198 protein-coding genes, 1 rRNA gene, 1 pseudogene and 1 other annotated feature (1 of these 201 cut by a window edge) are annotated in these 230,686 nt (G+C 60.6%); of the genes and pseudogenes, 75 read left to right on the top strand and 125 right to left on the bottom strand.

Features of this window, described 5'->3' with window-relative positions; translation table 11 throughout:
- On the bottom strand, positions 1 to 765 hold the 5' portion of the coding sequence (locus tag ACTQZK_RS07845; RefSeq protein WP_114567169.1) for a coiled-coil domain-containing protein. It extends 399 nt beyond the left edge of the window; 765 of the gene's 1,164 nt are visible here — the first part of the coding sequence; it begins with the start codon at positions 763 to 765; the stop codon falls past the left edge of the window.
- Between the two features lie 305 nt (positions 766 to 1,070).
- Entirely contained in the window at positions 1,071 to 2,639 is a 1,569-nt protein-coding gene (putP, locus tag ACTQZK_RS07840) for a sodium/proline symporter PutP (RefSeq protein ID WP_114567168.1), read from the bottom strand.
- A gap of 338 nt (positions 2,640 to 2,977) precedes the next feature.
- On the opposite strand from putP, the gene ACTQZK_RS07835 reads away from it, so the two are divergent.
- Positions 2,978 to 4,264 carry an aminotransferase class I/II-fold pyridoxal phosphate-dependent enzyme gene (locus tag ACTQZK_RS07835; RefSeq protein WP_428421143.1) on the top strand — a complete coding sequence of 429 codons (1,287 nt, stop codon included), beginning with the start codon at positions 2,978 to 2,980 and terminating at the stop codon, positions 4,262 to 4,264.
- Positions 4,265 to 4,332: 68 nt separating this feature from the next.
- On the opposite strand, the gene ACTQZK_RS07830 is transcribed toward ACTQZK_RS07835, so the two are convergent.
- Positions 4,333 to 5,157 (bottom strand): esterase/lipase family protein, encoded by an 825-nt coding sequence (locus ACTQZK_RS07830; protein ID WP_418832021.1) that lies wholly within the window; start codon positions 5,155 to 5,157, stop codon positions 4,333 to 4,335.
- A gap of 268 nt (positions 5,158 to 5,425) precedes the next feature.
- Positions 5,426 to 7,048: an FAD-dependent oxidoreductase gene (locus ACTQZK_RS07825; RefSeq protein WP_114567238.1), complete on the bottom strand. Its 1,623-nt coding sequence runs from the start codon at positions 7,046 to 7,048 to the stop codon at positions 5,426 to 5,428.
- 258 nt (positions 7,049 to 7,306) lie between these two features.
- Here ACTQZK_RS07825 and ACTQZK_RS07820 point away from each other — a divergent pair, with 258 nt between their 5' ends.
- The gene (locus ACTQZK_RS07820; RefSeq protein ID WP_114567165.1) at positions 7,307 to 8,713 is read left to right on the top strand and encodes a helix-turn-helix transcriptional regulator; all 1,407 of its coding nucleotides are present in this window, start codon (positions 7,307 to 7,309) and stop codon (positions 8,711 to 8,713) included.
- A gap of 521 nt (positions 8,714 to 9,234) precedes the next feature.
- On the opposite strand, the gene nifJ is transcribed toward ACTQZK_RS07820, so the two are convergent.
- The 5 genes from nifJ to ACTQZK_RS07795 all read right to left on the bottom strand — a co-directional run bounded on the left by nifJ (position 9,235) and on the right by ACTQZK_RS07795 (position 17,725).
- The gene (gene nifJ / locus ACTQZK_RS07815) at positions 9,235 to 12,771 is read right to left on the bottom strand and encodes a pyruvate:ferredoxin (flavodoxin) oxidoreductase (RefSeq protein ID WP_418832026.1); all 3,537 of its coding nucleotides are present in this window, start codon (positions 12,769 to 12,771) and stop codon (positions 9,235 to 9,237) included.
- Between the two features lie 339 nt (positions 12,772 to 13,110).
- Positions 13,111 to 13,962, bottom strand: a complete 852-nt coding sequence (locus tag ACTQZK_RS07810) for an ABC transporter ATP-binding protein (protein ID WP_114567163.1) — start codon at positions 13,960 to 13,962, stop codon at positions 13,111 to 13,113.
- Positions 13,959 to 15,986 carry a dipeptide/oligopeptide/nickel ABC transporter permease/ATP-binding protein gene (locus tag ACTQZK_RS07805; RefSeq protein WP_114567162.1) on the bottom strand — a complete coding sequence of 676 codons (2,028 nt, stop codon included), beginning with the start codon at positions 15,984 to 15,986 and terminating at the stop codon, positions 13,959 to 13,961. The genes ACTQZK_RS07810 and ACTQZK_RS07805 overlap by 4 nt, the downstream gene beginning before the upstream one ends.
- A 1-nt stretch (position 15,987) precedes the next feature.
- Positions 15,988 to 16,944, bottom strand: a complete 957-nt coding sequence (locus ACTQZK_RS07800) for an ABC transporter permease (protein ID WP_114567161.1) — start codon at positions 16,942 to 16,944, stop codon at positions 15,988 to 15,990.
- A gap of 193 nt (positions 16,945 to 17,137) precedes the next feature.
- The gene (locus ACTQZK_RS07795) at positions 17,138 to 17,725 is read right to left on the bottom strand and encodes a very short patch repair endonuclease (protein WP_225749424.1); all 588 of its coding nucleotides are present in this window, start codon (positions 17,723 to 17,725) and stop codon (positions 17,138 to 17,140) included.
- Positions 17,726 to 17,895: 170 nt separating this feature from the next.
- On the opposite strand from ACTQZK_RS07795, the gene ACTQZK_RS07790 reads away from it, so the two are divergent.
- The 4 genes from ACTQZK_RS07790 to ACTQZK_RS07775 all read left to right on the top strand — a co-directional run bounded on the left by ACTQZK_RS07790 (position 17,896) and on the right by ACTQZK_RS07775 (position 22,256).
- Complete coding sequence (locus ACTQZK_RS07790; protein WP_114567160.1) at positions 17,896 to 19,503, top strand: ABC transporter substrate-binding protein; 1,608 nt, start codon at positions 17,896 to 17,898, stop codon at positions 19,501 to 19,503.
- 178 nt (positions 19,504 to 19,681) lie between these two features.
- Positions 19,682 to 20,626 carry a dihydrodipicolinate synthase family protein gene (locus ACTQZK_RS07785; RefSeq protein WP_114567159.1) on the top strand — a complete coding sequence of 315 codons (945 nt, stop codon included), beginning with the start codon at positions 19,682 to 19,684 and terminating at the stop codon, positions 20,624 to 20,626.
- Positions 20,627 to 20,634: 8 nt separating this feature from the next.
- A complete protein-coding gene (locus tag ACTQZK_RS07780; protein ID WP_114567158.1) occupies positions 20,635 to 21,585 on the top strand; it encodes an ROK family protein in 951 nt (316 codons plus the stop codon).
- Positions 21,582 to 22,256, top strand: coding sequence for an N-acetylmannosamine-6-phosphate 2-epimerase (locus ACTQZK_RS07775; protein WP_225749425.1), 675 nt, complete (start codon positions 21,582 to 21,584; stop codon positions 22,254 to 22,256). The genes ACTQZK_RS07780 and ACTQZK_RS07775 overlap by 4 nt, the downstream gene beginning before the upstream one ends.
- An 86-nt stretch (positions 22,257 to 22,342) precedes the next feature.
- Here the strand turns inward: ACTQZK_RS07775 and ACTQZK_RS07770 are convergent, their stop codons facing one another.
- From ACTQZK_RS07770 to ACTQZK_RS07755, 4 genes are all read right to left on the bottom strand, one after another.
- Positions 22,343 to 22,957, bottom strand: coding sequence for an ATP-binding cassette domain-containing protein (locus ACTQZK_RS07770; protein WP_114567157.1), 615 nt, complete (start codon positions 22,955 to 22,957; stop codon positions 22,343 to 22,345).
- Positions 22,954 to 23,706, bottom strand: coding sequence for an ABC transporter permease (locus ACTQZK_RS07765; RefSeq protein ID WP_225749426.1), 753 nt, complete (start codon positions 23,704 to 23,706; stop codon positions 22,954 to 22,956). Before ACTQZK_RS07765 ends, ACTQZK_RS07770 begins: the two co-directional genes overlap by 4 nt.
- A 9-nt stretch (positions 23,707 to 23,715) precedes the next feature.
- On the bottom strand, positions 23,716 to 24,756 hold the full coding sequence (locus tag ACTQZK_RS07760) for an ABC transporter substrate-binding protein (RefSeq protein WP_114567234.1): 1,041 nt from the start codon (positions 24,754 to 24,756) through the stop codon (positions 23,716 to 23,718).
- Positions 24,757 to 24,849: 93 nt separating this feature from the next.
- Positions 24,850 to 25,470, bottom strand: a complete 621-nt coding sequence (locus ACTQZK_RS07755) for a Crp/Fnr family transcriptional regulator (RefSeq protein ID WP_216529458.1) — start codon at positions 25,468 to 25,470, stop codon at positions 24,850 to 24,852.
- A 196-nt stretch (positions 25,471 to 25,666) separates the two neighbouring features.
- On the opposite strand from ACTQZK_RS07755, the gene ACTQZK_RS07750 reads away from it, so the two are divergent.
- Genes ACTQZK_RS07750 through ACTQZK_RS07740 form a run of 3 tightly spaced genes read left to right on the top strand, consistent with a single transcriptional unit; the run spans position 25,667 to position 28,127 of the window.
- The gene (locus ACTQZK_RS07750; RefSeq protein ID WP_216529459.1) at positions 25,667 to 26,443 is read left to right on the top strand and encodes a GTP-binding protein; all 777 of its coding nucleotides are present in this window, start codon (positions 25,667 to 25,669) and stop codon (positions 26,441 to 26,443) included.
- Positions 26,431 to 27,174, top strand: a complete 744-nt coding sequence (locus tag ACTQZK_RS07745) for an ATP-binding cassette domain-containing protein (RefSeq protein WP_114567154.1) — start codon at positions 26,431 to 26,433, stop codon at positions 27,172 to 27,174. Before ACTQZK_RS07750 ends, ACTQZK_RS07745 begins: the two co-directional genes overlap by 13 nt.
- Positions 27,171 to 28,127: a hypothetical protein gene (locus ACTQZK_RS07740; protein ID WP_225749427.1), complete on the top strand. Its 957-nt coding sequence runs from the start codon at positions 27,171 to 27,173 to the stop codon at positions 28,125 to 28,127. Before ACTQZK_RS07745 ends, ACTQZK_RS07740 begins: the two co-directional genes overlap by 4 nt.
- Before the next feature lie 159 nt (positions 28,128 to 28,286).
- Here ACTQZK_RS07740 and nagA read toward each other — a convergent pair whose 3' ends face one another.
- The 22 genes from nagA to rplB all read right to left on the bottom strand — a co-directional run bounded on the left by nagA (position 28,287) and on the right by rplB (position 42,873).
- Positions 28,287 to 29,405 (bottom strand): N-acetylglucosamine-6-phosphate deacetylase, encoded by a 1,119-nt coding sequence (gene nagA / locus ACTQZK_RS07735; protein ID WP_114567152.1) that lies wholly within the window; start codon positions 29,403 to 29,405, stop codon positions 28,287 to 28,289.
- Between the two features lie 154 nt (positions 29,406 to 29,559).
- Entirely contained in the window at positions 29,560 to 30,288 is a 729-nt protein-coding gene (gene nagB / locus ACTQZK_RS07730) for a glucosamine-6-phosphate deaminase (protein ID WP_216529461.1), read from the bottom strand.
- A gap of 68 nt (positions 30,289 to 30,356) precedes the next feature.
- The gene (locus ACTQZK_RS07725; protein ID WP_225749428.1) at positions 30,357 to 32,489 is read right to left on the bottom strand and encodes a cytochrome C oxidase Cbb3; all 2,133 of its coding nucleotides are present in this window, start codon (positions 32,487 to 32,489) and stop codon (positions 30,357 to 30,359) included.
- Positions 32,490 to 32,622: 133 nt separating this feature from the next.
- The gene (locus ACTQZK_RS07720; protein WP_114567149.1) at positions 32,623 to 33,249 is read right to left on the bottom strand and encodes an adenylate kinase; all 627 of its coding nucleotides are present in this window, start codon (positions 33,247 to 33,249) and stop codon (positions 32,623 to 32,625) included.
- A 663-nt stretch (positions 33,250 to 33,912) separates the two neighbouring features.
- Entirely contained in the window at positions 33,913 to 35,193 is a 1,281-nt protein-coding gene (gene secY, locus ACTQZK_RS07715) for a preprotein translocase subunit SecY (RefSeq protein ID WP_114567148.1), read from the bottom strand.
- Complete coding sequence (gene rplO / locus ACTQZK_RS07710) at positions 35,187 to 35,636, bottom strand: 50S ribosomal protein L15 (RefSeq protein WP_114567147.1); 450 nt, start codon at positions 35,634 to 35,636, stop codon at positions 35,187 to 35,189. The genes secY and rplO overlap by 7 nt, the downstream gene beginning before the upstream one ends.
- 204 nt (positions 35,637 to 35,840) lie before the next feature.
- Positions 35,841 to 36,032 (bottom strand): 50S ribosomal protein L30, encoded by a 192-nt coding sequence (gene rpmD, locus ACTQZK_RS07705; protein WP_114567146.1) that lies wholly within the window; start codon positions 36,030 to 36,032, stop codon positions 35,841 to 35,843.
- Positions 36,032 to 36,559: a 30S ribosomal protein S5 gene (gene rpsE, locus ACTQZK_RS07700; protein ID WP_114567145.1), complete on the bottom strand. Its 528-nt coding sequence runs from the start codon at positions 36,557 to 36,559 to the stop codon at positions 36,032 to 36,034. Before rpsE ends, rpmD begins: the two co-directional genes overlap by 1 nt.
- Before the next feature lie 16 nt (positions 36,560 to 36,575).
- A complete protein-coding gene (gene rplR / locus ACTQZK_RS07695; RefSeq protein ID WP_114567144.1) occupies positions 36,576 to 36,944 on the bottom strand; it encodes a 50S ribosomal protein L18 in 369 nt (122 codons plus the stop codon).
- A 32-nt stretch (positions 36,945 to 36,976) separates the two neighbouring features.
- Positions 36,977 to 37,516 carry a 50S ribosomal protein L6 gene (gene rplF / locus ACTQZK_RS07690; protein WP_114567143.1) on the bottom strand — a complete coding sequence of 180 codons (540 nt, stop codon included), beginning with the start codon at positions 37,514 to 37,516 and terminating at the stop codon, positions 36,977 to 36,979.
- A gap of 16 nt (positions 37,517 to 37,532) precedes the next feature.
- Positions 37,533 to 37,931 (bottom strand): 30S ribosomal protein S8, encoded by a 399-nt coding sequence (gene rpsH, locus ACTQZK_RS07685; RefSeq protein WP_114567142.1) that lies wholly within the window; start codon positions 37,929 to 37,931, stop codon positions 37,533 to 37,535.
- 107 nt (positions 37,932 to 38,038) lie between these two features.
- Positions 38,039 to 38,224 (bottom strand): type Z 30S ribosomal protein S14, encoded by a 186-nt coding sequence (locus ACTQZK_RS07680; protein WP_009306343.1) that lies wholly within the window; start codon positions 38,222 to 38,224, stop codon positions 38,039 to 38,041.
- A gap of 109 nt (positions 38,225 to 38,333) precedes the next feature.
- The gene (gene rplE, locus ACTQZK_RS07675; protein ID WP_114567141.1) at positions 38,334 to 38,885 is read right to left on the bottom strand and encodes a 50S ribosomal protein L5; all 552 of its coding nucleotides are present in this window, start codon (positions 38,883 to 38,885) and stop codon (positions 38,334 to 38,336) included.
- A 123-nt stretch (positions 38,886 to 39,008) separates the two neighbouring features.
- Positions 39,009 to 39,329, bottom strand: a complete 321-nt coding sequence (gene rplX / locus ACTQZK_RS07670) for a 50S ribosomal protein L24 (protein ID WP_114567140.1) — start codon at positions 39,327 to 39,329, stop codon at positions 39,009 to 39,011.
- A gap of 14 nt (positions 39,330 to 39,343) precedes the next feature.
- On the bottom strand, positions 39,344 to 39,712 hold the full coding sequence (rplN, locus tag ACTQZK_RS07665; RefSeq protein ID WP_114567139.1) for a 50S ribosomal protein L14: 369 nt from the start codon (positions 39,710 to 39,712) through the stop codon (positions 39,344 to 39,346).
- A 52-nt stretch (positions 39,713 to 39,764) separates the two neighbouring features.
- Positions 39,765 to 40,025, bottom strand: a complete 261-nt coding sequence (gene rpsQ, locus ACTQZK_RS07660; RefSeq protein WP_114567138.1) for a 30S ribosomal protein S17 — start codon at positions 40,023 to 40,025, stop codon at positions 39,765 to 39,767.
- 28 nt (positions 40,026 to 40,053) lie between these two features.
- Positions 40,054 to 40,248 carry a 50S ribosomal protein L29 gene (rpmC, locus tag ACTQZK_RS07655; protein ID WP_080803034.1) on the bottom strand — a complete coding sequence of 65 codons (195 nt, stop codon included), beginning with the start codon at positions 40,246 to 40,248 and terminating at the stop codon, positions 40,054 to 40,056.
- A complete protein-coding gene (gene rplP / locus ACTQZK_RS07650) occupies positions 40,249 to 40,671 on the bottom strand; it encodes a 50S ribosomal protein L16 (protein ID WP_114567137.1) in 423 nt (140 codons plus the stop codon). It lies immediately after the preceding gene.
- Positions 40,672 to 41,385 (bottom strand): 30S ribosomal protein S3, encoded by a 714-nt coding sequence (rpsC, locus tag ACTQZK_RS07645; RefSeq protein WP_114567136.1) that lies wholly within the window; start codon positions 41,383 to 41,385, stop codon positions 40,672 to 40,674.
- Between the two features lie 5 nt (positions 41,386 to 41,390).
- Positions 41,391 to 41,732, bottom strand: a complete 342-nt coding sequence (rplV, locus tag ACTQZK_RS07640; RefSeq protein ID WP_114567135.1) for a 50S ribosomal protein L22 — start codon at positions 41,730 to 41,732, stop codon at positions 41,391 to 41,393.
- A gap of 12 nt (positions 41,733 to 41,744) precedes the next feature.
- Positions 41,745 to 42,020: a 30S ribosomal protein S19 gene (rpsS, locus tag ACTQZK_RS07635; RefSeq protein ID WP_114567134.1), complete on the bottom strand. Its 276-nt coding sequence runs from the start codon at positions 42,018 to 42,020 to the stop codon at positions 41,745 to 41,747.
- Positions 42,021 to 42,042: 22 nt separating this feature from the next.
- Positions 42,043 to 42,873, bottom strand: coding sequence for a 50S ribosomal protein L2 (rplB, locus tag ACTQZK_RS07630; RefSeq protein ID WP_216529463.1), 831 nt, complete (start codon positions 42,871 to 42,873; stop codon positions 42,043 to 42,045).
- 887 nt (positions 42,874 to 43,760) lie between these two features.
- On the opposite strand from rplB, the gene ACTQZK_RS07625 reads away from it, so the two are divergent.
- Entirely contained in the window at positions 43,761 to 45,713 is a 1,953-nt protein-coding gene (locus tag ACTQZK_RS07625; protein ID WP_225749429.1) for a putative bifunctional diguanylate cyclase/phosphodiesterase, read from the top strand.
- 145 nt (positions 45,714 to 45,858) lie between these two features.
- Here ACTQZK_RS07625 and ACTQZK_RS07620 read toward each other — a convergent pair whose 3' ends face one another.
- The 11 genes from ACTQZK_RS07620 to ACTQZK_RS07570 form a co-directional block, all read right to left on the bottom strand.
- On the bottom strand, positions 45,859 to 47,178 hold the full coding sequence (locus ACTQZK_RS07620) for a trigger factor (RefSeq protein ID WP_441899201.1): 1,320 nt from the start codon (positions 47,176 to 47,178) through the stop codon (positions 45,859 to 45,861).
- A gap of 46 nt (positions 47,179 to 47,224) precedes the next feature.
- On the bottom strand, positions 47,225 to 50,704 hold the full coding sequence (locus ACTQZK_RS07615; RefSeq protein ID WP_441899199.1) for an FtsX-like permease family protein: 3,480 nt from the start codon (positions 50,702 to 50,704) through the stop codon (positions 47,225 to 47,227).
- Between the two features lie 10 nt (positions 50,705 to 50,714).
- Positions 50,715 to 51,416 (bottom strand): ABC transporter ATP-binding protein, encoded by a 702-nt coding sequence (locus ACTQZK_RS07610; RefSeq protein ID WP_216529467.1) that lies wholly within the window; start codon positions 51,414 to 51,416, stop codon positions 50,715 to 50,717.
- A gap of 903 nt (positions 51,417 to 52,319) precedes the next feature.
- Positions 52,320 to 52,604, bottom strand: a complete 285-nt coding sequence (gene rplW, locus ACTQZK_RS07605; RefSeq protein ID WP_114567128.1) for a 50S ribosomal protein L23 — start codon at positions 52,602 to 52,604, stop codon at positions 52,320 to 52,322.
- Positions 52,604 to 53,227, bottom strand: a complete 624-nt coding sequence (gene rplD, locus ACTQZK_RS07600; protein ID WP_114567127.1) for a 50S ribosomal protein L4 — start codon at positions 53,225 to 53,227, stop codon at positions 52,604 to 52,606. Before rplD ends, rplW begins: the two co-directional genes overlap by 1 nt.
- Before the next feature lie 31 nt (positions 53,228 to 53,258).
- Complete coding sequence (gene rplC / locus ACTQZK_RS07595) at positions 53,259 to 53,879, bottom strand: 50S ribosomal protein L3 (RefSeq protein WP_114567126.1); 621 nt, start codon at positions 53,877 to 53,879, stop codon at positions 53,259 to 53,261.
- A gap of 15 nt (positions 53,880 to 53,894) precedes the next feature.
- A complete protein-coding gene (gene rpsJ, locus ACTQZK_RS07590) occupies positions 53,895 to 54,203 on the bottom strand; it encodes a 30S ribosomal protein S10 (protein ID WP_009304899.1) in 309 nt (102 codons plus the stop codon).
- Positions 54,204 to 54,236: 33 nt separating this feature from the next.
- Positions 54,237 to 56,342, bottom strand: a complete 2,106-nt coding sequence (gene fusA, locus ACTQZK_RS07585) for an elongation factor G (RefSeq protein ID WP_114567125.1) — start codon at positions 56,340 to 56,342, stop codon at positions 54,237 to 54,239.
- A gap of 14 nt (positions 56,343 to 56,356) precedes the next feature.
- Positions 56,357 to 56,827 carry a 30S ribosomal protein S7 gene (rpsG, locus tag ACTQZK_RS07580; RefSeq protein WP_114567124.1) on the bottom strand — a complete coding sequence of 157 codons (471 nt, stop codon included), beginning with the start codon at positions 56,825 to 56,827 and terminating at the stop codon, positions 56,357 to 56,359.
- A gap of 117 nt (positions 56,828 to 56,944) precedes the next feature.
- Entirely contained in the window at positions 56,945 to 57,316 is a 372-nt protein-coding gene (rpsL, locus tag ACTQZK_RS07575; RefSeq protein ID WP_114567123.1) for a 30S ribosomal protein S12, read from the bottom strand.
- A 1,023-nt stretch (positions 57,317 to 58,339) separates the two neighbouring features.
- Entirely contained in the window at positions 58,340 to 59,455 is a 1,116-nt protein-coding gene (locus ACTQZK_RS07570; RefSeq protein WP_216529468.1) for a M20/M25/M40 family metallo-hydrolase, read from the bottom strand.
- 164 nt (positions 59,456 to 59,619) lie between these two features.
- Here ACTQZK_RS07570 and ACTQZK_RS07565 point away from each other — a divergent pair, with 164 nt between their 5' ends.
- On the top strand, positions 59,620 to 60,198 hold the full coding sequence (locus ACTQZK_RS07565; protein ID WP_181792634.1) for a nitroreductase family protein: 579 nt from the start codon (positions 59,620 to 59,622) through the stop codon (positions 60,196 to 60,198).
- Positions 60,199 to 60,369: 171 nt separating this feature from the next.
- On the opposite strand, the gene ACTQZK_RS07560 is transcribed toward ACTQZK_RS07565, so the two are convergent.
- On the bottom strand, positions 60,370 to 60,660 hold the full coding sequence (locus tag ACTQZK_RS07560; protein WP_114568007.1) for a hypothetical protein: 291 nt from the start codon (positions 60,658 to 60,660) through the stop codon (positions 60,370 to 60,372).
- A 148-nt stretch (positions 60,661 to 60,808) separates the two neighbouring features.
- Here ACTQZK_RS07560 and ACTQZK_RS07555 point away from each other — a divergent pair, with 148 nt between their 5' ends.
- Positions 60,809 to 61,699: a LysR family transcriptional regulator gene (locus ACTQZK_RS07555; RefSeq protein ID WP_225749435.1), complete on the top strand. Its 891-nt coding sequence runs from the start codon at positions 60,809 to 60,811 to the stop codon at positions 61,697 to 61,699.
- Here ACTQZK_RS07555 and ACTQZK_RS07550 read toward each other — a convergent pair.
- Entirely contained in the window at positions 61,696 to 63,063 is a 1,368-nt protein-coding gene (locus tag ACTQZK_RS07550) for a putative manganese-dependent inorganic diphosphatase (RefSeq protein WP_428421067.1), read from the bottom strand. The genes ACTQZK_RS07555 and ACTQZK_RS07550 overlap by 4 nt on opposite strands.
- 229 nt (positions 63,064 to 63,292) lie before the next feature.
- Between ACTQZK_RS07550 and sdaAA the strand changes: the two genes are divergently transcribed.
- On the top strand, positions 63,293 to 64,948 hold the full coding sequence (gene sdaAA, locus ACTQZK_RS07545) for an L-serine ammonia-lyase, iron-sulfur-dependent, subunit alpha (RefSeq protein WP_428421065.1): 1,656 nt from the start codon (positions 63,293 to 63,295) through the stop codon (positions 64,946 to 64,948).
- A 94-nt stretch (positions 64,949 to 65,042) separates the two neighbouring features.
- Here the strand turns inward: sdaAA and ACTQZK_RS07540 are convergent, their stop codons facing one another.
- The 9 genes and pseudogenes from ACTQZK_RS07540 to ACTQZK_RS07500 all read right to left on the bottom strand — a co-directional run.
- Entirely contained in the window at positions 65,043 to 65,897 is an 855-nt protein-coding gene (locus tag ACTQZK_RS07540; RefSeq protein ID WP_114568002.1) for a DegV family protein, read from the bottom strand.
- Positions 65,898 to 66,132: 235 nt separating this feature from the next.
- Entirely contained in the window at positions 66,133 to 68,484 is a 2,352-nt protein-coding gene (locus ACTQZK_RS07535; RefSeq protein WP_428421063.1) for an ATP-dependent helicase, read from the bottom strand.
- A 206-nt stretch (positions 68,485 to 68,690) separates the two neighbouring features.
- Positions 68,691 to 70,421 (bottom strand): Na/Pi cotransporter family protein, encoded by a 1,731-nt coding sequence (locus tag ACTQZK_RS07530; RefSeq protein WP_441899192.1) that lies wholly within the window; start codon positions 70,419 to 70,421, stop codon positions 68,691 to 68,693.
- Between the two features lie 585 nt (positions 70,422 to 71,006).
- Positions 71,007 to 71,807, bottom strand: coding sequence for a 3-deoxy-7-phosphoheptulonate synthase (aroF, locus tag ACTQZK_RS07525; protein WP_123191870.1), 801 nt, complete (start codon positions 71,805 to 71,807; stop codon positions 71,007 to 71,009).
- Positions 71,804 to 72,085 (bottom strand): chorismate mutase, encoded by a 282-nt coding sequence (locus ACTQZK_RS07520; protein ID WP_114568017.1) that lies wholly within the window; start codon positions 72,083 to 72,085, stop codon positions 71,804 to 71,806. Before ACTQZK_RS07520 ends, aroF begins: the two co-directional genes overlap by 4 nt.
- 177 nt (positions 72,086 to 72,262) lie before the next feature.
- A complete protein-coding gene (locus tag ACTQZK_RS07515; protein ID WP_216529476.1) occupies positions 72,263 to 73,198 on the bottom strand; it encodes an undecaprenyl-diphosphate phosphatase in 936 nt (311 codons plus the stop codon).
- Positions 73,199 to 73,264: 66 nt separating this feature from the next.
- On the bottom strand, positions 73,265 to 73,633 hold the full coding sequence (locus ACTQZK_RS07510) for a propionyl-CoA carboxylase subunit beta (RefSeq protein ID WP_441899189.1): 369 nt from the start codon (positions 73,631 to 73,633) through the stop codon (positions 73,265 to 73,267).
- A gap of 123 nt (positions 73,634 to 73,756) precedes the next feature.
- Positions 73,757 to 74,443 (bottom strand): restriction endonuclease, encoded by a 687-nt coding sequence (locus ACTQZK_RS07505; protein WP_225749562.1) that lies wholly within the window; start codon positions 74,441 to 74,443, stop codon positions 73,757 to 73,759.
- Between the two features lie 12 nt (positions 74,444 to 74,455).
- Positions 74,456 to 74,710: pseudogene (locus ACTQZK_RS07500) on the bottom strand (winged helix-turn-helix domain-containing protein); the annotation flags it as partial.
- A 266-nt stretch (positions 74,711 to 74,976) separates the two neighbouring features.
- Here ACTQZK_RS07500 and guaA point away from each other — a divergent pair.
- Complete coding sequence (gene guaA / locus ACTQZK_RS07495) at positions 74,977 to 76,572, top strand: glutamine-hydrolyzing GMP synthase (protein WP_441899187.1); 1,596 nt, start codon at positions 74,977 to 74,979, stop codon at positions 76,570 to 76,572.
- 424 nt (positions 76,573 to 76,996) lie between these two features.
- Here guaA and ACTQZK_RS07490 read toward each other — a convergent pair whose 3' ends face one another.
- On the bottom strand, positions 76,997 to 77,428 hold the full coding sequence (locus ACTQZK_RS07490; protein ID WP_441899185.1) for a helix-turn-helix domain-containing protein: 432 nt from the start codon (positions 77,426 to 77,428) through the stop codon (positions 76,997 to 76,999).
- A 133-nt stretch (positions 77,429 to 77,561) separates the two neighbouring features.
- On the opposite strand from ACTQZK_RS07490, the gene ACTQZK_RS07485 reads away from it, so the two are divergent.
- From ACTQZK_RS07485 to ACTQZK_RS07465, 5 genes are all read left to right on the top strand, one after another.
- On the top strand, positions 77,562 to 77,786 hold the full coding sequence (locus ACTQZK_RS07485; protein ID WP_123219274.1) for a DNA-binding protein: 225 nt from the start codon (positions 77,562 to 77,564) through the stop codon (positions 77,784 to 77,786).
- Positions 77,776 to 78,870: a site-specific integrase gene (locus tag ACTQZK_RS07480; protein WP_123219275.1), complete on the top strand. Its 1,095-nt coding sequence runs from the start codon at positions 77,776 to 77,778 to the stop codon at positions 78,868 to 78,870. Before ACTQZK_RS07485 ends, ACTQZK_RS07480 begins: the two co-directional genes overlap by 11 nt.
- Positions 78,860 to 79,378: a plasmid mobilization protein gene (locus ACTQZK_RS07475; RefSeq protein ID WP_157004805.1), complete on the top strand. Its 519-nt coding sequence runs from the start codon at positions 78,860 to 78,862 to the stop codon at positions 79,376 to 79,378. Before ACTQZK_RS07480 ends, ACTQZK_RS07475 begins: the two co-directional genes overlap by 11 nt.
- Positions 79,375 to 80,529 (top strand): hypothetical protein, encoded by a 1,155-nt coding sequence (locus tag ACTQZK_RS07470; RefSeq protein WP_441899183.1) that lies wholly within the window; start codon positions 79,375 to 79,377, stop codon positions 80,527 to 80,529. The genes ACTQZK_RS07475 and ACTQZK_RS07470 overlap by 4 nt, the downstream gene beginning before the upstream one ends.
- Before the next feature lie 204 nt (positions 80,530 to 80,733).
- Positions 80,734 to 81,816, top strand: coding sequence for an IS1595 family transposase (locus ACTQZK_RS07465; protein ID WP_158553197.1), 1,083 nt, complete (start codon positions 80,734 to 80,736; stop codon positions 81,814 to 81,816).
- A gap of 71 nt (positions 81,817 to 81,887) precedes the next feature.
- On the opposite strand, the gene ACTQZK_RS07460 is transcribed toward ACTQZK_RS07465, so the two are convergent.
- Complete coding sequence (locus tag ACTQZK_RS07460; RefSeq protein WP_117635919.1) at positions 81,888 to 82,382, bottom strand: nucleotidyltransferase domain-containing protein; 495 nt, start codon at positions 82,380 to 82,382, stop codon at positions 81,888 to 81,890.
- A gap of 334 nt (positions 82,383 to 82,716) precedes the next feature.
- Between ACTQZK_RS07460 and ACTQZK_RS07455 the strand changes: the two genes are divergently transcribed.
- From ACTQZK_RS07455 to ACTQZK_RS07395, 13 genes are all read left to right on the top strand, one after another.
- Positions 82,717 to 82,986 carry a helix-turn-helix domain-containing protein gene (locus ACTQZK_RS07455; protein ID WP_229087884.1) on the top strand — a complete coding sequence of 90 codons (270 nt, stop codon included), beginning with the start codon at positions 82,717 to 82,719 and terminating at the stop codon, positions 82,984 to 82,986.
- Between the two features lie 40 nt (positions 82,987 to 83,026).
- Positions 83,027 to 83,617 carry a hypothetical protein gene (locus tag ACTQZK_RS07450; protein ID WP_321109849.1) on the top strand — a complete coding sequence of 197 codons (591 nt, stop codon included), beginning with the start codon at positions 83,027 to 83,029 and terminating at the stop codon, positions 83,615 to 83,617.
- A gap of 164 nt (positions 83,618 to 83,781) precedes the next feature.
- A complete protein-coding gene (locus tag ACTQZK_RS07445; protein WP_441899180.1) occupies positions 83,782 to 85,458 on the top strand; it encodes a VirD4-like conjugal transfer protein, CD1115 family in 1,677 nt (558 codons plus the stop codon).
- 186 nt (positions 85,459 to 85,644) lie between these two features.
- Positions 85,645 to 85,863 (top strand): hypothetical protein, encoded by a 219-nt coding sequence (locus tag ACTQZK_RS07440; RefSeq protein WP_123219280.1) that lies wholly within the window; start codon positions 85,645 to 85,647, stop codon positions 85,861 to 85,863.
- A 10-nt stretch (positions 85,864 to 85,873) separates the two neighbouring features.
- On the top strand, positions 85,874 to 86,302 hold the full coding sequence (locus ACTQZK_RS07435; protein ID WP_123219281.1) for a PrgI family protein: 429 nt from the start codon (positions 85,874 to 85,876) through the stop codon (positions 86,300 to 86,302).
- Entirely contained in the window at positions 86,280 to 88,676 is a 2,397-nt protein-coding gene (locus tag ACTQZK_RS07430) for a VirB4-like conjugal transfer ATPase, CD1110 family (RefSeq protein WP_278806050.1), read from the top strand. Before ACTQZK_RS07435 ends, ACTQZK_RS07430 begins: the two co-directional genes overlap by 23 nt.
- A 23-nt stretch (positions 88,677 to 88,699) precedes the next feature.
- Positions 88,700 to 90,262 carry a glucosaminidase domain-containing protein gene (locus tag ACTQZK_RS07425; protein WP_441899177.1) on the top strand — a complete coding sequence of 521 codons (1,563 nt, stop codon included), beginning with the start codon at positions 88,700 to 88,702 and terminating at the stop codon, positions 90,260 to 90,262.
- A gap of 13 nt (positions 90,263 to 90,275) precedes the next feature.
- Entirely contained in the window at positions 90,276 to 90,995 is a 720-nt protein-coding gene (locus ACTQZK_RS07420) for a hypothetical protein (RefSeq protein WP_441899175.1), read from the top strand.
- Entirely contained in the window at positions 90,995 to 92,005 is a 1,011-nt protein-coding gene (locus ACTQZK_RS07415) for a conjugal transfer protein TrbL (RefSeq protein ID WP_418142346.1), read from the top strand. The genes ACTQZK_RS07420 and ACTQZK_RS07415 overlap by 1 nt, the downstream gene beginning before the upstream one ends.
- A 17-nt stretch (positions 92,006 to 92,022) precedes the next feature.
- Positions 92,023 to 92,418 (top strand): hypothetical protein, encoded by a 396-nt coding sequence (locus tag ACTQZK_RS07410; protein WP_157004813.1) that lies wholly within the window; start codon positions 92,023 to 92,025, stop codon positions 92,416 to 92,418.
- A 66-nt stretch (positions 92,419 to 92,484) separates the two neighbouring features.
- Positions 92,485 to 92,976 (top strand): DNA gyrase, encoded by a 492-nt coding sequence (locus ACTQZK_RS07405; protein WP_195631340.1) that lies wholly within the window; start codon positions 92,485 to 92,487, stop codon positions 92,974 to 92,976.
- A gap of 9 nt (positions 92,977 to 92,985) precedes the next feature.
- Positions 92,986 to 96,090, top strand: coding sequence for a VaFE repeat-containing surface-anchored protein (locus ACTQZK_RS07400; protein ID WP_441899172.1), 3,105 nt, complete (start codon positions 92,986 to 92,988; stop codon positions 96,088 to 96,090).
- Between the two features lie 84 nt (positions 96,091 to 96,174).
- Positions 96,175 to 96,849 carry a class B sortase gene (locus ACTQZK_RS07395; protein ID WP_441899170.1) on the top strand — a complete coding sequence of 225 codons (675 nt, stop codon included), beginning with the start codon at positions 96,175 to 96,177 and terminating at the stop codon, positions 96,847 to 96,849.
- Positions 96,850 to 97,486: 637 nt separating this feature from the next.
- Here the strand turns inward: ACTQZK_RS07395 and tet(W) are convergent.
- Positions 97,487 to 99,406, bottom strand: a complete 1,920-nt coding sequence (gene tet(W) / locus ACTQZK_RS07390) for a tetracycline resistance ribosomal protection protein Tet(W) (protein ID WP_441899168.1) — start codon at positions 99,404 to 99,406, stop codon at positions 97,487 to 97,489.
- Positions 99,407 to 99,966: 560 nt separating this feature from the next.
- On the opposite strand from tet(W), the gene ACTQZK_RS07385 reads away from it, so the two are divergent.
- The gene (locus tag ACTQZK_RS07385; protein ID WP_002575858.1) at positions 99,967 to 100,767 is read left to right on the top strand and encodes a helix-turn-helix domain-containing protein; all 801 of its coding nucleotides are present in this window, start codon (positions 99,967 to 99,969) and stop codon (positions 100,765 to 100,767) included.
- Positions 100,768 to 100,847: 80 nt separating this feature from the next.
- Here ACTQZK_RS07385 and ACTQZK_RS07380 read toward each other — a convergent pair whose 3' ends face one another.
- Positions 100,848 to 102,068, bottom strand: a complete 1,221-nt coding sequence (locus ACTQZK_RS07380; protein WP_441899166.1) for an MFS transporter — start codon at positions 102,066 to 102,068, stop codon at positions 100,848 to 100,850.
- A gap of 1,230 nt (positions 102,069 to 103,298) precedes the next feature.
- Positions 103,299 to 103,556 (bottom strand): hypothetical protein, encoded by a 258-nt coding sequence (locus ACTQZK_RS07375; protein ID WP_441899164.1) that lies wholly within the window; start codon positions 103,554 to 103,556, stop codon positions 103,299 to 103,301.
- A 168-nt stretch (positions 103,557 to 103,724) separates the two neighbouring features.
- On the opposite strand from ACTQZK_RS07375, the gene ACTQZK_RS07370 reads away from it, so the two are divergent.
- Positions 103,725 to 104,315 (top strand): hypothetical protein, encoded by a 591-nt coding sequence (locus tag ACTQZK_RS07370; protein WP_441899162.1) that lies wholly within the window; start codon positions 103,725 to 103,727, stop codon positions 104,313 to 104,315.
- Between the two features lie 140 nt (positions 104,316 to 104,455).
- Here the strand turns inward: ACTQZK_RS07370 and ACTQZK_RS07365 are convergent, their stop codons facing one another.
- From ACTQZK_RS07365 to ACTQZK_RS07345, 5 genes are all read right to left on the bottom strand, one after another.
- Positions 104,456 to 105,031: a hypothetical protein gene (locus ACTQZK_RS07365; RefSeq protein ID WP_441899160.1), complete on the bottom strand. Its 576-nt coding sequence runs from the start codon at positions 105,029 to 105,031 to the stop codon at positions 104,456 to 104,458.
- On the bottom strand, positions 105,028 to 106,329 hold the full coding sequence (locus ACTQZK_RS07360) for a relaxase/mobilization nuclease domain-containing protein (protein WP_441899158.1): 1,302 nt from the start codon (positions 106,327 to 106,329) through the stop codon (positions 105,028 to 105,030). The genes ACTQZK_RS07365 and ACTQZK_RS07360 overlap by 4 nt, the downstream gene beginning before the upstream one ends.
- A gap of 2 nt (positions 106,330 to 106,331) precedes the next feature.
- The gene (locus ACTQZK_RS07355) at positions 106,332 to 106,757 is read right to left on the bottom strand and encodes a hypothetical protein (protein WP_123219291.1); all 426 of its coding nucleotides are present in this window, start codon (positions 106,755 to 106,757) and stop codon (positions 106,332 to 106,334) included.
- Positions 106,758 to 106,975: 218 nt separating this feature from the next.
- On the bottom strand, positions 106,976 to 107,905 hold the full coding sequence (locus tag ACTQZK_RS07350; RefSeq protein ID WP_441899156.1) for a ParB/RepB/Spo0J family partition protein: 930 nt from the start codon (positions 107,903 to 107,905) through the stop codon (positions 106,976 to 106,978).
- Positions 107,902 to 108,669, bottom strand: a complete 768-nt coding sequence (locus ACTQZK_RS07345; protein ID WP_441899154.1) for a ParA family protein — start codon at positions 108,667 to 108,669, stop codon at positions 107,902 to 107,904. Before ACTQZK_RS07345 ends, ACTQZK_RS07350 begins: the two co-directional genes overlap by 4 nt.
- Positions 108,670 to 109,046: 377 nt before the next feature.
- Here ACTQZK_RS07345 and ACTQZK_RS07340 point away from each other — a divergent pair, with 377 nt between their 5' ends.
- The gene (locus tag ACTQZK_RS07340; RefSeq protein WP_157004821.1) at positions 109,047 to 109,343 is read left to right on the top strand and encodes a hypothetical protein; all 297 of its coding nucleotides are present in this window, start codon (positions 109,047 to 109,049) and stop codon (positions 109,341 to 109,343) included.
- A gap of 71 nt (positions 109,344 to 109,414) precedes the next feature.
- On the opposite strand, the gene ACTQZK_RS07335 is transcribed toward ACTQZK_RS07340, so the two are convergent.
- On the bottom strand, positions 109,415 to 109,780 hold the full coding sequence (locus tag ACTQZK_RS07335; protein WP_195631350.1) for a YraN family protein: 366 nt from the start codon (positions 109,778 to 109,780) through the stop codon (positions 109,415 to 109,417).
- 784 nt (positions 109,781 to 110,564) lie between these two features.
- On the opposite strand from ACTQZK_RS07335, the gene ACTQZK_RS07330 reads away from it, so the two are divergent.
- Genes ACTQZK_RS07330 through ACTQZK_RS07305 form a run of 6 tightly spaced genes read left to right on the top strand, consistent with a single transcriptional unit; the run spans position 110,565 to position 118,776 of the window.
- Positions 110,565 to 110,771, top strand: a complete 207-nt coding sequence (locus ACTQZK_RS07330; RefSeq protein WP_441899153.1) for a YlcI/YnfO family protein — start codon at positions 110,565 to 110,567, stop codon at positions 110,769 to 110,771.
- 1 nt (position 110,772) lies between these two features.
- The gene (locus tag ACTQZK_RS07325) at positions 110,773 to 111,456 is read left to right on the top strand and encodes a hypothetical protein (RefSeq protein WP_441899151.1); all 684 of its coding nucleotides are present in this window, start codon (positions 110,773 to 110,775) and stop codon (positions 111,454 to 111,456) included.
- Positions 111,449 to 112,960 (top strand): Eco57I restriction-modification methylase domain-containing protein, encoded by a 1,512-nt coding sequence (locus ACTQZK_RS07320; RefSeq protein ID WP_441899149.1) that lies wholly within the window; start codon positions 111,449 to 111,451, stop codon positions 112,958 to 112,960. The genes ACTQZK_RS07325 and ACTQZK_RS07320 overlap by 8 nt, the downstream gene beginning before the upstream one ends.
- 44 nt (positions 112,961 to 113,004) lie before the next feature.
- On the top strand, positions 113,005 to 116,100 hold the full coding sequence (locus tag ACTQZK_RS07315; protein ID WP_441899147.1) for a GIY-YIG nuclease family protein: 3,096 nt from the start codon (positions 113,005 to 113,007) through the stop codon (positions 116,098 to 116,100).
- Between the two features lie 5 nt (positions 116,101 to 116,105).
- Positions 116,106 to 118,487 (top strand): hypothetical protein, encoded by a 2,382-nt coding sequence (locus ACTQZK_RS07310; protein ID WP_441899145.1) that lies wholly within the window; start codon positions 116,106 to 116,108, stop codon positions 118,485 to 118,487.
- Positions 118,471 to 118,776 carry a hypothetical protein gene (locus ACTQZK_RS07305; protein WP_441899144.1) on the top strand — a complete coding sequence of 102 codons (306 nt, stop codon included), beginning with the start codon at positions 118,471 to 118,473 and terminating at the stop codon, positions 118,774 to 118,776. Before ACTQZK_RS07310 ends, ACTQZK_RS07305 begins: the two co-directional genes overlap by 17 nt.
- A 645-nt stretch (positions 118,777 to 119,421) precedes the next feature.
- Here ACTQZK_RS07305 and ACTQZK_RS07300 read toward each other — a convergent pair.
- The 12 genes from ACTQZK_RS07300 to ACTQZK_RS07245 all read right to left on the bottom strand — a co-directional run bounded on the left by ACTQZK_RS07300 (position 119,422) and on the right by ACTQZK_RS07245 (position 135,738).
- On the bottom strand, positions 119,422 to 119,640 hold the full coding sequence (locus ACTQZK_RS07300; protein WP_441899142.1) for a hypothetical protein: 219 nt from the start codon (positions 119,638 to 119,640) through the stop codon (positions 119,422 to 119,424).
- A 54-nt stretch (positions 119,641 to 119,694) separates the two neighbouring features.
- Positions 119,695 to 119,997 carry a hypothetical protein gene (locus ACTQZK_RS07295; RefSeq protein WP_441899141.1) on the bottom strand — a complete coding sequence of 101 codons (303 nt, stop codon included), beginning with the start codon at positions 119,995 to 119,997 and terminating at the stop codon, positions 119,695 to 119,697.
- A gap of 134 nt (positions 119,998 to 120,131) precedes the next feature.
- Positions 120,132 to 121,592, bottom strand: coding sequence for a UvrD-helicase domain-containing protein (locus tag ACTQZK_RS07290; RefSeq protein ID WP_441899140.1), 1,461 nt, complete (start codon positions 121,590 to 121,592; stop codon positions 120,132 to 120,134).
- Positions 121,592 to 123,304 carry an ATP-dependent nuclease gene (locus ACTQZK_RS07285; protein WP_441899138.1) on the bottom strand — a complete coding sequence of 571 codons (1,713 nt, stop codon included), beginning with the start codon at positions 123,302 to 123,304 and terminating at the stop codon, positions 121,592 to 121,594. Before ACTQZK_RS07285 ends, ACTQZK_RS07290 begins: the two co-directional genes overlap by 1 nt.
- A 15-nt stretch (positions 123,305 to 123,319) precedes the next feature.
- Positions 123,320 to 124,225, bottom strand: a complete 906-nt coding sequence (locus tag ACTQZK_RS07280; RefSeq protein ID WP_441899136.1) for a DUF4238 domain-containing protein — start codon at positions 124,223 to 124,225, stop codon at positions 123,320 to 123,322.
- A 1-nt stretch (position 124,226) separates the two neighbouring features.
- Positions 124,227 to 127,289: a restriction endonuclease gene (locus ACTQZK_RS07275; protein WP_441899134.1), complete on the bottom strand. Its 3,063-nt coding sequence runs from the start codon at positions 127,287 to 127,289 to the stop codon at positions 124,227 to 124,229.
- Position 127,290: 1 nt separating this feature from the next.
- The gene (locus ACTQZK_RS07270) at positions 127,291 to 129,132 is read right to left on the bottom strand and encodes a site-specific DNA-methyltransferase (protein ID WP_441899132.1); all 1,842 of its coding nucleotides are present in this window, start codon (positions 129,130 to 129,132) and stop codon (positions 127,291 to 127,293) included.
- An 11-nt stretch (positions 129,133 to 129,143) separates the two neighbouring features.
- Positions 129,144 to 129,935 carry a hypothetical protein gene (locus ACTQZK_RS07265; RefSeq protein WP_441899130.1) on the bottom strand — a complete coding sequence of 264 codons (792 nt, stop codon included), beginning with the start codon at positions 129,933 to 129,935 and terminating at the stop codon, positions 129,144 to 129,146.
- Positions 129,919 to 130,713 carry a DUF4391 domain-containing protein gene (locus ACTQZK_RS07260; RefSeq protein ID WP_441899129.1) on the bottom strand — a complete coding sequence of 265 codons (795 nt, stop codon included), beginning with the start codon at positions 130,711 to 130,713 and terminating at the stop codon, positions 129,919 to 129,921. Before ACTQZK_RS07260 ends, ACTQZK_RS07265 begins: the two co-directional genes overlap by 17 nt.
- On the bottom strand, positions 130,710 to 133,955 hold the full coding sequence (locus ACTQZK_RS07255) for a helicase-related protein (RefSeq protein WP_441899127.1): 3,246 nt from the start codon (positions 133,953 to 133,955) through the stop codon (positions 130,710 to 130,712). The genes ACTQZK_RS07260 and ACTQZK_RS07255 overlap by 4 nt, the downstream gene beginning before the upstream one ends.
- Before the next feature lie 4 nt (positions 133,956 to 133,959).
- Positions 133,960 to 134,172 (bottom strand): YlcI/YnfO family protein, encoded by a 213-nt coding sequence (locus ACTQZK_RS07250; RefSeq protein ID WP_441899125.1) that lies wholly within the window; start codon positions 134,170 to 134,172, stop codon positions 133,960 to 133,962.
- Between the two features lie 381 nt (positions 134,173 to 134,553).
- Entirely contained in the window at positions 134,554 to 135,738 is a 1,185-nt protein-coding gene (locus tag ACTQZK_RS07245) for a Fic family protein (RefSeq protein ID WP_441899123.1), read from the bottom strand.
- 653 nt (positions 135,739 to 136,391) lie between these two features.
- Here ACTQZK_RS07245 and ACTQZK_RS07240 point away from each other — a divergent pair.
- Positions 136,392 to 136,586: a hypothetical protein gene (locus tag ACTQZK_RS07240; protein ID WP_441899121.1), complete on the top strand. Its 195-nt coding sequence runs from the start codon at positions 136,392 to 136,394 to the stop codon at positions 136,584 to 136,586.
- Here ACTQZK_RS07240 and ACTQZK_RS07235 read toward each other — a convergent pair.
- Positions 136,583 to 137,500: a DUF5655 domain-containing protein gene (locus ACTQZK_RS07235; RefSeq protein ID WP_441899119.1), complete on the bottom strand. Its 918-nt coding sequence runs from the start codon at positions 137,498 to 137,500 to the stop codon at positions 136,583 to 136,585. The two genes, ACTQZK_RS07240 and ACTQZK_RS07235, sit on opposite strands and share 4 nt — an antisense overlap.
- 236 nt (positions 137,501 to 137,736) lie before the next feature.
- Between ACTQZK_RS07235 and ACTQZK_RS07230 the strand changes: the two genes are divergently transcribed.
- The 6 genes from ACTQZK_RS07230 to ACTQZK_RS07205 all read left to right on the top strand — a co-directional run bounded on the left by ACTQZK_RS07230 (position 137,737) and on the right by ACTQZK_RS07205 (position 144,910).
- A complete protein-coding gene (locus ACTQZK_RS07230) occupies positions 137,737 to 138,897 on the top strand; it encodes a DNA cytosine methyltransferase (protein ID WP_441899117.1) in 1,161 nt (386 codons plus the stop codon).
- A complete protein-coding gene (locus tag ACTQZK_RS07225; protein ID WP_428421888.1) occupies positions 138,872 to 139,906 on the top strand; it encodes a DUF4928 family protein in 1,035 nt (344 codons plus the stop codon). Before ACTQZK_RS07230 ends, ACTQZK_RS07225 begins: the two co-directional genes overlap by 26 nt.
- Positions 139,907 to 140,212: 306 nt before the next feature.
- Entirely contained in the window at positions 140,213 to 141,739 is a 1,527-nt protein-coding gene (locus ACTQZK_RS07220) for an amidase family protein (RefSeq protein WP_441899115.1), read from the top strand.
- A gap of 302 nt (positions 141,740 to 142,041) precedes the next feature.
- On the top strand, positions 142,042 to 143,064 hold the full coding sequence (locus ACTQZK_RS07215; RefSeq protein ID WP_216529626.1) for a DUF5692 family protein: 1,023 nt from the start codon (positions 142,042 to 142,044) through the stop codon (positions 143,062 to 143,064).
- Positions 143,065 to 143,167: 103 nt separating this feature from the next.
- Complete coding sequence (locus ACTQZK_RS07210; protein ID WP_225749467.1) at positions 143,168 to 144,127, top strand: DUF5692 family protein; 960 nt, start codon at positions 143,168 to 143,170, stop codon at positions 144,125 to 144,127.
- Positions 144,128 to 144,217: 90 nt separating this feature from the next.
- Positions 144,218 to 144,910 (top strand): TetR/AcrR family transcriptional regulator, encoded by a 693-nt coding sequence (locus ACTQZK_RS07205; RefSeq protein ID WP_225749468.1) that lies wholly within the window; start codon positions 144,218 to 144,220, stop codon positions 144,908 to 144,910.
- A gap of 120 nt (positions 144,911 to 145,030) precedes the next feature.
- Here the strand turns inward: ACTQZK_RS07205 and ACTQZK_RS07200 are convergent, their stop codons facing one another.
- Positions 145,031 to 145,951 (bottom strand): LysR family transcriptional regulator, encoded by a 921-nt coding sequence (locus ACTQZK_RS07200; RefSeq protein ID WP_225749469.1) that lies wholly within the window; start codon positions 145,949 to 145,951, stop codon positions 145,031 to 145,033.
- Positions 145,952 to 146,197: 246 nt separating this feature from the next.
- Here ACTQZK_RS07200 and ACTQZK_RS07195 point away from each other — a divergent pair, with 246 nt between their 5' ends.
- Positions 146,198 to 147,742: a flavocytochrome c gene (locus ACTQZK_RS07195; protein ID WP_441899112.1), complete on the top strand. Its 1,545-nt coding sequence runs from the start codon at positions 146,198 to 146,200 to the stop codon at positions 147,740 to 147,742.
- Positions 147,743 to 148,502: 760 nt separating this feature from the next.
- Here ACTQZK_RS07195 and ACTQZK_RS07190 read toward each other — a convergent pair.
- The 5 genes from ACTQZK_RS07190 to ACTQZK_RS07170 all read right to left on the bottom strand — a co-directional run bounded on the left by ACTQZK_RS07190 (position 148,503) and on the right by ACTQZK_RS07170 (position 154,952).
- Complete coding sequence (locus ACTQZK_RS07190; RefSeq protein ID WP_441899225.1) at positions 148,503 to 148,721, bottom strand: TOTE conflict system archaeo-eukaryotic primase domain-containing protein; 219 nt, start codon at positions 148,719 to 148,721, stop codon at positions 148,503 to 148,505.
- Positions 148,722 to 149,094: 373 nt separating this feature from the next.
- The gene (locus ACTQZK_RS07185) at positions 149,095 to 150,618 is read right to left on the bottom strand and encodes a SpaA isopeptide-forming pilin-related protein (protein ID WP_441899110.1); all 1,524 of its coding nucleotides are present in this window, start codon (positions 150,616 to 150,618) and stop codon (positions 149,095 to 149,097) included.
- 228 nt (positions 150,619 to 150,846) lie between these two features.
- Positions 150,847 to 153,369 (bottom strand): homocysteine S-methyltransferase family protein, encoded by a 2,523-nt coding sequence (locus tag ACTQZK_RS07180; protein WP_428421906.1) that lies wholly within the window; start codon positions 153,367 to 153,369, stop codon positions 150,847 to 150,849.
- Positions 153,370 to 153,385: 16 nt separating this feature from the next.
- Complete coding sequence (locus ACTQZK_RS07175; RefSeq protein WP_428421908.1) at positions 153,386 to 154,078, bottom strand: vitamin B12 dependent methionine synthase; 693 nt, start codon at positions 154,076 to 154,078, stop codon at positions 153,386 to 153,388.
- A complete protein-coding gene (locus ACTQZK_RS07170; RefSeq protein ID WP_441899108.1) occupies positions 154,065 to 154,952 on the bottom strand; it encodes a methylenetetrahydrofolate reductase in 888 nt (295 codons plus the stop codon). Before ACTQZK_RS07170 ends, ACTQZK_RS07175 begins: the two co-directional genes overlap by 14 nt.
- Positions 154,953 to 155,250: 298 nt before the next feature.
- Here ACTQZK_RS07170 and ACTQZK_RS07165 point away from each other — a divergent pair, with 298 nt between their 5' ends.
- The 6 genes from ACTQZK_RS07165 (at position 155,251) to ACTQZK_RS07140 (ending at position 160,590) form a co-directional block, all read left to right on the top strand.
- On the top strand, positions 155,251 to 156,942 hold the full coding sequence (locus ACTQZK_RS07165; RefSeq protein ID WP_114567491.1) for a SulP family inorganic anion transporter: 1,692 nt from the start codon (positions 155,251 to 155,253) through the stop codon (positions 156,940 to 156,942).
- Positions 156,943 to 157,284: 342 nt separating this feature from the next.
- On the top strand, positions 157,285 to 158,208 hold the full coding sequence (locus tag ACTQZK_RS07160) for an Abi family protein (protein WP_441899105.1): 924 nt from the start codon (positions 157,285 to 157,287) through the stop codon (positions 158,206 to 158,208).
- Between the two features lie 151 nt (positions 158,209 to 158,359).
- Positions 158,360 to 158,806, top strand: a complete 447-nt coding sequence (locus ACTQZK_RS07155) for a zinc ribbon domain-containing protein (RefSeq protein ID WP_216529616.1) — start codon at positions 158,360 to 158,362, stop codon at positions 158,804 to 158,806.
- Between the two features lie 196 nt (positions 158,807 to 159,002).
- Positions 159,003 to 159,422 carry a peptide deformylase gene (locus ACTQZK_RS07150; RefSeq protein ID WP_216529615.1) on the top strand — a complete coding sequence of 140 codons (420 nt, stop codon included), beginning with the start codon at positions 159,003 to 159,005 and terminating at the stop codon, positions 159,420 to 159,422.
- Between the two features lie 228 nt (positions 159,423 to 159,650).
- Entirely contained in the window at positions 159,651 to 160,103 is a 453-nt protein-coding gene (locus ACTQZK_RS07145) for an arsenate-mycothiol transferase ArsC (RefSeq protein WP_441899103.1), read from the top strand.
- 76 nt (positions 160,104 to 160,179) lie between these two features.
- Positions 160,180 to 160,590, top strand: a complete 411-nt coding sequence (locus ACTQZK_RS07140; protein ID WP_441899101.1) for a peptide deformylase — start codon at positions 160,180 to 160,182, stop codon at positions 160,588 to 160,590.
- A gap of 73 nt (positions 160,591 to 160,663) precedes the next feature.
- On the opposite strand, the gene ACTQZK_RS07135 is transcribed toward ACTQZK_RS07140, so the two are convergent.
- Positions 160,664 to 161,665 (bottom strand): asparaginase, encoded by a 1,002-nt coding sequence (locus tag ACTQZK_RS07135; RefSeq protein ID WP_216529612.1) that lies wholly within the window; start codon positions 161,663 to 161,665, stop codon positions 160,664 to 160,666.
- A 315-nt stretch (positions 161,666 to 161,980) separates the two neighbouring features.
- Here ACTQZK_RS07135 and ACTQZK_RS07130 point away from each other — a divergent pair, with 315 nt between their 5' ends.
- The 3 genes from ACTQZK_RS07130 (at position 161,981) to ACTQZK_RS07120 (ending at position 164,521) form a co-directional block, all read left to right on the top strand.
- Positions 161,981 to 163,402, top strand: coding sequence for an amidophosphoribosyltransferase (locus ACTQZK_RS07130; protein ID WP_216529611.1), 1,422 nt, complete (start codon positions 161,981 to 161,983; stop codon positions 163,400 to 163,402).
- A 161-nt stretch (positions 163,403 to 163,563) separates the two neighbouring features.
- The gene (locus ACTQZK_RS07125) at positions 163,564 to 163,926 is read left to right on the top strand and encodes a hypothetical protein (RefSeq protein WP_441899098.1); all 363 of its coding nucleotides are present in this window, start codon (positions 163,564 to 163,566) and stop codon (positions 163,924 to 163,926) included.
- 16 nt (positions 163,927 to 163,942) lie between these two features.
- Positions 163,943 to 164,521, top strand: a complete 579-nt coding sequence (locus ACTQZK_RS07120; protein WP_441899096.1) for a hypothetical protein — start codon at positions 163,943 to 163,945, stop codon at positions 164,519 to 164,521.
- On the opposite strand, the gene ACTQZK_RS07115 is transcribed toward ACTQZK_RS07120, so the two are convergent.
- From ACTQZK_RS07115 to ACTQZK_RS07095, 5 genes are all read right to left on the bottom strand, one after another.
- Positions 164,488 to 165,471, bottom strand: a complete 984-nt coding sequence (locus ACTQZK_RS07115; protein ID WP_441899094.1) for a helix-turn-helix transcriptional regulator — start codon at positions 165,469 to 165,471, stop codon at positions 164,488 to 164,490. The genes ACTQZK_RS07120 and ACTQZK_RS07115 overlap by 34 nt on opposite strands.
- A gap of 123 nt (positions 165,472 to 165,594) precedes the next feature.
- Positions 165,595 to 166,584 carry a diaminopimelate dehydrogenase gene (locus ACTQZK_RS07110; RefSeq protein ID WP_441899092.1) on the bottom strand — a complete coding sequence of 330 codons (990 nt, stop codon included), beginning with the start codon at positions 166,582 to 166,584 and terminating at the stop codon, positions 165,595 to 165,597.
- 365 nt (positions 166,585 to 166,949) lie between these two features.
- Positions 166,950 to 169,661 (bottom strand): formate dehydrogenase subunit alpha, encoded by a 2,712-nt coding sequence (gene fdhF, locus ACTQZK_RS07105; RefSeq protein ID WP_441899091.1) that lies wholly within the window; start codon positions 169,659 to 169,661, stop codon positions 166,950 to 166,952.
- Positions 169,654 to 171,498, bottom strand: coding sequence for an NAD(P)-binding protein (locus ACTQZK_RS07100; protein ID WP_441899224.1), 1,845 nt, complete (start codon positions 171,496 to 171,498; stop codon positions 169,654 to 169,656). Before ACTQZK_RS07100 ends, fdhF begins: the two co-directional genes overlap by 8 nt.
- A gap of 184 nt (positions 171,499 to 171,682) precedes the next feature.
- Positions 171,683 to 172,663, bottom strand: a complete 981-nt coding sequence (locus ACTQZK_RS07095) for a C-terminal binding protein (RefSeq protein WP_216529605.1) — start codon at positions 172,661 to 172,663, stop codon at positions 171,683 to 171,685.
- A gap of 94 nt (positions 172,664 to 172,757) precedes the next feature.
- Here ACTQZK_RS07095 and ACTQZK_RS07090 point away from each other — a divergent pair, with 94 nt between their 5' ends.
- A complete protein-coding gene (locus ACTQZK_RS07090; protein WP_216529604.1) occupies positions 172,758 to 173,717 on the top strand; it encodes an L-lactate dehydrogenase in 960 nt (319 codons plus the stop codon).
- Positions 173,718 to 173,783: 66 nt separating this feature from the next.
- Here ACTQZK_RS07090 and ACTQZK_RS07085 read toward each other — a convergent pair whose 3' ends face one another.
- Positions 173,784 to 174,620, bottom strand: coding sequence for a TrmH family RNA methyltransferase (locus tag ACTQZK_RS07085; RefSeq protein WP_441899088.1), 837 nt, complete (start codon positions 174,618 to 174,620; stop codon positions 173,784 to 173,786).
- Between the two features lie 152 nt (positions 174,621 to 174,772).
- Between ACTQZK_RS07085 and ACTQZK_RS07080 the strand changes: the two genes are divergently transcribed.
- Positions 174,773 to 175,354: a hypothetical protein gene (locus ACTQZK_RS07080; protein ID WP_441899086.1), complete on the top strand. Its 582-nt coding sequence runs from the start codon at positions 174,773 to 174,775 to the stop codon at positions 175,352 to 175,354.
- Between the two features lie 82 nt (positions 175,355 to 175,436).
- On the opposite strand, the gene ACTQZK_RS07075 is transcribed toward ACTQZK_RS07080, so the two are convergent.
- The 3 genes from ACTQZK_RS07075 to ACTQZK_RS07065 are packed head-to-tail and all read right to left on the bottom strand — an operon-like array spanning position 175,437 to position 177,653.
- Complete coding sequence (locus tag ACTQZK_RS07075) at positions 175,437 to 176,087, bottom strand: LysE/ArgO family amino acid transporter (protein ID WP_216529601.1); 651 nt, start codon at positions 176,085 to 176,087, stop codon at positions 175,437 to 175,439.
- 4 nt (positions 176,088 to 176,091) lie between these two features.
- Complete coding sequence (gene qatD, locus ACTQZK_RS07070; RefSeq protein WP_441899084.1) at positions 176,092 to 176,922, bottom strand: Qat anti-phage system TatD family nuclease QatD; 831 nt, start codon at positions 176,920 to 176,922, stop codon at positions 176,092 to 176,094.
- On the bottom strand, positions 176,919 to 177,653 hold the full coding sequence (locus tag ACTQZK_RS07065; protein ID WP_225749482.1) for a tRNA threonylcarbamoyladenosine dehydratase: 735 nt from the start codon (positions 177,651 to 177,653) through the stop codon (positions 176,919 to 176,921). Before ACTQZK_RS07065 ends, qatD begins: the two co-directional genes overlap by 4 nt.
- 394 nt (positions 177,654 to 178,047) lie before the next feature.
- On the opposite strand from ACTQZK_RS07065, the gene ACTQZK_RS07060 reads away from it, so the two are divergent.
- Together ACTQZK_RS07060 and ACTQZK_RS07055 are read left to right on the top strand one after the other, a co-directional pair.
- Positions 178,048 to 179,523 (top strand): ATP-binding cassette domain-containing protein, encoded by a 1,476-nt coding sequence (locus tag ACTQZK_RS07060; RefSeq protein WP_441899082.1) that lies wholly within the window; start codon positions 178,048 to 178,050, stop codon positions 179,521 to 179,523.
- Between the two features lie 120 nt (positions 179,524 to 179,643).
- Positions 179,644 to 180,258 carry a helix-turn-helix domain-containing protein gene (locus tag ACTQZK_RS07055; protein ID WP_114567505.1) on the top strand — a complete coding sequence of 205 codons (615 nt, stop codon included), beginning with the start codon at positions 179,644 to 179,646 and terminating at the stop codon, positions 180,256 to 180,258.
- Here the strand turns inward: ACTQZK_RS07055 and ACTQZK_RS07050 are convergent.
- The gene (locus tag ACTQZK_RS07050; protein WP_441899080.1) at positions 180,242 to 181,318 is read right to left on the bottom strand and encodes a hypothetical protein; all 1,077 of its coding nucleotides are present in this window, start codon (positions 181,316 to 181,318) and stop codon (positions 180,242 to 180,244) included. The two genes, ACTQZK_RS07055 and ACTQZK_RS07050, sit on opposite strands and share 17 nt — an antisense overlap.
- 191 nt (positions 181,319 to 181,509) lie before the next feature.
- On the opposite strand from ACTQZK_RS07050, the gene ACTQZK_RS07045 reads away from it, so the two are divergent.
- On the top strand, positions 181,510 to 183,147 hold the full coding sequence (locus ACTQZK_RS07045; RefSeq protein WP_441899078.1) for an FAD-binding protein: 1,638 nt from the start codon (positions 181,510 to 181,512) through the stop codon (positions 183,145 to 183,147).
- Positions 183,148 to 183,154: 7 nt separating this feature from the next.
- Here ACTQZK_RS07045 and ACTQZK_RS07040 read toward each other — a convergent pair whose 3' ends face one another.
- The gene (locus tag ACTQZK_RS07040) at positions 183,155 to 183,577 is read right to left on the bottom strand and encodes an RrF2 family transcriptional regulator (RefSeq protein ID WP_114567507.1); all 423 of its coding nucleotides are present in this window, start codon (positions 183,575 to 183,577) and stop codon (positions 183,155 to 183,157) included.
- 237 nt (positions 183,578 to 183,814) lie between these two features.
- On the opposite strand from ACTQZK_RS07040, the gene sufC reads away from it, so the two are divergent.
- From sufC to sufU, 5 genes are read left to right on the top strand one after another with little or no spacing between them, the layout of a single operon-like run.
- Positions 183,815 to 184,642: a Fe-S cluster assembly ATPase SufC gene (sufC, locus tag ACTQZK_RS07035; protein WP_418831176.1), complete on the top strand. Its 828-nt coding sequence runs from the start codon at positions 183,815 to 183,817 to the stop codon at positions 184,640 to 184,642.
- A 10-nt stretch (positions 184,643 to 184,652) separates the two neighbouring features.
- Positions 184,653 to 186,065: a Fe-S cluster assembly protein SufB gene (gene sufB, locus ACTQZK_RS07030; protein WP_114567509.1), complete on the top strand. Its 1,413-nt coding sequence runs from the start codon at positions 184,653 to 184,655 to the stop codon at positions 186,063 to 186,065.
- On the top strand, positions 186,065 to 187,321 hold the full coding sequence (locus tag ACTQZK_RS07025; protein ID WP_441899076.1) for a SufB/SufD family protein: 1,257 nt from the start codon (positions 186,065 to 186,067) through the stop codon (positions 187,319 to 187,321). The genes sufB and ACTQZK_RS07025 overlap by 1 nt, the downstream gene beginning before the upstream one ends.
- The gene (locus ACTQZK_RS07020) at positions 187,318 to 188,544 is read left to right on the top strand and encodes an aminotransferase class V-fold PLP-dependent enzyme (protein ID WP_441899074.1); all 1,227 of its coding nucleotides are present in this window, start codon (positions 187,318 to 187,320) and stop codon (positions 188,542 to 188,544) included. The genes ACTQZK_RS07025 and ACTQZK_RS07020 overlap by 4 nt, the downstream gene beginning before the upstream one ends.
- Positions 188,537 to 188,983: a Fe-S cluster assembly sulfur transfer protein SufU gene (gene sufU / locus ACTQZK_RS07015; RefSeq protein WP_441899073.1), complete on the top strand. Its 447-nt coding sequence runs from the start codon at positions 188,537 to 188,539 to the stop codon at positions 188,981 to 188,983. Before ACTQZK_RS07020 ends, sufU begins: the two co-directional genes overlap by 8 nt.
- A 105-nt stretch (positions 188,984 to 189,088) precedes the next feature.
- Here the strand turns inward: sufU and ACTQZK_RS07010 are convergent, their stop codons facing one another.
- From ACTQZK_RS07010 to ACTQZK_RS06990, 5 genes are all read right to left on the bottom strand, one after another.
- Complete coding sequence (locus ACTQZK_RS07010) at positions 189,089 to 189,223, bottom strand: hypothetical protein (protein WP_255713267.1); 135 nt, start codon at positions 189,221 to 189,223, stop codon at positions 189,089 to 189,091.
- 6 nt (positions 189,224 to 189,229) lie between these two features.
- A complete protein-coding gene (locus tag ACTQZK_RS07005) occupies positions 189,230 to 191,536 on the bottom strand; it encodes a DUF3307 domain-containing protein (protein ID WP_441899070.1) in 2,307 nt (768 codons plus the stop codon).
- 282 nt (positions 191,537 to 191,818) lie between these two features.
- Positions 191,819 to 192,748, bottom strand: coding sequence for a cysteine synthase A (gene cysK / locus ACTQZK_RS07000; RefSeq protein ID WP_114567514.1), 930 nt, complete (start codon positions 192,746 to 192,748; stop codon positions 191,819 to 191,821).
- A gap of 105 nt (positions 192,749 to 192,853) precedes the next feature.
- Positions 192,854 to 194,218: an MFS transporter gene (locus ACTQZK_RS06995; RefSeq protein WP_441899068.1), complete on the bottom strand. Its 1,365-nt coding sequence runs from the start codon at positions 194,216 to 194,218 to the stop codon at positions 192,854 to 192,856.
- A 6-nt stretch (positions 194,219 to 194,224) separates the two neighbouring features.
- Positions 194,225 to 195,676, bottom strand: a complete 1,452-nt coding sequence (locus tag ACTQZK_RS06990; RefSeq protein ID WP_441899066.1) for a M20/M25/M40 family metallo-hydrolase — start codon at positions 195,674 to 195,676, stop codon at positions 194,225 to 194,227.
- A 79-nt stretch (positions 195,677 to 195,755) separates the two neighbouring features.
- Between ACTQZK_RS06990 and ACTQZK_RS06985 the strand changes: the two genes are divergently transcribed.
- Together ACTQZK_RS06985 and ACTQZK_RS06980 are read left to right on the top strand one after the other, a co-directional pair.
- Positions 195,756 to 197,258 (top strand): LuxR C-terminal-related transcriptional regulator, encoded by a 1,503-nt coding sequence (locus ACTQZK_RS06985; protein WP_441899065.1) that lies wholly within the window; start codon positions 195,756 to 195,758, stop codon positions 197,256 to 197,258.
- Positions 197,259 to 197,397: 139 nt separating this feature from the next.
- Positions 197,398 to 199,083: an FAD-dependent oxidoreductase gene (locus ACTQZK_RS06980; protein WP_441899063.1), complete on the top strand. Its 1,686-nt coding sequence runs from the start codon at positions 197,398 to 197,400 to the stop codon at positions 199,081 to 199,083.
- A 162-nt stretch (positions 199,084 to 199,245) separates the two neighbouring features.
- Here ACTQZK_RS06980 and ACTQZK_RS06975 read toward each other — a convergent pair whose 3' ends face one another.
- The 11 genes from ACTQZK_RS06975 to ACTQZK_RS06925 all read right to left on the bottom strand — a co-directional run bounded on the left by ACTQZK_RS06975 (position 199,246) and on the right by ACTQZK_RS06925 (position 214,131).
- Positions 199,246 to 199,788, bottom strand: a complete 543-nt coding sequence (locus ACTQZK_RS06975) for a methylated-DNA--[protein]-cysteine S-methyltransferase (RefSeq protein ID WP_441899061.1) — start codon at positions 199,786 to 199,788, stop codon at positions 199,246 to 199,248.
- 99 nt (positions 199,789 to 199,887) lie between these two features.
- Positions 199,888 to 201,033, bottom strand: coding sequence for a DUF3810 domain-containing protein (locus ACTQZK_RS06970; protein ID WP_441899059.1), 1,146 nt, complete (start codon positions 201,031 to 201,033; stop codon positions 199,888 to 199,890).
- 76 nt (positions 201,034 to 201,109) lie between these two features.
- The gene (locus ACTQZK_RS06965; RefSeq protein ID WP_441899057.1) at positions 201,110 to 202,153 is read right to left on the bottom strand and encodes a ribonucleotide-diphosphate reductase subunit beta; all 1,044 of its coding nucleotides are present in this window, start codon (positions 202,151 to 202,153) and stop codon (positions 201,110 to 201,112) included.
- A 160-nt stretch (positions 202,154 to 202,313) separates the two neighbouring features.
- Positions 202,314 to 204,845, bottom strand: coding sequence for a ribonucleoside-diphosphate reductase subunit alpha (locus ACTQZK_RS06960; protein WP_441899055.1), 2,532 nt, complete (start codon positions 204,843 to 204,845; stop codon positions 202,314 to 202,316).
- A 295-nt stretch (positions 204,846 to 205,140) separates the two neighbouring features.
- Positions 205,141 to 206,781, bottom strand: coding sequence for an FAD-dependent oxidoreductase (locus tag ACTQZK_RS06955; protein WP_441899053.1), 1,641 nt, complete (start codon positions 206,779 to 206,781; stop codon positions 205,141 to 205,143).
- An 11-nt stretch (positions 206,782 to 206,792) separates the two neighbouring features.
- A complete protein-coding gene (gene ahpC, locus ACTQZK_RS06950; RefSeq protein WP_114567524.1) occupies positions 206,793 to 207,356 on the bottom strand; it encodes an alkyl hydroperoxide reductase subunit C in 564 nt (187 codons plus the stop codon).
- 221 nt (positions 207,357 to 207,577) lie between these two features.
- The gene (locus ACTQZK_RS06945) at positions 207,578 to 209,056 is read right to left on the bottom strand and encodes an ABC transporter ATP-binding protein (protein WP_428421596.1); all 1,479 of its coding nucleotides are present in this window, start codon (positions 209,054 to 209,056) and stop codon (positions 207,578 to 207,580) included.
- 9 nt (positions 209,057 to 209,065) lie between these two features.
- Positions 209,066 to 209,821, bottom strand: a complete 756-nt coding sequence (locus tag ACTQZK_RS06940) for an energy-coupling factor transporter transmembrane component T (protein WP_441899051.1) — start codon at positions 209,819 to 209,821, stop codon at positions 209,066 to 209,068.
- 1 nt (position 209,822) lies between these two features.
- The gene (locus ACTQZK_RS06935; RefSeq protein ID WP_114567526.1) at positions 209,823 to 210,473 is read right to left on the bottom strand and encodes an MptD family putative ECF transporter S component; all 651 of its coding nucleotides are present in this window, start codon (positions 210,471 to 210,473) and stop codon (positions 209,823 to 209,825) included.
- A gap of 80 nt (positions 210,474 to 210,553) precedes the next feature.
- Positions 210,554 to 212,287: an ABC transporter ATP-binding protein gene (locus ACTQZK_RS06930; protein WP_441899049.1), complete on the bottom strand. Its 1,734-nt coding sequence runs from the start codon at positions 212,285 to 212,287 to the stop codon at positions 210,554 to 210,556.
- A complete protein-coding gene (locus ACTQZK_RS06925; RefSeq protein ID WP_441899047.1) occupies positions 212,284 to 214,131 on the bottom strand; it encodes an ABC transporter ATP-binding protein in 1,848 nt (615 codons plus the stop codon). The genes ACTQZK_RS06930 and ACTQZK_RS06925 overlap by 4 nt, the downstream gene beginning before the upstream one ends.
- Before the next feature lie 291 nt (positions 214,132 to 214,422).
- On the opposite strand from ACTQZK_RS06925, the gene ACTQZK_RS06920 reads away from it, so the two are divergent.
- The 5 genes from ACTQZK_RS06920 to ACTQZK_RS06900 all read left to right on the top strand — a co-directional run bounded on the left by ACTQZK_RS06920 (position 214,423) and on the right by ACTQZK_RS06900 (position 217,818).
- Entirely contained in the window at positions 214,423 to 214,860 is a 438-nt protein-coding gene (locus tag ACTQZK_RS06920; RefSeq protein WP_114567529.1) for a Fur family transcriptional regulator, read from the top strand.
- Positions 214,861 to 214,885: 25 nt separating this feature from the next.
- Positions 214,886 to 215,152, top strand: a complete 267-nt coding sequence (locus tag ACTQZK_RS06915; protein WP_114567530.1) for a hypothetical protein — start codon at positions 214,886 to 214,888, stop codon at positions 215,150 to 215,152.
- Positions 215,153 to 215,255: 103 nt separating this feature from the next.
- Complete coding sequence (locus ACTQZK_RS06910; protein WP_114567531.1) at positions 215,256 to 216,278, top strand: metal ABC transporter substrate-binding protein; 1,023 nt, start codon at positions 215,256 to 215,258, stop codon at positions 216,276 to 216,278.
- Positions 216,275 to 217,039, top strand: coding sequence for a metal ABC transporter ATP-binding protein (locus ACTQZK_RS06905; protein ID WP_216529574.1), 765 nt, complete (start codon positions 216,275 to 216,277; stop codon positions 217,037 to 217,039). Before ACTQZK_RS06910 ends, ACTQZK_RS06905 begins: the two co-directional genes overlap by 4 nt.
- Positions 216,994 to 217,818 (top strand): metal ABC transporter permease, encoded by an 825-nt coding sequence (locus tag ACTQZK_RS06900; protein ID WP_216529573.1) that lies wholly within the window; start codon positions 216,994 to 216,996, stop codon positions 217,816 to 217,818. Before ACTQZK_RS06905 ends, ACTQZK_RS06900 begins: the two co-directional genes overlap by 46 nt.
- Before the next feature lie 92 nt (positions 217,819 to 217,910).
- Here the strand turns inward: ACTQZK_RS06900 and ACTQZK_RS06895 are convergent, their stop codons facing one another.
- The 10 genes from ACTQZK_RS06895 to rrf all read right to left on the bottom strand — a co-directional run.
- Positions 217,911 to 219,290 carry a uracil-xanthine permease family protein gene (locus tag ACTQZK_RS06895; RefSeq protein WP_216529638.1) on the bottom strand — a complete coding sequence of 460 codons (1,380 nt, stop codon included), beginning with the start codon at positions 219,288 to 219,290 and terminating at the stop codon, positions 217,911 to 217,913.
- 128 nt (positions 219,291 to 219,418) lie between these two features.
- A complete protein-coding gene (locus tag ACTQZK_RS06890; RefSeq protein WP_216529572.1) occupies positions 219,419 to 221,320 on the bottom strand; it encodes a YgiQ family radical SAM protein in 1,902 nt (633 codons plus the stop codon).
- A gap of 104 nt (positions 221,321 to 221,424) precedes the next feature.
- Positions 221,425 to 222,321, bottom strand: coding sequence for a DUF4013 domain-containing protein (locus tag ACTQZK_RS06885; protein WP_114567535.1), 897 nt, complete (start codon positions 222,319 to 222,321; stop codon positions 221,425 to 221,427).
- A 153-nt stretch (positions 222,322 to 222,474) separates the two neighbouring features.
- Positions 222,475 to 222,852: a 50S ribosomal protein L7/L12 gene (gene rplL / locus ACTQZK_RS06880; RefSeq protein WP_114567536.1), complete on the bottom strand. Its 378-nt coding sequence runs from the start codon at positions 222,850 to 222,852 to the stop codon at positions 222,475 to 222,477.
- An 87-nt stretch (positions 222,853 to 222,939) separates the two neighbouring features.
- Entirely contained in the window at positions 222,940 to 223,461 is a 522-nt protein-coding gene (gene rplJ / locus ACTQZK_RS06875; protein WP_114567537.1) for a 50S ribosomal protein L10, read from the bottom strand.
- A gap of 59 nt (positions 223,462 to 223,520) precedes the next feature.
- Positions 223,521 to 223,663, bottom strand: a sequence feature (ribosomal protein L10 leader region).
- Positions 223,664 to 223,784: 121 nt separating this feature from the next.
- A complete protein-coding gene (locus tag ACTQZK_RS06870) occupies positions 223,785 to 225,755 on the bottom strand; it encodes a Tat pathway signal sequence (protein WP_441899042.1) in 1,971 nt (656 codons plus the stop codon).
- A 96-nt stretch (positions 225,756 to 225,851) separates the two neighbouring features.
- On the bottom strand, positions 225,852 to 228,530 hold the full coding sequence (gene acnA, locus ACTQZK_RS06865) for an aconitate hydratase AcnA (protein WP_418831244.1): 2,679 nt from the start codon (positions 228,528 to 228,530) through the stop codon (positions 225,852 to 225,854).
- Between the two features lie 15 nt (positions 228,531 to 228,545).
- Complete coding sequence (locus ACTQZK_RS06860) at positions 228,546 to 229,643, bottom strand: isocitrate/isopropylmalate dehydrogenase family protein (RefSeq protein WP_418831245.1); 1,098 nt, start codon at positions 229,641 to 229,643, stop codon at positions 228,546 to 228,548.
- A 110-nt stretch (positions 229,644 to 229,753) separates the two neighbouring features.
- Entirely contained in the window at positions 229,754 to 230,362 is a 609-nt protein-coding gene (locus ACTQZK_RS06855) for a HEAT repeat domain-containing protein (RefSeq protein WP_441899041.1), read from the bottom strand.
- A gap of 230 nt (positions 230,363 to 230,592) precedes the next feature.
- Positions 230,593 to 230,686 (bottom strand): 5S ribosomal RNA (gene rrf / locus ACTQZK_RS06850); the annotation flags it as partial.

The raw sequence follows: 230,686 nt of genomic DNA, 5'->3' as shown, positions 1-230,686 counted from the left end.
GCCAGCGTTTCCACCGCCGCCGCCACCGCCGGGATACACGATGGAACCGCCGCCGCCAGAGCCGCCGTTGTTCTGCTTGCGAGCCTCTTCCTCGGCAGCAGCCTGAGCAGCTGCTGCTGCGGCGGCCGCTGCAGCAGCCTGCTCTTGCAGCAGAAGCTCCTGCGCCTCGGCGTCGAGCGTGCTGACCAGTTTGGCCGCGTTATCGACTTTGGCCTGAACCTCAGCCTGAATCTGCTTGGCCTCTTCAGCCTTCTGCGACGCGATCTTTTCCTGGCGAGCATACTCGTCTTTGGCAGTCTGAAGTTCTTCGCGCAGGGTCTTGGTCTCGTTGACCATGTTCGAGTCGTTCTCGTTCATCTGGTTCAGAAGATCCCAGTTCTGCGTGAACTCGTCGAACGACGTAGCGCCCAGGACGAAATCGAGGAAGCTCGAAGAGCCGGAGCGGTACATGCTGCGCGCACGCGTTCCCAGCTTGTCCTGGAGATCGGCGATCTTGCCGTTGGCGTCGTCGATCTTCACCTGCTCGGCCTCCATGGCCTGCTTGGCAGCGTCGCGCTTGTCCAGCGCGGAATAATAGTTGATCTCGGCTGCCTCGAGGTCAGCCTGCAATCCAACCAACTGATTGCGGACGGCGTCAGCTTCGGCTTGCTTCTCAGCAGCCGTCTCTGCGAACGCGGCCTTCGGAGCCATAAAAGAAAGGGCGCCGAGCGCAGCAGCGCCGCTGATAAATGCTCGCCTGTCAAGTCCGATTAGATGCTCGCTCATGCGAAAGCCTCCTAGATTGAGCACGTAGTACGTATGGGCAAAAGCTGAACGAATAATACCATGTTTGCGCCGTGGAACAAAAAGCGTTGTGGAGGCATTTCATAACCCCTGCTCAGGTAGGAAAGACTGGGCAACCGCTTGAAAAGCCGTCCGCCGTATCGGGCTCCCAATGACTTAATGAGCCTGGGAACTGGGCAAATGCATTACCACAACCACTTGTGCCCCTACTTCTATATATAGTAGAACGGGCCCGACGCTTGCGCATCAAGCCCGTTTCCATTCGGTTCGGCAGGTGCAAAACCGCTTTACTTCGAGACGTCGGCCTCCATGTAGTGATCGAACTCGTGCTGCACGGCCTCTGACGGTGCAGCGGTAAGCTTCGACACGATAACGATAGCCAGAAGCGACACGATGAACGCCGGCAAAAGCTCGTAGATGCCGAACACGCCGCCCAAGGGCTTGATGAGGTTATGCCAGATGAGCACCGTTGCCGTACCGGCGATCATGCCGGCAAGCGCACCCTGCATGTTCGTGCGACGCCAGTACAGGCTGCACAGCGTAAGCGGGCCGAACGACGCTCCCAGGCCAGCCCAAGCGTAGCTGACCACGCCGAAAATGGACGAGTTCTCGTCGTACGCCACGAATATGCCGAACAGGAAGACCGCAATGAGCGTAAGACGCGCGACGATCATGACCTGGCGGTCGGTGGCGTCCTTCTTGATGACGCCGCGGAAGATGTTCTCGGCCACCGACGAACCGGCGATCAGCAGGTACGAGGACGACGAGCTCATGGATGCGGCGAAGATGCCGGACACCACAACGCCGCACATGAAAGGCGGCAGGATCATCTGCGAAAGCACGATGAACACGTTCTCGGCCGCCGCTTGCGTTGCGAACTCGGTGGGGATGATGGAACGTCCCACCAGGCCGATGCAGATGCCGCACGCCAGCGACACGACGCACCACACCACGGCGATAACGCGCGATTTCTTGATTTCCTCGGCGTCACGGATGCCCATGAAGCGCACGAGCACCTGCGGCATACCGAAGTAGCCAAGGCCCCACGCCAGCATGGAAGCGATGGTGATGAGCGGATAGTCAGCCGGAACGTCGAACAGCGGCGCGCCGTTTTCCACGATCTGCTTGCCGGCCTCGTCCACGATGGGCACCGCGATTTCCGTGCCGCTCAAGAAGCCGGGGATGCTCTGCAGGAAGGCCACCGTGTTGTCGATGCCGCCCGCCCAGGCCACCGAACCGACAAACACCACGGCCAGTGCGAAGAACATGAGCACGCCCTGCACGAAGTCGGTAGCAACAACGGACAAGTAGCCGCCCACCAGGGTGTACAGAAACACGACGATAGCGCCGAGCACCATCATGGTGGAGTAATCCAGGCCGAACAGCGTGGCGAACAGCTTGCCGCACGTTACGAAGCAGCTGCCCACGTACACGCAGAAGAAGACCATGATGATGATCGCAGCCACCGTCGATACGATGTTCTTCGTATCATGGAAGCGCTTGCTGTAGAATTCCGGCAGCGTGATGGAGTCGCCCGCCACCACGGAATACTTCCGCAAACGCTTCGCCACGAATTTCCAGTTCAAGTAGGTGCCGATCGCCAAGCCGATAGCCGTCCACATGGCATCGGAAGCGCCGGTGAAGTACGCGACGCCCGGCAGGCCCATCAGCAGCCATCCGGACATGTCGGACGCCTCGGCGGACAGTGCCGTCAGCCACGGGCCGACGCCGCGCCCCCCTAGAAAATACTCCGCCGTCGACGAGTTTGATCGCTTCGCGTACACGAAGCCGATGGTCAGTACGACGATAAAGTAGATGAGCATCGCCAGTACGGTCCAGAAGTCGCTGGTGACCACGTTCGTCCCCTCCCCTCATAGTGATCCGATTCAAATCGGAAGATGTGCGAAACGATGGGATTATAAGGCATAACGGTCCGCGAAAGGTCGACTATTCGCCAAGCCGCGAACAGGCTCGGCCGATCGCGCGGGAATACGGCCCTTCCGCGAACCCCGTTCGCCGGGGCGCAGGGAGCGCTGCGCATGGACGCTTTGCGCAATCCGGCAAGCCCGCAAAGCCCCTGGCAGCTGCCCGATCGGGCCGATCGGGGCAATCGGGGCTTCGCCCATGGTTGGCCGGCAACGGATACTTTATACTGTGGCGGTACGAGCAAGACGATCAGGCGGAAGGACGCACGATGACAGCGTACGCAGAGCGAGCAACCGAGGAGCTATCCGAGCTCAAGGCGAGTTTGGAACGGGAGCATGCCGCATTCAAAGCACAGGGCCTCGCGCTCAACATGGCGCGCGGCAAGCCCTCGAAGGCGCAGCTTGACCTGAGCATGCCTCTGCTGGAAACGCTGACCACACTCGAAGCCTGCACGGCCTTAGACGGCACCGACGCGCGCAACTACGGCGTGCTCGACGGCCTGCCCGAAGCGAAGGCCCTGATGGCAACCATGCTGGACGATCAGCCCGAAAACGTGATCGTGTTCGGCAACGCCAGCCTGAACGTCATGTACGACACCGTGGCGCGCTGCTGGATGTTCGGCACCTTGGGATCGGCTCCCTGGTGCTCGCTCGATCGCGTTGCCTGGATCTGCCCGACGCCGGGCTACGACCGGCACTTCGGCGTGACCGAGGCGTTCGGCATCGAGATGATCCCCGTTCCCATGACCGAAGACGGTCCCGACATGGACGAAGTGGAGCGCATCGCTGCGTCGGATGCGGCGGTCAAGGGAATTTGGTGCGTGCCGAAGTACTCGAATCCCGGCGGCGTCACGTACTCAGACGAAGTGGTGCTCCGCTTGGCGTCCATGACCTGCGCCGCCGCCGACTTCCGCATATTCTGGGACAACGCTTACGGGATGCACCACCTGTTCGAAGCGGCGGACGAGCAGGACCGACTGCTTGACATCGCACGGGCATGCGCCGAAGCGGGAAATCCCGACCGCTGCTTCAAGTTCGCCTCCACTTCCAAGGTCACGTTCCCGGGAGCCGGGATTTCCGCCATGGCGGCCAGCCCGGCGAACATCGCCGAGGTCAAGCGCTGCATGGGCGCGCAGACCATCGGGCACGACAAGCTCAACCAATTGCGCCACGTACGCTTCCTGCGCGATGCCGAAGGGCTGGCAGAACACATGCGCAAGCACGCCGCCATCCTGCGCCCGAAGTTCCAGCTGGTAGTTCGCAAACTGGAAGAAGGACTAGCCGACATGGGCGAATGCGCATGGAGCAACCCGCGCGGCGGGTACTTCGTGTCGTTCGATGCGCCGGAAGGAACGGCTGCACGTGCCGTGGAGCTGGCCAAGGAAGCCGGGGTTACCATGACCGGCGCAGGAGCCACGTACCCCTACGGCCGGGATCCGCGCGACTCGAACATTCGCATCGCGCCCAGTCTGCCTCCGCTTGAAGAGCTTGACCAGGCCATGGACGTGTTCGTTTGCTGCGTCAAGCTTGCCTACGTGGAAAAGCTGCTGCGCTAACGCAACGCAAGCAGAGAAGCGGAGCGGGGCGAAGGGAACGCCGTTAACCCTTCGCCCCGCTCCGCTTTTTATCGGATAGCCGCCAGATCTTCAGCCAGGCTCATGTGGAATTCGACGATCGAACTCCACGTCCTACCGTCGCCCGTAATGATAGGCGTATCGCGTTTGCGCTGATCGATGACGTCGTTGTGGTTAAGCCCAGGCTCCCCTTCCGGCACGCGCAGCTCCTGCCAAGGATCGCGCTTCGTGGACGAAGCGGGAACCAGCCCGTCGTTTTCGCCGTCGTAGCGTTTCACCATCCAGTGCATCCACGCGCCCTTAGGCGAGCGATGGCGCGGCTGCTCGACGGCTCCGAACGTGCGGTACTCGATGTCGGGCAAGTCGGGATACGCTTCGTTGAAGCGAGCGGCGCCCTCCGTCGACAGATCATGCAGCACGCCGATGCAGTCGGCGTACATGTCGCCGTTTTTCGTGGCCTTCCAGTTGATGGGAGACGCAATCCTCTCCAGGCACGACGAGCTCATCCCAAGAAAATGATCGGCGGTTCTCAATCCCCCGTGCGGCGTTGCGAACGTGGTAATGGAAGCGATGCGGCCTCGCATGCTCGGTCGATGGGCCAGGCAACGCGCGTCGAGGCCGCCTTTGGAATGGGCGATGATATGAACCTTGGGGGCTTCGGTTAGTTTGAGCGCCATATCCAGCGTACGCTCAAGCTGGTAGACGTTCGATTGAACCGACCCGAGGGAATCCTGGTTTCCGAACATCGCGATGCCGCCCCGCCGACGAATCTCCTGGGGAATGCGGCCCCACAGGTTCGACTCGATCGCGCTGCGATCATGGGCAAGAATTCCGTGTAGGTACACGAACGGATACGAAGTTGAAAGATCGGTCAAAACGGCTCCGAATCAACGATGATGCGCAACGGTGCTCCCAGCTGCTTTCTGCTATGTACAGGAAACGATTACAGCACGAATCAACGAGCGCGACAAGAAGCCGCTTCGGAATTGCCCAGATCGAACACGCAAACAGCGCAGACGGCAGGGGGCGAACAGTACGTGCCCGCAAGTCGCAAAAGCCTCCCCGGCAACCGAGGTCGTCGGGGAGGCTGCATTCGCAGGCGCCCGGGGAGGGAGGGGACGCTGCGAGGCCTATAGACGCAGGTTACGCGCCCAAGGTATCAAGAGGCTCGTCCAACTTGCCCAGTGCCGAGCGCACGGCAAGCACGCCGAACGTCCAAGCGCGGCCATGCGATCCGCCCGTAATGAACAGCGGGTAGTCGTCGCCATAGTACGAACCGGAAACGTTGCCGGAAGCGTACAGACCGCCCAGAGGCTCGCCATCGGGCTTCACCACTTCAAGCTTTTCATTGATCTTCAAACCGCTCACGGTGCTGAGAACGGCGGGCATGCGCTTGACCGCGTAGAACGGAGGCTGCTTGATTGCATTCCAGGACATAAATTGGCCGTTTACGCCGAAGTCTTCGTCAACGCCCTTTTCTGCAAGTTCGTTGTACCGGGCAACGGTCTTGAGGAATGCAGCCTTCTCGATCCCGCAAGCGTCCGCAAGCTCTTCAAGCGTGTCGGCCTTCACAATGGCGCCGCGCTCGATGGCGTCCTGCCAGTCGGCTTCCGGGTTCGTAGTGGCACGGCTGTGGCTGTTGGGATGCTTGTAATCGCCCTTCGCCGCATGCACGGCCCAATTGGCGTCAGTGATCTGGAAAGCGGTCTGCTCCGGCTGGAGACGGACGGACGTCACCACGCTCTGGTAGCCCAGGTCCTCGTTCGCAAAGCGCTCGCCCTTGAGGTTCACGCGCAACCACGGAATACCGGAGTACGGAGCGCCGCCTTCGGGCATCCACGTGGGATCGAAGTGCATCATGATGCAGTGCGGGCCCTCATCCATGGCCGCACCGGCCCAAAGGCCCATCTTGTGACCGTCGCCCGTGTTGCACGGTGCGCCGTGCATGGTCTGCACGCCTTGCAGCATAGGGGCGAAGCACTCGAGCATTTCGGGGTCGTCGGACAGATCGCCCGTGGCCATGAGAACGCCCTTGGAGGCGTTGATTTTCACGTACGACTTGTCTTTGCGCTGGCCCACGACTCCCGTCACGCGACCGCTCTCGTCCTGGACAAGACGAACCGCAGGAGTTTCGTACATGATGTTCGCCCCTGCAGCCACAGCTTTTTCAACCATGGTATTCAGGAGCAGACGGAACTGCTCGTAGCGCGTTGCCATGTCGTTGTTGATAAACCAGCCATACGTATGACCGCTCTCCAACATGACGGGCGTATGCTCAGGCGTTTGGCGAATGATATAGTCCATAACCTCGCCGCTGCGGCGCAGGAACAGATTGACCGCACGCGGATTGTCGCGGCCATTGGACAAGTTGGCAAAATCGGCGTAAATCTGAGGCAAATCGTACGTCTGGCCTGCTTCCAAGAACTTCTTGGAATTGTAGGCGGCCACGCACCACCCGTTCGTCTGAACCTTTTCCATCTTCTGAAGCACGGTCACTTTAGCCCCGCTCTGCGCGGCAGCAAGCGCAGCCGTCGTGCCCGAAGAACCCAATCCTATGATGCAGATTTCGGTATCGATGGTCTCTGCGATGTCTCCGTCCGCAATGGGCTCAGGTTTCGTTTCCCAGCTCCAGCGCGTCTGCACCGCCTCTTCCTTCTTCTGCTCCCCGGTGTCCTTCGGGGAGCACCCCGCCATACCTGCAACAGCCGCACCCGCAGCCGTTACCGCCGCTGCGGTCAGAAAACCCCTACGAGACAACTCCTTCATGAAACCGCCTCCCTTTCTCGTTCTTTGCTTTCGCACGGTCTCGCATCTGCTTGATGCTGGGCAAGACTTTACGTCGGAAGCGACGGAGGATCGTCACCCATCAGCTGCTTTAACCAGGGGAATTAACGCCTCCCCTTCTCCCCCTTCTTGCTGAAAACAGGGGGATTTCCAGCTCATGCGCGTATTGGAGGCTCTGCAGGCTCATGCAAGTCGGTATAATTGTCCGCACGTCTGGGGAGGCGTATAAAGGAGGGGCGCATGGAGGGCGAACAAAGAAAACTGTTGGGAATGCCGTTCTGTTTTGCGGGAATGGGAATTTTTCGCGCATGGACCGAAACCGTGTACGCCAACACTTCGATAGTGTTCCCCATTCAGGCAAACGCCTTCGCCGACTTCACCGCTTTCAACATGATTACCGCCATCACGCTCGTCGTCGTTGCGCTTGGCGCAAGCAGGATTGCACCTCTGTACGGCAAGTCATGGCCGGCTCCCGTTGCTGCCATCTGCCTCATCGCGTCAACATGCTGTAATTTTTATTCCATACTCGACCCCGGAACCAGTCAATACCTAGGAATCCCCGCCGTCATTGCGGGAGGAGTAGGCATAGCGTTTCTTATTTTGCTGTGGTCGGAGCTTTTCGGATGCCTGAACCCCTTGCGCGTAGCCCTCTACTACTCCGGAGGAATCGTTGTCGGATCGCTCATCCTTTGGCTTTTCAAGGGTTTGGCGCTGCCTTGGCTGTTCGTCTGCACCTGCCTTGTCCCAATGGTATCGCTCGCATGTCTCAAGCAGGCGTACTCCTACCTTCCTGACACCGAGCGGCCCCATGCCACCTGGGGATCGTTTTCGCTTCCCTGGAAGCCAATCGCCGTCGTTGCGCTTTATTCGTTCTCATACGGACTGTGCGAGCACGTATTCGAAGGGCCGCTCGGCATCCATTCAGGATTGGGCTGCGTGTTTGCAGGCGTGCTCGTATACGCCTGCATCAGCTTGCGCCGCACGGCTTTCCAATTCTCCGCGCTTTGCAAGATAGCCTTGTTGCTTATTGTATTCTCGCTTGTTCCTTTCGGAGATTTCCTCCCGCGAGGAAGTTTCATTTCAAGCTTTTGCGCTCTTGGCAGCTACACGCTTTGCTTGATTGTAATCATGATCATTCTCAGCAACCTCGTCTACCGCTACGGCGTCAACGCACTATGGCTATTCGGGATCGAGCGAGCAGTGCGCCTTGTTTCCGTGCAAGCGGGAATCGGAACAAGAGATCTCACGAGCCTTGTTGCATCGCCTTTCGCAGTGGATGTTGCATTGGGCGTCGTGGTCACCTTGTCGGTAGTTTTCGCAACAAAGCTACTGCTTTCGGAAAAACAGCTCTCTTCGCCTTGGGGTGCCGTGCTCAAAGAAACCCTCGAAGACGACCAAAACATGCCAACCGAAAGAAATCGCCTGGGAATAAAGTGCCAAGAACTCGCGGAACGAGCGGCGCTCACGCAACGCGAAGAGGAGATTCTTCTGCTGCTTGCGCAAAGGAAGAAGCCTGCCGACATCGAACGCGAACTGTTCGTAGCGAACAGCACCGTAAAGACCCATGTGAAGCACATCTACCAGAAACTCGACGTGCATTCTCGCAAAGAGCTGTTCAACCTGCTGGGCATCGAAAACGCAGGGTAACGGGCTAGCGGGCAAACGACGCACGCCGCATCAAGCGACGGCTCCGAGATGCGCAGAGGGATCCGCGCGCGGAAGCGTTCGGAAGGCGCGCCTTCGCATTTGCCCGCGGGATAGTGGCGCTTCACAGTGAAAAGCCTTCGCCCCGCACCTCCCGCACCTGAAGTGCTTGGCCAAGAAGCTGCTCCTTTTGCGCCGAACCGCGCTCTTGGCAGATCGACGCCAACATACACGTGATCCCTGACTGCCCGATTTTTACTCCAATGTTGCGTACGGACTCGCGTCCTCAAAAGCCGCATCTCCGTGAACTGGGCTAATATAATGCAGCCCTTAGAGGGACGACGACAAGGAGGGCCTACGGCCCAAAAAACGCAACATTGCGCGTAAAATCGAGCAGAAGCACCGGCCGCTACGTCAAACGGCTGTCGGCGTCCTACAAGCCGCTCGTAAAAAAGCCCTCGGCGCAATGCCGAGGGCTTTCAACTTTCAGGAACTCACCACCACGCTTGCGTCCGCGCGTTCGCTTACGCCTCCGCGTACACGTCCTTGAGCTTGAGCAGGTGCTCGTAGCGCTCCAGAGCAGCCTTCTCGTTGCGCTCGAACAGCTCGGTCGCGCGCTCGGGGAACTCGCGCGTCAGGCGGCTGTAGCGTGCCTCGTTCATAAGGAACTCCTGGTAGCCGCCCGCGGGCTCCTTGGAATCCAGCACGAACTTCTTGCCCGCAGGAGCAGCCGGGTTGAAGCGGAACAGGTTCCAGTACCCGCAGTCGACCGCCTTCGCCATTTCGTCCTGGCAGTTGGCCATGCCGCCCTTGATGGAGTGCATCTCGCACGGCGAGTAGCCGATGATGAGCGACGGTCCCGGATACGCCTCGGCCTCGGCGATGGCCTTGATGGTCTGGGCCGGCTTCGCGCCCATGGCCACCTGCGCCACGTACACGTAGCCGTATGCCATAGCGATCTCGGTCAGGCTCTTCTTCTTGACGTCCTTGCCGGCGGCCGCGAACTGCGCAACCTGGCCGATGTTGGTAGCCTTGGAAGCCTGGCCGCCCGTGTTGGAGTACACCTCGGTATCAAACACGAACACGTTCACGTCCTCGCCGGAAGCCAGCACATGATCAAGGCCGCCGTAACCGATGTCGTACGCCCAGCCGTCGCCGCCGAAGATCCACACGGACTTCTTGGTCAGGTATTCGCTGTTCTCCAGGATGTCGGCGGCAATGTTGTTACCCTCGGCGATTTCCTGGAGCTTGGCCACATACGCAGCAGCCGCCTCCTTGCTTGCCTCGGCCTCGTTGCGCGCCTCAACCCAAGCTTGCGCCGCATCCTTCACGGCCTGATCAGCATCGGAGGCAAGCAGCTTCTCCGTGTCGGCCAGCAGCTTGTCGCGCACGGCCTCGTGACCCAACAGCATGCCCAAGCCATGCTCGGCGTTGTCCTCGAACAGCGAGTTCGACCATGCAGGACCATGACCGTCCTTGTTCATGGTGTACGGCGAGGTAGCTGCAGGACCGCCCCAGATAGACGAGCAGCCCGTCGCGTTCGCCACGTACATGCGATCGCCGAACAGCTGCGTGACCAGCTTCGCGTACGCCGTCTCGGCGCAGCCCGCGCAAGCGCCCGAGAACTCGAGCAGCGGCTGCTTGAACTGGCTGCCCTTGACCGTCGCATCGCCCAAAGCGGGCTTGTCGGACACCTGGTCGACGCAGTAGTTGAACACGTCTTGCTGAGCCAGCTCGGCTTCCTGGTCCACCATCTTGAGCGAATCGCTCGGGCACACGTTCACGCACACGCTGCAGCCCATGCAGTCGAGCGGCGAAATGGCTAGCGTGTACTGCATGCCTGCGGCGGCCTTGCCCTTCGCCGGCACCAGCGTGATGGCGGACGGAGCAGCGGCGGCTTCCTCTTCGGTCAACGCGAACGGACGAATGGTGGCGTGCGGGCACACGAAGGCGCACTGGTTGCACTGGATGCAGCTTGCCGCGTCCCACGTGGGAACGCTCACGGCAACGCCGCGCTTCTCGTACGCAGCCGCACCCTGCTCGAACTGGCCGTCAGCATGTTCCACGAACGCGGACACGGGCAAACGGTCGCCGTCCATGCGGCCAACCGGCTCCATGATGTCGCGAACCATCTTGACCAGCCCAGGGCGGCCCTCAAGCTCGGCACCCTGGCCCTCGTCCTTCGCGTCAGCCCAGCTGGCCGGCACGTCCACGCGCACGAACGCCGTCGCGCCAGCATCGATAGCGCGATGGTTCATATCCACGACTTCCTGGCCCTTCTTCAGGTACGACTTCGTAGCCGCGTCCTTCATGTACTGAAGAGCCTCGTCCTGCGGGATGACGTTTGCCAGCGTGAAGAACGCCGACTGCAGGATGGTGTTCGTGCGCTTGCCCATGCCGATCTCGCGAGCAAGGTCGATGGCGTTGATGGTGTACAGCTTGATGTTGTTGTTGGCGATATAGCGCTTGGCCTCGGCGCTCAAGTGGTGCTCGAGCTCTTCCGGCGTCCACTGGCAGTTGATCATGAACGCACCACCGGGCTTCACGTCGTTGACCATGCGGAAGCCCTTGGTGACGTAAGACGGGTTGTGGCACGCCACGAAGTCCGCCTTGTTCACGTAGTACGTGCTCTTGATGGGAGAATCGCCGAAGCGCAGGTGGCTGATGGTCACGCCGCCCGTCTTCTTCGAGTCGTACTGGAAGTACGCCTGCACGTACTTGTCGGTGTGGTCGCCGATGATCTTGATGGAGTTCTTGTTCGCGCCCACCGTGCCGTCGCCGCCCAGACCCCAGAACTTGCACTCGATGGTGCCGGCCGCAGCGGTGTTGGGGCTGTTCGGATCCTCGGGCAAAGACAGGTTCGTCACGTCGTCGACGATGCCGACCGTGAACTCGCGCGCCGGCGCATCCTTCTCGAGCTCCGTGTAGATGGCGAACACCGAAGACGGCGGGGTATCCTTCGATGCCAGGCCATAGCGGCCGCCAACCACCGTAAGATCGGTGCGGCCCTCGTGCGCAAGCGCGTTCACCACGTCCATATACAACGGCTCGCCCAGGGAGCCCGGCTCCTTGGTACGGTCCATGACCGCGATCTTCTGCACGGTGGACGGCAGCGCCGCCATGAACTTCTCGGACACGAAGGGACGGTACAGGCGAACCTTCACCAGACCCACCTTCTGGCCGTTGGCGTTCAGGTAGTCGACAACCTCTTCCACCACGTCGCAGAACGAGCCCATGGCCACGATCACGCGGTCGGCGTCGGGAGCGCCGTAGTAGTTGAACAGCTGGTAATCGGTGCCCAGCTTGGCGTTGACCTGGTTCATGTAGTCCTCGACCACGGCAGGCAGCGCGTCGTACACGCCGTTGCACGCCTCGCGGTGCTGGAAGAAGATGTCGCCGTTCTCATGGCTGCCGCGCATGGCGGGACGCTCAGGGTTGAGCGCATGCTCGCGGAACGCGCGCACGGCGTCCATATCGCACATCTCGGCCAGATCGTCGAAATCCCACACGGCGATCTTCTGCACCTCGTGCGACGTGCGGAAACCGTCGAAGAAGTTGATGAAGGGGATGCGACCCTTGATGGCGGCCAGATGGGCGACGGCGGACAGGTCCATGACTTCCTGGACGTTGCTTTCGGCCAGCATGGCAAAACCGGTCTGGCGGCATGCCATGACGTCGGAGTGGTCGCCGAAGATGCTGAGCGCCTGGGTGGCCACGGTGCGCGCGCTTACGTGGAACACGGTCGGCAGCATCTCAGCGGCAATCTTATACATATTGGGGATCATGAGGAGCAGACCCTGAGAAGCCGTGTACGTGGTGGTCAGAGCACCCGCAGCAAGCGAGCCGTGAACCGCGCCTGCAGCGCCGCCCTCGGACTGCATCTCGCACACCTTGACAGTGGTGCCGAAGATGTTCTTCTTTCCTGCAGCGGACCACTGGTCCACCAGGTCGGCCATAGGGCTCGACGGGGTAATAGGATAGATGCCTGCGACCTCGGTAAACGCATAGGAGACGTACGCCGCGGCATTGTTGCCATCCATTGATTTGAATTCTCTCGTCATATTCCTCTCCTTTGAAGGGGATGTGGCCCGACCGGAAATTCGCACGGAGAACGCAAGCCCCCGTGTGACGCAATCGCACGCGCGGGCCCCGACCCTCTTCTCTCGCACAGAACTCTTCGCCTGATCCGACTATACAGCCCTCATAATACCAGTACGAATTCGCCTCGCAGCGCGGCGGACGCACCGGACGGCATGTCGCGGGCGCACTCGTCGGCAAACGGCCTGACTCGCGCGCAAGCAGCACCTGCAAAAAGAGAGCCCGCCTCCCTGAGGAGACGGGCTCGAACCAGCTTCATCGCGCATGCGTTCCGCAAGCAGCGCTTGCCAAGAACCGAGACGCTACTTGCCCAAATCGGGGTGCAGCAGCGAGGGCGCAGCCCCCAAGAGCAAGCGCGTGTAGTCGTCTTTCGGATGTTCGAACACCTCTTTGGCGGTGCCGTTTTCCACAGCCTCGCCCGCGTTCATCACGATGATGCGGTCGGAAATGTAGCGCACCGTCTGGATATCGTGGCTGATGAACACCATGGACAGGCCGAGCTCCTTCTTCAGGTCCATGAGCAGGTTCAGAATCTGTGCGCGCACGGACACGTCAAGGGCGCTCGTGGGCTCGTCGGCAATGATGGCGTCGGGCTTGAGCGACAGGGCGCGCGCAATAGCCACGCGCTGGCGCTGGCCGCCGGACAGCTGGCCCGGCAGCGCGTCGAGCACCGACCCCGGCAGGCCGACCATCTCGATCAGCTCGTTCACGCGAGCCTCGCGAGACGTCTTGTCGCCCACCTTGTGCACCACCAGCGGGTCAAGCAGCTGGTCGTGCACGCTCATGCGCGCGTTGAGCGCCGTGGCGGGGTCCTGGAAGACCACCGAGATCACGCGGCCGATCAAGCGGCGCTGGGCGGCGGAGCGCTTTGTAACGTCCTCGCCCTTGAAGAACACGCGGCCCTCCGTGGGCTGCTGCAAGCCGCACATCACGTTGGCCGTGGTGGACTTGCCGCAGCCGGACTCGCCCACGATGCCCAAGGTCTGACCCGGCATCAGCTTGAGGGTCAGGCCGCGGACGGCCTGCACCTTGTTCGGGTGCAGGATGGAGCCGGTGCGCGTCTTGAACGTCACGCGGATGTCGTCGAGGAAGATGATGGGCGTCTGCCCGTCGGCGGCGGAAGCGTTCGCCACGTTCGTTTCGAGTTCGCTCATAGCAGCACACCTCCGGGAACGTACGGTTTGATGCCAAGGCGCTTGAGTTCGCTGTCAGGCAGCTCGGCGTAGTAATGATCGGTGCTTTCGACGCGCTTGAGCACGGGACGCAGCTGCGACACCTTGTCGGGATGGCTCGAACGCGGCGTGAAGCGGTCGCCCTGAGGGAAGTCCTTCGGGCTGGGAACGCTGCCGGGAACCTGGTGCAGGCGGTCGCCGCCGGCTTCGATGGAAAGCACCGAGCCCAGCAGTCCGCGCGTGTACTCGTGCACGGGGTGGCACAGGATGTCCGACACCGGACCCTGCTCGACCACCTGACCGGCGTACATAACCGTGATGGAGTTCGCCACTTCGGCGACAAGCGCCAGGTCGTGGCTGACGAACACCATGGCGAAGCCCAGTTCCTTCTGCAGCTTGTTCAAAAGGTCGATGACCTGCTTCTGCACGGTCACATCAAGAGCCGTAGTGGGCTCGTCGGCGATGATGACCTTCGGGTCGCGCGTGAGCGCCATGGCGATGAGCACGCGTTGACGCTGGCCGCCCGACAGCTCGTGCGGATAGGAGTCGAGCGTGCGCTTCGGGTCAAGGCCCACCAGCTCCAGCAGCTCCTCGGCGCTACGGGTGCCGCCGCGCTTGGTCAGCTGCTTCATCTGAGCCCTGATCAGCATGGACGGGTTGAGCGAAGACAGCGCGTCCTGGTAGATCATGGCGATTTCGCGGCCGCGCAGAGCGTTCATCTGCTTCTGGTCCATGGCCAGCAGGTTCTGACCGTCGTACAGGATCTCGCCCGTGACGGTTGCCTTCGGATCGAGCAGGCCCATGATGGTCAGCGACGTAATGGACTTGCCGCAGCCGGACTCGCCCACCAAGCCCATGGTCTGGCGCGGGCGCACCACGAAACTCACGTGGTCCACCACGTTCACGTCGCCGTGACGCGGGAACTTGATGCACAGGTCCTTGACTTCCAAAATAGGCGGCACATCGGTGCGAGCCTCAAAGCGATCGGTGCGCGTCTTCTCGATGGTCTGCAGCTGCATCAGGCGCTTCTCCAGCATGTCGGCCTGAGCGGCGTACGCCAGCGTGGGGTCGGCAACCATCTTGTCGGCTTCGCGCTCGGCCAGCACGGCGGAGTCGTCAGCCTTGACCGGAGCCTTGGGAGCGGCGGCCATGGCGTCGGTGATGCCCTCGGACAGGATGTTCAGGCACAGAACCGTGATCATGATGGCAAGACCCGGGAACAGCGCCTGCCACCAACGACCGGACAGCACGCCGTTGCGGGCGTCAGCCAAAATGTTGCCCCAGGTGGGAGTAGGCTCGGGGATGCCGGCCGAGATAAAGGACAGCGACGCCTCGAACACGATCGCGTCGGCCACCAGCACGATGGTGAACACCATGACCGGGGCGATGCAGTTGCGCACAACGTGCTTGACCAGGATCCACGGGGCACGAGCGCCGCTTACGACGACGGCGCGGACGTAATCTTGGTTGTACTCCGAAACCACGTTCGCGCGCACGATGCGGGCGATCTGGGGAATGTACAGAAAGCCGATGGCGAAGATCAGCGTTGCCAGCGAGTTGCCGAACGCGATGACGAACGTGGCGGCCAAGGCGATGCCCGGAAACGACATGATGACGTCGAGCACGCGCATGATGACTTCGCTGACCCACTTGCGGGACACGGCGGCGATAGCGCCGATGATCGAGCCGCACACAAGCGCAAAGCCCGTAGCGCCGATGCCGATGATGAGCGAGTAACGCGCACCGTACATCATGCGCGACAAAACGTCGCGGCCCTTGTCGTCGGTACCGAACAGGAACTGCGCATCAGGAGCCTGGCGCGCCGTGAAGATAGCCAGCGGATCATGCGGGGCAACGATATTCGCAAACGCGGCGATCATAACGACCAGCACCAGCACCACAAGCGAGATGCGCGAGCCGATGCCCATGGCCTTCCAGCGACGGAAGCGAACCTTGCCCGGGTTGGCCTCCATTTTCTTCGTAAGGTTTCCTCGTAACTGAACCATGCTACACCGTCCTGATTCGCGGATCGATCAGGATATAAAGCATATCCACGATGATGTTGATAACGATGAAGGTGATGGCCACCACCAGCACGACGCCCTGAACCAGCAAAACGTAGCTGTTCTGGATGCCCGAAAGAATGGCCATGCCCATGCCGGGGAGATTGAAGATAACCTCGATGACCACGGCGCCGCCGATCAGGTAGCCGATGCGCAGGCCCAGAACCGTAACCGGCGTGATGAGCGCGTTGCGCAAGACGTTGCGCGCTACGACGACGCTCTTCGGAATGCCAGCGCCCAGCGCCGTGCGCACGTAGTCCTTGTCCAGCTCCTCGACCATCGACGTGCGGATAACGCGCGTCAGCTGGCCGGTAACGGGGACCGCCAACGCGATGGCCGGCATGGCCATGCGAGCGAGCCACCCTGCCGGATCCTGCGATATCGTAGGCAGCGGACCCGACGCCGGCAGCAGGTGCAGCATCGAAGAGAACAGCAGGATCATGAGCACTGCAAGCCAGAACGAAGGCGTTGCGATGCAGGCGATCGAGAAGACGCGGATGATCTGGTCGGGCCATCGATCGCGGTACAGCGCTGAAACAACGCCCAATATCACCGCGAAAAAGACCGCTATGATCAGACCGAGGAACGTCAGCTGCAACGTGACCGGCAGCGCTTCGGCGATACGGTCGGATACGGCTGCCTTGTTAGCACCGTACGTTCCCATGTCCCCCTGGAACAGGCCGGCCATATAGTTTCCATACTGTACGAGCACCGGATCGTTCAACCCGTGCTCCTCGCGGTACTGCTCGGCTTGCGCCTCGGTGGCGTTCTCGCCCAAGACCGAATAAGCTTGGTCAATAGGAGACAGCGCCATAATGAAGAACACGAGAATGGTCACGCCGAAGATCATGATCGGCAGCGCTATCAGGCGCCTTCCGATCAGTCGTAGCAGGTTGCTCACCGCGTCCTCCTTTCGTTTTACGGCTCTTACGCTTTGACAATTACTGGCTTTGTGCGCGGGCCGTTTTCAGCCGAATGCGGCCCGCGCACAAACATCCATTAGGCATTCTATATGAATCTTGGGTATAGCTGCACAAGAAATATGTGGTCAGATTGTCGGAAAACGGAGTGTTTTTTGTAATCTTTGGACGCGCTTAGGCGCCATCGGACTTGAGCGGCTTGCCCAGCTCTTCCGCCAGCACGGGCAGCAGCGCGGCAAACGTGGCGTCGATTTCCTTTTTCTTGAGCTGGCATTCCCAGATGACGTGCACGGTCCAGCCCATCTGCTCAAGCGCCGCGCGGCTTCGCTCGTCCCGCTCCACGTTGCGCTGGAACTTCACCACCCAGTACTCCACGTTGCTTTTGGGCATGGACGGCTTGCATCGCGGGCAGCGATGCCAAAAACACCCGTTAACAAATATAGCTATGCGCTTGCCCGGCCACGCGATGTCCGGATGCCCGGGAACCTTCCATTGCAGACGGTAGCCCGTCAACCCCGCAGCGCGCAAGCGCTGGCGAACGAGCAGCTCCGGCTTCGTGTTGCTTCGCCGGTTTCCCAACATGGACTTGCGCACGTTCTCGTTCGTAGCCGGAGGGGCTTTCAGGCGCGCGGGAGCGGGAAGCGCAGGGCGCGAAAGCATGCGCACCGCCATCGCAAAGCCTTCTGCGGGCATCTCGTCGTTTGTTGCATACGCGTTACTTTTATGGAGAGTGGAGTTCATGGAGCGCATGATACCACTCATATTCCCTGATCGTTCACTAGCAATAACAAACCTGTCCGCAACTTCAAAAGCACAAGTCCTTTATTTTCTGTAGGTTTTCCCCGATAATGGGCACTGCTGTTGTGCGCGTGCCCAATCACGCGCGTGCAATCGAGGCGCGGATGCCTCGAAACCGAAATGGAGGGAAACCAATGGAACAGCATAAGAATGCATCTTTGTCCCGCCGCACGTTCCTGGCGGGCAGCGCTGTCGCAGCAGCGGCAGCAGGCCTCAGCCTGTACGGCTGCGGCGGCGGCAACGCCGAAACGCCGGCCGAAGGCACTGGCACCGACGCCGGCGCTGCGGTCAAGGGCGGTCAGCTGACGGGTGCTTGCGCCTACAGCTCCACCAACGTCAACCCGATTGGCAACAGCTCCGCTCTCATGCTGGGCGCCACGTGGCACGTGTTCGAGGGCCTGTACGACCTCGACCTGCACACGTACAAGACCTACAACGCGCTGGCCGCCGCCAAGCCGACGAAGGTCTCCGACACCGAGTACGAGGTCGCCCTGCGTGACGGCGCCAAGTTCTCCGACGGCACCGACGTGACCGCCGCCGACGTGGTGAACGCGTTCGAGAAGAACATGGCCGACGCCACCTACGGCGCCTTCCTGTCGTTCATCTCCGCCGTTGCCGCGAAGGACGACAAGACCATCGCCTTCACGCTGAAGTACCCCTTCGAGAGCCTGCTCGAAGGCCGTCTGAGCGTGGTCAAGGTCTTCCCCGCCGCCCTGTCCGAGGACGACCTGAAGACCAAGCCGATCGGCTCCGGCCCGTGGGCGTACGCCAGCATCAACGGCGACGACGGTGGTGCGATCGAGTTCGTTCCCAACGAGCACTACAACGGCTCGCTGCCGGCCACGGCCGACTCCATGCACTGGGACGTCCTGCTTGACGATACCTCCCGCACCACCGCGCTGCAGGAGGCCACGGTTCAGGTTATGGAGAACGTTCCCGACGCCAACGCCGACCAGCTGGTGGGCGCTGGCGCGACGGTCGAGTACATCCAGGGCTTCAACCAGCCGTTCTTCATGTTCAACACGCTGAAGGAGCCGTTCAACGATCCTCGCGTGCGCCAGGCGTTCTTCTACGCTATCGACACGAACAAGCTCATCGCCAACGCGATGGACGGCCACGCATCCGCTGTCACCGGCTTTTTGCCCAAGGAGCATCCGAACTATCATCAGGCTTCCACGGTGTACACCTATGACCCGGAGAAGGCCAAGAGCCTGCTCGCCGAGGCTGGCGTGACCGACCTCAAGTTCGAGCTCATGACCAACAACAACTGGGTGAAGAACCTGGCTGCTCAGGTCAAGAACGACCTGGACGCCATCGGCCTGAACTGCACCATCAACGAGACGAAGATCGACTGGGCGTCCCTTGCCGAGTCCGACAGCATCCTCCCCTACGACGTCATGCTGACCCCGGGCGACCCGACCTGCTTCGGCAACGACCCCGACCTGCTGATGTCCTGGTGGTACGGCGACAACGTGTGGACCCAGGGCCGCACCTGCTGGAAGAAGGCTGGCGACGGCAAGTTCGAGGAGCTGCAGACCATGATGCAGCAGGCTCGCGAGGCCACCGGCAAGGACCAGCAGGAAATCTGGAACAAGTGCTTCGATCTGCTGTCCGAGCAGGTTCCGCTGTACCCGCTGTTCCATCGCGCACTGGCGACCGGCTACCAGTCCGCCACGATCACCGGCTTCCAGCCGATCGCGACGACCGGCCTGGTCTTCCTGGGCGCAAGCGCCAAGGCGTAAGCAAGCGCTTCGCACCATACCAAGCACCGCACAGGCCCGCTTCCACAAGGAGGCGGGCCTTCTTGTTGCAACAAGGCGATTTTCCTGTGGCAACCAACCCTTGTTCGTTGACGTGCCTACAAGAGCGGTCTATTCTTTTACCGTTTGCATACAGACACGGAAAAGAGGCTTTAAACCCATGACTGATTCACCGTTTCGCGGCGTAATCCCCCCGGTCGTCATCCCGCTGACCGAGAAGCGACAGCTCGACCTGGAAGCGCTTGAGCGCTCCATCAACCGCATGATCGAGGCAGGCGTCGACGGCCTGTTCTTCTTGGGATCCTCGGGCGAGGTCGCCTTCCTGACCGACGCGCAGCGCTACCACGTGCTGCAGGAAGCCGTGGCCATGGTGCACGGCCGCGTGCCGGTGCTGGCGGGCATCATCGACATGGAAACCCTGCGCGTGGTCGACCAGGCCAAGCGCGCCGCCGGCTACGGCGTCGATGCGCTGGTTGCCACCGCTCCCTTCTACGCGCTGGGCGGCCCGAAGGAAGTCGAGCGTCACTTCCGCGCCATCCGCGAGCAGACCGATCTGCCGCTGTTCGCCTACGACCTGCCCGTATGCGTGCACACCAAGCTCGATCCCACGATGCTTGTGCGCTTGGGCACCGACGGCGTGCTGCAGGGCGTCAAGGACTCCTCCGGCGACGACGTGTCGTTCCGCTGGCTGTGCCTCGAGAACGAGGACGCCGGCCATCCGCTGCAGCTGCTGACCGGCCACGAGGTCTGCGTCGACGGCGCGTACCTGGCCGGCGCCGACGGATCGGTGCCGGGCCTGGCGAACCTCGACCCGGTAAGCTACGTCGAGCAGTGGCGCGCCGCTCAGGCTGGCGACTGGAACCGCGTGAAGGAGCTGCAGGATCACCTGGCTCGCCTCATGTTCCTGACCCGTCAGGTGAAGGCCACCGTGGGCTTCGGTGCCGGCGTGGGCGCGTTCAAGACGGCTTTGTGGCAGATGGAAGTATTCAACACGAACCAGATGCGCGAGCCCGTCCAGCCCCTGGAAGGCGAAGACGTGGAGACCATCGTCAACGTGCTCAAGCGCGCCGGCCTTATGGACGGCGACGCGCCCGTGCGCAAATAGGCTGCTGCATGAACGTCGAGTATCCGTGCACCGTAGCCGTCGTCGACGTCGGCGGCACGAAAATGGCAGGGGCGCTTGCACATTACAGCTCCCCTGCCGCCGAACCCGTCATCGAAAGACGCCGCAGCGTGCCAACGAACGCGGCCCGCGGAGGCGTCGCGGTGCTCGACACGCTCTGCGACCTGGTCGGCGATGTGCTGGCCAGCGCCGCAGGGCCCGTTGCGGGCATTGGCGTGGGCACGGCCGGATGCGTGGATGCGCACACCGGATCCATCGCTTACGCCAACGAGCTTATGCCCGGCTGGACCGGACAGCCCGTCGCCGACCGCCTTGCGCACGCTCACGGTCTTCCCACGGCGGTCCTCAACGATGTGAAAGCGCACGCCTTGGGCGAAGCGCGTTGGGGGGCGGCCCGGGGAGCCCAAACCTGCTTGGTGGTTGCCGCAGGAACCGGCTTGGGCGGCGGCATCGTCGCTCATGGGCGCGTGCTGCTGGGCGCCCACGGATTCGCCGGCGAACTGGGACGCACCCCCTGCCCCGACGCTTCGGGCGAGCCACGTACCTGCGGAAACGCCAGCGATTTGGAATCGATTGCCGCTGGCAGCGGCATCGAGCGCCGCTATGCAGCTGCGGGAGGAGACCCCGTGACCGGCGGCGAGATCGCGCAGCGCGCCTTGCAGGGAGAAGAGCTTGCCCGCCGCATCATCGAAGAAGCGGGTTCGGCCTTGGGAGAAGCTATCGCCACCTGGACGGACCTGCTCGACCCCGAGCTGGTGGTGCTTTCGGGGTCGGTCTGCAACGCCGGGCCCGCGTGGCGCGCCGCCGTGCAAGCGGCGTTCGAGCGACAGGCCCCCGCCGTGATGCATGCCTTGCCCATCGTTGACGCAACGCTCAAAGACAACGCGCCCCTTATCGGGGCGGCCGAGTACCTGCTGGACACCTTGAAAGGACGTTTGTGATCAATCCGCTTATCGAATCGCTTCGCGGCAAGCTCATCGTAAGCTGCCAGGCATATATGGGCGAGCCTATGCGCCACCCCGAAACCATGGCCCAGATCGCCCGCGCCGCCGAACTGGGCGGTGCGGCCGCTATCCGCTGCCAGGGCCTGTCCGACATCGCGGCTATCAAGGGACGAGTCGAGATCCCCGTGATCGGCCTGTGGAAAGAGGGGCACGAAGGCGTCTACATCACGCCCACGTTGCGCCATGCGCGCGCCTGCATAAGCGCCGGATCCGACGTGGTTGCCCTTGACGCAACCGATCGACCGCGCCCCGACGGCCGCACGTTCAAGGAAACCGTCGAAGCCCTGCGCGGGGAAACGCTGGTCATGGCCGATTGCTCCTGCATGGCAGACGTCCATCGCGCGCTCGAAGCGGGCTGTGACATCGTATCCACCACGCTTGCCGGATACGTGCCGGGAGGCCTCGCGAAAACCGACGGCCCCGATCTGGACTTCCTGAAGGAAGCCGTTGCCGCGGCAGGCGACGTGCCGGTGTTCTGCGAAGGCCGCATCCACACCACCGACGACGCGAAGGCAGCCATGGACGCCGGAGCGTTCGCCATCGTCGTCGGGACCGCCATCACGCACCCGACAAGCATCACCACCTGGTTCGCGAACGCAATCGCGTAAACCGCTTAACGAAATGGGGAGCACGGCAACGGCCCTGCTCCCCATTTCGTTTCACTCCCCCTTCACCGCTTTCTTCCCGTTTCGTTTCACCCTCGCCTTCGCAAGGCTCCGGAAGACATGGTCCATACGTAAGGGGATTCGAAGTACGCCTGATCAGCCGGATCATGCGTCACCCAAAGCACGGTCTTTGCTTCGAGCAAGGGTTCGAGAACTTCCATAACGCGGCGCTTCGTTTCGCCGTCAAGGCCCTTAAGGGGCTCGTCGAACACGATAACGCTGCTTGGCGCCATGACGGCTCGCAGCAAAGCGACCCGTCTTTTCATGCCGCCCGAAAGCGCATGCACCGGACGTCCAGCCAATCCGGCCAAGCCCACCTTGTCCAGCAAACGTTCCATATCGAAACGCAGCACCTCCCGCGCCTGCGGATCAAGCCGTCCGTGCGGCAAGCGTATGTTCGCGGAAATGCTGAGGTTTTCACAGAGCCTGTCCTCTTGGAACACGGCAACGCATCGAGCATCGTCCGCCTTCTCGACAAGCCCTTGATCGGGTTGCTCAAGCCCAAGCACCAACCTGAGAAAGGTGGTTTTCCCGCACCCCGACGGCCCTAGAATACAGTGAACCGCACCGTCTTGAAGATCCGCCGAAAATCCTTGCATGACAACGGTGTTCCCATAGGACTTCGTCACGTCGACAAACCTCATCGCATCTCCTCCACCTTCGCCACGGCCTGTGCAAGCAGCTTCGCGAACGACCGCTCGAACACCAGGCTGATGAGGACGATGACAACCGTCCATGCGAACAGATCAGGGGTGTTCAGGTAGACTTTCGCATCGTAGAGACGCTCGCCGATGGAGAAACTGGGAAGCCCGATGACCTCTGCGGCAATACCCGCCTTCCAACACATGCCAAGAGCAAGCGAGCTTGCTGCCTGAAAGTACGGCAGCACTTGAGAGCAGTACAGGTAGCGCAACCGTGCAAGAGGGCTTAGGTCAAACACCTGGGCCATTTCCAAAAGCTGCGGATCAACCTGCCGGATACCCTCCAGAACATTAGCGTACACCAGGGGAAACACCATCAGAAACGAGATAACGATCGACAGGTTGGCAGATGACACCCAAATGAGCACCAGGATGACGAACGAAGCCACAGGCACGGCCTTGACGGCCTGCACAAGCGGCGCCAGCAAGCGACGCACCCACTGAAAGCGGGAGGACAGCGCCGCCAGCAAGGTGCCCAGCACCATAGCCAGCAAAAACCCTACGGCAATACGAGAAAGGGATACGGCTATCGAGCCCCAGAAATCCACGGTCTGCACCAGCTCCGCCAAACGCATGGCAACAGCCACAGGAGACACTAACAGCACCTCCTGGGCTATCGCCATGCTGGCAACTTGCCACACGATCAGCCAAAACGCCACCGGGAATACGATACCGAGCGCTTTGCCCGTCACGTAAGCCCCTTACGCCCCGTAGTAGAAGTCGTCAGCGGGAAGCGAGCCGCCAACCGACTGGGGGTTTTGCTGGGACAGCACGTTCAGGTAGCCGGACAGCTTGTCCTTCATGTCGGAGCCGCTCAAAAACACGATGTTGCACCCCGGCAAAGCCTTCTTCGCAACGCCCTCGGGGACGATGTCGTACGATCCCACCAAAGCGGCGGCCTGGTCGACGTTGGCGTTGACGAAATCAACCGACTCGCGGTAATGCTCCATGAACGCCTGCACCGCCTGGGGGTTCTCCTCGATGAACGACGCACGCGCAACCGCTACGCCGGTTACCAGCGCGCTCGGGGCGCTTGCATCTTTTTGCAGCGCGTCCCATTCCTTGGTCAGGTCAAGCGCAACGCGAATGTCGGCGTTCTTCGCCTGGGCCGCCGCCACAAAGGGCTGGGGAAGCATGGCGATAGCATCGGGGTTCTGAGCCATAGCTGCGATGCATTCGGCATGCTCGCTCTTCCATTCGATGGTCACATCTTGACCAGGCACAAGCCCATTGCTTTCCAGGATATAGGAAAGAGCGTACTCCGGCGTTGCGCCCTTGCCCGCGGCGTAAATGGTCTTGCCCTTCAGATCGGCTGCGGTCTGCACGGAGTTTCCGGTTTCGCAGATGTACAGGATGCCCAGCGTATTGATGGCCAGAACTCGCACCTCGCCGTTGGTGTTGTTGTACAGAACCGATGCCAGGTTCGCGGGCACGGCTGCGATGTCGACCTCGCCCTTGGCTATCTTGGGAACTACCTCGTCAACCGACGCAGCGATATCGAACGAATAGTTGTTGTCGGTCGCCTCGCTTTTGTCAACCTGGTCCATGAACTTCACCAAGCCCATAGCCGTGGGGCCCTTCAGCGCAACCGCGCGCACGTCAACCGGAGCAGCTGCTTCCGCAGAAGCGCCTTCTTCGGTTCCCGCCGAGGGCGCGGAGGCGCCGCCCGAAGCGCAGCTTGCCAGCATAAAGGCGCTCAGGGCCATAGCGGCCGCAAACGCCCAAACCTTCTTCAGTACCATGAAAACCTCTTTCTCTTGTTTTTCCGATTCGAAAGCGCCTATGGAATCACCTGAACGACCGCGCGCCAAGGGAAGTTCGCGCATGGCTGCACCTCACGTTCGCACGTACAGATCGTTTCCGCGGGAAACCACGCTTCCCTCGCGTTTCAGGTGAGCGATTTCGCGAAAGAGCGTCGCTCTGCTTATTCCCAGATAACGAGCCATTTCTTCGCGAGTTCCCTCAAACATGACCAGTCCGTCGCATGTCGCGCGATCGCGCAGATAACTCAGCAGCTTCATGCGCGACGTCTGCATGGTCAGCTCTTCGATGCGGCGCAAAAGGAACTGAATCTTGCTGTTGCAGAGCACCAGGTAGCGTGACATCAGCTCGCCGTCGTTGTTCATCAACTCGATCAAGTACTCTTTGGGAATGAACAGCACGTCCGAGCCTTTGCGGCTGCGCAGCACCGTCGTCAAGTCGTTAGGGGCAAACAGATTGCATATTCCGAACATCTCCCCTTCGTACAGGGAAGACAGTCTGATTTCGCACCCGTCGAACGCAACGCTGTACACGTCGATCACGCCTCGCAGGACCAATCCGACGCAGGAAACGTCGCCCGCTCGATCAACCACCATCTGGCCGGTGCGCAACCGTTTCGCACGCACGCGCTGCGGATCGATTCGAACATCGCGCAACAGCTCGGAGTGCTCCAGCGCTTTCGCAATGTCAGCCACCGTATGACTCACCTCCTTCCGACGTTCAGCAAACGGCACCTACCAAGGCTCATTACACCACAAAATAGTTAACTTTGGAAAACTTTTTTAGCGAAAGCGTCTCACTTGATACTGACGATCTTGGAGGAAACCGCCATCGTAGAGCGCAAGCGTTGCGCCTTAGACCGAAACCGAGCAATGAAAGACGGGAGGATGCATGGACAAGGTAGTTCTGTTCAGCGGATCATCGGCAGTCGGAAAAACCGCCGTTCTTCGATGGGCGGCGCCCACGTTGGCGCAACGGGGCTGTCCGCCCGCCCTGTGCAAGATCGATTGCATATCGGATGAAGACCGTCACGTGTTCGCAGGACTCGGCTTGCCTGCTGTATCGGGAATCAGCGGCGATATATGCCCCGACCATTTTCTGGTCTCCAACCTTGCCGACCTCTGGGAGTGGTCGCGCAACCAAAACGCTTCATGCCTGCTCATAGAAACCGCCGGCCTTTGCCACCGCTGCTCCCCTGCCACTCGAAACATGTTGGCAGGATGCGTGGTGGACGGGACGGCCAGCTGCAAGGCGCCCGAGCATCTAGGGCCCATGCTTACGCAGGCGGACTTCGTCGTGGTGTCGAAAACCGACATGGTGTCCCAGGCAGAGCGGGAGATCGTCTGCGCGAACATCGCACGTATCAATCCGCATGCCGCCGTGTTCGCCATCGACGGGCTTGCCGGCTACGGAGTCGACGAATTGTGCGACTGGATCATGGAGCAAGCACCTCCGCCCACGCTTGAGGGAGACACGCTGCGCCACACGATGCCGTCCGGAGTTTGCTCGTATTGCGTGGGAGAACGCCGGGTAGGATCGGCGTTTCAACAGGGCGTCGTGGGTAAAATGACCTTCGAAGACCAACCGGCGGCACCGGGCAAAAGCACGTCATGCCAAAGAGCGCCGCTGGCCGCTTACCAGGAAGGCGGCAGTCCATGCATGAGATAACCGTACTTCCCGGAACCGACAAGCACGAAAAGCCCGAACGGTTCGACCGCATCGAATTGCACACAGGCGGACTGTACGCCATCGTCGGCAACACCGGATCGGGCAAAACCCGCTTCATCAAGGACATCGAACAGCTTGTCCAAGGAGACTCCCCCACCAAGCGAAGCGTCCTCGTAGACGGCGACGCCCCTCGAAAAGAGCAACGTCGCTCCTACTCCGGATCGCTCATTGCGCATCTGAGCCAAAACATGCGCTTCGTCTTGGACGTTTCCGTTGACCAGTTCATCGAGCTGCATCGCGCCTGTCGCGCCTCAAGCGCAAGCGCGCCCGAAGTGCTCGAGCTGGCAAACCGCATTACGCCCGAGCGCATCGACGCCGCCTGCAACCTCAACCTGCTATCAGGCGGACAAACCAGAGCGCTCATGATTGCCGACATCGCGCTTGTTTGCAACAGCCCCGTCGTCCTGGTCGACGAGATAGAGAATGCAGGAATCGACAAGGAGGCGGCGTTCGAAGCCCTCCTTGATGCGCGCAAGCTCGTGCTGGTGGTCACGCATGACCCGCATACGGCGCTTCTGGCCGATACACGCATCGTCATGGCGGGTGGAGCCGTCTCTTGCGTCCGCACCCGCACAACTGCCGAAGAGCAGCTGGAGGCCCGCCTTCATCAAGCCTACCGTCAAACCAAGGCGCTCCAAAGCGCCCTGAGAACAGGAGAAGCACTCGCATGAACGAATCGAACGAACGCTCCAGCAAAGAGCCCGTAACCGTTACGCTGTACTGGAACCACATCTGCATTCTGCACAACTTCGAGAAAGCCTACCTTGCGAACCTGCAAGAACGCCTGCGAAGCGAAGGTATACATCTGGTCGTGCGTTTTTTCGGACTTGGATACGACGAGCACATGGCCGCCTACCTCGCACGCGACGGAGCGCAGATGCCCGACCTTATCGTGTCGGCCGATCTGGAGGTGTTCGAGTGCGCGAAGGTGTTCGATGCGCTGGGGCCTCTGCACGACTGCGCAACCTGGCTCCCGCTCAAAAGCACCGCCGTCGTGCAGGCTGTAAAGCGCACCGACCAGCTGCTTCCCGTAGTTGCCATTCCGCTTGTGCTGTACGGCGGATCGCCCATCCCGAACGATCCTCTGCCCACCCTGGTTCGCAACGCGCGCATAGCGTTCGGGGGAATCGACAACTCGGCTGGAAAGATCCTGGTGAAATCCGTATGGGAGCGCTACGGCAAGGCCGTTGCGGAAGAGCTGCTGCAACGCTGCACCGTTACTGCGATGCCCATCGGAGCGTTCAAGGCCGCCCGCACCAAAGAAGCGGATTTCGCCTTGGTCCCCTCGCTGTACGCCTTGCGGGCTGACGGGACCGACTCGTTCTTCGAAGCGTCGCACGAGGGACCCGTATTGCTGCCATCGTACTTTTGCGCGCGCACGTCAGTCGAAGAGAGCGTTGCGCGCCGCGTATGCCGCGAGCTGCTATCCGAGGAACTGCTCGACTTCTACGCGGCCAACGGCGACCTTGTAGCATGTCCGCAGCAACCGCTCGAGCACGCGTCGACTCAAGACGACGCGGATGCCTGCCTCACCGTCAGTCAATCGTTCATCGACGCGCTCGACTCCCGCACGTTCTACGAACTCTACCGCCAGCACATTCCCTCGGCCGAGGTGATCGGCTAGATTTCTCGAGACCCGGTCGAGCTTGGCCAGACAGGAGGCGGCGGCAGGCGGGGCGAGGCGAGACCTGGAAACGGGCCGCCGCCCTCGCCTCGCACGCTCCGCCCCACCGCAGCAGCCTCATCGGCTGCCGTACGCCTCGCCAGCCCCGCCTTGGCTGCTCTACGAAAGCAGGCGACCCCGCAGCACGACGTGACGAACATTGAGATCTTCGTCGAGCACAACGGCGTCGGCGATCTTTCCCGGCTGAATGCCGCCTCGCTCGTCATCGATGCCGATAGCACGCGCCGGATTGACCGAAGCCGCCTTCACCGCGCTTGCCAACGATACGCCCATGTCCTTCACCGCCACGCGAACGCAGCTCATAAGATCGGTGTTCGATCCCGCAATCGTTCCGTCGGCAAGCGTAGCGCGGTTGCCGCGCACGGTAACGTCCTGCCCCCCCAGGGTGTACGTGCCGTCCGGCATGCCCGCGGCCATCATGGAGTCGCTGATCAGGATCATGCGATCGTCCCCGAACGCAGCAAACAACAAGCGCACCATAGCGGGATGGATATGCACGCCGTCGGCAATCAGCTCGGGCGTCACGTCCGGGCAGTCGAACGCCGCAGCGATGGGACCCGGTTCGCGATGATGCAGCGAGGGCATGGCGTTGCATAGGTGCGTCATGTGACGCGCGCCCGCCTCGATAGCCGCGCGCGCAACTTCGTAATCCGCTTTCGTGTGAGCGATCGACACGCGCACCGACGGAGCCGTTGCCTCGATGAACTCCAAAGCCCCGGGAACCTCGGGGGCTACGTCCACCAGCTTGATCAGACCGCCCGAACGATCCTGCAAGCGCCCGAACATAGCGACATCGGGTCCATGCAGGTACGCCGGATTCTGCGCGCCGATATTGCCCGGAGAGATGTACGGGCCCTCCATGTTGATGCCCACAAGTGCCGCCCCATCGGGCTTCGCCTCGTACGCGGCGGCGCAGTCCATCACGGGAGCCAGCACCTCTTCCGGGTACGTCATCGTGGCAGGACAGATGGCCGTCACGCCGCGCGAGGCCTCGTAGCGCGCCAGCACGTCGAAAGCCTCCTCGGTCCCTTCGCAGAAGTCGTGGCCCTTGCATCCGTGGAAATGCACGTCCACCAAACCGGGGATCACGTAGCAGCCCGTCGCATCGACAACCGAAGCATCGCCAGCGGCAGCGTCTGCGAATCGCTCGCCGACCACGGCAACCTCGCGTTCGACGAACCCAGCCCCGTCGAATACCTTTCCTCCCGTTATGATCATAGCTTCATCCTTTCCGTTTTCGCCCATTCTCGCACCCGCGGGGTAAAAGAAAAGGATCTCCACCAAGCAAGCAGAGATCCCGTTTCATGCACTGAGCAAGCCGCCGCAAGCCCTTCGCGCAAAAGCGCGAGCGCCCCGCAGCCCGAAGTCCAACCTACCCGAGCAGCGCACCGGCTTCCTTGTCGACGATCACCGTCACGTCCGGATGCAGCTGCAGCACCGAGGCCGGAACCTGCGGCGTGACGGGGCCGAAGAAGGCATCGCGCACGATCTGCGCCTTGCCCTCGCCGTTCGCCACTACCAGCACCTTGGCGGCGCGCATGATGGTGCCGATGCCCATGGTGTACGCCTCGCGCGGAACCTCGTCGATGGAATCGAACAGGCGGCTGTTGGCCTGGATGGTGCTTTCCGTCAGTTCGACCACGTGCGTGTCAACCGGGAAGCAGTCGCACGGCTCGTTGAAGCCGATATGGCCGTTGTGGCCCAGGCCCAGAAGCTGCAAGTCGACGCCGCCCGCCTGGGCGATGGCCTCTTCGTACGCCGCGCACGCAGCATCGGCGTCCGGGTTGGAGCCATCGGGCACGTGCGTGCGCGCAACGTCCACGTTCACATGGTCGAACAAGTTCTGCTGCATGAAGTACCGGTAGCTTTGGTCATGCCGAGGATCCAGCCCGCGATACTCGTCCAAGTTGAACGTCGTCGCGTCAGCGAAGCTGATCTTGCCCGCTTCGCAATCGCGCACCAGCTCGGCGTACAGCCCGATCGGCGTGGAACCGGTTGCCAAGCCCAGCACGCAGGACGGGTCCTTCGCGAGGCAATCGGCAATGACGTCGGCTGCTTTGCGGCTCATTTCTTCGTACGTGTCGGCGATGATGATGTTCACTCTGCATTCCCTTCTCGGACAATAGGGTCGCGACGGCTCCACGTCGTCGCGCTTGCCGTCACTGGACGCTAGGTCCAGAACTGCGCGGTTTCGATGATGTTCCGGTACGCCCAATCGTACACGTCGGAGTACCAACCCGTCTCCGGCACGAAGCACAGCAGCGCGCTGTACAAAACCGAAACGGTCACCAACGTCAACAGCACCTTCATAAGCAGGTTCTGCGTGGTGGTGCCCGGGGTTAGGTTCTCGTTCACGATAAAGACCAGCAGCACCACGGCTGCCAAGAACATGAAGCTGAAGTCGGCGAAGTAACGCTGCAGGATGCCCGCCATCTGGGCATCGGCAACCGCTACGATGACGCCGCCGAAAAGCAGTACGATAATCACGCCCGCTATGGTGCGCGTCGAGCGCTGGCTGATGCGCAGCTGCAAGATGCGCTTCGCGAACGGAAGCACCCACAAGACGGGCAGGCACGCCAGGATGCCGCCGAACGTGGCTTCCTTGATGGTTTGCCCCATGTACGTGGTGTCGAACGGCGCAGCTTGCAGATACGGAAACACGCCCGTCACGCTAGGGGGTTGCAGGAAATACGCGAACAGCGCCGGCGCCAAACGACCGATGTTCCAACCGCGCTTGGTCATGTCGTTCACGGTAAGGTTGTAGTTGGCCCCGAAGTCGGTGAGCGATCCGAACCGCGCGTAGTTGTATCCCATCAGACCGGCAGCCACCACCAGGTAAGGCCCTATGAGGCAGGCGAACTCGCGCGCGCCCTGCGGCGAGAACAACCGGCGCTTCGTGATGTACGGACGCCAGAACAACGGAAACGCCAGCAAAGACAGCACCAGCAGCTGCGGTCGGCAGCCAGCCACCAGCGCCATGCAAAGCGACCCGAGCAGGTACCATTTCTCCGGACGAGCAGACGCGCGCCCCTTCATCCAGAAGTACAGGCCCCATACCGAGAACGCCAAGCCCAGCGCGATGGGCAGCGAATAGAACGTCGGGAATTTCAGCAGGTAGAGCACCCCGCAGCACATAACCAGGGGAATCTGCAGAAGCAGGTACAAGCCCAAGCTCACCCGCTTGAAATGGTAGCGCGCAAAGCGATCGAGCAGCGCCGAGCACCCAAGCACGAACGCGATCACCGCAATAAGCACGCCGATGGCCGTTGGGAAGTTGGCGCCGGTGAGCAAATAGAACGGCAGATAGAACAGCAGCACCGGAACCACGCCGAAATACACGTAGTAATGCCCGTCATGATAGGCAACGTCGAAGAGGTACTTCTCCCCTGTCTCCTTCTGCGCTTCGTCGCGCGCGCCCTTGTCGTACGGGTCGCTCATGTCCTGCAGCCACTGAGGCGGCTCCTCTTCAAGGTACAGCTGACCGCGCGCCATAGCCTTCGCAAGCTCTGCATACTGCTGCGCGTTGTCGCCGCCCACTTCGAAGGAGTTTACCAGGCTTACGCCGTCCCACGAACCGCTGTTGTAGTCCTTGGTAGCCACGCCGACCAGGTTCGACCCCAGGAAAAGGAATGAGCTGAGCAGACATATCTCGATGGCCACGGTGGCGACGATCACGGCCTTCGACGTGCGCGGCTCGTCGACGATGCGCATGCGGTAGATGGCGGAGCGAGGCCGAAACGCAAATGCAAGAGCCAGCAGCCCCGCAGTGATGATGAAGCGCGTGGTGTTGAAATCGAAAGGATGATGCGCGTTCAAGCACAGATCGGATAGCTTGATGGGATACTGAACCTCATCCCCCACAACTTCAATGCGCAAATTGCCCACGAGGCCCGTGGTATTCAAGTTGATGTATTCGCTCTGATCCGACAACGTGGACACCGCAACGTTGGGAACGCCCACCGTGTACTCGGTCGAATCGAAGTACGTATGGTGCGCCTCGTCGGTAAACTGGATTTTGACGGTCAGTTCCTGAGCGGGCTGGCGGTAATCGAAGTTGAGCCAAATGTTGTGAACCTCGGTATTGAGGTTCGAGAACTCCAACACGTTGTTCACGGCGGTGATCTGGTACTGGTCGTCCGTGGTTTCGCGCAGCTGAAGCTTGTCGTTCAGCGAGATGGTGTTGTACCCGGCGGACGTGAAGTAGTTGATGTTGAACAGAAACGTTTCGAGCAGAAGCGCGATGGCAAGAATGGACAGCACGCTTTTCACTATATGACGAACCGTCGCTCGATGAGAGCGCATGAAGGTGCCGTAAGCGTAGGCTATGTTGCTTCGTACGGTTGGCATGATGAGACAGGATTATAGAGGAAAAAACAACGGATGGGGCAGATCAGGCCCCATCCGTCGGCAATACCACGAGAAAGTCGCGCAGATGTTACAGTTCGAGCGCCTGTTTGACGTCAGCGTAGACGACATCGGCATCGCGATCGCCGTCGATGGACACCAGCAGATCGCAGCCGCGGTAGTAGTCGATGAGCGGAGACGTGGACTTCTCGTACACATCCAAGCGGTTGCGCACCGTAGCCTCGTTGTCGTCATCGCGCTGGTACATCTCGCCGGAGCACTTCGGGCAGGAAGCGTCGGTAGCCGTACCGATGTAGCCGCACTCACGGCACATGCGACGCGAGGTCAGGCGCTTCACGATCACCTCGAAATCGACGTCGATAAGCAGGGCGGCGTCAAGCGGGCGCTCCAGCTTGGAAAGCTCGGCGTCAAGCGCAACGGCCTGCGCGGATGTGCGCGGGAAACCGTCCAGGATAAAACCCTTCTCGGTATCGGGATCCTGCAAGCGCTCGGTCACCAGACCGATGATGACCTCGTCGGGCACCAGGTCGCCTGCGTCCATGTAGGACTTAGCCTTCTTGCCCAACGGCGTGCCGGCCTTCACGGCCGCGCGCAGCATGTCGCCCGTCGAGATGTGCGGCGTACCGAACTCTTCGACCAGCTTGGCAGCCTGCGTTCCCTTGCCAGCGCCCGGCGCGCCCAACAACACGATGTTCATGATGTGATTTCCTTTCGACTTACAATCGATGCGCCGTATTGTACCAAACCGCTTAGAGAGCTGCGCATATTTCAACAGAAAGACAGGTTGCCGGTTCTCAACAATCTGGCAACCTGTCATCAGCGTCGGGCTGTCGAGCATTTTCACCCGTGCCCCAGCGAAACTTCGAGCGTTCTTGAAGCTCGGGTGCTCGCGGGTCGAACCGCAAGACGCTTGCGCGCGAAAAACCGCTCCCGCTGGCAGGTTCTGACGGTTTGGGGTCGTTTGACCCGACAAGACGAACGCCCGAGGAAGTGCGATGCGACGGCCCAACGCTGTGACCAGGCAAAACAGAAAATAGGGAAAACGGCAGCGCGAGCAGGGCGCACTGCAGCGACCTCAAACCGTCAGAACCTGCCAGCGGGAGCGGTTTTTCGTGCACAAGGGGCGGTTGCATGCGGGACGGTTGCATGCAGGGCGGTTGCATGCAGGGCGGTCGCATGCAGGGCGGTCGCATGCGACTCGACGGCAGTTGGCAGCGGGCGGCGAGCTGTCTGCAGCGGGCGACAAGCATCGTGCATCGTGCATCGAAATCTTGTACAAACCCCGTACACGAGAGAGGGGCTGCAACAAAAAACGCCCCGGCCAAACATCTGACCGGGGCGTTTATCTTGCAAGAACGGACTACTTGAAGAAGCCGTCGTAGTTGTGCATCTTCAACTGACTCTCCACCTTGTTCATAGTGTCGAGAGCAACGCCGATCATGATGAGGATCGACGTGCCGCCGAACGCCTGAACCAGCGTGTTGCCCGTGAAGTGGAAGATAATCGTAGGCACCACTGCGATGACCGCGATGAAGATGCCGCCCGGCAACGTCACGCGATGCAGCACGTTCTTAATGTACGTAACCGTAGCGGAACCGGGACGCACGCCCGGAATGAAGCCGCCCTGCTTGCGCAGATTGTCGGCCGTCTCGTCCGGGTTGAACACCATCGAGGTGTAGAAATACGCGAAGAACACGATCAGCAGCACCGTCAGGATCCAGTTCACCCAGCCAGACGAGATGGCGTCGGCCACCATGGTCAGCCATTCGACGTTGAAGAGCGCCGCCAGCTGAGCCGGGAAGTAGATCAAGCAGCTTGCGAAGATGATCGGGATAACGCCCGCCGCATTCACCTTCAAGGGAATGTAGGTGGACTGTCCGCCCATCATCTTGCGACCCTGCACGCGCTTGGCGTAGTTCACCGGGATGCGGCGCTGCGCACGCTCCACGAAGATAATCGCAGGAATGCACGCCAGAACCACCAGCACGATAAGCGCCGTTACCGCGATGCCCATGGCCGTATCGGCCGACAGGTTCACCGACGAGAAGATAGCGGAAGGCACGCGGCTCACGATGCTCACGAAGATGATGAGCGACATGCCGTTGCCCACGCCGCGCTGCGTGATAAGCTCGCCCATCCACATGATGAACGCCGTACCCGCCACAAGCGTGAACACAACCAGAATGTCGGTCACGAATTCGGGGATCTCGGTCGAGAACACCACGCCGTACTGAGGAGACTTGAACAGCAGCAGGTAGCCGATGGCGTTGATCAGGCCCAAGCCCAGCGTCAGGTAACGCGTGACCTGCGTGATCTTGCGACGACCGGTCTCGCCCTCCTTCGCCCAACGCCCTACGGCAGGAATGACGCCCTGCATCAACTGCATGATGATCGATGCAGTGATGTAAGGCATGATGCCCAACGAGAACACCGAGAAGTTCGACAACGCGCCTCCGGTGAACAGGTCGAGCATGGTCATGGACACACCCGAATCAGCGAACGAATGCGCGAACTCGTTGAAGGGGATACCAGGCACCGGCACATACGCGCCGAAACGATACAGCGCGAGGATGCCGAGCGTGAACAAGATCTTCTTGCGCAGCTCAGGTACCTTGAATGCATCGATGATAGAGCTTAGCAAGGCTCTTCGACCTTTCCTCCAGCCGCCTCGATCTTCGCCTTGGCGGAAGCAGACACCTTGTCAACCTTGATCGTCAGGGCCTTCGTGATCTCACCGTCGCCCAGAACCTTCACCAGCGCGTCAGCATGCTTGATAACGCCTTTGGCCTTCAGGCTCTCGCCGTCCACCACGTCGCCAGCCTCGAAGACTTCCTCGAGACGCTTGACGTTGACGGGCAGGTACTCGACATGGTTGATGTTCTTGAAGCCAGGCAGCTTCGGCAGACGACGCGCGAGCGGAGTCTGGCCACCCTCGAAGCCAACGCCCTTGCCGCCGCCGGCACGGGACTTCTGACCGTTCATACCGCGGCCGGACGTCTTGCCGGTACCGGATGCGGGGCCACGGCCAACGCGCTTGCGGGCCTTGCGGGAGCCTTCTGCCGGCTTAAGATCTTTGAGTTCCATGTTGTTTCTCCTTCTGTCGCTTTTCCGGATCGTTCATCCGGTGTTGGCAGCTCGCCGCCAACAAACTTCCAATAACAGCTTGATTGACGCCTCGTATTCTCCCGAAGCGCCAATCAAGCATTGTAGCGCAATGCAGAGCATCCTGCGCGAGGATTTGTTCGCGCAGGATGCAAGTGCGCCGGCCAAGAGCCGACGCACCGTAGTTTAGATCTCTTCAACCTCGACGAGGTGCTTGATCTTGAAGATCATGCCGCGGACGCAATCATTGTCCACCTGCTCGACCGAGCGGTTGATCTTGCCAAGACCGAGGGCGCGCAGCGTGGCACCCTGATCCTTCTTGTAGCCAATGGCGCTCTTGACCTGCGTGATGCGCAGCGTCTTCTTAGCTTCTGCCATTATTTCTGCTCCTTCCAGCCGTAGATCTGAGCAACGGACAGGCCGCGACGCTCAGCAACCTCCTGGGGGCTCTCCATGTTCTTGAGACCCTCGGCGGTGGCCTTGACCACGTTCATGACGTTGTCAGTGCCCAGCGACTTGGTGAGCACGTCGGTCACGCCAGCCAGCTCCATGACGGCACGAGCAGCGCCGCCAGCGATAACGCCGGTACCGGGCGTAGCCGGCTTGATGAGCACGCGACCAGCGCCGAACTCGCCGATGATCTCGTGCGGAAGCGTCTTCTCGGCGGTCAGAGGCACGGTGAACATGTTCTTCTTCGCGTCCTCGACGCCCTTCTTGATGGCGATGGGCACTTCCTGGGACTTGCCCATGCCCACGCCGACGCGACCGTTGCCGTCGCCAACCACCACAAGCGCGGTCAGCGCGAAGCGGCGGCCACCCTTGACGACCTTGGACACGCGGTTGATGTAGACGACGCGCTCCTGGAGCTCGGGGACCGCGGCGTTGTCTTGTTTGTTACGAGCCATAAGACATTTACCCCTTCTAGAATTTCAGGCCTGCTTCGCGAGCAGCATCGGCCAAAGCCTTGATGCGCCCGTGATACAGGTTGCCGCCACGATCGAACACGACCTCCGTAATACCGGCGTCCTGTGCCTTCTTGCCAGCGATCTCGCCCAGGGCAGCAGCGCCCTCGACGGTCGCGCCGCTCTTGCCCGTGGCCTTGAAGTCCGGACCGAGCGTGGAAACGCCGCACAGGGTCTTGCCGGCGACGTCGTCGACGAACTGCACGTAGATGTTGCTGTTGCTGCGCGTAACGCAGAGGCGGGGGCGAACCGGCGTGCCGGAGATCTTCCCGCGCACGCGACGATGGCGGCGAGCCAGCGCAGCTTGCTTTTTCTGAAGCTTCTTCATGATAATCCCTTCGATCAGTTACGCTCGCGCGCCTAGTCCTTGCCAGCCTTGCCAACCTTGCGGCGGACGTGCTCGCCCTCGTAGCGAATGCCCTTGCCCTTGTAGGGTTCCGGCTTACGCCACTTGCGGATGTTCGCCGCCACCTGGCCGACCTGCTCCTTGCTGATACCGGACACGATGATCTCGGTCTGGCTCGGCACCTCGAACGTGATGTTCTCGGGGGCCTCTACCAGCACCGGATGGGAGAATCCCAGCTGCATTTCGAGATCCTTGCCCTTGAGCGCGGCACGGTAGCCAACGCCGACGAGCTGCAGCTTCTTGGAATACCCGTTCGAAACGCCCTCCACCATGTTGGAGACGAGCGTACGCGTAAGACCGTGCAGGCTCTTCGCTTCGCGGCTGTCGTTGGGGCGAGAAACGATGATCTCCTCGCCTTCCTGAACGATGGTCATCATGGGGCTGAACTCGCGTGCGAGCTCGCCCTTCGGGCCCTTCACCGTCACGGCGTTGCCGTCGATGATCACTTCGACGCCGGCAGGAACGGTAACGGGCTGTTTGCCGATACGAGACATATCAAACCTCCCTTTCCTACCAGATGTACGCGACGACTTCGCCGCCGATGCCCTTTTTGCGGGCATCGCGGTCGGTCATCACGCCGTTGCTCGTCGAGATGATGGCAGTGCCGAGGCCGCCGAGGACGCGGGGCAGCTCATCCTTGCCGGCGTAGATGCGCAGACCCGGCTTGGAAATGCGCTTGATGCCGCGGATGGTCTTGGCCTTCTTGTCACCGTACTTGAGCGTGATCTCGAGCGTAGCGCGCGGCTCGCCGTCGATCACGTCATAGCCCTGGACATAGCCCTCTTCCTGCATGATGCGGGCGATCTCGACAAGCTTCTTGCTCGACGGCATGGAAACCGTCGTCTTGCCGGCAGAGTTTGCGTTACGCACGCGCGTAAGCATGTCTGCGATAGGGTCGGTCATGGTCATAGTTGATTTCTCCTTTGGTTCGTGATGAGCCGAGCGGTTCGGTTCGTCGGCGCCCATAACGCCTCCGCCTGAACCGTGGCACACCCATGCGTACCTTTACCTGTGGCTTACCACGAAGCTTTGGTCACGCCGGGCAGTTCGCCTTTGTTGGCCAGCTCGCGCAAGCAGACACGGCACAGGCCGAACTTGCGGTAGTAGGCGCGGGGACGTCCGCAGCGCGTGCAGCGATTGTGCTGGCGCGTCGAGAACTTCGGCTCGCGCTTGGCCTTGGCGACCATCGATTTCTTAGCCATGCAAATCCTTCTTTCTTATATCCAGCCTTCCTGGCTTAATCGGAAGGCTCGAGAGCACGTTTCAACGCAGACCGCCGAACCAGCGGCCTTAGGACGGACAACGAGAGTGTTATTCCTTATCCTTGAACGGGAAGCCCAGCGCGTCGAGCAGCGCGAAGGCAGCATCGTTTTCTTCCGCCGTGGTCACGAACGTGATGTCCATGCCGCGCGTACGGTCGACCTTGTCGTAGTCGATCTCGGGGAAGATCAGCTGCTCGGTGATGCCCATCGTGTAGTTGCCGCGACCGTCGAAGCTGGTCGGGGAAATGCCGCGGAAGTCGCGCACACGGGGAAGAGCGGTCGCCAGCAGACGATCCAGGAACTCCCACATGCGGTCGCCGCGCAGCGTGACCTTGCAACCGATAGGCTGGCCCTCGCGCACATGGAAGCCTGCGATGGACTTCTTGGCACGCGTCACGCAGGGCTGCTGGCCCGTGATGATGCGCATGTCGTTCATGGCGGAGTCGAGCAGCTTGTGGTCGCCGGCAGCGGCGCCCACGCCCATGTTCACGACGATCTTTTCAAGACGCGGAACCTTGTTGATGTTGTCGACGCCCAGCTCTTTCTCGAGCTTGGCAACGATCTCGGTGTTGTACTTTTCCTTCAAACGAGGAGCAGTCATGCTTTCAATCCTTTCGATGAATTAAACGCAGGATTTCCGACCCTGCGTCCCTAGCCGAATTCGGCCGGGGCCATAACCTCGGAGGGGCCCGGCGTTGCCGCCGCGGCTCCTCCGTTGCTTATTCTAGTCGATATCCTTGCCGCACTTCTTGCAGACGCGGACTTTCTTGCCCTCGTCGGTGACACGCTTGGACACGCGGGTGGGCTGCTTGCAGGCCGGGCACACCAGCATCACGTTCGACACGTGGATGGGAGCCTCGACGGACGCGATACCGCCCTGGGGGTTCTGCTGCGTCGGACGCAGCGCCTTCTTGACGACGCCGACCTTCTCGACGACCACGCGCTGCTTCTGCGGAAGAGCGTGAAGAACCGTGGATTCCTTGCCCTTGTCCTTGCCGGACAGGACCTTCACCTTATCGCCCTTTTTGATGTTCATGCTATTCATTGGCGCACACCTCCTTAGAGCGTCTCAGGTGCCAGGGACACGATCTTCATGTACTTCTTGTCGCGCAGCTCGCGAGCAACGGGCCCGAAGATACGCGTGCCGCGGGGGGCACCGTTCGTATCGATGAGCACGGCGGCGTTCTGGTCGAACTTGATATAGCTACCGTCGTTGCGGCGCACTTCCTTCTTCACGCGCACGACCACGCAGCGCACCACATCGCCCTTTTTGACGTTGGTGTTCGGCGCCGCTTCTTTGACGCTGCAGATGATGACATCGCCCAGTCCTGCGTAACGGCGCTTAGAGCCGCCCAGGACCTTGATGCACTGCACCTTGCGAGCGCCGGAGTTGTCGGCCACTGCGAGCATGGTTTGCATCTGAATCATTGCTTTAACCTAACTTTCATCTCGGTAGTCTGAAGCGAATATTCGCCCCTGACTACTTGGCCTTCTCGACGATCTTCACCAGACGCCAGCGCTTCATCTTAGACAGCGGACGGGTCTCCATGATCTGGACGGTATCGCCGACGCCAGCCTCGTTGTTCTCGTCGTGGGCGTGGAACTTCTTCGTCGTCGTCATCATCTTGCCGTACACCGGATGCGGCTTGCGCTCCTTGACTAGCACCACGCAGGTCTTGTCGTTCACGGCGCTTACGACGACGCCCTGACGGACCTTACGGGAGTTGCGATCTTCGCTCATGTATATCCAACCTTCCTTACCGACAAGCCTAAGCGTTCAGCTCGCGGGCGCGCATTTCGGTCTGAATGCGTGCGATGTCCTTTTTGACCTGCTTCACGCGGGCGGTGTTGTCAAGCTGGCTCGTAGCCATCTGGAAGCGCAGGTTGAAAAGCTCCGCGCGCGCTTCCTTGAGTTTCGCCTGCAAATCGTCGGCAGACAGCTCACGGATCTCTGCTGCTTTCATTTATTCCTGCCCTTCCGTTTCCTTGGAAACAATCTTGCACTTGATGGGCAACTTGTTGATGGCCAGACGAAGCGCCTCTTTGGCGGTTTCCTCGTCGACGCCGGCGATTTCGAACATGATGCGGCCGGGCTTAACGACCGCGACCCACGCCTCGGGGTTGCCCTTGCCGGAACCCATGCGGGTTTCAGCCGGCTTCTTCGTGATCGGCTTGTCCGGGAAGATGGTGATCCAAACCTTACCGCCACGCTTCATGTGACGGGTCATGGCGATACGAGCGGCCTCGATCTGGCGGTTGGTGATCCAATGAGCCTCAAGCGCCTGGATGCCGTATTCGCCGTGATTCAGGCGGGTACCGCCCTTGGCCTGGCCCTTCATGGAGCCACGCTGCACCTTGCGGTGCTTAACGCGCTTAGGTACGAGCATTTACTTCGCCCTCCTATCGTTACGATCGTTGCGACGGGGACGGCTCGGACGGGAGCTGCCCTCGAGCGCCGGCTGCGGCGCCTTCTGGCCAGGCATCACTTCGCCGTGGTACACCCACACCTGCACGCCGATGGAGCCCATCGTGGTAGCAGCGGTGGCGAAACCGTAGTCGATCTTGGCACGCAGCGTGTGCAGCGGCACGCGACCCTCGCGATACCACTCGCGACGGCTCATCTCAGCGCCGCCCAGACGGCCGGAGCACTGGATACGGATGCCCTTGGCGCCGCTCTTGCGGGCGGACTGAACAGCCTTGCGCATAGCGCGACGGAAGGCAACGCGGCCCACCAGCTGCTCGGCCACGGACTGAGCGATCAGCTCGGCGTCGAGCTCGGGGCGCTTGACCTCGATGACCTCGATGCTGACGGGGCCGTTGGCAACCTTCTCCAGCTTCTTGCGCAGAGAATCGATCTCGGCGCCCTTCTTGCCGATCACAACGCCCGGACGAGCGGTCGTGATGATGATCTTGATCTTGTCGCCGGCGCGCTCGATCTCAACCTTGGAGACGGCGGCACGAGCGAGGTGCTTGTCCAGGAACTTCCTGATGGCCAAGTCGTTTTCCAGGTTCTTGGCGTAATCCTTGTCGGCGTACCAGCGGCTACGCCATTCCTCGGTGATGCCAAGGCGGAACCCGGTGGGGCTTACTTTCTGACCCATGCGGCTTATGCCTCCTCTCGCGGTGCAACGATGATGGTGATGTGGCTCGTGCGCTTGCGAATGCGCGACGCGGAACCCTTAGCGCGCGGACGAATGCGCTTGTACGTGGGGCCTTCGTCGGCGAAGGCCGTCTTCACGACGAGCGTCTCGGGACGCACGTGATGCTGGTTCTCGGCGTTGGCCACAGCGGAGTCGAGCACCTTGGCGACGACCTCGGCGATAGCGCGGTCCGAGAACAGCAGGATCTCGCGAGCAGCAGGCACAGACTTGCCGCGGATCAGATCGATAACGATGCGCGCCTTACGGGGCGAAACGCGGACGTAGCGTGCAGTAGCTTTAGCTTCCATTGTTCACCCCTTCTATTTCTTCTTGCCCTTGTCGGCGGAGTGACCCTTGAACGTGCGGGTCGGGGCGAATTCGCCCAGCTTGTGGCCGACCATGGATTCCGTAACGTATACCGGCACATGCTTGCGGCCATCATGGACGGCGATGGTGTGACCCACCATGTCCGGGAAGATGGTGCTCGAGCGCGACCAGGTCTTGATGACGTTCTTCTCGCCCGCCGCGTTCATTGCCTCGATACGACCGAGAAGGCGCGGTTCAACGAAAGGACCCTTCTTCAAACTTCTACTCACTATTACTCCTTAACGCTTTGCGCTACTTCTTGCGACGGCGGATGATCAAGCGGCTCGAAGCCTTCTTGGGATTGCGGGTGCGATGGCCCTTCGTGGGAACGCCCCACGGAGTGACCGGGTGACGACCAGCGGACTTGTTCTTGCCCTCGCCGCCGCCGTGCGGGTGGTCGACCGGGTTCATGACGGTACCGCGGACGGAGGGACGGATGCCCTTCCAACGGTTGCGGCCGGCCTTGCCGATCTTGATGTTCGAGTGCTCGGCGTTACCCACTTCGCCCACCGTTGCGCGGCAGGTGATGAGCACGCGGCGCATTTCGGAGGAAGGCATGCGCAGGATGGCGTAGTTGCCCTCCTTGCCCATGAGCTGGATGCTGGTACCGGCGGAACGAGCGATAGCCGCGCCCTTGCCCGGCTGCAGCTCAACCGCGTGGATGAGCGTACCGACGGGGATGCTGGCCAGCGGCAAAGCGTTGCCCGGCTTGATGTCAGCCTCAACGCCGCTCATGACCATATCGCCCACGCGCAGCCCCTTCGGGTGCAGGATGTAACGCTTCTCGCCGTCGACGTAGTGCAGCAAAGCGATGCGGGCCGAGCGGTTCGGGTCGTACTCGATGGTAGCGACCTTCGCGGGCACGCCGTCCTTGTTGCGCTTGAAGTCGATGATGCGGTAACGGCGCTTGTTGCCGCCACCCTGGTGACGGGTGGTGATGCGGCCGTAGTTGTTGCGACCTGCCTTGTTAGACAGAGGCGCAAGCAGGGACTTCTCCGGCTTGTCCGTCGTGATCTCGGCAAAATCCGAGACCGTCTGGAAGCGTCGGCCGGGGCTGGTCGGCTTGTACTGTTTGACTCCCATTTCTTTCCTTTCTGCGGGTTATCGCTCGCACGCCTCTCCGTACACCGAAAACCCTTTGTCTCTTCGTGGCTCCGATTGCCTCCGGGAACCTTGGGGAGGCTGGGCCCCCGTGACTCCGGTATGCCACGCGCCCGGGTGTATCCATCAAAGACCAGACGCAACCGAGAATTATACGCAGAATCGAAAGGAGTTTCAAGAAGTATTTCCTGATGGCCATTCGAGGTCCCCCTCGCACACAACCTGAACACAAGGAGGGCAAGCGGAGCACGGTGCGCGATTCGCGGAGCGTGGGATTTGCCGGGAGCGGCGGGGTTGCGAGTTGCGGCGACTTGCGCCAGAGCTCTGGCGGGGTTGCGGCGGGGCCTTTGCCGGGCCCCTGCCGAGGCTTTGTCGGGCCCGCTGTCAAAACGGACGAGTTTTGCTGGTCCTCAAATGAGGATAAAGAGGTCATGTAAGCTTGTGACCTGGTGATTTGTAAAACACCTCTCCGAGTTCGGTGGCTCGGAAGCGAAAAACCGCCGCAAAACTCGCTCGTTTTGACACGACGGAGCGCGGCAGGTGGCGAGCGGCGAGATGCGACGGGGGCGAGGTGCGGCCACCAGCGGGTGACAGGCGGCGGACAGCGAGGTGCGGCGGGTGGCGAGGTGTGGCGGCCAGCGAGCGGCAGGGGCGGGCAACGAAGCGCGACAACCAGCGGGCAGCGGCAAACGGTGAATGGGCACCTATGGCAATTCGCGCACAAAAGCCCGCGAGCAGCGCATTGGGTCCTTTGCCGCGCCATGCGGCAAAGGCGTCCGCTCTTCGCCGTGCGAAGGGGTACAATACTGCGAAGACTGAAGCGAGCTTTACCGTTCGACCGGCACCACCGCGAAGAAAGTCGGCCACCCATGACGTGGAACACCCTGCCCGAGATCGTTGCGCTCATCATCGTATCCATCATATCGGTGTACTCCCGAAGAAGCCACGGCGTCCCATCCCCTAAGAACCGCTTGTTCCACGCATGCCTGACGATGACCATGGCGGCGAGCATTGCCAGCCTGTGCTCGTCATATCTCATTATGTTCGCTCCTTTGGAGCTGGCCGCTGTCACCTGGCTTGCAACCGCAGCCCATTTCGCGCTCACGCCCCTTCTGGCTGCCACCTACTTTTACTACACTTCGGCCGTCATAGACGAAACCCGACCCCTCAACCGCACCGCGCTGGCCCTGTGCGCCGCGCCTTGTCTGGCATATCTGATCTGCGTAGCGGCAAGCGCGGCAACCGGCTGGCTGTTCTCGATCGACGCGACGGGCGCCTATCATCGAGGACCCTTCTATTACGTGGCGTACCTGGTTGCATACTTTTACTGCGCCGCGTGCCTGTTCGTCGTAGCCCTTTCCCGCGATTCCATACGTCGGGATGCGCGACGAATCCTGGCGACGTTTCCCCTCTTGGCATTCGCCGTGGTGTTCGCGCAGCAGATGTTTCCGCAGCACCTGCTGTCCGGCGCGGCAGCGGCCTGCGCGCTTTTGATCATCTACCTGTACCTGCAGAACAAACGGCTTTCGGTGGACCTGCTCACCGGCATACCGAACCGTCAAGAGTTCTTGTCCATGGTGTCGTTTCTCCACGACCGAGGCCAGGGATTCACGGTCGTGCTGGTGTCGATCTCGAACTTCAAGTTCATCAACGACCGATTCGGCAACGAGAACGGAGATCGCTTCCTGCAGGAATTCGCGAGCTTTTTGTCCGCCATCAAAGGATGCGCCAGCCTGTACCGATACAGCGGCGACCAGTTCGCTTTCGTGTTCGACGAACGCGCCTGCAAGGATCGCGATGCATCCGAGGCGGCGTCGGACGTTGTCGAGCAGCTGCGTCAAAGCCTTTGCAGAACCTGGAGCATAGGGGCTCAGTCGTATTCGATCGGGTTCGTCATGGGAGTCGTTTCCCACCCCGACATCGCCGACAATCCGCAGGATGTAAGCGCAGCGCTCGAATACGCCGTAGCCCGCGCCAAAGCGCTCGAGCCGGGAACGCCCTGCATGTGCACCCCCGAGATGATCGACGAGATACATCGCCGCAGCGCCATTGCGGACGCCTTGCGCAAGGCTATCGCCGAAAGAAGCCTGTCAACGCAGATCCAGCCCATTTGGTTCGAGCGTACGGAAGAGTTCGTCATGGCCGAAGTGCTATGCCGGCTCAACGACGAGAAGCTGGGGGCCATTCCGCCCAACGAGTTCATCTCCATTGCCGAGCAAACCGGGCTCATCGCAAGTTTGACGGAAATCGTGCTTGAAGAAGCATGCGCGTTCGCCGCATCGTATCGCGCCGCCCATCCGAACACGTCGATGCGAGGCGTTTCGGTCAATTTCTCGGCCGTGCAGTTCATCCAAAACGACTTGGCGGAAACCGTGCTCGCCATCGTGCGAAAGCATGGCATACCTCCCTCGTTTCTGCGCATCGAGATAACCGAGAGCGCCATCGCTGCGAACCCGGATACCGTACGCTCGTTCATGAACACCATGAACGAGCAGGGAGTGAAGTTTTACCTGGACGATTTCGGTACCGGATACTCGAACGTCGCGCTGATGCTGGAGCTTCCGTTCGACGTGGTGAAGCTTGACAAGAGCATCCTGAAGTCCATTGCAGAAGACGACCGGGGCCACTTGTTCCTAGAGCATCTTATTGCCTGCTTCACGTCTACGGGGTCGTACGTGCTGTGCGAAGGCGTCGAAACCGCCGAGCAGCGCAGCATGCTCCGGCAATGCGGCTGCACGCTCATGCAGGGCTACCTGCTTTCAAAGCCGCTGCCGCCAAGCGAAGCTGCAGCCATCATCGCAAAGCACGACAAGGGCGCCTGACGGCAAAGCAGCAATCCGCAGAACCGCAAGACGGCAGAACGGCAAGGCAACGAAGCAACAGGCACGCCGACAGCAAGAGCCCCCGATTTCCCTTCGGAGATCGGGGGCCTCGAAACCGCTTGGATGGGCCTGCCGGACGCAGCCGCTATTCCGCGTCGGCTGCAGGGGCCGGCTGTGCGGCGGCCGGCTGCTCCACGTTCACGATAGCGTGCTCGAGAAGCCAGCGATTGGCCTTCATGCGCTCAGCAGCCTCACGCAGAGCGAAGCCGCGACCGCTCTCCTCCATTTCGCGGCGGGCGGCCTTCGGATTCTGCGGGTTCATCTGACGGCAAGCCGCCTCGATGTCCTCGTCGGTCAGCGTCATCTTTTCATGGCGGAACAAAGCGTCAAGAGCGTAACCCTGCACGAGCATTTCGCGCGTCTGCATCATGGTCATCATGCCGAACTGCTGCTCGCCGCCCTGGCTTTCCACGAACTGGTCAAGCGGAATGCCCTGCTGCTGAAGCTGGCCGCGCAGGTTGGACATGAGCGTGGATCGCATGGACTCGTACACTTCGTCGGCGATGCGGCCTTGGAAGCGCTTGCCCAGCTCTGCCGCGGCCATCTGCATCTTGAACCCTTCGTACTGCGCCATGTAATCGGCGTGAATGCGATCGGCGATGCCACCGCGCAAAGCTGCAGCGTTGCGGTACATGGGCATGTTCTTCTCCACCCATGCGTCGTCGATCTCCGGCACGATCTTTTTCTGGATCTCTTTGATCGTCACCGTGCAGTCCATCGTCTCGACCTGCTCGCCTACGCCGGTGGGGAATTCGAACGAGAACGACTTGGTCTCCCCCACCTCCATGCCCATGAGGTTGCTCTCGAACGCCTCGGGCATCAAGCCCATCCCCATCAGGTACGTGCGGCCGTCGGTCGACAGGTTCTCTATGCGCTCGCCGCCCTGGAACGCCTCGAGCGCCAGCATCATGCTGTCGCCGGCGCCTACGGGATGGGGCTCGTCGGTCACGAACTCCGCGTAGCTCTCGGCCATCTGCGCAATCTGCGCGTCAACTTCGGATTCGGGAACTTCCAGCGGCGGAACGGTGATGGTCACCTGATCGTACGAGGTCAGCTCGTACTCCGGCTTAGGAGCAACGCGCAGCTCGAACGAGAACGTCTGGCCCCGCTTGAGCGGCTCTTTTGCTTTCGGCTGGGGCGGATACGCCGGCATGATGTTGCGCTTGTCGATCGCGAACGGCACCAGATACTCGATAGCCTGCTGCTGCACGATAGCGTCAAGACCCTTGATGCCCATCTGCTCCTCGACGGCCTGCGCCACCGGCTTGCCCGGCTGAGCCTGAATCCCCATCTGCTGGGCGAAACCGTACTGGGCCATGGTAAGCGCATGGCTCACTTCCGCCGTGGAAACAACGGCGTCGAGCAGGATAAGCCCGTCTTCGAGCTTCTTCTCAGTTACCTTCATAAGGGGTCCCCTTCTGTAGCGATCGTCAATGGGTTATTGTAGCGCATTACTCGTTGGACTTGAGGCTTTCGACCATGTCGATGCGGGCTAGTTTGCCGCGCATAGCCAGCATGACCAGCAACGTGAACAGCATGGTGAGCAAAAACGCCCACAAGAAGCTCAGCGCATGGATGGTGCGCCCGAACATCACCTGGTCCACCTCGGCCGTCACCACAACGAAGCCCTCCATCCACACGCCGAGCACCAAGCCGACCGCGCAGCCGATGGCGGCCAGCAAAAACGTCTCGCGGAAGATGTAGGCGTTCATTTCGCGCGGGGTGAATCCGAGCACTTTGAGCGTGGCGATTTCGCGCATGCGCTCGGTGATGTTGATGTTCGTGAGGTTGTACAGCACGATGAACGCCAACGCGGCGGCGGCCACCACCAGCACCACGACGATCATGTTCACGCTCGAGAGCATGTCGTGGTACGCGTCGATGGTCTCGTCGTTGCTGGCCACCGTCTTCACGCCGTCGGTCGCTTGCAGCGTTTCAACCAGGTCCGCGCGCGCCGAAGAATCCGTGGACGCGATGGTCAGAACCGTCGAGAACGCAGGGGCCTCCCCCGTCAGGCGCTCGTAGAGCTTCGGGCCCATGAACGCGTAGTTGTACACGTAGTTTTCCACCACGCCGGTAACCGTAGCCTCGTACGACGTGTTGGTAGCGTTGCCGATGGCGTCCTGCTCGGTCAGCGTGACCGTATCGCCCACCGAAACCCCCAGTTCGCCCGCCAGCTTCTCGGCCAGCAGCAAGCCGTCGTCGGCAAGCTCGACCGGATGATGGCCCACGCGCGTGCGCAGATCGAAGAACTGCCGGAACGAGCCCGGATCTTGAGGGACTACCAGCTCTATGTGCGCGTCGGACTTACCGGGCCCGCTTGCCAACAGGTTTTGGCGGTCCACCGCAGTGTGCCCGCTTGCCAAGCGCGAATCGTCCAGCACGGCGTCTACGGTCTGGCGGCTTTCCTTCGACGCGTCGTCATCGAGCGTGATGGTCACGTTGTACTTGGTCAGATCGCGAAACTGCTTGTCGATGATGTCGTTGATGGCATCGGACAAGCCCAGACCCGTCAACAGGAGCGCCGTGCATCCCGCAATACCGATCACCGTCATGATGAAGCGTTTCTTGTAGCGGAAAAGGTTGCGGAACGTCACCTTCCACGTAAACGAAAGGCGCTTCCACAGCGGAGTCGCCCGTTCAAGCAGGATGCGCTTGCCGGCCTTCGGAGCGCGCGGCAACATGAGCAAAGCGGGGCGCTCGCGCAGCGTTGCAGCTGCAGCCGCCAGCGTGGCCGCCAACGTGACCCCAACGCCCATGCCGGCGGACAGCAGCGCGAAGAAGGGATCGATCGGAAGCGGGAACGGCAGGTTGGGCACGAAGTAGATGATGCCGTAAGCCCTCATGATGACCGCCGGTAGCACCTGCGACAGCACCACGACGCCCACGAGGCTGCCCGCGCCGCTGGCCACCGCCGCATAGACCAGGTACTTCCCCGCGATCCGCCCTCGCCGGTACCCCAGCGCCTTGAACGTGCCGATCAGCGCGCGCTCCTCCTCCACCATGCGCGTCATGGTGGTAAGGGCCACCAGCGCGGCCACCAAGAAGAAGATGAAAGGGAACACCTGCGCGATGCTGTCCACGCGATCCGCGTCGGCTTCGAAGCTGGCGACGCCGTAGTTCGCGTCGCGGTCCATGACCATCCACTCGGGAGCAGCCAGGTCGTCGATCTGCTTTTGGGCCTTGTTCAGCTGACGCTCGGCATCGGCCAGCTTGTCGTTCGCCTCGGTTTCCTGGCGCTCGTACTCGGCAAGGCCGCTCTGGTAGTCGGCCTTGCCCTGCTCAAGCTGGCTGCGACCGCTTTCCAGCTGGGCGGCAGCCGCCTCAAGCTGCCGCTGCGCAGCGGCTATCTGGGCGTCCGCCTGCGCGCGAGCGGCCGACAGCTCCGAACGCGCCTGATCGAGCTGCTGCACGCTTGCGTCGAACTGCGCTTTTTGCTGGTCGAAAGATGCCTGCTGCTCCGCAAGGACCGATTGCGCGGCATCGACCTGGCGCTGCTGCGCCTCAAGCTGCTCGCGCGCCTGATCGAGCGCGGGCTTCTGCGCGTTCAGGGCGTCGAGCGCAGCCTGGGCGCTTGCAAGCGCCGTCTGGGCGGCCGCCTTTTCAGCCTGAAGCTTCTCGATTTCGCTCGGATCGGTTACGGTCTGCAGCTGCTCTTCCAGAGAAGCTATGCGAGCGTTCAGGTCGGCGATCGACTGCTCCGCTTGCCGCACGCCCGCATCGAGCGCGTCGGACTGCTGCTGCCACCGGGCGCGCGCATCAGCCAGCGCATCCGCGCCCTGCTGCCACTGGGCCCATGCATCCTGCAGCTGCGCAGACGCCGCCTCGATGCGCGGGCGAGCTTCGTCGACCTGCGCTTGACCGTCGGCTATCTGCTGCTCGGCGCTCGAAAGCTGCTGCCGCGCGCGCTCTTGCTGCTCGGCAAGCTGCGCTGCGCCGCGATCGTACTCGGCCTGACCGTCGGCAAGCTGCTGCTCGCTTTGGGCGATGGTCGCAGCTGCGTCGTCGAGTTGCTGCTTCGCCTGGTCAAGCTGCGATTGCGCCTCCGTCTTCTGCGATTCGTATTCCGCGCGCTTCTGATCGAGCTGCTTCTGAGCTTCCTCCTTCAGGCCGTCCACGCGCGCCTGCTCGCGCTCGGGGGCTATCTCCTTGATGCGATCCTCCACCGCGGTCACGCACGCGTCGTACGCCTTGCTCGAGGCACGCTCGTCCGCAGCGCCCTTTACGGTGACGAACGCTTCCGTAAAGGGGAGGTCCGCCGAGAAATCGCTTTCCGGAACGTACATGAACTGCTGAATGGAGCCGGTTCCCAGCGTGGTCGAGCCCATGCTCGACGACGTGGCGTAGTACGGAGCGTTCACGAGTCCGACCACTTTGTACGTACGCGTTGCCAAAGTCTCGTCCATGTTTTGAACGCCCTCGACAACGGTAACGGTATCGCCGACGCGCACGCCCGAGTTCACCACAAGGTTTGCCGACAGCACGCACTCGCCCGCGCGTTCCGGCCACGAGCCCTCCACCAGGATGGGACGGTTGAGGTAGTCGGGATCGTCAGAGCGCGCATGCACGCCGTCGGACGTGTCGCTTTCGGACGCGGACGCAGGCAGCGAATGCACGCGCGTAGCGTATTGCTCGTCGCCAACGCGAACCATGACGTCGGTTTCGTACGCGGGCATGACGGACTCCACGCCGTCCACCTGGCGCAACGCGGCGATGTCGGCATCAGTGAGGCCCAGCGTCGAGAGAACGCGCACGTCCATCAACGCCGTGCCGTCGAAGAACTCGTCGGCAGCCAGCTTCATGTCCGGAGCCGTCATGCGAAGGCCGGCGTAGAACCCCGTCCCTAAGGCCACGATTGCCGCAATGGCCAAAAAGCGCCCGAGCGAATGGGTGATCGAGCGAACCGTTTCTTTAGCGAACGCGCTTTTCATAACGAACCGACTACCACTCGAGGCATTCGGCGGATACGGGCGATTCGTTCACCTGCGCGCTGGCTACGCGACCCTCGCGGATATGGATGACGCGATCAGCGATGCTGGTGAACGCCGAGTTATGTGTGATGAGCACAACGGTTTTGCCGGTGTTGTAGCACGTGTCCTGCAGCAGCCTCAGAATAGCCTTGCCCGTTTGATAGTCGAGCGCCCCCGTGGGCTCGTCGCACAAAAGCAGCTTCGGGTTCTTCGCCAGGGCGCGCGCGATGGCCACGCGCTGCTGTTCGCCACCGGAAAGCTGCGCCGGAAAGTTGTCCAATCGATGCCCCAGCCCCACCTGCGCAAGCACCGTAGCCGCGTCAAGCGGATCCTTGCAAATCTGGCTAGCAAGCTCCACGTTTTCAAGTGCCGTCAGGTTTTGCACCAGGTTGTAGAATTGGAACACGAAGCCGATGTCGTAACGCCGATAGTACGTGAGTTCCTTTTCGGAGAAGGCGCTGATCTCGCGGCCGTCCAGCATGATGGTGCCCGACGAGCACCCGTCCATGCCACCGAGCATGTTCAAAAGCGTCGTCTTACCGGCGCCGGAAGGACCGACCACCACCACAAGCTCACCGCGTTCGATGTCGAAGGTCATGCCGTCGACGGCAGCCACTTCGACCTCGCCCATGCGGTACACCTTGCGCACATCGCGAAACTCAACGAATGCCACGGCGGCCCCTTCCCTTGCGATTGTTCCGGACCCTCACGATACACCAACGACCCTGCCCGTACCAGCTGCGGGCGCGCTTCCGAACCAATTCGACAACCACACGGCACCCTGCGCGCCCTGCGCGCAGCGCGGGCGGGCAAGTAGAAGAGCCGGAGCAGGTGGCATGTCGAGGCGCAAGGTGCGGACGGGCGCTAGCGACGCTGTCCAGGCGGCAGGACGGGCGCAGGCGAAATGCGGGAAGGGAGGGGCAGGCGCGTAGCGGCGCAGGCAACCCGATCGGCAAGCCAACAGCGCACGTCCTGCCGTCGGGACTGCACCCCCACAAGCACGCTAGCGCACGAAAAACCGCCTTCGCTGGCAGGTTTTAACGGTTTGAGGTCGTTGGATCAGACCCTGGTCGAGCCGTCGCTTTGCGCGCTTTTCGTTTTACCTGGTCACAGCGTCGAGCTGTTGCGGCGTCCTTCCGCAGGCATGCATCCGAGCGGATTCGACCACCTCAAACCGTCAAAACCTGCCAGCGAAGGCGGTTTTTCGTGCGCACGCCTCCCCTCGAGCAGACGAACGCCCCGAACAAGGGAACCGCAGAGCGCTCAGGAAGCCAGAAGCCGAGCCGCCGACATCAACGTCGGACATCGTCGGCGCCGGGCGTCGCCCGAAAGCAACTCACGATGCGGGCGCGAAGCGCGCCGCCCGGCCGGGATCGAAAAGATCCAGGCCGCCGTATCTTTCGCTCGTGCCGCCCGACCGGGATCACCAAGGCGGCGGCCGCCCTGTCCCTCGCATCTAAAAAAGCGCCCCGCGTGTGCGGGGCGCTTTCGGCAAACCGTATGGTGAAACGGCTTAGGAAGCGAACAGCTCGACGTTCGTTCGATGCGCTAGTCTTTAAGTTGCTTAACGACTAGTCTACGAAGCGAACAGCTCGATGGTGTCGCCTTCCTTGAGCGTAACCATGGCCTTCTTCCACGTGCGGGTCTTACCAAGCTGGTAACGCACGCGCTTCGGCTTCGACTTCACGTTCAGGGTGTTCACCTTGACCACCGTCACGTCGAAGATAGCCTCGATGGCCTGACGGATCTCGACCTTGTTGGAGTCCTTGGCCACCTCGAACGTGTAGGTGTTCTTCTCCATCTGGTCGTAGCTGTGCTCCGTGATAACGGGGCGGATGATAACCTCGCGGGGATCCTTCATTATGCAAGCACCTCCTCGATGCGCTTCAGAGCGGCAGCCGTGAACACGATCGCCTTGTTGTCGATGATCTCGTACGTGTTAGCAGCGCCAACAGGCAGGATGTTCACCGTGGGGATGTTGCGGAACGACAGGTAGGCGTTCACGTCGTCATCGGAGATCACGATGGTCGTGCGACCCTCAAGCCCGAAGGCCTTCAGGATGGCAACGGCGTCCTTGGTGCAGGGCTTCTCGAAGTTGAAGCCGTCGATCACGTGCAGCTCGCCGTCGGCCAGCTTGGCGGACAGCGCAGAACGCATCGCCAGCTTGACCTCCTTGTTGTTCACGCGGAAGGCGTAGCTGCGGGGATGCGGACCGAACACGGTACCGCCGCCAGCCCACTGAGGAGCGCGGATGGTACCCTGACGGGCGCGACCGGTGCCCTTCTGGCGCCACGGCTTCTTGCCGCCGCCGCGGACCTCGCCACGGGTCTTCGTGTCATGCGTACCCTGGCGCCAGGACGCACGCTGAGCGCGCACAACCTGGTGCATGACGGGCACGTTCGGCTCGATGCCGAACACGGAGGGGGCCAGGTCGGCAGAACCGGCCTTGTTCCCCTTCGCGTCTTTGATGTCGATAGTCGTCATGTTGTTCAAGCTCCTTATTTCAATTCGCGCTCTACGCCATGCGGACGCGAACGATGCCGTTCTTGCTGCCGGGGATGGCACCCTTCACGAGGATCAGGTTCTGCTCCTCGTCGATGCGCACCACTTCGAGGTTCCGCACGGTGACGGTGTCGACGCCCATGTGACCCGGGAGCTTGAGCCCCTTGAACACGCGGGACGGCGTAGCGCACTGGCCGACCGAACCCGGAGCGCGATGGAAGTGAGCACCATGGCCGCCCGGACCGCCGCGGAAGCCCCAGCGCTTCATAACGCCGGCGAAGCCCTTACCCTTGGACGTACCCGTGACGTCGACCTTCTTCGTCTCGGCGAAAGCGGCAACCGTCTGCTCGTCGCCCACCTTGTACTCGCCGGCGTTCTCGACGCGAACCTCGCGCAGGTAGCGCGTAGGCTCCGTGCCCTGCTTGGCGAAGTGGCCAGCCATAGGCTTGTTGACCTTCTTCTCCTTGATGGTGCCGAAGCCCAGCTGCACAGCTTCGTAGCCGTCGCTGTCCTTCGTCTTCACCTGGCACACCTTGTTCGGCTCAGCCTGGATCACGGTCACGGGGATGACGCGGTCGTCCTCGCCGAAGATCTGGGTCATGCCGATTTTCTTACCATAGATGGCGTTGATCATATCGCACATCCCCCTTTACAGCTTGATCTCGATGTCGACGCCGGCGGGGAGATCGAGACGCATCAGGGAATCGACCGTGTTGGGGGTCGGCTCCAGGATGTCGATCAGGCGCTTGTGCGTGCGCATCTCGAACTGCTCGCGCGAATCTTTGTCGACGTGCGGGCCCTTGACGACGCAGTACAGGTTGCGCTCCGTCGGCAGCGGAATGGGACCGGATACTTTGGCACCCGTCTTCTGCGCGGTATCGACGATGAGCTTCGTGGACTGATCCACGATCTCATGATCGTACCCCTTCAAGCGGATGCGAATCTTCTGATTAGCCACTTACTTTACCTCCGTTATGCTCGCGCGCACGCCCTAGGCGTTGCCGCCGGCCTTGCTGATAATTTCTTCCGCCACGTTCTTCGGCACCGGATCGTACGAATCGAACTGCATCGTGTACGAAGCGCGGCCCTGCGTCGCAGAACGCAGGTCGGTGGCGTAACCGAACATCTCGGACAGCGGAACCTTCGCCTTGATGGTCTTGGCGTTACCGCGGTCGCCCATGCCCTGGATCTGGCCACGACGGCTGGACAGGTTGCCCATAACGTCGCCCATGTACTCCTCGGGGGTCTCGACCTCGACGGCCATCATCGGCTCGAGGATGACCGAGCCGCCCTTGCGCAGCGCGTCCTTGATAGCCATGGAGCCGGCCACCTTAAACGCAGCTTCGGAGGAGTCGACATCGTGGTAGGAACCGTCAACCAGCTCGACGCGGATGTCCACGACGGGGTAGCCCGCCAGCACGCCGGAGTTCAGCGCTTCCTGGATGCCCTTGTCGATCGGGGTGATGTACTCCTTCGGCACGACGCCGCCCACGATCTTGTTCTCGAACTCGTAGCCCTTGCCGACCTCTTCCTGCGGATACATGTTGATAACCGCATGGCCGTACTGGCCGCGACCGCCGGACTGGCGAACGAACTTGCCCTCGGCGCCCATGACCGGCTTGGTAGCCGTCTCACGATAAGCAACCTGCGGCTTGCCGACGTTCGCCTCGACCTTGAACTCGCGCAGCAAGCGGTCGACGATGATCTCGAGGTGAAGCTCGCCCATGCCGGCGATGATGGTCTGGCCGGTCTCCTGGTTGGTGGACACGCGGAACGTCGGGTCCTCTTCAGCCAGCTTCTGCAGCGCGACGCCCATCTTGTCCTGCTCGGCCTTCGTCTTCGGCTCGACGGCGATGTCGATAACCGGCTCGGCGAATTCCATGGACTCGAGGATGACCGGAGCGCTGTCGTCGCACAGGGTATCGCCCGTGGACGTAGCCTTCAGACCCACGACGGCAACGATGTCGCCTGCGCCGCAGGAGTCGATGTCAACACGCTGGTTGGAGTGCATCTGCAGCAGACGGCCGATGCGCTCTTTCTTGTCCTTGGACGCGTTGATCACGTAGGAGCCGGAATCCAGCTTGCCCGAGTACACGCGCAGGTAGGTGAGCTTGCCCACGAACGGGTCCGTCATGATCTTGAAGGCCAGCGCGCTGAACGGCGCCTTCAGGTCGGCAGGACGCTCTTCCTCGGCACCCGTATCGGGGTTCGTGCCCTTGATGGCGGGGATGTCGAGCGGGCTCGGCAGGTAGTCCACCACGGCGTCGAGCAGTTCCTGAACGCCCTTGTTCTTGTAGGCGGAGCCCACGAACACGGGGTTCATCTGGCAGTTGATGACGCCCTTGCGGATGGCGGTCTTCAGTTCCTCGACCGTCACCTCTTCCTCCATGAGCACCTTTTCCATAAGAGCGTCGTCGCAGTCGGCGGCGGCCTCCATCAGCTCCTGACGGCGCAGCTCAGCCTCCTCGGCGAACTCGGCCGGAATGGCGTCCATGGGCTCGGGGTAGGTCATGCCCTTGTCGTCGGCCTTGAAGTCCCATGCGGTCATGGTGACCAGGTCGATGACGCCCCAGAAGTTGTCCTCGGCGCCCATGGGCATCTGAGCGGCGATAGCGGCAGCGCCCAGACGGTCCTTCATGGTTTCGATGGCGTGGAAGAAGTCGGCGCCCACGCGGTCGTACTTGTTGATGAACGCGATGCGGGGCACGCCGTAACGCTCGGCCTGACGCCACACGGTCTCGGACTGCGGCTGCACGCCGGCAACGGCGTCGAACACCGCAACGGTGCCGTCGAGAACGCGCAGGGAGCGCTCGACCTCGGCGGTGAAGTCAACGTGGCCCGGGGTGTCGATGATCTGGAAGCGGTACTCAGCACCGTCCTTCTCCCAGAAGCAGGTGGTAGCGGCGGCGGTGATGGTCACGCCGCGCTCCTGCTCCTGCACCATCCAGTCCATCGTCGCGGCGCCGTCATGCACCTCGCCGATCTTGTGGGTCTTGCCGGTGTAGTACAGGATGCGCTCGGTCGTCGTCGTCTTGCCCGCGTCGATGTGGGCCATGATGCCGAAGTTGCGCGTTTGGTTCAGAGGGGATTTAGCCATGAGCGCGTGCCCCCTTAGAAGCGGTAGTGCGAGAACGCACGGTTGGACTCGGCCATTTTGTACAGATCCTCGCGCTTCTTCACCGACGCGCCGGTGTTCTCGGCGGCGTCCATGATCTCGGCGGCCAGGCGGGCCTTCATGGTGTGCTCCTTGCGCTTACGAGAGAAGTCGACGATCCAGCGGATCGCAAGCGTAGTGGCGCGGCGGGAGTTGACCTCCATCGGCACCTGGTAGGTAGCGCCACCGACACGCTTCGGCTTGACCTCGAGCGTGGGGCGGACGTTGTCCATAGCCTTCTTGAAGACGGCCAGCGGGTCGCCGCCGGTCTTCTCCTCGATGATGGCGAAAGCGCCGTAGACGATGCCTTCGGCGGTGGCCTTCTTGCCGTCAAGCAGGATCTTGTTGATCAACTGCGTGACAAGGCGGTTGTTGTACTGGGCGTCCGGCTGTACTTCACGGCGGACTGCTGCTGCACGACGCGGCATGTGTTCTCCTTTTTGTTCCTGCGCGCTTCGAGACGGCATTCTTTCCGTCCATTAGGCCCCCGTCGCCTCCCCCTTTGGGAAGCTGCGGTTTCGCGGCCCGCGCGACTTAATGGTTACTTACTTCGGGCGCTTGGCACCATAGCGGCTGCGAGCCTGCTTGCGGTTGTCCACCGCAGAGCAGTCGAGCGCTGCGCGGATGACCTTGTAGCGCACACCGGGGAGGTCCTTAACACGACCGCCGCGGATGAGCACCATCGAGTGCTCCTGCAGGTTGTGGCCGATGCCCGGGATGTAGGCCGTAACCTCCATGCCGTTCACCAGGCGCACGCGGCAGACCTTACGCAGAGCCGAGTTCGGCTTCTTCGGCGTGGTCGTGTACACACGGGTGCACACGCCGCGCTTCTGCGGGTTGCCCTTCAGAGCCGGTGTCTTCTTCTTGTCGACCGACTGCTTGCGGCCCTTGCGGACCAACTGGTTGATAGTAGGCAAAGCTTCTCTCCTTTTACCTCTTACTTGTCCGATTGCCTTTATACTGAAATAAGGAATCGCTTGTCGCATCGCCTTCCTGTGTGCTCAGCTGATTCACACAGGAAAACGCACGTCATTAAGACGCGAACGAGAACTCTACCACCCGCTATCAGGGTTGTCAAACGCCACGCATCCGGGAGTGTCCATAGGTATTGACATACGTTTGCGCAGGTAAAACAAATATCGAAGGCAAACGAACTACAAAATGTCCATTGTTTTCCAAATAATCGCGAAGAATTCTTGACAAGCATGCGGGCACGCTGGGCAAGACCGGGAGCGCGAACGGGGCGGGAGGCGCCGGGGGACGCGGGCGGGAGGGGTCCGGGCGGGGCGGGAGGCGTCGGGGCGTCCGGGCTGGGCGCGCTGGGCGGAGCAGGAGGCGCCGGGGCGCCTGGCGGAGCGGGCGGGCTGGACGGGCGGGGGCGCCGTGGGTCGTGGGCCAGATGCCTGAGGTCGTGGGCGGGGCGCCTGGCGGAGCGGGTGAGGTGCCTGGACGGGACCGAGGGTCGCGGGCGGGGCGGGCATCGGAACCGCACCCTGCCCCGCTTGCGCGCGAAAAACCGCCTTCGCTGGCAGGTTTTGACGGTTAGGGGTCGTCGATTCGCCTTCGCCGCCCTTTCGGCTGAAGGACACTTCGCATCGTACCTGGTCAAGAGTACGTGGCGAATCCTAGTTGAAAATAGCCGGCTTGCAGCGGGAGTCAAACGACCCCAAACCGTCAGAAACTACCAGCGGGAGCGGTTTTTCGTGCGCAAGGTCCCATCCCGGGCGGCGCTGATGGGCGAAACGCGCACGTAACGGCAGCGCGCAGACGCAATGCGCGCGGCAGCGCGACGCTCGAGCCATCGGCCACACGGTAGCAACCCGTGCCACGCGGCAGCAGCGCGCGGCGTGGGTCGCCGGCCACGCGGCAGCAGCGCGACGCTCGAATCGCCGACCGCGCGCGCGGCAACGGCCGCTCGAGCCGCCAAGCCCCGCCAGCGCCTACGAGCGGGCGGCCTGCCGCACGAGCTCTTCGGCCAGGCGCGCGGTGCCTTCCAGATCCTGCACGATAATGAACTCGTCAACGGAATGGAAGTTCGTCATGCCGATGCCCAAGGTCACGGCACGTACGCCACGCGCAGACAGGATGTTCGCGTCCGCGCCGCCGCCCGAGTAGCGAAACGCCGGTTCAAGCCCTGCCGCACGAGCGGCCGCGGCAACGCCCTGCACCAGCGGATCGGACTCCTGGTACAGCACGGGGCCGTAATCCTCGCGCCAGCTCACGTCCACCGAACCCCCGAAACGCGCGGCAGCCTCCTCGAGCGCGACGGTCATGGCCTGGCGCTGCGCATCGGCTCGGTCGCGGTACAGCGAACGGCACTCCCCCGCCAGCGTGCACGAGTCGGCCACCACGTTCACCTCGCGCCCGCCTTCGATGAGCCCGACGTTCGCCGTGGTCGCATCGTCAAGGCGCCCCAGACGCATGGCCGAAACAGCCTCCGCAGCCATCTGGATAGCGGAAACGCCCGCCTCGGGCTCCACACCGGCATGCGCCGCGCGGCCCGAGAACGCCGCGCGCAACGTGTAGTGGCACGGTGCGCCCAGGATCACGGTGCCCGGAGCGCCGTCGGCGTCGAACACGTAGCACGGCGCACCCGCAGGCAGCTCGTCTTCGGACAACGCGCCCGAGCCAAGCAGGCTCAACTCCTCGCAAGTGGTAAGCAGCACCGTCACCGAAGGCATGTCCTCGTCGGCTTCGATAAGCGAGCGCAATGCCTCGAAGATGCCCGCGACGCCCGCCTTGTCGTCGGCGGACAGAATGGTGTCTCCGGCAGACCGCACGACGCCGTCTTGGACCACCGGGGAAATTCCCGCGCACGGCTGCACCGTGTCCATGTGCGCGGAAAGCACGATCTGGCCCTTCGACCGACCCTCGCGATAGGCGATGAGGTTGCCCGTTTCCGAACCCGTTTCGCTTGCAGAATCGTCGAAACGCACCTTGAATCCCAGGTCAAGAAGCTCTTGCTGACAGCGCTTCGCCATAAGGCCCTCTTTGCGCGAGGGGCTTTCTATGCGAACGATCTCCAGGAACAGGTCGAGCAAACGGTTCGGATTCATGAGCTTTCCTTCGGGACGTGCGGACGGCTACGTTTCGATTTAGCCGCAACGGAGGCACCGGGGCACCCAATCGCAGCGAACTTCATTATAATCATCGGGGTAACCCGATGCGCGAAAACCCGGCAACGGGAGCGCAACCGCCGCCCGAACAACAAGGAGGCACCATGCTGCACGACCTTGTCAAAGCTTGCCGAAGCTACCGCCGATTCGACGAAGCCGCCCGCATCGAGCGATCGACGCTCGTTTCCTGGATCGATGCTGCCCGCTTGGTAGCTTCAAGCGGAAACGCCCAGCCGCTGCGCTACGCTCTGGTAACCGACGAGCACGCCTGCGAGAAAGTCTTCTCTTGCTGCGCATGGGCGAAGGCCCTCCCCGACTGGCCGGGGCCGGAGCCGGGAGAAAGGCCGAGCGCCTACATTGTGATCCTGAGCGACTGCGACCGCACGCTCGCCGACGTATTCACCGCCTGGGACGAGGGCATTGCCGCGCAAACCATCATGCTGCAAGCCGTCGAAGCCGGCTACGGCGGCTGCATCCTGGGATCTTTCAAGCGACGCAGCCTGACGCAGGCGCTGGGAATCGACGGGGATCGCTTCAAGCCCGATTTGGTGCTCGCCCTGGGAAAGCCCGCCGAAAAAGTGGTCGTTTCCACCATTTCCGCCAATGGAGCGACGGAATACTGGCGTGACGAGGCGAGCGTCCATCACGTCCCGAAGCGCCCTCTTTCCGACGTGCTTTTGTAAGGGCTGTCGCGCGGGGGCAAAGGTCGGCCTGCGCGGGCGGGGACCGCTGCCCGTGCGGACGCAGGCCGTCGCCTGCGGGACATTGGCTGTCGCGTGGGAACGATGGTCGCCGCCTGCACGAGCGGGAGCCGCCGCGTACGCGGGACGCAAGCCTCCGCCCGCGCGAGCGGGCTACAAGACGAGCAGTTCCTCTTCTCGCGCGGCATCCAGCCGACGGTTGCGCACGTACACGATCCAGTTCACCCCAATGCACACAAGGTTGATGAAGTACACGGCCAACACCCAGTTCACCGAGCCCGAAACGAACTTCGCGGCGATGCCCGCCAGGTAGCCGGCCGTAATCAACCCGATGAACTGCCAGCTTGTACCCGCTGCGGTTTCAGCCTTGAAGCTCTTGTACGCGTTGAGCGGCCACGACAGCCCGAAACATACGAGCATCGCAGCCTCCAGTATCTCCGCCATCCGCAGATCATCTCCTACGCGCGGCCTTTCCAGTCGCGCTCGCGCTTGCATTCCGACGGTAACGGTATACCCGCGCCCCTTCTGCGTCCAATATATTGATTATACTGAATTCATAATGCTGAACGTATGAATGAAGGCGGGGACTCTCATGGAGCTACAGCAACTGCGCTACTTTCACGAGGTGGCGCGCAGCGAGCATATTACGAATAGCGCCAAGAAGCTCCATGTGGCGCAACCAGCGCTCACGCAGACCATTCACCGGCTGGAGCAGGAGCTGGGCGTAAAGCTGCTCGAACGAGCGGGACGAGGCGTGCGCCTGACCGCGTGCGGACGCGCGCTCGACGAGCGCATCAGGCCGGTGCTGGCCGCCCTCGACTCCATTCCCGACGAACTCGCCGAGGTGTCCGGTCGCGAGAACGCCACGGTGCGACTGTCGATCTTGTCGGCCTCGGGCCTGGTGGTGGACGCGATAGCAGCATGGCGGTCCCAGCATCCCGACACGCGATTCGTGATCACCCAGCAAGAAGCTCAGGAGCATTGGGACATACGACTGAGCACTGAAGGAGTGAATCGACCGCATGGATCGACCTCCTTGCACGTGGAGCCGCCGCGCCTGTACCGCGAGCGCATTGGAATAGCAGTTCCCATCGAGCGGGCGGGACAAGGGCCCATCGACCTAGCCGATCTGGCCGAAGATCCTTTCATCTGCCTGGCGGGCAGCCGGGCGTTTCGGGAGGCATGCGACCGTCTATGCGCCGAAGCGGGATTCCGCCCCAGCGTGGCGTTCGAAAGCGACGGCCCGGAAGTGGTCAGGAACATGATCGGCCTGGGACTGGGCGTGGGGTTTTGGCCCGAGCGCAGCTGGGGAGCGCTCGGGGACGGCAACGCGCGCCTGGAGCCGCTTTCCGACGATCGCTTCGTGCGCACCATCAAGCTGGAGACGGCGCACCCCCTTCGAGAAGAAGCCGCGGCATTCCACGGCTTCTTGGCAACGTATTTCGATGAGCGTTGGCGGGAAGCTTCCCCGCTTGACGGCTAGGCGCCGAGAATCTTGGCGGCCACCTGCTTTTTGCGGCTGAGCACGCCGGGCATCCACGTGCCGCCTTCGCCCGTGCAGTTGATGCCGAACACGCGGTTCACGATGCGGCGGTTGCCCTCGCACATGAACTGGCTGCCCTCCGCCACGATGTCGGTGACCAGCAGCAGCACGAACTCGTAGCCGTGGTCGTCGCGCAGCTGGCGCATGTGGTCGCGAATTTCCTGCTCGCGCTTCATAACGGCCGGCAGGTCGACGGTCTCGTGCTGGGCGATGAGAACCGTGGCGTCGCCGATCTGGAATTCCTTGGCATCGGCGCCCACCAGCTTGTCGACCGGCATGTCGTCCTCGCCGCCGCGGCACTTGAACACGGCCAGTCCGAACTCGGTCGGATCGACGCCCGCGATGTCGGCCAGGTACTTCACCTGCTCGCGATCCACGTCGGTGGTCGTAGGCGACTTGAGAATGACCGTGTCGGTCATGACGGCGGACAGCAGCACGCTTGCGATGGACGCGGGTATCTCCACGCCGTGGCGACGGAATTCCAGGGTGACGATGGTGGCGGTCGATCCCACGGGCAGGTTGAGGAACTGGATGGGGTTGACCGTCATGACGTCGGCAATGCGGTGATGGTCGATGATCTCCACCACGTCGGCCTCCTCGATGCCGTTCGCCGCCTGGCGCGTCTCGTTATGGTCCACGAGCACCACCTTGCGACGGGGACGCACGGCCACGTCGGAGCGCGTGACGATGCCGATGGCCACGTCGTTGTCGTCGAGCACGACGGCTTCGCGCAAAGCGCTGGACATGAGGTCTTCGATGGCCTCCTTGAGAAGCCCTTCCTTGTCCAAAACCAGCACGTCGGTTTCGGTCATGTCGGCCACCTTCTGGCCGAGCGACGCGATAAGGTCGCCGGCAACGGCCATTTCGTTCGCGCCGCCCTCCTCCAGGGCGTCGGTAGCAGCGATGTAGCGCTCGGCGATCATGCGCGTGGTGATGAGACCGCGGTACGTGCCGTCGTCGTTGGTGACCACCAGCGCGCGCACGTTGTGCTGGCGCAGCAGGCGACCAGCCTCAAGCAAGGTTGCATCATGGCCGATGGAAATAGGGTTCGGCGTCATGACGTCGGCCACGCGCGCATGCACGTGGGCAACCACCTCGGGGGCCTGCAGGCCGCTGCGCTCCAGGATCCAGGCGCTCTCAGGCGGCATGGGGCCCAAACGGGCGGGGACGTACACGCGCTTCGGATCGGCATCGCCCGAAGCGCGCTTCTCCAATTCGTTCTTGAGATACGCGTACCCGACGGCCGCGCTGATGGAATCGTTGTCAGGATTCTTATGGCCCACGACGATGATGGGTGCCGGCATTGTTCGCTCCTTTACCGTGAGGCCCTTCCGCGCGTGCGGGACCTCTGCTCTCCGCCCAGTGATGTGCTCGGGATCAAAACGCCCGATTATGACCAGTTCAGTATAGCGTTGAAGCTTGAAGCGCAAGCCCCTACGGGCTTTTCGTCGTTAAAACTCACGAAAGTGCGGGTAAAACGATGCCCCATGCGCTACCATGGCGGCGACGAACGCAACGCGAAGGAGGACGAGCATGGCGACGCTCGGCTTAACCGACATCATCGGCCCCATCATGGTAGGACCCTCGAGCTCCCATACGGCGGGAGCTTTGCGCATCGCGTTCATGGCGCGCCGGCTCTGCCTTGCCGAACCGAGAAGCGTCGAGTTTCGTCTGCTGGGATCGTTCGCGCACACTCTGACCGGGCACGGCACCGACAAGGCGCTCGTGGCCGGCATGCTGGGACTGGCAACCGACGACCTGCGCATACGCGATTCGTTCGAGCTGGCCGAACAGGCGGGGCTCTCGTTTCGCTTCACGACTCTGCCCGATGCCGACGACTACGAGCACCCCAACACCATCGACATTCTCATGCAGGACGCCGCCGGCAACAAGATGAGCGTGCGCGGCGAAAGCGTGGGCGGCGGGGCGGCGGTCATCCGCCGCATCGACGGCATCGACGTGTACGTGACCGGCGAAAGCACGAGCATCGTCGTGCGCCAACGCGACGTGGCCGGAGTGCTGGCGCACATCGCGCAAAGCCTGAGCGAGCGCGGCGTGAACATCGCCACCACGCGCATGTATCGCGAGCGGCGCGGAGACACGGCCTACACCGTTCTCGAAACCGACCAAGACGTGGACGTTGCGGCGAAAACGGCCATCGAAAGCAACCCGGCCATCTACGACGTGCGCATCATTCCCGGCGACGCGGGCAGCGCGGCTCCGTGCGCCAGCGCCGGCGCCAGCGACGAAGGATGCGACGCGCAGCAGAGCGCTGAAGCGCTCGATCGTGCACTCCAGCGATTCGCGAATCTCGACTTCGCATCGGGCGCGGATCTGCTTGCCTGGTGCGAAACGAACGGCGCATCGCTCTCGGAGGCCTTTTTGGCCCGCGAGGCAGCTTTAGCAGCCAGCTTAGGACAGGCCGATACATCAAAATGCTATCTTGACCTGGCTCTTTCCGTTATGAAGCGCGCCGCAACGCAGCCCGTTCGCGAAACGCTGCCCTCGATGGGAGGTCTCCTTGGCGGCGAAGCGCGCAAGCTGACCGATCTGCGCGCCCGCGGCGAAGCGCTCTGCGACGACCAGCTTTCCGCCGCCATGACCTACGCTATGGCTGTACTGGAAACGAACGCGTCCATGGGCCGCATCGTAGCCGCCCCCACGGCAGGCTCGGCGGGCGTGCTGCCCGGCGTGCTGCTTGCCCTGCAGGATTCCAGGGGCTTCGCCGATGAAGACCTGGCGCGCGGCATAGCGACCGCGGCGGCCATCGGATACCTGATCACGCGCAACGCAACGGTATCGGGCGCAGAGGGAGGCTGTCAGGCGGAGATCGGGTCGGCGGCGGCAATGGCAGCCGCAGCTGCAGTGGAGCTTGCAGGAGGCACGCCCGCCCAGTGCCTGAACGCAGCGGGCAACGCGCTCACGAACATGATGGGGCTTGTGTGCGACCCGGTTGCGGGCCTGGTGGAAGTGCCCTGCCAGAAGCGCAACGCATCCGGAGCCGCAACGGCGCTCGTCAGCGCGCAGATCGCGCTGGCCGGCATTGGCAACCTGGTCGATTTCGACCAAACCGTGGCCGTCATGGACAAAGTGGGGCGTTCCCTGCCCTTCGAACTGCGAGAGAGCGCCCTTGGCGGCATAGCCGCGGCGCCGGCCGCTTGCGCCTGGTGCGCACAGTGCGGAGCCTGACAACGCGCCAGCGCAAAGGCGAACGGCACTAAACGAAGGGCGGGGCCGCTATCTCGCCGGCCCCGCCCCTTTATCTCGTTCGCGTCGTCGAACCCTAGCCCATTGCGAGGTCGGGGAACGCCTTCAGATCGATGGATTGAATGGCGATGCACGCCGGACCGCCCTGCGTGATGAACGCCGGACCCAAATCGTAGATGCCGAAACGGCAACCGGAGAACGCGGCCTTCAAGCGATCCATGGCCCAACCAGCACCTTCGGGATTGTCCGCATGGCTCACGCTGATGAAATGGCCTTCGCCGACGCCGCGCTTCTCAAGCTCGGCGACTACCGCCTCAACGCCCTTCTTGAAGCTGCGGGCAATAGCCAAGCGCTCCAGGCGGGTGCCATCATCGGTTTGGCACATGACCGGAGCCGCTTTCACCAGATGCGCGAACTTCGCAGCCAGCGGCGTCAAGCGACCCCCACGACGCAGGTACTCGAAATCCTCCGGCAAAAGAAACGAGTGGGCGCTCGCGATCATGGGGCGCAGGCGCTCGATCACGTCAGCTGCATGCTCGCACCGCTTCGCCAGCTCCACGGCGGCCAGCGCCAACGCACGATGGGGCGCGCACAGCGTTGCCGAATTCACCACGTGCACGCGCTCGGGGTGCGGAGCCTGCTTCGCCAATCCGTGCGCCACGCCGTACGCGCCGGACAGACCGTCGGCCATGGTGATGTGCAGCACCTCTTCTTCGGTGTCGTACGCTTCGAGCGTCAGATGCGGCGGAGGACAGGAGCTTTGCGGCATCGCGCCGGCACGCACGCGCGCGAGGAAGTCCTCGGTTGTGATCTCCTCGTATTCAAGCCACGTCTCGTTGTCGATGGTCACTGCAAGCGGCAGAATCTTCATACCGCGCGCTGCACCCTGCTCGATAGAGTACATGACGGAGGAATCGGCTACGATCCTCATGGGGGTCCCCTTCTCTCGTATATCAACCCTGCCTGCACTGAGGAATTCACTTAGCGCTACAGGAGTATTTTCATAATGACGGGCAAGGAAACCGATGGCAAGTAAAAATGTGAATTATGCACAGCTACACCGAAACTCGCACATCAGACGCATCATGTGCACGCGCTTAACGCGCAGCGCCCGCCGCGTTGCTCGGCGGGCGCTGCATGCACGGGCTTTTCCGGAAGGTCGCGCGCTACCCGTTCAATTTGACGATAGGCGCGTAGTCCTTCAGGAGCTTCTTCGTCTGGCCCGTTTTGGCGAACTTGATGTAGAGCGTGTCGCCGTCCACCTTCGTCACCTTGCCGCGGCCAAACGTCTTGTGGTCCACGGTGTCGCCGACCGCAAACGTCATTTTGGCCGCAGACTTCTTCTCGGCACCGGGACGCACGTACGAAGAGGCTACGCGGCTCGTGCGCGCATCCGAGCGACCCGCCGAGCCCGACGCGCTCGAGCGACCGAACACGCGACCGCCGCCCGCCTCGGTCCCCGACCCGGCGATGCCCTTGCGGCTGCCGCGTTTCTCCCAGCCCGTGCCGCTGAAGCCGGCCGAGCCCACGCCCGTGGTCTGGCGCAGCTCCATAGGGATCTCCTGGATGAAGCGCGAAACGGGGTTCGACGAGGTCTGGCCGAAGATCTGACGCGCGTAGGCGCAGGTGAGGAACAGCTTCTTGCGGGCGCGCGTGATGGCAACGTAGGCAAGGCGGCGCTCCTCCTCGATGCCGGCGGCATCGTTCACGCTGTTCATGTGCGGGAACAGCGTTTCCTCCATGCCCGCCACGAACACGCAATCGAACTCCAAGCCCTTCGACGAGTGCACCGTCATGAGCGTGACCGCCATGCCGTCTTCAGCCACGGTGTCCAAATCCGTGCGCAGGCGCACCCACTCGATGAAGTCGGCCAGCGAGTCGCCGCGCAGCACGCGCACGGGAGCCGCTTCGGCATCCTCGCCGGCGGTGGGGGCGGCGTATTCGGCATCCTCTTCGTCGTGCGTGTCCACGAACTCGTCCACAACGCCCAAGAATTCCTTGATGTTCTCGATGCGGCCGATAGCCTCGTCGGTGCCTTCGGCCTGAAGGGCGGCGATGAGGCCGCTCTTGTCGATGACGGCCTCGATGACCTTGCGCAGGTCGCCGCCGTACGATTGCGCCTCCTTGATAAGGCCCACGAACCCGCCGATGGCCTGGCGCGTGGCCGCGCGCAGCTCCGGATCCACGATGGCAAGCTCGGCCGCGTCCATGAACGTCATGTCCATCTCGCGCGAGAACTGCTCGATGCGCTCGATGCTGGCCTTGCCCACGCCGCGGCGCGGCACGTTGATCACGCGCTTGGCCGCGATGTCGTCGGCCGGGTTCACGATGAGCGTGAGGTAGGCCATGACGTCGCGGATCTCCGCGCGATCGAAGAAGCGCGTGCCGCCGACGATGCGGTACGGCACGCCGGCGCGCAGCAGCATATCTTCCAGCATACGGGACTGGGCGTTGGTGCGGTAGAACACGGCCATCTGGTTGTACGTCAGGCCGCGTGCGCGCTGCTTCTCGATTTCGCCGGCCACCCAGCGGCCCTCGTCGCGTTCGTCGGACGCCATGTACACCTGGATCTTGTCGCCCTCTTCGGCATCCGTGAACAGCTTTTTCGCCTTGCGGTGCTGGTTGTTGGCGATAACGGCGTTCGCAGCCGCCAAAACGTTACCGACGCTGCGGTAGTTCTGCTCCAACTTCACCGTGTGCGCGTTCGGGTAGTCCTGCTCGAACTCAAGGATGTTGCGGATGTCGGCGCCGCGCCAGCTGTAAATGGACTGGTCGTCGTCGCCCACCACCATGATGTTCTTGTGCTTCGCGGCCAAAAGCCCCGTGATGGCGTACTGGGCGTGGTTCGTGTCCTGGTACTCGTCCACCATGATGTAACGGAATCGATCCTGGTAGGCGTCCAGCACGTCCGCATGGTTCTTCAGCAAAAGGAACGCGTACAGCAGCAGGTCGTCGAAGTCGAACGCGTTCGCGGCTTTGAGGCGCTCCTGCAGCTTCGTGTAGACGCGCGCCGCCACCTTCCCCACCGGGTCGCTGGCCTGCTTCTCGAACTCGGCGGGCACCACCAGCTCGTTTTTAGCCGTGGAGATGCGGTTCATGAGCGCGTTGATCGGGAAGCGCTTCGGGTCGATGTCGAGCTCGGCCATGATCTCTTTGTACAGGCGCTTCTGATCGTCCACGTCGTAGATGGTGAAGTTCTTGGTGAAGCCCAGCTTTTCCGCGTCCGCGCGCAGGATGCGCACGCACATGCTGTGGAACGTAGCCACCCACATGCCGCGGCTGCGCGGGCCCACCAGGCCGGTCAGACGCTCGCGCATCTCGGCGGCCGCCTTGTTCGTAAACGTGATGGCCAGGATCTCCCACGGGGCAACGCCCAGGTTCTCGATCAGGTTCGCGATGCGGTACGTCAGCACGCGCGTCTTGCCGGACCCGGCGCCAGCCAGCACCAGAAGCGGCCCGTCGGTGGTCACGACCGCTTCGCGCTGCGGTCCGTTCAGGGTTTCGATATCGATTGGCATGTGAGCAGTCTCCTTGGCATGGAGGTGAAATGAGCCTTCGTATTCTACCCCTTTTCCCCAAGGCGCCCAAGCAAACGCGCGCAATCTGCGCAAGGAGGGCGAGGCGCGCTGCCGAGGGTTGCCGAGGGTTGACGGGAGCCGTCGAGGGTCGAGGCATCGAGGGTCGCGCCGTCGATGCCCCGGCCGCCTCGCCGCAGACGCGCGCTCTAGGCGAGCGCCTCCACGAGCTCGTCGGATCCGCCGCCACGCGAATCCGTGCGATCGGCTCCCAGCGAGTCACCCCACATGGACAGCTCGGCCCCATGCTCTACCAGGTTGGAGCATTCGTTGCCCGCGCGCTCAAGGCACAGCAGCAGCTGGTTGTACACCGCCTTGTTCTCAGGAGCGCACTGCTGGCTGCTGACCCGGCGGAAGTGATCCTTGCGCGCCTTGCTCTGGCGCTTGATGATCTGACGGCGGCGCTCGTCGAGCACGCGCTCCGACGCCACGTCCTGATCGCTCAGGAACTGCAGGACCGCGCCGTACATCTCGGCCACCATGGCCGCGCTCTCGCCCAACTCCTGGCGCGCCTCGTCCGAGAATTGCTTCTTGGACGACAAGCGCTCGCTGTAAAGCGCGGACACTTCCCCGCAGCGCGCGCCGATGCGCCCCACCGCGTCCACGATGAACATGAGGTCGGAAATCTCGGCCGCTTGCTTTTCGCTGGTCGCGCCGGCCGACAAAAGCTCCACCGCGTAGTTCGCAAGCTCGGTTTCCGCAGCCTCCACCGTTGCGCAATCGGCCTTGAGCGCCTTGAGCGCGGCTGCATCCTTATTCGCGATGGCCTCGGGCAACGCCGTCAGCATGTCGCGCACTTTCTCGCAGTACTTCTGCAGCTCTTCGCCGAACATCCTGATGGCGAACACCGGCTGACCGACGATCTTGTCGTCCAGGTTCACAAGGGCGTCCTGGTCATGCTCGCCGCCCTTGCCGGGCACCAAAAACGTGACGATCTTCACCATCACTCCGATGAACGGCAACCACAGCAGCGTGCACACGACGTTGAACGTGGTGTGCGCGTTCGCGATTTGGCGCGCGATGACGTCCAGCTCGGGACCGGGCGTCAGGAACTGCACGAACTGCACGATCACGGGAACGAACCAGATGAACACCAGCGCGCCTGAAATATTGAACACGCTGTGCGCCACCGCCGTGCGCTTCGCGTCGCGCGATTGCCCGATCGAAGCCAACAGCGCGGTAATGGTGGTGCCGATGTTGTCGCCCAGCAGGATGGGAATGGAGCCCGCAAGGCCCAGCACGCTGGTCACGCCGTCGGGGCCGGCCTGCGAGGCGAAGCTTTGCAGCACGGCGATGGTGGCGCTGGAGCTTTGCACCACAAGCGTCATCACCGTGCCCACCACCACGCCGAGCGCGGGGATGTCCTTCACCTGCTCGATCATGGCCAGGAACACTTCGCTTTGCGCAAGCGGCTTCATGACGGCACCCATGGTGTCGATGCCCACGAACAGCAAGCCGAACGCGAACACGGTCTGGCCGATGTTCTTGATGCGCTCGTCTTTCGCGATGAACCACACGATGAAGCCCACGAACACGATGAGCCAAATGTAGTCGCTCAGCTTGAAGGCCATGAGCTGCGCGGTCATCGTGGTGCCGATGTTGGCGCCGAAGATGACGGCGATGGCTTGGCGCATGGTCATAAGGCGGGCGCTCACGAATCCGATGGCCATGACCGTGGTGGCGCTGGAGCTTTGCAGCACGGCGGTGGCTACCGCGCCGGCCAGCACGCCGAGCACGGGATTCGAGGTGAGCAGGGAAAGGATGGACTTCATTTTGGCGCCTGCGGCTTTTTGCAGGCCCTCGGACATCATGTTCATGCCGAACAGGAACACGGCCAGTCCGCCCAGCAGGCCGAACACGGTTTCCATCGGAGCGTTCACGCGGGACTCCCCTTCGCATCATCGGTTACAAGCGTCAATGCACGCGAAGCGAAAGGATACCGGGCGAACGGTAAGGCCATTGTCAAGGGAATGTAAAGTTCAGGTAAAGTTTTTACAATTGGGCGAATGAGGGGATCGACGCCATGCTGCGAGGGACATGGCGCAGCGAGCGAGAGGCGCGCCGACGGCGGGTCAGCGGCGGGACGGCGGCGGGACGGGACGGCTGAGGGACGGGACGGCTGAGGGACGGGACGGCGGCGGGCGCCTTGCCTGGGCGCACAGTTTTGCCCCCAATGTTACGCTCAAACGCACGTCGAGGCCCGCCCGGCGACGACGAGCATTTGCGACCAGGCAAAACGCAGGGCCATATTGAAGCCGGCTTCTCGGTTTGCTCCCCGTGCGCAACATTGAGGGCAAAACTGTGCACGAAGAGGGTAACGCACCCACTCGACCCCCTGCCCATTCGCCCGAACAGCGCGGAAGCGAGCGGCCCCCTTCGGCGGAAGCGAACGGGCCCTTCGGCAGGAGCGTCGAAGGGCCCGGGTCCGGCGTCGAGGCGCTTTGCCGTTTGCTGACGGCGAAGCGCTACACGATCTTCTTCCCGAACACGGCCGCGATCTCGCGCAGTTCGGCGATAAGGTCCCTGAACTGGGACGGGGTCAGCTGCTGCGGGCCGTCGGACAGAGCCGCCGGCGGATTGGGGTGCACCTCGATCATGATGGAGTCGCAGCCCACGGCCACGGCAGCCTTCGCCAGCGGCGGCACCAGGTCGCGCACGCCCGCCGGATGCGAGACGTCCACGCACACCGGATACAGGCTCTGCTTGTGCACGACCGGCACGGCCGAGATGTCCAGCGTGAAGCGCGTGGCCGTTTCGAACGTGCGCAGGCCGCGCTCGCACAGCACCACGTTGTCGTTGCCTTCCATGGTGATGTAGTCGGTTGCCGACAGCCACTCGGAAATGGTGCCCGCGAAGCCGCGCTTGAACAGCACCATCTTGTGGGAGTCCTTCGTCACCTGGCCGATGTTCTTCAGCAGGCTGAAGTTCTGGAAGTTGCGCGCGCCCACCTGCAGGCCGTCCACGTAGGAGTGGACCATCTCGCAGTGCGCGGAGTCCATGACCTCGGTCAGGGTTTTCAGGCCGTACTTTTGCCCGGCATCCTGCATGATCTTGAGGGCTTCCTCGCCCAGGCCCTGAAACGAATGCGGGTTCGTGCGCGGCTTGAACGCGCCGCCGCGAATCCAGGTGAGGCCCAGATCGGCGATGCATTCGGCCACTTCTTCGAACTGTTCTTTGCTCTCGACGGAGCACGGTCCGGCGAAGATGGTGATCTCGTCGGATCGAGTGCCGTAATCCGGCAGTTTGGTTGCTATCTGTTCGCTCATACCGACGGGGTCTCCTTCATCACCTTAAGAATGCTGGCATAGATCTCACGCAGGTTCTCGTTGTACAGGGGACCCTCGTTATAGCTGTTCAGTTTCGCGAAGATCTCCTCTTCGCGCCGCGGATCGTACAGGCCCAGATGAGCACCGGGCTTGAGACCGCGAATGACCAGCGAATGACCGGCGCGCTTATTGAGCAGCGCGACGATCTGACGATCAATCTCGTCGATCTTGGCACGATGTTCTTGGATCTCCGCGAAGGAGCTGTTCTCTTCAGACATCGGCTTTCCTCTCATGACTCTTATGCGGTAACGAGCATGGCCCTTGGCGCCCGGCGGGCGACCGGCCCTCGTGTGGTTCAGTATGATAGCAAAAGCGACGGGCCAGAACGGCCCGCCGCGTCAATATTTGCTAGGAAGTTCCTGGGTGAATGGCCAGTGCGGCCGACGGACGTCGCCTTACGGCAGCATGCCCATGGACTCGAAGGCGAAGTAGCCCAGCACCAGCACGCCCACGACGATGCGGTACCAGCCGAACACCGTGAAGTCGTTTTTCTTGATGTAGCCCATGAGGAACTTGATGGAAACGACCGACATCACGAACGCAGACACGATGCCCACGATCAGGACCACGATTTCCACCTGCGTCATAACCAAGCCGGCCACGAAGAACTTGAGGGCTTTCACCAGGCCCCATCCGAACATGATGGGAATGGCCAGGAAGAACGTGAACTCGGCCGCCGCGGTGCGCGAGCAGCCCGACAGCATGCCGCCGATGATGGTGGCGCCGGAGCGGCTGGTGCCCGGGATGATGGCCAGAACCTGGAAGCAGCCGATCTTGAGCGCGGTCTTCCAGTCAATGTCGTCGACGTTGGTGATCTTGAACACAGAAGCCTCAGCCTCTTCGGCGAGGTCGGTCTGCGAAGCGCGCGCATGGCGGCCGCGCGGCGCCTCCAGCGCAGCTTCGGCCTCGCGCAAGCGGCGGCGGTTGCGGCGCTCGAGCACGATGAACACGATGCCGTACAGGATGAGCATGGCGGCGACGGTCACTTTGTTGTAGAAATGCTCGTTCACCCAGTCGTCGAACAGGATGCCGATGATGGCCGCGGGGATGCAGCCGATGGCGACCATGCCCCACAGGCGCCACGTGCTTTTCTTCTCGACCGAAGTTTTCTTCGGCGAGAAGGGATTCAGCTTGTGGAAGTACAGGATGAGCACCGCCAGGATGGCGCCCAGCTGGATGACCACCAGAAACAGCGCCAGGAACGCATCGGACACTTGCAGCTTCACGAATTCGTCCACCAGGATCATGTGGCCGGTAGACGAGATGGGCAGCCATTCGGTGATGCCCTCGACGATGCCGATGAGCAGGGATTTCAATGCTTCGATGATCATGCGTGCAGTACCTCTGATTGCTTTCGGGTCGAATAGATGCGCGCGGACGTTGGCCGCGCCTGGTTGCTAGCGCCGGCGTTGGTGGTGATCCTGCAGTGCCGCGATGGCCAGCAGCGCGACCGACAGGCACAACCCCATGAGAACGAACTGGGGAAGCTCCTGACCGAGCGCCATGGTGGCAAGCGCGACGAGCGCGATGACGAGCGCGACGAGCTTGCACAGGTAGGAGATGCGGTCGTTGAACGAGGCGTGCAGATCGCGACGATGCCGGTCGGCGTCGGGACGCTCCCCTGCTTGCGGCGAGGCCGCCTGGGGCTCAGGCGCTCCCGTCGCGCTGGGTGCGGCCTCCGCTTCCGCAGACGCGGGCGCAGGCGCAAGCACGGACGCGGACGCAGGCTCGTCGAGCGTCGATATGTCGTCTCGCACGTTCTCCATGGCAGGGATTGTACCCGAGGATGAGCGTCGGGGTCGAAGAAAACAAACAGGCCCCATGAACCGGAACAAGCAAAGAAGGCGGAACTTCGCCGGCTGTCTCGCAACCGGTGGGCAGACCGGCACCTACAAGTCGGCGTTAAAGTAATCCGAGTCGATCTCCTTCACTTGGAACACCTTGCGCGTGTACACTCCCAGATCACGCTCTATCATCATGCGCACAAGCTGCTCTCCATCAATAAGCGCGATTTTCGCGTGAACGCATCGCTCGGCGCATTCGACGGCTCCTGCCGAAAATCGCGACGTCGTCACGAACACGCCCTTGCTCACGCCATTCAATGCGCCGATGAACGCCTGAATCTCCGGACGCTGCACGTTGTTGCCCTTAGAGTAACGCTTCGCCTGAACGAACACGCGGTCGAAGCCGAGGCTGTCCTTGTAGATTTTTCCATCAATGCCTCCATCGTGGCGATAGGGCGTGCGCGCGCCCTGTCCATACCCCAGTCGCTCCATCAGGTCGACCACCAGCTGCTCGAAGAATTCGGGGCTTCTATCCAAAATGGTAACCAGAAGTTCCTGCTTCAACTGAGCATCGATCTCTTGATGCGCAGCGGTCATGATTTCGAACGGGGGCTGCGCAAGAGCCTCCGATGGCGCAACTTCCCCTTCCCCAAGATTCGAGCAGTCCGTCGCAACCGAAATGCCGCCATCCGACGCCTCGCCTGCTTCAGGAGCAGAAAAGCCTTCTCTTTTGACGCGGGACGCCTCGGCAATGACTTGACGACCGAGCGTTTCGCCGTCAATGCCGGACAAAAGAGCCGATCGTCCTTTTTCGGACAAAGAATATACCCCACGCGTAACGCGTTCCAGATATCCCGCGGCAGACAAATTCGACACAGCCCAGTCCGCGCGACTTTGGTATACCGGAACACCACTTGAGGTAAGCAGGGCGCGCTCGCTAGCAGAAAGTTTGCAGACATCGGCCAAGTAAGCCTTCGCCTCCACTCGACCAGCTTCTTCAACAGCAGCAAAGAACTCGAGCACCGGCTTATGCGTTTCATACTGAGACGGAATGGGCATGTCAACCGCTTTCCACTAGAGAGGCCTTCTTGTTTGCGCTTCAGCATTGTACGCCATGATGCGGGCATGCAGGGTTCGCATCATCAACTGAAAGGCCCCTGCCCCGACGAGGCGCAAAATGGCGTCTTCGTGCAAACTACGTGGGGAATCCCCGGCGGAAACATACTGGAAACGCAGGGCGGGAGGGGTTTCGTGTAAGATTGGCGGCGAACGAAGGCAAGGCGGGCGCGCCCGGTCCCGCGCCGCCCGTGCAAAAAGGAGCGAACATGACCACAGCATCATCCGACCAGAAGGTTATCGTCGTCGATTTCGGCGCGCAATACGGGCAGCTGATCGCCCGCCGCGTGCGCGATCTGGGCGTGTACTCGGAAATCGTCCCGTGCGACATCGCCGCCGCCGAAGTGCGCGAAATGAAGCCGGCGGCCATCATCTTGTCGGGCGGCCCGGCCAGCGTGTACGCCGAGGACGCACCGTCCATCGACCCTGAGATCTTCGAGCTGGGAATTCCGGTGCTGGGCTTTTGCTACGGGCAGCAGATCATGGCCGTGACGCTGGGCGGCACCGTGGGCCATACGGAAAAGGGCGAGTACGGCGCGGCCGAGCTCGAGCGCTGCGACGCGGGCGCATCGCAGCTGTACGGCGAGACGCCGGCCGAGCAAACGGTGTGGATGAGCCACCGCGACGCGGTTGCGCACGTGCCCGCAGGGTTCGCGGTGACGGCGAGGACCGAGACGTGCCCCGTAGCCTCGATGGAATGCGCCGAGCGCAGGTTGTACGCGACGCAGTTCCATCCCGAGGTGCGCCACACGCCGCACGGCGACGAGCTGCTGAGGAACTTCCTGTTCGGCATTTGCGAGCTGGAGCGAAACTGGACCATGGACTCCATCATCGACGATGCGGTGGAGGCCATCCGCGCGCAGGTGGGCGACGCTCGCGTGATTCTGGGCCTTTCGGGCGGCGTGGACTCCTCCGTGGTGGCCGCGCTGTGCGCACGGGCTATCGGCAAGCAGCTGACCTGCGTGTTCGTGAACCACGGCCTGCTTCGCAAGGACGAGCCCGAAGAGGTGGAGGCCGTGTTCACGAAGCAGTTCGACGTGGATTTCGTGCACGTGCACGCCGAGGATCGCTACGCGGCGCTGCTGGCCGACGTGGTGGATCCCGAGGAAAAGCGCACGATCATCGGCACCGAGTTCTGGAAGGTGTTCTTCGACGAGGCGCAGAAGCTGGACGGCGTGAGGTTTTTGGCGCAGGGCACCATCTACCCTGACATCATCGAGAGCGGCGCGCGCAAAACCGGCGGCAAGGCGAGCACCATCAAGAGCCACCACAACCTGATCCCCTTCCCCGAAGGCGTGCATTTCGACCTGATCGAGCCTTTGGACCACTTCTTCAAGGACGAAGTGCGCGCGCTGGGCACGGCGCTGGGACTGCCCGATCACATTGTGCATCGCCAGCCGTTCCCGGGGCCGGGTCTGGCCATCCGAATCATCGGCACGGTGACGCGCGAGAAGCTGGCCATCCTGAAGGAGGCGGACGCCATCGTGCGCGAGGAGCTGGACGCGTACAACGTGGCTGTGTTCGAGCAGACCGGCGAGCGCAACGGCGAAGGCAGCGTGTGGCAGTACTTCGCGGTGCTGCCCGACATCAAGAGCGTCGGCGTGATGGGCGACGAGCGCACGTACGGCTATCCCGTGATCCTGCGCGCCGTGGAGTCGAGCGACGCGATGACCGCCGACTGGGCGAAGCTGCCCTACGAGGTGCTGGCGCGCGTGAGCGGCCGCATCGTGGCCGAGGTGCCGGGCGTGAACCGGGTGGCGTACGACATTACGAGCAAGCCGCCGGCGACGATCGAGTGGGAATAGTTATTGATACATTTTCGTATCAATGCGTGACCTAACGCACCCCTTGAGAAACACCAGCTCAAGGGGTGTTTTCATATCTATTAATTAGCCATCGAATACAAATTAGTAATAACGTGACCCACAAGAATGAAGTCGATATGAAGTCGTTTTGCAAGTGGCTAACAGGTTGGAATACCTGTTCTCACCTGCATTTTTTTCCAAAAGTGTCATAGCTAATGCGGAATATCGATTGATACGAATACGTATCATTACCTGCAAAAACCGCGATGCAGGACTCCGTACAACCCGTTAGCCACCTGCAACTGCGTAATTGATACGAATACGTATCATTTTTTACTACCCAATTTTTTTCGGTTTGGGTCACGAACGGGTCACGGCATAAAAATGGCCCCTGACGAGGCCATTTGAGCATATGTTGCAGCCGTTAGGCTTGGAACGAATCCTTCCAGGCGACGTATTCATTGCGTGTCAGCTCGTCATCCTTCAGATCCCTGTTGTTTCTGTACCAGTGGTGAAGCGCCCTCGCCAAAGCCTCCTGATCCTCGTTCTCAAAGCTCTCCGGCAAGGCGAGAACCACCGTCCCGCCTACCTTGATAGGCTCGAGGCAGAACGCCTCCTCCAATTCGAACAATATGTGTATCGCATCATTCGCATCGCTTCCCCAGTCGGATTTCAGGGACGAGGGGTTCACCTCAAGGCAGCGTGCGATCTCGGCAATCATGGGGTCTTTCGGCGTGCGCTCCCCGTATTCGTACTTGCGCAGTGAGACGGCGGAGATGCCAAGCATCTCGGCGAACTGCTCGGCGGTGTAACCGCGTTCTTTCCTGATGCGATGGATCTTCTCTCCGATCTTCATCGGGCCTCCTGACCTGTAATACCAAATGTGTTTTTCGGCGAATCTCGACGAAATAGTTCATTGATACATAATTGTATCAGTTATTGTGTCTGTAGTACTGATACGTTTTTGTATCAATAGAAAGGACACAACGATGGATGGAAGACTTATCACGGCCAAGGAAGTGGCCGAAGACTTGGAATGCAGCATGCAGCACGCCTACAAGATCGTAAGGCAGCTCAATGCTGAGCTTACCGAAATGGGCTGCTTCACGATGCGGGGAAAGACGAACCGCAGCTACTACGAGGAAAGGCTCTTCGGGAGAATCGACGAAATCGACCTGAGCGAGCTCGAGACAAGGGCCGGCGATGAGCGTTAGGAAGGACGAGAAGAGGGGCACCTGGCTCGTCAAGCTCCACTACACGAACCATGACGGAGAGACCGTCGACTCGACGAAGCGAGGCTTCAAGACCAAGGGCGAGGCCCTGGCATGGGAGAGGGACTTTCTGGCCAATGAAGCGCGGTCCACGAGCATGACCTTCGAGCAGTTCGTCGGGGTCTACGCGGAAGACGTTCGTCCGAGGCTGAGGGAGACCACATGGCGCAGCAAGGAGTACATGATCAACGAGAAGCTCATCCCGTTCTTCGGCGAGATGAGGGTCGTCGACATCACATCGAAAGAGATCATGGACTGGCAGAACAGCCTGCTGAAGGCAAAGGACGAGAACGGGAAGAAGCTCTCGGAGACCTACATCAGAACGGTGGAGAACCAGCTCTCCGCAATCCTCAACCACGCCGTACGGCATTACGGACTTCCCGCAAACCCCCTTCAGAAAGCCGGAAGGGTCGGTGAGAAGCAGGGAAAGGAGATGAGGTTCTGGACGACGGACGAGTACCTGAGGTTCTCCGAGAAGGTCATCGACCGGCCCGAGATGTTCTACGCCTACGAGATCCTCTACTGGTGCGGCCTGAGGGAGGGCGAGCTGCTGGCCCTGACCGCCAAGGACATCGACATTGAGAACAGGACCATCAGCGTGACGAAGTCCTACTCCCGCCTCGACGGAAGGGACATCATCGGCCCTCCGAAGACCAAGAAGTCCGAGCGAGTGATCGCCCTGCCCCGCTTCCTCGCGCAGGAACTCCAGGAGTACATGGAGATGGAATGCGACATCAAGGAAGACGACCGCCTCTTCCCCTTCACGAAGTACGCGCTCAGCAACACGCTGAAAACCGCTGCGAAGCTTGCCGGTGTGAAAGAGATAAGGGTCCATGACCTGAGGCACAGCCATGTCTCGCTTCTGATCAACCTGGGCTTCACCGCGGTCGCGATCGCCGACAGGATGGGCCACGAGAGCGTGCACATCACCTACCGCTACGCCCACCTTTTCCCGAACCAGCAGAGGAACATGGCAGACGTGCTTGACGCGCTCATGAATGCGAGGAGTGAGAACCATGAGCGTTAAGAATCTGGACAGAGAGGGGCGATGGAGGGACATCACCATCGGCTTCAGGGTCTCGGAAGAGGAGAACGAAAGAATCAACCAGCTCGCAGCCCTTAGCGGCATGACGAAGCAGGCCTTCATCATCGACCGGCTCGAGGGAAACGAGATAACCGTGCTTGCCACGACCAGGGTGCAGAAGGCCCTAGCGTTCCAGGCCAAGAGGATCGCTGACGAGCTTGCAAGGGTCGCTGCGGGCTCCCCGGTCAACGCAAGGCTCATGGACGTCTCAGGCGCCATCCTCGACGTCCTCAGGCAAATGAACGACCAGGGCATGGCCATCGATACCCTTGCCGACGGGCTGACCATTGAGGATATGGAGCTATCGGATCTGCGCAGGACCATGACGCCTGATATGAGGCAGATTCCTCTGACGCCCGAGAAAGTGGAGCCCGTCGCCGACGCAGAGAAGAGAAAACCCGAAAGACGCAGGAGAAGTACGAAGGGAATGTTCAAAAAGGACAAGAGATGATTCCTCGAAAGCTCACGGGAAACGCATCCGTGGACGCCATCGCCACGATGGCCATAAGCGGCAACGTCATCCCCGCGACCTGGTACAAGACAATTACTACCGCCTCTGGCAAGGCCGACCTGGCAGCCATCAACATCCTCTCGGACGTCCTCTACTGGTACCGCCCGAGCGAGATCCGCGACGAATCCACGGGCGACGTCATCGCCTACAGGAAGAGGTTCTCGGCAGACCTGCTGCAGCGAAGCTACGACCAGATCGCAGAGCATTTCGGTCTCAGCAAGCGGCAGGCGAAGGACGCAGTGGTACGCCTTGAGGAGCTGGGGGCCATCAGGCGCGTGTTCCGCAACGTCGACTATGGCGCCGGCACCATGGGCAATGTCATGTTCATCGCCATCGAGCCTGCGCGCATCTTCGAGCTCACCTATCCCGAGCAATCAGGCGGCTTGGACCCTATGGCGGAAAAACGCCATAGGTATGACGGAAGCGACGTCGAACCCGGTACCCCTATGTCGGAATTTCGTCATAGGTGTGGCGAAATTCCGACAGACATATACAAAGACTACTCAGAGACTACTAGGAGATCATCTTCTGACCACCCAACCAACCAGCCAGAAAACCTCTCTTGCGACAAGGGGGATGGAGGGCTGGCGGAAACGAGCGAGAGCTTCGAGAGGGCCTGGGAGAAGGTCCCGAGCTCCAAAGCATCCCAATGCGCGAAGGAGAAGGCCTGGAGGGTCTGGCAGGAATCGCTTCTGGGCGACGATGTCGACGAGGACTTCCTCGCAGGCAGCTACAGGCGCTACGTCATCCAGCAGGAGCAAGCGGGCACGGAAGCAAGGTTCATAGCCACCCTGTCAACCTGGCTGAAGCCCAACAGGCCCATCACCGGACTCAGCCTCGATACGGCGCTCGAAAACCGCCGCAGGCAACGGACGCGCGCAGAGCGGCAGGCTGCCGAGCGAAGAGCTGAAGAGCAGCGCCGCATGGAGGAGGAAAGGATCCAGGCCCTCGAGATCGCGTGGCGCGAATCGGATCCCGAGGCCCAGCGACTGTGGTCCCTGGCCTGGGATTATGGCGCCGGATTCGACCGAATGGGAGACGCCATGGGCGAATACAGGGCCTACCGTGACGAGAAGTTCAAGCCCGGCTAGAAGCGCGCCGGGGCGATTTTCCCCGGCAAGGAGCCCTCAAGGCATCCGGCTCTTTGAAAAAACACCGTCCCATCTGGCGCTTCTTGGAACCGCTGTCCCATAGATTCGTTGTGTTAGACCACTTTGGATAAGTGTCCTGCACGCAGTACACGCGACGGGGCCCCGGTTGCGACAATTCCATCATCAGGAGAGATGGAGGTTGCAATGGAAGACGTGCTCACCCAGCTGACGAGGCAGTTCCTCCCGCAGATGACGGCTGCCGAGAAGAGCAGGGTCCTGAGATCGCTCAAGGCGCTGATAGACGCGGAGCTTTTCGAACTCGCGGCAAGCGAGGGGGCGGAAGACGATCCCGACAGAGCCTGCCCCTGGTGCGGCTCCCCGCATTACGTGAAGAGGGGGCGAGACGGGCGCGGCCGTCAGCGGTTCCTCTGCCGAGGGTGCGCCAGGACCTTCACCGACGCCACCATGCGCATCTTCTCCACCACCAAGCTCGACAGGTCGGCCTGGATGAGGTTCGCGGAGTGCCACGTGGACATGCTCCCGCTGCGCGAGTCGGCGGAAAAGTGCGGCGTGTGCCTCAAGACGGCGTTCTTCATGCGCCACAGGCTGCTCGAGGCCATGGCCAAGCGCATGCCCGCCTTCCGCGTGGAGGCCGGCGGCGGGGCCGAGCTCGACGAGTGCTTCTTCAGGGAGAGCTTCAAGGGAAACCGCTCCAGGTCGGAGTCCGGCATGCCCAGGAAGCCCCGCACAAGGTCGCAGGGAACCGACGGGCACGAGAAGATATGCGTGCTCACCGGCATCAACGACGCCGGCGACATCTTCTACGAGATCGCGGGGAGGGGCGGCCTCGATGAGGCGGCAGCCAGGGAGCTGCTCGCCGACAAGCTCGCGGTCGGCGCGATAATCTCGACGGACCGTGCGCACGTGTACCGCCGCGTCCTGCCCGCCCTCGGCGTCGGCGCGCACATCGCCAGCAAGAGGGAGGAGCACGCCATCAACAGGGTGAACAGCCTCCACTCCCAGATGAGGCACTTCATCGGCAGGTTCCGGGGTGTCTCCACGAGACGCCTCGAGAACTACCTCGCCTGGTTCAAGTGGACATGGTGCTTCAAGGTCCGCAGGAGCGCGGACGAGCTCGCCGAGCTCATAGTGAGGCAGGCAGCCCGCGGCACGTACGAGAAGACCTGGCGCCAGTACAAGGTGACCCCCTATCCGTTCTACGAGTACTGGATCAAGCAGGCGAAATGGGACTCGCGTGCGCGGAGGGCCATATACGGCGTGGCGTGATGTCCAGGGCGGTCTGGCGCAGCGCATCTGCGGCAAGCGCTGAAGTCGTGCCCCGATGCAAATAGCAACAGCTAGCGATATTCTTCGGGAACGTCGAAACCGTACTCACGGCATAGGAGCATGACATCGTGGGCGTCGTGCTCGTCATGCTGATAGCCCAAGTGAAACAACAGCTGGCTTTCGGGGTCGATGCACGACACCTCCACCTCGCCGATGCGCCCCCTCCCCGAAAAGACCTCCCCGGGAAAACGATCTCCCTGATACAGAATATCGCCATTCTCGGCGAAATCGAAGCAATGCAGGTCGACGATGCGCCCCGCCTCGTCTTGCCACACCGTGTGATCTTCGGTGGTGAAAGATGCAGCCACCTCGGAAAACCCCTCATCAGCAATTAGATCCACGAACCTTTGGTAATCCCCGCGCTGAACGAACAGGTCGATGTCGTTATGAGCCCTGGTCTCACGCCCGACAAGCGCATCGACGCCCCAGCCGCCATCAAGGTATACGCCAATGCCCGCACCTGCGGAAAGGCCGATTATCCAACACGCATCATCCTTGGTGACCATAGGAGCTCCTTCGCTTTCGCCTGCTATCTAAGCAAGAAAGATTATAGGAAAAGTCCCAGTATCCAAAGCGGTCTAACACAACGCATAGATTGGATACCCGGGCATGCGGTTTTCTATAGAGTTCATGCTCGTATTACTGTGCACAGGCGCGGGTTCAGCCAAGAGGCTGCCCGAAGCGATGCGCCCGCCTGATCCGAAACCTCGTGACGGGTTTCCGTCATCGCATGACGGATTTCGCCACAGACATGAAGCGCACCGTTACTCTTCCCAGCATCACCGGGCCTGTATGGGCCGCGGCTACGGCAACTCGCAGCCGTGAGTGATGGAGGAAGCGATGGAACACCTAGACCCGATAACCAGGCAGTACCTGGGGGTGATCAACAGCTACAAGGACCGAAGCGGCATGTCGACGACCGAGCTCGCAAGGCGCCTTGGGCTTAGCGACTCGAACGTCGGGAAGAAGCTGCGCGGAGAGGTGGCGATGTCGGCCACCGAGCTGGTGCAGATCACCTGGCTGTTCAAGATCGAGTTCACCGAGTACTTCCTCGTGGGCCTTGGCGATCTACCGGAATCCACGCGACCTCAAAGGAAAGAGAAACGCTGACGACTGGGACAAATTGTCCCAGTCCATCTAGGGAGGAATCATGCCAAGCGACTTCGGAGACGAATCCGGCGAGAAGCTGTTCGACTGGATGCTCCGCCTGGGCCAGGAGGCCGGGCAGGCCGCCATGACCCACAGCGCAGCGAGGGTCTCCATGGCCTTCAGGAACGCCGTCGGCGAGATCGGAAGCGAGCAATCGGCAATCACCGCAGGCGTCGAGCAGGCAAGCGAGGCGCCCGAGTGGGCGAAGCTGAACCTGCATGAGTTCAAAGACCTCCCCGAGTTCGACACCATCAAGGAGATCATCGGCTCGAAGCTTGAACGCGAGGCGCTCCAGCACGAATTCTTCGACGAGGGCGAGAAGTCGTACCTCATCTTCAGGGTGGACGACGCGCCCGAGGTCGCCAGATGCTTCGACGAGCTGGCAACGGAGACCACGAGGGCCTGCAAGAAGGCCGAGCAGCAGCTCTCCAAGGAAAAGGGCCGAGCAGCGGCCAGGGACGGCGAAACGCTTGGCGACCCCGACAAGGAGCCGCTCCAGGACCGAGTCGAGGCCTTCAGGAAGTCGGCAGAGCTCGCGGAACGCGCCCATGGCCGCAGCCGCGAGGTCATCGACCAAGCGAGGGGACGTTGACGCCCTTCGACAAACATACCGTGGCGATAGTCGCCCTCATCTCAGCCTGCGCAGCCCTCGCAGGCTTCCTCTTCGTGGGGAGCCTCCTCGACCTTCCGGGAGGCTCCCTTGATCCCATGGAGGCGTTGCTGCAGCTGCCCGCTTGGCTAGCGGGCGGAGGGGTCATGCACGCGAACGCTCTCGCACCGCTGGCGGGAATGCTGGCAGCATGCGCCATCTGGGGCATCTGGGTGCACCAGGCTCTCCGAGGGGGGACCTTCCGGCTCGGCGAGGAGCACGGCTCCTCCCGTTGGGGCAGCATCGAAGAGGGCAAAGCGTTCATGAACCAGGACGAGCCGGACCTGAACATCCCGCTGACAAGCTCCATCGGGATCCCCGTCTCCAGGTCCGACTTCGACCTGGAAACGGACCGCAACCGCAACATCTGCGTCGTCGGAACACCCGGAACGGGCAAGACCAGGAGCCACGTGCTTCCGCTGCTGATGCAGATGAACGCCAGCTACCTGGTAACCGACCCGAAGGGAACGCTCATAGAATCCACAGGGTGGATGTTCGAGGCCGCAGGCTACAGGATCCGCAACTTCGACCTCGTCAGGATGGAGACCTCGAGCCATTACAACCCCCTGGCATACGTGCGCACCGACGTGGACGTGCTGGCCATCGTGGAGTGCCTCATCACCAACACCACCGGAGACGCCGAGCACACGGGAGACCCGTTCTGGGAGAACGCGGAGCGTCTCCTCTACACGGCGCTCATCGCGTACCTGATCCACCACTGCCCGCCCGAGGACAGGAACCTCCCGGGTATGCTCACCCTGCTGTCGCTGGCTGAGGCCCGCGAGGGAAACGAATCCTACATGAGCCCCCTCGACCTGCTGTTCCACGAGCTTGAGACGGGCAAGCGCCTAGTCGCCTCAGGCGACGAGAGGCCCTTCGACGAGAACTCGCGGGCGTTCACCAACGGGAGCTCCACCGTGCGCTGGGAGCAGGTCCGAGAGCCCGCTGACCCTTCCAAGGACTTCGCCCTCAACGCATACAAGCGCTTCAAGACCGCCGCCGGGGAGACCCTCAAGTCGATCATCATCAGCTGCAACACCCGGTGCCTGCCTATGATGGCCGACAACGTGCAGAGCCTCCTGGCAGACGACGAGCTCCACCTGGACAAGATGGGCGACGCAGGGCAGAGGACCGTCGTCTTCGCATCGATGCCAGACACGCGCGGAACCTTCAACTTCCTGTTCGCCATGCTCATGTGGCAGGCCGTGAACGAGCTCTGCGACGCGGCGATCATCGACCACGGCGGCAAGCTCCCCACCCCGGTCCACCTGGTGTTCGACGAGTTCGCCAACATCGGCAAGCTGCCCGACATCGACCGCTTCATCGCCGTCATCCGAAGCAGGAACGTCTCCATGTCCATGATCCTGCAGTCGTTCGAGCAGCTGAAGGGCACCTACGGCGAGGAGAAGGCCCTGTCCATCAGGGCCTGCTGCGACACGACGCTCTTCCTGGGGTCGACGCTCTACGGCACCAACGAGGAGATCTCCAAGATGCTGGGAAACCAGACCATCGTCTCCTTCACCCTCAACGACACCGAGGGCGCCAACAAGTCGACCACCGTGAACAGGACCATATTCGAGCGACCGCTGATGCTACCCGACGAGGTGGGCCGCCTGTCAAGGCGGAAGGCCCTGCTGCTCATAGCGGGCACCTACCCGTTCAAGGACGACAAGTACGACGCGGCGCAGCATCCTCGGTGGGATGAGGTCGAGCCAGGGCACAAGGGGGCCAAGCACAGCACGCCCTTCGACTTCGGAGCGTATGCAAACAGGATGAGGGGGTGATCTCTGAGCAAGGGAACGGCAGCGGCAATGCCTCTGGCAACAAGGCCGGGTCGAGCTTCCACCCTCGGCGCGGCTGCCGCCGCCTAGACGCAAAGGAGCGCTCGCGCGCTCCGCACTGCAATCTTATCACGCAACACAAGGCGCCCCTTCCACCCTCGGCGCCAAAGACGCAAAGGAGGCATTCACATGCTTGCAAAGATCATCACCCTCGTCACAGGCTGCGTGACGTTCCTGGGCGGATTCCTCGTTGTCTGGGGAGCGGTGCAGCTCGGCAGGTCCATCGGAAACCGCGGAGGCGGTGGCGAGGGCATGGAGGCTGGCATCGCGACGATCGCCGGCGGCGCGATCATCATCGCCGCCGCGGTCTACTTCGGCCAGCTCGACACCTCATGGATGCCGGCTTAGGAGGCCCCGGTTGATCGACGACAAGCTCCACATCCCGATCCAGAAGGACATCGGGGAGTATGAGCAGAAGCTCTTCGGGGACATGTCCATCAGGACCTGCGTCTGCCTTGCGGGAGGATTCGCGACCGCTGTCCTCGTCGCCCTGGCCTCGTGGCTCTGGCTCGCCATAGACCCCTCTGACATGACGTTCCCCATCATGCTCGCAACGCTGCCCTTCTGGCTCGCCGGCTTCTGGAAGCCCCACGGCATGCCCTTCGAGAGGTTTTTGCCGCTGGTCGCCAGGCACCACATGGCCAAGCGCCACTACGAATTCACGCCCAGCCACCGCTGCGGCACGGACATGCCGCTGGCCCTGGAACCGAAGAAGCTGACCCGCAAGGAAAGGAAGAGAACCTACCGAAAGGGGGCGGAGCTCTATGAGCCTGCTGAAGAAGCGTAGGAAGGGCGTCGAAGGCGCCCCCGAGAAGAAGAAGGAGAAGCAGAAGAGGCAGAAGGGCACCATCGACCTCTGCGGATACGAGCTCATGCTCGAGAACGGGGTCGCCCAGGTAGCGCCAGGCCTCTTCAGCCAGATGGTGCAGTTCGGCGACATCACCTACCAGTGCGCCAGAAAGGACACCCGCGAGAACATCTACAGCACCATGAGCGCGCTCTACAACTACTTCAACCCGGACACCAGCGTCCAGGTCACGATCACCAACGAGCCCGTGCCGGCCGAGGAGATCGGCAACAGGACGTTCTTCCCAAAGAGCGACCCCTGCCTGGACGACTACGTCGAGGAGTACAACCGCATCCTCAACGACAAGATGCGCGAGGGCGTCTCGAACCTGAAGAGGCAGAGGTACCTGACCTTCACCACCAAGGCGGACGACATCGACTCGGCAATCCCGAAGCTCGCCCGCATGCGCAACGACTGCACGCAGGCCCTGGCGAGGATCAAGAGCAAGTCGGAGCCCGTGAAGGGCGCGGAGAGGCTCAGGATAGCCCGCGGCCTGCTGAGCCCGCTTTCCCCCTTCGACTTCGACTGGGACAATTTGTCCCAGTGCCCGACGGCGCGGAGCCTCGACTTCGTGGCGCCCATGTCCGTCGACTTCAAGCCCAACGGCCGCAACGACGCCTTCAGGGCCGACGACGCTTGGTGCTGCGTCATGGCCATCAGGTCGTTCGGATCCATCCTCATGGACGACTGCCTCGCGAGCATCGTCGACCTCCCCATCCCGCTCTCCGTCTCGCTGCACCTTAGGCCCATCCCGCAGGACAAGGCCATCGACATGGTGCAGGGAAAGATCGACTGGATGGACATGGAGGAGCGAGGCCAGAAGAGCCGAGCCGCCAACAAGGGAATCATCCTCACGCAGACCTCCACGGCCCTTCGCTACTCGCGCGCGGACGCCGAGGAGCTTCTGGACTTCCTGCGCAACAAGAACGAGCGACTCTTCGAGTACGCCGGCTACGTGTTCACCTACGCGGCGAGCGAGGAGGAGCTCGACGAGCAAATCGACAGAATCATCTCCACTGCCAGGGGCTCTGCGCTCACCGTCGAGAAGCTCTACTACCGCCAGGAGGAGGGCTGGGGCTCCGTGCTCCCCTTCGCCACCAACAAGTGCGACGTGACCAGGCTCCTCACCAGCGGCCAGATCGCCATGCAGATGCCCTTCGCATCGCTGGAGATCAACCAGCCCGGCGGCATCTACCTCGGACAGTCGAAGATCACCAACACGCTGGCCATCCTGGACAGGCTATCCCTGCCCTCGCCCATGGGATTCGACTTCGGAACGCCGGGCACGGGCAAGTCGAACGCCCAGAAGAGCGTCTGGCTGCAGGTCCGCATGCTCTACGGCGACAAGGCTCAGGGAATCTGGATCGACCCTACCGGTGAGGGACGCCCGGTCGCAGAGGCGGGAGGCGGCGTGAGCATCAGGCTCGCAGCCGACTCGGGCCAGTTCATGAACCCCTTCGACACGAAGGACGTGGAATCCCTTAACGAGCCGCTCCAGAAGGCCTTCAAGGTGGACGCCTTCCTGGCGCTCTCCGCATCGATGATGGCGGAGGGAAACCAGGGCCTCACCCAGGCGGAGCGATCCATCATCGCAAGGTGCGTGGAAGAGGCCTACCGCAGGGCCGGCGACGAGGGCACCCCGGTGCTCGAGGACTTCTACGACCTCCTCCTGGAGCAGCCGGAGGCGGCTGCCAGAGACATCGCCCTGCGATACGAGCGGCACGTCAAGGGCTCCTTCTCGTTCTTCAACCGAAGGTCCAACGTGGCCCTCGACGCCCCGATGGTGAACATCGACCTCCACGACCTGAACTCCGACATGAAGGTCTTCGGCATGCTGACCGCGCTGGAGCAGGTGCGCAACCGCATGTACCAGAACTTCGCCGAGAAAAGGACCACCTGGCTCTTCATCGACGAGGTTCAGAGCCTCTTCAAGCATCCGGCCGTCATCGCGTACTTCGAGAGCTTCTGGGCGGAGGGCCGCAAGTTCGGCCTCGTAGCCACCGGACTCTCCCAGAACGCCAGCTTCATGCTGGGAAGCGACATCGGCTCCACGATGATCCTCAACTCCGACTACCTGATGCTCCACAAGCAGTCCACCGTCGACCGAGACCTCTGGGCGGAGACGCTCAACCTCTCCGACGAGGAGGTCCGCTACATCGACGACGGAATCAAGCCCGGCGACGGCCTGCTGGTCGCAGGCGGCGCCAGGATGCCGATCACAAACGAGCTGCCCAAGGGAAGGATCTACGACCTGCTGACGACCAAGCCTTCCGAGGTCAACGCCCTCGGAGGCGGAGGAAGGTCCGCCCGATGACGCGATCGCCCGACAGGGACCCCATGCACGACGTGGTAGCCGGAGAACGGGAGAACCTCCTCAACTCCGGCGTCGTCTCCGGCGGGGATGCGTTCCGCGAGGGCGTCGTCGGAAGCGGCGTCGGCGTGCCGGCCAAGGACGCCACGGAGCAGACGGCAGCGGGCCTCGGCCTCAGGCGCATGGCCGCCGCCTCGCTCGTTGACGAGCTGGACGACTCGGACGAGCTGGAGGGCTCACGCGACGTCTACGATGCGGCAGAGGGCGGCAGGGCAATCAGGAGGAGGCTGGCATCGCGCAAGGCGGGCAAGGCCGCAAAGTCGGCGGAGAATGCCGGCTCGCAGGGAACGGTCCCCAAGTCAACGGGGAAAGCCGAGGCCGCAGCCGACCCATACAGGCAGGCCGCGGAGATGCGCGCCAAGTCGAACGGAGCCGCAGGCGCGACGAAGGCTTCGGCAGACGCAGCCGCCGGCGCCTCCGCGGAGATGTCCGCCCAGGCCGTCGGGACCCAGGTCGCCAGCGCGAACGCGTCGGCTGCCGCGGCGGCGGCAACGGCCGAGGGAACCGCGGGCGTCGCAGGGGCCATCGCCAGCGCCGGAATACCCGTCGCAGGAGTGGTGGCCGGAATCGTCGCCTTCGTGCTGGGCGCCCTGCTAGTGGGACAAATTGTCTCAGCGCTCTTCGGCTTCTGGGAGAACGAGGCCAACAAGCAGGCGATGGAGGGGCTCCCCCCGTACATCACCTACGAGATGGTCGAGGCGGCCCTGGACGCCCAGGAGAAGTACGGGCACCCCGCAGGCTGCACGATCGCCCAGATCATCTGCGAGAGCGGCCAAGGCGACCATATGAGCCAGCTGGCCACAAGGGACCACAACCTCTTCGGCATGAAATGGGCCTCATCGTACGCATCCGCTCCCGAGGTCGCGGGAAAGTCGTCCTGGGCGACCGGCGAGGAGGCGGCAGACGGCAGCCACTACACGATCACCGCCCAGTTCATCGTCTTCAAGGGGGATGCGGAATGCATCCGCTTCAGGAGCCGCGTGTTCCTCCAGGCAGGCAGGTACGCGAACAACCCGCTCATCAGGGAGGCCATGGCAAACCACGACTCCGACAAGATGGCCGAGGGCCTCAAGGACGCGGGCTGGGCCACGGACTCGAGCTACGTGGAGACGCTGAAGTCGATCATGGACACCTACGGCCTCAGGCGCTTCGACGGGCTGAGCCTGGAGGACTTCAAGGCCGGCGAGGAGGCGGGCAACACCATCGTCGCCGCCGCATACAGCCAGCTCGGCGTGCCGTACGTCTGGGGCGGATCAACCCCGGGAAAGGGATTGGACTGCAGCGGGCTCACGCAGTACTGCTACAGGCAGGCGGGCATTCGCATCAGCCACTACACGGAGGACCAGAAGGAGGAGCTGAGGCAGATACCCATATCCCAGGCGAAACCCGGCGACATCCTCTACAAGTACGGCCACGTCGCCATCTACATCGGCGGCGACAAGTACATACACGAGCCGCACACGGGCGACGTGTGCAGGATCGCGACGGGAGTCAACTACTTCACATGCGCCCTGACGGCGCGTCACTAGAAAGGAGCAAGGAATGGAAAGGAAGAGCAAGGCCATGGCCGCGCTCGCATGCGTGGCCCTCCTCGTGCTCATCGGGGCGGGATGCGCACGCTGCACCATGGTCCATAGCGGCCAGGAAGACCAACCCGGCCAGGAGCAGGGAGAGACCGCCAGCGTCGATGCCGAGGAGGCAAAGGACAGCTTGGAGAAGCTGCTCGGGACCAAGTGGACCTCCCAGGACGGCAAGTCGGCCATGTCCATAGTGAACGGCGCCTTCGTCGAGAGGTCCGGCGACGAGGAGAAGATCACCTACTGGACGCCGGAGAAGTCGACCTCCGACGAGAGCGGCTTCTCCGAGTCCATCTGGGTCAGCGACAGCCTCACGTCAACGCAGTCCCCGTCAACCATAAGGGTCGACATCGCAGGCGACGGCAGCCTCGTGATCGCCTGCGACTCCTTCAAGCTTGCGGCGTCCTACACCATCGACGCGCCTGAGAGCGTCGAGCTTGGCATCACGGGAAACGTCGGATACCTGGCAAGCCTGACCGGCATCGACCAGGCGAAGATCGCCGAGTGCCTGCAGGGATACGTGACCGCGAAGTGCCCGTACGCGAAGACCGCGAGCTGGGACGGCGAGATCTACATCGACGCCAACAACGACAGGACCAGCTCGACCTTCACCCTCGATGACCCCAACGCGACCATCGTGACCGTCACGATCGACGGCAAGACGGGCAAGATCTCCGCGATGTGATGCAGATGTCCATCGTCAACAAAGCCATCGGTGACCGCCGCTTCAAAATCGCCTTCGCGATGACTCTCGCCCTCCTCACGGTGCTGTTAGTCCCTGCGCACAGCGCCTACGCCGACATCGCCGGGGACATCAACAACTGGCTGGCGGAGCTCCTGAGAGATGCCGCGAACTGGATGTTCTCCAAGCAGGTCGACGTCCTCAAGGGAATCGGATACGACGGCATCCTCGGCGCCGACTTCAGCTCGATGCTGACCACCTCCGGAAGCGTGTCGATGTACGACATCGCCCACGGCGTGTGGAGGGTCGCCATCCTACCCATCGGCTGCGGCGTGCTCTCCCTCGTGTTCACCGTGAAGCTCATCCAGATCTCGCAGAGGGTCGACGGCAACGCGTCGATGCCCGGGGTCAAGGAGGTCGTGTTCCTGCTCGTCTTCTTCGCCGTGTTCCTGTTCCTGATCCAGCACAGCTTCGAGCTGATGCAGTCGATCTACGAGGTGATTGGCATCGCCATCGACAGGGTCATGGCGCTGTTCGGGACCGGCGGCGCATTGGACCTTGCGGCGGTGTCCATCGTCACCGCCGACGACGACATCCCGGCGCTGCTGGCCATGCTCATCGTCTCGCTCATCAGCTGGGTGGTGGTGCTGGCCGCCTACATCGTCGCCCTGGTCGTGTGCTGGGCTCGAGCGCTGCAGCTCTACATCATGGCGGCGTTCAGCCCCATCCCGCTTGCCTTCATGGCCCTGGACGACACCAGGCAGATCGGAGTCGGGTATCTGAAGAACTTCACCGCCGTCTGCATCGCAGGCCTGATCATCGTCATCCTCCTGATCGCCTTCCCCGTGATCCTCGGAGGGATAACCGGCGCGAACCCCGGCACGGGCACCCCCGTGGACACCGTCGCGAACGGCCTCACGTACGCGCTGCAGTACCTGGCGATGTGCATCCTGCTCATCCTCTCGCTCGTGAAGAGCGGAGCGTGGGCTCGAGACATAGTTAGCGGATTCTAAGAGAAAGGAAAGAGAACTTGTACGAACCGAACAGCGGGGCCACGCCGGAAGCGGCATGGATGATGAACGACCCAGAGGACGGATCGCGCCTGCTCCTGGAGGCCCATGCGGCACCAGACCCGACCGGAGCGGACACCCTGGGCTTCTCGTTCTCCCTGTGGGCCAGGCGACAAGGCGGGTGGACCGAGGTGATGAACGGCTTCAACTGGGGCTATTCCGACGCCGAGGAGCTCGTCGACGCCGCCGAGGCCTACCTCGGGTACGAACCAGACGACATCGAGCGCATCGGCTACGGAGAGTTCGAGAGGGCGCTGCTCCTTGACGAGGGCCTCTCGTCCAGGGCGCAGCGCGCCAAGAACGTCCCCGCGGTCGAGCAGATCAGGAGAAGGGAGGGACATCGGATGGGCAGGTAGCCCTTGGCACCCAAGAACCCCGGCACTTCCACAACATGCCGGCACTAGACGTAAAGGAGGGCTCGCATGAGCCAGGAAACACCAAAGAACACCTATGTCACGCTGCACAAGAACTTCGTTCGCACGGACATCGAGTACACCGACCGAAGGACCGGTGAGACAAGGACCTTCAACTCCGTGACCCTGCCCAAGGGCACGGTCATCGACGGGCACGACGTCAGCTACTACCAGTTCAGCCCGCTGTTCGTCAACGAGTCGCGATACCGCGGCGAGGACTACCGGGACATCCCGCTCCTCACCGAGCGCGAGGTCTGGCTCCGCAGGAGCATCCTCGACGAGGACGGCAAGCCCGTCGTCAACGACGAGGGCGTAGAGGTCAAGGACGTGGTCAAGGTGATGCCCGCCCAGATCAGGGATGCGATCGAGCAGAACCGGACCGAGTACCTCGAGAGCCTCGCCGACCGCGCACGCTCGGCACGCGACGGCAGCGAGAGGCTCGGCCGCAACGCCGCAGCCCGCGCCAACGCCCGCATGGCCCGCGAAGACATCCCGTTCTAAGGAGGGGCCGTGAAAGCAAAGACAGCGGAGAGGATCGTCTCCTCCAAGATCATTCGCGTGGCCATAAGCCTCGCTTTGGCGTTGAGCGTTTGCGTGGTGACGCCCGTCAACGCATTCGCGGCGGGCAGCGTCAACGTCACAATCGGCGACGACATCCCTTACGCGGGATACTCCACAACGCACATGTATGCCGACGGCGAGGTCGCGTACTGCGCCGACCCGTCTGCCGCCACTCCGTCCCCGGGCACGTACAGCAAAAGCAGCGTGAGCGACCCCGACCTCATCGCCACCATGTGGTTCAGCTACGGTGCCCCGGGATTCGACGCATCCATGTTCCCCGACTCCTGGTACGACGGCAGCGGCTGGAGCGCGGAGAAGTACATCGTCGCAAGCCACGTGCTCCTGTCCTATGCCTACCAGGACTCCAAGGCCGATGCCGTGTTCGGCACCAGCGGCGACTTCGAAGACTGGGCCCGCGGCGAGCTTCTGGGCACCACCTGGAAGTCCATAAAGGCAAGCAAGGGAAAGGTTTCGACCGGCTTCGAGGCGTTCTGCATCCACACCGGCCCTGGCACCCAGGTGCTCATGAGCTTCACCTGGGACAAGGGAGGCCTGAAGGTCGCCAAGGTTGACTCTCAGGCAGGGGCCGAGCCCCAGGGCGATGCCACGCTTAGCGGCGCCAAGTACGACATCGTCAACTCCTCCGGCAAGTACGCCTTCGTCGACGGCCGTTACTACGCAAGCGGCGAGGTGGTGAAGACCATCACCAGGCATTGGGACGGTGACGCCGGCGCGTATATCGCCAAGACTGCCTCCAACGCGCTGCCTTGCGGCACGTACACCGTGGTCGAGTCCGAGGCACCCGAGGGCTACCTCGTGTCCGACTGGTCCGCCAAGGCCGAGATCAATTCTGACGGACAGGTCGTCGACCTTACCGGCAGCCCCTGCGACGACGACGTGATCCGCGGCGGCGTGCAGGTGACCAAGTCCGACGTCGAGCTCCAGGCGTCCGAGGCCCTGGGCGGCAACTCCCATGACGCCCTCGACACCGGATCCACCCTCTCCGGCATCGAGTTCATCATCGCCAACGCATCCGAGCACAAGGTCCTCGTTGGCGACAAGTGGTTCGAGCCCGGCGACGCCATCGAGACCATCGCGACCGCATGGAACCCCGAGGAGGGGGCATACACCGCCCAGACCGCTGCCGACGAGCTTCCCTACGGCACCTACACCATCCAGGAGACCAAGGCCAACGACTCCTACCTGCTCACCGACGGCACGCCCCGCACCTTCCAGGTGAGGGCAGAGGGCGTGCTGGTCGCAGGCGACAGGTACGAGAGGCCCCTGGAGTTCTTCGACCAGGTGGTCCGCAACGACCTGGAGATCGTGAAGATGGCCGAGGACACCAATGCGTCCCTGCAGGTGGCCTTCAAGGTGACCAACGTCTCCACCGGCGAGTCCCACGTCCTCGTGACCGACAAGAACGGCAACGTCTCCACGGCCTCATCCTGGAACAAGCACAGCAGCAACACCAACGGCAACGACGGCCTGCTCTCCTCCGAGAGCATCAAGGCGTCTGACATGGACTCCAAGGCGGGCATCTGGTTCTCCCTTGGCGAGGACGGCTCCAACGCGGCCGTCGATGACGGCCTCTCCGCACTCCCTTACGGCAAGTACCTCCTGGAAGAGCTCCGCAGCGACTCCAACGAGGGCTACGACCTGGTGACCAAGACCTTCGTGATCGAGCGCGACTCCACCGTGGCCAAGCCCGTGTGGATGAGCCTCGACGACAAGGAGGGCCCGAAGATCCAGACCGAGGAGACCGACAAGGCCGACGGCGACCACGTGGCACAGGCTTCCGCCGAGACCACCCTGGTCGACACCGTCTGGTACGAGAACCTCAAGAACGACGGCACCGAGTACACCATAACCGGAACCCTCATGGTGAAGTCCACCGGAGAGGCCCTGCTCGATGCGGATGGCAACGCCATCACCGCCACCAAGACCTTCAAGCCCAGGCTGAAGGCCGGCGAGGTCCAGCTCGAGTTCACCTTCGACTCCAGCCTGCTCGCGGGCGAGGACATCGTGGCCTTCGAATCCATGATCTCCGACGGCATCGAGGTCGCAGTGCACGCCGACATCAGCGACGAGGACCAGACCGTCCACTTCCTCGACATCCGCACCACCGCCGCCGACAAGGCCGACGGCGACAAGCTGGTGACCGGCACCGATATCACCGTGGTCGACGAGGTTGCCTACGAGGGCCTCGTCCCCGGCACCGAGTACACGCTTGAGGCGGCCCTGGTCGATGCGGAGACCGGGGAGCCCGTCATGGTCAAGGACGGCCTGGTGGAAAAGCAGGTGACCGGCAGCGCCACCTTCACCCCTGACGAGGCCGATGGCGCCCAGGCAGTGGAGATCGCCTTCGACGGCACCGGCCTTGACGGCAAGAGCCTGGTGGTCTTCGAGAAGCTTTTCGCGGCAGACGTCCAGCTCGCATCCCACGAGGATCCTTCCGACGAGGGCCAGACCGTGACCGTGGCCGAGATCGGCACCAAGCTCACCGATGCCGCCGACGGCGACCAGATCATCGTCACCGGCAAGGTGAAGCTCATCGACACCGTCGAGTACAAGGGCCTCGTCGCGGGCGATGCCTACACCGTCCACGGCACCCTCATGGTGAAGTCCACCGGAGAGGCGCTGGAGGACGCCGACGGCAAGCCGGTGACCGCAACGGCGGAGTTCACCCCCGACAAGCCAAGCGGAACCGTTGACGTGACCTTCGAGTTCGATGCATCTTCGCTCAACGAAGGCGACAGCCTCGTCGCATTCGAGGAGTGCCTGACCGTCGAGGGTAACCTTGCGGCGGTCCACCAGGACATCAACGACGCAGGACAGACCGTCGTCGTCGACAACCCTGACACACCTGAGGTTCCCAAGACCCCTTACGACAAGACAGGAGCCCTGGCCCCGATCACCGGTTGGATGATCTTCCTGCTGGGCCTGACCATAGCCGCGGCAGGATCCGTTTCCCTCGTTCTGCTGGCGCGACAGCGCCGCTCCAAGGGAAGCCTGGCCGATGACGTCGAGGATTCCGAGGAGGTGAGCGAGTAGCGGACTCCGGGGCCGCAGGGGGGCGACCCCCCCTGTGGCCCCTTGCGCTACGCGGCCATGGGAACAATGAGGAGAAGGGCTGCGGTGCTGCTTGCGCTGGCGGCCCTGGCGGTCGGCATCGCCCTTGTGGCATCCGGCATGGCGGGCACCGACGACCCCTACGATGAGATGAGGCAGGAGCCCGCCGAGGAGAGCTTTGCGGATGACGGGCCCTCCATGGACTGGGACCGCCTGCCGCCTTCGGTCGCGGCCTGGGTTCGCATACCGGGCACGTCCGTGGACTACCCGGTGGTGCTGGGCAGGCCCGACGACCCGGGGTTCTACCTGTTCCACGACGCATGGGGCGAGTGGTCCCCATGGGGGACGCCCTACGTGGCAAACGGCTGCGAGCAGGGGCTCGAGAGCCCCCTTGTCATGGTCTACGGGCATCACATGTCCGACGGGACCATGTTCGCCGACCTGGCGGATTACAGCGACGAGGGCTTCGCCGCCGACCACGGGGAGATCATTCTGATCACCAGGGAGCGCACGATCCGCCTCAGGCCCGTGCTAGTGAACGTCATCGACGCCGACCGAAAGCAAGTACGGCTGCGTTTCGAGGACCCGGCGGAGCTCGATGCCTACATGGAATCCGAGGCCGCCGAGAGCGAGGTGGTCCTGGGTGACGTGCCCGAGGGAGTGCAGGTCTACGCGTTCGTCACCTGCTCGTACCAGACGGACAACTCCAGGACCGTCGTGTATGCGGTCGAGGCAGGCTGATAGAGAGCATAGTCTGTTTCGTTGCTGATATCCCCATTGGTGCTTTCACTTTGGCGGCATATTATTGCCAAAGAATTGGTGCCATGAACGAAGAATAAGTCTGCCAACAGCCCACACCGTCGATTGCCATGCGAGCACAACGCGATCAGCCAGGGTGATGAAGGACGATCTTCTTGACTGTTTCATGAATGGCTTTATAACGAGAAAAAACAGGCCGCAGAAATGAATACGCAAGCGGCAGAGACGCCTCCCGCAATAATTGAAACCGTGACAACCACGCGCCTAAACTGTCCCCTTTCTTTCAGGATGCTGAATAGATATAGGACCGTGCAACAAGAAGAGACAAGGAGCAAAACCCAAGGCTGAACCGAAATTCCACCGACGCTAATCCAGCGCATCAATCCAGCGCAGCTGGCTGATTCCATAAAGGGCTGAAGGACGATAGCAGCTATCGAGAGGACGGGGGCCGCTACAATAACAATCCGTTCGGCTGGTCTGGCATTACCCATAATCGGCTCCTAACCCATCATGTGAGACATCGCCATCGCATGCATCACCATATGAACGATAAGCGATATGCCTATCACGCATGATATGCCGATGAAGCAACGAGTTATCCATTTCTCCTCCCCGCCACTTACATTATCTTCTGAAACATATAGCGCACCTTGTCCAGGCGGCTGTTTGGACGGCGGGGCTGGATGACTGGCTTGCCGACAGCGGCCTGATACCCTTTCAGTTCTGTAAGGCATACGCTCTGCCCGTTGGTGTAAAAGGCCAGATCAGTACGGTATGCCTGTATACAGCGGGCGGGAATCTCGCCAGTAAAGACAACTTCATCCTTTTTTACCTGGGCCGTTTCGATGGTGGCACAGTATTTCGGTGCATCATGATAAGCCCTGGAAAGATATTCCCGGGGCGCATAGAGGGTGAAGGAGAGATAAGGTTCCAGCAGTTGCGTCCCTGATTCCTTCAATGCCTGTTCCAATACAATCGGGGCCAATGAGCGGAAGTCCGCCGGCGTGCTGACCGGACTGTAATAAAGCCCGTATTCAAAGCAAATCTTACAGTCCGTTACGTTCCAGCCGAACAAGCCCTGCTCCAGCCCGTAACGGATACCATCCCTGACAGCGTTTTGAAAACTCTGGTTCAAGTATCCCAGCGAAACCCGGCTCTCGTATTGTACACCGGAGCCAAGCGGGAGTGGTGTAACAGACAGTCCGATGGATGCCCAAAACGGGTTGGGCGGCACCTCGATATGGATGGTGTGGCTGGCTGCTTTGAGCGGCCGCTCCATATAAATGACGGTGGGTTCCTTTACCACTGTTTCAAGCTTGTATTTTTCCGACAGCAAAGCGGAAACAACCTCCAACTGCACCCGGCCCAAAAAAGAAAGAATGATCTCATGGGTGATGGAATCCACCTCGCAGCGCAAAAGCGGGTCAGTATCCGCAAGTTGCGTAAGAGCGTCCAGCAGCCGTTCTCTTTGCGCTGCCGTTTTCGGCGCAATCGACGTCCGCAGCATGGGGAGGGGGTCCTCACGCCACCTTTTACGAGGGAGCCGGGTTGGGTCCCCTAATACATCGTTTAACCTCACGCTGTCGCTGGGAAGGATAACAATTTCACCCGGATAAGCGGTGTCTGTCCGAACAATTTCCCCTTTGGATGGAATACGCATCTCTGTGATTTTCAGCTTTTCTCTCCCGGCCAGGGCCACCGTATCCCGCAGGCGCAGCGTTCCGCTGTATAGCCGTAGATAGACACGCCGCTGGCCACAATCTGTATACTCCACCTTGAAAACGCTGCCGCATAGGGCGGCGCTCCCCTGTTCCCCAATCGGTTGGAACAGCCCTGTCACCGCATCCATCAACGGTTGAATGCCAAGGCCCTTTTTGGCGCTGCCATGATAGACCGGGAACAGGGAGGCGTCTTGAACCCGCCGCTGTTCCTCCCGCACAAGTTTTTCCCGGCTGATTGGTTCTCCTGCGATATACTTTTCCAATAATTTATCGTTATTTTCGATGACCGCATCCCATGCTTCTATGTCGGTATTTTCCTCCAGGACTATTTCCGGGGACAGCGACACCGTCTGCTTGATGATAATATCGGCGGAGAGCTTATCCCGAACAGACTGAACCACGCTCTGCAAATCAACGCCAGCCTGGTCGATCTTGTTGATAAAGATAACGGTGGGAATGTTCATTTTCCGCAGGGCATGGAACAGAATACGGGTCTGGGCCTGCACGCCATCTTTAGCGGAGATCACCAAGATGGCCCCATCTAAAACAGCCAAAGAGCGGTACACCTCCGCCAAAAAATCCATGTGGCCGGGCGTATCCACAATGTTGACTTTACATCTGTGCCACTGGAAGGAAGTGACTGCCGCTTGAATGGTAATCCCACGCTGCCGCTCCAAAAACATGGTGTCCGTCCTCGTTGTCCCTTTTTCGACGCTCCCCGGTTCTGAAATGGCTCCGCTGGCATATAGCAGGCTCTCCGTCAAGGTCGTCTTTCCAGCGTCTACATGGGCAAGAATTCCAATATTGATTATTTTCATGTGATTGTCCTCCCTTTACTGCCCCGAAGGGCATAAAAATCCCCAGCAGTAAAATACTTTTACCACTGGGGATGATAATTTGCGGACATACACATATGCAGCATACACCTGTTTGTGAGTGCTGTTTTTGGGGATATGTCAAAATTGATAAGGCAAAAGTATTCTTAAATTGGGTACAAAAAACTAAACCCCTACAAAAGGGACTATCATAATCCTTTGTTCCCACTATTTGATTATAGTTTTATTTAAGAATACCTTGCCGCATATTTTTTACTCCTTTTCTGGACTTGAATTATTATATCACATCAGTTTTAGGAAAGCAAGTATCTAAAAGAAATTTTTCTTCCCCTTATATGTAACAATCATACCGGCTTCCTAACGTTCAGAATGTTTTCTGCTGTCTGCTGCGGCTTTTGGTTGGAATTGTCCAGCCAAAAGCCGATCCGTGGTGTTGTCTGCATTTTACTAAAATAAAACTGTAAATGCCTATGCCGTTATGCTATGAGCATAGTACATAGCATAACGGCTTCTCTTTCGTTGAGCTAGCAAGGAGGGTGAATATGTCTTTATCCATACAAGAGCGATTAAAAGACCTACGTGTGGAGCGTGGCTTGACGCTGGGGCAGCTTGCGGAGCAGACCGGGCTTTCCAAGTCTGCGCTGGGCAGTTACGAAACGGAAGACTTCAAGGACATCAGCCACTATGCCCTTATCCGGCTGGCGAAGTTTTACGGTGTGACCGCTGATTATCTGCTGGGGCTGTCTGAAATGAAAAATCACCCAAACGCCGATCTTGCAGACCTGCGTTTGAGTGATGAAATGATTGACCTGCTGAAAAGCGGGAGGATAGACAATACCCTGCTGTGTGAGCTGGCGGCGCACCCGGATTTCCCCCGGCTGATGGCTGACCTTGAAATCTATGTGAACGGAACGGCACTGAAACAGGCGCAGGGTGCAAACGCCATAGTGGACACGATGAGCGCAACTGTTATAAAAAAGCATAATCCTGGCATGAGTGATACGCAGTTAAGACAGCTTATCACCGCCCATATTGATGAGGACGAGTTTTGCCGCTATGTGATACAACGGGACATAAACGGGATTGCCCTTGCTCTGCGGGAAACACACAAGGACGATTTTTTCAGCGTCCCAGAGGATAACCCGCTAAAAGAAATGCTGGAAACTGCTGGTGAAATCGTCAGCCAGGACAGCGACACGGAACAAGCGTACTTGGCGTTTATCTGCAAACGGCTCAAGCTGAATTTTAGGAAGCTGTCAGTAGAAGAACGGAAGTGGCTGAAAAAGATTGCGGAAAAATCCGACTTGCTGAAGAATCCAAAACCGCAGAGAGGACGAAGATAAAAAATGCCTGAACGGCGGTTCTGGTTTTTCAGAACCACCATCCAGGCATTTTGTTTAGTAATAGAAAAAGGTGCAGTTGATTATTGCGTATTGTCAATCTCTCTCAAACCGGGTAGTAAAAATACGGCAAGCGCAACGATGATAATGCCAATTCCGCAAATGACAAACCATTTCTCAACTCCCAGCCGCTCCGCCAGAGGCCCGGAAATGACAAGGCCAAACGGCATGGCGAGGGAAGCGGCGCTTGTCAGTAGAGAAAAAACTCTCCCCAGATATTCTGGTCTGACCGTTTCTTGAAAAATCGCATTTTGCACACCGTAAAATGGAGCGGAAATTCCCATAACAGTACAGCACACAACAAAGACAAGAAATGCGTCTGGCGGCAAAAGCCCGGAGAGCATATTGCTAACGCCCATCAGGAGAACGGAAAGACCGATGGTGTACCGCCGTTTCTTAAAACCGCCCCAAATGCTCAGAATGACTCCGCCAAGCAGCATACCAACCGCAAAAGCAATTTCAGCGGCAGAGGCATGGGCCGGTGTTCCTTTGAAGTATGACATACAGATGAGAGGAAAAAGCGTACTGATTGGCATATAAAAGAACATATAAATTACACCAATCCAGAGCAGAGCAAAGAGGCCCCTGTTTTGCATTAATACCACATACCCCTCTTTCATATCCTGTAAAAACTGTTGTCTTTTCGTTTCTGGACATAGTTCAGGCGTTGGTATGGACGAAATCGCAACAGTCACACAGGCAAGGATTGCACCCACAATATCTAACAATATAATTGCATTAAGAGGCCAAACAGCATATAAAAACGCTGCGGCAGCTGGACTGATAATCGCACTTACTGCTTGCATGGTCTGCGTGTAACCAGCGCATTTTGTAAGTTCCTCTTTTGGCACAATCATAGGTGTTGCTGCGTTGAATGCTGGAGAATGAAAAGCAGTTCCCGCACTTCGGATTAACAGGACAACCATAATAGACCATACGGGCAATTCCATGTAAAACGCCACCAGCGCCAGAATACCGCCAGCGGCGGCAATTATCAAATCCGCACCAATCATTACGCTTTTACGGCTGTGCCGGTCAACAAAAGCACCTGCAAACGGGCCTAAACAGGCTTGCGGCAAAAATCCAATCAGTGTTGCCGCCGTCAATATGATTGCAGAATTAGTTTTCGCAACCAAATAAAAGATAATGGCCATTTGCAAAATACCGCTGCTAATAAAGGATATTGCTTGTCCGGCAAGAAGTGTAAAATAAGTTTTTCTCCATGAATTGTTGTTTTGGGTCATAATGCGAACATCCTTTTTTATTGCATTGTTCCTTTGTTTCTGCAATAAAAAGCAGGCGTTGTCCCACAGAGAGGGCAGACGCCTGCATAACAACAAAGCACGAAAAAACACCACGATACAGTTCAAAGACTGCTCGTGTCACACCTACGTGTTCCTTTGCATACGCACGCAAAAAAAGCCCACCATCATGTGGAAAAGTACTTCTACTTTTTATTGCTTATTAGCGTACACAAATTAACACACGTAAGCCTCCTTCCAATCTCAAACTGTTGCACAGTATAACACACATCCGATAGACTTGTCAACCATTTTTAACCTTGTTTTCCATCTTGTTTTTCCATCTCTTACGGGCAGTAGCAAAGCCAGGCGAGCCAGTCAACGGTCAAGATGAACGGCGCTTTCAGCGCCGCCGTTGACAGTCTCGCCCGTCTTTGCTAATGGGTAATCAAGGCGGGAAAGCCATTTTAGGGCTTTCCCGCCCATTTCAATTTTGGGAGAAGAAAGGCCCCAAAATGAACGAGTGCGGCCAAACACTTTTAGGGATTGGCCACCTTGTCCACCCATCCAGCGGGGCGGCGGGGAACGGTCAAGGCCGGGCGTCAGCCCATTCATTTCAGCCTTGACGGTTTCCTGCCGTCCTGCTACTTTTCCCGGAGTGTGGCCACACATCTGGTCACGGTGTCCAGAGCTTTGGGACTTTTTGTCCCATAGGCCGGGGGCGGAGGACGAGGGACGGGGGCTTTCATAATACGCCCTGTCTGCTGCTGAAATCAGCCCTTTGTTTCCGGCTTACCAGCCCCAAACAAAGCCCTGCTTTCCTGCCGCGTCAAATGCCCTTGCCCTCCCCGGCGGCAACGGTATTTTCAGGGCAACGCCGACAGAGCGTATAACACACTACACTTTGCTCCGCAAAGTCGTGTGCCAAATGGGGCGCTGCCCCCTTTGGAAACCCCCGCAACAAACAGGTGCTATGCACCCAGCCGGGAGCATAGCGCCGTTTGTTGTCAGCAGCCCGTTTCACGGTCTGCGTGTAGTTCCTTGTAAACTGACCTAAATACAAATTCAATGTATACAGAAAGAAATATATAAGGAGTGGGAGGGATTCCGCCGTAGTCGGCATTGTAGGAAAATCCAAAAGTTTAGATTTTCTCAAAATGCTTATCTTTTGGTCTTTGGTTCGGAATAGTGTAGTGCTGGCGGTCTATCTATTGTTTTCGGTTGCTTGCTTCTTTACCGTACATGAGCATTGTGACCGGGCTTAAAGCAGTGCTGGGCACCGGGCCATGCAAACTTTGCACTTAGGAAGTTGTTCTTGTGGCTAGTTCCGATCAGGACAAGGTCAGATTCACCGATCTCGAATTCGCCTTCAATTTCATTCCTTGTCGCAATCGCGTCTTCTTCAGTCAGAATCGCCTTGCCCTGAATGTTTTCAATATCGATTACAAACAAGCGCCTTTTTGCACTGCTCCTGCATTCCCGCTTCGCCATGTCGCTTCTCCCTTCTTGCCATTCCTGCAGCCTGCTGCTATCATTTGTGCGGACATATTATGTCCGCGTTTGCTAGTTACATTCTAGCTTGCTGCCAGGCAGTTTCAATGGTCCTGAATAGGACTCTTATCCGATTAATGTCCGCACTTTCCGAAAGGGAGAATAGAAATGGCTAGAACCGCAAGCAAGGTAAGGCTTGACCCACAATGGTTCATGTGGGTTCTCGAGCATCGCGGGAGAAGCATCCGATCACTTGGCCAAAGCATAGGATGGAATGAAAAGACCATAAGAAGGGCGATCAAGGATGGCAAAATCTCTTCGGAGCTGCTGGAGGAGATAGCACGCGAGATTGATGTTCATCCGGATTATTTGGCTGGCGAATATTCATGGACCCTTGATGCATTGCCCGACGAGGAGTCGAAAGCGGAGTTCCTTAAGACTTTCATGGACCCAAAATGGTATCCGTATCGCGAGGTTCAGCAGGACAGGGTTGGCCTTTCGGCCTACTGGGACCAAACCCTCTTGATGCATGGCATAAACAAGGAGGATTACCTTGGCCTCGATGGATTAGACCGTGCTCGTCTTCGCGATGATTTCGACGAGCTAACTACAAGATTGTTTAAGAGGTATTTTCCATCTTGCGATTACCTGAATGCGATTGAGTATCGAGAAGCTATGGCTTGGAGAACGGAACGAGATGTTTTGGAGGCAATGCTCCCGTACTTTGAGCAGCGCAGAATGGCATCTATGGATAATTAGGCTTCTGAAAAGGCATTGCTAAGCCCCAATAACGGCCGTTATTGGGGCTTTTCTCGTGCGCGCCTGCTCTAGATCACATGAACCTGAACACGGCTTTGATAAGCCACCTGCAGAATTTGCCGACGGCTCCGAAGATCACACTAATCGCCTTCATAGTCCATCCAACCTTCCTCTTCGATCTCAACCTCAATCTGCTGCAAGGGTTGCAGCTCCCTTGCCCATGCCAGTGCCTCCCACGAGGCTCCTGCGAGATTCGCTACAGCCTCGTCATCCATCGCGTCATTCGACGCTCTAAGCGCATCCACTACGCCTTGGAGCTGGCTTGCCAAGGACGGTCCGCCTCCATCCGAGAGGAGCAGCGCCGATGCGCAGTCGAGCCGCATGACGTCCACCAGGCCATCACCCATGCGGACAAGCATGCGGTCTCCGTCAACGAGCACCTGTTCAACGTCTCTCAGCTCGCCTTCCTCAGCGAGGAGGAAGCGCCAGCCCATGGCCCTTCGGCCGACTGGGACAACGTCGTCCTCAAGGTCCTCCTTGAAGCGCGGGTCCGTCTCGTAGAAATGCGCTTGCAACCACAGGCCTTTCTCCAGCTGGTCGAAGCGGACCTCGTAGTTTGCCAGCATGCAGCCGTCTCCGAACGGCTGGGAGGGCGTGTAGGAGTCCGTGTCGAACACGTCCAGCCGCCCGTCCCGGTACTTGATCTGAATCTTCATCGGCTGCGTCCTTCCTGTCGCCTCTCGTTATCTCGTTGCCTTGCGGCAGAGGAACCCTGAGCGACCCTCTGGGAGCCGTTTTGCCTGCTTCTGGGTTCGTACTGCCATCGTCCGGCGTCACCACTCCTGGCGGCGTTTCTAGCCGTCTCCCTGGGAACCAGGCCATGCTCAGCTGCGTAATCCCTGGCGGCGTTCAGCTCCTCGATGCGCTCGGCGCACTTGGCTGCAGCCTTGGGCTCCGTTTCGCGCTCCATACGCCTTTGCAGGGTCTCGATTCGCCTGCCGTAGTCGGCGCCTGACCCGATGGAGTACCTAGCGTTCGTCTCGACCGTCTTCGCCAGGTTTCCCAGCTCTGCCAAGTCGTTGATCTCAACCGCATCGGTTGCCTGTGACAGGATCGCCCTGGATGACGCCGCATCCGGATGGTAGGAGCCGATGCGCTCGAAGCGCTCCGTCAACGCGATCCTTCCGAAAGACATACCGAGCCTTTCCCCGGAGACCTTCTTCGACGGCTGGTCGGCAAGGGAGAAGATCCAGTCCTCCCTTGGGGCGTGGGGCGAGTTTTCGGCGACCTCGACCTCCATGAGCTCCAGGATCCGCATGAACTCCCCCTCGTTGCGGGACAGCACCTTCGCGACTGACACCCTGTTCCTGATGTCGCTGACCCACGAGTACGCGCCGGCGTCGAGGATTCCGCGCTCGGCTTTGTTGATGTACGAGGCCCACCGTGTTCGAGGTCGGGGAGGGGTTTTGGGGTCGCTCTGCCCCACCCTGCCCTTCGGCATCTCGTTGTCGAAGGCCGTCAGCCCCCTGGCCTTCGCCACCTCCTGGAGGCTGCGGTTCATGTCCAGTGCATTCGGGATGTGCAGCCGGTTTCCCGTCTCGAGGTTCGTGTTGTTCACCACGATGTGGGCATGCGGAATCCTTTGCCTGTTGTCGTCGTGGTAGATGACGGCCACCTGATAGTCGGAGAAATGCTTCCTCACCCAAGCACGAGTTAGCTCACGTAATCCTTCGAGGTCGATGTTGTCGCCAGGGTCTGGCGAGATGACGTAGTGACGGAAGGTAATGGCGCGCTTCCCTTTCCACGGCTCGTCGTTTCCGTAGTCGTGACGAAGCGCGTCCATCTCAAGAGCCCACTCCACTTCGTCTTTGAGGGCTTCGTCCAAGCCCCTGTCCTCGACCTCGTCCCAGGACAGGTTGAAGAAGTCTCGGAGAAGCGCCCTTCCGCCCTTCTCCAGGTAGTCCTTTATGCGGCCGCATCCTGTGTGCCCGTTGATCGCCTTGAGCACCGCCATGGCTACCGCCAGAACCTCTCGGACTCGTGGACCGCCTGGACCATGTCCTTGATCTCTTCGACGGAGCCTTGGACGAGCTCGAGCTCGGTAGCTGCCTTGGTTAGCTGCTCCTTTGCGACCTGCGGGTCGATGCCGCCCTTGTTCCTCACGAACATGGCGATGGTGTTCAGGGCCCTGACCGCCTGGTTGTAGTGGCGTCCCCATCGGATGAGCTCACGGTTAATGCGGCCCATGGTCTTCGCGTCGATGACGACGACGCGGCTGCCTGCGTCTATTGCGGCAAGCTCGTCGGGGTCCGATATGGGAAGCCTGAGGAGGGCGCGGATTGCCTCGGAGTTCGCTAGCTCCAGGGCCTCCGCTCTCTTGTCCAGGAGCTGCCTGTCCTCCTCTGTCATGCGGCAGCTCACGGTGCGCGTGTATTCGCCCATCGTTGTCTCCTTGCGTCTTTTAGGGGCCACGGGGGATCCCCCGTGAAGGGAGCGGCGACGGTGGAAGTCGTATTGCCGCTTCCGGTTGTCGGAGGTCGGGGAGGGTTTCCCGGATGCTGCTTTCATCCGGGGTGGAAGCGCCCCGACCCACCTCCGACACAAGTCATTGCGTTGTAATACGCAATGAGTTACTCGCTACGATTCGAATATGACGGCTTCTACCGAGCCCCATGGGCATCGGTGAACCCTGAGACCGCATTCGCGGCCTGGCGGGCCAGCTCCGCGATGCGCTCTATTGCCTCGGAGTCCGCCGCACTAGGGTTCTTGGGAAGGTTCGCGACGAAGCGGCGGAGCGCCTTCTCGGCGCTTACAAGCCGCTTGTCGGCGGCGGGCTCGGAGGCTGTCATCGAGGCGACCAGCTCGGTTGTCGCCGCCTTCGTTCTCGGCGACTCCGCCCATTTGTCGAACGCCGATCTCTGCGTCGCCTCTCCCGACTTCTCCAGCGCATCGATGGCCTTGGCGGACAGCTCGCCCGAGTCTGCGACCTCGCGCCACTCCGGGATGAGCTTTGCGACCTTGTCGGCCAAGGCCTCCTCGCGTTTGATGGTCTTGCCGCTGATCTTGCGGCCGGTCATCTCCTCCACGATGCGCGCCTTGACGTCCTCGGTGCGCATGCCCGCGACGGTCGGGTCGGTGGCGCGCATCTGCTCGACCTGGATGCCCAGGGCCTTTGTCGCAGCGGCGCGCTCGGTGACGGTCAGCGCCCTCGTGAAGAAGTTCGCGGTATGGAGCAGGACGAGGGCCTGCTCGTCCGAGATGTCGGCGATGACCCTGCAGGGCAGCTTGGAATAGGAGGGGCCCCGTTGGGCAAGCAGCCTGAACGCGGCCATCCTTCGATGGCCCGAGATCATCTGGAATCCCCCGCCCTGCAGCCTGCGCACCAGGGGAAGGTCCGTCAGGCCGTCTCGCTCGATTGACTCCGCGAGCCTCGCAATCCCCTCCTCGTCCATCGAGTACGCGACGTTGCCGGGATGCTCGCTGATGTCGTCGAGGGGAATCTCCTTCACGGGGAACCTGTTTGCGGTTTGGGCGCTGGCATCGAGAAGCCCGCTGATGCTGAACCCGTTGGCTACTTCCGTGGCGCTCATGCCATCGCCTCCCACAACTCGTCCGCAAGGGCCTCGTAGTCCTTCGCCGGCCTGCTTCCGGGCTCGAACACGGACACGGGCTTCCACTGCCAACTTCCCTCGCAGACCTTTGAGGATGCGTGGATGACGTTGGCTAGCTGCTGATCTGGGAAGAACCTTTCCAGCACCGCCTCGCCGGTTTTCTCGGCATTGGTCATGCGGCCGGGCACGCAGGTGCGCAGGATCCTGAAGGTTGGCACCGGCATGCGGAGCGCGTCAGCGATCGCCTGGATGGCGTTTACCGTCAGAGCGGTTCCGCGCATGACGGTTGAGTCGAGCTTCACGGGGATGACCACCATGCCGGAGTCGGCTGCGGCAAGGTAGGCGTTGAAGGCCAGCCTCTTCATGGTCGGGCTGCAGTCGATGATGGCGACGTCGTAGTCCCCCGCGCAGTCGTCCAGCGCGAAGCGGAGCCTCTGCTCTCGCAGCATCAGCTCGTTCTGGTCGGTCAGCTCGATGATGGACGGGACGACGGAAAGGTTGGCAATCTCGGTCTCGTAGGCGACTTCGGAGACGGGGGCGTTCTCGTAGAGAAGCTGGATGGACGTCCTGCCGTCCGCGGCCGCGCGGTCATAGAGGCCGAAGTAGTCTGTGGCGGATGCCTGGGGATCCAGGTCGATGAGCAGGACCCTCAGGCCTCGCGCCGCGTAGATAGCGGCGAGGTTAACGGCCGTGGTCGTCTTGCCCACCCCGCCCTTGTAGTTGCTCACTGCAAGGGTGCGCATGGGAAGCTCCTTCGCGTCTTGCAGCCCCGAGGTTGTGGAAGTGAGGGGCTGCGTATTCGGTTGGCTGGATGGAATTCGAAGAACTGGAACGTCCATCCCTGTATTACCAATGGTAGCACAATTGATACAAATTTGTATCAATGATTATGGAAGCGGTTTAGTCGTGTTGTGAAATGGTTCCCAGCCCGCCTAACCGAGAGAAAGGAACGAGCAAATGGGCATGATCCAAGACCTCGTCGACTTCGGAGAAGAGGCAGAGGCGTTAAGCGAGTTTTGGCTAGCTTCTGGCTAATGTCCGCATATTGGCAATTTGTTGGATTCGCCAATGAAGCAGTGCGACAATGCTTGCAAGCCGAGACGATGATAGGAGGTCTTCTGTGGCTGCCAAGGACTATTCCAAGCTCAACAAGCAGTTCGTCGTGATCGACATGTACGACGACCCCGAGGATTACGAGGTCCAAGCCGGCGTCGCGATTCCCGCAGAGCATGCCGAGGCTTTCATCGCGGAAGTAGAGAGGATCGCCGTGGAGAAGTTTGGCGGGGCCACCTTCTCCGAGCTGCTCGATTGCGACGAGAACGACGAATCGATGGACGCATCCTCGAAGAAGAACTTCTCCGACCAGCTAGGCCGCGTCATCGCGGCCGCAGAGCGAATCATGAGGGAAGGCCGATAAAGCACGGAAGAGCCCCTCGGGCGAACCCGAGGGGCTCCCGGCCCTCCAGCGGGGGCCGGGATGGAGGTCGATTACTCGACCCCGCAGCTGAAGGCGTTGATGTGGTGCCTCAGGAGGGCCCTGTCGGCGCTCACGACAAGCATGTCGATGATGTCGAAGCGGACCTGGATGTCGCCTTCGGGCGAGTTGCCTGCGAGCCAGGAAGCTGCCGCGATCTCAAGGTCGCTGCGGGAGACCTTGCCGCCCTCGAAGCCGCCCTCGCCGTACTCGGTGGCGGTGACGTCGATGAAGACCAGGGAGTCCTCGTCGCTGGCGATCAGGTCGATTGTGGTTCCCTCGGGGGAAGTCCAACCGGTCTCGAGAAGCTCGAAGCCCTTGCGCTCGATGAAGCGGGTTGCTGCCTGGACTGCCTTCTCCTGAAGTTCGAAATTGCTCATGATGACCTCCGTTTGTTCGCGGCCGGCCCCTTTGGCCTGCCTTGTGATCCGGAAGCCGCGCAGGTTCTGGCCGAAGGCAAGGAGAAAAGCGAAAACCCGGCAGGGCCCGAGTTTTGCGCAGCAAAAGTTTTTCGCGCCTTGCCTGATGAGCCTGGTTCTGAGCGAGTGTTGCGGAGCCAAGGGAGGCGAAGGAGGGCGTCCCGGCATGGGAGGTCTGAGCAACGGGTTCAGGGTTGGCTGGATGGCGAACCCGCTTTGAGCGCTGGCTAGAGCCGAGAGCGGCTGGACTTACGAGGAACGATGGCCCGATTGCCTGACGAGGAATCGGTCTAACGACTCACCGTCGAATACGCTAGGCGGCAAGGGCGTGGCAAGGTCGCCTGCGACCATGTTTGCGGCTGCTGGCTTGACAGGCAGTTTGATGGCGACAATAGTCCGCCATTTCATCGACATGTTGTGTGCGTATGGGCATCGTGGCGCCCGCGTCTTCAGCTGAGGGTCGCTATCGACCGGTCCGGCACTGGAGGACGTGCGACCATGTTCAACGCCGGGCTCTTCCGTGCGCCGGCCTTCCCTCATGATTCGCTCTCAAGCCCGCCGAGCGCTAATCCGACGCGGGAGGCGGGCTTTCATGCCCCACTGTCCAATGCCTGGGACATGCAAGCCACCTGCAACTATTTACGATACAAATGGGCTGTTATTAGCTGGCTTCTAAAGACTTTTTCTGATCGGTGATATACTTTCATTTGTATTGCATTCCGCAAACGAAACGTAAGGAATAGCGATGAGCTACAAGGAACTGATCAAGAGCGGCGCTGACGCGACCGACATCCAGCAGTACCTGGTTGACGGCGAGATGACAGCCATCACCATCCGCATCCCGAAGAACCTTCGGGATAGCGCAAAAGAGGCCGCGGAACTCCGCGGCATGAGCTTCAGCACGTTGATCCGTAAGTGCATGATCGACGAGTTGAGCAGAAAGGAACAGTGATATGGCCAGCCAGGTCAAATCAAAACAGCGTGTAGCAGACCACGGTGAGGTCTTCACCAACGAGCGCGAGGTAAAGGCGATGCTCGACATGGTGAAGCAGGAGACGGAGAGGATAGAGTCTCGCTTCCTGGAACCCGCCTGCGGCGACGGAAACTTCCTTGCGGAAGTCTTAAGGCGCAAGCTTGCTGTGGTCAAGGCAAGATACGGAAAGAGCGTACGGGACTACGAAAAGTACTGCTTCATCGCCGTGGGCAGCATCTATGGAGTAGAACTGCTTGCGGACAATGCTGCTGACTGTCGCAATCGCCTTTACAGCATCTTTGAGGTCGAGTACATGAAGGTCTGCAAGAAGAAGCCGGATGAACGCTTCCTTCAAGCAATTCGCTACGTAATTGACCACAATATCCTATGTGGTGACGCGCTGACTCTTCTGCAAAGCAACGGAGAGCCGATTATCTTCCCGGAGTGGTCCATGGCCATGGGAACGAAGGTGAAACGCCGCGACTTCCGTCTGGATGAGATGATGGAGGGAAATGTTGACCATGGCGAAACCATGAGCCTCTTCGGCGCAAGCGGTGCGCCGACAACGGAATGGGAATTCGACGAGGAGACGCAGACTTATATTCCGCTCCCCATCAAGGAATACCCGCTTACAAGTTTCTACGAGGTGATGGATTATGAGTAGTCTGTTTGAAGCAACGTACAACCCTGACGTTCTTAGCTGCATCGCGAATTTGAGCAACGATGAAGTGTTCACTCCTCCCGAAGTTGCAAATCAAATGCTCGATCTTCTACCAAAAGATATTTGGTCAGACCCAAATGCAACATTCTTGGACCCTGCTTGCAAGTCAGGCGTTTTCTTAAGAGAAATCGCAAAAAGGCTCATTGCTGGACTTGAGAGCGAGTTTCCGATTCTAGAAGAACGCCTTGAGCATATTTTTAAAAAACAACTATTTGGAATGTCCATAACAGAACTTACGAGCTTGCTATCTCGCAGAAGCGTTTATTGCTCGAAATACCCCACTAGCGTCTACTCGGTAGTTCGCTTCGATAACCCAGAGGGGAACATTGACTATAAACGCATTGAACACTCTTGGTCTGGGGGAAGGTGCGAACTGTGCGGTGCTCCTCAAAAAGAATACGACCGTGGAGCAGACCTTGAATCTTATGCGTATGAGTTTATTCATCTTGACAATCCTAGTGAGGTCTTTGGAATGAAGTTTGATGTAATCGTAGGAAATCCCCCATACCAACTTTCTGATGGAGGAGCTCAGGCTAGCGCAACTCCTATTTACAATAAATTTATCGAGCAAGCGAAGAAGCTGAATCCGCGCTACATGACAATGGTTATTCCTGCTAGATGGTTTTCCGGCGGCAAAGGATTGGACTCCTTCCGCGCAGAGATGATCAATGATAGACGTATTAGAAAGCTTCATGACTTTCTTAATGCTGCAGACTGCTTCCCCGGAGTAGAAATCAAAGGCGGAATCTGCTATTTCCTTTGGGATCGCGACAACCCCGGGCTCTGCGATATCGTTACCCACAATGGAAATTCTTCTATCAGCCAAGAAGCGAGATATCTTCAGGAAGACAACACTGGCGTTTTTATCCGCCATGAGTTGGGTGTGAGCATCTACAGAAAGGTCACCCAGGGAAGCGAAAAGCGCTTTTCTGATTTTGTTAGCACGCAGAAGCCTTTTGGACTCAGAACTTTTGTGCAAGGCGTTGAAAAGCCTTTTGAAAATAGCGTTAAGCTCTACCAACGCGGTGGCGTAGGATACATTTCGAAAAACGACGTCGAAAAGAACCACAAATATATCGATACTTGGAAAATCTTCATATCTCGTGCCTATAACGCCGGAGACATGATTCCTCATCAGATAATCGGTAAGCCCATTCTTGCCGAACCGGGCAGTTGCTGCACTGAGACATACGTGATGGTTGGACCATTTTCTTCTAAAGCGCAAGCTGAAAGCGCATTGTCCTACATCAATACGAAGTTCTTCAGGTTCATGGTGTCTCTCATAAAAGTATCTCAAATGGCTCCTGCTAAAGTTTATGAATTTGTTCCAATGCTTGATTTCGACAGGGTTTGGAACGATGAAGACCTCTACTCTCTGTTTGGTTTGTCCGAAGATGAGATTGAGTTTATTGAAGCAATGATTAAACCCATGAGCGATGACGAGTAATCCATACTCCGATTGAGACCATTTCTATTTGCCCGGTGAACAAAATGAACAAAAACTTCTTCCCTCAAAAACCAGCAACAAAACCTTTCATTTACGCTTACTCTGATTCAAATCCCGCATACAGAGGCATGCTAAAAGTCGGATATACATCCATCGACGTTGAGAAGCGTATTGCCGATCAATATCCAACGCTTAAACCCGGAGAAAAGCCATACAAAATCGTCTTTTCCGAGCCCGCCGTTCGCAACGATGGAACCTCTTTCATGGACCATGAGGTTCACGAGGCCCTTGTACGCATGGGCTTCAGAAGGCTTCGTGACGAAGACGGAAAACTTACCGAGTGGTTTAAGTGTGACGCCAAAAATGTTCGCGCAGCTTGGTTGGCAGTTCGTGATCGCAAGGAGAACGTTGAGAAACGTGACCAGGACTTCGAAATGCGTCCTGAGCAGGCCGCAGCCGTAGAAAAAACCATCCGTTACTTCGAATCTATCAATGCGGACAACCCTCTTCGCACCCCTAAGTTCCTCTGGAACGCGAAGATGCGCTTTGGCAAGACCTTTGCAACTTACCAACTCGCCAAGAGGATGAACTTCAAGCGCGTGCTTGTACTGACGTTCAAACCCGCCGTCCGCAGCGCCTGGCACGATGACCTAGTGCGCCATGTTGACTTCGAAGGATGGCAGTTCGTCACGCGAGAAGGTCTTCAGTATGAAGATGCCGATTCAAGCAGGCCGATTGTCTGCTTCGGCTCATTCCAAGACTTCCTTGGAAAGGACAAGAACACCGGCAGCATCAAACCTCGCAACGAGTGGGTGCACCTGGAGCACTGGGATCTCGTCGTCTTTGACGAGTACCATTTCGGAGCCTGGAATGAGAACTCCAAGAGCCTCTTTGCGCTTGATGACGACGACGAGAAAAGCACTGCCGAGGCATCCAACACCGGAGACGGATACGATGAGTCTTGGCTCCCAATCGAAACCGACTACTACCTGTTCCTTTCAGGCACGCCATTCCGTGCTTTGAATTCAGGCGAGCTCATCGAGGAGCAGATTTTCAACTGGACATACTCCGACGAGCAACGCGAAAAGGAGAACTGGGACGCAGCGAATCCCGGAAAGCCGAACCCTTACATTACCCTACCTCGCATGGTCCTGATGACCTATCAGATGCCTGACGAAATCGTGAACATCGCCCGAGGCGGCGAGTACAACTCATTCGATCTCAACGCGTTCTTCGAAGCAAAGGGCAAAGGCAAGGAAGCAGAGTTCGTTTTCAAGGAGTACGTCCAGAAATGGCTCGACCTTATCCGCGGCGCATACTCTGCAACCACATTGGACAACCTGAAGCAGGGCGCCGAGAAGCCACCGGTGCCGTTCAGCCATGTTCCCCTGCTCAACGTCTTGAACCATACCCTCTGGTACCTTCCTAGGGTCAACAGCTGCCATGCGATGGCAAATTTGCTGGCGGAGCCTCAGAACGCCTTCTACCATGACTACACCGTGAATGTCTGCGCAGGTGCCGAGGCGGGCATTGGAGCCGCCGCCCTTGACAAGGTCCAGGAGTCCATGGAAAACCCTCTAGACTCGAAGACGATTACCCTCACCTGCGGAAAGCTCACAACCGGCGTCACCGTCAAGCCATGGACCGGCATCTTCATGCTCACAGGCATTGGAACTCCTGAAGCGTACTTCCAAAGCGCCTTCCGCGTCCAAAGCCCTTGGACCATTGGCGAGGGCGACGACCGCGAAATCGTGAAGAATGAATGCTACGTCTTCGACTTTGCGCTGGATCGCGCGCTGCGCATGGTCTCCGACTACAGCTGCCGCCTCTCCATCCAGGAGACGGGCCCCGAGCAAAAGGTCGGCGAGTTTATCAACTTCCTCCCGGTGCTTGCCTACGACGGCAGCGCGATGAGGCAGGTTTCCGCCGCCGATATTCTCGACATCGCGATGGCCGGCACCAGCGCGACGCTGCTCGCCCGTCGCTGGGAGAGCGCGCTCCTCGTCAACGTCGACAACGACACGCTTCGCCGCCTGCTTGCCAGCGAGGAGGCCATCAACGCCCTCATGAGCATCGAGGGCTTCCGCAACCTGAACCAGGACATCGAGACCATCATCAACAAGTCCGAGGCGGTAAAGAAGGCCCGCAAGGAAGCAGAGAAGCTCACTCCGAAGGAGAAGAAGGAGCTCTCCGAGGAGGAGAAGGAGTTCAAGTCCAAGCGCAAGGAGATTCAGGAGAAGCTGATCAAGTTCGCTACCCGAATTCCTGTCTTCATGTACCTAACCGATTACCGCGAGGAGACCCTGAAGGACGTTATCACGCAGCTGGAGCCAGGCCTGTTCAAGAAGGTCACCGGCTTGGACGTCAAAGACTTCGAGTTGCTTACCACTTTGGGCGTCTTCAACGACGGCCTCATGAACGATGCCGTCTACAAGTTCCGCCGTTACGAGGACTCCAGCCTCTCCTATACGGGCATCAACAAGCACGAAGGTGAGCGAGTCGGCCTGTTCGACACCACCCTTTCTGATTATGAATATCTCGAACTCGCACAAGAGGAATCCATGGTCACACCTGAAGGGTTTGCAAAGAAAGCTGCCCCTGCGTCAAAGCCTGCAAAGAAACAACCCGTCCTCCGCAAAGACAAGCCTACGCCCAAGACAACCGCCCCTGAACCTAAAGCCGCATCCGTTTCTAAGCCCGTGAAGAAAGACTGGGTTGTTGAGGAGCTTGAATCCAAAAAGATCGAGAGCGTAGACCTTCGCGAGTCCGATGGGTGCCTGTGGGTTGTAGGCGGTGGAGAGCTCGACGCTGCCATGAAGGAGCTCAAGGAGCTCGGCGCCGAATTCAAGTACAGCTTGCGTGGTGGAAAGGCCACTGGCAACCGCAGCGCTTGGTGGCTCAAGGGCTATCCAGAAAAGCAGGAGCCTAATCAAGAGCCTCAGGGCGTCACCGAAGAGCAGCTGGCTGCCATCGAGCCCGGTTCTCTCGTGTTCCATAAGGCGTTCGGCTATGGCGAAGTGCTCGACATCGACGACTCCTATATCACTGTCGCTTTCGACAATGACGACAAGAAGAAGAAACCGTACCGCAAGCTCGTCTTCCCTGGCACCTTCTACCAGGGTATCTTGCAGATTGGGTAGCGTCTATGACGAATACGATTGTCGAAAAACCAATAAAGGTAGACTTGCATATCCATTCGGCAGCTTCTTCGCATAAGGATGGTTCGAAGGTTTCGCAGAATACCGCCGAGAACCTTCCTGTTCTAATCCAGAGGCTTGAAGACCAAGAAGTGAATCTTGTTTCAATCTCTGATCACGATTGCTTCGACTACGATCTTTATAGGTCTTTTGTATCACTTGCGAGTAGCAGTGAGGTAATTGAGAAAGTCTTACCCGCAGTCGAGTTTAGCGTTGGATATAAGGTTGAAGGAGAACTCCGCGTAGTTCATATTGTCACGGTATTCGACGACAAAGATCAAGATGCTCTAAAGAGGCTTTCAGAAATGCTCGAGCTCGTAAATGGCCATCCATCTTACGACTGCGCCGAATGCTTTAGTGAAAAGTCATACTGGGAGATAATCAAGAAAACGGGTGTTGACGTTGTTCTGATTGCGCACCAGAAAAACAGCCTGGGTTCTAAAAAGCCAAGAGTTAACGACGCTTCAAGCGTAGGAGAAGAGCTTTTTAACGAACTGGTATTTCTTGATTACTTCGAAGCTTATGAGTACAAAAATCAGAAGAATGAGCTTTTTAATAAGACATACAACTACAGTAAGGAAGAAACGGAGCAGATCCGTTTCATTACGGGTTCCGACTGCCATAACTGGTCATGTTACCCGCATGTCGATAGCAATGATTCGAGCATCCCTCACCCAACTTATCTGAAGTGCCTGCCAACCTTCCGCGGCCTTTCCCTAGCTGTGACTGATCTTGGCAGAATCAAGACTGTGCCAAAGTTCTTCAACCCTGCGCATAACACGTTGCAAGAGCTTGAGCTGGTTGTTTCGGGAACCCGCGTTAAGGTGCCGCTATCAAAAGGAATCAACGCAATCATCGGAGACAATTCGATTGGCAAGTCCTTAATGCTCAATGCTCTGACTGGTTTCCGGCACGTCAATGCTTCCACAAAGAACGGATACAATCGATACCTCGCAAAAATTGGAGTTTCAATCGAATCGAAGCTTGAAGAAGGAAGCTACAAGTTTGACGGGCAAGGCGATATTAAAGACATTTTTGAGGGGATCCGTAACGGACGAACTAAAGCTAGCGACATTCTTTCAAGGCACTTCCCTGAGCCTGTCGATAACTCGGCTGTCTTGACCGCAGGAAAATCGCAAATTTCGCTCCTCTGTGATTCAACAAGAAAGGCAATCGAATTCTCGAACGCAATTTCGTCAATGCCGTCCTTTGACATTCCAACAGATCAGTTGGATGCCCCAGCCGAAAGTGTTAGCCTAACAGGATCGCTTCGCACGCCCAGCCCCAACAAAGACCAAGCTGTTATAGATAAGGCCGAGGAAATCCTGGCTAGTCTTGACTCGATGCTCCTGGAGAACAGGAATGCTCTGACTCCTGAAGACACGGAGGATATTAAGGAAGCCAGGAAACATCTTTCAGGCATTGTCCGTAGACATAAGGTTGTTGTAGGCGCAATAAAACTCAAGAAGCGAATAGCGAATGCCTTCTCAGCTGCATTTTCCAGCACTAAAACAAGTGTTGCCAAGGTAATCACAGATAGGCAGCAAGCTGTCTCTTCCTACAACGAATCGATAGATGCGGCGGCAACCGCCATAATCAATGCAGTTGAGAAAAAGGCTTGTGTAGCAGACTTTTCTTTCGAGTTCGACCCAATCCCTGTTGTGCCGAAAGAAAACCCTGTTGGGGATTTGACCTTTGTTTCGAAGTTGGGCATCGAAAGCTTAACGCCTGCACTGCTCAACTCCGTTTTGTCGTCCGTTTTGAAAGTAAATAAGTGCTTGGATTTTACCCGGCTAACCCGATCCGATCTCATTGAGGCGATAAAAAACTACCCCGATGATGTCGGATTAGATCCAGTGGCGGTTTTGAAAGAGCGCATGATAAACGAACTAGAAAAGAGGCTTGCGCCCCAAAACGCAATTATTAAAGATCAGAGTGATTTGTATGAGGAGCTTTCGCAGGGGTTCAATGCGCAAATGTACTTTTCGCTTATGGCAGATTCCGCACTTGGCGAATCCGTGTATCTAATCGACCAGCCCGAAGACCAGATTTCCCAAAACGCAATCAAACATTCAGTCTTGAAGGAATTCCGTTCGATTGCCCAGAGCCGTCAGGTCATTCTTGTGACCCATAATCCTCAGTTTTTGGTGAATCTAGATGTTGATAACGTTATCGCCCTGTCAATGGAAGGCGGGGAGCTCTGCGTCCGCCACGGCGCTCTCGAATACGAGTGCGCCACGTATTCTGTTTTGCAGGTTGTTGCGGATACGGTTGAAGGCGGACTCGACACTATTAAAAAGAGGATGAAGAGATATGACAAGAACAGTTAGTTTTGAAGAGACGGCAGACGAGTTTGTGTTCATATGCACGATCGAGAACCAGACCAAGAAAGTTTTCAAGGTAAATAAGGAAACATTATCCGTAAGCGCCAACCAACTTTTCGAGTCAATGTTTTCCGATCTTAATCAGGCCCCTTCCTTTGAGTTTATCGAGCCGGCAAACCTCGAGAAAACATCAAAGCATGTTTTCCAGACCGTGAAGCAAATTGTCGAAAAAGCTTCTGAGGGAATCAAGCAGGAGTGGTTTGACCAGTCTGAAGAACTTGTTGCCGCTGAGTAGGCTCTGCAGGGGAGGGTTTTGCGGGGTTTCCTCTGCCCTACCCTCCCCTGAAATATAATGTCCATGTGGCCATTGGCTGTTGCTCGCAGTTTGCCGTGACCCAGCGTGACCCACGAAAACGCCTCGGATGACCCAAAAAAACCGTGACCCAAATTTGACCCCATGGAATTTCGTCCATTTTTGAGACTGGGTGTAAATAGAACAAACTGGAACAAACTGCGACAAACTGGAACAAACTGGAGATAGTTTTTAACTATTGAGTGGGAGTAAAAAGTACTTATAACGGTTCGCTGCAGTAGGTGATAAAAACCAAAGAAACACCAGTTAGAATAGCCTATTTGGGGTTTCTTGATGTTGCAGTTGAGAGCGGTTGAAAATGCTTTTTCCGGGATTCTTAATCCATCAGATGGCTTATCAGACACAACAATTGATCCATGACTTTACGACATATTTCCGCAGTTAAAGAGCCGAAAATTGGAGAGCATAACGCAACAATTCGTTCACGGGAGGCGAGCATGCCGCAGCACGTGAAGGGCGTAGCCGTTCAAAACTGCACCCTCACGCTCGGATGTCCGCCATCTTCTCATTGCCCGCAGGTTCACACACTCGCTGTAGCGGTCTGCTATGAACGGAACTTTCGGGTGCCTAGATAAGCAGCTCCCTCTCGCCCTGCCCGGGCTTGTGCTGGCGGCGCGACATGTTGTTCTTCTTGAATACCACCTTCTGAGCGTCTCTCATCTTGAGGAACGACTCCTTGGCGGCGGTATGAAACGGCAGCAGCCTCGTGCCCGCCTTGGTCTTGGCGCCCTTGAAGTTGTCGAGGGCGTGTTGGGGTATTTGGTGGCGAAATAACGGGCACGACATGGAAAAACCCCGCTTTCACGAAGGAAAGCAGGGATCGTTGGGTAGGAGGATTGCTTAGAACGCTTCAATGCGCGGAGTCTCAAGGTCCTTGACCTCGAAGGAACCGTCGTTGAGCTCTGCGAGGCGCGCGTTGAGCCTGCCGGGGAGGTCGAGCATCTTGCCCTCGTCAGCCTTTTCCCGTTTCTCGTCGAACCAACACGCCTGGCCGTGGATGTCGAACTCATAATAGGACGAGTAGAACTCGGAAATCTCATCGTTGTCCACGATGGAGATGCCGGTGCACAGCTTACCGTCAATGCACTCGTCTTTCCACAAAGGTCCGAACGTGAAATCAAGGGATATCTTCAATGGCTTCATTACCTCGCCCTTCCTCTCTTCACGGGATAGGCGCTGACCATGAAACCGTTCAACCCCCATCCCTGCAAGTAGGATGCGCTCGCCTTCGTATTCGCAGAAGCTGTTGTTTTTGGCATTTTCTCTTCACCACGACGCTAATCAAATAGCAGAAGCTGGCGCGTGGGTCTCGTCAAAGCCACATATAGGTTTTCCTTTGAATAAGCCTTCTGGTCCGAAGCCCTGACGACGGCGACGCTGTCGAATTCGAGGCCCTTGACTAAAAGCACGCGCGAGATCTTAAATTGGGCTGGTTTGTATGGCCGATACCGATCACTTGCCTTTGCGCGCTCAAATGCAGAAATAGGATCCTCTCCTGCATCAAGGGACGCTCTGATGGCGAACAAAACGTCGTTCCAGGCTTCTCGTCTGACGAGATGAGGACCACAGCAATCGCGAATGGAGTCGCAAGCTCCATTAAAGGTGACCTTGTTGAAATCTTGAGATGCTAGCCCAAGATTAACAAGCACGTGGGCGTAGTCTTTGCGAGCCTTTGCGGATAGGTACCGATCTAGCGGTTTGCTCTCTTGCAATGCGCGAAGGATTGGCCTATCGAGAACTTTCGAAAGACGCGAATGGCATTCAAGGGCAAGTTCTGCAAGCCATTCTGCCTTCGCCCCGGAGTTCCCCTGCAAAGGAAACGATCTCAATCGTTCTCTTGCAAATTTGCCCTCCATTTCTTCTACGAGTTCAAATGATCCTGCCAGTCTCTTCGATATTTTTTCGGAAAAGACTAGAGGAAGATTAGGGCACAGCATCGCAGCACTTTCACTTCTGCGCCGCATTGCATACGCGCCTCTAATTACTTCCTCCTTGGACGGACTTGACAAGATGTGCTCCACATTGGCGACGTCAATTGCTTCGAAGTCCAATTGCTTATCAGCCATTAATTCCGGCCTAACGTATTCCAGTAACCATTTTCCTAGCTCGGGGTTTGTCTTGGACCAGCGGTGAGGCTTGGGGTCAAGTGACCCCAATGGGGCGAAGGAACCCTCAACGTCTAATATCCAATCAGGGAATTGCTGACCCTTGAAATCGAATATACGCTGAAGCCTGTCGCCGAAAACGGCGACGGACCCGATTATGTCCCGAAGGGCAATCGCAAGGCGATGTTGCGCCATGTCGCAGTCTTGGTATTCGTCAATAAGAATCAACGAATAACTGGCTGATACGACAGACCCAAACACATCGGACGAGCATAGCTTGACAGCCCCCAAGACACACTGGGTGTAATAGTTGGGATCGGAACGAGTTGCTTCAACGTCTATCCCCGAGAGTAATGGGTATGCATGCGAAATCCGTTCGGCCCAAGCGCATATAGTGAACACGGAGTATTTGGATGAATCGACCCCGAAACGACGAAGGCGATCTTTAATAACGGAGACTCCGGCATTGGTGTGAGTGAGGATTAAGGTTTTCTTTTCGAGATTGCCAGCGAGGTTCGTCACCGATGCAATCAATTGCGTTTTTCCCGTCCCTGCAGGAAGTTCGATGGAGCAAGGGGCCGCGGAGAGGACTTCGGCAGCGAGCGTTCTGCTCTCGTTGTCCAGGGCATCCATCAATCCTCCCTCGGGAAAGCGCTCAGCAGCTCGTGGTATGTTGTGTTTAAATCCGACTGAAAGAATCGATCGCTCCGAGCAACTGTGTCGATAAGCCATTTCCCAAGTTCGATACTTGCGGGAACGCTTTTGAACCAGCCTTTTCGTTTTGAAGCTGAAGCGACAAGCATCTCCCTTACGTCCTCCTCGGGTCTGCCAAGCCAACATGCTTCCGGCGACGAGGGATCGAATGCGCCTAATCCATTGTTGGAGAAGTCAGAGTTAACGCGTTCGCGTGAAACTATTTCCTCATCTACGATAAACGCGAGCAGCTGGGATATCTGCTCCTTTTCCAGAGCATCGAATATGGCGCTTTCTGTAGACCAACCATTGGGCCATGTGAAGATGCGTACACCAGATTTCCTGACACTTTCCAACTTGTCATTAGTGTCAGAATCGTCAGCATCCACAAGAAGGGCAACCTTGTATCCTAAAGATGCGAATCCTATCGCTTTCGAGACGGCGCTCGAGCCTCCGTTGCCCTGGCAGAGACATACCCCGCGCGCTGCCAAAGTCGGATCACCTTGCGCACGAGACGCATCATCGTGGCGCTCCGCAAAGGCTCTATAAAGGCCCTCTTCCGTTTGCCCCTCAACAACGATAATTGACCGCGCCAGAAAGGGAGAAGGGTTCGAGCGGTGAAGGCCCTCGAGCTCTTCGGGCACGAAAGAGCATCGAGCCGCTCCGTCTCGATTGGCCAATATTGCGATTTCTGCAGCCGAACAGCTCTCGACGGCGTTGCTTGAATGGGTGGTAAGGAACACTTGCGAAATATCCTCATCAGACCTCAAGGCCTCTATAAGGCCAATAACGCGGTGCGGTTCAAGGCCGCTTTCTGCCTCGTCGATCAAGAGCGTAGATTTATCGGTGGCGCCGAGCTTTTGTATCGCGAGGCTTGTAAGGCGACGCGTGCCGAGTCCATAGCGATGAACGGGAACGCTTCCTGAATAAAGCGCGAGCGAACCGTAGCCGTCGCCTCTTGAAACATCGAGTCCTGGAGTCATATCGGAGTAGTCGGCAGCACCTAAGGCCTGGGCGCTGGCCCTAATGCCGTCCAGCACGGAGGCAAAATCCGCAGACACCGAGAGTTTGTTCAGGGCATTACGGGCAGCCTGAGTGGCGTCACGTAATGCCGCCTCGGCTCCGTCGGTACCCCGTGATGCCCTGCCCAGTGCTGAATTGCGCGACCAACGAAGGTGAGTGTCGACCCTCTCATCGAGCTTGGAAACACCGAGTTTTCTTCTTATCGACGCCTTGAACGGTATGGACGATCCGTCAGGGCAGATAATTGACCATGTCGGTTCAAAGTCAATGCCTATTGACAGTTCGACAACGAGGCATTGCTCAAATCCATCAAATGGCTCGGAAGTAACCTTGCCATCTTCCGATATGCCCCGCAAGCACAGTCCGCAGGAGCCAATGGATAACAATTCGTTTGGAATTTGAGACAAGGCAGCAGTGACGACAATCGGCTTCGACTCGTCTTTGAAGTCTGCAAATGAAATTGGAAGGTTCCACCTGTCCGCAAGAAGCCAATCGAGAGCGTCCAATACGGTCGTTTTTCCTGAATCGCCTGCGCCTATGATGCAGATGAGTTTCTTGTCGGCAGGAATTGCCCATTCGAGCTGTTCAATGCCTCGAAAATTAGCGATCTTCAACTCTCGTACAATCAAGTTGATTCCCTCCGATTAATTGCTTGCTGTTTTGGCCCAGTCACGAACTGCGTGCTCAAGCGGACCATTCCCACTCGACAGCGCAACACTCCAGTGCTTGCAGTTCAACAGGAGAAGACGATTCATGAGCTCGACGTGTGGGAAATCGAGTCGATAAAATGACTCGAGCGAACTGTCAGTGGTGAAGAGCGCTGCATACTCGCTGCTCAACGGCATGTACGCAAAGTCGAAATCATAGGAATCGTCCTCCGGCCCGATTATGAACATGGGCATCGACGTCGTAACGAAGCCCGAGCCGATAGGCGCTTCGAGAATGCAGAAATGCTTCTCAAAGAATGCTTCGCGGATGCGGTTGGCTGGAACGGAGCCGTCCTCGGAAAAGAGCATTGTTGCAGCAACTGAGAGTTCGGTGAGAGCCTTACGGCCACCCTTCCAACCAGACCAATTGAGCAACGCACTATCTTCTTCTGTCAGAATGCCGTCCGCCTGCAGCAAGGAGGATTCCTCCCGTGCCCTGCTCCTACCATCCAGCATGGCCACAGGATGGCGCACTATGAGGCTTGAGGCCAACTTACAGACCGCCTGCCGCCCTCGTCGAAAGGCGTCACCTTCAAGCGTCGCGTCCTTGCAGCATTGCAAAAGCCGCGAGTAGGGAACGGAAATCCGACTCTCATCTTCGGACAGCTTTGACTCGATGAGGTTCTGCGCATAATACTTATCGGCGCTATCGGCCTCTATATCGGAGTACTTGACTTCGTACAGATCGCGTTTGCTGCATACATTTTCGACCTTCGTATAGAAATAGATATCGGCGCTTCTTTTGTAAACACGAAGCCGCCCAGAGGAATCTGCGAAATGGCGCAGATAGAACTGCGGCACCCAGTGCTGCTTTCGCATCATCTTTCCGGGCAGCTTCGACATCTTAGGCCTCCGCCGCCTCGTATTGGTACGTTGTGCGCACGTTGTAGTGGAAGTCGTTTCCGAGGTCCAGTGCCTCGAAGTGCTTCTTGGCGCATCCGATCTTGATCCTCTCCGCGTCGCGCAGGGCGGGCTCGCCGTTCTTGCCACCCTTGGTCTCGGTCACGAAGTACACGCGGCGCTCGCCGTCGGCCTCCTCGACATACGCCCAGTCGGGATTGTAGCTGCCGAGCGGCGTGTCGATCTTGAACGCAGAGGGAAGCTTAGCGAACACGAGCACCTCCTCCTGCTTGTCGAGAGCCTCGGCAAAGGAGCGCTCGACCCCCGCCGAGTCGTAGACCACGTAGTTGTATAGGCTCTTGCCTGTCGCATCCGGTTTCCACGCGTTCTGTCCGAGGTAGGCAGTGTAGTCGTCGAGCTCGAGGTCGCGCATGGTGTACCACTCGTCCTCGGGAAGGCGCACGTACTTGATGCCCTGGGCGATGAGGTCGTTCTTCACACGGTTGATCTTGTCGCCGACCTGTGCGAGGAAGGTCGCGGGGTCGACCTCGAACTCATCGAAGCGGCTGCAGCCCTCGAGAATTGCCTTGATGGTGCCGCGGGTGAGCCCGACGGCGTCTTGCAGCTCTGCGATCGGGTCGGGAAGGTCGTATTTCACCTTTCCCGAAACGGAAACCACGGAGGTGCCCGTGCCCTCGGCGCTCACGCCCGCGTCGTCGATGCCCAGCGAGGCGCGCTCGCTCGTCACCTGGGGCGGGCGCACGGCGAGCATGCCGTCGACCGCCTCGATGGCATGCTCGATAAGCTTGTTGGAGTCAACCTCCACCTGAAAGCGTGTGCGCTGGCGGATACGGTCCCACAGGGCCTGGAAGGCCGGGTCGAGCGTGACGCCCTTCTGGATCTCGACCGACACCTCTTTGGCCTTGTCGCGGATCTGGATCCTCTGGGACTTATGGATGATGATCGCCTCAATCTGCTCCTTTGCCGACTCGAGCTCGGCAGGAAGCTCCACCTTGCCGCCCTCGGCCGCTGCCTTAAGCTCGGGTGTCACTGCACCCTTGCCGTCGACCATACCAGTTGCGACGAGGCGATCGTAGACCTGCTTCGACCTCTCGTAGCCCAGGCGCTCCTCGACGCCTTCGGGGTTCTTGACCGTGACCTTCGTGAAACTCTCCGGGGTGATGATACCGAACTTGAAGTCATCGGCCTCGAACTCCTTCTGCAAGCCGTTGGCGAACTCGTCGTAGCTCTCGTTGGCGATAACGGTAAGCACGTTCGCCTCGGGGTCGTACAAGCGCTCGCCGTACTGGTTCACGCACAGGCGCAGGCCGCGGCCAATCTTCTGGCGTTTGGTCAGGTTGTCCTTGGTCTCGACGAGCGTGCAGATCTGGAACACGTTGGGGTTGTCCCAGCCCTCCTTGAGCGCGGAGTGGCTGAAGACGAACGAGACGTTCTTGTCCTTGTCCATGCCGTCAGGGAAGGAGACGAGCGTCTCCTTCTTCTGCATGATGAGCTCGAACGCCCCGGCGTCGTCGGCGGTGCCGGCAGCGCCCTTGGAATCCTTGAACTTGCCTTTTTTGTCCTTGGCGAAATAGCCCTGGTGCACGGCGTGGGGATCTTCCACCAAGGGAGCACCGACCGCCTCGTAGCACTCAAGCCACGTGCCCTTGCCGATTCCCGCCGCCTTGGCCACGCGACGGGGAGCCTTCGAGCGCAGGGCCCCGGCGTACTCCTCCTCGAACATCTGGGCGTACAGGCCGCCATGGACCTCGGGCTCGTACACGCGGTAACGGTCGACCCGGTCGATGAAGAAGAGGGACAGCACCTTCACGCCGCGCGGCCACAGCTCGAACTGGCGGGCCAAGTGGTCCTCGATGGTGCGGCGGATCTGCGCGCGCTTGACGATCCCCTCGTTGACGTCGCCCAGGACCTCGCCCAGCTCGAGCACCTCGCCATTCTGGAATTCGACGAACTCGTCACCTTCGGCAGCGCCGATGTTGTTGACGACCCAGCCGTTTTCGTAGTCGCTGTTCTCGCCGCTCTTCTGGTAGAGGTCGGCGCCCATCCTGACGGTAATGGCCTTGCGCTTCTGCGTGCCGTCCTTCTGGCGCGCATCTATGGTAAGCCTTGCGGAAAACGGATCCGACTTCACGGACTCGAGCTTCACGTAGGCGCCGTTGAGGTTGGCCTCCGCTTGCACCGAGTCAACGCAGATGCCCTTCACCAGATGGCGTTCGAAGGCGTCCACCGGTGTCAGACGGTAGATCATGTTGTACGTTTGCTTGTGCGTAGCCGAGTAACGCAGCACGAAAAGCGGGTTCAGGCTCTTGATGGCGGCCTTGGCCTGCTTGGTGTTGTCGACGCTCTGCGGCTCGTCGATGATGACGACGGGCTTGCACGCGCTCACGAGCTCGCATGGGCTGAATCCTCCGGCAAGCTTCTCGCTGCGACGATGGAAGAGGTTTCCCTCTTTGGCCGATCCGTCCTTCTCGAGGCCCTTGTTGAAGGCGTCAATGTTAATGATCATGACCTGCATAGAATTGGATGTGGCGAAATTGCCCACTGAACCCATATCCTTCGAATTGTAGACAAAGTACTCCAACGGAGCGCGGTCGTACAGCACCTCGAAGTGCTTGCGCGTAGTCTGGAAGCTCTTGAGCACACCCTCGCGGATAGCGACGCTCGGCACGACAATGACGAACTTGGTTATCCCATAGCGCCGATTCAGCTCGTAAATGGAACGGATGTAGACGTAGGTCTTGCCGGTACCCGTCTCCATTTCCACGGTGAAATCACGCAGGCGCCCGTCGGTAAGCTCCCCCGTCGGCGGCAAGCAACCCTCCTCCTGCACGGCGTGAAGGTTCTCCAACAGCTGGCCCGGGGCTATGCGGACCTCGTTTCCATGGCCGATGGAGAGCTCGCCGATAGCCATTTGGGCATTGCGGCGAGAATCAGTGGAGAAAACACCGCTGACAAACCGTTGCCCGCGGAAAAGGTCGCACGTAGCCTCTATTGCTTCCAGCTGATGCTGCTGATCGGATGAGAACTTGAACTCGAGCGATGCCATGCTAGACCGTCCTCAGGTCGATTTCGCAGCCCATGCGCTCGCTCGCGCGCTTGAAGATCTGCACGGCGTTCAACTTGAGGGAGTCGTCAAGAACGGAGTCCAGGATCAGGACGCGACGGGGCTCCAGCTCGGCGACGGCCTCAAGCGCCTCGAGGCTAAGGCCGTTTGACATGCAACAGATAAGCTCGTCGCAGGCAACGGACCAGATGGGGTATCCGGCTGCGTCAGCCTTCTCGACGGGCAGTGTAAGCTCAAGCCCCCACTTGAGCATCATCTCGAAGACGATATCGAGCTCCGAGCGGTCGGGCTTGACCACGTCAAGCGCAAGCTGACCCGGTTCAGGGCGCTCAATGCCGGATTCGTCGAGCTTGAAGACACGGAAGCCGATATCAGGTACGGACTTGGGCTCCTCGCCGAGCTTGAGCTGCGTGTTTTCTTTTTCGATTTCAGCTTTTATCTTCTGGCCAGCTCGCCTAATTCGTTCTTCGCCGATATCGCACAACGTTTGAAGACCCGACTGAATCGCCTCGTCGTTTGCCACCTCAGGGAGCTGAACGAGCAAAAATTTCCTCTTCTTTAAATCCTCTGCGTTTAACTCCATTACAGCTTGCGCCGTTGTTGCTGAGCCGGAAAAGAAATCGAGCACAAGACCATCCGAATCAACACATTGAGCTATGAGCAATTTCACGAGATTCACCGGTTTGGGAAAATCGAAAAGCTTCCCACCAAACATGTCGGAAAAATCGCGCGTCCCATGCGTCGTAAAGCCCACAACATCGGAATCGAGCCAAGTAGAAAAGCCGGTAAATGTCGAATTGAGATCCGAGAGAAACTTCTTCTCGCGAGGACGCCCAGAAGACTTGGATGGAAAGAGGATCCTGTTTTCGTCAATCATTTTGGCAATCGTATCGCGACTCTTCGACCATCCTCTATTTGGATTAGGCGGATAAGCGACTCCGGTTTTAGGATCAACAATATCGAAGTGCAAATTTGGTCTTTGCGAGGCATTTGCTAGCCCCGATAGATCAATGCTAGCCCAAGGGCCTCTAGGGTCATTGTCGGGATTCTTGTATTTCGCAATGTCTATTTCCGCACCCCTAAATGAGGCGTCGCTCGATTTCGCATAGACGAGAAGGTACTCGTTGTCAGGAGAGAGTCTCGTCTGATTTCGGCTGTCTGGATTTTGCCTTCTACGCCATTGGAGCGTACCCATTAGATTAGTTTCGCCAAAAATCTCATCTCCGACTTCGCGGAGATTCTTAATCTCGTTATCATCAATGGAGACAATGCAAATCCCATCGTTGCCAAGCAGCTCCCTCGCCAGCCTCAACCTCGGATACATCATGCTAAGCCAGTCCGAATGATATCGTCCACTTGTATCCGCGTTAGATTGCCTGCTCAACCCTGCTTGCTCTTTGTAATGCGCAATTGAGTCCTGGAAACTGTCTTTGTACACAAAATCGTGCCCAGTGTTATACGGCGGGTCAATATAGATCATTTTGACCTTTCCGTGGTATCCACGCTGCAGGAGCTTCAGTACTTCAAGATTGTCGCCTTCGATATAAAGATTCTCGGTGGTGTCCCAATCCACACTAGCATCCTCATCGGGACGCAAGACCGCCTTCGAGGGTTTCTGCGCCTGGCGAATGGCTTCGGCCTTCCCCGGCCACGTGAACGAGTAGCGCTCTTGCCCTTCGTCTACCTCGTCTCCAAGCTCTAGCCTCAGCTTGTCGAAGTCGATTCCGCTTTCGGTAAATACTTCGGGCATCAGTTCCTTAAGCTGTGTCAGACGGTTGTTTACCAGGTCTTCCGACTCGAGATTCATCTTTTCAATCCCACTCATATGATCTCCTTCTAAACAAGCTGTGGCTGAATTAGCTGAGCAATGTAGGGTATGACCGCAATGAAAACGTCAGTGCCCTTATCAGCAAGCCAAGCCTGGAGTTTGCCGAGCGTGCCGTTACGCTTCTTCTTGTCTTTGGTATTGAGGTCGCCAATCATTCCTTTGAGCAGAGTCTTATCATCGTCGGAGAGTATCGCTTCAGGCAACCTCTCGATCTGTTCAAAGGTTGTTTCCAATGTGATTTGGATATTGGTCGAGGCAGATGCCGTCGCGTTTTGAACCATACTGACGCTCGCAGCCTGCGCCTCGGCGATTCTCAGCCTACGAAGCTCCTCGTCGCGGAATAGCTTGAGCTTCTCCATCCTAAGCTCTGTCTGCTGGAGGCAGGGTTCATAGCCTCTGTAGCTGTAGCCCGACAAGCCGTCGGCATAAGAGTCGTAGTAATTCGCGTATATACTATCGACCTTTTCGTACACGGCAATCAGCTGGTCGCCGCAGAGTCCATCCTCATTAGCTCGTTCTAATTGGCGGATATGCTGCGTGATTGCAAGCAAACCAGAGCCACCATACGTCTCTCTGTCCTGCTCTTCACGTCGAAGACGCAATATAGCGAGCATCCGCCCCAAATCGGATTTCGTATAGCTAAATCCTTCGCCGCCGCCAAGGCATGCCCATGCCCTCGCGGGTGTGTAGTCGGGCTTCAGGATGTCACTAATATCATGACAGAGTGCATCCATATCGCTGGCGGTGGCGTCTCTCAGCGTTTGAGCAGCACGAACAATATATTCATCGAGCACGGTCATCGTTGACCTCCTTTGCGCAAAGAGCGGCAATCTTCTCGCCGACATCGTTCAATTCCCTCTCCAGTTCCTTCAACTCCATGCGCAGCTTCGCCGACTCGTTCAGTGTCAGTTCACGGTCGCATCGGCACTGGCGAGCGTCGGCAACCTGCATGACAAGCACATCGCTCCGTGCGATCAATTCGCTTAGCCGTTCCCGATCGTGCTTGGCGCACACCGGGTAGAACCCGAGCGATGCTATCGAACGAGAGAGACGAACGACCCAGCCGATGCCTTGCAAGTAAGCCAACAGGTCATCCTGCGGCAGCTTGGCGAGCTCGAGCGCATCAAGCAAAGACGCATACGCAGGATCGCCTGGATCGAAAGCGCCCGTCGACTCAATGGCATCGATGACCATGGCACCTTGTTCGGCTTTGCTCTTGCGTGTGGTGGCGAGGGATATGCAGGCCTCGCCTGTGCCATCGAACAAGACCACCGTAGGGTTTGGGAAGCACTTGTGTATGAGGCGCGCCTCCTCGGCGTAAGCGACCCCTTTTGCCATCTCGCAGCGAAGGAAGACGATGCTCTGCACGTTGCGCTCATCGTCCTCGTACGGCGGGATGCGCGTCGTGGACTTCTGGACCGTGGCGAAGTGATCGAGGCGCGCGACCTTGTCGAGCCTTTTCTGCTCGGTCTTGGTGAGCATGGCCTGTTTGGCGAGCACCGTCTTGGGGATGCGGCGGCATCCGGCGAGCGCCGCATCGGGCAGGCGCAGGATCCCGTTCCAATCGACGCCGCTCATCGCAGCACCGCGAAACATGCCAGCGAGTAGTCGTTGAACCCCATGACGGTGCCGCTGCCGACCTCGCCCAGGCTGAACAGGCTCTCGATCCCCTTGTCCTGCTGCGTCCCGGTGATGGCCGCCACGACGTCGTCGAGCAGGTCGGTGTAGGCGTCCATCCTGGTCCCGTCGCGGGTCTCGCGGTTGAACTCGCGGCACAGCTCGGCGATGGGCTCGGGATGCCCCGAGCAGACGGCGCGCATGATGTCGAGCGCCGGCTTGGGCTGCGTGTGCTTCGTCATGACCTCGCCGTCGGCCGACACGTACACCACGTAGTACGGGAAGACGGGGTTCGTGTCCCTGGGGTCGTTGCCCTCGTCGTTCTGCCTGAGGCAAAAGACCACGCCCGGTCTCACGTCTCCGCGAAGCTCGTCGGGGATGGGGGCCACGGCGTGGAGGCCCGCCGGCGAGTTCTCCAGCGCGCCGGGATGCTCCTTGGCGTAGCGCTGGAGCTCGACGCGGAAGTCGTCGAAGGCGAAGTCCGTGATGGAGATGCCGCCCGAGATGTCCTCGAGGTCGAGAACCTCGCTTCTGAGCTGTTGGAGCTGCTGGCGGCGGTACTTGAGGTCGTTCATCTCGCCGTTGCCCTTGGCCTCCAGCACGTTCTCCTCGCCGGTGGCCGAGGCGTCGAGCAGCGCCATGCGCCCCTTCACGCGGCCCTCGAGCTGGATGTACTCGTCGAGCGCGATGTCCGGCCAGAAGTTGACCAGCTGGATCTGCTCGTTCTTGGAGCCCAGGCGGTCGATGCGGCCGAAGCGCTGGATGATGCGCACGGGGTTCCAGTGGATGTCATAGTTCACCAGGCAGTCGCAGTCCTGCAGGTTCTGGCCCTCGGAGATGCAGTCCGTCGCGAAGACGACGTCGATCTCGCCGAGTTCCCGTTGGTTCTCGGGCAGTTCTTTCGAGACGGGAGAAAACCTCGCGAGGATGTTCTCGAAGGTGGTCCTTGGGAGCTTCAGCGAGTAAGTCCGGTTGGAGCTGCCCGCCACCTCGGCGCACTCGACGCCGAGTTCGCGCTTCAGCCAGGGCGCCAGCTGCTCGAAGAGGTAGGCAGTCGTGTCGGCGAACGCGCTGAACACCAGCACCTTGCGGTTGCCGGGGTTGTACGGCTCGCTGACCTTGCCGGCGATGAAGTCGCGCAGCTTCACGAGCTTGGCGTCGCGCTCGGGCGTCACCGCGTCGGCGTAGGCAAGCAGGGCGCGGAGCACCTGTATGTCGAAGTCGAGGTCCTGGCCCAGGCGCAGGGCGTCGACGTCTCGCAGGTCGACGCGCACCTTGCCGCCGGCCTCGAACTCCTCGGCATCGTCGTCGTCGAAGCCGTCCTCGAGGCCCTCGGTGCCGTAGGCGACCCCCGACGCGTCGGCGTCGAGCCTCGCGCGCAGGTCGACGCACCCGTCGAGGATGCGGCGCAACGTGATGCGGAAGCTGTTCACGGAGGACTCCATGCGCTTGAGGACGTTGATGCGCATGAGGTTGGCCACCGCCGTCGTGCGGTGGACCTGGCTCTCGAAGTCCTTGCCCCACGTGTCCCCGTAGCGGTCCTCGTACTTGCGGCGCTGGTCGGCGCGCACGTAGGAGAGCACCTGGTACTGGGCGAACGTGAGCTGGGCGATCATGTCGTTGAGCTCGGCGATCGGCGACAGCTCGCCTTCCAAGTCGATGGGGGTCTGGAACGACAGGGGCGGCCGGCGCGCCGGGAAGGTCCCGCTCGCGGCGCCGTAGTACTTCGTGATGTGCTTGCGGCTGCGCGCGATGGTCAGCACGTCGAGCAGCTTGAAGTAGTCGGCGTTCACCGCGTTCACGAAGCTCTCGGTCGTGCGCTCGGAGTCGGAGAGCTTGCTCCACTCGTTGAACCTCTGCTGGGCGACGCGCGTCACGTGGGTGATCGACGGGATGCCGTCGGTCTGGTCGAGGTACGCGTCGTCCCCCTCGGTTATGAGCTCAATCTGGTTGCGCAGGTCGAGCAGGCGGTTGTTCACCGGGGTGGCCGAGAGCATGAGCACCTTCGTGCGCTGGCCCGACTTGATGACGTCCTCGATGAGGCGCGTGTAGCGGTCGGTCTTGTCCGCGTCGGTGCTCTTGTTCCTGAAGTTGTGGCTCTCGTCGATGACGAGGAGGTCGAAGTGGCCCCATCGCAGGTGCTCGAGGTCCACCTCGCCGCTCATGCCGTGGTAGCGCGACAGGTCGGTGTGGTTGAGCACCGTGTAGCTGAAGCGGTCGTCCGCCAGCGGGTTGCGGTCGTCGTTGTCCTGGGTCCACAGGGTCCAGTTGTCCCGCAGGCGCTTCGGGCACAGCACGAGGATGCGGTCGTTGCGCTCCTGGTAGTACTTCATGACGGCGAGCGCCTCGTAGGTCTTGCCCAGGCCCACCGAGTCGGCGATGATGCAGCCCTTGTACTTCTCCAGCTTTCGGATGGCGCCCACGACGGCGTCCTTCTGGAAGTCGTAGAGCTTGTTCCAGACCACGGACTCCTCGAACTTGAGGCCGGGGCGGATGCCGTTGTCCTCGTCGTCCTCCATGAAGTCGCGGAACAGGTGGTACAGGGTCAGGAAATAGATGAACTCGGGCGGGTTCTCGCGGTAGAGCGTCTCGACCTGGGCGGCCACCTGCGCGGTGACTTCCTCAACCATGGCGGGGTTGTCCCAGACCGACTCGAACATCATCTTGAGGCCGACGGCCTCGGTGGCGTTCTCGAAGTGGCTCACGCAGGTCACGGTTCCCGGGCGGCGCTCGTAGCCGAGGCCCTCCTGCGTGAAGTTCGCGGCGGCGCCCATGAAGGCATGGTCTTCGCCGGAGGGGTTCTCCACCACGTATGTGCCGCCAGGCTGTATGGCGCCGGACGTCTTGGCGGACTTGAAGACGCCCTTCTCGCGGATCCACTCAGCGCATTCTCGGGCGAGCGCGCGTTGGTTGAGGTTGTTGCGCAGCGTGAGCTCGAGCCCCGAGCCGCCGACGCCGACCTCGCGCGCGCGGCGGGCTACCTCGAACTCGCGCGGCTCCTTCGAGTCGGCCATGCGCTTGATGAAGGTGGGCTCGCTGAACAGGAAGCACACCTCGTCGATTTTAGAGAGCTCCTCTTTGAGCTCTCCGTAGGCGAACACGGTGAAATACGAGCTGATTATCGACAGCTTCGCGCCGTCGTCGATGGATTCGCCGAGGGCGTCTCCCAGGCGCTCAGCGCCGACGTTGCTTAGCGACTTCACGCCTCTATGCCCCCTTCTTCGCGAGCTTTTCGATCATGCACGTACGCACGAAGGCCGAGAAGCTCATGCCACGAAGGGCCGCCTCTTCCTTGGCCGCGTCGCGCAAGGCATCGGGGATGCGCAGGGTTACGGAGACTTGGTCGCCATCTACCAGGAAGCTTCTGATCTCGGTCTCGTCGGGATTGCTCTTGATGAGTTCCTTGTAGTTGTTAGGCATCTGCGCCCCCATCGCTCAAAATGCAATACAAATGCGTTTTGCAGCATTATAACGCGACGACACGACATCGGAGACGAGGGGACGGCGAAGTTCGGGTGCGTGCGAGCAAGCAGCAAAAGCGGCCCATGCTCAGAGTTGCAAGGCGGTCTTCGCCCAGCTTAACACCCCCGATCTTCGGGAAAACTGAAGTATGATCGACGATTCTAGACAATATCCGCTCTTCTCGAGGCCTTCCGACCAGCGAAGCTACGCTATCCTCTGCAAAAGATCCGGACCGGCTCCAAAGCTCCAATGGGGTCTGGAAATTGCCATTGCACGAAAAACTGCGAATCATCCCTTAACTCCATATAGCCGGTCTCCCTCCACAATCCCAGCGGCTCACTAGCGGGCGGCGATCCTCCGAATGCCCTGGAGGCTCGATACCTCCTCGAGTATCCCTACGAGCTCGCCCGCTTGGTAGAACGCACCCCGCTTCGCATTGCCCATCTTCGAGAGAATGCCTCTCTCGCAAGCAGTTTCAACAAGGGAGCGCGCAGCGCGGTCGGTGATTTCGAGATGCTCTGCGACGTATGCGACGTTCACGACGGGTTGCTCCACTAGAAGCGCGGGCAAGTCATGGGAAGCCGACCCTGCGCGGTCCGTGTTGGCAGCGCCCCATGCGTCGAGAACGGCGTCCGTATCGAATGCAATGCGCGAACCTATGACGACGGCGAGTTCCAGCGCGTCGACAAGGCAGCAGATCATCGGCTCGATATCCCCCGCATGATAGGCATTGAGCGCCCCCATGTACCGCCCCACGTCGTGCAGCAGCCCCGCGGAAACGGGTAAGGTCGAATGCAGGAGGATCTCATCGTTCGCCAGCATGCGGTGCACAAGCGCACGACCCGTGCGGCCGTTGCCATCCGTGAACGGGTGAATGGTCTCGAACTGCGCGTGAAAGATCGCCGCCTTGGCCACGGGCGAGACATCTTCGCGCCCCCCGAACACGATAAGGTCGTCGAGACATCCGGAGATACGCTTTTCATAGGGGGGCACGAAAGACGCCCCATGCGGGCTGTAGGGCGAGCCTCCGATCCACACCTGCTCGTCGCGTAGCCCCTGCCGCTCGGCGGTTCCTGCCATGAGCGCGTCATGAATGCCGCAGATCGAGCCGATGTTCACGGGTCCGCTTTGCCCGACAGCCTCGCGCATGGCAGCAACGTTGCCCGCAATGAGCAAGGCGTTCTCAGGCGCCTTTTCCGTAAGCTCCGCGAGCGCCACGTTGCTCACGCTCGACGTAAGCCGCTCGATCTGAGAGCTCGACGAGGATTCGCTCCTCAAGAGGAGCGCTGGAAGATCCCAGTCACGCACGCCCTGAGCCTCATCGAAGCGCGCCACCGCGACCTCAACCTCGGCGATTCGCCGTTCAAGCTCGGGAGACAGACTGACCGCCTGCTGGGCGATTGCCGCTGGGACCGCCGCTTCGTAGGTCGGCAGGATCTTGCGCCTGCGACCCTTGGGTATGAGCGCAAGATCATCGTAATCCCTGTTCCATGCGCACGTCTCGTAGGTAATGCTTGGCCACATGGTCCCTCCCAGCAGACTTAATGCCGATTCCTATTCTTTTACGGAAGTAAATATTAGTTCACTTCCGTTATCTTGGCAAATCGGAATTCGCACGTTGCAAAGCGTATGCCGCTAAAGTGGTAGTCACGTGCCGATCCCGTAGAAGTACGCAGCCATATGCCACAATCCATCGCATACGCAGTTCAGACGCTTGTTTCCTCGTTAGCAGCGCTTCCGTTCGCTTCGCCTCCATCCGCCAACGTTGCTGCAGTATCGTGGCTTTACCTGCCTCTTCGAAAACAAATCTGCATCATCTATTGCAATACGATGCAGATAATCGGCCCATGCCGCAACGAAGGCGATTGAATGCGACAATTCGACTATTCAAGCGTCCTTCAGGGGCTTCTGACTCCGGAGACGATGAAACTGCTCTCGGCAGTCCACGAGCATAGGGGCAAGCAGGCCCCCTGCCTCACCGCCAAGCCGGACGCTTTGGAGGCGCTGGCCGAGGTCGCGAGGGTTCAGCCCATCGAGGCGTCCAACCGGATCGCGATACCCTCGCCGCAAGTTCCGTGGGCTGGCATGAGAGCAACAACTATGTTGGGCCGTTCGTACGCTCCATGCTGGGCGCAATCCTGGCAGCATACCGAGAATTCGAGGAACGCATATCCCTGGTGTCGGAAACTAAGTTTTCCAAGACCGAGCACGTAGAAGCCGTGCTGCACGACTCTTTTGGCAAGGTAACAAAGCGATGCATTTCCCAGGTCCGTTCTGACATCAGCACCACCATCGAGCACGCGCTGGCGAACTTATTGGCGAATGGCAAGGCCGAAAAGGCCGAAGCGTCCACGCTCCCTGCCAACCCCTAATTCTCCAAGTACGCCCTATCGAGCAGCGGCTTGACGCCGTCGAGCTCGTCCATGGTGCGGATGCTGCACTCCAGATCGCCCGTACCCCAATGGCCTTTTTCGCGAGCATCGACAACGATGCCGCCCAGCTCAACCGTATCGGGATTCAGATGCATGTGCAGAATCACGCGCGTTCTGTTTACTTCAACGCAAACAATGTTGCGAACTTTTTTGATGGCCAAGTACAACTTGAGCTCGTTTTCGGATACGTCGTCACCCCGTTCCGCCATGTAACGGCGAATCTCATCGACGATCTCGCGTAACTCGTCCGTCGCTCCGGCGTACTGCTGCGCAAAGGTTTTGTCGTTCGACCTCGACCTCGCAAAGCCTCCGTCGATCGCAGGGGAAGCCAGCGCAACGGTAGACGGCGAATTCAGATACTCAAACATCACCATGTCGCCACCGTTCGCATAGCGGATCAAGCGGATATTGCGGTTCATCTGCTTAATCGCATGCAAATCGTACCTGCCGAACGCGTTTGCAATGCAATAGACGGCGGGCGAACTCCAATCTATAGTGTCGGCGGCTTGCCTGCCGAGCCTTTCGATCACCAGTAGCTTGAAGTCCGCACGATGATCGATAAGCCAATCGAGGTAGAACAACCCCTGGTTGATGACGTTTTCATTGACGTCGCGCTTGTATTCGAATATCACCGGGCAATTGTTCTCGTCGATCCCAAGGCTGTCGATACGTCCGCCTTGAACATCGGCGCCATCGGCAAGCGAAACGGCGTACTCACTCGCCAAAAACCGCACTCCGAAGAAGGTTTCCATATTCCGTTCGATAAGCCGCTGTATCTCGCGCTCCAAACGTACAGCCTGCAACGCAATAGGCTCGACCTCGGGCTTCAATCGAAAAAGAGTGATGTCGCTCATCGTAAGTCCTTAATCGCAGTAGTAGCGCGAACGAATTCTGCACGCATTGAAGCACTCCCCATAGGATGCCATTACCGCAGGACGCACCTACTCCTTTTCAGGGAACGTCCCACGCCCTTAAGCCCCTCAAGCAGCGGACACTCCGGTTATCTATGCTTTCTGAAAGCACGGCATCATATCATGCGTGCGAGTTATAATAGCTCGATTAAGACTAGATGACCACAAGGAGGGATGCTGTGAAGCGCTGCAAGATAATAGACATCTCGCCTAAGTACACCGCTCTTGAATTCTTCTCGGGAATTGGCTTGGCCCGTGCCGGCATGGACCGAGTCGGAGTCAAAACCATTTGGGCAAATGATATTGATGAGGTAAAGTGCACCCTCTATAAAGCTCAATGGGGAGACAAAGACCTAGTTTGCAAAAACGTATTCGACGTAAAAGCAGCAGAAGTTCCCACCGCCGATGTTGCCTGGGCATCTAGTCCATGCACCGATCTTTCACTTGCGGGAAAGAGAGAAGGATTGATCAATGGCCGAGAATCAAGTGCGTTCTTCGGCTTCGTCAATGTGATCGAAGCCATGAAGGATCGCAAGCCGAGAGCAATAATTTTAGAAAACGTATGCGGCCTCGCTTCTTCTCACGATGGCGCTGACTTTCGAATTGTCGTCGAAGAGTTTAATCGCCTGGGTTATTCGGTGGACGCATTCGAAATCAATGCAAGGAGATGGCTCCCCCAATCTCGTCCAAGAATGTTTGTGGTTGGCATTCAAAACCCGAGGGCCGACACGAACGCAAGCATTGATTCCTCGCTCAGGCCAGATAAGCTTGCTTGGATCCATTCAGACAAAACGCTTGAAACTCACGTGACCCCGCTAGGCCCCATTCCCGAAATCAAAACGACTGGACTCACGCAACTCGTAGACAAGCTCAACGATGCCGACTCACGTTGGTGGGATTCAGATCGCATCAATAGCTTCATCTCCTCATTAAACGACACGCAAAGACGTCGCTTTGATGACTTGGTTTCAGGTTCAAAAATAGTCGCACGCACCGCGTACCGAAGAACGAGAGCCGGAAAACCTGTTTGGGAAATTCGCGAAGATGATATTGCAGGATGTCTGAGAACCGCCAGAGGAGGGTCATCCAAACAGGCAGTTGTATTCATGGGAAACGGCACTGTTCGAGCTCGTTGGATGACGGGATCTGAATATGCAAAATTGCAAGGTGCAGGAAAGTTCAAGATCAAGGGTTTCCGTGACTCGCAAGTGCAGTACGCCTTTGGTGACGCAGTTGCGGTCCCGGCGGTTTCTTGGCTTGTTCGAGAGGCAGTGATTCCCTACCTGCATAAAATGCCGGAAGAGGTGAGGCACCTTGGAACAGCTCGACAAGCAAATTGAAGTAGCGCTCGCTACTGCAGAATTCTGGTATGAATCCCACCGCAATGGCAAAGGCGGTGTCAACACCAATGTAATGACGAGCGGCATGGCAATCGCGGAATTACTGAGAAACCAATTCCCGCTCACAGCCGAATCTATAAAATCAGAAAAGAACAGCCAGGTCAAAGGGTTGAGCGGTTCCTTGGCCAAACGCGTTCTTTCGAATTTCGGGGAAACCCGTAAATTCACGTCAGAAGGCGGCCGCACCTCTAGAGGCACATTGGTGATTGCAACACAGCTCGCTAAAATGCTCTCCGAAAACCTCGGAGGACACGACCTTGATCACAATACGCTAAATGCGATAGCCGATAAACTCCAAGGGTTTTTCGTCCTAAAAGTTCAAGAAGATTACTTCAACAAAAAGAGGCTTGAGGTAGCTTTCGACACCGAAAAGCCCGTGTCCGGCATAGTGAACGACATTTTTGATGTCGCGAGGGAACGTTCGGACCAGCCAACCGGCGTTGTCGCCCAACATCTTGTCGGCGCGAAACTGGAATTAAGATTCCCCGATCTCGAAGTCGGTCGAGACAAGGCGAATGCAGCCGATCAACAAACTGATCGACAGGGAGATTTCCAGCTCGGCAATGCAGCATTCCACGTCACCGTCGCACCCGCTGCGAAACTTGCTGACCGCGCAAGGGACAATATCTTGCAGGGCTATCGTCCGATAATGCTCGTCCCGAGCTCGGAGGTCTCTTTTGCAACTGGGCTGTTCAAATCCGAAGGTTTGTCCCATAGAGTCGAGATCGTCAGCATTGAATCGTTCATCGGATCAAATATTGAAGAATTAGCATTTTTCAACTCGGGAAACATCAAGGTCGGAGTTGCTCGATTGATCAGAAGGTACAACGAGAGAATCGAAGCGTGCGAAAGCGACCAATCGCTGAGAATCGAAGAGCCTTCATGGATGGCCAACCTTCTGGAACCGAAATTCGAATATTCTGCCGCTAAAGTGGAAGAGCAAGATTAATCTTGCTCTTCCCTGTTCCACCCCATCCATTATCCAAGCCGTCACCAACACGCACGCGCTCAAAATCAGCTCCTCGACAACCCATCCCCCCCTACTCCCCGCAGCACCAACCGCTCTCCCACGCCCTCCCGCTTCCCCACCCCAACCTTAAAAAGACCTGAAATCCCATTTGCCGTGGTATAAAGACCCCAAGCAACGAAAGACCCCCTTGGGGAATCGGCCTTCCGGACGGAGCACCATTGCCCATAGAGCAACCGGAAACGCAAGAACTGCACCGCGTTCCCTAAACGAAATGAAGAGGCATCGATGAAAATAACCTTGAAGATCGCATTGATCGTAATACTTGCCCTAGCCGGCATCTCCCTAGCTGCGTTCATGCTCCTGAAATCGCTCACCCCCAACCAGGAAGAGCGTATAGCCTACGATAAGGACAAGCAGGTCGCACTCATCGACTCGCAGCTTGCCGGGATGGACCTCGAAAAGATCCGCGCGAAAAAAGACCTGATCATGGAGAAGCCCATCGAAGACCTGCATGCGGCAATCTCGAAGGGCGAACTAACCTACGAAGAGCTGACGGCGTTTTATCTGGACCGCATCAAAACGCACGACGTCGGCGAAAAGGGGCTCAACGCAGTAGCAGCAATCAACCCGAAAGCCATAGAGGAAGCCCGCGCGCTCGACGCGAGCCCCGCAGCCCCGACGGGCATGAGGGGAATCCCCGTCCTCCTCAAAGACAACATCAACACGAACACCATGCCGACCAGCGGCGGCACCTACGCGCTCAAGGACTTCACGCCAAGCGACAACGCCGAAATGGTAACCGCCCTCATCAATAGCGGCGCCATCATTTTGGGCAAGTCGAACCTGTCGGAACTTGCGAACTTCATGGACACGAGGATGCCGAGCGGCTACAGCTCCAAGGCCGGCCAAACCCACAACCCCTTCAATCCCCTCGAGCTCTCGCCGGAAGGCTCCAGTTCCGGAAGCGGCGCAGCCGTTGCCGCGAACCTCTCCGCAGTGGCGATCGGAACGGAAACCACGGGTTCGATCATCGCCCCGTCGGCGATCCATTCGATCGTCGGGTTCAAGCCCACGAAAGACGCCATCTCCGCCACGGGCGTGATTCCGCTGTCATCCACCATGGACACCGTAGGGCCCATGACGAAAAACGTGAAGGACGCAGCCGCTCTCTACAACGCATCTATATCGAATACGTCGAAGGCCGTGGACGAAAACCTCAACGCCGACTTTCTCAAGGGCAAGCGAATCGGCATTGTCGGCAAAGATCCCGACCAGGCCCTTGCCAACAAGATAAAGGCCTGCGGCGCCGAAGCGGTAGCGGCCGAGCTTCCGGAAGAGGGAATTGACAACGAGTACATCATCAACCAGGACTTCAAAAACGACCTCAATCGGTACCTGCAAACCTACAATGCGCCGGTGAAAAGCCTCGCGGAGCTGATCGCCTTCAACAAAGAAGACGCGAGCAGGCGAGCAAAATACGGTCAGAACCTCATTGAAGAGGCAAACGAGGTGAACGAATTCGATAAAGCGAAAGTCGAAGCGATGGTCAAAAAGGCACAGAGCAGAATCGACGACCTGCTTCGCGACAAAAAGCTCGACGCGCTTGTTTTCTACGACAACGAAGGCGTCCTTCTGCCCGCCGTGGCAGGATACCCCGAACTGACGGTGCCGGTCGACGTTTCCGAAGAAGGCGCCCCCAGAGGAGCCACTTTCATCGGAAGCCAGAACGAGGACGAGAAGCTGCTCAACATCGCCTACAGCTTCGAGCAGAAAACCACCGGGCGCGCGATCCCCCAAAACTACCTGAAGTAGGATTGCCCGCAATCAACGAGCGCCGGATTGCGCCGTTGACGAGCTCCCTTCTTAGCAAACGATAACTGCGCTTCCCAAAATCCCTCAGCGGGCGGGCTTCCTTCTAGCCCGCCCGCACGCGCTGGACACCGCACGCACCGCGAAGCGCGATTTGACGTTTCAAGATCAAATCGTCAAGCCCACGGAAAATCTCCTTGCTATGCTGTGCCTCAATAGGAGCGAATCGCTCTGAGCGAAAACCGCATCGATTTTCGAGCGTTTTCCCAAGACGGTTCGCACGCATTCGAAGGGAAGGGGCTCCTATGTTCTTCTATGAACCGCTTTCGGCAACGGCTTTCATAAGCGTAATCGTCTACCTGGTGTTTCTCATAGGAATGAACGAGCTTTCGCGTCTAAGCAAATGGGTCGGCGCGGCGATGTTCATCGCGTTGCCCATCGTGTTGACGGTGTTCGTATGGCCGAACACCGCCGTCGAGGGAACAGGCGCGGGCACATGGTTTCAGTGGGTGAAAACGTACTCGTGCTTGGCCGGTGCCATTCTGGGATGGCTCATCGTGTACTTTCCCGCGTTTCAAAAGAAGCACATCGTATGCATTCCTCCCATCATCTTCGCCATCAACATCCTGGAAGCGTGCATCCGCGACTTTCAGCTGGCAGGCGTGACGGGCATGGTGGACGGCTACATGGTAGTGGGCGGACCATGGAACGTCATCAACGGTGTGGCGGGCATCCTGAACGCGCTGTGCATCTGCGGGTTTTTCGGGATCATCGTAAGCCGCGGAAAGAAGAAAGACTATATATGGCCCGATCAAATGTGGTTCTGGATCATCGGGTACGATCTGTGGAACTTCGCGTACACCTACAACAGCGTGTCGGACCGTTCCATGTACTGCGGCTTGGTTCTACTGCTCGCCTGCACCATCCCGGCGTTCTTCATCAAGCGCGGTGCCTACGCGCAGCATCGCGTGCGCACCTTGGCCGTCAACATGATCATCACCATGACGGTGCCGTGGTTCTTCTTGCATCCCATGTTCATAGTGCATTCCACCAACAGCCCCGCAGCTCACATGACCATCTCTGTGATCGCGCTTGCGTTCAACGCATGCGTGGCGGTCTATCAAGCGCGCACGATGCTGGCAAAAAAGCGCAATCCGTTCAAACGCGAGCTATTCATAGACAGCTCGCGGTACCGCAGCGTCTACCTTGACAACATCGACGTTCCCGAAGGCGAACGCGAAGCGGCGCTGGCGAACCTGGAACAATTCGGCTATGCCGCGGCTTGGGACGACAAGGGCCGCGTGGAGACGATGGTGACACGTCCGTAGCAACAGCGGCGCAATTGGAACCAGGGCGAACCGTACGCGGCAAGCCACGACGAGCCCTGCGAGCAACAAGGCCCCGGCATCGCGCGATCCAAGGAGGCAATCCATGGGAATCCTGTACCAGGCAAGCGACCCTACGGTGTGGGCCGTATGGCTGTTCGTGCTGTTCGCCCTGATGGCATTCAACGAATTAGGGCGCACGAGCGCATGGGGCGGCGTGGCGCTGTTCATTGCCGCGCCTATCGTGCTGACCGTGTTCGTATGGCCCTACACCGCCGCGCCCGGAAACGCCTACGGCACGGGCAACTGGTTCAACTGGGTGAAAACGTATTCCGCTCTAGCCGGATGCGTGGGCTTCATGGCGCTCAGGTTCGTGAAATGGCGCGGTGCCGACGGTCGGACGCATCACCTGTACGAAAAGCGTTGGGCGCTCTGCTTCCCGCCGCTCATTCTGGCAGTCAATATAGCCGAGGCCGTGGTTCGCGACGTCCAGATGTTCAGTTTCGGATTATGGGACGGCGCCGTGGTCGACCATGTGTGGATGATTTCCGGTCCGTGGAACATCATGAACGCGATAGCCGGCGTTCTGAACATCATCACCATCTGCGGCTGGTTCGGCATCTTTGTTTCCAAGGACAAGTCCGAAGACATGATCTGGCCCGACATGATTTGGATGTGGATCATCGCCTACGATCTGTGGAACTTCGCGTACACCTACAACTGCATGTCCGACCATTCCACGTACACGGGCTTGGCGCTATTGATCGCCTGCACCATCCCCACGTTCTTCACGAAGCGCGGCGCATGGCTGCAACATCGCGCGCAAACGCTGGGACTGTACGCAATGTTCGCCATGGCGGTACCGCAGTTCTACACATTTGCGGAAATTCCCACCACGCACAATCCAACCGCGTTCTTCGCAGTAAGCTTGGTGGCACTTGCCGCCAACATGGCGCTTGCCGCCTACCAGGTTCACCGGATTCGTTCGCGGCGTCTTAACCCGCTGAAAGACGAGCTTTATACTGACACCAGAAGCTATAGGGAGGTCGTCGAGGAAAACCGCTGATCCGCTCGTCCGATATCCTCGCGAAAGCGGAGCGCAGCCGCACAACGGCACGCACATGCGGCGACTTCCCAAACGAACGAAGGAGCCGTCATGCCCATGCAGAGCAGCGCGCCCATGCCGGGAGTCGATCCGCACCTGCCGCGTCCCGTCACGCGGCAGGTGCGCGAAAGCGCACGGCTAGACGGCACGGCGGGCGACATCATGCTGGCTGCGCGAGAATTATACGAACGCGCGGGAGTGGCAGCCACCAGCTTGGCCTCCATCGCTCGCGAGGCCGGCGTGAGCCGTAGCCTGGTGTACTATTATTTTCCCGACAAGCAGGCCGTGACTGCTGCCGTATTGGACGATTACCTGGAAGACCTGATTGAAAGCGTGGCCACCTGGAACGAACTGCGCGCATTCGGCGACACGCCCTCCGAGCTGAAGAAATGCGTGTCGGCGTTTCGCCGGGCGCTCTACACCGCATCGGGCCGACCGCGCCCCATGATAACCGTCCTGGAAGAACTGGGCATGCGCGACAAGTTCGCCACACGGGCCGTACGCGAAATCGTCGCATGCATCCAGCGCTACATCGTGTCCGAATACGCGGCATACCGCACCGTCGATATTCAGCTGGTGCCCGAAACGTTCGGATTGCTGCTCTTCGGCCTGGAGGGGATGATGAAAGCCAAACCCGACATCACCGATGACGAGTTGGCGCTGCTCATCGCGCAAACGCTGCACCTGGACATGCGGGTGATGGACCCGCCCCCGTGGCCGGAGCACCCCGCTGCTTCGGAATGAGAAGCGACGACCTTTCCCCGCACAAGGGAAACAAGCAGGAAGGAAAGCCGCTCTTTTGGAAAGTTGGCGACAAACACCGAGGCACATTCGGAAACCGAAGCGAACTCCTTGGCCAGGCGCTCAAAGGTACAGGGAGCGGACAAACTCAACGAACTCAGAATCCAAATTGCTGAGATGACGCGACCTCCGCCAAAACAAATGCAACGGCATTTCTATGGTATTCCCACAGCCGTCCACGATGGGAAGAACAAGCAGGTGCCCGTTTCTTATCGTTCGTCTTGCATGCTGCAAAGGACGTATCACGTACAATTCTCTATCAATGACGAAATCGATGTCGCTATGAGAGCTAACCTGCAAGGGAGAAACGTTCACCGAGCTCCCCTCGGACCGCACGCGCTCGATGAAGAATTCGTTGAAATCCCGCTCCCCCGAAAACAAGACCAATTCACCTTGCACCAATTCCTCAATCGCAACGACGCCTCCTGCGGCGAAGCGCGCACAATGATCGGACACCAAAGCCGCAATGGGGAACTTTTTCAGCAGCAAACCTTCCGATAATCGAAAATCGCCTTTCGACACCACGCTGATGCCAAGATCGACTCTTCCCTCGGCAACAGAATCAACTATTGCGTCCCCCTTCATCTCAGCGAAGCTCAGATCGGCCGTTTGATGGGCTTCCTGAAACTCGAGAAGAGCACTGCGGTCGATGCTTCCACCGTTTTCCCTGAAACAGAGGGAATGGATGCCCACCGTAAGGGAGAGGGTTCTCTCCTTCTTGTACTGATCGGCAAGAACCTGCAACCTCTCCAAAGAAAGAAGCGCTTCTTCGGCTTTTTCTTTGAATAATTCGCCGAAGGAGGTTAAGGCTATCCCGTTAGGGCCCCGCTCGAAAAGCGAAACGCCTATGCGGCATTCGAGAATCTGAACCCCCTTGGAAACCGCCTGCGGAGACACGTAAAGCATCTTTGCAGCTTGCGAATAGCTCCCCGCCGAGGCTGCCGCCACAAAGTACTCCAGTTGGCGCATTTCGAATTCAATCAAAGCCCCTCCCTTACCCCAGTGAAACGCGAAGCTTTCAAAACATCATAGCAAAGCACTTGCCCGCTTTCGCTTCATCTATTCAACAAAAAATTGCGCTGCATCAACGCGACATTGAAGCAGGTTGTTTTTCGTTGGGCTGCCCAAAGAATCACTTCTTTCCTCAAGGCGCTTGCCGCCTCTATAGTAAATACTCGAAGGTCAATCTGACTGCACGAACTTCGTTGGAGGGTAAAAGAGAGGAAAGCCATGTCGGTAGGAAGAAGAGAGTTTCTCAAAACCATCGGTGTAGCCGGTGCCGCGCTTGCAGGAGGCGCCGCGCTTGCTTCTTGCGCACCTGCGAAGTCGTCTTCGGAAGACACGCAGGGCCAAACGAACAACCTCGATGCTGCCTCGGTTGCATGGGACAGCGAAACCGACGTCTTGGTAGTGGGCACCGGGTTCGCAGGGCTCGCCGCAGCCATCGAAGCAAAAAAAGCCGGCAGCGATGTCGTCATTATCGATAAAATGACGACGTACGGAGGCAACTCGAGCATCAATGGCGGAGACATGGCCGCTGTCGGCACCCCCTTGCAGAAAGAAGCGGGCATCGAGGACAGCGTCGACCTTATGATGGCGGATATGCTTAAAGCCGGAAAATACTACAACCATCTGGATAAAGTGAAAGTGCTTGCAGAAAATTCCGGTGCCGCCGTCCAATGGCTTACCGATATCGGAGTCAAATTCACAAAGCTCAATTTCCATGGAGGCCACTCGGTTCCCCGAACCAACACGACCGAGAATGCAACGGGGGCGGACATCGTCAAGGCCGAAGTCGCCTATCTGGAAAGTCTGGGAGTTGAACTGACGCTCGGCACCAAAATGGAACGGCTCGTCGAGGATGCTTCAGGACGCATCGTCGGTGCCGAAGTTCGCAAAAAATACAAGTTCGGGCAAGAAAACAGCGGCACCCTGGCTTACATCAAGGCAAAAAAAGCCGTCGTACTCGGAGCAGGCGGATTCTCCCAAGACGTTCTCATGCGGGCTATACACGAACCGCGCCTGACAGACTCCTTTGCAAGCACAAATCACCAAGGAGCAACGGGCGAGGCTTTGAGGGAAGCGCTCAAGCACAAAGCCATGGACGTGCACATGGATTGGATCCAGCTAGGGCCGTGGACCAGTCCCGACGAAGAGGGCTTTGGCTATTGCCCGCAATTTTGCGAACGGCTTGTGGGCTACGGGCTGATGATCGACCCCGCTACGGGAAAACGATTCGTCAAGGAAACAGGGGACCGCAAAGAGCGCGCCGACCTCATGCTCGAGATCAACCATCCCACGCTTATCATCGCGGACGCCCCAACGGTTAAAAAGCAAGTGGCCCAGCACATCTTCGAAGGAGGTCTTAAAAAGGGCGTGATTATGGAATTTCAAACCCTCGATGCGATTGCGGACAAGTTTGAAATACCCGAGGAAACGTTTCTTGCCGAAGTCCAACGATGGAACGGCTTCGTGGCCCAAGGAAAGGACGAGGACTTCGGCGCAAAGGTGCAAGTTGGCGCCGAACCGACGCAAACGCCTCCGTATTACGCCGCCAAACTATGGCCGAAAGTCCACCACACCATGGGCGGACTGCATACCACTTTGCAGGCGCAGGTTATCGACCAAGACTTCAAGCCCATTCCCGGATTGTACGCAGCTGGCGAAATAACGGGCGGAACGCACGGCGCCGTGCGCTTGGGAAGCTGCGCGATTACCGATTGCACAGTCTACGGGCGCATCGCCGGGCAAAACGCGGCGAAGGAACAATCGTAAGCCTGCACAAAGATCAAGCGCCGAATACGTGGTGACGCCAGAAATAGATCGCGCTCCGGCAGGACATCCGTCGGGGCGCGATGGAAAAAGGGCGCCAAGAGGATAGGTTGCACCACCGTGCCCCTACCATGAGCGCTTGCGGTACCAGAAGAATTCCACCGAAGACAAGAAGGAATACGAATTTCAACCATTTCGAGCACTTCTTGCCCAACATGGCAAGCGCTGCAAGCATAAAGCCTGTAGGCGCAAGGCAAAGCATCGCGCATCGGTTCCGCCAATAGGAGCACACGACGGATAAGCCGTGGCCGATCTCCCTTGCATTATCAGCCTCGAAAGAAATCCTATGGCCGCCTGCCGCCGCAGGATGCTCCAAGAGGACCTTGCCAAACAGCTCGGCAGCGCTACCGTTTCGAGCGCCCCGGCGGAGCAACAAGAATGCCGACATCACAAGTCGCCAGCGCCTCAACAGCAAGCTCCTGCTCGGAGCGCAACGCTCCCTTGAACTCAACTCTAATCGACCGGCCTTTGCAACGCCTGCCCCCAAACGCAGGTTGCGCGCCTTATCCGGCCAATCGCTGCAGTTGCCATCCCCTCTTTTGACACGTACGGCAGATTCGACCGCATGATCCGCACCCTCGCAGGCACGTCTTTCGAATTAAGCTTTAAACTGACTTTCGACGTCATGCGTTTGAGTGATGATGGAAACCGCCGCTGATCATCGTAAGTTTGAAACGATGCTCCCATGAACAAGGGTTTACCGTCATGACATGCGCCACTCCGAAGCGGCAACGCAAATCGCATTGCCGAAACCACCAATCGGAACAGAGCCCTGACGGGGAAATAAGCGGTCGTACGATTTGAATCGCGCGCTCGAACCGATGAGCACTGCATGTGCCGACAAGGCGCAGCAAAGCTTGCGAGCATCCGTCGCTGCCACCGGCTCGGCGAAAAATGCCCTCATGTGGGCACATCGCCCGATCGCGAACGCTCGACCGCCGCAGGAGCACCCTCCCGATCGCGCGCGATCCGAAACGCACTTACCGCCCGCCGTTAATCATCCTTGTCGAAATCAACCGCAAGCAAACGCGCATTGCCGTCATCGACAAGCGGATAACCCGCCGCAATCCCCGCACTTCCTCAACCCGATCCTCGAAAACGAGCCAGAAGGACCGCGTCTTCAAGCGGCAAAAGCTCGCGACGCGAGCGGTTCGAACACTCGATGCGAGGCTTCCATCGCGCAGACCGCTCCATCCCGACACGCGGCAGCAAAAAACAACTCGTCCCTGGAAGCGAGCGTTACTTCCAGGGACAAGCTTTAGTTCAGGCAATGCGAAACGATCTGCTTGCTTCCTTTAAATTTCCCTCTTCCTCAAAGCCATAGCAAGAACACCGCCCGCCGCAACAACCGCCGCAAGAGCAGGCGAAAGAGGACTGTGATCCCCCGTGCGAACGAGACCCTTGTAGCCCACTGCAGCCCGCTTGCCCTGACCGTTATCGTCAGTTCCAGCGTTCTTGCCAGCGTCCACGGTCTTGCCGGTTTCAGGAGAACCAGGCTTCTCCTCATTTTCATTAGAGCCCGGATCGGCTATCTCGCGGTCCTCCATGCGCACCACGGACCCGGCCGCGGCGGCCCACCCGTCCCCGGAGCGGACCTCCACGGCGCCCTCGCGCACGCGGAACACGATCGACTCGGCCACCTCGTAGCCCCGCGGGGCGCGCGTCTCCACCATCGTGTAGACGCCCGGGGCCAGCTCCACCGAGCGCGGCTCGGGGCCCGAGACCCACTCGGCCACGGCCTCGCCGTCGGCGGAGCCCCCCTTGACGACCTTGAGGGAGGCGCCCTCCAGCTCGCCGGAGCCGGCCACGGCGGTCTTGCTCATGAGCGCGGTCGCGCCTTCGTCGGCAACGCTTACGCGCAAAGCGACGGTGCGCTGCAAGCTCTCCGAAAGGGCAAAGCTGCCGATGGTCTGGCTTCCCGGAGCAACGAAGCTTATGCTCTTGCCCATGTCCTGCGGCTTGAACAGATTAATAAGAATCTCGTTCTCGCCAAACGAAACCGACTCCGTCGCCTGGATGAAAAGACCTTCGGGCCTCTTCTCCACGCGCAGCCCCTCGGGCACGACGATATCGCCCAACTCGTCGTCCGAAATCACCTTGTCGGACTTCTCGCTTACCACGATCCCCTGAAGAAGTTCCTTTTTGGAAACGGTCAGGGTTCCATCGATCTCGTTTCCATTGAACATGAACTGCGGCACGTACGCCATCTTTTCGCGATAATCCGCCACCTTGTCCTTGATGGACTGCTTCATGCTGTCGATGGTCTGCGCTATTTCGGCAGGCATCTGTTCGGCAGACCCCGAACCGTCATTCTTGACCAAGGCGAACTCTTTGAAATTCGAGTTTCCCAGCTCTTCCCAGATAAGAAGCTGCGCGGCAACGTACCACAGCTTGTTCTGACTGTCGTCGTTGTCTTCGTTGCCGTATCCAAAATGAGAATACAGGCTCATGGTGTTGATCATATCGGAAGTGAGCGTCAAATCCGAGGGCTGGTAATCGCCCATTTTAAGGGGGTCGACCATCACGTCGGCCTCAAGGCAATAAACCGGCTTTTCCTCGTGGCTGATAACAGCCACGGCAACGTAGTTCGTCTTCTTCAAGTGCCCGAGATTCTGCTTGTCTTCGACCATAACCCCCAGCGTGTTTCCCGAGGGGTCCTTCGCATTGATCGCGTACACGTCTTTCCCGTCGAAAATGCTGGTAATCTCAAGAGGGCCGGCTGCAACCCCAACCGCTGAAGCGGGTGCAGCATATACCGGAGACAAGCCTATCAGCGCCATCAGAAGCAGCGCAATTACGGGCATTCTCATTCTTGTCATAAGCAATCCTTACTTAATACGAACGTAAGGCGACAAGACAACCCCCGTCGTCATAGCCGCCCATCTTCCATTTCCGGTCGAATAAATCGACCCCGAATTATGCCAGGCGGAGTCTACTATAGAATTGTTTATACATGAAAGAGTTTATATACAAGCAAGGATAAATGATCCATTGCGTAAACCATCTGCTCTGCACAGAGGCGAAAGCGCCGCGAGCCAATGCAAGCCTCAGCTCGCGGGAACCGCTTCCGCATGCAGGTCAGAGAAGTATTGCTCCGCTATGCGAGCGGACGAAGCGGCATCCTTTGCGTAGTAATCCGCGCCGATGATCCGAGCGTACTCTTCCGTCAAAACCGCGCCGCCCACCATTACGGCAGCACCCGGGACCTCAGCGTGCAAAAGCGCGATCGTCTGCTCCATCGCCTTGACGGTCGTCGTCATCAAGGCGGACAATCCCACCAACCTCGCATGGCACTCCCGAACCCCGTCCACAACCGCCTCAGGCGAAACGTCGCGCCCAAGATCGACCACGCGATACCCGTAGTTCTCGAGCAGCATCTTGACAATGTTCTTCCCTATGTCGTGAATATCGCCCTTCACCGTAGCAAGCACGATAACCTGCCCGCGGTCAAGTTCGCTCGCACCCGCCTGGTCTTTGATCACGTCGAAACCGGCCTTGACGGCCTCCGCCGAAGCCATGAGCTGCGGAAGGAAGAACGCGCCTCGTTCGAACCTGTCGCCAACCTCGTTGAGCGTAGGAATAAACACGTCGTTGATCAGGGACAGCGCGTCTCGCGACCGCAAAAGGCCCCGCGTCGCATCGGCCATGGGCCCCTTGCGCCCCGTAAGGATCAGCTGCTCGATTGCGCGCACCTCGTCGTCTGCCCCAGCGCTTGCGCCGCTCGAATCATCGGCGCTCGGCACCGGCTCCCGCGATCCCTTGGCCGCGTCTTCAGACCCGACGACGCTCACGGCATAGCGCTCAACGTACGATGCGGCGTTTTCGTCTTCGCCGCTCAACACGCGAAAGCTCTCCACAACGTCCCGGCAGCGCACGGACATCGGATTGAGGATGGGCATGTCGAGCCCCGCCCCCAAAGCGGCCGCAAGGAACGTCGCCGTCATCAGCTCCCGCTCGGGCAAACCGAAGCTGATATTCGACACGCCGAGCACCGTGCGCACGCCCAAACGCTCCTTGACCATGCTTACCGCGCGCAAAATCTCGCATGCTTCGCGTTGGTTCGTCGCCGCCGACATGACAAGGCAGTCGATGGCGATGTCCTCGCGCGGGATCCCGTGCGAAACCGCCTGATCGACAATGCGCTCGGCCAAGGCGAACCGCTCCTCGGCACTTGACGGAATGCCGTGCTCGTCAAGCGTCAAGCCTACCACCGCGCAGCCGTAGCGCTTCACGATGGGAAGGATGGCCTCCAAGCTCTCCCGCTTCGCGTTCACGGAATTGACGAGCGGCTTGCCCGCATAGCCGCGCACCGCTTCCTCGATGGCGCAAGGGTCGCTCGAGTCGATCTGCAAAGGCAGCGTCGACGTTGCCTGCAGCCTCAAAACGGCGCGCGAGAGAACGTCCGCCTCGTCGAGCTCGGGTAGCCCCACGTTCACATCGAGGATCTCGGCTCCCGCCTCCTGCTGGACAACCGCCTCCCCCACCAGGTAATCGTAGTCGCCGTCGCGCAAAGCGGCCCGCAAGCGCGGCTTGCCCGTCGGGTTTATGCGCTCGCCGATCATCGCAACGCGATGCGCGTCCTTTTCGAGCACCACCGCTTCTTGGGCGCTCGTGACAACGAACGCGTCAACCTTGTCGCGCGGGGCAACCGACCGGCCCTTCGCCAGCCGCGCAAGACGCTCCACGAACACCGGGGACGTTCCGCAGCAGCCCCCGATCACGGTCACGCCCGCGGAAACGATCCCGTCCATCGCGCGCTCGAACTCGTCAGGCTCGACGTCGTATACCGTGCGCCCATCAACAATGCGCGGCATGCCGGCGTTGGGGCGCACCACAACGGGACAGCGCGCGAACCTCAAAAGCTCGTGCGCAACAGGCACCAGCTCATCGGGGCCCAGCGAGCAGTTGACGCCGACCACATGCGCGCCCAAAGCGGAAAGCGTCGCCGCCGCCACCGAGGGAGGCGTCCCCAAAAACGTTCGGCCGTCCTCCCCGAACGTCATCGAAACGAATACGGGAAGATTCGAGCAATTCTTAGCGGCAAGAAGAGCCGCTTTCGCTTCCCGCAGATCGGTCATGGTCTCTATCAGCACGATGTCGCACCCAGCCGCCACGATCGCTCGCACCTGTTCGCAGAACATATCGTAAGCATCGGAAAACGACAGCGTGCCAAGCGGTTCCAGCAAAACGCCGAGCGGGCCCATCCCTCCGGCCACGTAGCGCGCGCCCGCGGCACGCGCGCAAGCGGCGGCCGCACGATACACGTCGGCCACCTCCGCGCGGCCCTCCAGCTTATGAGCGTTCGCGCTGAACGTGTTGGTGGTGACCATTTCCGCGCCCGCTTCAACGTAAGAAGCGTGAACAGCGGTAATGGCGTCGGGATTCGTGAAGTTCAGCAAATCGGGAAGCTCGCCATGGGCGGTCAGCCCCTGCTTTTGAAGCATGGTGCCCATGGCGCCGTCCTGCACAAGAAAGTCCAAGCCTTGCAGCACGCGCTCCAGATGCGCATCCTTGATAACCAAGCCCTCCAAGCTGTCCGGCATGCTCGCCCGCCCATCGTTCGCCATCATGTTCTCCCTCCGCACGCTAGGCGTCGTCGCCGCAGCATGTCCTTCCCTGTTTCCTCCATGCGCAGCGCCCTTCAAGCGCGCACGTTTCGCACGACGCTCGCACCGCATCGCTCACCGCGCCGTCGAACACCCCCATAACGGCCGTGATGCTCTTCGTCGGGACAAGCAAGCACTCCGACGTCGCCGTCAAGCCAATGCTTCGCGGCGCATCGAGCGCGTCGAGCAAACCCTTCTGCACGGTCAGGGGAAAGTCACCGTATCCAGGGCTGTAGCGGCGGTTCACGGCGCACGCGCGCTCAGCGGCATAGCAAGTCACCTGTTCCTCCGCATCGGATGCGGCGGATTCGACCAAGGCGGAAGCCGCCGCATCGAAGAACAGCGCCTCCGTTGGACTGACCGCGACCCTTCGCTGGTACTCTCGCTCGTACGACGACCCCAGCGTGCAGGCGATCAAAACGGCTTCCCTCGCCCCCTGAAGATGCGCGGCAATGTCTTTTCCCTCCAGCGGCTGAGGCATGCCCTCAAGCCAAACGCACGTATCGCTTCCTCGTTCTCGATCAAGGGGAAACGCCCGCCAAACGCACCGCGGCTTCACTGCTTTCTCGCACGCACGCATCACGTCCTCGAGTCGGGCCAAAAGCTCGGCATCGAGGGCCTGGCCATGATATCCCAGGTAACGCAGCACTTCAGCGCGATCAAAGCCCGCCATGCCGGCCGCCTTCCGCACCCCAGGAGCCCCTGAGCGCGCCCACGCAGGCGCGCGCGATGTCAGGCTGGTTCATCGTGTAAATGTGCAATCCGTCAACGCCGTGCTTCTGAAGATCGACCAGCTGCTCGCACGCGAACTCGATCCCGGCCGACCGCAGGGAATCGGGAGCGTTTTCGTATTTCGCCAAAAGCTTGATGATGGGAGACGGCAGCGAGGCGCCGCACATGAACACCATGCGCTGTATCTGGGCCTTGCTCAGAAACGGCATGATGCCGCACGTTATGGGCACCGTGACGTGCGCTCTTTCGGCCGCTTCGCGAAAGCGGTAGTAATACTGGTTGTCGAAGAACAGCTGCGTGACGAAAAAGCTCGCACCTGCATCTTGCTTCTGCTTCAGATGAGCGACGGACGCCTTGAAGTCGGTGCACTCGATATGGCCTTCGGGATAAGCCGCCGCTCCAATGCAAAACCCCTCGTCGGCCAACCTCATGATAAGGTCCTTGGCATACTTGAACGGCGACGGGTCGCAGGCGGACACAACGTCTCCGCGCAAGGCGAGCACATTGGAGACCCCGCGACGACGCAGATCGTCGATCGCAGCGGTCAGCGCCTCCTCGGTGGAGTTGATGCACGTCAGATGCGCAACCGAAGGAACATCGAAGTCGTGGTGGATAAGCGAAGCGACTTCAGCCGTAGCCTGCTGGTTGCCGCTCCCTCCCGCCGAATACGTCACGCTGATGAAGTCGGGAACGAGATCGGCCAAAGAAGCCGCAACCCCATGAGCCGCATCGAGCGTCAAATCCCCCTTCGGAGGGAAAATCTCGAAAGAGACCGGCTGCTTCCGCGTAGCGAATATGTCATCTATCCTTCTCATGCCTCCATTATTGCGAATCGCGACGCTCCGAGCAAGGACGTCGGGGGCATCGGGTCGAACACGGCAGCACAGTCGCGACAAAAGGACATCGCCTTCAGGGTTTCGTCAACCCAGAACGGCTCCCTATCGTACAACGGTTGCCATATTGTCATTTGCGCGATAGAATGCACATTCCCGTCGCAAACACCAACTGCAAAACGAACACGTTCGCGTTCCGCCCGGCGCCACGCTTGGGCGGAACGTCTTGTTTGCGGGGGCGCAACACCGCAAAGCCCGACACGACCCAGAAGAATCGACCATGCAACGCGACAAAATCAAACCTATCCTGTTCAGCATCATCAAGCATTCCAGCAAAGAAGAGCTCAAAAAGCAGCTGCCCAAAGACATCGTTTCGGGCATCATGGTAGCGGTAGTTGCCCTGCCCCTCTCCATCGCCCTCGCCATCGCCTCCGGCGTCAGCCCCGAAAAGGGACTCTACACGGCCATCGTCGCCGGGTTCCTGATCGCCTTCTTAGGCGGAAGCCGCGTGCAGATCTCCGGCCCCACCGCAGCGTTCGCCACCATCGTAGCAGGCATTGTGGCCGCAGACGGCATAGACGGCCTGATCGCCGCCACCATCATCGCCGGCATCCTGCTCATGCTCATGGGATTCTTCAAGCTCGGCGCCATCATTCGCTTCGTGCCGTACACCATCACCACGGGCTTCACCGCGGGCATCGCGGCAACGCTCGTCATCGGACAGGCGAAGGACTTCCTGGGGCTCACCTTTCCCGCAGGCGCGCCCACGGTTGAGACCATGGACAAGCTCCAAGCCGTAGCCCAAAGCATCTCCACGGTCAATTGGCAAGCATTCGCGGTAGGCGTCGTGTGCCTTGCCGTTCTTTTCGCCTGGCCCAAGGTAAGCGAAAGGATCCCCGGCTCCCTGGTGGCGCTGATCGCCGGAGTGGCCATGGTGAACGGCTTCGGGATGAACGTGAACACCATCGGCGACCTCTACACCATCAACAGCGGGCTTCCCTCCTTCCACGTTCCGCAGCTCGACCTGGATATTTTCCGCGAGCAAATGGCAAACGGCATCACCATCGCCATCTTGGCCGCGATCGAATCGCTGCTGTCCTGCGTGGTCGCCGACAGCATGATCAGCTCCCACCATCGCAGCAACATGGAACTTGTGGCCCAAGGTGCAGGCAACGTCGCATCGGTGCTGTTCGGCGGCATTCCGGCAACGGGAGCCATCGCCCGCACGGCCGCGAACGTCAAAAACGGCGGGCGCACCCCCGTCGCCGGCATGACCCACTCGATAGTGCTGCTCATCGTCCTGGCGTTTTTCATGCCCTATGCGGCTTTCATCCCCATGCCTACCATCGCGGCTATCCTGCTGCACGTCGCGTACAACATGTCCGGCTGGCGCAACTTCGCGCACCTGTGCAAGACCACGTCGAAGGGGGCCGTCGCCACGCTGCTTCTGACCTTCACGCTGACCATCGTGTTCGACCTGGTGGTAGCCATCGGCGTGGGCATGCTGATCACCGTGGTCCTGTTCATGAAGATGGTCAGCAAGGAAACCGAGGTTCGCGGCTGGAAGTACTACTGCGACGAGGACTCCGAGGTCACCCATCTTCGCGAGCTGCCGAAAAGCGTGCGCGTGTACGAGATCAACGGCCCCATGTTCTTCGGCATGACCGACCGCATTACGGACATTTCGGTAAAGTCGTTCACGAAGTACCTGATCATCCGCATGCGCGGCGTGCCTTCGCTCGACTCCACGGGTATGAACGCACTGGAGAACCTGTATGACTACTGCCGCGAAAACGGCGTGAGCCTCATCTTCTCGCATGCCAACGAGCAGCCTATGAAGACCATGCGGCGCGCAGGCTTCGTGGATTTGGTCGGCGAAGATCATTTCCGCGGCAACATCGACGACGCCATAGCCTACGCGCACCAGCTGCTTGACGAGGAGAGTCGAGCGGTGCGAAAGCGCGCGCAGTAGCTCGAGCAACGCCAAGCCAAGCCTCAACGTTGCTCGAGCGCCACGTGCGCAAGCTCCAACCTGCGCACGTGGCCCAACCTCGACGGTCGCGCCTGGGCCACGTGCCCTCGGCGCTTCGCCCGATGCGCGACCGACCGCCACCACGCATCGGAACTTTCAGGAGCGTTCGCCGGCTAACCCGTGAACAGCAACCATCGACCGACGGAGCGGCGACGCATCGGAATCATCCGTGAATTTCAACCGAAACCCCCTTGCCCATGATAAGATGTCCTCAGTAAGCCCGCCCGGCCTCTCAACGATGCACACTGGCGGGTTTTTGCCTCTCTTAAGGACTTTTCGCCTATGGAGTACACGAAACCGTTTCTAACGTTCGAGCAGCAAGCCGACCTCCTCATGAAAGATCGTGGCATGATCGCAGATCGCGACTCTCTCATTCGCCACCTCCAAGATGTAGGCTACTATCGCTTGAGCGGTTACTGGCATATACACAAAATGCGAGATTCGGGCAAATTTTGGGAAGGCACCACGTTCCAGCGCGTCTGGGAAACCTACGTGTTCGATCGACAATTCCGTCTAGTAGTGCTTGACGCGGTGGAACGCATTGAGATATATATGCGCACGCAACTCGCGTATATCCTCGCGGAGCTGACTGGCCCCTTCGGGTTCCTCGACAAAAAGAGCCTCCCCCGACTCAATGCAGACCGATACGATAGGTTCATAAGCAAGTGCGCAGAAGCTTACAATCGTGCAAAAAGCGGAGAGCCTTTCGCCAAGCATTTCGATGGCAAGTATGGCGATGTTCATGATTTGCCACCCTATTGGGTGCTCGCAAACGTCATGGATTTTGGAATGGTGGTCACTCTCTACAAAGGGTCGCCCGTGGAGGTCAGAAAGCGTATAGCCGACGATCTGGGAATCAGCACCAAGGTTCTCGACTCGTGGCTTGTGACGATCAACACCGCACGCAACATCTGCGCCCACCATGGTCGCCTATGGAACAGAACCATCGGCAACCCTCCCATGATTCCAAAGTCGCCGGAGTGGCATGAGCCCTACAAAGTGGAGAACGAAAAGATATTCGGGACGCTCACCGTGCTGAGCTATCTGCTCGAAAACGTTGCTCCCGAGACAAGCTGGCGCAAACGACTCCTGGACATGGTCCTCGAGCTTTCGCTGCGAGACCAAGAGCGCATGGGTTTTACAGGGAATTGGCGCGAATGCCCGTTCTGGAAACCTTATCTGCCCGCATTGGAAGCCAAGGGATAATAACGGCTCCTGCGGCGGCAGAACGAACGCCAAGCAAAACTCTTTCGCTGCCACCGCGCCGCAACAACTCGTTGCTTTACGTTTTCGCACCTCGCATGGTTCAATGTCCTTGCGGCGCATCGCCGCTTCCGCCCGCCTGAAAGGACGCCCCATGACCATCGCAGACGCCCTCGTAACCATGCGCAAAGAGCGCAACCTCACGCAGCAAGACGTCGCCCGCAAGCTTTTCGTAACGCGCCAAGCGGTATCTCGCTGGGAAAACGGCGAGACCACGCCCGGCATCGATATGTGCAAGCTGATCTCGGCCACCTTCGACCTCCCCGTCACCCACTTGCTCGAGATGCCCGACGGAGACTACTGCCAAAGCTGCGGCATGCCCTTTTACCAGCCGAAAGACTACGGCAGCGAAGCCGACGGCGCACCTTCCGCCGACTACTGCTCATGGTGCTATCGCGACGGTGCATTCGTCGAAGACGAGTCGCTTGAGGAGCTTATCGAGCGTTGCGCCCCGTACATGGCCGAATCCTGCCACGTTTCACGCGACGAGGCCGTCTCGTTCATGGGCGCGCTGCTTCCCCACCTCAAGCGCTGGAAGTAGCAACCGAAGACGCCGCGGACCGCACAGCGTGCCGAACGCGCCGGGCCAACCTTGCTGCGTGCGCGCTCCGAACGCGCCGCGTGCATGCTCCCACGCCCCCTCAGGCTTCCTCGTGATAGAATTCGTCCAGGAAAATCAACCCCGCAGCGCGCACGCAGCACTGCGGGCGTTTCAAACCCACGAAGACGGGAGCATCATGATCAAGGAACTGGTAAAGGACGAGGCCATCCTCTCGCAGCCCTGCGCTGCAGCCACCGCCGAAGACGCGTCGGTTGCGCAGGATCTGATCGACACGCTGATCTCGCTCGAAGGCGCCGCATGCTTGGCGGCCAATCAAATTGGCGCCGCCACCTGCGTTGTCGCCTATCTTGACGACAACGACCAGCCGCACGTCATGTACAACCCCAAGCTGCTGCAGGCGCTCGGCGCGTTCAAGACCGTCGAAGGCTGCCTTTCCTTGGAGGCCGATTCCAAGGTAACGCGCTACGATCGCGTCAAAATCGCCTACGAAGAGCTGGTCGACGGCACGCTTGTTGCCCGCAAGAAGGACTTCAACGGCTGGACAGCCCAGATCATTCAGCACACGATCGACCATTGCAAGGGCAAGCTGGTCTAGCTCGCGCGCTCAGGCAGTCCGAACCATCATGGCAAAACCGTCCAGCAACCCCGATCGAGACCGCTGGATTCGCGCGCTCGCCGCAAAAGGCGGGCGCGCCGCTTCGGCTCCCCTCAATCGCAACCCGCGCGCAGGCATCGGCCCGAACAAGGCCTCGGGCCACAAGGGCGGCATCAGCCGCCAAGGATCCAAGCGCGGTTGATGCCGCACGCCTAGAATGGAGCACCCTTGCACGAAGCAGAGCCTTTCGGTCCCGAACGCAGCCATCCCCAAACGACAAGCCGCCCGATTCCTCGAGTTGCTTTCGTCTGCACGCACAACTCATGTCGAAGCCAAATGGCAGAAGCAATCGCGAAGCAGATCGCAAAAGGCACCTTTGCAGCTTGCTCGGCCGGCACGCACCCCCGGGAGCACATAAACCACCAGACACTGCAAACGCTTGCCAACCATGGATACGGAACCGACGGGCTTCGGTCAAAGCCGCTCGACGATATTCCGCCCGTCGATTGGGTTGTCACCATGGGCTGCGGGGTTGCGTGCCCGGCGCTTCCATGCGCGCATCGCGAGGATTGGGGGCTCGAAGACCCCAGCGGCAAAGACGATAGCTCGTTCGAAACCTGTCTCGCCCTCATTGAAGATCGCATCGCCGACCTCAAGAAGCGCATGGAAGCCGCCCTTTGACCGTTTGCGCCGTATCCCGTTCGCGCAAGCCACCGACCTCCCCGAATCCCGTCGCCTCATCCCGAAAGGCCCTGCCGTGATCAAGCCCATCATGAGAAACCAAACGTTTCTTGCGCAGCCCTGCGCACCGGCGACAACCGCCGATGTCCAAACGGCGCAAGACCTGCTCGACACGCTGGCCGCCCACTCGCACGAATGCGTCGGAATGGCCGCCAACATGATCGGCGTACCGAAGCGCATCATCGTATTCGACGACGAAGGCACGTCGCGCATCATGTTCAATCCGGAAATCATCAGCTGCGCAGGCCCCTTCGAAACGGAAGAAGGCCGCCTCTCGCTGCTCGGCAGGCGCGCCGCCACACGCTACCGAACCATCAAGGTTCGCTACGAAGACGAGGCGTTTCGCTCCAAGACGAAGTCGTTCGCCGGATGGACCGCGCAGATCATCCAGCACGAGATCGACCACTGCAACGGCATCGTGATCTAGCCCGGCGAGCGGCTGCGCGATCCCGCAGCCGCTCGCGCAGCGAAGCCCCGCGCGAGCAAGCCGTGCGAAAGCCTTAGCCCTCTACCGTCCGATCGTGATTCACCACCCGATAGAACAACGATCGAATCTCGTCCGCATCGGTCGTTTGCCCAAGGGCCCACATGGTCTTCGCCACCAAAGCCTCGGTGGTCATATCGCCGCCCTTGAGAATGCCGGGATGGTTGGCAAAGGCTCGTCCCACTTCGTACACGCCCAAATCGCACCCCTCTTCGGGCACCTGCGTGGTCATCACCAGGGTTTTCCCGGCATCGACCCAGTCGAAAAGAGCCTGGTGGAAGTCATGGTACGCAGGAATTCCCCCAATGCCGAACGTTTCCACGATCACCGCATCGTAGTCGCGTTCCAAAAGCTCGAACACGCTTGGGCTCATTCCCGGCGTCAATTTGAGAACGAACACGCGCTCGTTCAAGCGATCGAACAGACGAAGCGACCCCTCGTCCGCGCATCGAACGGGCGAGGCCGCCCGGATCACGCGATCGTTCCTGATAAGGGCTATCTCGGGAAAATTAACGCTCGTAAACGCGTTGAAGCTCATGGTGCGCTGCTTGCGCGCACGAGTACCCGCGATCACCGAGCCGCCGAACGCAACGGACACGTCACACGATCGATCGTCAAGCGCGTACAGAAGGCTTTGGTACACGTTGAGCTTCGCGTCGGTGAACGGACTGCCCATGGGCTGTTGCGAACCGGTCAGCACAATGGGCTTTCCGCTCCCCTGGATCAGGTACGAAAGCGCCGCTGCCGTGTACGCCATGGTGTCGGTGCCGTGCAGCACCACGAACCCGTCGTACGCATCGTAGGCACGCGCGATTTCGTCGCGAATGAGCATCCAATCAGCAGGTCGCATGTTTGTGCTGTCGATGTTCATAGGCTGCACCACGTCCAACGCGCACAAGCCCTCCACCTGCGGCACGAACCGAGCCAGCTCCTCGCCGGTCAGCGACGGGGCAAGTCCGCAGCCATCCTCGGCTGAAGCGATGGTGCCCCCGGTTGCAATCATCAGAATCTTCTTCATGCGCACGCTTTCCCTCGAATCCTTTGAACGAAACAACAGTACCTGCCTCCACGCAAGTGCGAACGCTCCGATCGAAAATTCCATCAAGCCCCCAGCTGCGCCCAACGCCGCCAGCTCGAAAGAGCGAAACGCCCGCCCCTTCGACCCTGCGCGCAACCTTGGATACGGCTTCGCAAAGTCGACGGCGCCACCGCTGCCCGCGCTTCTCGTGCAGAAACCGCGAATCGTCCCACGACCTCGGCCTTGCAAGGCTCCAGGAGCTTTATACTGATGCTTTTGCAGGACGAGGCGGCAGGGCAAGACGAAAGGTACATAATGGGCGGATTCTTCGGGGCTGCATCACATCATGATGTGGTGCTGGACGTGTTTTTTGGCGTGGACTACCACTCTCACTTGGGAACGCGGCGCGCGGGCATGATTTTCCACGACGACGAGGGCTTCCAGCGCGAAATCCATTCGATCGAGAACACGCCGTTCCGCACGCGCTTCGAAGACGACCTTCCCGGATTCCACGGATGCAGCGGCATCGGCTGCATCAGCGACACCGATCCGCAGCCGCTTCTGGTGCGATCGCATCTGGGCACCTTCGGCATCACCACCGTAGGCGCCATCAACAATGCCGAACAGCTGGTGGAATCCTACTTCACCGACGGCAACCGCCAGTTCATGGCCATGAGCTCCGGTGCCGTCAACACCACCGAGCTGGTGGCTGCGCTCATCAACCAGAAAGACGACTTCGTCTCGGGCATCAAGCATGCTCAGGATGCGATCGAAGGATCGCTCACCTTGCTGATCATGACCGAGGACGGCCGCATCATCGCAGCGCGCGACAAGATGGGGCGCCTCCCCGTGCTCATTGGCAAGAACGACGACGGGTTCTGCATCTCGTTCGAGTCGTTTGCGTACCACAAGCTGGGCTACGACGACGAATACGAACTGGGCCCCGGCGAAATCGTGCGCATCGACGCCGACGGGTACCAGACCATTGCCCCCGCAGGCGACAAGATGAAGATCTGCGCATTTCTGTGGGTGTACTACGGCTACCCCAACTCGAATTACGAAGGCGTGAACGTCGAGGTCATGCGCTACCGCAACGGTGCCGTCATGGCGCGCAACGAAGCCGCTGCCGGTACCCTGCCCGACCTGGACTACGTGGCGGGCGTGCCCGATTCCGGCGTACCGCACGCCATCGGATACGCAACGGAATGCAAGACGCCGTTCGCCCGCCCGTTCATCAAGTACACGCCCACGTGGGCGCGTTCGTTCATGCCCAGCAACCAAGAGGTTCGCAACCGCGTGGCCAAAATGAAGCAGATCCACATCCCCGAGCTCATCCGCGACAAAAAGCTGCTGTTCGTAGACGACTCCATCGTGCGCGGCACCCAGCTGCACGAAACGGTGGACTTCCTGTACGAATGCGGCGCGTCCGAGGTGCACATGCGCTCGGCTTGCCCGCCCATCATGTTCAGCTGCAAATACCTGAGCTTCTCAAGCAGCAAGTCCGAGATGGACCTGATCGCGCGCCGCGTAGTGCAGCAGCTCGAAGGCGACGAGGGTCAGGAGCACCTGGAGGAATACGCCGACAGCTCCACCGAGCGCGGCCAGTGCATGCTGCACGCAATCTGCGAGCAGATGGGCTTCGATTCGCTGGGTTACCAGTCGCTTGACGGCATGCTGGAAGCCATCGGCATCGATCGCGACCAGGTATGCACCTACTGCTGGAACGGCAAGGAATAGCCTTTTTCGACAACGCTTGCTCGACGAAAAGAACCGCTTCGGCGGTTCTTTTTTCATTCTCCCATTTTATTCAACAATTGTACCAATAGTGGTACTCATAACTCACCCCTTCTCCGGTACACTGCGCAGCATACTCGCCAGATCCAAAGCAAGGAGGCCCCATGAGCACCGCAGCCATCGCAACCCGGCATATCGATACCGACCATTCCTCCCGCACAACCGCGCACGCCTCACACGCGCAGACCTCAGCAGCGAACCCGAAAATCCGCGCGATAGCCGGCGGCCTCTACTCTGGCCGCAAGCAAGCGCTTCACGCGCGAAACCAGCACAGCGTCGCAGAGCATGAGCCTTCGAGCGAGTGCTTCGATCGACGCAGGGCCGCTCGAAACGACACCGCAGCGAAGCCGCGCCTCCTTCAGGGAATGCAAGGCGTCAGCTACAACCTGTTGTCAGGCGAGCGCATCATGGCGGCAGGCGCGGGAATCCTGTTTTCCCTGGCGACAATCGCAGCCATGATGCTCTAAAGGAAGGGGGGATACCGTGAAGGACGCTTTGGCACCGTTGCGATCGCAGTCTCGACCATCGCTTCGCCCGGCCTCCGCAGATGCGGCGGCCGTCTTCGCAAGCCTATACCGACGCTGGAGCAGCGATGCTCGTCGCCTCTCGCGCGAAAGCATGCAGGCTGTCCGCAGCGCAACGGGATCGCGCATCATCGACGTGCTTTCCATATGGGACGAACGGGAAGCATGCTGGCTGGCCGACGCACCCACCATGATCAGGCTCGACACTTGCGACATCACCGCATTCGCCATGCATAGCCCGCTCATAGCCATCCACCGCGGCCACGTCGAGACCGACTCCCCCATTGCAACCTTCGGGTCGCGCAGCAGCCCAGAAAACAGTTCGCACGCATCGCAGCCCTTCTTCTGGAGAAGCGTTCGGCCCTGCTCCTACGCATTAGGGCGCACGGTGGAGCGATTCGCGTTCGAAACCGACGGAAGAAAACGCCTCCTGGCCCTTGAAGCCCATTTGGATGACGGAGGATGGCTGCGCATGAGCAGTTTCGGCATCGACTCCGAACGGTCCTACTCGTATGCGTCGAGGATGCTCTTCAGGTAATCGCGATACGCGCTCGCAAGCACCGCGGGCTTCTCGATGCGCACCCGGCTGCCGTACTGGGCCACCCAGCCGAAAAACGCCGGACTCTCGACAACGGCCACGTGCACATGCGCATGCTCCTCCCCCGCCGATGTGACGGGAACGTCTTCGCCGAATCGGTCGATCACGCCGCCCATGGCTTCGCCGGATACCAAAAGCGTTGCGGAAACCGGCTCGCCTCCGTACATGCCGAACGCGCGCTGCTCCAGCTTCCCCGCATCGAACGTGGCAATGCGGTCGTTGCGCGAAGCAGGCTCGTCAAGCAGGGCGATATGCTCCATGCGGTCCACTCGGTAATGAGGGAACCCGTCGTGCTTCTCGTTGTATGCCACCAAGTAGTAATAGCCGTCTGCGTACACCAGCTGCACGGGAGTTTCCTCGTAGCGCCGACCGTTGCGCTGCCGAACCCGGCGCTTTTGCGCATCGTATTTGAAATAGAGAAACGACACTCTGCAACGCTGCGCCATAGCGCGCTGAAGCTGATCCACGTTGGCCAGCACCGACTCGTTCTGCATCTTGATACGACCCTCAACATGCAAACGCCTGGTCAGAAGCGCCCGCTGGCGCTCAGGAGCCAGCCGCTTCACGCTGCGAACCAGCTTGTCGCTCATGCGCTGCGTCAGGAAGCGCGAGCTTTGCACTGCGTCCACCAACAACGCAAGCTCCGAAAGCGTGAAATCTCGCGAAGCCAACGCGTACTCGACCGGGGCGCAACGCCGCGTGCGTATATCCATGCCGAAGGCGCGCAACGCCTCGATGTCGCGGTATACCGATTTGCGTTCGGCTGAAATACCGAGCGCCCCTAGCCGCTCGAGGATCTCGGCCATAGTAAGGCCGCGCTCGTCATCGGTTTCATCTTGAAGCATCTTCATGAGATGAAGCAGCTTCAGCTTCTGGCGGTTGACGGCCATGCACGCTCCTTTTTCAGCCACGTCTTCAAACCCCAGTATACAAGCGCGCCCCAAAACTATCGCAAAAAAGGCCCTGCCGCTTTGAATAAACGGCAGGGCCTTTCCATGCATAACGTTTAACGGCTACAGCATTTCAGCGCGCAGCTCCTCGCCGCTTTTGGAGGACAGGTACGCCGGGGCGATGTCGAACATCGTCTTGCAGCCCGTCTGGCCCTCGCGGCTCAGGCGATGCGCCGCACGAGCGCACGCGGTAAGCACGCTGCCCGTAAACTCGGGGTTAGAATCCAGCTTCAGCGAGAACTCGACCACATGACGATGCTCGCTGTTTTCGCCGGTCAAGCCCGAACGAATCACCGAACCGCCATGGGGAATGCCCGCGTGGTCGCGATCAAGCTCTTCCTGCGAGATAAACGTGACCGTGGTGTCGTAGTCGGCAAAGTAGTTCGGCATTTCAACGATGGCCTTCTCGATGGCAGCCAGATCGGCGCCTTCCTCGGCCACCACGAAGCACTCGCGCGTATGCTTCTCGCGCGTGGTCAACTGAGGATTCTGACCAGCCCGAACGGACTCGAGCGCCGCAGGAACGGGAACCGTGTACTGACGAGCGTCGGCCACGCCCTCGATGCGACGAATCGCATCGCTGTGACCCTGGGAAACGCCGCGACCCCAGAACGTGTAATCGGCACCTTCGGGCAGAATGCAGTTCGCGTACAGGCGCGCAAGCGAGAACATGCCCGGATCCCAGCCCGCGGAAATGACGGCGACCTTGCCGCCTTCCTTTGCCGCTGCGTCCACGTTCGCAAAATGCGCGGGGATGTTCGCGTGCGTGTCGAAGGAGTCCACCACATTGAACAACCCGGCGTACGCCGGCGTCTGCTCGGGCAGATCGCGCGCGCTGCCACCGCACAGGATAAGGACGTCCACGTCGTCCGCGTGCGCCGCCAAGTCGTCGGCAGAGTACACCGAAACGCCCTCGGTCAAAGGCTTCACGGAAGCGGGGTCGCGTCGAGTGAATAGAGCGACCAGCTCAAGATCGTCGTTTTGACGGCAGGAAAGCTCCACGCCCCTGCCCAGATTGCCGTACCCCAAAATACCGATGCGCGTTTTCGTCATATGCTGCTCCTTGTACTCGTTTGCACCCATGCATTGAATGTATAGGTTAATGATGGACGACCACGACCAACGTCGTCAACGAACGCGATGCGACTTCAAGAAAGCCCCATCGTGCTGAAACGAATTGGAAACCTTATCGGAATGAATGCACCGCACGACCGTCGCGCGAGCCAAAAGGCCGGCGCGTGGGCGCAAATCGGCACCCGTGACAGCACCCGCCCCGCATACAGCCCCCTAGAGCCGCACGCCTGCCGCATCCTAAGATGCGGCAGGCGTTTTGTCGGCGATCTCTCCGAAAGCACGCTTTCAGCACCCGGCGCATTGCCATAGGCGCCGGGTTGCTTCCACACGCCGCTCGTCCGCTTCTACGCCTTCTCCACCCGAATGGCGCACACCTTGTACTCAGGCGCCTTCGACACGCGGTCGAGCGCGGCGATGGTCAGCCAGTTGCTGTTGCCGTCCTGGAAATGGAATGGCATCCACGTTTCGCCCGGGTTGGTCTTGCCCGACACGCGCGCCGTCGTCTCGATCTGACCACGACGCGACGACACGCGCACACGATCCCCGTCGGACACGCCCAAAGCCGCCGCATCGCATTCGTGCAACTCGATGAACGAACGATCCGCAACCTCGTTCACGCCCTGCGCGCGAGCGGTCATCGCGCAGGCGTTGTACTGGTACAGAATGCGCCCGGTGGTGAGCATGAGCGGGTATTCCGCATCGGGCAGCTCCACCGAAGGCTGATAGCTTGGCGTAGAGAACGACCCCACGCCCTGCGAAAACTCGCTCACATGCAGGATGGGCGTACCCGGATGCTCCTCGTTCGGGCACGGCCATTGCAAACCACGCCCGGCAACGCCGTCGCCGTCAAGGCGCTTATGGCTCACGCCACCGTAGGTGGGCGTGACGGACGCCACTTCGTCCATGATCTCGGCCGGCGTCAGGCAAGGCTGGGCATACCCCATCCGATTCATGACCTCGGTGAATATCTCGGTGTCCGGACGCGCGCCCTCCAAAACGTCCACCGCCTTGCGCACGCGCTGCACGCGACGCTCGGTATTCGTGAAGGTGCCTTCTTTCTCGGCGTAACTGCAACCGGGCAGAATCACGTCGGCGTACTTCGCCGTCTCGGTCATGAACAGGTCGTCCACCACGAAGAAGTCCAGCGACTCCAGCGCGCGGATCACGTGCCCCGTATCGGGATCGGTGCGCACAGGATCCTCGCCGAACAAAAACAGCCCCTTGATGCCGCCCTCGATCATGGACGGGAAGCACTCGGTAGCCTTCACGCCGCGCTCGCGCGGCAAGCCAGTGCCCCACGCGCGCTCGAAGCGGCGCACCACCTCGGGGTCGGCCACCTTCTGGTACCCCGGCAGATCGTCGGGTCCGGCGCCCATGTCGCACGCGCCTTGCACGTTGTTCTGGCCGCGCAGCGGATTCACGCCGCCGCCGCGCTTGCCCAAGTTACCCGTGATCATAGCGATGTTGGATAGCGCCATCACGCCGTCGGTGCCGGTGGAATGCTCCGTCACGCCCAGACAGTACACGATGGCAGCAACTCGGGCCTTGCCGTACATCTTGGCCGCAGCCACCAGATCGCGCTGGTCGACGCCGCAGATATCCTCCACGCGCTCCGGCACGTAATCGCGCACCGTGGCGGACATGATCTCCACGCCCTCGGTGCGTTCGTGCACGAAATCCGCATCGTAGAGGCCTTCGCGCAGGATCACGTTCACCATGCAGTTGGCGAAAGCCACGTTGGTGCCCGGGCGCAGCTTCAAGTGAATGTCCGCCTGCGCGGCCAGCCCGATGTCGCGCGGGTCCACCACGATCAAACGGCACCCGCGTTCCACCGCAGCGCGTATCTGCATGCCGATGACCGGATGGGCTTCCTCGGGGTTCGATCCCACCAGCATGATCACGTCGGCTTCGTTCACCACGTCTTCAATTGAGTTCGTCATCGCTCCCGAACCAAGCATGGTTGCCAGACCGGCAACCGTGGGAGCGTGTCAAACACGCGCGCAGCAGTCGACGTTATTCGTCTGCAGCGCCGTTCGAGCCATCTTCTGGAACAGGTAGATGTCCTCGTTCGTGGAACGCGAACAGGCGAACGCCGCAAGGGAGGCTCCCCCATGCTCGTCGCGCAGCTCCGTGAAGCGACGAGCCACCAGATCAAGCGCGTCATCCCAGGTAGCAGGTTCGAATTCGCCCGTTTCGCGATTCTTGACAAGCGGCGTGCGCAAACGATCGGGCGCGTCAACGAAGTCGAAACTGGCCGAGCGTCCCTTCACGCACAGAAGGCCGTTGTTCGAAGGGCCGGGCGCTCCCTCCGCATCCACGATGCGCCCATCCTTCACCACCAGGTCAAGCTGGCATCCCACGCCGCAATGCGGGCACGTGGTGCGCACGCGATTCGTCTCCCACGAGCGGTACGCCGCGCGGCGCTTCTCCGTGAGGGCCCCGGTCGGGCATGCCTGCGCGCACGTGCCGCACGACTCGCAATCGGTCATGCGCCAATCGACCCCGAAAGGCGCCTCGATAACCGTGCGGACCCCGCGCTTTCCCGCCTGCAACGTATGATTGCGCGCAGCGCTGTTGCACGCGCCCACGCAACGCTGGCAACGGATGCACAGGTTGGGATCGTATGAAAGAAACGGATTGGCGTCCAGCACGGGCTCGCGCTTCTGCGCAACCTCGAAGGAAGACTCCAGCACGCCGTACTCGCGGCAAAGCGCTTGCAGCTCGCACGCGCCGTTCTTGTCGCACGAGAAGCAGTAGTGCGTCGAATCAAGCCCATGATCGGCGATGATGAGATCGAGCGCGACGCGGCGGTACGCCTCTACGCGCGGCGAATCCGTGATCACGACCATGCCGTCTTGCACGGGCGTCGAGCATGCGGGAACCGGATGGTCCAAGCCCTCCACGTCCACCACGCACACGCGGCACGACGAAACGGCTCCCGACCTCTTCAAATAGCACAGCGTGGGAATGCGCACGCCCGCCTCGCGCGCGGCGTCCAGCACGGTCGCCCCCTCGCGCGCCTGCACAGCGCTCCCATTGATCGTGATGCTAGGCATACTGAACCCGGCCCCCTTCCAACGTTCCCGGTCCGAAGCAATCGCAGCGCAGGCAGCGCCCGCACTCCTGCACGGCTTCTTCGCGGCTCATCTCAATCTCGACGCCCTGGAAATCGCGTTTGCGCTCGCGAGCCGGACGTTCGGTTATCTCCACGCGCCCCTTAGGCGTGCGGGCGTTCGGGCGCGCAACGGGAACCTCCACGTCGCAGCGCAGTTTATGGCTGTACCCCAAGAACTCGTCGATGTTGCGCGCGGCGACCTTGCCCGCTCCGATGGCGCGAATGGCCGTCGCGGGTCCCGTCTGGCAATCGCCGCCCACGAACACGTTGTCGAAGCCCTCGGCGCGCAAGCGCTCGTCGGCGTTGAAGCAGCCCCAGGTGGTTGCCATGCCGAACTCCTCGAACGGGGCCGACACCACATTCTGCCCCACCGCAATCAGCACGATATCGGCCTCGATGCGGCGCTCGGGCTTGTCAGCCGCCACAGGGGCAGGTCGGCCGCCGCGCACCGCGCCGATCATCTGCGGTTGGGTGATAAGCGCCGCGCATCGGCCTTCCGCGTCCTTCTCGACGGCCACGGGCGCCTCCAGGACGATCATCTCGACGCCTTCGGCGATGGCGCTCTCCACTTCGATAGGCAAAGCGGTCATGTCTTCCTTGCGGCGCCGGTACACCACCGACACGTCATCGGCGCCTGCGCGAACCGCAGTGCGCGCGCAATCCATGGCCACGTTGCCGCCGCCCACCACGACCACGCTCTTGCCCGAGAAATCAGGGTAGTCGCCGTCGCCGATGCGGCCCAGCATATCGACAGCCGACATCACGCCCTCGGCGTCCGCGCCTTCGATGCGCAGGCTCTTGCCCGTTTGGGCGCCGATGGCCACGTACACGGCATGGTAGGTGTCCGCGATCTCGCGCATCTCGGTCAGGCCGATCGCCTCGCCGCAGCGCGCGGTGATGGTGCCGGCGTTCATGATGCCGCGAATATCCTCGTCCAGCCGCTCGCGCGGGAAACGGTACGCAGGGATACCGTAGCGCAGCATGCCCCCCAGCTGATCGCGCTCCTCGAACACCGTCACGCGATGCCCCATGAGCGCGCAGAAGTACGCGCAGGTCAAACCACTCGGCCCGCCGCCGATAACAGCAACGGTGCGCGCCGTGTCAACGCTGCGCTGCGGCACCGGCACGGTATCGGCGGGCGCCTGGTCCACGGCGAACTTCTTGATGCCGCGGATGTTGAGCGGCGCGTCGATGAGCGTGCGCCGACAGCGCTCCTCGCACGGATGCTCGCACACGAGCGCGCACGCCGTGGGAAACGGGTTGTCCTTGCGCACCATCTGCACGGCACCGGCGTAGTCGCCTTCGGCCACCAGCGCAATGTAGGCGGGCACGTTCACGTGCGCAGGGCAGAGCGTTTCGCAGGGAACCGACTGGCCCACGCCCGCTTGGCAGCAGCCTCGCTCCACGTGGCTTTCGTACTCCTCGGCGAACGCGTCCATGCCCTCGAGCAGCGCATTAGCCGCCTCGTAGCCAATGGCGCAGTCGGCCGTGTCGCGCACCATCTGAGCCAACGCGCGCAGTCGCTCCAACGCCCCGGCGTCGGCGTCGCACGCCACCACGCGCTCGAGCAACGCGGCAAGCTGCGGCAAACCGTCGCGGCACGGGACGCACTTGCCGCAGGTTTGCAGAGCGCCGTCGCGCAGAAGCGACAGCTGGGCGGCAAGCGGGCACATTCCCGGCGGAGCCGTCTCCACCCGTCGTCCGTGCCTGTTCAACTGTTGGGCGATACGCGCGTCGTCTTTCGACTTCGGCGCAATCGATAATGCGGCCACGTTCATCCCCCATGTTCGATGCGGTAGTTCGCTCGGCATGCCGTTGAGGCAATGCTCAAAAGTACTCGAATTAGCAGAATACCAGATGGCGCAGGTGCCCACCGACACGAAATCGCCGGAAAGCGGCAGAGGGCCGCTTCGGACGCGGCGCCTTCGAAGCGTTGGACGAAACAAGGTTGCGCGAAGCGTCTCACCGTCGCCGATCTTGCGCGAGCACTTCAGGGTTCAGGCAGTCGGCGGGACGGCGGCCCAGCACCACGTCGATCGCGCTGCGCATGGTGCGCGTGCGCAGTTCAAGCCCCGATTCCTCGGACCAGTACGCCGCATGCGACGTGAGCACGGTGTGAGGAGCGCGCAGCAGCGGATGGTCGAAGTCGACGGGTTCGCCCTCGTACACGTCGACGCCCGCGCCCCACAGCTTCCCCGATTCGAGCGCCGCCGCCAAGGCCGCAGTGTCCACCACCGCCCCGCGCGCCGTGTTCACCAGCACGGACCCTTCCTTCATGAGCGCCAGGCGATCCTCGTCCAGCAGGTGGTGCGTCTCGGGCGCGAGCGCCACATGCAGGCTGACCACGTCCGCGCAGCCCAACAGCTCGTCAAGCGACAGGATATCGTAGCCTTCCGGTGTGCGTCGGCCCGGCACCAACGAGCGCGACCAGCACACCACGCGAAAACCCAGCCCTGCGGCCTTGCGCGCAACGGCGCGGCCGATATCGCCCATCCCCACCACGCCGAACACCCGCCCGTACGCCTGCCCCATGGGCCGGCGGCGCGCATAGTCCCACACGCCTGCGCGCATGTCGGCGTCGATCTCGTTCAAACGCCTCAGCACGCACAGCGCCAACGCGATCGCATGGTCCGAGACGACCTCGGTTCCGTACCCCGGAGCAGTGCACACCGCAACGCCGTGATCCGTGGCGGCTTCCACGTCGATGTCGTCGTAGCCCACGCCGGTACGGCTGACCACCCGCAACCGAGGAAGCGCCTCGAACGCCGCGCGCGGCAACGCGCTGTACGAAGTGACCATTCCGTCGGCATCGGCCGCAAGTCGAACCAAGTCATCCAAGCCGCGCGAATCGAAACAGGCGAAATCCACGCCCGCATCGCGCGCCATGCGCTCTTCGAAGTCCATGTTCTCGAAATCGCTGTCGACCATAACGATCTTGGGCATACTCCGTCCTTCCTTGACGTGCAGTCTTGACGAACGCAATCGGTTCCAGTAGGGTCGCGTAAACCATAGAATCGTGCTTGGGAAAGGTCATAGTATGAAAAAATCGGTCGACGGCCGCAAGGTCGCCATCATCGGATGCGGGTTCGTGGGGTCGGCCACGGCTTTCACGCTGATGCAAAGCGGCCTGTTCTCGGAAATGGTGCTGGTCGACGTCGACCGCAACCGAGCCGAGGGCGAAGCGCTCGACATCAGCCACGGCATGCCTTTCGCCAGCCCCATGAACATCTACGCCGGCGACTACGACGACCTTGCCGATGCAGCCATCATCGTGGTCACGGCCGGAGCGAACCAGCAGCCTGGCGAAACGAGGCTTGACCTGGTGCACAAGAACGTGAGGATCTTCAAGTCCATCATTCCCGAAATCGCGAAGCGAGACTTCGGCGGCATCCTGCTGGTGGTATCGAACCCGGTGGACATCCTCACCTACGTGGCCTTGAAGCTTTCAGGGCTTCCCGAGGATCGCGTGATAGGATCCGGCACGGTGCTCGACACCGCGCGCTTCAAGAACATCCTGGGCGAGCACTTGGGCGTGGACCCGCGCAACGTGCACGCCCGCATCATCGGCGAGCACGGCGACAGCGAGATCGCCGTTTGGAGCTTGGCGAACGTCTCGGGCATTCCCGTCAACGACTTCTGCGAGATGCGCGGGCATTTCGAGCACGAGGAATCCATGCAGCGCATCGCCGAAGACGTGAAGAACAGCGCGTACGAGATCATCGCGAAGAAGAAGGCCACGTACTACGGCATCGCCATGGCGGTCAAGCGCATCTGCGAGGCCATCGTGCGCGACGAAAAGCCCATCTTGCCCGTATCGAACTACCAAAACGGCGGAGAGTACGGCCTGGAAGACGTGGTTTTGAGCTTGCCCGCCGTCGTAGGCAAAGGCGGCATCGAGTACCGCGTGCCCGCGCCCATCAGCCACGACGAACTTGCCGCCCTGCAAGCATCCGCCGCCAAGCTGAAGGAAGTCATCGCAGAGCTGGATCTGGATTAGAACAGCAGGGGCAAGCGCGGTCGGAGCCGCTCCATCCTCGACCGCGCTTGCCTTACGGCCTTGCCCCTATCGCCACTTCGTGCGCAGCTCCCAAAAGGCGACGGCGCTTGCGGCAGCCACGTTCAGGGAATCCACGTCGTGGTCCATGGGGATCTTCACCGTGTAGTCGCATGCCGCCACGGTGGACGGCGCAAGGCCGTCGCCTTCGGTTCCCAGCACCAGAGCTAGCTTCTCGCATGCGCGCAAGCGCGCGTCGTGCAGCGGGATCGAATCGTCGGAAAGCGCCAGCGCAGCAGCCTTGAATCCCAGCTCATGCAGCAAGGCCACGCCTTCGACGGCCCATTCGCGCACGCCGCCGATGCGCGTCCACGGCACCTGGAACACCGTGCCCATGGACACGCGGGCGGCACGACGGTACAGCGGGTCGTGGCACGAAGGCGTGATCAGCACCGCATCGATGCCGAGCGCAGCGGCGGAGCGAAACACGGCGCCGATGTTCGTGTAGTTCGTGATGTCCTCCAGCACCGCAACGCGGCGCGCATCGGCCAACAGATCCTCCACCGACGGGAGCGGCGGACGCTCGAACGCCGCCAACGCCCCGCGCGTCACCTGGTAGCCGGTCAGCGCGTGAAACTGCTCGCGCGTTGCCACGAACGCTGGAAGTTCGGGATCGATCCGCAGCAGCCGATCGATCAGCGGCATCGTCTGGTCGAGCCAGCATTCTTCCACGAACAGCGAAACCGGACGCGCCCCGGCATCGAGCGCGCGCTCGATAACCTTGCGCGACTCCCCTATGAACAGGCCGCTTGCAAAGTCCGGACAATCCCGCAACTGCGCGTCGGTCATGCCGGAATACACCGCCAAGCGCGCGTCGTCCAAACCTTCCAAATGAATCAGCGGCATAGCTTCCCCTTTCAGTCGGCGAACATGGTACCACGCGAACGGAAGCGTCGAGCGTATGACGAATCCGCCCCATTGCAGACGCGCAGCCGCTCGCCGGTCGGCGATGCTCTATACTTTTCGCATGTAACGGGCACGGATTCAAAGGGGGCCTTATGGCCGCAACCGTCAAAACGCTTTTGGAACACCACGGCGAGCTGTACTGGGGCACGCGCCAAGCAAATCCGGGATACCACTACGGGCTGTCGCTCGATATCGGGGAAAACGGCGTTGCCGCGCAGGTGGTCTACGTGATGAGCGATCTCGATGAAAACGACAGCCCCGTCGTCACGCCCGAGATGCTCATGTCGTGCTATACCGTAGCCGATCTGGAAGCCAACGGCATCGTCCCGAGCGACCTCATGGACGAAGAAGACAACGACTCCGTCAAAGGCTGGTACTGCATCGAAGAGTCGTTCTTCCCCGAAAACCAGGTTGAAGCGCTGCAGGAAAGCAACGCTCAGCTTGACGGCTATCTGGACATCGTGCTGGACATCATGCTCATTTCGCCCGAAGAGGTAGCGGCGGGCATGCCGTCGCTCGACGACATCTCGTTTTTCGACCTTCTGAGCGAGCTTGAGGGAATCGCGGAGCGCATCGATTCCGGCGCGCTGGCGAAACCGCTGCCGTTCGGCTTCCGCCTTGTCGGCGACGCGCTGTTCGGCTGGGAATTCGCCGACGAAGAGGACTGGCGCTAACGCACAGGCAACGCGATCCCCGCAAAGGCGCGCCCTGCGCGGGGATCTTCGCAAAAAGCACCGGGGAGCGCGATCGAAACGCTTAGGCGCCCAGGCCGAAGAACGCGGCAACAAGACGCATGCCGTACAGCACCACGACTATCCCGCAAACCACATTCACCACGCGCAGCATGCCGTCGCTGAACCGGCTGCCCAACGCGTTCACGGCAAGGGCGATCCCCTGAAACCACACGAGCGACGCCGAGCACGCTCCAACCACGAACGCAACGCCTTCCGCACCGACGAACGTCGCGCGAAAGGCGCCCAGCATCAAGGCGCCGTCGATGAGCGCTTGCGGATTGCACCAGGTAACCACGAACGCCGCCGAAACGATCGACGCGAAGCCGGCTTCGCGTCCGAAGCGCGGAGCTTTTCTCGAAGCCCCGGAAGCCGCTTGTGCGGCGGGATCTTCGCGCTTCGCCGCGATGAGACGAACGCCTATCACAACCACCAGAAGGCCGCCGACCAGCTGAATTGCACGAGACAGGCCGGGCACTGCATCCATAAGCAAGCCGATACCGAAAAAACTCGCGAGCGTCAACGTCATGTCGAACAGCGTAACCGCAAGCGAAGTCGCAAGGGCGCGCCGTCGAGTGCCGGAAACCGCCGCATTGATCACGAACAGGTTCTGCATTCCAATTGGCGCCAAATACGCCAAGCCCATCGCAAAGCCCTGCAGCAAGACGGCAACCATGGCCCTATCCTTCCAGCCTGGAATCGTCTTCGAGCAACAACGCGCTGGTAGCGGCAATCCGCATACCCAGATCAGCAGCCGATTCGTCACGCAAATCCGCCAGATCGACCAGCGCGCGTTCAAGAAGCCCTCTCCACGCACCGGCTTCAAGGGACGCCCCCGGCGCAGAGGGCTCGTCGGTTTCCAGCAACAAACGCTCGCGGGGCACGGCCTGCGCATAAGCGCGCCCGCGCTTCGTGGCCAGCATGCGCGGGCCTACCGAAAAGAAGCAGCCGAGCCGTATCGCGCGCTGCAGATCATCGGACGAGCCCGAGAACCAATGGAACACGCATGCACTACCCTCTGTCGCGCGATGTCGTTCGAGCGCATCGAGGACCGCGCCCGCCGCGCGCACCGCATGAAGCGTTAGCACCTTGCCGCCCAGGTTGGCGCATGCAGAGACCACGCGATCGAACGCGCGCTCCTGCGCCTCGCGCGACGCACCGTGCCTTGCACCAAAGTCCAGTCCGATCTCGCCGACGAATCGGGTCGATCCCACCAGATGCTCGAACCGCTCCAGCGCCCGGTTCGCGCCGTCCGACTCGCCTTCGGCCACCCACCAGGGATGCAGGCCCAAGGCCACGCGCACGTTGCCGCACGCTGCCAACTCCTGCACGGCGCGCTCGTAGCCCTCGGGCGTCACCGTTGCCGAGAAGGCGCTCACGCCAAGCTCATCAAGGCCGGCTGCAAGCGAAGCCGCATTCGGTGCGAAGTCCACATGGCAGTGCATGTCGAAAAGGCGCATCGACGAAACGTCGCCGTCGATCGCCGAAGATGCCGTCCCCAAAATAGTCACCGACCGATTCCCGCCAGCTCGCGAAGCACCTCGCCCGCAATCATCTGCCCCATGATGGGCGGCACGTACGATGCGGTGCCCAGGTTCGATCGCTCGCGCCGCGCAGCTCCTTCGCGCACGGGCACCTCGACCGGCTGCTCGCATGAATACAGCACCCGCAGACTGCGAATGCCGCGCTTGCGACCTTCCTTGCGCATGATGCGGCACAGCGGGCAGTTCACCGTTTCGTACACGTCCGCCGCGCGAAAGCACTCGGGATGCAGCTTGTTCGCCGCTCCCATGCTGCTGATCAGGCGCATGCCCTCGCGGTCTGCATATTCAGCGATCGCCAGCTTCGTGGAAATGGTGTCGATCGCGTCCACCACGTAGTCGGCACGCGCGCCGAACTCGCCCAAAAGAGCGGGGACGTTTTCGGCTAGCACGAACGTATCCAGCACCTCTACCTGGGCGTTCGGGTTGATGTCGGCCACCATGGCGCGCACCACCTCCGTCTTCTTGCGCCCGATGGTGCTATGAAACGCAATGGCCTGACGATTGATGTTGCTCGCCTGCACCACATCGTGGTCGACCACGATCAAGCGCCCCACCCCGCCGCGTGCGAGCGCTTCGACGCAGTTCGATCCCACGCCGCCCAAGCCCAGCACCATGACGGTGGAGGCAGCCAGGCGCTCGACGCCTTCTCGGCCCATGATCAATTCGAGTTTCGATACGGCATCGTCTGCAGCGCTCATGGCAATCCTTTCTATCGGCGAACATGGTAGCATTGCGCAACTCCCAAACGAAGCAGAGGACGGAAGCTGGGCGCGAATCAGCGCTTTAGGACCGACGGCCCCGCCATGCGCTCGGGGCGCTTGCCTGCACGCCCGGACGCGTGCTACACTCGCACGGCAACGTTTCGCGGACGCCCCCATGCCAAGCGCCCGCCACTCCAAGGAGAGCGATACATGAAGTTCTAGCGATGCCCCAACCCCGACGTATCCCGGCGCCTGCACGGCGCTCGGCCCTGCGCGGACTCGCATCGCAGATCCATACGCTCGACCCAACGCCCTCGCGCCGCTCAGCGCGCCGGCGAACCCCCTACGCGAACATCCGCATGCAGGGCCTCCAAATCCACAGGAGGTCTTCATGGTTCTCACCTTGCACGATATCGGCTATGCCTACCCCGGGTCGCCCGCACCCGCCATCGAACACGTCTCGGCTACGTTCGCCGAAGGTTGGTGCGGCGTCATCGGCGACAACGGCTGCGGCAAGAGCACGCTCGCACGCATCGCATGCGGCCTGATCCAGCCCGACATCGGCAGCGTCTTTCCCCAGCGCACGACAACGTACTGCCCCCAAGACGCCGTCACCTCGCCCGATCTGCTGTACGACTTCGCATGCGATTTCTCTCGCCACGCAATCGCGCTGCGCGAGAATCTGGGCATTGAAGACGACATGCCCTGGCGCTTCGACGAACTTGGCTTTGGGGAGCGCAAGAAAATCCAAGTGGCCGTGGCGCTTTGGCAAGACCCCGACGTATTGGCGCTCGACGAGCCCACGAACCACGTGGACGCGCCTTGCCGCGCCGCCATTGCGCAAGCGCTCAAGGGCTATCGCGGCATCGGCATCCTCGTATCGCACGATCGCGAGCTATTGAACGCCCTGGTCGAACGCTGCCTCATGTTCGAAGGCGGAGCCTGGTCCATGCGCCCGGGAACCTACGACGAAGCGCGCACGCAGCATGAACGCGAGCGCGCCGAAGCCCTGGCCAAGCGGGCAACCGCCAAGCGAGAGGCCGAACGCCTGACAGCCGAAGCGAACGAGCGGGCCCAGCAAGCCGCGCGAACGGCCGCCCGGTTGAGCGCCCGGCACCTGGACAAGCACGATAGCGACGGAAGGGAGAAGCGTCGGCTTGCCGTATACTCCGGGCAGGACGGCAAGACCGGCGCGCTCGCGTCGAACATGGACGCACGCGCCGGACGGGCTCGACAGGAAGCGCAGGGCATCCGCACGGCGAAACGCTACAACGGGTCGCTCTGGCTGGAGTCGAAACCCCATCCGCGCGCAACGCTCCTGCTCATGGACGAACACGCCATCCCCTGCGGGCAGGGTCGGCTCGAGCTTCCGAAACTCGCCCTCGGAAACACCGACCACATCGGCATCTCCGGACCGAACGGTGCGGGCAAATCGACGCTCGTACGCCACCTGCTTCAACAGCTTCCCAACGACATCGCCGTCCTGACGATCCCGCAGGAAGTGTCGCCCGCCGAAGCAAGGCGCATAGCGAACGACCTGCTTTCAACCGACGAAGCCCGCATGGGACGCCTGCTCTCGATCGTCACCCAGCTCAACTCGAACGCAAAACGCATCCTGGCCGGGAGCGGAGTGAGTCCGGGGGAGCTGCGCAAATTGATGCTGGCCCAAGGCATGCTGGACGAGCCGGCGCTCATCGTGATGGACGAACCCACCAACCACCTGGACCTGCATTCGGCAGAAGCGCTCGAACGCGCGCTTGCGGCTTACCCCGGCGCGCTCGTTGCCGTATCGCACGACCAGGCGTTTCTGAACGCTTGCACCAGCACGTGCTGGCACGTGGAGGGAGGGCGCGTGAGCGTGCGATGATCGAGCCCTTCCCAAGCGCTCCACGAAGCGTAGGTTGCCCGCACGCGAAAGCAGCCCCATAATCGATGCAATCGAAACAGGGTCGTTGCAGACCGCCACAACCACCGAACGGAGCACTTCATGTCCACCTACATTACCGGCGACACCATCCGCAAGCTGCGCGAGCGAAAAGGATGCACGCAACGCGAGCTTGCCAGCCGCCTCGGCGTAACCGACAAAGCGGTTTCCAAATGGGAAACGGGAAAGGGGCTTCCCGACATCACGCTGGTCGAGCCTTTGAGCGCGGCGCTCGACGTGTCGGTGGCCGAGCTGCTTTCGGGAGAATGCGCCCACAACTCGAACCGCTGCGCCAACATGCTGCGCACGCGGTTCTACGTCTGCCCTCTGTGCGGCAACGTCGTCCATGCAACCGGCGAGGGCGCGTTCAGCTGCTGCGGCATCCTGCTCCCCGCCCTTGACGCCGAAGACGCAGACTCTGCCGACAGCGTCCATCGTCTGGAAATCGACGTGGTGGAACACGACTTCTACGTAACGATGGACCACCCCATGACGAAGCAGCATTTCGTCAGCTTCATCGCCTACGCCACAACGGACCGCCTGCACCTGCGCAAACTGTACCCGGAGCAAAACGCCGAGGCGCGCTTCCCCATCATGGGGTCGGGGACCGTCTACGCTTTTTGCAACCAACACGGCCTGTTCAAAGCGAAAGCCGCACGACCTAAGCCGTCACGCTAGCCGAACCGCCCGACGGGCTCGCAGGCGGTTGCGAGCTCGCCGGGGTGGTCGAACCTGCGGATGATCCCGAGCCGGAACTCGAGCCCGAGCCCGAACCCGCCGCAGAGCCCGAGCCAGACGACCCGGAACCGCCACCCGGCGTCGTTCCCGATCCCGAACCGCTGCCGCTGCCGGCCGACCCGCCAGCATCGCCGCCGGCGTCCGATCCCGATCCGCCCGACGTCCCCGATTCGGATCCGCCCGCGCCCGACGAACCGGAACCGGAACCGCCGCTCGTGCCAGAGCCGGCGCCGGAGTCCGAACCGCCGGAAGTCGACCCGCCCGTATTCGACGATCCCTCTTGAGCGCTTGAAGACCCCGATCCCGCCGAGGAACCGCCGTGTCCATCGGAGCTCTGCGAGCCGCCGTTCGCCGCCGAACCCGCTGACCCGGACTGGCCCTGCCCGACCGAGGCGCCGCCCACGTCCTGTGGCGCCTCCTGCTTCTGCACCGAAACGAGAGGCTCCGGCCGCGCGCCGAAACCTTCGCCCTGCGTGATCAGGTTGATCGCAAAAGCGGATACCAGCACCGCCACCATTGCGGAAACGGCGGAAACGGCAACGATCCTGCGCTGCGTCCTGCGCTTGCGCTCGCGATTGTCGCGAACCCGCTGCGCCGTCACATCGCCAAGAAGCGCAGCGTCCCCGATCCGAGGCGTGAGCGACCGACGCACGGTGGTCGGCCGCAGCACCGCCGTTTCACCGGCAGGCGGCAAAACGACGGTCGGCGCATCGCCCGAACCGCCATCGGGCACGTAGCCCGGCTCGCCCGGCTTCAACTCGCGCAGCTTTTCGGCCGAGGCGGTAAAGAACTTCTTGTACAGTTGCGACGCCACCGCCGAAACGATGGAGCCCACGCCCACGCCGATCACCGATCCGTAAATGCCTATTTGAGACGCCAGCAGCATGGAAGTAACGGCCGCAAGCGCACCAGCGGCCACCTGCGGCAACGACAGGTCGTCGAACAGCGTGCGCAGCGAACCGCCCTTCCCGGCGTTTTCATCACGTGCATTCCGCTCCATCGTGCGTCCTCCTTGCAAACTCCGGCGTTCGCCCATTCGTTTTCTCGTCTTCGAACATACCCCACTCATGTCGTATGCTTATGTGGTTCATCTAAACGTTATCAGCAAGCCACAGAACGTCCAATCCTCCACCGCGATGCAGTGGCCGCAAAGCTTGGACGGTCGAACGCGAACATGAAATGCGAGACTGTATGCACTTGAACCGATCAAAGCACTTCGATGTCCTGGTGATAGGTTGCGGCATAGCCGGAACCATGGCGGCGATCTCGGCAGCACGCGCGGGCGCGCGCACGGCAATCGCCTGTCTAGGGCCCTTGTTCTCGGGTTCGAGCTTCTACCCGGGCACCTGGGGCCTAGGACTCATCGGCCCCGAGTCGCCCTCCGACGAAGCCGATCTTGCAAGCTGCATTCTCGATGTGGGCTGCGGCATGGCCGACCCCGCGCTGGTCGCGTCGTTCGTCAGCGGCATCTCCGACGGAATCGAGCAGCTGGAAGCACTTGGCGTGACGCTCAAGAAGCCGCAAAATGCGCAGGAACGCGAGTTCATCCCTTGCTTCGATCGCAAGCACCGGCTGTGGCGCGGCATCGAACGCAACCCCTTCGAGCAGGCCGCAACCGCCGAGCTTGCGCGCTTGAACGTCGTCGCGCTTTCCCCTTGGGAACTAATCGACCTGGTCGTCCACGAAAAGGAGATCGCGGGCGCCGTGCTGTTCGACCATGCGGCGCAGTCGTTCGAGCTGGTCGCATGCGGTGCCGTCGTGCTGGCAACGGGCGGCTACGGCGGACTGTTCGAGCGTCGGCTCACAGCGGACGACGTGCAGGGAACCGCCCAAGCCCTTGCGCTGCACAGCGGCTGCACGCTTGTCAACCTGGAATTCATGCAGATGATGCCCGGCCTCGTCCGCCCGAAAAGCGGCATCGTGTTCAACGAGAAAACGTTTCGCTTCGCCCAGTTGCTCGACGCCGAGGGACGCGACGCGCTGCGCGAGGTCGAAAACGCTCGGCTTGCGTTGGAAGCGCGTTCGGGACACGGACCCTTCACGGCCCGGCTCGCATCGCGCGACGTGGATCTTGCGCTGGCGAACGCAGGTCCGAGCGGCCTGAACGTGCGCTACCGTCTTGACGGCGTCTCCCCGCTGCCCGAGTTCGTGCGCACGTACTTCGACTGGCTGGAGCGAGACCGCGACATCCGAATCGACGACGAATTGGCCATCGCCCCGTACGCCCATGCGGCGAACGGGGGCATCCTCATCGACGAGCATGCGGCAACCGGCGTTGACGGGCTTTACGCCTGCGGCGAGGCAACCGGCGGCATGCACGGCGCCGACCGCATCGGCGGCCTTTCAAGCGCGAACGGCATCGTGTTCGGCCTGCGAGCAGGAGCATCGGCGGCAGCCCGTGCCGCAAGGGCGAATCCGCGAAGCAGCCGCCCACCGCATGCTCGCGCCGCCTTTGAAGGAATCGGCATCGAGCGCAGCTCGGACATCCGAAAAGCGCTGAGGCGCATCATGACCGACAGCTGCATGATCGCAAGAAGCGAGCGCGGCTTGAGCGCAGCCCGGGAAGCCTTGGAGAACTTGACCGCGCAAGCCGAATCCGCAAAACGCCGAACCGAAGACCCGCGCCAGGTTGCGGGAGCGGCGCGCATCACGGCCCAGCTGACGCTTGCGCGATCCATCGTGGAAGCGGCGCGCACGCGCACCGAAAGCCGCGGGGCGCACTATCGCCTCGACTTCCCCGCCTCGGATCCCGCCCAAGCGCGGCCGCTTGCCGTCAGCCTGGGAAGAAACGGCAGCCCCGTAGCGCGGCCGCTGCACCAACGCCGCTGAAGCCGCATCACGAACGTACTGCCGGGATCATCGCCAGGTCGGCCAACGTCACGCCGTCGACATAGTCCTCGATCGTCTTGTCAAGACCGGCCCAGAAGCGAACGGTGGTGCACTCCGACAAGCGCGGACATCGATCGTCACCGTCAAGGCCCATGCACGCCACCGGAGCCGTGCTGCCTTCCACCACGCGCAGCACGTCCCCGGCCCTGATGGCGGCAGGATCGCTTGCCAATACGTAGCCGCCTCCCTTTCCGCGGACGCTGCGAAGCAGCCCCGCCTGAACAAGCGGGCGAGCAAGCTGCTCAAGGTACTTGAACGAGATATCCTCCCGCTCGGCAACCTCGCGCAGGGCAACCTTCGCGCCGTCGCCCGCCTGAGCTACGTACACCATAAGCCGCAAAGCATAGCGACCCTTTGTCGATACGAGCATTGAAACTCCTTCCCTCTACGCCGCACGAACTCCGGCGGAATCAGCGCACCGGCCACCTGCCGGGCACCGAACGTTTTGCATAAATTCTATCAACTTTCTAGGATTACTGCTTGACTTTTCACAGTATCGGATTATTTTAATCCTAGTAAAGCTATATGATTAAATCACGACGAGAGATTTCGGGCAATGCACCTACCAAGACAGGCCACCCGCCCCGAAAACGAAAGGAACGTTCGTATGACCGAAAAGAGCACGCTCCTGTCCGTACAGGGGCTTACCGCCTCAGCCAACGAAACAGTTATTCTCGATGCCATACATTTGGATATCGGATCAGGTGAAACCCACGTCATCATGGGTCCGAACGGCGCCGGCAAGTCAACGCTCGGCCACGTTGTCATGGGCAGTCCCGTCTACACGGTCGAAAGCGGAACGGTGGAATTCGACGGCCAGGACATCACCGACCTCGCCCCGGACAAGCGCTCGCGCGCGGGGCTGTTCCTGAGCTTTCAGGCGCCGGTCGAGATACCGGGCGTCCCCGTTTCCAGTTTCCTGCGCGCCACCACGGCGGGTCGCGAAGGGCTCGATATGAAGGGCAAGCTGTTCCGCAAGCACGTGCGCGACCTTGCGCAAGAGCTGGACATGGATCCCGCCTACCTCGACCGAGAGCTGGGCGTGGGCTTCTCCGGCGGCGAGAAGAAGAAGCTCGAGATGTTGCAGCTTTTGCTGCTGCGTCCGAAATTGGCCATTCTGGACGAAACGGACTCCGGCCTTGACGTCGATGCCTTGGGCGTGGTCTCGCGAGGCATCGATGCGTACCGTCGCTCGTGCGAGGGCACGCTGGCCATCATCACCCACAACACTCGCATCCTGGAGCGGTTGGACATCGACCGCGTCCACGTGCTGGTGCGCGGACGCATCGTCGAAAGCGGGGACGCGTCGCTCATCCGCGAGATAGACTCCCACGGTTTCGAGCGCTTCGAGCTCATGGATCAGGCCAACAATGCTCCCGTCGATGTGGCAAGCACCGGTTGCGATGCGCAGCATGGCTGCACCGCAACCGCGTAGGGAGGAAGCCATGACGAAGCAACGGACGCACGTCGACGACATCGACCGCAGCCTCTACGATTTCGCAAACGACGAAACCGGCATCGAGCGCCTTGATGCGGGCCTTACACCGTCCATCGTGCGCGAGATCTCCGAACGCAAGAACGAGCCCGCATGGATGCTGGACTTTCGCCTGCAATCCCTCGATACGTACCATCGCATGAAAAACCCTGACTGGGGACCCGGGCTGGACGGCCTTGACATGGACGACATCGCCACGTACGTAAAGCCCCGCACGGAAATGCAAAGCGACTGGGACAGCCTTCCCGACGACGTCAAAAACACGTTCGACCGCCTGGGAATACCCGAAGCGGAGCGCGAGTACCTTGCCGGCGTGGGAGCGCAATACGATTCCGAGCTGGTCTACCACAGCATGCAAGACACCGCGGCCGGTATGGGCATCGTCTACTCCGGCATAGAAGAGGCGCTGTTGAATCCGGATTGGGAGCCGCTCATCAAGGAAAAATTCATGACGCTCATCCCGCCCACCGATCACAAGTTCGCCGCGCTGCATGGCGCAGTATGGAGCGGCGGATCGTTCGTCTACGTTCCGAAGGGCGTGAAGCTCGACTTCCCCCTGCAAAGCTACTTCCGCTTGAACGCGAAGGGAGCCGGCCAGTTCGAGCACACGCTCATCATCGTGGAAGACGGTGCTGACCTGCACTTTATCGAGGGCTGTTCCGCCCCGAAGTACAACGTGGCCAACCTGCACGCCGGCGCGGTGGAGCTGTTCGTCGGCAAGAACGCGCGCCTGCGCTATTCGACCATCGAGAACTGGTCGAAGAACATGTACAACCTCAACACCAAGCGCGCCCGCGTAGACGAAGGCGGATCCGTGGAATGGATCAGCGGATCCTTCGGCAGCCACGTGGGCTACCTCTATCCCATGTCCATCCTTGCCGGGCGGAAAAGCACCTGCACGTTCACCGGCATCACCTTCGCCGGAGCGGGGCAGAACCTCGACACGGGCTGCAAAGTGGTGCTTGCCGCGCCCGACACGTCCGCGTCCATTGAAACGAAATCCATCTCGAAAGGCGGCGGCATCTCGACGTTCAGGTCGTCCATCGTAGCTACCGAAGCGGCGAAGGGATCCGCAGCCAGCGTGTCGTGCCAGTCGCTCATGCTCGACGACCTCAGCCGCTCGGACACCATCCCGGCCATGGACATCCGCTGCAAGCACGTGGACATCGGCCACGAGGCCACCATCGGCCGCATCGGAGACGACAAGGTCTTCTACCTGATGAGCCGCGGCGTATCCGAGGAAGAGGCGCGCACGATGATCGTGAACGGCTTCGCCGACCCCGTGTCGAAGGAGCTGCCCCTTGAGTACGCCGTGGAAATGAACAACCTGATCAAGCTTGAAATGGAAGGGGCCATCGGATAATGGAAACCCTCACGATAGAACACGCGAACGCCATGCCCGCCCCCACGTGGCACAGGCTTCGCATGAACGATGCGGACATCGAGCTGCCCGCCAACTTGAAGCATGCGCGCTGCGTGGAGACGCTTGCGCCGTCGTCGCTCGTCGGCAAGGCGAACGCGTTCGACCATGCGCTCGAACGCGCCCAGGCAGCGCTCGACGAAAGGACGCCCGCGTCGGAAGCCGAGCCTCGAGCCATCGTCGCGGCAGCCTGCGGCACGACCGACCCCGCCGACCTGGACGTTCCCGCGCTTACCCCCTTTCAGCAGGTCGCCGCTGAAAGAGAACTTGAAAACAGCATGGTTGAGGCGTTTGAAACGGGCATGGGCCGTCAAGCACGGGAATATCTTGAATTCGCGGCAGGAGAGCCCATCGTGCTGGCCACAAGTCCTGGGGAAACCGCGCGCGCATCCATTCGCATCGAAGGCGTTGACGGCGCGGTCAACGCAGCCGCCATCGACCTGGTCGCGGCGCCGAACTCGTCGCTTGCGCTTACCGTCACGATGGACTCCCCCCGTGCGGGCGAAGGCGTGGTCGGGACGCGCATCCGCGCGTTCGTCGGCGAAAACGCCCGCATCGACCTTGTTTGCACGCAAACGCTCGACGACTCCTGGACGGCGCTCGACGACACCGGCATCGTGCTCGACCGAAACGCCCGCATGACCGTGCGCCACGTCGTGCTGGGCGCGGGCCGCAGCTACACGGGCCTCGCAGCCGACCTGCGAGGAGACGACGCGCGCCTGGATGCGGACACGCGCTACCTGGGACACGCCCAAGAGCAGCGAGACTTCAACTACGTGGCGCATCAGCGGGGCCGACGCACCACCTGCGCCTTCAACGCCAACGGCGTGCTGGCCGGAGCGTCCTCGAAAACGCTGCGCGGGACCATCGAGCTTGTGCACGGATGCAAGGGGTCCGAAGGGTCCGAGCAGGAAACCGTGCTTCTTGCCGACGAGCGCGTGGAGAATCGCACGGTGCCCGTGATCCTCTGCAACGAAGACGACGTAGCCGGAAACCACGGTGCCACGATCGGGCACGTACGCCCGGAGCAGCTGTTCTACCTGGCCAGCCGAGGGGTGTCCCCCGACGCAGCCGAGCGTCTGTTCGTCACCGCCACGTTCGAAGAGGCGGCGCTCAGCGCCAAGGACGACCAAGCGCGCGCCGCCGTAACCCGCCTAGCCACTGCGCGCGGAATCGTTTTCGAGGAGGCAACCGCATGAGCGTCGACATCGCCGCCAATCCGTACCGCAAGGACTTTCCGCTGCTCGAGGCAAACCCGAGCCTGGCGTTTCTGGACAGCGCCGCCACGGCGCAGCGGCCCGCTGCGGTTCTGGACGCCCAACGCGCATTCTACGAGACCATGAACGCGAATGCCCTGCGCGGCCTCTACCGGCTTTCAGTGGACGCCACCCAGGCCATCGACCAGGCTCGTGCGAGCATCGCGCGCTTCATCGGCTCGCACGATGCGCGCGAGCTGGTGTTTTGCCGAAACGCCAGCGAAGCGCTCAACCTGGTCGCAAAGGCTTTCGCACCCACGGTGCTCGAGCCGGGCGACGAAGTGTGCGTCACCATCATGGAGCACCATTCGAACCTCGTCCCGTGGCAGCAAGCATGCCGCAAAGCAGGGGCCAGCCTCGTGTACCTGTACCCCAACGAAAACGGCGTGATCACGGACCAGGAGCTGGATGCCAAAATAGGGCCGAAGACCAAGATCGTGGCTGCCGCGCACGTATCGAACGTTCTCGGCATCGAGAACCCTCTGGCGGCCATGGCCGAGCGCGTCCACGCTCAGGAGGGCTACCTGGTGGTCGACGGCGCCCAGTCGGTGCCCCACATGCCTGTGGACGTGCACGCGATTGGCTGCGACTTCTTCGCGTTCTCGGCGCATAAAGCGTTCGGACCCTTTGGCGTGGGCATGCTCTGGGGCAGCCTGGATCTGCTTGAAGAGATGCCTCCGTTTCTCACGGGCGGCGAGATGATCTCGTCGGTCACGCAGATCGATGCCGTCTGGGCTCCCGTGCCCGAAAAGTTCGAAGCGGGCACGCAGGACGCCGCGGGCATCGCCGCATCCGCTGCGGGCATCGCGTACATCGAGAGCATCGGCTGGGATGCCGTGCAAGCGCGCGAGCAGGCGCTCGTGCGCGCATGCATGGATCGTTTGGCAAAGCTTCCCTACGTCCGCGTTCTCGGTCACCCCGACCCGGCGCAGCATCATGGCGCCATCAGCTTCAACGTAGACGGCATACACCCGCACGACGTGGCCAGCATCCTCGACGAGCACAACGTTGCGATCCGTGCTGGTCAACATTGCGCGCAGCCGCTGCTGACATGGCTGGGAGAAGAGTCGTGCTGCCGAGCCTCGTTGGCGCTCTACAACGACGAAAGCGACATCGAGGCGCTGATCGCCGGGCTGGAAACCGTATGGAGGACTTTCAATGGCTAGCATCTACACCGCAGCGCTCATGGAGCACAACGCGCACCCCGACTACAAGTACCAAATGGACGAGCCCACGTGCACGCACGACGGCGTGAACCCCAGCTGCGGCGACGAGCTGACGCTGGCGCTGCGCCTAAACGGAGACGTGATCGAAGAAGCCGCCTTCACCGGCCACGGCTGCGCCGTGAGCCAGGCGGCAGCCGACATGATGGCCGACCTGATCACCGGCGAAACCATCGCCGAAGCGCAGCGCCTTTCCAGCCTCTACCTGGACATGATCAAGGGTCGCCCGCTCACCGACGAGGAGCGCGCCGACCTCGACGAGGCCGCCGAGCTCGAGTCCATCGCCCGCATGCCCGCCCGCGTCAAGTGCGCCGAACTCGCCTGGCGCACGCTGGAGAAGCTGCTCGAGCAGGAAACGGAGGCAGGACGCAAGGCGCAGTGACGTCGAAACGACAGCGCGCACTCGTTCCACCACTGCACGGGTCGTGCGGATGCTTTTGGCAAAGAAGGGGCGCCTCCGTCAGACGGGGGCGCCCCTTTCATGCCGCTACTCGGCATAGTCGTGGAGCACAGCCTCGATGTTGTTGCCCTCGAGGTCGTAGACGAACGCCGCATAGTAGCCAGGATGATAGTCGCGGAGACCGAACGCGCCGTTATCGGCGCCACCAGCGTGAAGCCACAACCGACTCTACACAGCACCCTCTCCGATTTCGTCATCGCGCTCCGCCAGGCAGCGCTCCAGCATCCTCTCGATTTCGCCTACGTCGCGCTCCCTACCCCTGCTGTCGGTTGGCAACCTGAGCAGCGGGAGCCCGCACCGCTTGAGAATCGCATCCTTCATCCGATCCCGTTTGTACTGCTTTGTACCTTCCTTGTGGAATCGCCAGGCATCGACCTCGACGGCCAACAAAGGACGCTTGTTCATCTCGCGGAAGAAGAGGAAATCCACGTGCGTGCGCGGATCCCTCACGTACCTCTCCTCGAGCGGCGAAAGGGAGATGCCCTCGCCTACCAACGTGGACAACCCCACATGGCACCGGAACGACACCCGCGCGAAACGACCCGTTGCGAGCATATCCTCCAAAGCCGTCGCCATGAGGTTCTCGGAATCGTAGCGGGAGACACGCGGATACTTGCCCAAATACCTCGCTCGCTCTTCGGCGTATTCCTTGTACAGCAGGTCGAACACGGACCTGATGTTGCTCTGGACGATTTTGAACCCGTTGTACTCGATATAGCGTGCAAGCTCCTCGATGTCGTTGTCCTTACGTCCGCGAGGATTCTGCGACGCGACGACGCGAAGTTTCTTGACCGCACGAGAAACCGCGACGTTGACCATTTGGGGGTCGCCGACGAAGGCTCCAATGTTGTTTTCGACAGTGGAGAGTATGATGGCGTCGTTCTCGCGTCCTTGGAACTTATGAACCGTCGCCACGGAAACGCCTTCGGGGACCGCCTTTTTCAGCTCGCACACCTGGGGGTTGAACGGCGCGATCACGCCGATGCCCCGAATCTCCGAATCGACCAGCTCGGGAATGATCTCGTCGCACACCACAGAGACTTGGCGCATGTTCCTGCGCCCTCGCTCGTGGTTGCCTGGCACGGTGCGATGGAAGGAGAGCACGTCCCGCTCGCCCTCGTCCTTCGTCATAATGACAAGATCGTCGTCGTAGTACATCTTGTTGCAGAAGCCGATAATTCGAGGATGACAGCGATAGTGCTCTTTGAGCAAAGTCGGCTCCAATGCAGGCCAAAGGCCGAGAACCGACGTGAGCATGCTATGCTTCGCATAGCGGTAGCAATCCGGGACGCGATATTTATCGGCAATACGGTCGGTTTCGTCCGCGCGCTCCCTCTTCACCACATTGGCAAGCTGCTTATGATCGCCGACAACGACCACGTTTTTAGCGCATGCGAAAGCCAAAGCTCCAGCCGCCACGCTTATCTGGGAAGACTCGTCCATGAGAACGCTGTCGTACCTGAAGCCTGGACCGAGGGAAGTCGTGATCGAATGCGTGGTGCTCAACACCACCGGATACTCCTCCGCGAACGCCGCTGATCCGCTCCGCAAGCTCCTTAGCTCGAACGTCCTACGATCCCGATTCGGCGAGTAACGCTTTGCAAGCTGGGCTTTGAACGCCCGCATGGACTTCTCCTCGATAGTCGCCATGTTCGCCTCGAAGTCGTACGACCTTTCCTTTAGGAGGCGAGCCTCGTCCCTCAACTCTCTGAGTTTCGCCCGATAGAACGCGTCTTGCAGCAAAGGCACAACGAGGAAGTCGTCGCGCTCGATCGCATCGAGGTAGAACCCGCCGAAGAAGGCCCTGACGTAGGCGCGGTACAGAAAACCAACGGAGCGGCCCTCCTCGACGCGTCGACCTTCCCGCACCCAAAAACGCAAGATGTTTCGTGAAGTCCGTCCGAAGCGCGGATCATGAGGCTCGACTGCTCCCTTGCCAAGGCTCTCCGCATAGTCCTTGAAGTACTCGTATTCTCTTTCGTACGCGATTATCGATGCCTCGATTTCGGCGAGGCGCCCGCGATCTTCGAGAGCTCGCCCCAATCCGCTCACCAGCTCTCTCACCTCGGCGATAAGTCTTGCACCTTCAAGCCTCACCGCCCCGAATAGGAGGCGGACGAGAATCGCCGCCGGACACCAGACGATCAACAGCACCAAGCCCGTCGACAAAACCATCGCGGCGGATGTCGGGCCCATGACGCCGGCGAGAACCCCAACGATCCCGATCATCGGCGAGCCATCGCAGAACGCCGCGACCACCACTGCGCACAATAATATGCACAACGCCTGATCGACGCCGAAAACGGCCAGCGACGAGCCGATTCGCTTCTCGAGTCGAGCCTTGCCGAAATCTATGAGCGCATGAGATATCGACAAGATGAGCCAAGCAAGGACGATACCGTCAAGCGGAAGCGTTACGGAAACGAAAAACGCCATGCACAGCGCATAGCATCCGCAATGAAAATATAGCAGCAAGATATATTGCTTTTACTAGTACCAATGTTTTTTTTGCTAATATCAAATAGCAACAAAAAACATTGCCGTTGCACGTTAGCGCGCAATGGACGAACCAGATGTCTGGGAGAGTCGCGAACCGCGGAGCCGTAACGCGGCATTTCAAGATATTGTCGCCCGAAACGGACGGTTTTCGGCTCGATTCCGTCCGTTTCGGGCGACAATGCATCTCACAACAAGAAGGGTCCGCCGCAGGTCGTTCGAACCTGCGGCGGACCCTTCTTGCTGCATCGTCGCCGAACGCTAGAAATCGAACATCGCCGTCGAGAGGTAGCGCTCGCCTGTATCGGGAAGGATCACCACGATGGTCTTCCCCTCGTTTTCCGGGCGGCGCGCCAGCTCGGTGGCGGCGGCCACGGCCGCTCCCGAAGAAATGCCCACGAGCAGGCCTTCCTTCGCCGCCAGCTCGCGCCCCGCCGCGAAAGCGTCCTCGTCGGCCACGGTGATCACCTCGTCGTACACCTCGGTGTCCAGCGTGTCGGGCACGAAGCCCGCGCCGATGCCCTGGATCTTGTGCGCGCCCGCGCGTCCCTCGGACAGCACCGGCGAAGTCGCAGGCTCCACGGCAACTACGCGAACGTTCGGGTTCATGCGCTTCAGGTACGCGCCCGTGCCGCTCACCGTGCCGCCCGTGCCCACGCCCGCCACGAAGATGTCCACATCGCCGCCGGCAGCTTCCCAGATTTCCGGCCCCGTGGTGGCCTCGTGCACCGCCGGGTTCGCCGGATTCACGAACTGGCCGGGAATGAACGAATTGGGAATCTCGGCCGCCAGCTCGTCGGCGCGCGCGATGGCGCCCTTCATGCCCTGCGCGCCCTCGGTCAGCACGAGTTCCGCACCGTATGCCTTCATGAGGTTGCGGCGCTCGACCGACATCGTTTCCGGCATGGTGATGATAAGGCGCATGCCGCGCGCAGCGGCGATAGCAGCCAAACCGATGCCGGTGTTTCCCGACGTAGGCTCGATGAGCACGGTGTCCTGGTCGATAAGCCCATCGGCCAACGCCTGGTCGATCATGGCCTTCGCGATGCGGTCCTTCACCGACCCGCCCGGATTGAACGATTCAACCTTGCCGACGATCTTCGCCTTCAGGTTGTGGTTGCGCTCGTAATTCGTCAGCTCCACCAGCGGCGTAGCGCCGATCAGCTCCGACACGCTCTTGTAAACCGTCATATCTCGCCCGCTTTCTCATCTGCGCCCGGCAAGCTCCCGGCCGACAATCGGCCTCAACCCCAGGCTTCCCTTGTGTCGCAGTAAATCCTACTTTCTTTATAGGTTTTAGTCAAGAACCCCTTCCGGCAAAATCTCGAATCCCTCGGCATCCAACTCCGGCGCGCCCTCGGCACGTCGCCGGGCAACCAGCCGCTTCGCTGCAGGAATGGACGCCAGCAGCGCCGCTCCCATGACGACGCTCGCCACGATGACCATGATCCACACCGGCGCGAACGACAGGTAGGCGTCGAACATCACGCCCGACACCACCGCTCCCACCGCGGCGCCCAAAAGCTCGAACGCCGTGACAATGCCCGTCACCGTGCCAAGATCCTTCTTGCCGTACTCCTTCACCACCATGATAGGCGGCGCCACCGTGCCCATGCAGGTGGCGAACCCGAAGAACAAGCAGGCCAAAATCGGGCCCCAGTCGGTAGCGGGAAACAGAAGCATGACACCGGCCAAAACCGACGTGATCGTGCCGAGGATCGTACCCGTGCGCATGCCCCATCGATCGTAGATGGCGCCGAGCGCCACCTTCGCCACGATGACCACCGCCAGGTAGAACGACCATACGCTGCCGGCCCACAGGGTCGAATGGCCGCCGGTGACCACTTCGGTGCCCCCTACGGTCACGCTCGTCATGTTCGCAATGGAGTTCGTGATGATGCAGCCGTTCGTGATGCCCATGGCCACGAACCCGATCACCAGCAACCAGAACGCCGAGCTCGAGCGCAAGGTCTTCCATCCCACCGAAACGTTAACGGGAACGTCGGGCGAGCGATCTTCCTTCACCTCCTCGACCTGGCCCGCGCCGTAAGGGACCATGCCCTTGTCGCTCGGGCGCGTGCTGAACGTCGCCAGCACAAGCGGCAGCGCAGCCACGAAGCACACCACGGCCAGCAGTAGAAACGTCGCACGCCAGCCCGACGCCTCGATCATGGCGCTCGTAGCCGGGGAGAGCACCACCCCGCCAAGACCCGATCCTGAAAGCGCGATGGACACTGCCAAGCCGCGCTTGAGCGTGAACCAGTTCGAGATGACCACCGAAACCAGTAGGCGCGTGCCCGCGACCACCACCATGCCAGCCACCACGCACAGCGCGTACAACTGCCAGGCGGCCGTGATGAACGAGAGTCCCACCAGCACAAGAGAGCTGGTCAGCACCGTCACCGTACCCAGCACGCGCGCCGAGCACGTATCGGTAAGCCGCCCGATCACCAGCGACGCGAACACCGCAACCACCGTGGTGATGGAAACGCCCGTGTTGAATTGCCCCACCGTCAACCCTAGGTCGCGCACGATATGCGTCTGGAACAACGGGATGCAGTTCACGAACACCGTGTAACACGTCGCCATGATCAGCAGGCCGCCCGCAACGATCCACCACCCGTAGAAGATCTTCCCCTCGCTCGACCCCTTTTCAGCCATGCTTCCTCATTTCCCCAGCTTATCCAAATGCCGAATGAACTCGATGTAGAACCCCACTCCGCGCTTGAACGCGTCCACGTCCAAATTCTCGTCTTGCCCGTGAATACGCGTGCGCTGATCGCCCTTGAACAAGATGCCCGCGAACCGGTACGTGCGCGGGCACGCGCGGGCAAAATGACGCGCATCGCTGCAGCTGGTTTGCACGTACGGCGCGATGCCCGCCTCGGGATAGACCGCGTGAATCACGCGACGCAGATAGTCGAACGCCGGGTCGTCCTCAAACGGCGAGACCGGAGACGGCTCGCTGACCTCGAACAGCTCGTACGCGGTATCCTCGTCGAAGCGCTGCTTGATGCGAGAAAACGCATCGTCGACGGTCTCGCCGGGATCGACGCGCACGTTAACGGTGGCTTTCGCCTGCTTGGAAATCACGTTGTGCGCCTTCGATCCCTCAAGCTGCGTGAGCGCGTACGTGGTGCGAACCATGGCGGCCGTTTCGGGGTCGCGCTGCATGATGCGAACCACTAAAGGCCGAAACAGCCACAAGTTGCCGAACACCAAGCGCAGGCCGAAGCCGCCGCGCGCGGCCAGCTCCTTGAGCATGGCCGCCACCGGATCGGACAGGCGCGACGCGGGAGGATTCTGCTGCAATCCGTCCAACCCCGCCACCAGCTTCGCCGCGGCGTCTTCAAGCGAAGGGGTTGCCGCATGGCCCCCTGCGGAGCTCGTGGTGACGCGCGCGTTGAAAATACCCTTTTCCGCCACGCCCACAACGGCGAATTGGCCGCTCACGCCTAGCGGAGGGTTGTCGATAACCGCCCCGCCTTCGTCAAGCACCAGGTAAGGAACTCGCCCGATGCCCTTCAGGTACTCGACCATGCGCGGAGCCGTGTCGCCGCCGTCCTCTTCGGTGTTCGACGAGAAGAAGTAGATGTCGCGCGGAGGAACGTATCCTTCCGAAAGCAGTTGCTCGGCCGCCTCAAGAAGCCCGGCCCAGATGCACTTCGTATCCACTGCGCCGCGCGCATAGATCTTCCCGTCCGCAATGTCGGCGGCGAACGGATCATGCGACCATCCATGCGGGTCGGCCTCCACCACGTCGTGGTGCGCCATGAGCACCACCGGGGCAAGCGCGCGATCGGATCCTTTCCAAAGAAGCGAGATGCCGTATCCGTCGATCATTTCAAGATCCATAGACGCGAACACGCGCGGATACAATCGGCGCAGCTTGGGCACGAACTCGTCGAAAGCGCTGTGGTCGGCCTCGGGGTTGCCCGCACCCCACACGGTAGCGCTGCGAAGCATTTCGCGAAAACGCTCGACAGCCTCATCCGATCCCATCGCCTGACTCTCCGGCAACGGATCGGAAACGGGCGTCGGCCTAAGCCTTACGGCATTCACCGTCAATACGACTGCGAACAGCGCGACAATCGCAACAGCAAAAACGAACACGGTCATATACGAACCCTTCTCTGCGGCACCATGCGGCCATTATAGACCCAACTGCTATAATCCCCCGCAAGGGGAAGGGGATCGGATGGCGCTCATCGACAGGGTTCACGGAACAGCGGGCATCAAAATCATCGTAGGATCGGCGTTTCTTTGGGCCTGGCTCGACGCGCTGTTCATGAGCGCGTTCTTCACGGCGCCCGACACGAAAGGGCTCACGGCCGAGTTGGCCGCCGTGGCCGTGTTCGGCTTCAGCGCATTCGGATACGCAGCAGCCCTCAAGAAACCGGCCGCGATCAACAAGCTCATCGCCGGGAAGCGTTTGCCTCTGATCGCAGCCTTGTTAGGAACCGCAGGTTCTTTGCTGCTCGTGTTTTCGGGCTTCGGATTCGGTTGGATGCCGCTTGCCATCGGAAGCGCGCTCGTCGCCCTGTTCGTCGCCGTGTTCCAGATCGGATGGGGTGCCGCGTACTGCCAAGAAGGGACCCGCACCGCCACGCCCTACGTCGCCGGCGCCTTCGCATGCGCCGTCGTCATCGACACGCCCATGCTCTTCATGATTCCGGAAGCGTCTGCGGTGTTCTTCTCGCTGTTGCCCCTTATTTCGGGCCTGACCTTCACCACGGTGCCGCCCGACCAGCGAACCTATCGCCGAACCACGGAAAGCTCGGTCCCCGCGAGGCGCGGCGTGCGTGCCCACCTGAAAACCCACCTGGGAATCTCGATGATGCTCCTGTGCGCCGCGGCGCTCGTGCTGACCAGCTTCGGGTACTTGCAGCACCTCGTTTCCTTCTCGTCCGTCGCCAGCAACGGATCGCCCGGCGGCGTGATCGTGCAAGTGGCCCGCGGCATAGCCGCCATCCTCATGTTCGGCATCGTCTGCATCGCCCCGCAGCGAGCGAGCGCCGTTTATCGCGTGGGGCTGCTGGCAATGATCGCCGGATTCATGATGATGTCGTTTCTGTTCGGCTCCGAGTTGTTCTGGATTGCGGGAGCGGTCATCATCAGCGGCTACACCGCCTTCGATCTGCTGGTATGGGTCGTTTTCTCCCAGATTGCCCACACGCAGTCCCGCGATCCGCTCAAAACCGTCGCCGCCGTGCGATTGCTTGCGGTCATCTGCTACGTCGTGGGCGCCCTTGCGGGCATCCTTTTGGTGGGCAACGACCAATCCACGCACGCGTTCGTCTTCCAGGAAACCACGGCCATCGGCTATCTGGTGGTCATCGCAACCGTGCTGCTGCTCAGCAGCGAGGACATCTGGATGCTGTTCGGCTACACTGCACGCGCAGGGTCGGCCAATCAGGAAGGACTGGGGCAGGAGGAACGCCTTGCCGCATGGTTCGACCGTATTGGCCTTACCGCGCGCGAGCGCGACATCGCGTCGCTTCTGGCCGCCGGTCGCACCCAACCCTGGATCGCCGACTGCTTGAGCATATCCGAGAACACGGTGGGAACCCACGTGCGCCACATCTACCAGAAAGCGGACGTCCACAATCGCCAAGAGTTTATCGACCGCGCCATTTCACCTGATCATCCAGCATCACCTGAATCACGTGACCGCGACTCAAGCGTCACGGATGTCACCTGATATTCCAAAATACGGGCATTCGGGCGTTGCGCGGCGCAACCCCTATCCCCCATCTTGAAGCCACGCGAACGAACTCGCGTGCCGCGCTTCTTCGCATCGGCGAGGAGCGCGGGAGGGATTGAAAGGGAAGGGGAATTCCATGGAAATCAATCGCAGGAACTTCTTGAAGGGCGCGCTCGTCACCGGCGCCGCAGCAGCGGCCGCCGTTGCGCTGCCGGCGTGCAGCCCCGCCGCTCCGTCCGACTCGTCGGCCGACGCAAGCGGCTCGGCTCAAAGCGGCGCAGGCGCGAAGCATACGTGGGAAGTCGCTCCCGAGCCCATCGCCGACATCGCCGAGACGCAGGACTTCGACGTAGTCATCGTGGGCGCCGGCCTCGCAGGCGTCAACGCTGCGGAAGCGGCAGCGCGCAACGGCGCCAAAACGGTGGTCATCGAACGCAACACCGGCATCTCCATCCGCGGCGTGGACGTAGGCCACATCGGCAACAAGTACCACAAGTCGAACGGCTTCGACCTGGATCCGCGCGTGGCCACGCGCTACCTGCACCACGCGTCTCACCAGACCACGAACTACGACCTCATCTACGTATGGGCCTCGCGCTCCGGCAAGGTGTTCGACTACATCGAGGAGCTGGGCGCAGCGAACGGCGTGAGCATGGTGCCCGCGCTTTCCGGTACCGCCAAGTACGGCAACTGGTCCAAGCTTTCCGACAACTGGCGCGTCTACCCCGATGCCGTGTCGTTTGTGCGCGGCGGCGAAACGTACGACATGCGCGACGACGGGCAGCCCGTCAACATCACGTTGGGCGAGCTGGTATACGATTCCGCCAAGAAGAACGGCGCCGAGTTCGTGTTCGAAGCGCGCGCCGAGCAGTTGGTGGGCAATGCGCAAAGCGGCATCACGGGCGTTGTCGCAACCACGAAAGACGGCAAGCACGTGCAGTACAACGCCAAGAACGGCGTCATCCTGGCCACGGGCGACATCGGAGGCAACCAGGAGATGGTAGACGTGTTCTGCCCCATCTCGAACCGCTCGGACGCGAACGTGTACGCCCCCGCCGGCTTTAACAACGGCGACGGCATCCTCATGGGATGCTGGGCGGGCGCGGCCATGTCGAAAAGCCCCGCTGCGCCGATGATTCACCAGTTCACGCTCGACACGCTTGAGTTCAACCTCACGTCCTTCATCATGAGCTGGCTTGCGGTCAACGCCAACGGCGAGCGCTACGGCGCCGAGATGCCCTTCGAGCCCATGTTGACCAACGCCCGCATGAACACGCCCGGCAACGTTGCCTGGTCCGTCTTCGACAGCGACTACGAGACGTACGTCATGCAGCAGCAGCCCGAGCGCTTCGATCGCTTCACCGACGGCCTGGACGCCGTCATGGAAAAGTGGCTGGGCAACGGCAAGCTCATCAAGGCCGACACGCTCGACGATCTGGCGAAGCAGCTCGACATCCCGGCGGACGCGTTCAAAGCCACCGTGGAACGCTACAACAGCATGGCCGAAGCCGGCGAGGACATCGACTTCGACGTGCCTGCGCAGTGGCTCGCACCGGTCAAGACCCCGCCGTTCTACGCGACGAAGAACGTGTGCAGCACGCTGACCATCCCGTTCGGCCTGCACGTGAACGCCGACTCCCAGGTGCTCACGGCGGAAGACCAGCCGATCGACGGCCTGTTCGCCATCGGCAACGTGCAGGGCGACTTCTTCGGCAACGACTACCCCGTGCACTGCCCCGGCGTCAGCCATGGCCGCTGCGTGACGTTCGGCCAGCTGGTCGGCGAAGCGTGCGCGAAGGACACGGTCATCAGCAAGATCTAGCGCAACCGAGCATCACCGCACTCCCTCCCGCGAAAAGGCCGCATCAAGCGGCCTTTTCGTCATCTTGGATCTTGGAATGTCGAGCGAAAAGCAACAAGGGCGCCCTCCGTTCTCTTGCAGCGGCAAGGAAGATACCCTGCGCCGTCCTGCAACGCCGCGCCCCTACAACGCCGTGCCGCGCGTTGGCACGTAGAGGCCCTTCATGTTCGCGCCCTCGTGCTCGAGCAGCCAGATTTTGCGCTCGATGCCGCCCGCGTACCCCGTAAGGCTGCCGTCCGACCCGACCACACGATGGCACGGGATGATGACGGAAATGGGATTATGCCCAACGGCTCCGCCCACTGCCTGGGAAGACATCTTCTCTCTGCCGTCTTCTTGCGCGATCTCGCACGCCAGCTCGCCGTACGTGCGCACGCAACCGTAGGGGATCTCCATGAGCTTGCGCCAGACGCGCAGCCGAAACGCGGTGCCGTTCGGCTTCAAGGGCAGCTCCGCGATCGCAGGCTGCTCGCCAGCGAAGTACCGATCGAGCCAATCCTTCGCCTGCGCGAATATCGGCAGATCGTCGTTCGGGGCCATTTCGCCGTTCACGGTGCCGCCGAAGTACTTCTGCCCCGTCATCCACAGCCCGACGATGCTCTCGCCGTCGCTCGCAAGCGTGACTTCGCCGAACTCGGGGTGAGCGTAGTTCGTCCGATATACCATGCGCGTTCCTTTCGTCCATTCGGCAAGCGAATCCCGCAGGCAGCCGCCCGCGCACCCGCGCGCAGACCCTTCTCGCACAAGTCTACCGCGAAAAGGGCGCTACTGCCCCGCCGCTCGCTGTTCGGCCAAAAGCAGATCCACCATGCGTCCGTAGCTTTGCATGCCGTCGGCTTGGTCGTTCGCCTTCAGGTACGTATCGTTGGCTGCGTTGGAGACGTTTTGAACCGGCCCCTCGTACTTCGCCCAATGCTGCGCGCGCTCAGCAAGATCGCGCTGCACCGCCGCCGACAGTCCCAAGGAAATCGCACTTGCCGCATCCGAGTCGACCCTCCGCAGCGCCGAGATGACGTTGTCGTACGCCAGCACGTATCCGCTGTAGCGCATCAGCGCGTCATCGGATTGCCTGCACGCCAAATACGCGACGAAGTTCGCTTCGTCCTCGCGCATGAATCCGCACTGGTGCGCCAGTTCGTGCGCCATGGTCCAGGGGATCACGAACAGCGGATTGTCCACGTTGATATTCGATTCCATCGTGAAGGGGAAGAACATGCCGCCGATGTTCGCGTACGACAGCAGCTTGGAGGCGATCACCGGTTTCGGCGGCGAGTACAGCGGCCGCTCCAACGCCGGATACTGCTCGGCAAGCTTGCGCATGGCCTCGACCGACTCCCGCGCGTAGCGCTCGAACTGGCCCGGCTGGGCGTCGAACAGGTCCGCGTCGTCGCCCAGCTGCGCCCGGGTTCGCCCCAACTCGTCAGCAAGCGAAGCGGCAAGCGCCACAAGCTCTTCCTGGCGCTGCGCGGCATCGACGCCGGCTTCCTCCACATCGTAGCCAGCGTGCTCGGCGAAGGTATGCCGATAGTAATTCAGCCCGCACAGCGCCGTGAACAGGAAGTACACCGTGCAGCAGATGGCCGCCGCGCCCATCGCGGCGCGGTACGCCACCATAAGCCGCTCCCCCCTGCCCACAACGAGCTTGCGAACGTAGAAGCCCAGATAACCTGCGCAAAACAGCAGGAACAGCGCCACGACCCACTCGGCCACCGAGAACCTTGCAAGCGAGGGCAGAAACCCCACGACCGACGACAACGCCGGGTACGCCGCCTGGCTGTACGCCTGCTCCGTCCAGTCGGGATGCTGCCGCGCGTACGCGGTCGTCGCCAGCGCGACAGCCCCAAGCGGAAGGAACAGCATCCGCTTGAGCAAGAAGTCCCGCACACCGCGCTTCGATTCGTTGGTTTCCATACGGGACAGTATACCCGCGCCGTCAAACCGCAAGGTCGTCAACCGGTCAAGAACGACCCGCGAGCAAGCCGCGTCCCTACAGGTCGTCCACCAGCGCGCTCGACTTCGCGTAGGCGGTGCTGCGCGCCTCGAAGAAATCCGTCTTGATCATGTTCGCGTTCGCGAACTGGCTCACCCACGACATGCTCTCCGGCTCGCGCTCGTGGCCTTCGTACAAGGGATCGAACCCCAACTGAGCGCAGCGAAGGTTGCCCAGGTACTGAATGTAGTCGGTCACCATCTGGCGGTTAAGGCCGGCCACGTCGTCGCCGATGGCGTAGTGGCCCCAACGAATCTCCTGCTCGCACCCCTCCTTGATCATGGCGCGGTACTCGTCGATCAGCTCGGGCGTGAACAGCGCGGGCTCTTCCTCCTTGAGTTCCAACAGGATGTTGCGGAACAGCCACAGGTGCGTGTTCTCGTCGCGGTTGATGTAGCGAATCTCCTGCACCGATCCCGGCATGAGGTTGTTGCGGCCCAGATTGTAGAAGAACATGAAGCCGCTGTAGAAGTACACCCCTTCCAAAATGTAGTTCGCCACCAGCACGCGCGCGAGCGCTTCAGGGCTCTTGTCGTCCTGGAACTCGTTGTACAGGTCGCCGATGAACTCGTTGCGCCTCAGAAGATGCTCGTCCTCCTTCCACTGGTACAGCACGTCGTTGCGCTCTTGCGGCTCGCAGATGGTATCGAGCATGTAGCTGTAGCTTTGGCTGTGCACGGTTTCCTGGAACGTTTGGATGGCCAGGCACAGGTTCACCTCGTTGGCGGTGATGTACTCGCCCACGTTGGGCAGGTTCGCCGACTGCAGGCTGTCAAGGAAGATGAGAAACGACAGGATCTTGTCGTAAGCGCGCCGCTCGGGCGCGGGCAGCTTGCGGTAATCCTTGATGTCCACGCCAAGGTTGATCTCCTCGGGTATCCAGAAGTTGTTCATGGCCTGGCGGTACCAGTCGCTGGCCCATTCGTACTTCATGTTGTTGAAGTCGTTGAGGTTCGTCGTGTTCCCGCCGATCATCCGCCGGTCGAGCACATCGGTGTCCCCCAACGGGTTGAACAGGGGCTTCTTCTTGAGTTGAGACATTGCAGGCTATCTCCTTCCATGCGCCCGCAGGGCGCATATCAACGCGCAGGTTGGCGCAGTAGGTCAGCGAGGGGCACCAGGGTGCCCCGCCCCCTTCGGGGACTTGCTTCGCGGCGCAGCCTGTCGGCAGGTTCCGGCGGCCGACAGGCCGACGGAACCATCACGACGAGCACGCTTCGCACTCTTCCACTTCCAAGCTCTTCGAACGCACGTAGTAGATGGTTTTCACGCCCTCTTCCCAAGCCAGAAGATACAGGTCGAGCACGCGGCGGAACGTGTACTCGTTGGTGATGTACAAGTTCATGCTCTGCGCTTGGTCGATATGGCGCTGACGCGCGCCGCACGCGCGCACCGACCACGTCTGATCGATAAGATGGGCGTTCTTGTAATACCAGAACGTGTCCACCGACAACTCGGGCGCAACGCGCGGCATGAGCCCGTTTTTCTTCTCCTCCAAAAAGTAGCGGTTCATAACCGGATCAAGTCCCGCCGTGGTACCGGCAATGATGCTCGTGGAACTGGTGGGCGCCACAGCCAGAAGGTAGCCGTTGCGAAGGCCGTGCTCGGCCACGTCGCGCGCAAGGTCCGCCCAGCGCCCGTCGGTCAAGCCCCTGTCGAGAAAATACTCGCCCGTCTGCCAGCCGCTCCCCTCGAAGAACGCGTACGAGCCCTTTTCCCGCGCGATGGCGCAGCTGGCGCGCACCGCAGCGTAGTGCACGTCGCCGAACACGCGATCAGCGAACGCCAGATGCTCCTCGCTTTCCCATCGAATGCCGTTTTTCGCCAGCAGATGATGGTAGCCGCTCACGCCCAAGCCCACGGGTCGGTACTGGCGGTTGCTGATCTGCGCGTACGGCACCGGGAAGAAGTTGAGGTCGATGACGTTGTCCAGCGCGCGCACCGCGCTCTCGGTGATCTGCGTCAATTCGTGCGCATCGTCCATGTCGATATGCCCCAGCGACAAGCTTGCCAGGTTGCACACCACAAACGCTCCGGGCTTCGTCACCGTCACTACCACCTGCTGGCCGTCAACGTCTTCGATGCGCTGCTCGATCTGCTCGATAGCCTCCATGTTCTGCGCGATTTCGGTGCACAGGTTGCTGCAATAGATCACGCCCCGATGCTTGTTCGGGTTCGCTCGGTTCACCGCATCGCGGTTGAACGTGAACGGCGTTCCCGTCTCCACCGCGCTCTTGATGATCAGCCGGATGACATCCTTGATGGGAATGACCCGCTTCTTGATGCGCGCGTCGGCCACGCATTCCAAGTACTTGCGCGTCCATTCCTCGCCGAAGCAGTCCTCCAGCGCGTAGCCCTTCACCGCAAGAATCTCGTGCGGGCACATGAGGTACCAGTCGCCTTCGATGTTATCGCGCGCCTGCTGCCAAAAGTAGTCGGGATAGCACACGGCCGGGAACACGTCGTGCGCCTTCATGCGATCATCGCCGTTGTTCGTGCGCAACGCAAGAAACTCCGGCAGATCGCGATGCCACGCATCCAGGTACACCGCCACGGCGCCCTGGCGCATGCCCAGCTGATCGACCGCCACCGCCGTATCGTTAGCCAGGCGAATCCACCGGATAACGCCGCCGGCCGCACCGTCGAACCCGCGGATGGCGCTGCCCGAAGCGCGCACCTTGCCGAAGTACAAGCCCATTCCGCCGCCGTACTTGCTCACTTTCGCGAAGTTGTCGATGCTGCGGTAGATGCCGTCCAAACTGTCGGGCACCGTATCGATAAAGCACGACGACAGCTGATGAAACGGCTTGCGCGCGTTCGACAACGTGGGCGTAGCCATGGTCACCTTGAGCGTGGACAGCATGTCGTAAAACCGACGCACCCACTGCATGCGGTCCTCCACGCGCTCCTTCATAGCCAGGTGCAGCGCAATGCCCAAAAACATCTCTTGCGGCGATTCGAGCGGCGCGCCTTGATGAGTGCGAATGACGTAGCGATCAAGCAGCAGCTGCAAACCCGCGTACGTGAACAGGTCGTTGCGGCGAAGATCGATGAACGCCGCGGCTTCATCCAGTTCGGCCGGCGTGTAGCTTTGCAGGATGTAGTCGCCGTACAGGCCCTCTTCCGCAAGGTAGGCAACCTTTTGCGCGAAGCCGTCAATGCGGCGCACGGCCATGCGCTCAGCAAGCGCACGCTCGAATTGAAGCATGAGCAGGCGCGCGGCGATCATCTCCCACCGCGGAGCCTCCTGCGTGGTCAGCTCGACCGCCGCCTTGATGAGCATGGCAAGCTTCTGGTCGTCCGAAGCCTCGGGCTTCGCGAACGACTGGAACTTCGCCTGCAAATGCGCAAGCTCGTATTCCTCCTCGGGAAACTCTTTTTGCGCGGCGGCAAGCGCCTCGGCCAAGCCGGAAACGCCCGCGAGCTGCGCGCACAGCTTCTCGCGCGCCATCCGTTTGCGCGCGCGCTCTTCGCGATACAGGATGTAGCTTTTCAGCTCTTGGTAATAATTAGCCTCCATAAGAGCGCGCTCCACCAAGTCCTGCACGTCTTCAACGGCAACGGCGCCGTCGCGAGAAACGGCCTCCATAGCGCGTTCGACGTTCGCCACGAGACGCGCCGCCTCGTCATCGGTCAAAGCGCTGCCCACGCTGCGGAACGCCGCGCCCATGGCGCGCTTGATCTTGCCGGCGTCGTACGGCTCCGTCGTGCCGTTGCGTTTGGAAATCTGCATGATGGTCCGTGTCCTTTGCACTCTTGCGGTTGGAACATCCATCCTAGCACGATATGTTGCTAAAATCACAACATATTGGGGAACGAATAGGCAACGCACGCTATCGGTGCGACGAGGATCCGAAGGGCCCGCGAAGAAAATCGAACGTTGAGCTGGCCGATCCTCCAGGTGGAGCGCCAAAATCGCACCCTTTCCCGCATGTCGCTGCCCAAAGCACAACGACCCGACCGTGATCTGCGCTCCGACGAGCCCGTTGCCAGAGCGCAGATCACGGTCGGGTCGCCCCGCCTGCCGACTAGCCCACCAAGTCGAGCAGAGTCCCCAGGTTCTTCTTGCCGAAGCTCACGCGTTCGCCGTCGTTCACCACGACGCACGGCACGCTCATTACGTTGAAGCGCTCCTTCAAGTCCGGGAAGTGGTTCAAATCGTACACATCCGCGCGCACGTGAGGGTTCTCCGCCGCGATACGCTGCGCGGCCACCACCGTGTCCGGGCACATCGTGCACGAAAGCGACACCAGCACCTTCAGGTCGATCGGCCGAGAGATCGCCGCGATGGCCTCGCGCGACTCGTCGTCGATAGGCTGCCCCGGACCCGCGGCGTTGTACAAGCCCAACACGAACGAGGTGAACTCGTGGCCTCCGGGAACGCCGTGGAACGCCAGGCCCGTCGCAGTCCCGTCCGCCCGATGCACCCGCACGCACGGGGCTTCGGCCTCTTCACCCGCATCCTCGCTCACCTCGACCGACAGCTTGTCCGTCAAGCGCGCAAGCTCCTCCATGTAAGCTCGAAGCTCTTCGGACGCAGCGCCTTCGCCTAGCGAAAGACGCAGCACAAGCGAGCTCTCCATGCGCCCGAACACCGCATCCAACTGCGCGCGAGCCGCCTGGTCGAACAGGCCGCCGCCCTCCTGAGACGCGTTCGCGGCAACGGGCAAGCTTGCCGCCCGTGCCGTCGCACGATCGGGCCGCACGGGAACCAAGCCCGTCCGCTCCTGCATCGCGGCCACGTAGCGCTCCATTTCCGTGGCGGCAAGCGCAGCCTCGCCCGTAGCCGTAACCACCTGGCGCAGCGCCTTTACGCACACGTCGCCTGCAGCGTACAAGCCCTCGACGCTCGTGCGCTGCGATCGGTCGGTCACGATGTAGCCGAATTCGTCAACCTCCGCCGCCTCGCGCACCAGCTCGGTTGCAGGCTCGTATCCGGCGAACACGAACACGCCGAGCGAATCGCCCTCGGAGGCGCAACGCTTCGTCACCTCGCCGGTTGCAGTGTCGCGATAACGCACGCACCGAACGGCGTCGTCACCCGAAACTTCCTCCAGCTGCGTATGGGGCAGCACCGTTATCTTGTCGTGGGCACGCGCCTCGTCGGCAACCGAAGAGGCGCAGGTGAAATCATCCGTAACCATGAGGATGGTCACATGCGTCGCGTACTTGGTCAGAAACACGCTCTCCTCGGCGGCCGCGTAGCCGCCGCCCACCACGAACACTTCCTTGTCCTGGAAGAACTCGCCGTCGCAGGTGGCGCAGTACGCCACCCCGCGCCCTTGGAACGCGTCTTCGCCCGCAAAGCCCACGCGACGAGGATGCGCGCCCGTGGCAAGCAGCACGGCAAAGCACTGCAGGTCGCCGCGCGTGGTGCGCACGGTTTTCACGTCGCCTTCCAGATCAACGCCCACCGCCTCGGCCAGCAAGAACTCCGCGCCGAACGCTTCGGCTTGGCTGCGCATGGACTCCGCAAGCTCCTTGCCGCTCGAGCTCGGCACGCCAGGATAGTTTACGATCTCCGAGGTAATGGTTATCTGCCCGCCAAAATGGTCTTGCTCGACGACGATCACCCGGTAGCGGGCCCGGGCCAGGTACAACGCGGCGGTGAGCCCCGCAGGCCCACCGCCAACGATGACGGCGTCGTAAAGCGTCTGCTCGTTCGCCATATTCGGAAGAACTACAGCTGACCGACCAGGTCCAAGCTGGGCTTGAGCGTTTCAGCGCCGGGTTGCCACTTCGCAGGGCACACCTCGTCGCCGTGCTCGGCCACGAACTGGCTGGCCTGCACGCGACGGAACAGCTCGTCGGCGTTGCGGCCCACGTTGCCCGCGGTCACTTCGTACGCGACGATCTTGCCGTCGGGATTCACGATGAAGCTTCCGCGCTCGGCCAGGCCGTCCTCTTCGATAAGCACCTCGAAGTCGCGCGCCAGGGCATGCGTCGGGTCGGCCAGCATGGGGTACTGGATCTTCTGAATGCGCTCGGAAGCGTCGTGCCACGCCTTATGCACGAAATGGGTGTCCGTGGAAACGGAGTAGATCTCGCACCCGGCGGCCTTGAACTCGTCGTACTTGTTGGCCAGGTCCTCAAGCTCGGTGGGACACACGAACGTGAAGTCGGCCGGGTAGAAGAAGAACACGCTCCACTTGCCCAGGACGTCGCCCTTGGTCACCGTCTTGAATTCGCCATCCTGAAACGCCTGCACGCTGAAATCGGCTACCTCTTTGTTGATCATAGACATGCTGAGCTCCTATCCACTAATGATATTGATTACTGATAAGGTCTTGCGGATATGATACTGCATCTATGCCATTTTGCTATGCGCTTCACAACATGCGCACAAGGGAGGAACGCACCGCCGACGAAGGTCGGTTCGCAGCCCAAACCCCAAGCTTCCGGCAGCGCCCGCTCCGCTCGCTGCCCAACCACAGCCCGCCCCCATCCCCGGCTCGACAGCAAGCCTTACGCAACCAGCCCTTCCAGGTCGAACCGATGCGTGCAGCACGCGCGCATGAACTCGTTGTCGTGCGTCACCACCACAACCGCAGCGCCCTCGTCGGCCGCGCATCGTAAAGCATCGGCCAGTTTGCGCATGCTGACAGCATCCAGGCCGCTGGTAGGCTCATCCAGCATGAGCACCGATCGACGCGAAACCAACCCGCACGCAATGGACAATCGCTGCTTCTGCCCGCCCGACAACGAAGCGGGATGACGGTCCCGGAGCCCATCGAGGCCCAACCGCTCGAGTATGCGCTCGGCATACGCCGCGCGCTCCTCGCTTTTTTCAACGAACAGCAGCACCTCCTGGTCAACGCGCGCCGCAAAGAACTCCATGCTCACGTCGTTAGGGCTGTACCAAACCCGTTCGCGCAATCTTCGCCGGGAAAGCGCCGCGCCGCCTATGCGCACCTCGCCTGCATCGGGTCGCCGCAGCCCAACCACAACCTGAGCAAGGCTGGTCTTCCCCACGCCGTTGCTTCCCGTAAGCGCAAGAATCTGCCCCGAACGCACCTCGAAGCAAGCTCCCGAAAAAAGAACCTTCCTTCCGCGGGAAACCGTTAAGTCGCGCACGTCCAACACAGCCGGTTCTGGCGCTGGACGTGCACCCTTCGAAGCCTCTTCCGAACGCACGGTCGAAGAATCCTCCGCTTCGAAGCCGGGCGCATGCAAAAGAGGGCGCCGCACGGGAGTCGGGCTGCGCACGCCCATCGCAGCGCGCTCGGCATCGGACATGCCCAACACGTCCGATCGCGAGAGCACCGCCTTCATTTCCCCGTGCTCCATATAGCAGAACCGATCGGCGCAATCCATCAGATAGGCAATGCGATGCTCCGCCACCACCAGCGCGTACCCTTGCCGCTTCAAGTCCATCAATACGGTGCCCAGCTCTTGGGCGGCAGCTTCGTCAAGGTTGGCGGACGGCTCGTCCATAGCAACGATGCGCGGCGCGGGAGCCAAAGCAGACGCAATGGCCACGCGCTGCTTCTGCCCGCTCGAAAGCTGATCCACGGGAATCCTGCGCAGATCGTTCAGCCCCAAGCGCCGAATAGCCGCGTCGGTTCGGCTCACCACTTCGGCGTGGGGATACCCGATGTTCTCGCAGCCGAACGCAACCTCTCCGGCAAGCTGGCTGGAGAAAAACTGGGTCGCCGGGTCCTGGAACACGCTGCCAACCAGCTCGGATCGCTGCCAAGCCGCAAGATCGCGCGCAAAACGGCCGCCCAGGAACACCTCGCCGGAAACGTCCCCACGATAGTACCCTCCGGCCAGCCCGTTCAGAATTCGCACGACCGTCGTCTTCCCGCTGCCCGATGCGCCCATCAGCACCACGCATTCCCCGGGCTTCACGCTCAAGTCCACGCCGTGAAGCGTCTCGGGCGCATCAAGATACGAAAAGCGCACCTGCACAAGCTGCGCAATAGGATCTTCCTGCATCCTCATCCACGCTCCTCACGAAAGCCAAACATAGGCGGCAATCGCCGCCGTGAACACAACCAAACACGCCGCATCCGCAAGCTTCATGGGGCTGCGATAGTAACTCGTTCGCCGCGTCGGAGCCTCGGCCGCACGAGCAACAGCCGAAGACGACAGCCGATCCGCGCTATCCACCAGCGAAAACATCAGGGGAACCAGAACGTGCTCGAACGCCTGAACAGGATCGCCCGCCACGCAGCGCAGCGAAAGCACGCCGCGCCTTCTGCACGACTCGCGCAAACGATGGACACTCGAGCGAACCGTCGGCGGAAATCGCAGCAAAACAAGCGCGCCCACGATGAACTTCTTGGGAACGCGCGCCCTTGCCAGCGCAGCGCTTATCAAGCCTGGCGGCGAGAGCGCTACCGCAAGAGCCGCCACCATAACGGGATACGAGTTCAAGCCGGCATACAGATGCACCGGAGAAAACACCAAGATCCGGGCGTTCAGATACACCAGCAGCAGGTACACCCCGCCCAATACCGCATACGCGACAAGCAGCTTGAGCGCCATGCCGGCCCGCCCGCCAACGGCAAGGTAGGCCAGCAAAATCCCAGTCAGGAAAGGCGTGAACGGCGAACTGCCCGCAACCGAAACCGCAACCGCCGTCAAAACCAGCACCGCGGCCTTGGTGCCCATAGCAAACCCCGCCTCGCTCCAAGCGGGAGCAAGACGCATGACCTGCGGCTCCGACGCACGAGCGAACCAATTGCCTTGAGCATTTCCCTCCATGCTAGATAGCACCCGCCTTCGCAAAGTGCTTCTTCATAAGGCGCTTGCCCACAAGCGCGCCCAGCAATCCTCCAATTGCAGTGATCGCCACAATGCCGACCAGCCACTCCCAGCTTGTATAGTACTTAAGGTACGCGTCGATGTACGCCTGCCCCACTTGCCGGACTTCCAGCGTTTCTTGGATGTAGGCGGTCAAATTCACATATATGGGAATAATGGACGACAGAACGTACAAAGAGCTGTACGTCGTCCACGCCCCCACCACGCAATTGGGCTTCGACCGAAGAGCGGGCGTGCGCAAAAACAGCAGTTCGATGATCAAGCCGCCGGCAAAGTAAAACGGGATCATGTACCAGTAATTGCCCATCAAGCAAAACGCCAACGAAGTCAAACCCGCAAGGAATATCGTGGTGCCGAAGCGGTTGACCCTCATGATCATGAGGAAGTACAAAGGCGCGACGGCAAATGAGGAAATGGCCGTGCTGGCAACCATCGATACATCGATGTTGATCGTGCTGATGGCAGCAATCGAAATCTGAATCACGATGATCAAGGCGCTGAACAGCACCGCGGTCACCACTTCCTTAACGCCCCATCTTCGCGACTCGGCCCCGCCCTGAGCTTTCGGGGTGTTTTTCGCTGTCTGTTCCATATCAATCCTACTTTCAAACGTCATGTGTTCATACAGCTTCGGAGCCCGGCCGCCCACGCCGCCGGGCTCCGGCCCAACCGCTAATCCCGGTCGGTCAGCCTCCAGCCTTCCGCTTGTTCGCGTTCGCGCCAGAACGACCGATACCGTCCGGGAGCCTGCACCAACTCGGCATGGATTCCCAGTTGCGTGACCCGCCCATCCTCCAGAACGGCTATCTGGTCAGCTGCCGCAATGGTGGACAAGCGATGCGCGATCGCGATAACCGTGCGGTCCTTCGCCAGTTCGTGCATGGCCTCCACAATTGCCGCCTCGTTCTCGGCGTCGAGCGCCGCCGTCGCCTCGTCGAACAGCACGATGGGAGCATCTTTCAGAAGGGCGCGGGCAATGGCAACGCGCTGGCGCTCGCCGCCCGACAGGCGGCAGCCCCCCTCCCCGACCGGCGTGTCCCATCCCTGCTCAAGACGATCGGCTACCTCGTTCAAGCGGGCTGCGCGGGCGGCTCGGCGAACTTCTTCGGGAGAAGCGTCAGGACGTCCGATCAGCACGTTCTCCTCAATGGTGCCGTCGAACAGGTACACATCCTGAAACACCAACGACACCTGGCGCATCAGTTCGTCGGGCAGCATGTCCCGCACGTCCACGCCGCCAATGCTCACGCTGCCGCTGGACACGTCCCAGAATCGGGCAACCAGCCGGGTCAGAGTCGTTTTGCCGGAACCCGAAGGCCCGACCAGCGCCGTAAGGCTGTTCTCGGGGCAAACCAAGCTCACGTCCTTCAGCACCGTGCGAGTCCCATCGTAGGAGAACCCGACATTGTCGAAGGAGATGCGCGAACCGGCTGGAATCCGAGGATTCTTCGTCTCCGGCAGAGGAGCTTCGTTCAGAATCTCTTCCGATTCGTCCAGGGAGTTCTTCGCCACGCGCAAAGCCATGCCCTGCTGGCCGATCGAGGACAAGGGGTCGATGAACCGCAAGGAAAGAACGGCTACGAACACGTACGAGGCGACGTCGATCTGCCCCCAGCCCAGCAAAACCGTAGACACTGCGAACACGAGGGCAAACGTGGCTTGCACGAACAGCGTGTATTGCCCAACCGGAGCAGCGCACTTTCGCAACGTGTCGATCGTCGCTTTACGATCGTCCTCGAAGGCTCGCTCCAAAACGTCCCATCCGTCCACCGAGCGCTTCGTCGCGCGCAAAACCGGTTGGGCATGGGCGAATTCGAGCACGCGCGCAGCAACCTCGGCGCTCGAACGCTCTTCTTCCCGATGGTTCGTTCCCGCAGCCTTCGCCATGCGACGCGAGCCCCAGAACAAGAACGGCCCCATAATCACGAATGCAAGGCCGATGCGCCAATCGATGAAGAAGAACAGCAGGCAAACCGCCGCAGGCGTCGTCACGGCCAAGATCATTTGGCGCATGAATACGCTTGGCATGTTCATGGCCATCTGCAAGTTCTTCGTAAGCAGAGTGGAAACCTGACCCGATCGCTCCTTCGTGAACCAGCCAAGCGGCAGGCGCACGATATGATCGCCCAGCTTGTCCTGAAGCGAATGCATCACTTCCTCGATACCGATGAGGTACCCGCGATTGTCGGCCCAGAATCCAATTCCGCAGTTCAGCAGCGCCAGTGCGGCCGCCAGGGCCAGCAGGTACGCCGCTGCAGCATAGTCGCCAGCAACAAGCGAGCGCAGCAAGGGAAGCAGCGCCACGTATATGGCCGCTTCCGACAGACCGCACAGCACGTACAAGAACGCTTGCAGCTTCACGCCGGTAGGCTTGCCCACCAGGTTGTCCATTTGAGTGGTTATCATCGGTCCTCACCTCCGAACGAACCCTCTTCCGAAGAGCCCGCGCATTCCGTCCCGCACGAAGCAGCATCGGCATGCGGGGCCTTTCCAATCGCATCCACCTGCTGGGACTTCCACAATGCCGCATAATGACCGTCCGCCGCCAAAAGCTCCGCATGGCAACCGCGCTCGATGATCCGACCGCGGCTCAACACCAGAATTTGGTCCGCATGCACGATAGTGTCCAACCTATGCGCAATCACGATGGTCGTACGCCCCGCCGCAAGGGCGGTCAGCGCCCTTTGGATAGCCGTTTCGTTTTCGGGGTCCGCATGCGCCGTCGCCTCGTCGAGCACCAAGATGGGAGCGTCCTGCACGATGGCGCGCGCGATGGCAACGCGCTGCGCCTCGCCGCCCGAAAGGTCGGCACCCTCGCTTCCCACCACGGTGTCGTAGCCGCAGGGAAGCTCCTCTATGCGTTCGTGAATCTGAGCCTTGCGCGCCGCCGCCACCATGTCCTCGTCGCTTGCGCCGGGCTTTCCCAAGCAAATGTTGTCCCGAATGCTCGCGCGCAGCAGCATGCTGTCCTGAAACACCACGGCAACCTGGGACAGCACGTCGCTCGAGGCAAGATCGGAAAGCGGCGTGCCGTTCATGCGCACCGCACCCGAAACCGGATCCCAGAATCGCGGGACCAAACGCGCGAACGTGGTCTTGCCGCTTCCGGAGTCGCCGACCAAGGCCGTCACGGTTCCCGGCTCAAGCTTGGCGTCAATCCCCTCCAAAACAAAAGGCGAGTCCGGGCCGTACGCAAACGACACGTCCTCGAAGTCGATATGCAGCGAACCGTCGCCCACGGGCAGCGGGCTCTCCGGCTCTGCAAGCGGAGCAACGTCTAGGACAGTGGCAAGGTGGTCGGCAGCCTGAACCGACTGCTGCAAAAAGCGCACCGACACGAACAGGGCAAGAATCGCCGAAGGGATTCCCACTCCCAGCACCAGAAACGGAATGCACTGTTCGAGCGTTATGATGCCCTGCGAAACGAAAAACAGCGTGGCGGCAGCCATGACCACCAACATGGTTGCAGGTGAGAACAAAGCTGAAATCAGGCTAAACGGATTGGAAGTGCTCTTGGTCCATTCGTAGCAGATCTTGGCCAACGCAGCCGTCGCCTCTCGATACCGCACACCGGCGCGGCTCGCCGAACCGAAGGTCTTCACCACGGCTATGCCGTCGATCATCTCGACGCTTGCCGAAGACACTTCGACCAATGCCTCGTTGTACTGCTTGTTGAGCGGACCGAAGTCCTTCATCATGAAGGGCCACGCCACCCCAATCACCGCAGCAAGGTAGACGACGACCAGCAAAGCGAATCGAGCGTCCACGGTAAACAGGTACACCAGGGGAATAAGCGGGGAAAGCAGCGCCGTGGTCACGTCCACCGGCGCATGCCCGACCGACTGATGCAAGTTGAGCACATCGTCGGTGGCAGCCTGCTTCACCTGAGCCGAGTTGTTGTCGCTGAACCATCCCAGCGGAACCTTGCCCAAATGCTCCACCAGCACGGTGCGCACGTGCACGCGGAAATCAGCATCGGCGTAATGGCAGCTGCTCGTGGCAAGCGCGAACAAAATCCTTCCCGCTACAGCGCCGGCAACGGCCAGAAGCACCCAGAAGGCAAGTTCGTCAAGCGAAGGCACGCCTTCGACAATCGAAATTTGCGCCACGCGCGTAATAGCGAAGTAGGGAACGAACCCGCACAGCGAGGAAAGCGCCGCTATCACGATGTTCTTGACAATTCGCCCCCTCACCGGCTCTATCAGGCGCACGTACACGCGCTGCGCGGCGGCCTTGTCTATAGATTCCATACGCAACTCTCTTCTCTCTTGGGAAATCGTGCGGACGAATCCGCCCTACGTTCATACGCCTCGATGTTAGTTATAGCTAACTTTAATTGGAAAGCATACCATGTTCAACACAGAAAATCCATGCTCTCGGAAACGCCTCGCAATCGCCGCTTCTTCAACCGCGAACCGCGTTCACGTCCTACCTATCGAGCCGCATCAACGCGTCCATCCCCTCCTCGTCCTTGACAGGCATGCGCGCTCTGTCTATATTCTGGAATCTAATTTCGATTTCAGATCAACTCAGGAGAGACCGTGACTCCGCGAACCGCCTATCGAACCAAGCAGAAAGCGCTCGTAGCCGAGTGCATGGATCGGCATGCGGACGAATTCCTCACCGTCGACGAAGTCTGGGGCAACCTGAAATCCCACGGATCAGCCATAGGCCGCACCACGGTGTACCGCACGCTCGAAGCAGCCGTCGCCCAAGGAGCCGTAGTCAAAGTTGCCGGCATCAAAGGAACCGCCGCGCGCTACCGCGCACGCAGCACCGACCAAGATCGGCAGGGACAGCTTTCGTGCATTCGCTGCAAAGCGGTGCTGCCGCTCGACTGCTCGATGCTGCAATCGTTTTCGCACCACGTCAAAGAACGCCATGGCTTTGAAATCGATCAGCGCAGAACCGTCCTGTACGGCCTGTGCGCAGCATGCGAAGCGCGCGATCGCCAAGAATCGGGGTCCTATGCAACCTAGCATGCGCTCAAGGCTCGCAGCCTGCATGATTGCAGCAAGCCTTGCCCTGGTTTCCCTGACCGCAAGCCTGACCATCGCCGACAAGGCGGTCCACGAATGCACCGGCGACGCATGTCCCCTCTGCCACCTCGTCGCATCCGGGCACGCCGCGCTCGCCCTTGCCTCATCGGAAGGCGCAAGCACGCTCGGATACGAAACAAGCCCGTCGTTCCTCGCGCATCCGAACGAACCCTCGTCCTCTCTAGAAACTTGCTGGTCACTCATCCACCAGAAAACAAGGCTGGACATCTGATCCTCCGCATGCATCGCGGCGCATCGGTCAACTCTTCGCGCTCGCGCACAACCCGTGCATCGCGCACAACCCACACCCTCTCCTTCAAATGATAGGATCGTATATGAACGCCTTTTCTCAGCGCGCCGCAAACGCGCCCCGAACTCCTGCACCCCTTATCGCCATCCTGGCAGTGCTGGGGCTTTTGATCGCATCGATGCTCGCAGGATGCGCTTCCTCCCAGACCGCCTCGCAGCAAGACGATCAGGGCTCCCGAAAAGTCCACGTGGTAGCCAGCTTCTACCCCTTGTACGACTTCGCCCAGAAAATCGGAGGAGACCGAGTCACGGTCACGAACCTGGTTCCCGCCGGAACCGAACCTCACGATTGGGAGCCTTCGACCGCCGACATGAAAACCATCGAGTCCGCCAACGTGTTCGTGTACAACGGAGCGGGAATGGAGCATTGGACCCACGACGTGCTCCACAGCATTCAGAACAAGCACCTGGTAAGCGTTGCAGCTTCCGACGGCATAGCGCTGCTTCCGGCTGCTTCGGAAGACGAGCATGACCACGGCCATGCCGACGACCACGCGCACGAGCACGGCGAAGACGCCGACCACGGTCGATACGACCCCCATGTGTGGCTTGCCCCCGAAAACGCAAAACGAGAAATGAAGAACATCCGAGATGCCCTCGTGCAAGCCGACCCCGACGGCAAAGACGTCTACGAAGCGAACTACCAAACCTGGTCTGAAAAGCTTGACGACCTGCACAAAGCGTACGAAACCAAGCTCTCCTCGGTGCCGAACAAGACCATCGTGGTGTCGCATCAGGCTTTCGGATATCTGTGCGATGCCTACGGTCTCACCCAAATGCCCATTGAAGGCATGGAGGCGGATGCCGAGCCGAACGCCAAGGACATGGCGCGCATCGTCGACTTCGTGAAGGCCAACAACGTCAGCGTGATTTTCTCCGAAGAACTCGTCAGCCCCAAAATAGCCCAGGCGATAGCCGACGCAAGCGGCGCTTCATGCGAACAGCTCAATCCGCTCGAAGGCTTGACACAAGAGCAAATCGACGCGGGGCAGGATTACGTCTCGGTAATGACGGAAAACCTCGACAAACTGGTCAAGGCGCTCTCGTGAACCAGCGCGTTGCGTCTTCGCCTCATCCCGCAGTCGTTTTCGACAACGTACGGTTCTCGTACCGAACCTCGCCCGTACTCAAGGGCGCGAGCTTCACGCTCGCGCCCGGCGGGTTCTACGTGCTTGCCGGAGCAAATGGATCCGGCAAATCAACCTTGATCAAGCTGCTGCTTGCCGAGCTCTTCCCGAACGAGGGCGCCATCCAGCTGTTCGGGCAGGACGCGCGATCGTTCAAGTCATGGCAGCACGTGGGCTACGTCCCCCAGCAGGCGCCCGCGGACTACCGCCGCTTCCCCGCAACCGTGCTCGAGACGGTTCGAGCCGGCCTCTATGCGGAATCGAAGCCGATCCTTCCCTACCGGTCCGCGCATCGAGCGAAAACGCTCGACGCCCTGCGCCAAGTCGGGCTGACGGGTTTCGAGCAGCACCTGATAGGAGAGCTTTCCGGAGGGCAGTTCCAGCGCATGCTGCTCGCCCGCGCAATCGTGGCGAAGCCGAAGCTGCTCGTGCTCGACGAGCCCACGAGCAACCTCGACGATGCCAGCGCGCAGGCCCTTGCGCGAACCGCCAGCGAAGCAGCCTCTTCGCTGGGAACCACCGTGCTGCTCGTCACGCACGATCGGGCGCGGCTGCCCCGCCTGCACGCGAGCATGCTCGTGCTCGAGTCCGGCACGATACAGGAAAAGCCCCTGAACGCCATCAAGGAGGAGGTGCCATGTTCGAGTACTTGTTCATGCAGCGAGCCTTCGTCGCCGGCCTGATCCTTGGCATCGCGGTGCCGTGCGTAGGCGTGGTCGTGGTTCTCAAACGCCTGTCGATGATGGGCGACGCGCTCTCCCACACCGCTTTGGCCGGCGTGGCGGGCGGCCTTATCGCGGGAATCAACCCTGTGCTGGGAGCGACCATCGCCTGCCTGGGAGCCGCCGGGGCCATCGAGGTGATCCGGCGTCGGTTCGAAGGGCACGCAGAGCTTGCCATCGCCATCGTCATGTCGTGCGGCATCGGGCTGGCCGGCGTGCTTTCCGGATTCGTCCCGAACGCCGCCAGCTTTTCCAGCTTCCTGTTCGGCAGCATCGTCACCGTCAACGACGACGACCTGCTTGCCGTGGCGGCCGTAGGCGCAACGGTGCTTTTGCTGTGCGCGCTCATGCGCAAGGAGCTGTTTTTGGTCACGCTTGACGAACGAGCTGCACGCCTTGCGGGCGTGCGCACCAAAACCGTGAACGCGGCCTTCATCCTGATCACCGCGCTTTGCGTATCCGTTGCGGCCCGCACCGTCGGAGCGCTCATCGTTTCGTCGATGATGGTGGTGCCCGTTGCCTGCGCCCTGCAGATAGCCCGCAGCTGGAAGCAGATCGTCATCCTGTCGTGCGGGATCGGCGTGACCATAACCGCCATCGGCTTGACGGTCTCCTACGAGCTCGGGCTCAAGCCCGGCGGAACCATCGTGCTCATAGGCATCGGCGCCCTTGCGCTCGTGCTCGTTGCAAAGCACCTCCGCATGCGTCTCCGCTCGACGACGCGCCGTTCAACCCGCTGACGCGCGCACTGCAACGTCACCGCCGCAGCAAAAAAGACGACCCGCCCGGCCAACGGCACCGGTGCGGGTCGTCCAACGAAAAGCGATAGGACCTATTTCCCCGATCCGCCCACGTCGTCCAAGCGCGCCTCCAAAGGCAGCGGCTCCTCGAAGGCGCCGCCCGCCCCCTGACCGCCCTTCGATTCGTCGTCGCCCCACGGCAGGATCATGTTCAGCGCAATGCCCACGACCGAGCCCACGGCCAAGCCGGACAGCGAGATGGTCACGTCGCCCACGGGAACCACGATCGCGCCCGCAGCGCTGTAGGCGATTCCCAGCGACAGCACCAGGATGAGCGCCGTGATCAAAACGTTGCGGCTCTTCATGAAGTCCACGTGATTCTCCACCAGGTTGCGAATACCCACTGCGGAAATCATGCCGTACAGCACCAGCGACACGCCGCCGATAACGCACGCCGGCATCGCAGCGATGACCGCCGCGAACTTCGGGCAGAACGAAAACGCGATGGCGAAGCAAGCGGCTATGCGAACAACGCGCGGATCGAACACCCGCGTCAGCGCCAGCACGCCCGTGTTCTCGCCGTACGTCGTATTGGCCGGAGCCCCGAACAGCGATGCCAGAATAGTGGCCAAGCCGTCGCCCAGAAGCGTGCGGTGCAGCCCGGGGTTGGCAATGTAGTTGCGATTGCACGTGGAGCTGATAGCCGACACGTCGCCGATATGCTCGATCATCGTAGCGAACGCGAGCGGCATGATGGTGATGATGGCGGTAATGGCCAAGCCGGTGTCGAAACCAGGGCCGAACAGCGAGAACACCGTGTTGTCCCACAGCACCGGCAAGCCGATCCAGGAAGCCTCGACAACGCCGGAGAAATCAACCTCTCCCGCAAACGACGCCACCAGATACGATCCCACCACGCCCAGCAAAATGGGGATGATCTTCACCATGCCGCGACCCCAGATGTTCGCCACCACGATGATGGCGATGGCAACCAGCGCGATAGGCCAGTTCGTCGACGCATTGCCGATGGCAGAGCTCGCCAGGATCAGGCCAATGGAAATCACGATGGGGCCGGTCACCACCGGCGGGAAGAAGCGCATGACGCGCGTCGGCCCGAACACGCGGAACAGCGCCGACAGCACCAGGTACAAAAGGCCCGCGCAGGCAACGCCCAAGCAGGCATACGGTAGAAGGTCGGCCTCGCCGTTCGGCGCGATGGCCGCATAGCCGGCGATGAACGCGAACGACGATCCGAGAAACGCCGGAACCTTCCCCTTGGACAGCAGGTGGAACAGCAGCGTCCCCACGCCCGCGAACAAAAGAGTCGCCGAAACCGAAAGCCCGGTCAGCGTGGGAACCAGGATAGTGGCCCCGAACATGGCGAACATATGCTGCAAGCCGAACACCGCCATCTTGGGCGCGCCCAGCGAACGAGCATCGTACACGGCATCCGGACTGTCTTGCGCCCCCATGGTGGGCACGGCGTTTTTGTCGCTCACGTGTCAAACCCCTGTCTGTCGAATCCCTCCGCTAGCCTGCCCGGAACCGGACGCGGCACAAATCCTGCCTATTGTGCCACAACAGAGAGCCCCGTGCGCGCTCAATGCCGCCGAGTTGCAGGACCCTTCTTCCGAGAGCCCTTGCCTCGACGCCCGTCATCGGGCTTCGCCTTCCTGCTCGGATGATCCCGCTTCTCGCCCTTATCGGGCCTTATCAAGCACGTCGGGCCGTACCCGATCAGGTCCATCCTCCCCGCGCGGCGCAAGGCTTCAAGCACCAATGCGTGGTTCTTCGGATCACGATACTGAATGAGCGCTCGCTGCAGAGCCTTCTCGTGCGGCTGCTTCGGCACGTACACGGGCTGCATCGTGCGCGGATCCACGCCCGTGAAGTACATGGCGGTCGACATGGTGGAAGGCGTCGGGTAGAAGTCCTGGACTTGCTCGGGCATGTAGCCCAGATCCCGACAGTACTCGGCCAGCTCGATAGCCTCGTCCAGCGTCGATCCCGGATGCGACGACATAAGGTACGGCACCGCGAACTGCTTGAGCCCCAGCTGCCGATTGACCTGGTTGAACTTCTCCAGGAACCGATCGTACACAGCGCGTCGAGGCTTACCCATCACCGAAAGCACTGCGTCCGACACGTGCTCCGGGGCTACGCGCAGCTGCCCGCTTACATGATGCGCGCACAGCTCCCGCACGAAGTCGTCGCCGTGTTCCCTGTCCGCCAGCACGTAATCGAAGCGAATGCCCGAGCGCACGAACACCTTCTTCACGCCGGGCAGCTTGCGCAACGTGCGCAGCAGCTCCAAGTAATCCTCGTGATCAGCCTCGAGCTGACGGCAAGGATCGGGAAACAGACACCGCTTCCCCAGGCAGGCCCCGTGCTTCATCTGCTTGGCGCAGGCCGGCGCGCGGAAGTTCGCCGTCGGGCCGCCCACGTCGTGAATGTACCCCTTGAAGTCAGGATCCTGCACGATAAGCTCGGCCTCCGCCACAAGCGACTCATGGCTGCGAGCCTGCACGATGCGCCCCTGATGAAACGTCAGCGCGCAAAACGAGCATTCGCCGAAGCACCCGCGGTTGCTGGTCAGGCTGAATTTCACTTCCTTGATAGCCGGGACGCCGCCGGCGCTCTCGTACATCGGGTGGTACGTGCGCGCGAACGGAAGCCGCGACACCGCGTCCAGCTCCGCCTGGGTCAAGGGGGCGGCAGGCGGGTTCTGCACCACGAACTCGTGATCGGAATACGGCTCTACCAGACGCATGCCCGTGAACGGGTCGCTGTTTCGGTACTGCACGGCAAAGCTGCGCGCGTAATTCAGCTTGTCGGCCTGCAAATCATCGAAAGACGGCAACATCTCGGCATCGTACACATGGTCCAAGGAACGCGCACGATACGCGGTGCCGTCGATGAACGTAAGGTCCTCGATGGAAAGGCCCGCCGCCAAAGCGTCGGCTATCTCCACCACCGAATGCTCCCCCATGCCGTACGACACCAGGTCGGCGCCGGAATCAAGGAGTATCGACCGCTTGAGCTTGTCCGACCAGTAATCGTAATGCGCCATCCGCCGCAGGCTCGCTTCGATTCCGCCAAGCACGATGGGAGCCTTCTTGTACGTTCGCCGTATCAGGTTGCTGTAGACCACCGCCGCATGGTTCGGACGCTTCCCCGCTTCGCCTCCCGGCGAGTACGCATCGGTGCGGCGGCGCTTCTTCGCAACCGTGTAGTGGTTCACCATGGAATCCATGTTACCCGCCGAGACGAAAAACGCCAATCGCGGCTCCCCGAACACGGCGATGCTGTCCGGATCGTTCCAGTCGGGCTGCGCGATAACGCCCACCTTGTACCCGTGCGCCTCGAGCAAACGCGTGATGATGGCCGTCCCAAACGAAGGGTGGTCCACGTACGCGTCGCCCGACACGTACACGAAATCAACCTGGTCCCAGCCTCGCTGCTCCATATCAACCCGGCTGACCGGTAAAAATCGCTCCCCCACGCCTGCGCCTCCGTCTTCCTTGCCGTCGCAACGCAAACAGCCCGCCGAAGCGCTCGGCTTCAACGGGCTGCACTTACCGTTCCATACTACCAGGTTTGTCGGTTCTACCGAGGCGGTTGCTGGCCTGCGGCCCTTGCTTGCGCCGCCTCGATCTCGAACGGCATCGGATCATCTTGGCCGCGCCATGCTGGAACCTCGAACTGACGCGTCCAGTACCCCAGCGCGCGCGAAACCATAGCCAAAACGAACACGCTCAGCATCATGGACAGCACGCCGCATGCCACGGCCAGCACCACGATCAGCGCCAAAAGCCCGGGGAGCGCCGCGAACAGAACCGCGGGGCTGTCCGTATGAACCACCGGAATGCCCGCAACCAAGCCAATCGCCAGGCCCGCCAGCATGATGCCTATCGTAACCACCGATATGACGAACCCCGCAACCACCCATAGCAGCAACGCCATGCCCAAGATGCGAGCCAAGCCGCCGAAATCATGGCGTATCATGGCCCAGATCTTGCCGAACTGCAAGCCTGGAGCCAGTCGGCCGTAAATGCTCATACGCATGATGCCCACCGCCGCGAACACCACGGCGAACAACGTTCCGGCGAAAACGACCACCGAGAACAGCAACGAGAACAGCCCGAAAAACGCAAGCGTCCCGCCGTATCCGTAGCCGTAACCCGACCAGTTCGCGCCAATGCCCGTGACCATAGCCCAAACAAACTCCAGCACCCAGGGAATAAGCATGCACACCAAGCCTATGACCAGCGCAAAAAATCCGCGGCTGTACAGCTTGCCGTCTTCGTTGCCGAATATGCGAGCAGGCATGGGCGCATGCACGTTCCAAGCAACATCGCGCGCCCATCCGAACAAGTATCCGAAAACGACAATCCACCCGAACACGGGGATCAGTCCAACCAGCGACAACACCGCAAGCTTGCCGAACCAACCCGGCGAGTTCTTGATATCGTTCCAGGCGGCGCTAAAATAACCTGTCTGCATAGCGAGCCTCTTCTTCTCTTGCTTTCGTTTTTCCCACCATACACGCGCGGGATTGCTGCGCAATAATTCGTTGCCATTCCGTCAGCGGCAAAGAGCGTAAAAGAGCCCGCTGCAGTGCAGCGGGCTCTGTGCAAAGTTCGTTGAACCAGCGAGTTACTTCAGGGTAACAGCAGCGCCGGCTTCCTCGAGCTTGGCCTTGATCTCCTCGGCCTTCTCCTTGTTGACGCCCTCCTGGACAGCCTTCGGAGCGCCCTCGACGACCTCCTTGGCCTCCTTCAGGCCCAGACCGGTGATCTCGCGGACAACCTTGATGACAGCGATCTTGTTGTCGCCGAAGCCCTCGAGGACAACGTCGAAGTCGGTCTTCTCCTCAGCGGCAGCGCCACCGTCGGCAGCCGGAGCGGCAGCCACGGCCACGGGAGCAGCGGCGGACACGCCGAAGGTCTCCTCGATGTCCTTAACCAGCTCGGAAGCCTCGAGCAGCGACATTTCCTTCAGGGCCTCGATGATCTCTTCACGAGTAACAGCCATGTTAGTTTCCTTTCAAAACGGCCGGAGGTTCCGGCCTCTTCTGTTTCATACCATCAGGCGGCATTTCCTATGCCGCCAACGCTGCATTTACGCAGCTTCCTTCTGATCGGCCACAGCCTTCGTGACCTGGGCAAGACCGCTGGGCACGCCGTTGAGGGCAACAGCAAGACCGCGGGCAACACCGGAAATAGCACCGGCGATCTGAGCGATGAGCTCTTCGCGGGACGGCAGAGAAGCAATAGCTTCCACCTCGGCAGCCGAAACAGCTGCGCCTTCCATCAAGCCGCCTTTGATCTCAAGGTTCTTGTTGGTCTTGGCGAAGTTCTTGACGGCCTTAGCAGCGGCAGCCACGTCCTCACCAGCGAACACGAACGCGCTCGGACCTTCCAGCATGTCCTCCAGCGTGGGCAGCTCGGCCTCGGCCAGGGCGATGTGCATCAGGGTGTTCTTGTACACCTTCAGGCTCGCGCCAGCTTCACGGATCTCCGAGCGCAGGGCCTGGATCTCCTTCACGCTCAGGCCGCAGTAATCCACGACCCACACAGCGGAAACGCCGTTCAGATCTTCCTTGATCTTGACCAGCGTCTCTTGGTTCTTTACGTTGGGCATTGGTACACCTCCTTTTCCTCAAACTCGGGTTCCGCCCCTTGCGGGTGGGATCGTCGCTTGAAGAAAAGAAACGACCCCTGCCGTCCAAAGACAACAGGGGCCGTCAAAGCGCGAAACTTATCAGAACCACCTCGGCGGGCCGCGTCTCTTCGCGATTAAACCTTTCGGTGCCTGCTGTCTTGGGCAGCGGAACTGCATCCATTAATGCCGCTTCGAAGAAGCAGCCCTTATATTTTGACAGGCTTTTTCAGAATGTCAAGAAAAAAGTGCGGGGCCTCCCATTTTTTCGGAAAGCCCCGCACCTGTCGCTTCATGCAAGCGAACTACGCCGCATTCCCTTGAGCATCGCCCGTCGCCTGAGCCTTCTCGGCGGTCTTTTCCGCCGCATCGCTCGAAGACTTGACGCTGCCGGAGCCGCCGATGATCTCCTGTGCAGGATTCGTCGGTTCGGCCTCCACGTAGGTGAACTCGATCGTGTCGCCTTCCTTGTACCCGACGATCTCGATCAGCCCGGGCAACGCGAAGTCATAGATGCCGGAACCCTCGGCAAGCTTCACGTAGAAGTGGGAGTTGCCTTCCACGACCGCCTGGGCAATGTGAGAGATCGTGCCCTTCGCCTCGAGCGCGCCCGTATCCACGTCGTCATCGGAAAGAACGCCGTTCGTTGCCAACAGAGCCTGGTATGCCTTCTGGCATTCGGCAACCGTGTTGCCCACGGCCACGTTCTGGTAGCGCTGGATGTCCAACATGGCGAACTGCTTCACCAAGCCGGCATCGTCCTTCAATGCCATGAAGTACGTCGGCTGTCCTGAGACGTTGATCAGAAGCGGGAACGTCGCACGGTAGCGCAAGTTCTGAACCTGACCCTCTGCGGACTGCATAGCCGATTCTTCCGTCGCGCCCGAAACCGAGTAGAAATGCGATTCGGCCGTACGCTGGTTGATCAGCACGAAGCCCACGATGGAGTTGTCCGCCGTGGCCGAGGTCACGCCCGTGTACACCCACACGTCATCGTCTTTGGCAATGTAGTTGTAACCCAGGTTGCCATCGGTTCCCGGCGTGGTCTGCACCACGTTGCGCTGACCCAGAACGGAGTTCAGCCAGCCGTCCTTGTACTTGCCCGACCAGTTGTACTGCTCAAGCAGAAGATCGGTCGGATACGCATGGTCGACCCACTGCGGAACGTCCTGGATGGCCAGATCCTGCGTCTCGCCCGTGGTGGCGTCAACCATGACCACGCGCTGGATGGTGGTGCCGCCGAACAGCCCGATGGTGCGGGTCTGCACCGGGCAGATCCACCACGGATGCCCCTCGTCGTCGATCTCGAAGGACTTCTGATCGAACATGTAGAAGGGGTAGCTCAACTGCACGTGGCGATCGATGTTGCGCGCAAGCGGCTCGGACTCGGAATAGTAGATGGGGCTATCGCCAAGCTTGACGATCTCGGCATCCTGCGTCGTCATGTTCACCAAGGCGTAAGCCGGAATGCCGCCATCGCGGTTCGTGAACCACTTGAACAGGTCCGCGTAACCAAGCGGGCTCACGCGAACGGGCGCGCTCTGGTAATTGATCTGGCTGTACAGAGGCGAGATCTCGAACTGGCTCACGAACTCGGGAATGGAACCCATCTCGCGGTTGCCCAGCAGGATGGCCGAGCTGCGGTCGATAACGGGAATCTCCGAGTAATTGACCTCTTTGATGTCCTGCGCGAAGTTGTCTTCGGTCGTCTGCAGCACGTTCGCGTACTTCGCGGCGTTGCCCGGGAAGATGGACAGCGACGCCACCGCTCCCACAACGCCCAGCAGCGCAACCAGAATCGGCAGGTACGACGCCCACTTGAACGCCTTCGCCTTGCCAGGGCTCGGATCCACCTTGCTCGTGCCCGTCTCATAGCTGCGCGACTTGCCCCAGAACAGCAGGAACAACGGCAGCAGGATGAACATGGCCACGAACATCCACGTGTCCGTGCTGTGGATGTTGATGGGCGGATGGAACCACCAATACGCGCACAAGCCCACGATGACGATGAGGATGGCAGCCCCGATAAGAGCCTTCTTTCCCCAAGCAGCCACCTGGTCGGCGAACGGGATCTCCACGTTCACGTGCGGCGGCTTTCCACCGCCGCCATTGCCCGAACCCGCAGCGGAATCGCTTGCGCGCCCACCGCGTCCGGCGTTGTCTCCGTCGTTGTTGAACGGCGAGCCGGTGCCCGAACCGCCGAAACCTCCGTCGACGTCCACGCCCGACTGTTTAAGCGCTTCGAGCAGCGCTTCAAATCCGGATGTCTGTTTCACGGCATCCCTTTCAGTCTTTCCCCGATACTAAATGCTTAACTATACACCAAGGCGCTCGATCGAATGCGACGATCAAGCGCCCTCGTTACCTTCTTCTTACAAAAGATTCCGAAGCACGAACTGAAGAATGCCTCCGTGCTCGTAATAGCGCCCCTCGGTCGGCGTATCCACCCGCACGATCGCCTGGAACTCCACTGCCGTTCCGTCTTCGCGCTCGGCCCGCACGCCCACCACGCTCGGCTCGGGCAGCCCTGCCGAAAAATCGATCGGAGCTATCGTGTACCGCTCCGATCCGTCCAGACCCAAGCTCTCGGCGTTCTCTCCGTCCAGGAACTGCAACGGCAAAATGCCCATGCCGATCAAATTGCTGCGATGGATGCGCTCGAAGCTCTCGGCGAACGCAGCCCGAATGCCCAGCAGCATGGGGCCCTTGGCCGCCCAGTCGCGGCTCGAGCCGCTGCCGTACATCTTGCCCGCCACCACGACCAACGGCACGCCGGCATCCCCGTACTTCATCGCAGCATCGAACAGCGGGCGAATCTGCCCGTCCGTGAAATCGCGCGTCCAGCCGCCCTTCTTGCCCTCGGCCAAAAGGTTCTGCAGCTTCACGTTGGCGAAGGTGCCGCGCATCATCACTTCGTGATTGCCGCGGCGTGCGCCGTACGTGTTGAAGTCAGCCGGCGCCACCCCGCGCTCCTCAAGATAGCGAGCAGCCGGAGAGTCCGCCGCAATGGATCCGGCCGGAGAGATGTGGTCCGTCGTGATGAAATCGCCCAAGCGGCCCAGCACGCGCGCTCCCTCGATGGCCTCGGGCGCCGAAGGCTCGCGCTCCATGCCGTCGAAGTACGGGGCGCGACGCACGTACGTCGACGCATCGTCCCATGCGAAGGTGTCGCTCGGTTCTTTCCCGAGCGCCTGCCAGGCAGCATCGCCGTCGTAGAGCCCGCGCGTGCCCGCCTCGTACAGCTCGCGGGTAACGCACCTCTCCACCAAAGCGTCGATCTCTTCCTCGGTCGGCCAGATGTCGGCCAGCAGCACCGGCGTGCCGTCCGGGCGCGTGCCCAGCGCATCGTGCTCCAGGTCGACGTCCATCGTGCCCGCAAGCGCGTACGCGATGACCTCAGCCGGAGCAGCCAGGTAGTTCTGGGATACATCGGGCGAGATGCGTCCTTCGAAGTTGCGGTTGCCCGACAAAACGCTCGCCAGTTCCACGTCGTCAGCCACGTCGTGCAGCGCATCCAAAATAGGACCGGAGTTCCCGATGCAGCTCATGCATCCGAAGCCGCACGTGTAGAATCCCAAGCTACGCAAACCGTCCAACAGCTCCGCGCGCTCCAGCAAAAGCTCGGTGGCCTTGCTGCCCGGCGCCAAAATGCACTTGACCCACGGCTTCGGCGAAAGCCCCGCCTCCGCCGCCTTGGCAGCAAGCAGGCCCGCTGCCAGCATCATGCGAGGGTCGGTGGCGGTCGTGCAGCTGGTCACCGCTGCAATGGCAAGCGCGCCATGCGTGATGTCGAAAGCCTGGCCCCGTACATCCACCTGGACGGTCTGGCGCAGATCCAGGCCCCGATCGGCGCACACCGCACGGAAACGCTCCTGCACGCCGGACAGGGAAATCCTGTCGTGCGGACGCGACGGCCCCGCCAGCGACCGCTCGACCTCGCTCAAATCAAGTTCGATAACCTCGGCATAAGCACGCTCTTGAGCGGCGGGGTCGTTCCAAAAACCCTGCGCCTTCGCGTACGCTTCCACCAGTGCAACCTGCTCGTCGGAGCGTCCCGTCAGGCGCAGGTACGCCAACGTCTGCTCGTCAACCGGGAACAAGGTGCACGTGCTGCCGTACTCCGGCGTCATGTTGGAGATGCACGTACGCTGCGTGGCGTTCAAGCTGTCCAAGCCCGGGCCGAAGCATTCCACGAAGCACCCGACCACGCCCTTCGCCCGCAGCATCTGAGCGAACGTCAGCGCCACGTCCATGGCGGCAACGCCCTCGGACAACCGGCCCGTCAGCTTCACGCCCACCACGCGCGGCACGAGCGTGGTGATCGGCTGGCCGAGCGCCGCAGCCTCGGCTTCGATGCCGCCGACGCCCCAGCCCAGCACGCCGATGCCGTTGGCCGTCGGCGTATGGCTGTCGGTGCCCACCAGCGTGTCGAAGTAAGCTACCGGAGCTTCTCCTTCGGCAACCGCAACGCCCGCCGCATCCGACGTCATGACCACGCGCGCGAACTGCTCGATGTTCAGCTGATGGCAAATGCCCGCTCCCGGCGGCACGATGCGCACGTTGTCGAACGACTCCTGAGCCCACTTCAGGAAGTCGTAGCGCTCGCGGTTGCGCTCGAACTCCAACTCCATGTTGCGCTCAAGGGCGCCCGCGCAGCCAGCTTCGTCGGCTATCACGGAATGGTCGATCACCAAATCGCACGGGATCTGCGGATTGATCTTAGCGGGATCTCCGCCCAACTGCGCGCACGCTTCGCGCATCACGGCGAAATCAACGAACACGGGCACGCCCGTGAAGTCCTGGAACAGCACGCGCGCCGGGCAGAATTCAACCTCGCTGCCCACCTCGCCCGCATTTCCCGCAGCAACAATACGTCCCGCCAGCTTCTCCGCCGCCTCAGAGTCCTCGGCGTTGCGCAGAACGTTCTCGAGCAAAACCGTCAGCGCGTACGGAAGGCGCTCGGAACCAGGAACCCCCGCAACGGGATAGTACGTGTACGCCGCGCCGTTCACCTCAAGCGTAGCGGCAAACCGATCGTTCTTGACCGTCATCGACGACCTCCTCCTCTAATCCATCTGCTCAAGCGCTTCTTCAAGCGCAGCAGTAAACTCAGAACAACGTGCAGCCCGCTCGCTCGACCTTGTAGCCTTGCGAATGTCGGCGGTCAGGTACTTACCGTCGGCATACACGGCGCGCACCGCGCGACGGATGCGCTCGGCCGCCTCGCGCTCGCCCACATGATCAAGCATCATAGCGGCAGACAGGATCTGCGCTGTCGGGTTCGCCTTGTCCTGCCCCGCGATGTCGGGAGCGCTGCCGTGCACGGCTTCGAACACTGCATAGCGCTTGCCGATGTTCGCCCCAGGGGCAATGCCCAAGCCGCCCACCAAACCAGCAGCCAAATCGCTTGCTATGTCACCGTACAGGTTGGGGAACACCACCACATCGAATTGGGAGGGGTCCACCACCATGTTCATGCAGAACGCATCCACTATGCGATCGTCGAACCCTATCGACGCCGCGCGCTCTTCGGCAACCTCCCGCGCGACGCGCAGGAACAAGCCGTCCGAGTGCTTCATGATATTGGCTTTGTGAACGGCGGTGACCTTCGTGCGCCCATGTTTGGCCGCATAGTCGAAAGCGTACTCCACAATGTCGCGCGTCGCCGTCACCGAAATAGGCTTCACGGAAATGCCCGAATCCGGGCGAATCGCTCCCACACCCGTTTCTTCGCAGAAGCGTATGAGATCGCGTGCAGCTTGCGAACCTTCCTCGAACTCGATGCCAGCGTACAGGTCTTCCGAGTTCTCGCGCACGATCACCATGTCCACGTCATCGTAGCGACCGCCCGCCCCGGGAAGCGACAACACGGGACGCAAACAGACGTACAGTCCGAGCGCCCTTCGCAGGGCGACGTTAACGCTGCGAAAGCCCGTGCCCACAGGCGTGGTAATGGGTCCTTTGATGGCCACGCCGTTTCGCTTGACCGCTTCTATCGTCGAGTCGGGCAAAGGCGTGCCGCAATGCTCCATCGTATGCGCGCCTGCTTCGGCGACCTCCCACGCGATGGCGGCACCGCTCGCTTCAACCACGCGCTGCATTGCAGCCGAGGTTTCCAAGCCTATACCGTCGCCGGGAATCAACGTCACGGTACGCTTTGCCATGCCTCCTCCTTCTTGCCCCTTGCTGGCTCAGCTCTATCTGCCAAAAGAATAGGCGCCCGATTGGCGCAGAACGAAAGCGGGCCTTAGGCCCGCCTGGTATCGAGAATACGCTACTTCGATTGCACGTTGTCGAGGATTTGCTGCGCGCGGCGCTTGAGCGCGCCCTTGCCGTTCGAGGCGTCGAAAGCCATGCGCGAAGCAAGTTCGTCCTTCACCTGAGAAGACAGCTTGCCCGACGAAAAGTCAACCACGGCAACCAGCATGTCCTGGAATTCGAAATCCCCGTGATAGCAGTGAATTGCCTCGTCGATAAGCGGCCATATACGCTCGGAGCGATTCTCCGTTGTAGCCCCCAGCTTGCACAAGAAGCGCATAGCCGCAAGGCGAACAGGGCCGCTCTCCTCATCGAACAGAGCCGTCTCAGCGCCCGGAACCGCCTTGTCGCAAGTGCGGGAGTCATGATCGACCATGCCAGCCAGCACGTCAAGACACTCCCAGCGCGTCTGGGCTTCCGGTCGGTTAAGCGCGTCGATAAACGCATCGCCGTACGGAACGAACAGATCGGCGTGGTCTTTCGAAAGGAAGGCAAGCGCAGCCGCAGCATTTTGACGGCCCCGACGAGACGGGCCCGAAAGCGCGTTTACCAGCTGGATGAATTGACGTTCGTTGCCAAGTGCTTCTTCTGCGATGGTTTTTGTCCCCTGCGTCTTTTCGCTCACCAGACCACTCCTCTGCCCTCATGTGGGAAAATGCAGCTACTAGTATTCGCTTTCATTATACCCTTCGCCCCGATCCCTCTTTGGATCCGGCGCAGAATCAACACGACGCCCCGGCGGACGGCCCCGCGCAGCTCTCGCGCGCGTCCCCCCAAGCGCAGAAAGGGCCCCGGAACCTGTTACGGCTCCGGGGCCCCTCCCCGCGATCGGCGGCAAACGCCGAGCGCCCTGCGCGAGCGCGACGTCCTATCCTCCCACAGCCTTGCGCTGCAGTACTTTCGGCGATGGCGGTCTTAACTTCCGGGTTCGGAATGGGACCGGGTGATC

It is taken from the genome of Paraeggerthella sp. LCP19S3_G8 (assembly GCF_052119225.1).
GTDB lineage: Bacteria > Actinomycetota > Coriobacteriia > Coriobacteriales > Eggerthellaceae > Paraeggerthella > Paraeggerthella hominis.
The sequence above is the reverse complement of the archived record's forward strand: the minus strand, read 5'-3'. Positions and strand labels throughout refer to the sequence as shown.

Excerpts from the sequence above, each read along its gene's own strand:
- ACTQZK_RS07835 (WP_428421143.1), top strand. The coding sequence starts at position 2,978 with ATGACAGCGTACGCAGAGCGAGCAACCGAGGAGCTATCCGAGCTCAAG.
- ACTQZK_RS07825 (WP_114567238.1), bottom strand. The coding sequence starts at position 7,048 with ATGAAGGAGTTGTCTCGTAGGGGTTTTCTGACCGCAGCGGCGGTAACG.
- ACTQZK_RS07820 (WP_114567165.1), top strand. The coding sequence starts at position 7,307 with ATGGAGGGCGAACAAAGAAAACTGTTGGGAATGCCGTTCTGTTTTGCG.
- nifJ (WP_418832026.1), bottom strand. The coding sequence starts at position 12,771 with ATGACGAGAGAATTCAAATCAATGGATGGCAACAATGCCGCGGCGTAC.
- ACTQZK_RS07810 (WP_114567163.1), bottom strand. The coding sequence starts at position 13,962 with ATGAGCGAACTCGAAACGAACGTGGCGAACGCTTCCGCCGCCGACGGG.
- ACTQZK_RS07805 (WP_114567162.1), bottom strand. The coding sequence starts at position 15,986 with ATGGTTCAGTTACGAGGAAACCTTACGAAGAAAATGGAGGCCAACCCG.
- ACTQZK_RS07795 (WP_225749424.1), bottom strand. The coding sequence starts at position 17,725 with ATGAGTGGTATCATGCGCTCCATGAACTCCACTCTCCATAAAAGTAAC.
- ACTQZK_RS07790 (WP_114567160.1), top strand. The coding sequence starts at position 17,896 with ATGGAACAGCATAAGAATGCATCTTTGTCCCGCCGCACGTTCCTGGCG.
- ACTQZK_RS07785 (WP_114567159.1), top strand. The coding sequence starts at position 19,682 with ATGACTGATTCACCGTTTCGCGGCGTAATCCCCCCGGTCGTCATCCCG.
- ACTQZK_RS07780 (WP_114567158.1), top strand. The coding sequence starts at position 20,635 with ATGAACGTCGAGTATCCGTGCACCGTAGCCGTCGTCGACGTCGGCGGC.
- ACTQZK_RS07770 (WP_114567157.1), bottom strand. The coding sequence starts at position 22,957 with ATGAGGTTTGTCGACGTGACGAAGTCCTATGGGAACACCGTTGTCATG.
- ACTQZK_RS07760 (WP_114567234.1), bottom strand. The coding sequence starts at position 24,756 with ATGGTACTGAAGAAGGTTTGGGCGTTTGCGGCCGCTATGGCCCTGAGC.
- ACTQZK_RS07750 (WP_216529459.1), top strand. The coding sequence starts at position 25,667 with ATGGACAAGGTAGTTCTGTTCAGCGGATCATCGGCAGTCGGAAAAACC.
- ACTQZK_RS07745 (WP_114567154.1), top strand. The coding sequence starts at position 26,431 with ATGCATGAGATAACCGTACTTCCCGGAACCGACAAGCACGAAAAGCCC.
- ACTQZK_RS07740 (WP_225749427.1), top strand. The coding sequence starts at position 27,171 with ATGAACGAATCGAACGAACGCTCCAGCAAAGAGCCCGTAACCGTTACG.
- nagA (WP_114567152.1), bottom strand. The coding sequence starts at position 29,405 with ATGATCATAACGGGAGGAAAGGTATTCGACGGGGCTGGGTTCGTCGAA.
- ACTQZK_RS07725 (WP_225749428.1), bottom strand. The coding sequence starts at position 32,489 with ATGCGCTCTCATCGAGCGACGGTTCGTCATATAGTGAAAAGCGTGCTG.
- ACTQZK_RS07720 (WP_114567149.1), bottom strand. The coding sequence starts at position 33,249 with ATGAACATCGTGTTGTTGGGCGCGCCGGGCGCTGGCAAGGGAACGCAG.
- rplO (WP_114567147.1), bottom strand. The coding sequence starts at position 35,636 with ATGGAACTCAAAGATCTTAAGCCGGCAGAAGGCTCCCGCAAGGCCCGC.
- rpmD (WP_114567146.1), bottom strand. The coding sequence starts at position 36,032 with ATGGCAGAAGCTAAGAAGACGCTGCGCATCACGCAGGTCAAGAGCGCC.
- rpsE (WP_114567145.1), bottom strand. The coding sequence starts at position 36,559 with ATGGCTCGTAACAAACAAGACAACGCCGCGGTCCCCGAGCTCCAGGAG.
- rplR (WP_114567144.1), bottom strand. The coding sequence starts at position 36,944 with ATGAAGAAGCTTCAGAAAAAGCAAGCTGCGCTGGCTCGCCGCCATCGT.
- rplF (WP_114567143.1), bottom strand. The coding sequence starts at position 37,516 with ATGTCTCGTATCGGCAAACAGCCCGTTACCGTTCCTGCCGGCGTCGAA.
- rpsH (WP_114567142.1), bottom strand. The coding sequence starts at position 37,931 with ATGACCATGACCGACCCTATCGCAGACATGCTTACGCGCGTGCGTAAC.
- ACTQZK_RS07680 (WP_009306343.1), bottom strand. The coding sequence starts at position 38,224 with ATGGCTAAGAAATCGATGGTCGCCAAGGCCAAGCGCGAGCCGAAGTTC.
- rplE (WP_114567141.1), bottom strand. The coding sequence starts at position 38,885 with ATGACTGCTCCTCGTTTGAAGGAAAAGTACAACACCGAGATCGTTGCC.
- rplX (WP_114567140.1), bottom strand. The coding sequence starts at position 39,329 with ATGAATAGCATGAACATCAAAAAGGGCGATAAGGTGAAGGTCCTGTCC.
- rplN (WP_114567139.1), bottom strand. The coding sequence starts at position 39,712 with ATGATTCAGATGCAAACCATGCTCGCAGTGGCCGACAACTCCGGCGCT.
- rpsQ (WP_114567138.1), bottom strand. The coding sequence starts at position 40,025 with ATGAGCGAAGATCGCAACTCCCGTAAGGTCCGTCAGGGCGTCGTCGTA.
- rpmC (WP_080803034.1), bottom strand. The coding sequence starts at position 40,248 with ATGAAAGCAGCAGAGATCCGTGAGCTGTCTGCCGACGATTTGCAGGCG.
- rplP (WP_114567137.1), bottom strand. The coding sequence starts at position 40,671 with ATGCTCGTACCTAAGCGCGTTAAGCACCGCAAGGTGCAGCGTGGCTCC.
- rpsC (WP_114567136.1), bottom strand. The coding sequence starts at position 41,385 with ATGGGTCAGAAAGTAAGCCCCACCGGGTTCCGCCTTGGCATCACCGAG.
- rplV (WP_114567135.1), bottom strand. The coding sequence starts at position 41,732 with ATGGAAGCTAAAGCTACTGCACGCTACGTCCGCGTTTCGCCCCGTAAG.
- rplB (WP_216529463.1), bottom strand. The coding sequence starts at position 42,873 with ATGGGAGTCAAACAGTACAAGCCGACCAGCCCCGGCCGACGCTTCCAG.
- ACTQZK_RS07625 (WP_225749429.1), top strand. The coding sequence starts at position 43,761 with ATGACGTGGAACACCCTGCCCGAGATCGTTGCGCTCATCATCGTATCC.
- ACTQZK_RS07620 (WP_441899201.1), bottom strand. The coding sequence starts at position 47,178 with ATGAAGGTAACTGAGAAGAAGCTCGAAGACGGGCTTATCCTGCTCGAC.
- ACTQZK_RS07615 (WP_441899199.1), bottom strand. The coding sequence starts at position 50,704 with ATGAAAAGCGCGTTCGCTAAAGAAACGGTTCGCTCGATCACCCATTCG.
- rplW (WP_114567128.1), bottom strand. The coding sequence starts at position 52,604 with ATGAAGGATCCCCGCGAGGTTATCATCCGCCCCGTTATCACGGAGCAC.
- rplD (WP_114567127.1), bottom strand. The coding sequence starts at position 53,227 with ATGACGACTATCGACATCAAAGACGCGAAGGGGAACAAGGCCGGTTCT.
- rplC (WP_114567126.1), bottom strand. The coding sequence starts at position 53,879 with ATGATCAACGCCATCTATGGTAAGAAAATCGGCATGACCCAGATCTTC.
- fusA (WP_114567125.1), bottom strand. The coding sequence starts at position 56,342 with ATGGCTAAATCCCCTCTGAACCAAACGCGCAACTTCGGCATCATGGCC.
- rpsG (WP_114567124.1), bottom strand. The coding sequence starts at position 56,827 with ATGCCGCGTCGTGCAGCAGCAGTCCGCCGTGAAGTACAGCCGGACGCC.
- ACTQZK_RS07570 (WP_216529468.1), bottom strand. The coding sequence starts at position 59,455 with ATGAATCCGAACCGTTTGCTCGACCTGTTCCTGGAGATCGTTCGCATA.
- ACTQZK_RS07565 (WP_181792634.1), top strand. The coding sequence starts at position 59,620 with ATGCTGCACGACCTTGTCAAAGCTTGCCGAAGCTACCGCCGATTCGAC.
- ACTQZK_RS07560 (WP_114568007.1), bottom strand. The coding sequence starts at position 60,660 with ATGGCGGAGATACTGGAGGCTGCGATGCTCGTATGTTTCGGGCTGTCG.
- ACTQZK_RS07555 (WP_225749435.1), top strand. The coding sequence starts at position 60,809 with ATGGAGCTACAGCAACTGCGCTACTTTCACGAGGTGGCGCGCAGCGAG.
- ACTQZK_RS07550 (WP_428421067.1), bottom strand. The coding sequence starts at position 63,063 with ATGCCGGCACCCATCATCGTCGTGGGCCATAAGAATCCTGACAACGAT.
- sdaAA (WP_428421065.1), top strand. The coding sequence starts at position 63,293 with ATGGCGACGCTCGGCTTAACCGACATCATCGGCCCCATCATGGTAGGA.
- ACTQZK_RS07540 (WP_114568002.1), bottom strand. The coding sequence starts at position 65,897 with ATGAGGATCGTAGCCGATTCCTCCGTCATGTACTCTATCGAGCAGGGT.
- ACTQZK_RS07535 (WP_428421063.1), bottom strand. The coding sequence starts at position 68,484 with ATGCCAATCGATATCGAAACCCTGAACGGACCGCAGCGCGAAGCGGTC.
- aroF (WP_123191870.1), bottom strand. The coding sequence starts at position 71,807 with ATGAGCGAACAGATAGCAACCAAACTGCCGGATTACGGCACTCGATCC.
- ACTQZK_RS07520 (WP_114568017.1), bottom strand. The coding sequence starts at position 72,085 with ATGTCTGAAGAGAACAGCTCCTTCGCGGAGATCCAAGAACATCGTGCC.
- ACTQZK_RS07515 (WP_216529476.1), bottom strand. The coding sequence starts at position 73,198 with ATGATCATCGAAGCATTGAAATCCCTGCTCATCGGCATCGTCGAGGGC.
- ACTQZK_RS07510 (WP_441899189.1), bottom strand. The coding sequence starts at position 73,633 with ATGGAGAACGTGCGAGACGACATATCGACGCTCGACGAGCCTGCGTCC.
- guaA (WP_441899187.1), top strand. The coding sequence starts at position 74,977 with ATGACCACAGCATCATCCGACCAGAAGGTTATCGTCGTCGATTTCGGC.
- ACTQZK_RS07490 (WP_441899185.1), bottom strand. The coding sequence starts at position 77,428 with ATGAAGATCGGAGAGAAGATCCATCGCATCAGGAAAGAACGCGGTTAC.
- ACTQZK_RS07485 (WP_123219274.1), top strand. The coding sequence starts at position 77,562 with ATGGATGGAAGACTTATCACGGCCAAGGAAGTGGCCGAAGACTTGGAA.
- ACTQZK_RS07480 (WP_123219275.1), top strand. The coding sequence starts at position 77,776 with ATGAGCGTTAGGAAGGACGAGAAGAGGGGCACCTGGCTCGTCAAGCTC.
- ACTQZK_RS07475 (WP_157004805.1), top strand. The coding sequence starts at position 78,860 with ATGAGCGTTAAGAATCTGGACAGAGAGGGGCGATGGAGGGACATCACC.
- ACTQZK_RS07470 (WP_441899183.1), top strand. The coding sequence starts at position 79,375 with ATGATTCCTCGAAAGCTCACGGGAAACGCATCCGTGGACGCCATCGCC.
- ACTQZK_RS07465 (WP_158553197.1), top strand. The coding sequence starts at position 80,734 with ATGGAAGACGTGCTCACCCAGCTGACGAGGCAGTTCCTCCCGCAGATG.
- ACTQZK_RS07460 (WP_117635919.1), bottom strand. The coding sequence starts at position 82,382 with ATGGTCACCAAGGATGATGCGTGTTGGATAATCGGCCTTTCCGCAGGT.
- ACTQZK_RS07455 (WP_229087884.1), top strand. The coding sequence starts at position 82,717 with ATGGAACACCTAGACCCGATAACCAGGCAGTACCTGGGGGTGATCAAC.
- ACTQZK_RS07450 (WP_321109849.1), top strand. The coding sequence starts at position 83,027 with ATGCCAAGCGACTTCGGAGACGAATCCGGCGAGAAGCTGTTCGACTGG.
- ACTQZK_RS07445 (WP_441899180.1), top strand. The coding sequence starts at position 83,782 with ATGCACGCGAACGCTCTCGCACCGCTGGCGGGAATGCTGGCAGCATGC.
- ACTQZK_RS07440 (WP_123219280.1), top strand. The coding sequence starts at position 85,645 with ATGCTTGCAAAGATCATCACCCTCGTCACAGGCTGCGTGACGTTCCTG.
- ACTQZK_RS07430 (WP_278806050.1), top strand. The coding sequence starts at position 86,280 with ATGAGCCTGCTGAAGAAGCGTAGGAAGGGCGTCGAAGGCGCCCCCGAG.
- ACTQZK_RS07425 (WP_441899177.1), top strand. The coding sequence starts at position 88,700 with ATGCACGACGTGGTAGCCGGAGAACGGGAGAACCTCCTCAACTCCGGC.
- ACTQZK_RS07420 (WP_441899175.1), top strand. The coding sequence starts at position 90,276 with ATGGAAAGGAAGAGCAAGGCCATGGCCGCGCTCGCATGCGTGGCCCTC.
- ACTQZK_RS07415 (WP_418142346.1), top strand. The coding sequence starts at position 90,995 with ATGCAGATGTCCATCGTCAACAAAGCCATCGGTGACCGCCGCTTCAAA.
- ACTQZK_RS07405 (WP_195631340.1), top strand. The coding sequence starts at position 92,485 with ATGAGCCAGGAAACACCAAAGAACACCTATGTCACGCTGCACAAGAAC.
- ACTQZK_RS07385 (WP_002575858.1), top strand. The coding sequence starts at position 99,967 with ATGTCTTTATCCATACAAGAGCGATTAAAAGACCTACGTGTGGAGCGT.
- ACTQZK_RS07380 (WP_441899166.1), bottom strand. The coding sequence starts at position 102,068 with ATGACCCAAAACAACAATTCATGGAGAAAAACTTATTTTACACTTCTT.
- ACTQZK_RS07375 (WP_441899164.1), bottom strand. The coding sequence starts at position 103,556 with ATGGCGAAGCGGGAATGCAGGAGCAGTGCAAAAAGGCGCTTGTTTGTA.
- ACTQZK_RS07370 (WP_441899162.1), top strand. The coding sequence starts at position 103,725 with ATGGCTAGAACCGCAAGCAAGGTAAGGCTTGACCCACAATGGTTCATG.
- ACTQZK_RS07365 (WP_441899160.1), bottom strand. The coding sequence starts at position 105,031 with ATGAAGATTCAGATCAAGTACCGGGACGGGCGGCTGGACGTGTTCGAC.
- ACTQZK_RS07360 (WP_441899158.1), bottom strand. The coding sequence starts at position 106,329 with ATGGCGGTGCTCAAGGCGATCAACGGGCACACAGGATGCGGCCGCATA.
- ACTQZK_RS07355 (WP_123219291.1), bottom strand. The coding sequence starts at position 106,757 with ATGGGCGAATACACGCGCACCGTGAGCTGCCGCATGACAGAGGAGGAC.
- ACTQZK_RS07350 (WP_441899156.1), bottom strand. The coding sequence starts at position 107,905 with ATGAGCGCCACGGAAGTAGCCAACGGGTTCAGCATCAGCGGGCTTCTC.
- ACTQZK_RS07345 (WP_441899154.1), bottom strand. The coding sequence starts at position 108,669 with ATGCGCACCCTTGCAGTGAGCAACTACAAGGGCGGGGTGGGCAAGACG.
- ACTQZK_RS07335 (WP_195631350.1), bottom strand. The coding sequence starts at position 109,780 with ATGAGCAATTTCGAACTTCAGGAGAAGGCAGTCCAGGCAGCAACCCGC.
- ACTQZK_RS07330 (WP_441899153.1), top strand. The coding sequence starts at position 110,565 with ATGAGCTACAAGGAACTGATCAAGAGCGGCGCTGACGCGACCGACATC.
- ACTQZK_RS07325 (WP_441899151.1), top strand. The coding sequence starts at position 110,773 with ATGGCCAGCCAGGTCAAATCAAAACAGCGTGTAGCAGACCACGGTGAG.
- ACTQZK_RS07320 (WP_441899149.1), top strand. The coding sequence starts at position 111,449 with ATGAGTAGTCTGTTTGAAGCAACGTACAACCCTGACGTTCTTAGCTGC.
- ACTQZK_RS07315 (WP_441899147.1), top strand. The coding sequence starts at position 113,005 with ATGAACAAAAACTTCTTCCCTCAAAAACCAGCAACAAAACCTTTCATT.
- ACTQZK_RS07310 (WP_441899145.1), top strand. The coding sequence starts at position 116,106 with ATGACGAATACGATTGTCGAAAAACCAATAAAGGTAGACTTGCATATC.
- ACTQZK_RS07305 (WP_441899144.1), top strand. The coding sequence starts at position 118,471 with ATGACAAGAACAGTTAGTTTTGAAGAGACGGCAGACGAGTTTGTGTTC.
- ACTQZK_RS07300 (WP_441899142.1), bottom strand. The coding sequence starts at position 119,640 with ATGTCGTGCCCGTTATTTCGCCACCAAATACCCCAACACGCCCTCGAC.
- ACTQZK_RS07295 (WP_441899141.1), bottom strand. The coding sequence starts at position 119,997 with ATGAAGCCATTGAAGATATCCCTTGATTTCACGTTCGGACCTTTGTGG.
- ACTQZK_RS07290 (WP_441899140.1), bottom strand. The coding sequence starts at position 121,592 with ATGGATGCCCTGGACAACGAGAGCAGAACGCTCGCTGCCGAAGTCCTC.
- ACTQZK_RS07280 (WP_441899136.1), bottom strand. The coding sequence starts at position 124,225 with ATGTCGAAGCTGCCCGGAAAGATGATGCGAAAGCAGCACTGGGTGCCG.
- ACTQZK_RS07275 (WP_441899134.1), bottom strand. The coding sequence starts at position 127,289 with ATGGCATCGCTCGAGTTCAAGTTCTCATCCGATCAGCAGCATCAGCTG.
- ACTQZK_RS07270 (WP_441899132.1), bottom strand. The coding sequence starts at position 129,132 with ATGAGTGGGATTGAAAAGATGAATCTCGAGTCGGAAGACCTGGTAAAC.
- ACTQZK_RS07265 (WP_441899130.1), bottom strand. The coding sequence starts at position 129,935 with ATGACCGTGCTCGATGAATATATTGTTCGTGCTGCTCAAACGCTGAGA.
- ACTQZK_RS07260 (WP_441899129.1), bottom strand. The coding sequence starts at position 130,713 with ATGAGCGGCGTCGATTGGAACGGGATCCTGCGCCTGCCCGATGCGGCG.
- ACTQZK_RS07250 (WP_441899125.1), bottom strand. The coding sequence starts at position 134,172 with ATGCCTAACAACTACAAGGAACTCATCAAGAGCAATCCCGACGAGACC.
- ACTQZK_RS07245 (WP_441899123.1), bottom strand. The coding sequence starts at position 135,738 with ATGTGGCCAAGCATTACCTACGAGACGTGCGCATGGAACAGGGATTAC.
- ACTQZK_RS07235 (WP_441899119.1), bottom strand. The coding sequence starts at position 137,500 with ATGAGCGACATCACTCTTTTTCGATTGAAGCCCGAGGTCGAGCCTATT.
- ACTQZK_RS07220 (WP_441899115.1), top strand. The coding sequence starts at position 140,213 with ATGAAAATAACCTTGAAGATCGCATTGATCGTAATACTTGCCCTAGCC.
- ACTQZK_RS07215 (WP_216529626.1), top strand. The coding sequence starts at position 142,042 with ATGTTCTTCTATGAACCGCTTTCGGCAACGGCTTTCATAAGCGTAATC.
- ACTQZK_RS07210 (WP_225749467.1), top strand. The coding sequence starts at position 143,168 with ATGGGAATCCTGTACCAGGCAAGCGACCCTACGGTGTGGGCCGTATGG.
- ACTQZK_RS07205 (WP_225749468.1), top strand. The coding sequence starts at position 144,218 with ATGCCCATGCAGAGCAGCGCGCCCATGCCGGGAGTCGATCCGCACCTG.
- ACTQZK_RS07195 (WP_441899112.1), top strand. The coding sequence starts at position 146,198 with ATGTCGGTAGGAAGAAGAGAGTTTCTCAAAACCATCGGTGTAGCCGGT.
- ACTQZK_RS07185 (WP_441899110.1), bottom strand. The coding sequence starts at position 150,618 with ATGACAAGAATGAGAATGCCCGTAATTGCGCTGCTTCTGATGGCGCTG.
- ACTQZK_RS07180 (WP_428421906.1), bottom strand. The coding sequence starts at position 153,369 with ATGATGGCGAACGATGGGCGGGCGAGCATGCCGGACAGCTTGGAGGGC.
- ACTQZK_RS07175 (WP_428421908.1), bottom strand. The coding sequence starts at position 154,078 with ATGGCGGGCTTTGATCGCGCTGAAGTGCTGCGTTACCTGGGATATCAT.
- ACTQZK_RS07170 (WP_441899108.1), bottom strand. The coding sequence starts at position 154,952 with ATGAGAAGGATAGATGACATATTCGCTACGCGGAAGCAGCCGGTCTCT.
- ACTQZK_RS07165 (WP_114567491.1), top strand. The coding sequence starts at position 155,251 with ATGCAACGCGACAAAATCAAACCTATCCTGTTCAGCATCATCAAGCAT.
- ACTQZK_RS07160 (WP_441899105.1), top strand. The coding sequence starts at position 157,285 with ATGGAGTACACGAAACCGTTTCTAACGTTCGAGCAGCAAGCCGACCTC.
- ACTQZK_RS07155 (WP_216529616.1), top strand. The coding sequence starts at position 158,360 with ATGACCATCGCAGACGCCCTCGTAACCATGCGCAAAGAGCGCAACCTC.
- ACTQZK_RS07150 (WP_216529615.1), top strand. The coding sequence starts at position 159,003 with ATGATCAAGGAACTGGTAAAGGACGAGGCCATCCTCTCGCAGCCCTGC.
- ACTQZK_RS07135 (WP_216529612.1), bottom strand. The coding sequence starts at position 161,665 with ATGAAGAAGATTCTGATGATTGCAACCGGGGGCACCATCGCTTCAGCC.
- ACTQZK_RS07130 (WP_216529611.1), top strand. The coding sequence starts at position 161,981 with ATGGGCGGATTCTTCGGGGCTGCATCACATCATGATGTGGTGCTGGAC.
- ACTQZK_RS07125 (WP_441899098.1), top strand. The coding sequence starts at position 163,564 with ATGAGCACCGCAGCCATCGCAACCCGGCATATCGATACCGACCATTCC.
- ACTQZK_RS07115 (WP_441899094.1), bottom strand. The coding sequence starts at position 165,471 with ATGGCCGTCAACCGCCAGAAGCTGAAGCTGCTTCATCTCATGAAGATG.
- ACTQZK_RS07110 (WP_441899092.1), bottom strand. The coding sequence starts at position 166,584 with ATGACGAAAACGCGCATCGGTATTTTGGGGTACGGCAATCTGGGCAGG.
- ACTQZK_RS07100 (WP_441899224.1), bottom strand. The coding sequence starts at position 171,498 with ATGAACGTGGCCGCATTATCGATTGCGCCGAAGTCGAAAGACGACGCG.
- ACTQZK_RS07095 (WP_216529605.1), bottom strand. The coding sequence starts at position 172,663 with ATGCCCAAGATCGTTATGGTCGACAGCGATTTCGAGAACATGGACTTC.
- ACTQZK_RS07090 (WP_216529604.1), top strand. The coding sequence starts at position 172,758 with ATGAAAAAATCGGTCGACGGCCGCAAGGTCGCCATCATCGGATGCGGG.
- ACTQZK_RS07085 (WP_441899088.1), bottom strand. The coding sequence starts at position 174,620 with ATGCCGCTGATTCATTTGGAAGGTTTGGACGACGCGCGCTTGGCGGTG.
- ACTQZK_RS07080 (WP_441899086.1), top strand. The coding sequence starts at position 174,773 with ATGGCCGCAACCGTCAAAACGCTTTTGGAACACCACGGCGAGCTGTAC.
- ACTQZK_RS07075 (WP_216529601.1), bottom strand. The coding sequence starts at position 176,087 with ATGGTTGCCGTCTTGCTGCAGGGCTTTGCGATGGGCTTGGCGTATTTG.
- ACTQZK_RS07065 (WP_225749482.1), bottom strand. The coding sequence starts at position 177,653 with ATGAGCGCTGCAGACGATGCCGTATCGAAACTCGAATTGATCATGGGC.
- ACTQZK_RS07060 (WP_441899082.1), top strand. The coding sequence starts at position 178,048 with ATGGTTCTCACCTTGCACGATATCGGCTATGCCTACCCCGGGTCGCCC.
- ACTQZK_RS07055 (WP_114567505.1), top strand. The coding sequence starts at position 179,644 with ATGTCCACCTACATTACCGGCGACACCATCCGCAAGCTGCGCGAGCGA.
- ACTQZK_RS07050 (WP_441899080.1), bottom strand. The coding sequence starts at position 181,318 with ATGGAGCGGAATGCACGTGATGAAAACGCCGGGAAGGGCGGTTCGCTG.
- ACTQZK_RS07045 (WP_441899078.1), top strand. The coding sequence starts at position 181,510 with ATGCACTTGAACCGATCAAAGCACTTCGATGTCCTGGTGATAGGTTGC.
- ACTQZK_RS07040 (WP_114567507.1), bottom strand. The coding sequence starts at position 183,577 with ATGCTCGTATCGACAAAGGGTCGCTATGCTTTGCGGCTTATGGTGTAC.
- sufC (WP_418831176.1), top strand. The coding sequence starts at position 183,815 with ATGACCGAAAAGAGCACGCTCCTGTCCGTACAGGGGCTTACCGCCTCA.
- sufB (WP_114567509.1), top strand. The coding sequence starts at position 184,653 with ATGACGAAGCAACGGACGCACGTCGACGACATCGACCGCAGCCTCTAC.
- ACTQZK_RS07025 (WP_441899076.1), top strand. The coding sequence starts at position 186,065 with ATGGAAACCCTCACGATAGAACACGCGAACGCCATGCCCGCCCCCACG.
- ACTQZK_RS07020 (WP_441899074.1), top strand. The coding sequence starts at position 187,318 with ATGAGCGTCGACATCGCCGCCAATCCGTACCGCAAGGACTTTCCGCTG.
- sufU (WP_441899073.1), top strand. The coding sequence starts at position 188,537 with ATGGCTAGCATCTACACCGCAGCGCTCATGGAGCACAACGCGCACCCC.
- cysK (WP_114567514.1), bottom strand. The coding sequence starts at position 192,748 with ATGACGGTTTACAAGAGCGTGTCGGAGCTGATCGGCGCTACGCCGCTG.
- ACTQZK_RS06995 (WP_441899068.1), bottom strand. The coding sequence starts at position 194,218 with ATGGCTGAAAAGGGGTCGAGCGAGGGGAAGATCTTCTACGGGTGGTGG.
- ACTQZK_RS06990 (WP_441899066.1), bottom strand. The coding sequence starts at position 195,676 with ATGACCGTGTTCGTTTTTGCTGTTGCGATTGTCGCGCTGTTCGCAGTC.
- ACTQZK_RS06985 (WP_441899065.1), top strand. The coding sequence starts at position 195,756 with ATGGCGCTCATCGACAGGGTTCACGGAACAGCGGGCATCAAAATCATC.
- ACTQZK_RS06980 (WP_441899063.1), top strand. The coding sequence starts at position 197,398 with ATGGAAATCAATCGCAGGAACTTCTTGAAGGGCGCGCTCGTCACCGGC.
- ACTQZK_RS06975 (WP_441899061.1), bottom strand. The coding sequence starts at position 199,788 with ATGGTATATCGGACGAACTACGCTCACCCCGAGTTCGGCGAAGTCACG.
- ACTQZK_RS06970 (WP_441899059.1), bottom strand. The coding sequence starts at position 201,033 with ATGGAAACCAACGAATCGAAGCGCGGTGTGCGGGACTTCTTGCTCAAG.
- ACTQZK_RS06965 (WP_441899057.1), bottom strand. The coding sequence starts at position 202,153 with ATGTCTCAACTCAAGAAGAAGCCCCTGTTCAACCCGTTGGGGGACACC.
- ACTQZK_RS06960 (WP_441899055.1), bottom strand. The coding sequence starts at position 204,845 with ATGCAGATTTCCAAACGCAACGGCACGACGGAGCCGTACGACGCCGGC.
- ACTQZK_RS06955 (WP_441899053.1), bottom strand. The coding sequence starts at position 206,781 with ATGGCGAACGAGCAGACGCTTTACGACGCCGTCATCGTTGGCGGTGGG.
- ahpC (WP_114567524.1), bottom strand. The coding sequence starts at position 207,356 with ATGTCTATGATCAACAAAGAGGTAGCCGATTTCAGCGTGCAGGCGTTT.
- ACTQZK_RS06945 (WP_428421596.1), bottom strand. The coding sequence starts at position 209,056 with ATGAGGATGCAGGAAGATCCTATTGCGCAGCTTGTGCAGGTGCGCTTT.
- ACTQZK_RS06940 (WP_441899051.1), bottom strand. The coding sequence starts at position 209,821 with ATGGAGGGAAATGCTCAAGGCAATTGGTTCGCTCGTGCGTCGGAGCCG.
- ACTQZK_RS06935 (WP_114567526.1), bottom strand. The coding sequence starts at position 210,473 with ATGGAACAGACAGCGAAAAACACCCCGAAAGCTCAGGGCGGGGCCGAG.
- ACTQZK_RS06930 (WP_441899049.1), bottom strand. The coding sequence starts at position 212,287 with ATGATAACCACTCAAATGGACAACCTGGTGGGCAAGCCTACCGGCGTG.
- ACTQZK_RS06925 (WP_441899047.1), bottom strand. The coding sequence starts at position 214,131 with ATGGAATCTATAGACAAGGCCGCCGCGCAGCGCGTGTACGTGCGCCTG.
- ACTQZK_RS06915 (WP_114567530.1), top strand. The coding sequence starts at position 214,886 with ATGATTGCAGCAAGCCTTGCCCTGGTTTCCCTGACCGCAAGCCTGACC.
- ACTQZK_RS06910 (WP_114567531.1), top strand. The coding sequence starts at position 215,256 with ATGAACGCCTTTTCTCAGCGCGCCGCAAACGCGCCCCGAACTCCTGCA.
- ACTQZK_RS06900 (WP_216529573.1), top strand. The coding sequence starts at position 216,994 with ATGTTCGAGTACTTGTTCATGCAGCGAGCCTTCGTCGCCGGCCTGATC.
- ACTQZK_RS06895 (WP_216529638.1), bottom strand. The coding sequence starts at position 219,290 with ATGGGGGCGCAAGACAGTCCGGATGCCGTGTACGATGCTCGTTCGCTG.
- ACTQZK_RS06885 (WP_114567535.1), bottom strand. The coding sequence starts at position 222,321 with ATGCAGACAGGTTATTTTAGCGCCGCCTGGAACGATATCAAGAACTCG.
- rplL (WP_114567536.1), bottom strand. The coding sequence starts at position 222,852 with ATGGCTGTTACTCGTGAAGAGATCATCGAGGCCCTGAAGGAAATGTCG.
- rplJ (WP_114567537.1), bottom strand. The coding sequence starts at position 223,461 with ATGCCCAACGTAAAGAACCAAGAGACGCTGGTCAAGATCAAGGAAGAT.
- acnA (WP_418831244.1), bottom strand. The coding sequence starts at position 228,530 with ATGACGGTCAAGAACGATCGGTTTGCCGCTACGCTTGAGGTGAACGGC.
- ACTQZK_RS06860 (WP_418831245.1), bottom strand. The coding sequence starts at position 229,643 with ATGGCAAAGCGTACCGTGACGTTGATTCCCGGCGACGGTATAGGCTTG.